188 protein-coding genes, 1 tRNA gene and 2 pseudogenes (1 of these 191 cut by a window edge) are annotated in these 213,284 nt (G+C 56.5%); 114 read left to right on the top strand and 77 right to left on the bottom strand.

Annotated features, from left to right (window positions below; translation table 11 throughout):
- The 13 genes from FOM92_RS14910 to FOM92_RS14970 all read left to right on the top strand — a co-directional run.
- Nucleotides 1-1,892, top strand: the 3' end of a protein-coding gene (locus FOM92_RS14910; RefSeq protein WP_143777600.1) for a beta strand repeat-containing protein. The gene continues 2,998 nt to the left of window position 1, outside the view; only the last 1,892 of its 4,890 coding nucleotides appear in the window; its start codon lies beyond the left edge, outside the window; the stop codon is at nucleotides 1,890-1,892.
- Nucleotides 1,893-1,971: 79 nt separating this feature from the next.
- Nucleotides 1,972-3,075 carry a DUF1176 domain-containing protein gene (locus FOM92_RS14915; protein ID WP_143777601.1) on the top strand — a complete coding sequence of 368 codons (1,104 nt, stop codon included), beginning with the start codon at nucleotides 1,972-1,974 and terminating at the stop codon, nucleotides 3,073-3,075.
- Nucleotides 3,076-3,139: 64 nt separating this feature from the next.
- A complete protein-coding gene (locus tag FOM92_RS14920) occupies nucleotides 3,140-4,039 on the top strand; it encodes a DUF1176 domain-containing protein (RefSeq protein ID WP_143777602.1) in 900 nt (299 codons plus the stop codon).
- Nucleotides 4,036-5,007, top strand: coding sequence for a hypothetical protein (locus tag FOM92_RS14925; RefSeq protein ID WP_143777603.1), 972 nt, complete (start codon nucleotides 4,036-4,038; stop codon nucleotides 5,005-5,007). The genes FOM92_RS14920 and FOM92_RS14925 overlap by 4 nt, the downstream gene beginning before the upstream one ends.
- Nucleotides 5,007-5,894 carry a DUF1176 domain-containing protein gene (locus FOM92_RS14930; protein ID WP_143777604.1) on the top strand — a complete coding sequence of 296 codons (888 nt, stop codon included), beginning with the start codon at nucleotides 5,007-5,009 and terminating at the stop codon, nucleotides 5,892-5,894. The genes FOM92_RS14925 and FOM92_RS14930 overlap by 1 nt, the downstream gene beginning before the upstream one ends.
- Before the next feature lie 68 nt (nucleotides 5,895-5,962).
- Nucleotides 5,963-6,982, top strand: a complete 1,020-nt coding sequence (locus FOM92_RS14935; RefSeq protein ID WP_211347418.1) for a hypothetical protein — start codon at nucleotides 5,963-5,965, stop codon at nucleotides 6,980-6,982.
- A gap of 25 nt (nucleotides 6,983-7,007) precedes the next feature.
- Complete coding sequence (locus tag FOM92_RS14940; RefSeq protein ID WP_143777606.1) at nucleotides 7,008-7,640, top strand: hypothetical protein; 633 nt, start codon at nucleotides 7,008-7,010, stop codon at nucleotides 7,638-7,640.
- Nucleotides 7,637-8,218, top strand: coding sequence for a hypothetical protein (locus FOM92_RS14945; RefSeq protein WP_143777607.1), 582 nt, complete (start codon nucleotides 7,637-7,639; stop codon nucleotides 8,216-8,218). Before FOM92_RS14940 ends, FOM92_RS14945 begins: the two co-directional genes overlap by 4 nt.
- 22 nt (nucleotides 8,219-8,240) lie before the next feature.
- Nucleotides 8,241-9,317 carry a DUF1176 domain-containing protein gene (locus tag FOM92_RS14950; protein WP_211347419.1) on the top strand — a complete coding sequence of 359 codons (1,077 nt, stop codon included), beginning with the start codon at nucleotides 8,241-8,243 and terminating at the stop codon, nucleotides 9,315-9,317.
- Nucleotides 9,317-11,239, top strand: coding sequence for a sensor histidine kinase (locus tag FOM92_RS14955; protein WP_170226917.1), 1,923 nt, complete (start codon nucleotides 9,317-9,319; stop codon nucleotides 11,237-11,239). The genes FOM92_RS14950 and FOM92_RS14955 overlap by 1 nt, the downstream gene beginning before the upstream one ends.
- 104 nt (nucleotides 11,240-11,343) lie before the next feature.
- A complete protein-coding gene (locus FOM92_RS14960; protein ID WP_170226918.1) occupies nucleotides 11,344-13,134 on the top strand; it encodes a sensor histidine kinase in 1,791 nt (596 codons plus the stop codon).
- An 85-nt stretch (nucleotides 13,135-13,219) separates the two neighbouring features.
- Nucleotides 13,220-14,164, top strand: coding sequence for a hypothetical protein (locus FOM92_RS14965; protein ID WP_143777611.1), 945 nt, complete (start codon nucleotides 13,220-13,222; stop codon nucleotides 14,162-14,164).
- 54 nt (nucleotides 14,165-14,218) lie between these two features.
- Nucleotides 14,219-14,632: an SH3 domain-containing protein gene (locus tag FOM92_RS14970; protein ID WP_143777612.1), complete on the top strand. Its 414-nt coding sequence runs from the start codon at nucleotides 14,219-14,221 to the stop codon at nucleotides 14,630-14,632.
- A 68-nt stretch (nucleotides 14,633-14,700) separates the two neighbouring features.
- On the opposite strand, the gene FOM92_RS14975 is transcribed toward FOM92_RS14970, so the two are convergent.
- Both FOM92_RS14975 and FOM92_RS14980 read right to left on the bottom strand, forming a co-directional pair.
- A complete protein-coding gene (locus FOM92_RS14975; protein ID WP_143777613.1) occupies nucleotides 14,701-15,360 on the bottom strand; it encodes a hypothetical protein in 660 nt (219 codons plus the stop codon).
- A gap of 8 nt (nucleotides 15,361-15,368) precedes the next feature.
- Complete coding sequence (locus tag FOM92_RS14980; RefSeq protein ID WP_143777614.1) at nucleotides 15,369-15,785, bottom strand: integron; 417 nt, start codon at nucleotides 15,783-15,785, stop codon at nucleotides 15,369-15,371.
- A 307-nt stretch (nucleotides 15,786-16,092) separates the two neighbouring features.
- Between FOM92_RS14980 and FOM92_RS14985 the strand changes: the two genes are divergently transcribed.
- Nucleotides 16,093-16,593 carry an ECF-type sigma factor gene (locus FOM92_RS14985; RefSeq protein WP_143777615.1) on the top strand — a complete coding sequence of 167 codons (501 nt, stop codon included), beginning with the start codon at nucleotides 16,093-16,095 and terminating at the stop codon, nucleotides 16,591-16,593.
- A 2-nt stretch (nucleotides 16,594-16,595) separates the two neighbouring features.
- On the opposite strand, the gene FOM92_RS14990 is transcribed toward FOM92_RS14985, so the two are convergent.
- The 3 genes from FOM92_RS14990 to FOM92_RS15000 form a co-directional block, all read right to left on the bottom strand.
- A complete protein-coding gene (locus tag FOM92_RS14990) occupies nucleotides 16,596-18,968 on the bottom strand; it encodes a serine/threonine protein kinase (RefSeq protein WP_143777616.1) in 2,373 nt (790 codons plus the stop codon).
- A gap of 75 nt (nucleotides 18,969-19,043) precedes the next feature.
- On the bottom strand, nucleotides 19,044-21,557 hold the full coding sequence (locus FOM92_RS16040; RefSeq protein WP_211347420.1) for a hypothetical protein: 2,514 nt from the start codon (nucleotides 21,555-21,557) through the stop codon (nucleotides 19,044-19,046).
- Nucleotides 21,558-22,506: 949 nt separating this feature from the next.
- On the bottom strand, nucleotides 22,507-22,851 hold the full coding sequence (locus FOM92_RS15000; RefSeq protein ID WP_246087323.1) for a thiol-disulfide oxidoreductase DCC family protein: 345 nt from the start codon (nucleotides 22,849-22,851) through the stop codon (nucleotides 22,507-22,509).
- A gap of 176 nt (nucleotides 22,852-23,027) precedes the next feature.
- On the opposite strand from FOM92_RS15000, the gene FOM92_RS15005 reads away from it, so the two are divergent.
- Genes FOM92_RS15005 through FOM92_RS15020 form a run of 4 tightly spaced genes read left to right on the top strand, consistent with a single transcriptional unit; the run spans nucleotide 23,028 to nucleotide 29,267 of the window.
- Nucleotides 23,028-26,618, top strand: coding sequence for a hydantoinase B/oxoprolinase family protein (locus FOM92_RS15005; protein ID WP_143777617.1), 3,591 nt, complete (start codon nucleotides 23,028-23,030; stop codon nucleotides 26,616-26,618).
- 32 nt (nucleotides 26,619-26,650) lie between these two features.
- Nucleotides 26,651-27,343: a DUF969 domain-containing protein gene (locus tag FOM92_RS15010; RefSeq protein WP_143777618.1), complete on the top strand. Its 693-nt coding sequence runs from the start codon at nucleotides 26,651-26,653 to the stop codon at nucleotides 27,341-27,343.
- Nucleotides 27,340-28,281 (top strand): DUF979 domain-containing protein, encoded by a 942-nt coding sequence (locus FOM92_RS15015; RefSeq protein WP_143777619.1) that lies wholly within the window; start codon nucleotides 27,340-27,342, stop codon nucleotides 28,279-28,281. The genes FOM92_RS15010 and FOM92_RS15015 overlap by 4 nt, the downstream gene beginning before the upstream one ends.
- Nucleotides 28,278-29,267, top strand: coding sequence for a DUF2891 domain-containing protein (locus FOM92_RS15020; RefSeq protein ID WP_143777620.1), 990 nt, complete (start codon nucleotides 28,278-28,280; stop codon nucleotides 29,265-29,267). The genes FOM92_RS15015 and FOM92_RS15020 overlap by 4 nt, the downstream gene beginning before the upstream one ends.
- 18 nt (nucleotides 29,268-29,285) lie before the next feature.
- Here the strand turns inward: FOM92_RS15020 and FOM92_RS15025 are convergent, their stop codons facing one another.
- From FOM92_RS15025 to FOM92_RS15045, 5 genes are read right to left on the bottom strand one after another with little or no spacing between them, the layout of a single operon-like run.
- Nucleotides 29,286-29,900, bottom strand: coding sequence for a hypothetical protein (locus FOM92_RS15025; RefSeq protein WP_143777621.1), 615 nt, complete (start codon nucleotides 29,898-29,900; stop codon nucleotides 29,286-29,288).
- Nucleotides 29,901-29,924: 24 nt separating this feature from the next.
- The gene (locus FOM92_RS15030; RefSeq protein ID WP_143777622.1) at nucleotides 29,925-30,149 is read right to left on the bottom strand and encodes a hypothetical protein; all 225 of its coding nucleotides are present in this window, start codon (nucleotides 30,147-30,149) and stop codon (nucleotides 29,925-29,927) included.
- A 40-nt stretch (nucleotides 30,150-30,189) separates the two neighbouring features.
- Entirely contained in the window at nucleotides 30,190-30,786 is a 597-nt protein-coding gene (locus FOM92_RS15035) for a hypothetical protein (protein ID WP_143777623.1), read from the bottom strand.
- 4 nt (nucleotides 30,787-30,790) lie between these two features.
- The gene (locus FOM92_RS15040; protein WP_143777624.1) at nucleotides 30,791-31,021 is read right to left on the bottom strand and encodes a hypothetical protein; all 231 of its coding nucleotides are present in this window, start codon (nucleotides 31,019-31,021) and stop codon (nucleotides 30,791-30,793) included.
- Nucleotides 31,022-31,075: 54 nt separating this feature from the next.
- The gene (locus tag FOM92_RS15045) at nucleotides 31,076-33,118 is read right to left on the bottom strand and encodes an amidohydrolase family protein (protein ID WP_143777625.1); all 2,043 of its coding nucleotides are present in this window, start codon (nucleotides 33,116-33,118) and stop codon (nucleotides 31,076-31,078) included.
- Nucleotides 33,119-33,360: 242 nt separating this feature from the next.
- Here FOM92_RS15045 and FOM92_RS15050 point away from each other — a divergent pair, with 242 nt between their 5' ends.
- Together FOM92_RS15050 and FOM92_RS15055 are read left to right on the top strand one after the other, a co-directional pair.
- Nucleotides 33,361-34,479, top strand: coding sequence for an Rv3169 family protein (locus tag FOM92_RS15050; protein ID WP_143777626.1), 1,119 nt, complete (start codon nucleotides 33,361-33,363; stop codon nucleotides 34,477-34,479).
- The gene (locus FOM92_RS15055) at nucleotides 34,476-35,537 is read left to right on the top strand and encodes a phosphotransferase family protein (protein ID WP_246087324.1); all 1,062 of its coding nucleotides are present in this window, start codon (nucleotides 34,476-34,478) and stop codon (nucleotides 35,535-35,537) included. Before FOM92_RS15050 ends, FOM92_RS15055 begins: the two co-directional genes overlap by 4 nt.
- Nucleotides 35,538-35,775: 238 nt before the next feature.
- Here FOM92_RS15055 and FOM92_RS15060 read toward each other — a convergent pair whose 3' ends face one another.
- The 3 genes from FOM92_RS15060 to FOM92_RS15070 all read right to left on the bottom strand — a co-directional run bounded on the left by FOM92_RS15060 (nucleotide 35,776) and on the right by FOM92_RS15070 (nucleotide 40,245).
- Nucleotides 35,776-37,059 carry a glycoside hydrolase family 130 protein gene (locus FOM92_RS15060; protein ID WP_170226919.1) on the bottom strand — a complete coding sequence of 428 codons (1,284 nt, stop codon included), beginning with the start codon at nucleotides 37,057-37,059 and terminating at the stop codon, nucleotides 35,776-35,778.
- 12 nt (nucleotides 37,060-37,071) lie between these two features.
- Nucleotides 37,072-39,459 carry a glycosyltransferase family 4 protein gene (locus FOM92_RS15065; RefSeq protein ID WP_246087325.1) on the bottom strand — a complete coding sequence of 796 codons (2,388 nt, stop codon included), beginning with the start codon at nucleotides 39,457-39,459 and terminating at the stop codon, nucleotides 37,072-37,074.
- Nucleotides 39,460-39,633: 174 nt separating this feature from the next.
- Nucleotides 39,634-40,245: a superoxide dismutase gene (locus FOM92_RS15070; protein WP_143777627.1), complete on the bottom strand. Its 612-nt coding sequence runs from the start codon at nucleotides 40,243-40,245 to the stop codon at nucleotides 39,634-39,636.
- Between the two features lie 206 nt (nucleotides 40,246-40,451).
- On the opposite strand from FOM92_RS15070, the pseudogene FOM92_RS16265 reads away from it, so the two are divergent.
- Nucleotides 40,452-40,550, top strand: a pseudogene (locus tag FOM92_RS16265) (hypothetical protein); the annotation flags it as partial.
- A gap of 44 nt (nucleotides 40,551-40,594) precedes the next feature.
- Here FOM92_RS16265 and FOM92_RS15075 read toward each other — a convergent pair.
- The 3 genes and pseudogenes from FOM92_RS15075 to FOM92_RS15085 form a co-directional block, all read right to left on the bottom strand.
- Nucleotides 40,595-40,936: pseudogene (locus tag FOM92_RS15075) on the bottom strand (magnesium chelatase ATPase subunit I); the annotation flags it as partial.
- 405 nt (nucleotides 40,937-41,341) lie between these two features.
- The gene (locus FOM92_RS15080; RefSeq protein WP_143777629.1) at nucleotides 41,342-42,880 is read right to left on the bottom strand and encodes a GMC family oxidoreductase; all 1,539 of its coding nucleotides are present in this window, start codon (nucleotides 42,878-42,880) and stop codon (nucleotides 41,342-41,344) included.
- 132 nt (nucleotides 42,881-43,012) lie between these two features.
- Nucleotides 43,013-43,615 (bottom strand): TetR/AcrR family transcriptional regulator, encoded by a 603-nt coding sequence (locus FOM92_RS15085; protein ID WP_170226920.1) that lies wholly within the window; start codon nucleotides 43,613-43,615, stop codon nucleotides 43,013-43,015.
- A 255-nt stretch (nucleotides 43,616-43,870) separates the two neighbouring features.
- On the opposite strand from FOM92_RS15085, the gene FOM92_RS15090 reads away from it, so the two are divergent.
- Nucleotides 43,871-44,539 carry a TetR/AcrR family transcriptional regulator gene (locus FOM92_RS15090; protein ID WP_143777631.1) on the top strand — a complete coding sequence of 223 codons (669 nt, stop codon included), beginning with the start codon at nucleotides 43,871-43,873 and terminating at the stop codon, nucleotides 44,537-44,539.
- 28 nt (nucleotides 44,540-44,567) lie between these two features.
- Here the strand turns inward: FOM92_RS15090 and FOM92_RS15095 are convergent, their stop codons facing one another.
- The 3 genes from FOM92_RS15095 to FOM92_RS16045 all read right to left on the bottom strand — a co-directional run bounded on the left by FOM92_RS15095 (nucleotide 44,568) and on the right by FOM92_RS16045 (nucleotide 49,203).
- Nucleotides 44,568-45,242, bottom strand: coding sequence for an META domain-containing protein (locus tag FOM92_RS15095; protein ID WP_143777632.1), 675 nt, complete (start codon nucleotides 45,240-45,242; stop codon nucleotides 44,568-44,570).
- Nucleotides 45,243-45,357: 115 nt separating this feature from the next.
- Nucleotides 45,358-47,763 (bottom strand): EAL domain-containing protein, encoded by a 2,406-nt coding sequence (locus tag FOM92_RS15100; protein ID WP_143777633.1) that lies wholly within the window; start codon nucleotides 47,761-47,763, stop codon nucleotides 45,358-45,360.
- A 105-nt stretch (nucleotides 47,764-47,868) separates the two neighbouring features.
- Entirely contained in the window at nucleotides 47,869-49,203 is a 1,335-nt protein-coding gene (locus FOM92_RS16045) for a FecR domain-containing protein (protein WP_211347421.1), read from the bottom strand.
- Between the two features lie 328 nt (nucleotides 49,204-49,531).
- On the opposite strand from FOM92_RS16045, the gene FOM92_RS15110 reads away from it, so the two are divergent.
- The 3 genes from FOM92_RS15110 (at nucleotide 49,532) to FOM92_RS15120 (ending at nucleotide 52,732) form a co-directional block, all read left to right on the top strand.
- A complete protein-coding gene (locus FOM92_RS15110) occupies nucleotides 49,532-51,103 on the top strand; it encodes a ShlB/FhaC/HecB family hemolysin secretion/activation protein (RefSeq protein ID WP_170226921.1) in 1,572 nt (523 codons plus the stop codon).
- Nucleotides 51,104-51,358: 255 nt separating this feature from the next.
- Nucleotides 51,359-52,222: an OmpA family protein gene (locus FOM92_RS15115; protein ID WP_143777636.1), complete on the top strand. Its 864-nt coding sequence runs from the start codon at nucleotides 51,359-51,361 to the stop codon at nucleotides 52,220-52,222.
- Between the two features lie 153 nt (nucleotides 52,223-52,375).
- On the top strand, nucleotides 52,376-52,732 hold the full coding sequence (locus tag FOM92_RS15120; protein WP_211347422.1) for a hypothetical protein: 357 nt from the start codon (nucleotides 52,376-52,378) through the stop codon (nucleotides 52,730-52,732).
- A 75-nt stretch (nucleotides 52,733-52,807) separates the two neighbouring features.
- On the opposite strand, the gene FOM92_RS15125 is transcribed toward FOM92_RS15120, so the two are convergent.
- The 3 genes from FOM92_RS15125 to FOM92_RS15135 form a co-directional block, all read right to left on the bottom strand.
- Nucleotides 52,808-54,739, bottom strand: coding sequence for a S9 family peptidase (locus FOM92_RS15125; protein WP_143777637.1), 1,932 nt, complete (start codon nucleotides 54,737-54,739; stop codon nucleotides 52,808-52,810).
- A gap of 235 nt (nucleotides 54,740-54,974) precedes the next feature.
- Complete coding sequence (locus FOM92_RS15130) at nucleotides 54,975-57,569, bottom strand: TonB-dependent receptor (protein ID WP_143777638.1); 2,595 nt, start codon at nucleotides 57,567-57,569, stop codon at nucleotides 54,975-54,977.
- A gap of 111 nt (nucleotides 57,570-57,680) precedes the next feature.
- A complete protein-coding gene (locus FOM92_RS15135) occupies nucleotides 57,681-58,727 on the bottom strand; it encodes an AraC family transcriptional regulator (protein ID WP_143777639.1) in 1,047 nt (348 codons plus the stop codon).
- A gap of 137 nt (nucleotides 58,728-58,864) precedes the next feature.
- Between FOM92_RS15135 and FOM92_RS15140 the strand changes: the two genes are divergently transcribed.
- Entirely contained in the window at nucleotides 58,865-60,016 is a 1,152-nt protein-coding gene (locus FOM92_RS15140) for a glutathione S-transferase family protein (protein ID WP_246087369.1), read from the top strand.
- A 42-nt stretch (nucleotides 60,017-60,058) separates the two neighbouring features.
- Here FOM92_RS15140 and FOM92_RS15145 read toward each other — a convergent pair whose 3' ends face one another.
- The 3 genes from FOM92_RS15145 to FOM92_RS15155 are packed head-to-tail and all read right to left on the bottom strand — an operon-like array spanning nucleotide 60,059 to nucleotide 63,683.
- On the bottom strand, nucleotides 60,059-61,558 hold the full coding sequence (locus tag FOM92_RS15145; protein WP_143777641.1) for a UxaA family hydrolase: 1,500 nt from the start codon (nucleotides 61,556-61,558) through the stop codon (nucleotides 60,059-60,061).
- A 3-nt stretch (nucleotides 61,559-61,561) separates the two neighbouring features.
- The gene (locus FOM92_RS15150; RefSeq protein ID WP_143777642.1) at nucleotides 61,562-62,848 is read right to left on the bottom strand and encodes an MFS transporter; all 1,287 of its coding nucleotides are present in this window, start codon (nucleotides 62,846-62,848) and stop codon (nucleotides 61,562-61,564) included.
- 22 nt (nucleotides 62,849-62,870) lie between these two features.
- Entirely contained in the window at nucleotides 62,871-63,683 is an 813-nt protein-coding gene (locus FOM92_RS15155; protein WP_246087326.1) for a 2-keto-4-pentenoate hydratase, read from the bottom strand.
- Nucleotides 63,684-63,812: 129 nt separating this feature from the next.
- Between FOM92_RS15155 and FOM92_RS15160 the strand changes: the two genes are divergently transcribed.
- From FOM92_RS15160 to FOM92_RS15180, 5 genes are all read left to right on the top strand, one after another.
- Nucleotides 63,813-64,829 carry a LacI family DNA-binding transcriptional regulator gene (locus FOM92_RS15160; protein WP_246087327.1) on the top strand — a complete coding sequence of 339 codons (1,017 nt, stop codon included), beginning with the start codon at nucleotides 63,813-63,815 and terminating at the stop codon, nucleotides 64,827-64,829.
- Between the two features lie 87 nt (nucleotides 64,830-64,916).
- The gene (locus FOM92_RS15165) at nucleotides 64,917-65,555 is read left to right on the top strand and encodes an RpiB/LacA/LacB family sugar-phosphate isomerase (protein WP_143777644.1); all 639 of its coding nucleotides are present in this window, start codon (nucleotides 64,917-64,919) and stop codon (nucleotides 65,553-65,555) included.
- Nucleotide 65,556: 1 nt separating this feature from the next.
- Nucleotides 65,557-66,312: a 2-dehydro-3-deoxy-D-gluconate 5-dehydrogenase KduD gene (gene kduD, locus FOM92_RS15170; protein WP_143777645.1), complete on the top strand. Its 756-nt coding sequence runs from the start codon at nucleotides 65,557-65,559 to the stop codon at nucleotides 66,310-66,312.
- Between the two features lie 9 nt (nucleotides 66,313-66,321).
- Nucleotides 66,322-67,332, top strand: coding sequence for a sugar kinase (locus FOM92_RS15175; protein WP_143777646.1), 1,011 nt, complete (start codon nucleotides 66,322-66,324; stop codon nucleotides 67,330-67,332).
- Nucleotides 67,319-68,773, top strand: coding sequence for a carboxylesterase/lipase family protein (locus FOM92_RS15180; protein ID WP_143777647.1), 1,455 nt, complete (start codon nucleotides 67,319-67,321; stop codon nucleotides 68,771-68,773). The genes FOM92_RS15175 and FOM92_RS15180 overlap by 14 nt, the downstream gene beginning before the upstream one ends.
- 6 nt (nucleotides 68,774-68,779) lie before the next feature.
- Here the strand turns inward: FOM92_RS15180 and FOM92_RS15185 are convergent, their stop codons facing one another.
- The 3 genes from FOM92_RS15185 to FOM92_RS16025 form a co-directional block, all read right to left on the bottom strand.
- Nucleotides 68,780-69,166, bottom strand: a complete 387-nt coding sequence (locus tag FOM92_RS15185; RefSeq protein ID WP_143777648.1) for a cupin domain-containing protein — start codon at nucleotides 69,164-69,166, stop codon at nucleotides 68,780-68,782.
- Nucleotides 69,163-70,500, bottom strand: coding sequence for a pectate lyase family protein (locus FOM92_RS15190; protein ID WP_246087370.1), 1,338 nt, complete (start codon nucleotides 70,498-70,500; stop codon nucleotides 69,163-69,165). The genes FOM92_RS15185 and FOM92_RS15190 overlap by 4 nt, the downstream gene beginning before the upstream one ends.
- A gap of 116 nt (nucleotides 70,501-70,616) precedes the next feature.
- Entirely contained in the window at nucleotides 70,617-70,799 is a 183-nt protein-coding gene (locus FOM92_RS16025; protein WP_211347437.1) for a hypothetical protein, read from the bottom strand.
- A 1-nt stretch (nucleotide 70,800) separates the two neighbouring features.
- Here FOM92_RS16025 and FOM92_RS15195 point away from each other — a divergent pair, with 1 nt between their 5' ends.
- The 5 genes from FOM92_RS15195 to FOM92_RS15215 all read left to right on the top strand — a co-directional run bounded on the left by FOM92_RS15195 (nucleotide 70,801) and on the right by FOM92_RS15215 (nucleotide 79,120).
- On the top strand, nucleotides 70,801-73,620 hold the full coding sequence (locus tag FOM92_RS15195; protein WP_246087328.1) for a TonB-dependent receptor: 2,820 nt from the start codon (nucleotides 70,801-70,803) through the stop codon (nucleotides 73,618-73,620).
- An 80-nt stretch (nucleotides 73,621-73,700) separates the two neighbouring features.
- The gene (locus FOM92_RS15200; RefSeq protein ID WP_170226923.1) at nucleotides 73,701-75,332 is read left to right on the top strand and encodes a family 43 glycosylhydrolase; all 1,632 of its coding nucleotides are present in this window, start codon (nucleotides 73,701-73,703) and stop codon (nucleotides 75,330-75,332) included.
- Nucleotides 75,329-76,318, top strand: coding sequence for an alpha/beta hydrolase (locus tag FOM92_RS15205; RefSeq protein WP_143777649.1), 990 nt, complete (start codon nucleotides 75,329-75,331; stop codon nucleotides 76,316-76,318). The genes FOM92_RS15200 and FOM92_RS15205 overlap by 4 nt, the downstream gene beginning before the upstream one ends.
- 1 nt (nucleotide 76,319) lies before the next feature.
- Complete coding sequence (gene uxaC, locus FOM92_RS15210; RefSeq protein ID WP_143777650.1) at nucleotides 76,320-77,720, top strand: glucuronate isomerase; 1,401 nt, start codon at nucleotides 76,320-76,322, stop codon at nucleotides 77,718-77,720.
- A complete protein-coding gene (locus FOM92_RS15215) occupies nucleotides 77,717-79,120 on the top strand; it encodes a mannitol dehydrogenase family protein (protein ID WP_143777651.1) in 1,404 nt (467 codons plus the stop codon). Before uxaC ends, FOM92_RS15215 begins: the two co-directional genes overlap by 4 nt.
- 73 nt (nucleotides 79,121-79,193) lie before the next feature.
- Here the strand turns inward: FOM92_RS15215 and FOM92_RS15220 are convergent, their stop codons facing one another.
- Nucleotides 79,194-80,267, bottom strand: a complete 1,074-nt coding sequence (locus FOM92_RS15220) for an alkene reductase (RefSeq protein WP_143777652.1) — start codon at nucleotides 80,265-80,267, stop codon at nucleotides 79,194-79,196.
- Between the two features lie 76 nt (nucleotides 80,268-80,343).
- Here FOM92_RS15220 and FOM92_RS15225 point away from each other — a divergent pair, with 76 nt between their 5' ends.
- The gene (locus tag FOM92_RS15225) at nucleotides 80,344-81,096 is read left to right on the top strand and encodes an SDR family NAD(P)-dependent oxidoreductase (protein ID WP_143777653.1); all 753 of its coding nucleotides are present in this window, start codon (nucleotides 80,344-80,346) and stop codon (nucleotides 81,094-81,096) included.
- Here FOM92_RS15225 and FOM92_RS15230 read toward each other — a convergent pair.
- From FOM92_RS15230 to FOM92_RS15310, 17 genes are read right to left on the bottom strand one after another with little or no spacing between them, the layout of a single operon-like run.
- Entirely contained in the window at nucleotides 81,093-82,631 is a 1,539-nt protein-coding gene (locus FOM92_RS15230) for a FadD3 family acyl-CoA ligase (RefSeq protein ID WP_143777654.1), read from the bottom strand. The genes FOM92_RS15225 and FOM92_RS15230 overlap by 4 nt on opposite strands.
- Nucleotides 82,631-83,005 carry a nuclear transport factor 2 family protein gene (locus FOM92_RS15235; protein WP_143777655.1) on the bottom strand — a complete coding sequence of 125 codons (375 nt, stop codon included), beginning with the start codon at nucleotides 83,003-83,005 and terminating at the stop codon, nucleotides 82,631-82,633. Before FOM92_RS15235 ends, FOM92_RS15230 begins: the two co-directional genes overlap by 1 nt.
- A gap of 1 nt (nucleotide 83,006) precedes the next feature.
- Nucleotides 83,007-83,468, bottom strand: coding sequence for a MaoC family dehydratase (locus FOM92_RS15240; RefSeq protein WP_143777656.1), 462 nt, complete (start codon nucleotides 83,466-83,468; stop codon nucleotides 83,007-83,009).
- Nucleotides 83,469-83,478: 10 nt separating this feature from the next.
- Nucleotides 83,479-84,258 (bottom strand): SDR family oxidoreductase, encoded by a 780-nt coding sequence (locus FOM92_RS15245; RefSeq protein WP_143777657.1) that lies wholly within the window; start codon nucleotides 84,256-84,258, stop codon nucleotides 83,479-83,481.
- Entirely contained in the window at nucleotides 84,255-85,433 is a 1,179-nt protein-coding gene (locus FOM92_RS15250) for an acyl-CoA dehydrogenase family protein (RefSeq protein WP_143777658.1), read from the bottom strand. The genes FOM92_RS15245 and FOM92_RS15250 overlap by 4 nt, the downstream gene beginning before the upstream one ends.
- Nucleotides 85,430-86,488, bottom strand: a complete 1,059-nt coding sequence (locus tag FOM92_RS15255) for an acyl-CoA dehydrogenase family protein (protein ID WP_143777659.1) — start codon at nucleotides 86,486-86,488, stop codon at nucleotides 85,430-85,432. Before FOM92_RS15255 ends, FOM92_RS15250 begins: the two co-directional genes overlap by 4 nt.
- Nucleotides 86,488-87,393 (bottom strand): SDR family oxidoreductase, encoded by a 906-nt coding sequence (locus FOM92_RS15260; RefSeq protein ID WP_143777660.1) that lies wholly within the window; start codon nucleotides 87,391-87,393, stop codon nucleotides 86,488-86,490. Before FOM92_RS15260 ends, FOM92_RS15255 begins: the two co-directional genes overlap by 1 nt.
- Nucleotides 87,393-88,544, bottom strand: coding sequence for an acetyl-CoA C-acetyltransferase (locus FOM92_RS15265; RefSeq protein ID WP_143777661.1), 1,152 nt, complete (start codon nucleotides 88,542-88,544; stop codon nucleotides 87,393-87,395). The genes FOM92_RS15260 and FOM92_RS15265 overlap by 1 nt, the downstream gene beginning before the upstream one ends.
- 9 nt (nucleotides 88,545-88,553) lie before the next feature.
- Entirely contained in the window at nucleotides 88,554-89,489 is a 936-nt protein-coding gene (locus tag FOM92_RS15270; RefSeq protein WP_246087330.1) for an acyl-CoA dehydrogenase family protein, read from the bottom strand.
- Nucleotides 89,486-90,649 carry an acyl-CoA dehydrogenase family protein gene (locus tag FOM92_RS15275; protein WP_143777662.1) on the bottom strand — a complete coding sequence of 388 codons (1,164 nt, stop codon included), beginning with the start codon at nucleotides 90,647-90,649 and terminating at the stop codon, nucleotides 89,486-89,488. Before FOM92_RS15275 ends, FOM92_RS15270 begins: the two co-directional genes overlap by 4 nt.
- Complete coding sequence (locus tag FOM92_RS15280) at nucleotides 90,649-91,398, bottom strand: enoyl-CoA hydratase family protein (protein WP_143777663.1); 750 nt, start codon at nucleotides 91,396-91,398, stop codon at nucleotides 90,649-90,651. Before FOM92_RS15280 ends, FOM92_RS15275 begins: the two co-directional genes overlap by 1 nt.
- Nucleotides 91,399-91,407: 9 nt before the next feature.
- Nucleotides 91,408-92,469, bottom strand: a complete 1,062-nt coding sequence (locus FOM92_RS15285) for an NAD(P)H-dependent flavin oxidoreductase (RefSeq protein ID WP_246087331.1) — start codon at nucleotides 92,467-92,469, stop codon at nucleotides 91,408-91,410.
- A gap of 2 nt (nucleotides 92,470-92,471) precedes the next feature.
- Nucleotides 92,472-93,365, bottom strand: coding sequence for an enoyl-CoA hydratase (locus FOM92_RS15290; protein ID WP_143777665.1), 894 nt, complete (start codon nucleotides 93,363-93,365; stop codon nucleotides 92,472-92,474).
- Nucleotides 93,362-94,150 carry a CoA-transferase subunit beta gene (locus FOM92_RS15295; protein ID WP_143777666.1) on the bottom strand — a complete coding sequence of 263 codons (789 nt, stop codon included), beginning with the start codon at nucleotides 94,148-94,150 and terminating at the stop codon, nucleotides 93,362-93,364. Before FOM92_RS15295 ends, FOM92_RS15290 begins: the two co-directional genes overlap by 4 nt.
- Entirely contained in the window at nucleotides 94,150-95,028 is an 879-nt protein-coding gene (locus tag FOM92_RS15300) for a CoA transferase subunit A (protein ID WP_342778193.1), read from the bottom strand. Before FOM92_RS15300 ends, FOM92_RS15295 begins: the two co-directional genes overlap by 1 nt.
- A 2-nt stretch (nucleotides 95,029-95,030) precedes the next feature.
- The gene (locus tag FOM92_RS15305) at nucleotides 95,031-95,957 is read right to left on the bottom strand and encodes a VOC family protein (RefSeq protein ID WP_143777668.1); all 927 of its coding nucleotides are present in this window, start codon (nucleotides 95,955-95,957) and stop codon (nucleotides 95,031-95,033) included.
- A gap of 3 nt (nucleotides 95,958-95,960) precedes the next feature.
- Complete coding sequence (locus FOM92_RS15310) at nucleotides 95,961-96,725, bottom strand: SDR family oxidoreductase (protein WP_143777669.1); 765 nt, start codon at nucleotides 96,723-96,725, stop codon at nucleotides 95,961-95,963.
- A 136-nt stretch (nucleotides 96,726-96,861) separates the two neighbouring features.
- Between FOM92_RS15310 and FOM92_RS15315 the strand changes: the two genes are divergently transcribed.
- The 12 genes from FOM92_RS15315 to FOM92_RS15370 are packed head-to-tail and all read left to right on the top strand — an operon-like array spanning nucleotide 96,862 to nucleotide 107,618.
- Complete coding sequence (locus FOM92_RS15315) at nucleotides 96,862-98,082, top strand: acyl-CoA dehydrogenase family protein (RefSeq protein WP_143777670.1); 1,221 nt, start codon at nucleotides 96,862-96,864, stop codon at nucleotides 98,080-98,082.
- Between the two features lie 11 nt (nucleotides 98,083-98,093).
- On the top strand, nucleotides 98,094-98,912 hold the full coding sequence (locus FOM92_RS15320) for an alpha/beta fold hydrolase (RefSeq protein WP_143777671.1): 819 nt from the start codon (nucleotides 98,094-98,096) through the stop codon (nucleotides 98,910-98,912).
- Nucleotides 98,905-99,399 carry a flavin reductase family protein gene (locus FOM92_RS15325; protein WP_211347424.1) on the top strand — a complete coding sequence of 165 codons (495 nt, stop codon included), beginning with the start codon at nucleotides 98,905-98,907 and terminating at the stop codon, nucleotides 99,397-99,399. Before FOM92_RS15320 ends, FOM92_RS15325 begins: the two co-directional genes overlap by 8 nt.
- Nucleotides 99,396-100,172 (top strand): fumarylacetoacetate hydrolase family protein, encoded by a 777-nt coding sequence (locus tag FOM92_RS15330; protein ID WP_143777673.1) that lies wholly within the window; start codon nucleotides 99,396-99,398, stop codon nucleotides 100,170-100,172. The genes FOM92_RS15325 and FOM92_RS15330 overlap by 4 nt, the downstream gene beginning before the upstream one ends.
- A 10-nt stretch (nucleotides 100,173-100,182) precedes the next feature.
- The gene (locus FOM92_RS15335; RefSeq protein WP_143777674.1) at nucleotides 100,183-101,130 is read left to right on the top strand and encodes an acetaldehyde dehydrogenase (acetylating); all 948 of its coding nucleotides are present in this window, start codon (nucleotides 100,183-100,185) and stop codon (nucleotides 101,128-101,130) included.
- Entirely contained in the window at nucleotides 101,127-102,167 is a 1,041-nt protein-coding gene (gene dmpG / locus FOM92_RS15340; protein ID WP_143777675.1) for a 4-hydroxy-2-oxovalerate aldolase, read from the top strand. The genes FOM92_RS15335 and dmpG overlap by 4 nt, the downstream gene beginning before the upstream one ends.
- Nucleotides 102,160-103,620 carry an FAD-dependent oxidoreductase gene (locus tag FOM92_RS15345; RefSeq protein WP_143777676.1) on the top strand — a complete coding sequence of 487 codons (1,461 nt, stop codon included), beginning with the start codon at nucleotides 102,160-102,162 and terminating at the stop codon, nucleotides 103,618-103,620. The genes dmpG and FOM92_RS15345 overlap by 8 nt, the downstream gene beginning before the upstream one ends.
- Nucleotides 103,617-104,777, top strand: a complete 1,161-nt coding sequence (locus tag FOM92_RS15350; RefSeq protein WP_143777677.1) for a sulfotransferase family protein — start codon at nucleotides 103,617-103,619, stop codon at nucleotides 104,775-104,777. Before FOM92_RS15345 ends, FOM92_RS15350 begins: the two co-directional genes overlap by 4 nt.
- Nucleotides 104,778-104,802: 25 nt before the next feature.
- Nucleotides 104,803-105,573, top strand: a complete 771-nt coding sequence (locus tag FOM92_RS15355; protein ID WP_143777678.1) for an SDR family oxidoreductase — start codon at nucleotides 104,803-104,805, stop codon at nucleotides 105,571-105,573.
- Complete coding sequence (locus FOM92_RS15360) at nucleotides 105,570-106,667, top strand: DUF1214 domain-containing protein (RefSeq protein ID WP_143777679.1); 1,098 nt, start codon at nucleotides 105,570-105,572, stop codon at nucleotides 106,665-106,667. Before FOM92_RS15355 ends, FOM92_RS15360 begins: the two co-directional genes overlap by 4 nt.
- Nucleotides 106,652-107,176, top strand: coding sequence for an SRPBCC domain-containing protein (locus tag FOM92_RS15365; protein WP_211347425.1), 525 nt, complete (start codon nucleotides 106,652-106,654; stop codon nucleotides 107,174-107,176). Before FOM92_RS15360 ends, FOM92_RS15365 begins: the two co-directional genes overlap by 16 nt.
- Nucleotides 107,160-107,618: a nuclear transport factor 2 family protein gene (locus FOM92_RS15370; RefSeq protein ID WP_143777680.1), complete on the top strand. Its 459-nt coding sequence runs from the start codon at nucleotides 107,160-107,162 to the stop codon at nucleotides 107,616-107,618. The genes FOM92_RS15365 and FOM92_RS15370 overlap by 17 nt, the downstream gene beginning before the upstream one ends.
- Here the strand turns inward: FOM92_RS15370 and FOM92_RS15375 are convergent.
- Nucleotides 107,611-108,444, bottom strand: coding sequence for a TauD/TfdA dioxygenase family protein (locus FOM92_RS15375; RefSeq protein WP_143777681.1), 834 nt, complete (start codon nucleotides 108,442-108,444; stop codon nucleotides 107,611-107,613). The genes FOM92_RS15370 and FOM92_RS15375 overlap by 8 nt on opposite strands.
- A 22-nt stretch (nucleotides 108,445-108,466) precedes the next feature.
- Nucleotides 108,467-109,207: an SDR family NAD(P)-dependent oxidoreductase gene (locus FOM92_RS15380; protein WP_143777682.1), complete on the bottom strand. Its 741-nt coding sequence runs from the start codon at nucleotides 109,205-109,207 to the stop codon at nucleotides 108,467-108,469.
- 62 nt (nucleotides 109,208-109,269) lie between these two features.
- Here FOM92_RS15380 and FOM92_RS15385 point away from each other — a divergent pair, with 62 nt between their 5' ends.
- Nucleotides 109,270-109,779 (top strand): nuclear transport factor 2 family protein, encoded by a 510-nt coding sequence (locus FOM92_RS15385; RefSeq protein WP_143777683.1) that lies wholly within the window; start codon nucleotides 109,270-109,272, stop codon nucleotides 109,777-109,779.
- A gap of 2 nt (nucleotides 109,780-109,781) precedes the next feature.
- A complete protein-coding gene (locus FOM92_RS15390) occupies nucleotides 109,782-110,309 on the top strand; it encodes a nuclear transport factor 2 family protein (protein ID WP_143777684.1) in 528 nt (175 codons plus the stop codon).
- A 9-nt stretch (nucleotides 110,310-110,318) separates the two neighbouring features.
- Here the strand turns inward: FOM92_RS15390 and FOM92_RS15395 are convergent, their stop codons facing one another.
- Nucleotides 110,319-111,776 (bottom strand): flavin-containing monooxygenase, encoded by a 1,458-nt coding sequence (locus FOM92_RS15395; protein WP_281285620.1) that lies wholly within the window; start codon nucleotides 111,774-111,776, stop codon nucleotides 110,319-110,321.
- A gap of 9 nt (nucleotides 111,777-111,785) precedes the next feature.
- Complete coding sequence (locus tag FOM92_RS15400; protein WP_143777686.1) at nucleotides 111,786-114,125, bottom strand: TonB-dependent receptor; 2,340 nt, start codon at nucleotides 114,123-114,125, stop codon at nucleotides 111,786-111,788.
- Between the two features lie 141 nt (nucleotides 114,126-114,266).
- Here FOM92_RS15400 and FOM92_RS15405 point away from each other — a divergent pair, with 141 nt between their 5' ends.
- Both FOM92_RS15405 and FOM92_RS15410 read left to right on the top strand, forming a co-directional pair.
- On the top strand, nucleotides 114,267-114,890 hold the full coding sequence (locus FOM92_RS15405; RefSeq protein ID WP_143777687.1) for a nuclear transport factor 2 family protein: 624 nt from the start codon (nucleotides 114,267-114,269) through the stop codon (nucleotides 114,888-114,890).
- Nucleotides 114,890-116,458: a hypothetical protein gene (locus FOM92_RS15410; RefSeq protein ID WP_143777688.1), complete on the top strand. Its 1,569-nt coding sequence runs from the start codon at nucleotides 114,890-114,892 to the stop codon at nucleotides 116,456-116,458. Before FOM92_RS15405 ends, FOM92_RS15410 begins: the two co-directional genes overlap by 1 nt.
- Before the next feature lie 3 nt (nucleotides 116,459-116,461).
- Here FOM92_RS15410 and FOM92_RS15415 read toward each other — a convergent pair whose 3' ends face one another.
- Genes FOM92_RS15415 through FOM92_RS15435 form a run of 5 tightly spaced genes read right to left on the bottom strand, consistent with a single transcriptional unit; the run spans nucleotide 116,462 to nucleotide 121,766 of the window.
- Nucleotides 116,462-117,274: an SDR family NAD(P)-dependent oxidoreductase gene (locus FOM92_RS15415; protein WP_143777689.1), complete on the bottom strand. Its 813-nt coding sequence runs from the start codon at nucleotides 117,272-117,274 to the stop codon at nucleotides 116,462-116,464.
- On the bottom strand, nucleotides 117,271-118,956 hold the full coding sequence (locus FOM92_RS15420) for an FAD-binding protein (RefSeq protein ID WP_143777690.1): 1,686 nt from the start codon (nucleotides 118,954-118,956) through the stop codon (nucleotides 117,271-117,273). Before FOM92_RS15420 ends, FOM92_RS15415 begins: the two co-directional genes overlap by 4 nt.
- Nucleotides 118,956-119,795: an SDR family oxidoreductase gene (locus FOM92_RS15425; RefSeq protein WP_246087332.1), complete on the bottom strand. Its 840-nt coding sequence runs from the start codon at nucleotides 119,793-119,795 to the stop codon at nucleotides 118,956-118,958. Before FOM92_RS15425 ends, FOM92_RS15420 begins: the two co-directional genes overlap by 1 nt.
- The gene (locus tag FOM92_RS15430; RefSeq protein WP_143777691.1) at nucleotides 119,758-120,528 is read right to left on the bottom strand and encodes an SDR family NAD(P)-dependent oxidoreductase; all 771 of its coding nucleotides are present in this window, start codon (nucleotides 120,526-120,528) and stop codon (nucleotides 119,758-119,760) included. Before FOM92_RS15430 ends, FOM92_RS15425 begins: the two co-directional genes overlap by 38 nt.
- Nucleotides 120,525-121,766, bottom strand: a complete 1,242-nt coding sequence (locus tag FOM92_RS15435; RefSeq protein ID WP_246087333.1) for an NADH:flavin oxidoreductase — start codon at nucleotides 121,764-121,766, stop codon at nucleotides 120,525-120,527. Before FOM92_RS15435 ends, FOM92_RS15430 begins: the two co-directional genes overlap by 4 nt.
- Before the next feature lie 107 nt (nucleotides 121,767-121,873).
- Here FOM92_RS15435 and FOM92_RS15440 point away from each other — a divergent pair, with 107 nt between their 5' ends.
- Genes FOM92_RS15440 through FOM92_RS15450 form a run of 3 tightly spaced genes read left to right on the top strand, consistent with a single transcriptional unit; the run spans nucleotide 121,874 to nucleotide 125,093 of the window.
- A complete protein-coding gene (locus FOM92_RS15440; RefSeq protein WP_143777693.1) occupies nucleotides 121,874-122,635 on the top strand; it encodes an SDR family NAD(P)-dependent oxidoreductase in 762 nt (253 codons plus the stop codon).
- A 9-nt stretch (nucleotides 122,636-122,644) separates the two neighbouring features.
- Entirely contained in the window at nucleotides 122,645-123,328 is a 684-nt protein-coding gene (locus tag FOM92_RS15445) for an EthD domain-containing protein (RefSeq protein WP_143777694.1), read from the top strand.
- Nucleotides 123,315-125,093, top strand: coding sequence for an acyclic terpene utilization AtuA family protein (locus FOM92_RS15450; RefSeq protein ID WP_143777695.1), 1,779 nt, complete (start codon nucleotides 123,315-123,317; stop codon nucleotides 125,091-125,093). Before FOM92_RS15445 ends, FOM92_RS15450 begins: the two co-directional genes overlap by 14 nt.
- On the opposite strand, the gene FOM92_RS15455 is transcribed toward FOM92_RS15450, so the two are convergent.
- Both FOM92_RS15455 and FOM92_RS15460 read right to left on the bottom strand, forming a co-directional pair.
- Complete coding sequence (locus tag FOM92_RS15455; RefSeq protein WP_143777696.1) at nucleotides 125,090-126,802, bottom strand: N-acyl-D-amino-acid deacylase family protein; 1,713 nt, start codon at nucleotides 126,800-126,802, stop codon at nucleotides 125,090-125,092. The two genes, FOM92_RS15450 and FOM92_RS15455, sit on opposite strands and share 4 nt — an antisense overlap.
- Nucleotides 126,799-127,620, bottom strand: a complete 822-nt coding sequence (locus FOM92_RS15460; protein WP_143777697.1) for a Coq4 family protein — start codon at nucleotides 127,618-127,620, stop codon at nucleotides 126,799-126,801. Before FOM92_RS15460 ends, FOM92_RS15455 begins: the two co-directional genes overlap by 4 nt.
- Nucleotides 127,621-127,728: 108 nt before the next feature.
- Here FOM92_RS15460 and FOM92_RS15465 point away from each other — a divergent pair, with 108 nt between their 5' ends.
- The 10 genes from FOM92_RS15465 (at nucleotide 127,729) to FOM92_RS15510 (ending at nucleotide 140,114) form a co-directional block, all read left to right on the top strand.
- On the top strand, nucleotides 127,729-128,604 hold the full coding sequence (locus FOM92_RS15465) for an SDR family NAD(P)-dependent oxidoreductase (RefSeq protein WP_143777698.1): 876 nt from the start codon (nucleotides 127,729-127,731) through the stop codon (nucleotides 128,602-128,604).
- Entirely contained in the window at nucleotides 128,604-130,184 is a 1,581-nt protein-coding gene (locus tag FOM92_RS15470) for an AMP-binding protein (protein ID WP_170226924.1), read from the top strand. The genes FOM92_RS15465 and FOM92_RS15470 overlap by 1 nt, the downstream gene beginning before the upstream one ends.
- The gene (locus tag FOM92_RS15475; RefSeq protein WP_143777700.1) at nucleotides 130,181-131,794 is read left to right on the top strand and encodes a class I adenylate-forming enzyme family protein; all 1,614 of its coding nucleotides are present in this window, start codon (nucleotides 130,181-130,183) and stop codon (nucleotides 131,792-131,794) included. The genes FOM92_RS15470 and FOM92_RS15475 overlap by 4 nt, the downstream gene beginning before the upstream one ends.
- A gap of 5 nt (nucleotides 131,795-131,799) precedes the next feature.
- A complete protein-coding gene (locus FOM92_RS15480; protein ID WP_143777701.1) occupies nucleotides 131,800-132,666 on the top strand; it encodes an amidohydrolase family protein in 867 nt (288 codons plus the stop codon).
- Nucleotides 132,667-132,790: 124 nt separating this feature from the next.
- Nucleotides 132,791-133,924, top strand: a complete 1,134-nt coding sequence (locus tag FOM92_RS15485; RefSeq protein ID WP_143777702.1) for a Rieske 2Fe-2S domain-containing protein — start codon at nucleotides 132,791-132,793, stop codon at nucleotides 133,922-133,924.
- Nucleotides 133,921-135,591, top strand: coding sequence for an amidohydrolase (locus tag FOM92_RS15490; protein ID WP_143777703.1), 1,671 nt, complete (start codon nucleotides 133,921-133,923; stop codon nucleotides 135,589-135,591). Before FOM92_RS15485 ends, FOM92_RS15490 begins: the two co-directional genes overlap by 4 nt.
- Before the next feature lie 8 nt (nucleotides 135,592-135,599).
- Complete coding sequence (locus tag FOM92_RS15495; protein ID WP_143777704.1) at nucleotides 135,600-136,934, top strand: amidase family protein; 1,335 nt, start codon at nucleotides 135,600-135,602, stop codon at nucleotides 136,932-136,934.
- Between the two features lie 23 nt (nucleotides 136,935-136,957).
- Nucleotides 136,958-138,355: a cytochrome P450 gene (locus FOM92_RS15500; RefSeq protein WP_143777705.1), complete on the top strand. Its 1,398-nt coding sequence runs from the start codon at nucleotides 136,958-136,960 to the stop codon at nucleotides 138,353-138,355.
- Nucleotides 138,355-138,687 carry a 2Fe-2S iron-sulfur cluster-binding protein gene (locus FOM92_RS15505; RefSeq protein ID WP_143777706.1) on the top strand — a complete coding sequence of 111 codons (333 nt, stop codon included), beginning with the start codon at nucleotides 138,355-138,357 and terminating at the stop codon, nucleotides 138,685-138,687. The genes FOM92_RS15500 and FOM92_RS15505 overlap by 1 nt, the downstream gene beginning before the upstream one ends.
- A gap of 2 nt (nucleotides 138,688-138,689) precedes the next feature.
- Nucleotides 138,690-140,114, top strand: a complete 1,425-nt coding sequence (locus FOM92_RS15510) for an MBL fold metallo-hydrolase (RefSeq protein ID WP_143777707.1) — start codon at nucleotides 138,690-138,692, stop codon at nucleotides 140,112-140,114.
- Here the strand turns inward: FOM92_RS15510 and FOM92_RS15515 are convergent.
- Complete coding sequence (locus FOM92_RS15515) at nucleotides 140,104-140,916, bottom strand: helix-turn-helix domain-containing protein (protein WP_246087334.1); 813 nt, start codon at nucleotides 140,914-140,916, stop codon at nucleotides 140,104-140,106. The genes FOM92_RS15510 and FOM92_RS15515 overlap by 11 nt on opposite strands.
- Before the next feature lie 61 nt (nucleotides 140,917-140,977).
- Here FOM92_RS15515 and FOM92_RS15520 point away from each other — a divergent pair, with 61 nt between their 5' ends.
- The 4 genes from FOM92_RS15520 to FOM92_RS15535 all read left to right on the top strand — a co-directional run bounded on the left by FOM92_RS15520 (nucleotide 140,978) and on the right by FOM92_RS15535 (nucleotide 145,730).
- Nucleotides 140,978-142,720 (top strand): N-acyl-D-amino-acid deacylase family protein, encoded by a 1,743-nt coding sequence (locus FOM92_RS15520; RefSeq protein WP_143777708.1) that lies wholly within the window; start codon nucleotides 140,978-140,980, stop codon nucleotides 142,718-142,720.
- Between the two features lie 5 nt (nucleotides 142,721-142,725).
- On the top strand, nucleotides 142,726-143,610 hold the full coding sequence (locus tag FOM92_RS15525; protein ID WP_143777709.1) for a Coq4 family protein: 885 nt from the start codon (nucleotides 142,726-142,728) through the stop codon (nucleotides 143,608-143,610).
- A gap of 94 nt (nucleotides 143,611-143,704) precedes the next feature.
- Nucleotides 143,705-144,463, top strand: a complete 759-nt coding sequence (locus FOM92_RS15530) for an SDR family NAD(P)-dependent oxidoreductase (protein ID WP_170226925.1) — start codon at nucleotides 143,705-143,707, stop codon at nucleotides 144,461-144,463.
- A complete protein-coding gene (locus FOM92_RS15535) occupies nucleotides 144,456-145,730 on the top strand; it encodes a spinster family MFS transporter (protein WP_143777710.1) in 1,275 nt (424 codons plus the stop codon). The genes FOM92_RS15530 and FOM92_RS15535 overlap by 8 nt, the downstream gene beginning before the upstream one ends.
- On the opposite strand, the gene FOM92_RS15540 is transcribed toward FOM92_RS15535, so the two are convergent.
- Nucleotides 145,727-146,509: an SDR family NAD(P)-dependent oxidoreductase gene (locus FOM92_RS15540; protein ID WP_143777711.1), complete on the bottom strand. Its 783-nt coding sequence runs from the start codon at nucleotides 146,507-146,509 to the stop codon at nucleotides 145,727-145,729. The genes FOM92_RS15535 and FOM92_RS15540 overlap by 4 nt on opposite strands.
- A 104-nt stretch (nucleotides 146,510-146,613) precedes the next feature.
- On the opposite strand from FOM92_RS15540, the gene FOM92_RS15545 reads away from it, so the two are divergent.
- The 14 genes from FOM92_RS15545 to FOM92_RS15610 all read left to right on the top strand — a co-directional run bounded on the left by FOM92_RS15545 (nucleotide 146,614) and on the right by FOM92_RS15610 (nucleotide 159,017).
- Nucleotides 146,614-147,381, top strand: a complete 768-nt coding sequence (locus tag FOM92_RS15545; protein WP_143777712.1) for an SDR family NAD(P)-dependent oxidoreductase — start codon at nucleotides 146,614-146,616, stop codon at nucleotides 147,379-147,381.
- Between the two features lie 9 nt (nucleotides 147,382-147,390).
- Nucleotides 147,391-148,323 (top strand): alpha/beta hydrolase, encoded by a 933-nt coding sequence (locus FOM92_RS15550; protein WP_143777713.1) that lies wholly within the window; start codon nucleotides 147,391-147,393, stop codon nucleotides 148,321-148,323.
- Complete coding sequence (locus FOM92_RS15555) at nucleotides 148,320-148,790, top strand: nuclear transport factor 2 family protein (protein ID WP_170226926.1); 471 nt, start codon at nucleotides 148,320-148,322, stop codon at nucleotides 148,788-148,790. The genes FOM92_RS15550 and FOM92_RS15555 overlap by 4 nt, the downstream gene beginning before the upstream one ends.
- Complete coding sequence (locus FOM92_RS15560; RefSeq protein ID WP_143777715.1) at nucleotides 148,790-149,530, top strand: SDR family NAD(P)-dependent oxidoreductase; 741 nt, start codon at nucleotides 148,790-148,792, stop codon at nucleotides 149,528-149,530. Before FOM92_RS15555 ends, FOM92_RS15560 begins: the two co-directional genes overlap by 1 nt.
- Nucleotides 149,531-149,540: 10 nt before the next feature.
- The gene (locus FOM92_RS15565) at nucleotides 149,541-150,020 is read left to right on the top strand and encodes an Lrp/AsnC family transcriptional regulator (RefSeq protein ID WP_143777716.1); all 480 of its coding nucleotides are present in this window, start codon (nucleotides 149,541-149,543) and stop codon (nucleotides 150,018-150,020) included.
- Complete coding sequence (locus FOM92_RS15570) at nucleotides 150,017-150,508, top strand: Lrp/AsnC family transcriptional regulator (RefSeq protein WP_143777717.1); 492 nt, start codon at nucleotides 150,017-150,019, stop codon at nucleotides 150,506-150,508. Before FOM92_RS15565 ends, FOM92_RS15570 begins: the two co-directional genes overlap by 4 nt.
- Before the next feature lie 122 nt (nucleotides 150,509-150,630).
- Nucleotides 150,631-151,710 (top strand): aromatic ring-hydroxylating dioxygenase subunit alpha, encoded by a 1,080-nt coding sequence (locus FOM92_RS15575; protein WP_143777718.1) that lies wholly within the window; start codon nucleotides 150,631-150,633, stop codon nucleotides 151,708-151,710.
- Between the two features lie 177 nt (nucleotides 151,711-151,887).
- Entirely contained in the window at nucleotides 151,888-154,500 is a 2,613-nt protein-coding gene (locus tag FOM92_RS15580; RefSeq protein ID WP_143777719.1) for a TonB-dependent receptor, read from the top strand.
- Between the two features lie 144 nt (nucleotides 154,501-154,644).
- Nucleotides 154,645-155,481, top strand: a complete 837-nt coding sequence (locus FOM92_RS15585) for an SGNH/GDSL hydrolase family protein (protein WP_143777720.1) — start codon at nucleotides 154,645-154,647, stop codon at nucleotides 155,479-155,481.
- A 565-nt stretch (nucleotides 155,482-156,046) separates the two neighbouring features.
- Nucleotides 156,047-156,547 (top strand): YHS domain-containing (seleno)protein, encoded by a 501-nt coding sequence (locus tag FOM92_RS15590; RefSeq protein ID WP_143777721.1) that lies wholly within the window; start codon nucleotides 156,047-156,049, stop codon nucleotides 156,545-156,547.
- A gap of 72 nt (nucleotides 156,548-156,619) precedes the next feature.
- On the top strand, nucleotides 156,620-156,916 hold the full coding sequence (locus FOM92_RS15595; RefSeq protein WP_143777722.1) for a BufA1 family periplasmic bufferin-type metallophore: 297 nt from the start codon (nucleotides 156,620-156,622) through the stop codon (nucleotides 156,914-156,916).
- Nucleotides 156,917-156,919: 3 nt separating this feature from the next.
- The gene (gene bufB, locus FOM92_RS15600) at nucleotides 156,920-157,816 is read left to right on the top strand and encodes an MNIO family bufferin maturase (RefSeq protein ID WP_143777723.1); all 897 of its coding nucleotides are present in this window, start codon (nucleotides 156,920-156,922) and stop codon (nucleotides 157,814-157,816) included.
- Complete coding sequence (locus tag FOM92_RS15605) at nucleotides 157,816-158,547, top strand: HvfC/BufC family peptide modification chaperone (RefSeq protein ID WP_143777724.1); 732 nt, start codon at nucleotides 157,816-157,818, stop codon at nucleotides 158,545-158,547. The genes bufB and FOM92_RS15605 overlap by 1 nt, the downstream gene beginning before the upstream one ends.
- Nucleotides 158,544-159,017, top strand: a complete 474-nt coding sequence (locus FOM92_RS15610) for a DoxX family protein (protein WP_246087335.1) — start codon at nucleotides 158,544-158,546, stop codon at nucleotides 159,015-159,017. Before FOM92_RS15605 ends, FOM92_RS15610 begins: the two co-directional genes overlap by 4 nt.
- Nucleotides 159,018-159,024: 7 nt before the next feature.
- On the opposite strand, the gene FOM92_RS15615 is transcribed toward FOM92_RS15610, so the two are convergent.
- Complete coding sequence (locus FOM92_RS15615; protein ID WP_143777725.1) at nucleotides 159,025-159,921, bottom strand: LysR family transcriptional regulator; 897 nt, start codon at nucleotides 159,919-159,921, stop codon at nucleotides 159,025-159,027.
- A 191-nt stretch (nucleotides 159,922-160,112) separates the two neighbouring features.
- Here FOM92_RS15615 and FOM92_RS15620 point away from each other — a divergent pair, with 191 nt between their 5' ends.
- From FOM92_RS15620 to FOM92_RS15680, 12 genes are all read left to right on the top strand, one after another.
- Nucleotides 160,113-160,733, top strand: a complete 621-nt coding sequence (locus FOM92_RS15620) for a glutathione S-transferase family protein (protein WP_143777726.1) — start codon at nucleotides 160,113-160,115, stop codon at nucleotides 160,731-160,733.
- Between the two features lie 101 nt (nucleotides 160,734-160,834).
- Nucleotides 160,835-161,458 carry a DJ-1/PfpI family protein gene (locus FOM92_RS15625; RefSeq protein ID WP_143777727.1) on the top strand — a complete coding sequence of 208 codons (624 nt, stop codon included), beginning with the start codon at nucleotides 160,835-160,837 and terminating at the stop codon, nucleotides 161,456-161,458.
- 34 nt (nucleotides 161,459-161,492) lie between these two features.
- Nucleotides 161,493-163,559, top strand: coding sequence for a 2Fe-2S iron-sulfur cluster-binding protein (locus FOM92_RS15630; RefSeq protein WP_143777728.1), 2,067 nt, complete (start codon nucleotides 161,493-161,495; stop codon nucleotides 163,557-163,559).
- A 27-nt stretch (nucleotides 163,560-163,586) separates the two neighbouring features.
- Entirely contained in the window at nucleotides 163,587-164,606 is a 1,020-nt protein-coding gene (locus tag FOM92_RS15635) for a zinc-dependent alcohol dehydrogenase family protein (RefSeq protein ID WP_143777729.1), read from the top strand.
- 267 nt (nucleotides 164,607-164,873) lie between these two features.
- A complete protein-coding gene (locus FOM92_RS15640) occupies nucleotides 164,874-165,338 on the top strand; it encodes a nuclear transport factor 2 family protein (protein WP_143777730.1) in 465 nt (154 codons plus the stop codon).
- A 17-nt stretch (nucleotides 165,339-165,355) separates the two neighbouring features.
- Nucleotides 165,356-165,601, top strand: coding sequence for a hypothetical protein (locus FOM92_RS15645; RefSeq protein WP_143777731.1), 246 nt, complete (start codon nucleotides 165,356-165,358; stop codon nucleotides 165,599-165,601).
- Complete coding sequence (locus FOM92_RS15650) at nucleotides 165,598-166,227, top strand: glutathione S-transferase family protein (RefSeq protein ID WP_170226927.1); 630 nt, start codon at nucleotides 165,598-165,600, stop codon at nucleotides 166,225-166,227. Before FOM92_RS15645 ends, FOM92_RS15650 begins: the two co-directional genes overlap by 4 nt.
- Nucleotides 166,228-166,233: 6 nt before the next feature.
- Nucleotides 166,234-166,623: a hypothetical protein gene (locus tag FOM92_RS15655; RefSeq protein WP_143777733.1), complete on the top strand. Its 390-nt coding sequence runs from the start codon at nucleotides 166,234-166,236 to the stop codon at nucleotides 166,621-166,623.
- A gap of 106 nt (nucleotides 166,624-166,729) precedes the next feature.
- On the top strand, nucleotides 166,730-167,353 hold the full coding sequence (locus FOM92_RS15660) for a DJ-1/PfpI family protein (protein WP_143777734.1): 624 nt from the start codon (nucleotides 166,730-166,732) through the stop codon (nucleotides 167,351-167,353).
- Nucleotides 167,354-167,626: 273 nt separating this feature from the next.
- Complete coding sequence (locus FOM92_RS15665; protein WP_143777735.1) at nucleotides 167,627-168,232, top strand: outer membrane protein; 606 nt, start codon at nucleotides 167,627-167,629, stop codon at nucleotides 168,230-168,232.
- Nucleotides 168,233-168,324: 92 nt separating this feature from the next.
- Entirely contained in the window at nucleotides 168,325-168,510 is a 186-nt protein-coding gene (locus FOM92_RS15670; RefSeq protein ID WP_143777736.1) for a hypothetical protein, read from the top strand.
- Between the two features lie 345 nt (nucleotides 168,511-168,855).
- Nucleotides 168,856-170,025, top strand: a complete 1,170-nt coding sequence (locus FOM92_RS15680) for a hypothetical protein (protein ID WP_143777737.1) — start codon at nucleotides 168,856-168,858, stop codon at nucleotides 170,023-170,025.
- Between the two features lie 109 nt (nucleotides 170,026-170,134).
- Here FOM92_RS15680 and FOM92_RS15685 read toward each other — a convergent pair.
- Nucleotides 170,135-170,209, bottom strand: a tRNA-Thr gene (locus tag FOM92_RS15685).
- 202 nt (nucleotides 170,210-170,411) lie between these two features.
- The gene (locus FOM92_RS15695) at nucleotides 170,412-171,257 is read right to left on the bottom strand and encodes a helix-turn-helix transcriptional regulator (RefSeq protein WP_246087336.1); all 846 of its coding nucleotides are present in this window, start codon (nucleotides 171,255-171,257) and stop codon (nucleotides 170,412-170,414) included.
- 306 nt (nucleotides 171,258-171,563) lie between these two features.
- Between FOM92_RS15695 and FOM92_RS15700 the strand changes: the two genes are divergently transcribed.
- The 3 genes from FOM92_RS15700 to FOM92_RS15710 all read left to right on the top strand — a co-directional run bounded on the left by FOM92_RS15700 (nucleotide 171,564) and on the right by FOM92_RS15710 (nucleotide 176,311).
- On the top strand, nucleotides 171,564-172,601 hold the full coding sequence (locus FOM92_RS15700) for a quinone-dependent dihydroorotate dehydrogenase (RefSeq protein ID WP_143777740.1): 1,038 nt from the start codon (nucleotides 171,564-171,566) through the stop codon (nucleotides 172,599-172,601).
- Between the two features lie 46 nt (nucleotides 172,602-172,647).
- Nucleotides 172,648-174,390 carry a gamma-glutamyltransferase gene (ggt, locus tag FOM92_RS15705; RefSeq protein WP_143777741.1) on the top strand — a complete coding sequence of 581 codons (1,743 nt, stop codon included), beginning with the start codon at nucleotides 172,648-172,650 and terminating at the stop codon, nucleotides 174,388-174,390.
- A 160-nt stretch (nucleotides 174,391-174,550) separates the two neighbouring features.
- A complete protein-coding gene (locus FOM92_RS15710) occupies nucleotides 174,551-176,311 on the top strand; it encodes an AMP-dependent synthetase/ligase (RefSeq protein WP_143777905.1) in 1,761 nt (586 codons plus the stop codon).
- A gap of 92 nt (nucleotides 176,312-176,403) precedes the next feature.
- Here FOM92_RS15710 and FOM92_RS15715 read toward each other — a convergent pair whose 3' ends face one another.
- From FOM92_RS15715 to FOM92_RS15725, 3 genes are all read right to left on the bottom strand, one after another.
- The gene (locus FOM92_RS15715) at nucleotides 176,404-176,919 is read right to left on the bottom strand and encodes a hypothetical protein (RefSeq protein ID WP_143777742.1); all 516 of its coding nucleotides are present in this window, start codon (nucleotides 176,917-176,919) and stop codon (nucleotides 176,404-176,406) included.
- 120 nt (nucleotides 176,920-177,039) lie between these two features.
- Nucleotides 177,040-179,703 carry a M1 family metallopeptidase gene (locus FOM92_RS15720; RefSeq protein ID WP_246087337.1) on the bottom strand — a complete coding sequence of 888 codons (2,664 nt, stop codon included), beginning with the start codon at nucleotides 179,701-179,703 and terminating at the stop codon, nucleotides 177,040-177,042.
- Between the two features lie 26 nt (nucleotides 179,704-179,729).
- Nucleotides 179,730-180,470 (bottom strand): TlyA family RNA methyltransferase, encoded by a 741-nt coding sequence (locus FOM92_RS15725; protein ID WP_143777743.1) that lies wholly within the window; start codon nucleotides 180,468-180,470, stop codon nucleotides 179,730-179,732.
- A 49-nt stretch (nucleotides 180,471-180,519) separates the two neighbouring features.
- Between FOM92_RS15725 and FOM92_RS15730 the strand changes: the two genes are divergently transcribed.
- Both FOM92_RS15730 and sppA read left to right on the top strand, forming a co-directional pair.
- The gene (locus FOM92_RS15730; RefSeq protein WP_143777744.1) at nucleotides 180,520-181,053 is read left to right on the top strand and encodes a hypothetical protein; all 534 of its coding nucleotides are present in this window, start codon (nucleotides 180,520-180,522) and stop codon (nucleotides 181,051-181,053) included.
- A 398-nt stretch (nucleotides 181,054-181,451) separates the two neighbouring features.
- Nucleotides 181,452-183,326, top strand: coding sequence for a signal peptide peptidase SppA (sppA, locus tag FOM92_RS15735; protein WP_143777745.1), 1,875 nt, complete (start codon nucleotides 181,452-181,454; stop codon nucleotides 183,324-183,326).
- Here sppA and FOM92_RS15740 read toward each other — a convergent pair.
- Genes FOM92_RS15740 through FOM92_RS15750 form a run of 3 tightly spaced genes read right to left on the bottom strand, consistent with a single transcriptional unit; the run spans nucleotide 183,323 to nucleotide 186,124 of the window.
- Entirely contained in the window at nucleotides 183,323-183,634 is a 312-nt protein-coding gene (locus tag FOM92_RS15740; RefSeq protein WP_143777746.1) for a hypothetical protein, read from the bottom strand. The genes sppA and FOM92_RS15740 overlap by 4 nt on opposite strands.
- On the bottom strand, nucleotides 183,631-184,167 hold the full coding sequence (ppa, locus tag FOM92_RS15745) for an inorganic diphosphatase (RefSeq protein WP_143777747.1): 537 nt from the start codon (nucleotides 184,165-184,167) through the stop codon (nucleotides 183,631-183,633). The genes FOM92_RS15740 and ppa overlap by 4 nt, the downstream gene beginning before the upstream one ends.
- A gap of 19 nt (nucleotides 184,168-184,186) precedes the next feature.
- Complete coding sequence (locus tag FOM92_RS15750) at nucleotides 184,187-186,124, bottom strand: M61 family metallopeptidase (protein ID WP_143777748.1); 1,938 nt, start codon at nucleotides 186,122-186,124, stop codon at nucleotides 184,187-184,189.
- Nucleotides 186,125-186,450: 326 nt separating this feature from the next.
- Here FOM92_RS15750 and hisS point away from each other — a divergent pair, with 326 nt between their 5' ends.
- A complete protein-coding gene (gene hisS, locus FOM92_RS15755) occupies nucleotides 186,451-187,740 on the top strand; it encodes a histidine--tRNA ligase (protein ID WP_143777749.1) in 1,290 nt (429 codons plus the stop codon).
- Between the two features lie 148 nt (nucleotides 187,741-187,888).
- Complete coding sequence (prfA, locus tag FOM92_RS15760; RefSeq protein ID WP_143777750.1) at nucleotides 187,889-188,965, top strand: peptide chain release factor 1; 1,077 nt, start codon at nucleotides 187,889-187,891, stop codon at nucleotides 188,963-188,965.
- Here prfA and FOM92_RS15765 read toward each other — a convergent pair.
- The 4 genes from FOM92_RS15765 to FOM92_RS15780 are packed head-to-tail and all read right to left on the bottom strand — an operon-like array spanning nucleotide 188,962 to nucleotide 193,944.
- Entirely contained in the window at nucleotides 188,962-190,026 is a 1,065-nt protein-coding gene (locus FOM92_RS15765) for an LLM class flavin-dependent oxidoreductase (RefSeq protein ID WP_143777751.1), read from the bottom strand. The two genes, prfA and FOM92_RS15765, sit on opposite strands and share 4 nt — an antisense overlap.
- The gene (locus FOM92_RS15770; RefSeq protein WP_246087338.1) at nucleotides 190,023-190,925 is read right to left on the bottom strand and encodes an aldo/keto reductase; all 903 of its coding nucleotides are present in this window, start codon (nucleotides 190,923-190,925) and stop codon (nucleotides 190,023-190,025) included. The genes FOM92_RS15765 and FOM92_RS15770 overlap by 4 nt, the downstream gene beginning before the upstream one ends.
- Nucleotides 190,922-191,953 carry a LacI family DNA-binding transcriptional regulator gene (locus tag FOM92_RS15775; protein WP_246087339.1) on the bottom strand — a complete coding sequence of 344 codons (1,032 nt, stop codon included), beginning with the start codon at nucleotides 191,951-191,953 and terminating at the stop codon, nucleotides 190,922-190,924. Before FOM92_RS15775 ends, FOM92_RS15770 begins: the two co-directional genes overlap by 4 nt.
- On the bottom strand, nucleotides 191,950-193,944 hold the full coding sequence (locus FOM92_RS15780) for an alpha-glucosidase (protein ID WP_143777909.1): 1,995 nt from the start codon (nucleotides 193,942-193,944) through the stop codon (nucleotides 191,950-191,952). Before FOM92_RS15780 ends, FOM92_RS15775 begins: the two co-directional genes overlap by 4 nt.
- A 231-nt stretch (nucleotides 193,945-194,175) precedes the next feature.
- Here FOM92_RS15780 and FOM92_RS15785 point away from each other — a divergent pair, with 231 nt between their 5' ends.
- The 9 genes from FOM92_RS15785 (at nucleotide 194,176) to FOM92_RS15825 (ending at nucleotide 204,173) form a co-directional block, all read left to right on the top strand.
- On the top strand, nucleotides 194,176-196,512 hold the full coding sequence (locus tag FOM92_RS15785) for a TonB-dependent receptor (protein ID WP_143777752.1): 2,337 nt from the start codon (nucleotides 194,176-194,178) through the stop codon (nucleotides 196,510-196,512).
- Nucleotides 196,513-196,845: 333 nt separating this feature from the next.
- Complete coding sequence (locus FOM92_RS15790) at nucleotides 196,846-197,217, top strand: BlaI/MecI/CopY family transcriptional regulator (protein WP_143777753.1); 372 nt, start codon at nucleotides 196,846-196,848, stop codon at nucleotides 197,215-197,217.
- A complete protein-coding gene (locus FOM92_RS15795) occupies nucleotides 197,214-198,848 on the top strand; it encodes a M56 family metallopeptidase (protein ID WP_143777754.1) in 1,635 nt (544 codons plus the stop codon). Before FOM92_RS15790 ends, FOM92_RS15795 begins: the two co-directional genes overlap by 4 nt.
- A gap of 108 nt (nucleotides 198,849-198,956) precedes the next feature.
- Entirely contained in the window at nucleotides 198,957-199,880 is a 924-nt protein-coding gene (locus FOM92_RS15800; RefSeq protein WP_143777755.1) for an MBL fold metallo-hydrolase, read from the top strand.
- A 61-nt stretch (nucleotides 199,881-199,941) separates the two neighbouring features.
- Complete coding sequence (locus FOM92_RS15805) at nucleotides 199,942-200,718, top strand: hypothetical protein (RefSeq protein WP_246087341.1); 777 nt, start codon at nucleotides 199,942-199,944, stop codon at nucleotides 200,716-200,718.
- 46 nt (nucleotides 200,719-200,764) lie between these two features.
- Entirely contained in the window at nucleotides 200,765-201,454 is a 690-nt protein-coding gene (locus FOM92_RS15810) for a DUF4230 domain-containing protein (protein WP_143777756.1), read from the top strand.
- Nucleotides 201,455-201,532: 78 nt separating this feature from the next.
- Nucleotides 201,533-202,522, top strand: coding sequence for a quinolinate synthase NadA (gene nadA / locus FOM92_RS15815; RefSeq protein ID WP_143777757.1), 990 nt, complete (start codon nucleotides 201,533-201,535; stop codon nucleotides 202,520-202,522).
- 58 nt (nucleotides 202,523-202,580) lie between these two features.
- Nucleotides 202,581-203,429, top strand: coding sequence for a carboxylating nicotinate-nucleotide diphosphorylase (nadC, locus tag FOM92_RS15820; RefSeq protein ID WP_143777758.1), 849 nt, complete (start codon nucleotides 202,581-202,583; stop codon nucleotides 203,427-203,429).
- Between the two features lie 3 nt (nucleotides 203,430-203,432).
- Nucleotides 203,433-204,173 carry a ribonuclease T2 family protein gene (locus FOM92_RS15825; protein ID WP_143777759.1) on the top strand — a complete coding sequence of 247 codons (741 nt, stop codon included), beginning with the start codon at nucleotides 203,433-203,435 and terminating at the stop codon, nucleotides 204,171-204,173.
- Nucleotides 204,174-204,216: 43 nt separating this feature from the next.
- Here the strand turns inward: FOM92_RS15825 and FOM92_RS15830 are convergent, their stop codons facing one another.
- From FOM92_RS15830 to FOM92_RS15850, 5 genes are read right to left on the bottom strand one after another with little or no spacing between them, the layout of a single operon-like run.
- Nucleotides 204,217-204,639, bottom strand: coding sequence for a DUF4112 domain-containing protein (locus FOM92_RS15830; RefSeq protein WP_143777760.1), 423 nt, complete (start codon nucleotides 204,637-204,639; stop codon nucleotides 204,217-204,219).
- A 17-nt stretch (nucleotides 204,640-204,656) separates the two neighbouring features.
- Entirely contained in the window at nucleotides 204,657-206,105 is a 1,449-nt protein-coding gene (locus FOM92_RS15835) for an ABC transporter substrate-binding protein (RefSeq protein WP_170226928.1), read from the bottom strand.
- Between the two features lie 42 nt (nucleotides 206,106-206,147).
- The gene (locus tag FOM92_RS15840; protein ID WP_143777762.1) at nucleotides 206,148-207,716 is read right to left on the bottom strand and encodes a S1C family serine protease; all 1,569 of its coding nucleotides are present in this window, start codon (nucleotides 207,714-207,716) and stop codon (nucleotides 206,148-206,150) included.
- An 11-nt stretch (nucleotides 207,717-207,727) separates the two neighbouring features.
- Nucleotides 207,728-209,830, bottom strand: coding sequence for a transglycosylase domain-containing protein (locus FOM92_RS15845; protein WP_143777763.1), 2,103 nt, complete (start codon nucleotides 209,828-209,830; stop codon nucleotides 207,728-207,730).
- A 53-nt stretch (nucleotides 209,831-209,883) separates the two neighbouring features.
- On the bottom strand, nucleotides 209,884-212,061 hold the full coding sequence (locus FOM92_RS15850; RefSeq protein ID WP_143777911.1) for a primosomal protein N': 2,178 nt from the start codon (nucleotides 212,059-212,061) through the stop codon (nucleotides 209,884-209,886).
- Between the two features lie 186 nt (nucleotides 212,062-212,247).
- On the opposite strand from FOM92_RS15850, the gene FOM92_RS15855 reads away from it, so the two are divergent.
- Complete coding sequence (locus FOM92_RS15855; RefSeq protein WP_246087372.1) at nucleotides 212,248-212,847, top strand: DUF4197 domain-containing protein; 600 nt, start codon at nucleotides 212,248-212,250, stop codon at nucleotides 212,845-212,847.
- A gap of 85 nt (nucleotides 212,848-212,932) precedes the next feature.
- Nucleotides 212,933-213,284, top strand: a 352-nt coding sequence (locus FOM92_RS15860) for a transaldolase family protein (protein ID WP_281285621.1), incomplete at its 3' end; no start/stop codon positions are given.

Raw genomic sequence — 213,284 nt, forward strand, 5'->3', positions numbered from 1 at the left:
GCACGACAAATGTGGCATTGAACAACCAGATCAATGGTGTCGGAACGTTGATAAAAGACGGTTCGGGTACTGTGGTAATGAATGCTTCAGGTAACAGCTATTCGGGCGGCACTCTGATCAGTGCAGGTCGTCTGGGACTGAATTTCGGTGACAGCCTTGGAACGGGTATAGTTCAGATCAACAGCGGCGCAGAACTTGCTTTGGGTGACATTACCTTCAGCAATAATGTTCAGGGCGCAGGGCAAATCATCAAAACATCTGCCGGTGCGACGACTCTATCGGGGACAAATACCCATAGCGGCGGAATTAGCATTCTTGGCGGAAGTTTGAATGTCACCGGAAGTGGTGCTCTCGGTTCGGGTACTGTCAACATCGCTGCCGGCGCTGCGCTGAATTACACCAACACCAATGCGGTTACCTTTGCAAATGGCTTGTCGGGTTCCGGTAGCTTCAACAAGCTGGGGACGGGGCAACTGAGCTTTGCCAACAATTTCGCACTCGGCAGTCTCAACCTTCAGGCAGGCCGCACCCGGATGAATGTCGTTGGTACTACTAATGTCACAGTTGGTGCAAATGCGACACTGGATGGAACCGGCCGTATTATCGGTAACCTGACGAATAACGGAACCATTGCGCCCGGCAACAGCATTGGCACGCTAACGGTTCAAGGAAACTATACGCATAGCGCCAATTCGGTGCTGGAAATCGAATTTGATGGCGCGGGCAATATCGATCTGCTCGACGTTACCGGTAACGCGACGTTGAATGGCGGCACGCTGCGCTTCGTTTCGATTGGAGGTGCCGAGGGGCAGGGCGGAACCTTCTTGCGCACAGGTGGCACTCTATCAGGGACTTTTGCAACGGTCGAAACGATCGGTGCCCAGTTGCCGCTGGCGGTCATCTACCAGACGAACAGCGCATTCATGGCGCCATCTGTCCTGACCGCCCGTCCTTCGACGTTCAATGCGCAATCGATGGCAGCCGCCGATTCGGCCCTCGGCTTCGTGGACAGCATCGGTATCGGTGCGGTGCGGCACGGGGAAGGAAACCGCATTTGGCTGAGTGGCTTTGGCGCATGGGGTAAACGAAGCGCGTCTGGCACAACCCTCGCTTACGACCATGACACGCGCGGCACGAGTGGCGGTATCAACTTTGATGCAGGCTCGAATGTAACGCTCGGCGCTGCTTTTGGCTGGGCAAAAGGCGACATCACTTTGGGTGCCAATGGTGGCGGTGGAGAGCAGTCGAGCCTTTTGGGTAGTCTGCATGCCCGTTACTCCGGCACCGGGTTTGTGTTTGGCGGCGGAATGCTGTTTGGCAAGGTCGATCAGGACACTACGCGCAATGTCAGTTTCAACGGCTTTGCGGCGAGCGTAGATGGCAGCACCGATTCCAAAATATTCGGTGGCTTTGCAGAGTTGGGCGTGCCGCTTGGTTCCACCGGCGGCTGGGCGTTTAGCGCACAAGCACGCGGAAGCTATGTCCGTCAGACGCAGGACGCATATAGCGAATCTGGAACGAGCCCGCTGCGTCTCTCGATTGGCGAGCTGAAGACCAATAGCCTTGAAGGCCAGGCCAAGCTGACCGCCAAAACCAGCCTGTGGGATCGGTCAAATGGTGGAGAGGAAACACCGGAGGGCCTTGATCTGCGCATCGATCTGGGCGCGCGCTACCTTGGTGCGTTGGGCGATCGCGAAATCCCGGTAACATTTGCTGCAAGCAATGCGGGCATTGTACTTCAGGGTGATACCCGTGACAGTTTGCAAGGACTGTTCGGTGTCGCTTTGGATTACACCATCCGCAATGGGGCAACTTTCAGCATCGGTTACCGTGGCGAAGTTGGCCAGACCGACCGTCATGCGGTTCACGCCGGTGTCAGCTTCGCCTTTTAACTCCCTCCGGGGCGCACCCCGGCTGTCGAACGGTGGCCCACAGCCAGAACGGCAGTCGCGTGGGCGGGTGGCAGCGTCGATGTTGTCATCCGCCTTGGTGGTTTCGGCGGTCAGCTTTCTTTCGCCAACCGCATACGCAAAGTCGTTGCATCCGGACTTCCAATTGATGCGCGGTGGCGTGCAGCAATATGGAGATTGGCTGGTTGGCTGTGACAACAACGCCGAATGCACAATGATCGGCTTTCCGAAACGAGCAATCATGCGCGAGCTTGATGTCGCATCCAAGGAAATGGCTGTCCAGATCAGTCTTAGCGGGTCAGACGATGCAGCGCCGGTGGTTGAATTGGTCCCGTTCGGTGTCGATATAGCGGGTAAAGCAACAGCTTATTCGAGTGGTCGTTTCGTACTCAATGTCGAATATGAAGTTGCCGCCATTTCAATCCCACACGGCTTTTCCCGCCAGGCACTTTTGCCGATGGAGGCGGCTGCTGTTGTCAAACATTTGCAGGGCAACAAGCGGCTGACAGGAAAGGCTTTGTCCAACAACACAGTTATTGTTCGTTTCCCCGAAGCCGAATTCAATCGTGCCTTTACCACCATGCAGAGTCGGCGTGCGCAGTTACTCAAAATACGGGCCGACCAGGCGATTGACGATCTACCCGGCGAGCTTCCTGACGGCAGCACTATGCCGGTTGCCGGGAAACTGAAGCGGATTGTTGCGCGCGAAACCATAGTTTCCGGCTTTGTCCCGATCTTGGCAGAAGGCCGATGCAAAAATGATTTCATGGCTAATCCTCGCCAATTTCACTTCGCTAATGGCGCGATACTCTGGAGTTTCGAATGCACAATGGCGGGTGGATTGACGCGTACGCATTGGGATATGGCACCAAGCGCCGTTGCGCTTTCAGCGCCGGTCGATCTGCCAGAACCGCGCGATGGCAAGGTTCGAGCTGGTATTGACGGGTTGGATGGTGTGGCCTTTGACTGGGATTTCGGCATATTGCGATCCTACCAATATCTGGACGGCCGCGAAGATTGCGGCACCTTCCGCGCCTGGGGATTTACCGCTTCTGGATGGCAACTGCTTGAACGGCGCGAAATGCCGCTGTGCAAGGGGATCGCGTCCGACCAGTGGATCCGCACCTATTATTTACCGACCGAAGGGGGAGGCCCGGATGAGTAGCGCTCGATGGCCTCGAAAGCTTTGGCCTCTGGCAGTCTTTTTCCGTCTATTGGCGGGATGTGCTGTGCTTGATGGGCCAGCCGTCGACGCTTTGAACGTTGAAAAAGACGTATTGCTTTACGGGCAATGGGCGGTGGGCTGCAATAATTTGAAGACATGCACCGCAATCGCACCATTGGATGCATCGGATGAAGGAGATGACACGCCCTATGTCCAGATGACTTGGGCCGGGGGAAAGACCGATAGCTATGTCTTTTCCATCCGCCGCCGGGACGAGCAAATTGCAGTCCTGTTGCCGGAAGCGGGAAATAAGCTTCAGCAAGATTTGGAGCAAAGTGAAGGGCCGGACTTTCTGCACATGGTGGAGAGTGGGAGACATTTTGATATCCCGCGATCGGGATTTGCCAATGTGATGGCCACTCTTCAGGCGTGGCGCACAAGGTCACCTTCGACAACGGCGAGGATCGACGTTGTGACACCTCTCCCTGCAGTTCGGCTTGAAAAGCTTACTCCGCCGCCTAAAATTTTGCTTGCGGCCAAGCGCTGCCCGGATGGGCATATGGGGCAGTCCACGCAGGCGTGGCGCGCAATTGGCGGCCAGACGTTATGGCGTGCCGGGTGCGGAAATGAGGGGCTTAACGCGATCAGTTTCTGGTTTGTAGCCGGACCGCAAGGCGCGCCTGCCACGGAAGTTGTTTTTCCGGACCGCGATGGCCAACCCGTAACGCTTTACAATAGCTGGTTCGATGAAAAGAGCGGCTACCTGCGTTCTGAGCATTATTTTGGCCATTGGCAAAGCTTCACCGAGGATTGCGGTATTTACCGCAACTATGCATGGGGAGTGGATGGCATGAAGCTGGTCGAGGAGCGCTCAATGCCGCAATGCGGGACAGGCATTGGGCCCGAAGGCTGGATAGTCACTTATCGCGCGACTGTGCTCAACGGCCCGGATAGCGGACCATGAATTTCTGCACATACACCTTGATTATCGCCATGCTGCTGGCGGGCTGTTTGCCGCCCAAGGGTGATCGGGATATTTCGCCACGCTACATTAATGAAGCCGTCATGCAAGTCGACGGCTGGGATATGGGCTGTGACAATTTCGGGAATTGTATCGCAATCGGTGCCGTGCCGCCCCGCAAGGTGAAGATGGAAGGCATAAGAGGCGCCCTTCGGATAGTGTTCAATAATGCCGAGGGTCAGGACCCGGAACTGACCATCATCCCGCTCGATTACGAACAGCGGCTTCCCGATGTGAAGCCGTCGCCCCAGCAGACCGCTGTGCTTCTCGCCGAATTGCGCGATGGCCGTACCTATATGCTCACCTATAAAGACGGCGACGAAACGGTTTACTATGTGCGGGGACGTGACTTCCCCCGGCTGGAAGCTCTGCACCGGCGATGGCTTCGGGCCTATCCCGTCAGGCTTGCGCAGCAAGAGCCGATTATGCCGGTGAAAGGTGTCAGGTTGCGCAACTTTCGTGCACCGACTTTGACAGAAACAATATTGGCCGAATGCACTTCGCCCAACAAGGGCATCGTCGACGCCGCTTGGGATGTGGGCGATGGCTTTCGCCTGTTGCGCTACGTCTGTTCGCCCAAGGGCAGATTTAGCGCCGAAATGCTCTGGTTTACTATGGATAAGCAGAGCGGCAGACTCACGCCAATAGGAATTGATGAAGCCGTTGGCCCGAAAGCCGATGGTAAGGCAGCAGGTCTCTACCATGCCTATTTTGAACCGACCCAGGGCTTACTTGTAACCCGGAAATCGGCGGGGTCGGATGACTGCGGGTTACTGGCTGTTTATGCTGCAACATCCTCAGGCTTCGTCCTTGCCGAGCGGCGCGAGGCCCGTCATTGTATCGGTCTTTATTCGGGCGACTGGGTTCAGACCTATCGCAACCCAGCCCTCATCATGCCGGAACATTGGTGATGCTCGATTGGCTCTTTCCCATAATTTTTATAGCAGCAGTTGGTGGGACCACCGAGGCCAAAGTGGCAAGCTTTGGCGGCTGGCTCGCGGGCTGCAATAATGAGAATATCTGCACCGCGATCCGCGCGGTTGATGCAAAGAACGGCATGCATCGGGAGGGCGGTGATCCGTTTTTGCAAATCCGGCATCATCCACAACGCGATGCTATTCCGGAAATTCGGCTGATCGATCCTGAAAATCTGACGACGACTGATGTGCCCAGACCGCCATTGGTAACGATGGTATTTCGCTTCAACGAAAATCCGGGTGTGGGCAATATCCTCATCTACTACGCCTCGATCGACGGTGAAGGAGGGTATCGTTTCGACGATGAGGAGGCTCGATCCGTTCTGTACGGCCTTCGCCGGGCATCACGGGTCATTGTTTCGATTGCGGACAAGCGCGGGTTATCCTTGAATGCCGAACAATTTGACGAGGCTCTGGCATATTTTGACCGGCAACAAGGGCTTGATGATACTCCCGGCGCGCTGGTCTTGCGGCCGGATAATATAATGTACGACTATGCCCATCCCGTTCCGCCGGAAGCGGATACTGTGCAACTTTCCAAATTCAATGGCGAACAACTGCACAACTGGATGGTGGAATATCCAGGACGGGCACTTGACGAAATTATCGAGGTTGACCCGAAGCCTGATCGGGGGCTGGTCAATGTGACCCGCGCAAAAACACTCGAAGGAGACTGCGGTGTGTTTGAGCGTTGGGGCCATGTTGGCACTGGTAATGACTTTGTGCTCGTTGAACGCCGCGAAATGCCAGTTTGCAACGGGTCTGGTCCTGCGCACTGGATACAAACCTACCGTGCCGACACGATCAGTCCAGAGGAATGACAATGCGGTTCCTATTGGCAGTTTTCATCCTGTTGGTCGCCTCAGCTCCTGCAAAATCAGCGGAGCAAGTGCCTGATTATCTCAAGGACCTCGATCGCCCTTATAATGCCGGCGACTGGACGCTGCAGTGCAATAGCTCGCAGCTTTGCCAGATAATCGGTGTGGTCAAGATCCCCCATGGTCATGCAGCTATTCGCGCAGTCGTCATGATCAAGCGCGGTATAGCAAAGGATGCGAAACCCAGCCTGCGGATTGCTTTTGTCGATTCAGTCGGACGCATCGACGCCTCTCTTCCCGTGACAAATTGGCGGCTCTATTCGCGGGGCTTGCCGAAGATGCCGCCGCCCATAAGGCTGGAGCTAGGCGAAATTGAAGCCGATGGCGCATATACTGTCACTCCAGATATTGCGGCCAAGATTATCAGTGCGCTTAAACGTTGGCCAGGCGCAGTGGTCCAAGATCGGGGCCGGAACGTAGCAAAAATGCCCAGAGGAGATCTGGCCCGGCTGTTTCGCAAGATGGACAGGCTGCAACATCCCAAAAAGCCCCGGATGACGGCGCAGGAAACGGCCGAATGGCTGAAGGAATATCATTATGTGATTTTGCGGGCTTTGCCCTTCGAAGGCAGCGTGCCGGACTCTGTGCTGTTATCGTGTGATACGCGGACATATGTCGATATGCCCTTCGGTGTCCGTGTCGCCCCCGATCAGGTGCTCTTTACTGCGGATTGTCCAGAGGGATCAAAGATTTTCCTGCAAAAAGCAGGACAAGAGCCGGTAAAGTTTGACGTTAGCTATAGTGACGGGAAGATATATCCCCACGGCTATGCAGGATTTAACGCGGAGACATCGCTCCTTGAAATCCAAATTCCCAAAAATGGGAATCTGGAGTGCGGGCGTTGGTTGAAGATAGGATTTACGGGCAGTAAATTCGCAATGATCGAAGACCGGCGCTATGATCGCTGTAGGGCAGTGCCCTACGATTTATGGCCCAAAGTCTGGTATCCGACGAGCTGGAAATATGCCGACACACCCCCCACAAATGAAGGGAATGCGCCCCCCATAGTTGAGGGGGTAAAGCGACCCTGATCATTGGAATCAGGGGAATTTTATCATGAATGCTGTTGCCCGGCCTTGGATTGGCCTTTGTTTCAAACTTCTGGCCGTGCTGGCACTAATTTTCGCCTTCATCTTTTTTATGCGGATGATGGACGATCAATCCGAAAACGACAAATTGCGAAATCAGGGTGTTGTCTCGCGCGCGCTGGTTACTGCCAAGGAAAAGGACCAGACAACCACCCAGACATCCGGCCTTCGCAGGCGCAGTTCGGGCTCGACGACAACGAATGACATCTGGGTCTTGAGCATCAGGCACGTCCCCAAATCCACCGTCAAATATGCCGATTTTCCATCGAAGGTAAAGGAGGCCGACTTGCCGGTCGCGCCCGCATTAACTGGCGATCCGATGAAGGACGCAGGCAATGTCGGCGTGATGTGGGTGACAGAAGAATTTTACAACAAGACAAAGGTTGGCGACATGCTGACTGTTGTGAACACACCCTGGGATAGCGAAAGCCCAGTGCTGGTATCCGAGGTAGAAGCCTTCGACCCGTCACCCTACTACCCCAAAATGGCCATTGCCCTTGCCCTCATGCTAATCTTCTGGTTCATCGGACGCCGCATTAGCAAGGCTTCAATGCTGCGTGGTATTGCAGCAGCATCAACCGTGCCGGGCACAAATCCATGAACGACTATCAACCCGCTCTGGACCAGCTCCGCGAACGCAGGAAGGGTAAGCCCGGCGAACTTCTGTTGATGACCGGCCTCGTCGCGATGATTGTTGCACCGTTCGGACTGTTCCTTACAAATCAGGAAAGTGAAAATCTGTCTGATTTGAAGCGTAGCGGAATGGTTGCCGAAGCGACCGTAAAAGACAGATCTCTTGAGAGCGAAAGCTATACTGACAGGAAGGGCCGGACCAAGAGCCGCGAAATCTTTAAACTCAAACTCAGCCATGATTTCAGTGCGCAACAGAAATATGCGGCCTGGAAAGCGGGAAAGCCTTTCCCCGTATCGCAATATCCGGCCGTAACGACACGGGAAATCGCCGTGGGTAGATCCTATTTTGACGCGCTGAATGCTGGACAGAAAACGACGATCATTCACAATCCATCAGATTATGGCAGCATGATGTTGACCGAAGAGTTCGAGCATCAGACCTCGTTCGCCTATATGATGTGGTGGTATCTGGGGGCTGGAGCAGTATTTATTGCTGGCTTGGCGATGACGATAAGCGGTTGGCGTAAAAGGTTTTCGGGTGTTTAAATCGGGTTTTGCGATCGGCTTGATGTTGCTCTTTGCAATTCCGGCCGCCGCAGAAGATTCAAAGCCCGGAGAGTGGATCGCACCTGAAGTTACGGAGTTCGGGGATTGGTCGGTTGCGTGTGATAATGCACGTGAATGCACTGCGGTCAGTGTTTCGCGCGAATATGTCGACCGGGTCAATCGTACGGATCCCGGAGACTATGCCAGCCCTAAATTATGGGTGAAGCGATCGGCTGGGCCAAAGGCGAGGGCAAGGGTTTATGTCGATACCTCAACCTGGGGTGAAGTGAAGCCGCTCGGTGCGTTGACTCTGCATGTCTACAAAGATTGTGACGGTGATTGCACGGGCAAAGCTTACACGCTGATCGAGATTGAACCTGGACGGTATGAAATTGCGCCTTCGTTGGTTGGCCAGTTCTTTATCGAAAGCAGCAAAACGGATCGAGCAGCCACCCGGCGGAAATCGGGTGCCATGCATGGCATCATTACAACCAAGGGGTTGGTCGCGGCCATGCGGTTCATCGATGAATTTCAAGAGCGTCGAGGGTCAGAAACAGCCATCTATGCAAAGGGCAAAAAGTCAGCCGGTTCGGTTCCAAGTGCGCCACCGCGCCCGGTTGTGCATGTCATCCGCGGGATTAATGAGCCATCTTCGGAAATGCCTGATCATCAGGAAATGCAACGGATAAGAGGAGCGCAATGCAGCGGCCCTTCGGATCCCAACGAAACCAATATCCAGCGCTTCCGTTTGCAAAATGGGCAAGCACTATGGTCGATCATTTGTTCGAGCACGCCGCATAATCCGACACATTTGTGGATGGTTGAGACGAGCGCCAACCGGTTTGAAATGTTCAAGCTGCCACGGCCCGAGCAAGGCCGCGATGCCGAACTGCCTATAGTTCCGCACAGTTGGTACGATCCTGCATCGGGTCAACTCACAGGCTATTATACGGGCGAAGATGTGCGAAGTTGTGGATGGAAGCGCAGATGGGCGTGGACAGGCGAAGCCTTTGAAATGATTGATGCCATTGAAATGCCTGCCTGCCTCGATATACCGATCAATCAATGGTTTCAGACCTATCGCGCGATCCCAGAGTAATGGACGCTTCCTCCCCCAAGGCAAAAGCCCGGATGTGGGTGGCCGGGTTGCTGTTACTGCTTTTATCGCAAGCCCTATTTTGGTCAGTCGTCGGCATAACCGAACGCGCCGCGCGGCCAGCAAATATGGCGATGAGGGAGGGTGTTCACTATGTACTTTATGATAAGAACGGACAGCCGCTCAGTGGCGGTTGGGAGTTAAAGGCGGAACGGGACCGCTTTCGCGGTTATCTCGCAAACGGAAGTGACAAAGCCGACCATGCCGTCTTCAGCATGTTGTTTACCGTCGCCGATAAGAACCAGCCATTGTCATTCTTTCTGGAAAACCGGGAGGATATTGATGGAATAAGTCTCAATGGCGTCCCGATCCAGCCCGACAAGCCACTTCGGCGTTTGCAGGGCGATATCAGCGTCGAAACGGCATTATACCCCTTGCCAGCCAACTACCTGCAAAATGGCACCAATGTCCTTTATATTAGAACAGACACGCTCCTTCCGCAGATATCCCTGTCTCCCTTCGCAATTGGTCCTGCGCGCGACCTTGAATCTGCCTACCGCCTAAGAGGCCTGTTGCAGGTTGATATTCCTGTCGCGGGCGTTGCAATTCTGCTGTTTACCGTCGCCTTATGTTTGGTCGTAAATTGGCCACATGAAGATCGATCGCGCATGCGCTGGTTGATCGCTTTCTTGACCATCAATGCCGCTTCAACGCTATTTTTCACTTTGGCACCGCAGGCAGGTAGTCTGCTCTGGTTTCAGCTGCCAATTCTTGTCCTTTGCAATCTTGCCTTGGGCTTAAGTGCGGGCCGTTATACGGTCCTCGACACCGGCAGTCGTCAGCGTTGGCCAATTTTTGCAGTGGGCGGATTCGCTGTCGCCATTATCGCGGCCATCATCATATTGTTGATCTTTTGGCCGGAATATAGCTTCGCACCCTTTCGAATTGCCTTGCTATTGTCGAATGGGGCTGTGCTCGTCATAGCGATACTCGCGATCCTTGCGATAGTCCGTCATTCGGTAAAGTCAGCTATGGAAAGGTGGGGCGAACGTCTTATCTTCATACTGTGTTTGACAACTCTTGCGGTCGATCGATTCTCGCTTTTCTTCGAACCGTTCGCACCATTTAATCCGGACTGGCCGATCAGTCTTTATTGGTCGCCGCTCGTCGGACCTTTGCTGGGCATCGGGATGGTCCTGTCATTGGCCCGGCAAGCAGGCGAAGCGCGGCGTGAAGTAACCCGCTCAAATGAAATATTGGCGGCGCGTTTGGCCGAGCAAGATGCTGAGCTCAGCCGCAGCTATGACGCGCAAAAACAGATGTTGCAGCGTCAGGTAATGCTGGAAGAACGCCAGCGCATCGTCCGGGACATGCACGATGGCATCGGTGGCCAGTTGCTGGGCTTGATGATGCAGGTACGGCAAGGTGGCGCCAACAAGGTCGAGATCGAGCAAGGGCTTCAATCAAGTATTGCAGATCTCCGGCTCATTGTGGACTCGATGGATAGCGCCGAAGAAGGCCTCGCGGAAACATTCCGCTCGTTCGAACATCGCGTCAGGACGCAAGTGGAGGCGAGCGGAATCGAGCTGGAGTTTTATCACGATATCGAAGAGTCAATCGATCTGGGCCCGCGACCGACTTTGCAAGTTTTGCGCATATTGCAGGAAGCCGTGACCAACGCGATGCGGCATTCGGCGGCGACGAAGATCACTGTCCAGGGATCGGCGCACGACGCCGGTACTATACAAATCAGTGTCAGCGATAATGGTACAGGCCTGCCTTCCGCCCTGCGTCGGGGACGAGGGCTCACCAGTATGGAAACACGTGCGCGTAATCTCGGCGGAGAGCTTTCGATAGAAAGCAGTGGCACAGGAACGAAGCTTTGCCTAGCATTTGGCCAGTCTGTGGGGGAGATAACGCAATGAGAATATGGCGTGATGGCGCGACGGCAGCTCTCGTTGTTTTTTTGGTTCTGCTTTCCTTTTGGGGTGCGGTCTTGACGGGAGAGAAAGCCGTAAGACCTGACGGCATGACCTCTCGTCCTTCGGTCCAGTTCCAACCGATTGATGATGACGGCAAGGTTATTGACCCGCAGAAAATTCTGACGGCGCCCTATTTCAAGGATCCTATCTATCGGTCAACGGTCGAAGAAGGCGGTCGACGCGTTGCGTTCCTGATACCGTTCAAGACAGACAAGATCGAGGATGATCTGGCCTTCTTTATCGGGCCGACCCCTGGATTGCAGGAGATCCAGCTAAACGGTCAGGTAATCCAGCCTAACATTCCGCTTGATACATTGCGGGGCGCTGCGGATGGGAAAGCTCTCTACTATATGTTGCCTCTTTCGGCGGTTCGCGTTGGCGATAATGAAATCAAGGTTCTCGTCGAAACACAGAGTCCTATTTTGGCGCTGGCGCCATTTCATATTGGCCCTGCGGTGGAAGCTGCACGGGCGACGAGCAGAATTGATCTCATCACAAATTTTATACCGACCATTGCAGTTTCCTTTCTGATTTTTGCCTTTCTACTTTGTGCGGTGGTGAATTGGCCAAGTGTCGATAGGCCACGTGTCAGAACGCTGATGGTGTTGATGGTCGTCTGGGCTGCACGGACCTATTTCATAACTTTTCAGACACCCATCGAGCTCCCGTTCCTGGTTACAAGTTTCATCTATTACTTATTGGAAGGATCGGTAGTTGTCGCCTTCGCGCGGCACTTGCTGGCGGGCGAGCCGCTATCGCAGAAATGGTCGCGTTGGTTTTTCTGGCTGTGGATCGCCTTGATCGTTTACTTGGCGGGCATCACTATCGCCGGATTCGTCGTCGGCCCTGCGATCCGGGAATGGTTTAAAAATCTCGCCCTGTTGATTTCGGTTGCTCTGCTCATTTTGGCCCTGATTGGACTTCCGCTGCTTGCATGGGGGATTGCAACGCGGAGCGATGGCCGTCGGTTGGAACGCTTTGCGCTGATGTTCTGCTTGTTGGCCTTGGTGGTGGATGCCGGAGACTCTGCGTTTGACTGGACAGTGCCCTTCTTTCCGGAGCTATCGCTGACATTTTATGCGGCTGCTTCGGCCGGTTTGCTGCTCGGTCTCGGCGTCGTCGCGTCGATTGCACGGGAGGCCAGCGAGGCGCGCCGGACGGTTATTCAATCCAACGAAATTCTTGCAGCCAAGCTGGATGAACAAAATGCCGAGCTCGCGCGTAGCTATGATGCCCAGAAGCAGATGCTGCAGCGTCAAGTGATGCTCGAAGAGCGCCAGCGCATCGTTCGGGACATGCACGACGGTATTGGCGGCCAGTTGTTGGGCCTGATGATGCAGGTACGGCAGGGTGGTGCGGACAAGATCCAGGTGGAACAAGGACTGCAATCCAGCATTTCGGATTTGCGCTTGATTGTGGACTCCATGGACTCGGCCGATGACGGACTTGCTGAAACACTCCGGTCGTTTGAACACCGCGTGCGCGCCCAAGTGGAGGCAGCAGGTCTGACCTTCACTGTCGAGCACGGCTTGAAAGATGGCGAACCCGGTCCCGGACCGCGTCCGACACTTCAAATTCTGCGCATTTTGCAGGAGGCTGTTACCAACGCGATGCGGCACTCAGGCGGTACGGAAATTTCATTGATCAGCCGGATCGATGATAATGGATTTATCCACATTTCAGTCCGCGACAATGGCCGAGGATTGCCTGCTGAAATCAAGGGCGGACGAGGTTTGACCAGCATGCGCAGTCGTGCAGAAGCAGTCGGTGGAAACTTGAAGATCGACGGAAATGAAAGCGGAACGACCCTCTCGCTTATCATTCCGGGGCCAGCGTAGTGCGTATTACTCCCTTTGATTGTGGGGATTGAGCCAGACAGTCAACCGAGGCAGGCCAATTCCATAGTTTAAGAGGATTATGCGCATGTCCAGGTTCATTCGACTATTCATTGGGATGGCTTCCGCGCTGGCGTTGACGCCGGACGTGCTCGCTCAAAATGAGCGGAACGACAGGCGATCGGGTGGAAGTGTGCCATCATCTTCGACCGCGAAGGCATCTTCGGGCAATCCGGTTAAGCGAACTTGGGATTTTACGAAACGCTACGGTATTATCAATCTGGGTGGTCGTGGGGGATGCGGGGCGGAAGCTGAACAGGCACAGACCGACATCAATGCGTCGAACCGCTTGCTTTCGGACTTTCTAGCCGGACCAGCCGATGCCAAGAAGCTAGGCTTGGAACGCAAAAAATATCTAGGACAGGTGTTGGGGGCTGAACGCAGCATCGACAGTTACCTCGAAGCATTCAATAATGCAGGCCAGCGTGGACCAGCTGGTTATGTCCCGCCAATAGAACAGGATATATGCCTCGCCAAGGGGCAGAGAATGAGTATAGTTGCGCTCCGTGATAGCTTGGCCGGAATTGCCAAAATCTATCCCGACATGACCGAAGTGGCGCCGATATTGGGCCGCGCTGAAGCGGCTTTGAAAACAATGGGAGACGACCGGAAGATTGCGGCGTTAGTTGCAAGTAATCGGGGCGCGTCTCTTGCGGCGGTTCGATTGAAACCGGCCTTGTCGACCAATGCGGAGTGGATATCCGGCTTCCGCGCCGCGTTTCCGACTTTGGTGCCCGGGCAAACTATCCTCAAAATTCATCCCTATAGTGCAGCCTGGTATGTCCATAAGAACGAAATGACCTCTTACCCGGAATATCGCCAGATTGGCGCATGGATAGCTGCGCGCAAGACCGACAATAGCTGCTGGATATATTCTGTGGATCTCTGGCAAAATTATGATGGCAGAGGTTATGAACGCGGACAGTATAAATTGGGAGGACCGCCACAGCAAATTTTATGCGAGAATTTGTGAATGCCTTGCCGCGGGCGTTTTTTTGTTGTGTCCGCCATGATCTTTGGATTCGGAGTGCTTCATCCAAACACCATTTTGGCGTGTAGCGAAGATCTCCAGCCACCATCTGTGCCTGTCATGGTCGGGGGGCCCTTTACCGGCAATAATTGCACGCAACTTGCTCTGACGCGGGCGACGGTCAGGCCGATGAAAGCCGGTTCGTATCTTGCTGTCCGGAATGCACCCCGTATAAAATCCGCCGAATTGGACCGCATTGCGCCTGGCTATCCGGTCATAATCTGCACCGGGCTGACGAACAAGCAATGGGTCGGTGTGCTCTATTATGAACCGGGCACCGAAGATACGTCGCCTTATGGCCCCCATGATTGCGGTCTTGCCGACATGAGAAATAAGCGACCCTTGGCCTATCGCGGGCCGTGCCGGTCCGGTTGGGTTGCGCGTCGTTATCTTATACTTTCGGCGGGATGAAATCATGTGGTGATTGATGCAACATTTGCTCGATGACCACCGCGCATGGCGGCAAATAGAGGTGAAGGTCAGGCGGTTTTCACCAGTTCGATGAGCTTGCGGGCAAAAAGCGCATATTTTGCCTCTGGATCTGGAGCGAGGTCAGCGATCCAATCTACCGCACTTCCGGCGCTACTGCCGCCGAGCACCAAATGGAGGGCGTCGAGTACGAATTTTTCATCGGACGTCGGGATCGGCAAATCGTGCCGCTTCGCCTGTCTGGTCAACTTTTTGATTATCGCTGCACTGGAGACGTCACATTGCATCTGGGCAAGTTTCGCCAAAACAAGTCCTTTGTCTTTTGCTGAAAATTGCAGACCCGATCTTCCATGCGTGGATAGTGAATCTTCAATCATCCATTCCAGAAAATGAAAGGCGACATCCGAAATATCCGCATCGATTTGTGCCGTCTGGACCAGTTCAATAGCAAAAGCCGCCGCTTGCTTGGTAGGCAGGCCCTTAAAAATGCTCTCGCAAATCTGTAATAGCGGATAGGGGAACCCGGTTTTCTGAAATGCAACTGCGGGATCGGAGCTGCCATCCGCCAACGCTTCCAGAAAGCCGTTAGTATGATCACTGCCTTTGGTTGTGTTGCTACGAAAACCTTGGCTCGCGAGATGGCTAATATGGTCAATGACAATCTGGCGCAGCTCAGGTTGACCATGATAGGCGAAGAGGGAAATGCTCACCTGGCGCTCTAGCCGGCAAGATTGACTAGGTAGCTTCCGTGTACCCACCCTGACTGGCAGTCGCCCCGGTAAGGACGGCGCGCTGTATTGCTGGGACCAAGATCGCACGCAATGCCTTCTTCCTGCGTTCGCTGCTTGGGGTTGAAAACAACCCCGACCCATGCGCCCGCATCATCGCAGTTCCAAACCGCATCTCCTGAACGCAGGCGGGCTATCTCCTTTGCCTTGACGCTCGGCCCCGCACGGACGGAAAGAAAGCTGCCCGGCTTTAGCGGCTTTACCGAAGACGTGCTCATACAGGCGTCCAAGTCTCCATTGCCTGCAACCATAACCGGACGAATGGTCTGCTTCGCAGGCTTAGAAACGGCAGGAAAGCTAATGAGTGCGAGTGCCAAGATCGCCAGTGTCGATTGCGTGCGTTTCAAGCTTTCCTCCTGCCTCTGGTCAATTGATGTGGGAAGCGAGGGATTTTGTCGACCCCCTCTTTGACGGGGATACGAGCCGCAGATTTCGGTTCAGTTGTCCAATCAGGCTTCCCGCAATTTTGAAACATCCAATTCTCTAGTTTTCATTGCTTAAAGTTTCACCAGCTGGAACTTTCTTCAGCGCGATCCCCTTAAATCCGTAACTCCCGACAGGTTTTTGGCTATTTTGGTTCGTGGATTCTGCGTTTCAGACACTGGCGGCGTTTGTTCGGTTTGTGATAGGAACGGTCCATCTGGGGGGCATCTGTTGATCAACCGCGATTCCATGTTGAGCGAGCTGTATGACGAGTTGCGCGCAGCAGCAGCGCGAATGTTGCGGCTCGATGCTCCGGCGCTGACTTTACAACCTACCGAGCTCGTGAACGAAGCTGTGCTCAAAATTGTTCAGCTGGAGCGCATGAGCTGGAATGACCGGCAACATTTCTTTGCCACCGGTGCGCGCATCATGCGACAGGCTATGCTGGATGCGGTGCGGAGCCGGGGGCGACTTAAGCGGCAAAGCCCGACGGTTTTCATCGAGGCTGGGGAGCATAGTCCCTCTATTGATGTAGAACTGCTTGATGCTGCACTCGTCAAGCTGGAGGATATTTCGCCCGAGTTGGCACATATCGTGGAGTTACGTTTTTTCGTCGGCTTACCGGTCGAACAGATCGCGGTCGTGCTCGAACAATCGGAATCCACAGTCAAGCGGCGATGGCAGACGGCCCGGTTGTGGCTCGCGAGCGAACTCGGTATGGGTGAAGACTGATGTTAGCGGCAATGCCGCCTTACAGCGTCAGCAAGTTTCGGAACGTCGATATGTGCATCGCGGTTTGAAAGATTGCCACTCTGGCGCATCCGCTCAAGTAATAGGGTGCCTTGCTGTGCTTCGCTACAGGCCGCGGAAAGATTGCCGGATTTGGCCAGCAAGTCGGAATGTGCCGCCAGCGCTACCGCAACATCGCGCTGACGGTTAGGATCTCCAGGAGCTTCGGCCAGCCATTTGCGGCGAAAGCTTATGCCTTGTGTGGATGCAGATACGGCATCTGCCGTGCGTCCCATATCGTCCAGCAGTAATGCTTGCTGACCCAGCAATATAACCAAACGCTTTTCCAGTGCGGCATCCGGACCAAAGGCCAATGTCCGGTTTAAAGCAGCAATCCCCTTATTGGCTTCTGCCAGCGCTTCGCCCTCATACCCGCTGATTTCGCCCAATGTGCCCGAAATATTCCATGCCGCCTCGCCAAGTTTCTCCTCCCACATCAAAGACGGTGCGCGCGCCAACTCAGCGCGGATCAAGGCAGCACTTTCGCGGTAAGGTACGAGGGCGCCGGATGTGTCGCCGCGGTAATAGATGGCATCGCCAATGCGAGCGAGCAGATTGACCTCAAGCAATTTGGCGTCACGTGCCAGTTCTTTGGGCCAGTGGACCGAACGTAAATCAGCAAGCGTCTTCTGCAATACCGGTAAGGCCTGTGCCGGATTATCGGCCGTGATCAGATCGAACCCCTTATTCTTGCGGACTGTCATAGACCCCAGCAGGGCGGCTTTGTCACCATGATCAGCTTTCAAAGCACGCGCAAAATAGTCGTCCGCTTTGGCGGTCCAGCCTATGCCTCTAGTGTCAGAAGCCAGCGACCAACGTGCCAGTGCAACCTCGCCCAACGCTGTTGAAACTGCGGCCTTTGCGGGATCAAGTTCGTCCAGAATAGCTTGAGCATGATCGAGAGACTGCGCGGCCTTCACAGGTTGCCCAAGATTTGCGGTCCCTGATAGCCCCTGCAACCGCGCCAGTCGGATATAGCCCCGCGCGGTATCAAGCCGAAGATCGAGCGGCGCACTGGGCACCGCGCGTAACCGGTCCAGATACCGTCCCGCAACCTCAGCGAGCCGGGCCCGTGCAGGCAGGGTACCGGGCGCATCGCTCATCCTATCGCTGAGTTCTGTGAGCATGAACTGCGCAAGACTGCGCAGCTCGATAAAGCGCTTGTCTGCCTCTGCCAAAGCCCTTTCTGCGCGATAGTAGCTGACGGTGCTCACCACGCTGGTCGCGAGCAGCACCGCTCCAGCAGTCGCCGTCAGAGCCAACCCGCTTCGGTGCCGCCGGACAAAGCGCGCCGCGCGATACTGCCAACCTGCATCGCCGCGCGCCTCGACGGGTTCGGATGCGCGAAATCGCCGCATATCTGCCAGTAAAGCCGAGACGTCGGGGTAGCGCGCCTCGGGCGCTTCAGAAAGCGCCTTTGCCGCAATTGCCGCGAGGTCGCCTTCGAGTTCGCCGACAGGCAGTCGCGTACCCGGCACACATTCAACCCTGTCACCTGGTACACAGCGCCCAAATATCCCGAGCAATAACACACCCAACGAAAACACATCGCTTGCTATGGTCGGTGCAACCCCGACCCCGCGTTCCGGCGCGGCATAACCTTTGGTCAGGGGATAGGGATCACCGCTTTCATATTCATCAAGATCGGAAATCAGCCGCGCAATCCCGAAATCGAGAAGGTGCACCGCGCCATCGCTGTCCATTAGCACGTTTGACGGTTTGATATCGGCGTGCACAATCAGGTTGCGATGCGCATGGGCGACAGCCTCGCAAATGGCCTCGAATGCGTCGAGCCGGATATCGTGCGATGTTTGCTCCAGCGCCTGCGTCACCGGCAGGCCATCGATAAAATCCATTGCGAGCCAGGGGCGATTGTCTACCTCGCCACCGTCGAGGATCCGGACGATACCGGGATGGCTCAATCGCGCCAATATCCGCCGCTCGTCAGCAAAGCGTGCCTTGGACCTTTCACTCGCCAAGTCGCCCCGGATCAGCTTGATTGCCACCTGCCTTTCGAACACTCCATCGTCGCGTTCGGCCTTGACCACAGCGCCCATCCCGCCGCGTGCTATTTCGCCGGTGACGCGATATGGCCCGATCCGGTCAGGGATCACATCGACCACGCTCATTGGCCGCATGAAGCTTTCGGTAGCCGTCAGGCGGAACCTGTCATTGTCGTGGCTTAAAAGTTCCTCGACGCGAGCCAGCAGCGCTGCATCTCCGCCGCAGGCACGCACTACCAGTCTGGAACGCTCGTCACGATCCTCCACACTGAGAGCGTCTTCGACAATGGCCAGCGCTTTGGAATCAAGAGACATGGTCCGCTTTTCGATCCTTATGCACAAAATGGCCAGTATGTTCCTGTTCGAACAAACCGGCCAGAATTTGCGGCGTTATAGGCTCAGGCTTAAGGAAAGCCCATATTGGCGGCTGCTACCGACATGCTTTCCGCCGGTACCCTCAATAAAGAGCTGCGCCCGCCATCGACCATCGATGCGATAATCAATCCGGCCTCCATATTGTGTCCACGAACCCATCTTCTCATTCAAGGGAGATAAAACTCCGATTCCCGGTACGGCAACCGACAAGGACGAAGATCGCGAAAACGCCTTTGTCCACGCGGCATGCGTTTCCAGTGAAAGGTCGGCAGTAAAGTCATGTCGCCAGCCAAGAGACGCCTTCGCAAGCGTGACGCTGTCGCGGCCTTTGCTGCTGTTTGCTTCGAACGGATTCGCTGGCGAAAGTTCTTCGCTATAGGCATCGCTGCGAATCCAGCTTCGGCCGATTTCGATGCTTGGCTGAAGTTGGTCGCTGGGACCAACTTCGATCTCGGCCCCTGCCAGCGCGTAAATGAAGCTGAGTGAACCATCGGTGTCACCACTGACGTCGATAAGTTTGGTGCCGTTGAGATAGCTTCGATTCAGTTGAAGCTGCGCATCAGGTACGATCCAGCCGCCGATCCGTGCAAAGGGGCGTACCGTGCCCTCGGGTTTTTGCCAGCCAAGTGCCAGCGATAGCATCGTCCCTTGGCGAATTGCGGCACGCGAAGAACTGCTCTCGACACGCGCGATGCCGCCACAGATACGAAGCCCGTCCGCGTTGCGAACATCTCCGCTTGCGCCGCCAGCCAGATTTCCAACTCCTACAAACGCGCCCAGCCGGGCACCCTGTTTGTTTTCGTTTGTCCCTATCTGGTCGCAGCGCAAGGCCGCCGCCAGCCCTTGACCTTGTGCGACCAGATCTCCGCGCGCGCGCAGAAGATGCTGGACCGACCCGGCAACCGACGCGGGTGTTGTAACGCCGGCTATCGGGGGAGGTGGAGGCGCCGATGTAGGAGGCGGTGGCGCAGGTGGCGGCGGTGGAGGAGGAGGTGGTGGTGGAGGCGGCGCAGGCGGCGGCGGAGGAGACGGTGGCGCAGGAGGGGGTGGCGGTGGAGGTGGAGGAGGAGGCGACGGGGGAGGAGGTGGAGTTACCACCGCTGCGTCCCGAAAGCGGACGATATAATGTGTACCGGTTGTTTTGCCCACATCATTGAAAAAGGCAGCAAAGAACTCGCCGGAAGCAGAAATGCCACCGCGAAACATTACATTCTTGTCCGCAGCGATCGATACGCCAGCATTACGCAGCAGGTCGATGACTGGCTGAAATCCGGTAGCTTCGGTCCAGCGGAACATGGTTGCATTGCTGCGATCAATAATTCCACTTTGAGCGCCTTGACCACCGTCACCGTTCAGCAGAAGGATCGAACCGGCTGCATTCATGGAGCTTGGAAAGTCAGCAGAGACAATTGGATAATTGGGCAACGCTCCCAAATCGGTGTTACCGCTAGCCGGCGTCCATCGGTAGATGTGATAAGGTCCTGCCCGGAGCGGTGCCTGAACAGAAAAAACAACATTTAAATCAGCAGACGAGCCCAGTATATCCACACTTGAGTCGATTTGGCGGATGATCTCCTGCGCGCCACCCGCAGCCGTCCAATAGAAAAAATTTCTCGCAGTAGAGCTGTCGGTCTCTAAATAGCCCAAGATGGCCCCACCATCGGGGCTGACCCTCAAAGCACCGGATTTTACGAGATTTCCCGTTATTCCGGCAATCGGTCCCAAACCCTGCATTCCCCCGCTTGCCGTCCAGCGAAAGGCCCTCTCGCCAACAGTGATAACCTGGCCGCTAAATGATCGCCCGACAATAGTTGTGCCATCGGCACTGATGGCCGTTGCTTGGCTTTGGTTATTCCCGGCTAAGAAACCGAGACCGGTCATGCCGTCTGCGGCTGTCCACCGAAATGCCTGGAACAGTGCCAACCCACTGCTGCTGGGAGTCCCCGGTTCCAGACCGTAGCTGGAATAGCCTGCTACCACCGAACCGTCCGCGGAAACACCAACGGCTCCACTTGAGCGGAGCTTGATTGGCAAGCTGCTCGCACCGGGCAAGAAGCCCAAGCCGCGCGTAGTACGATTTGCGAGAGTAAAGACGAATGCCTGTGCGCCTAAGGTGACATCACCATTATAACTTACCCCGACAGCAACCTGGCCGTCACGGGATACGCCGTTGATATCAACAAACTCGCCCTGAACGGCCGTGCTGAGTGCACCCACTGGCCTTATGGTGAAAAGCCCGGTCGATTTTGTCCATACAGTTGCCGGTTCTGGTCCCAGATTGCCAGGGATCGTCAGATCGAGCTCCAGATAAGGTATCTGGCTGTAGACGATCGTTCCATCGTCGCTGACAAAATCGACATTGGCTTCTTCTGGATCAGGATCAGAAGCACCTGGATGGGGGCCCGCAAAATCTTCGGTCGCATACGGCTCTACTGTGGCGCTGTTCTGTGCGAATGCAGGTGCCGAACCCAGAGCGCATACAGCGATAGTTGCGGAACATAGTAGTCTAATCCGAAGTGCCTTGCCCATCCTGTGCTTCCTTTCCGTGTGGAGAAATTTCAGACCATCACAAAGCAAAGGCGACATCGGCGGGAAAAACGGTTCACGGCTTCGAAAATTTTTTTGAAAAACTGGAACGCTGGTCAGATCAAGGCCGAACGATTGCGGCCATCTTTAGGTGCATATTCAACGTGCAATTATCTGACGTATGTCCAAATGACAGCCGGAGAAGTTAGCCGGCTAGCTTCCCTGTAATCTAAGAGCATTTCGCTGCTCCCCGAAATTTATTCCTTGCTCTGATGTTTAGGGAATTTGACCAGCTAACCCGCAGAAGAGCTGGGCCGGGAGGGCAGGAAATGCTGGTAAGCCTCTCTAAATTTGCACAATTCCCTGTAAATTCCCTGCATTACAGGGAAATGCAGTCGGAGATAGGTTCGGGTCCGACTGCCTCCACCGCCATTCACCTAAGAAACTAGTGTCTAGTTCCTTGGCATTGCGTAGATGCTACTTTGTGCATGGCACGGTGGGCCCTGAACTGCACTGGGCTTATCAAGTCGAACACCTCTGACTGCTCACAAGGGGCCTTCAGTCATGCTGGTACTGTAATCAAACCGCCCTGGGTCGCAAATGACATCTGTCTGCAGCGAATGCGCTGGTATCCGGCTTCGCGTTGACCATGATAGGCGAAGAAGGAGATGCTCACCTGGCGCTCTAGCCGGCAAGATTAACCAAATAGCTTCCGTGCACCCACCCTGACTGGCAGTCGCCCCGGTAAGGACGGCGCGCGGTATTGCTGGGACCAAGATCGCACGCAATGCCTTCTTCGTGCGTTCGCTGCTTGGGGTTGAAAACAACGCCCGCCCATGCGCCCGCATCATCGCAGTTCCAAACCGCATCTCTAAGACGCAAGCGAGCGATTTCTTTTGCTTTGACGCTTGGCCCAGCCCGGACGGAAAGAAAGCTGCCCGGCTATCGCCGCTTACCGAAAGAAACGTTGCAGGCGCGGGCGGGCTTTCAGGAAATGCCCATAGGCCCAGTTCAGCACCTGCTCCCCACCCGGCAATTTCGCCATCATACCCAGGGGCCAGAGAAGCGGGACGGCGCGCCACATTGCGGCAAAAGCGCCGCCGCCCGAAAGCATTTTGCCATTTTCCAGGGCGTGAAACCGGGCCAGCAACTGCGCCCGGTCCAGCGGGCAAACCGTGGCGGGGTCGGCGGCATCAATGAAATCGATACGCCTGCGCCAGTCCAGACGGCGCATCAGCGCAATTTCCCTGCGGCATAAGGGGCAGCTTTGATCATACCAGACGGTGAGACGGCGCACGATTGGAAACTCGTTTTGATGAAAGAGGGGGCAATGCTTGCGTGAATGGATTGCTGGTGCAGATAGGTGATCCGGACCCATTCTGCAAATGTCGACGGCCTTTTTCCCCGATTTGAATGCCGCAGCAAAAGAAGTTTTCATTGGCGCCGGCATGGAGCAAGGGTTAGTCGCCGGACATGGACGGAGATAGCTGGCGATTCTGGGTCGATCGGGGTGGCACCTTTACGGACGTGATCGCGCGTTCGCCCGGCGGCCAAATAAGGACGGTCAAATTGCTGTCCGAAAATCCCGAACAATATCGCGACGCGGCCATTGCCGCGATCCGTCAGGTGACGGGTGTTTCGTCAGGCCCCTTGCCGCCGCTGGAATTGCGTATCGGCACGACCGTTGCGACCAATGCGCTGCTTGAACATAAGGGTGAACCGACTTGCCTTGCCATCACGGGCGGCTTTGGCGACGCCTTGCGGATCGGCTATCAGGAACGGCCGAAGCTGTTCGTGCGCCAGATCGATCTGCCTGCGCCATTGCACGCCAAAGTGGTCGAAATTGACGAACGGATCAGCGCCCGTGGCGATGTCCTGAAACCCCTAGATGTGGAAAGCGCGCGGGCCGGGTTGCAGGCCGCCTTCGATGAGGGGCTTCGGTCGCTGGCGATCATATTGATGCACGGCTTCCGCTATCCCGCACACGAAAAAATATTGGCGGATATCGCTGCGGATATCGGCTTTCCGCATATCTCGGTCAGCCATGTCGTCGCCCCGCTGATCAAGCTGGTCGGGCGCGGCGATACGACGCTGGTTGATGCCTATCTGTCGCCGGTGCTGCGCCATTATGTCCGGCAACTGGAAAGCGATGCGGGCGGCGACATTGCGGCGCTGTTCATGCAATCCAATGGCGGGCTTGCCAGCAGCGACCGGTTCCAGGGCAAGGATGCTGTCCTGTCGGGGCCGGCAGGTGGCATTGTAGGCATGGCCAAGACCGCGGCGCAGGCGGGCATTGCGCATATCATCGGCTTTGACATGGGCGGCACGTCGACCGACGTGTCGCATTATGCCGGCCAATATGAACGCGAAAGCGAAACGATGGTGGCAGGCGTGCGCATTCGCGCGCCGATGATGCGCATCCATACGGTTGCCGCAGGGGGCGGATCCATCTGCACTTTTGACGGCGCGCGTTTTCAGGTTGGCCCGCATTCGGCTGGCGCAATCCCCGGGCCTGCCTGCTACCGGCGCGGCGGGCCGCTGACCGTGACGGATTGCAACGTCATGCTGGGCAAGCTTGTGCCCGACCATTTCCCCAACATCTTCGGACCGGACGCCAACCAGCCGCTCGACACCGCAATTGTCCGCAGCAAGCTGGAGACCATGAGCGCCGAGATTGCTATGGCCACCGGACAGCAACTGGGGCCGGAGGAAATTGCCGAAGGCTTTGTCACCATTGCGGTGGCCAATATGGCCAATGCGATCAAGAAAATCTCGGTCGAGCGGGGTCATGATGTGACCCGCTACACGCTGGCCTGTTTCGGTGGTGCAGGCGGGCAGCATGCCTGTCTTGTCGCCGATGCGCTGGGCATGGACCAGGTGATGATCCACCCGCTGGCCGGCGTATTGTCGGCCTATGGTATGGGCCTTGCCGACCGGCGGGCCATCCGGGAACAGACCTATGGCGGCCCGATGGATGAAGAGGGGCTCGCGCCGCTCATCCGGAAACTGACTGCCGATGCGGAAGCCGATTTGCGGGCACAGGGCGTTGACGGCCCCGTCTTTGGGGAGGCTGCCGTCCATATCCGCTATGAAGGTACCGATAGCAGTATCGAAATTGCCTATGGCGACGTGCCCGCCATGCGCGCGGCATTTGAGGAACGGCATTTGCGCCAGTTCGGCTTTATCAGCGCCGCGCCGCTGGTCGTCGAAATGGTCCGTGTGGAGGCGGTTTTCCGCAGCCCTGATGAAAGCGGCCGCCTATTCGACCTGCCGGCAAAATCCGGTCCGCCGCTCGCGCATCTGTCCTGTTTCATGGCGGGCGCCGCGCACAATACGCCGCTTTATGACCGGGGCGATCTTGCCGCCGGATTTACGGTGCAGGGTCCTGCGATCATTATCGATCCGGTTTCGACAACCGTGGTGGAACCCGGCTGGTCGGTCGAGGTCGATAGCATCGGCAATCTGATGATGACACGCAGCACGCCCCGCGCCACCCCTGTTGCCATCGGAACCGAGGTCGATCCCGTCCGCCTTGAAATCATGGGCGGTCTGTTCATGGCAATTGCGGAGGAAATGGGCGCGGCGTTGCAGCACAGTGCGTCGTCGGTGAATATCCGCGAACGTCTGGATTTTTCCTGCGCGCTGTTTGATGCCGACGGCAATCTGGTGGCCAATGCGCCGCATATGCCGGTGCATCTGGGATCAATGGGGGAAAGCGTCCGCACGATCCTGAAACGGCGGGCAGGCGGCCGTGACGGGCGGGGAATTTGTGCAGGCGATGTCTACGCGCTGAATGCCCCCTATGACGGGGGAACCCATTTGCCCGATATCACGGTCATCATGCCGGTATTTGTCGATTCCTGTGACACCTTGCCTTCCTATTTTGTGGCGGCGCGTGGACATCATGCGGATATTGGCGGGATCACGCCGGGGTCAATGCCCCCCAATAGCCGGTCGGTCGAAGAGGAAGGCGTCCTCATTGACAATATGCTGATTGTCGAAAACGGACAGTTTCTGGAGGAGGATGTCCGCCGGTTGCTGGGGTCCGGCGCATGGCCGTCACGGAACATTACGCAGAATCTGGCCGATCTGAAGGCACAGGTTGCCGCCTGTGCCAAGGGCGCATCCGAACTGGTGCGGATCAGCGGCGATTATGGCCGGGCTGTGGTCACGGCCTATATGCAGCATGTGCAGGACAATGCCGAGGATGCCGTGCGCCGTTTGATCCTGCGCCTGTCGGACGGCCATTTCCGCTACGCCATGGACAATGAGGCAGTGGTCGAGGTGGATATCCGGATCGACCGGGAAGCCCGCACCGCCATTGTCGATTTCACCGGAACGACCGCGCAACTGGATGGAAATTTCAATGCGCCGGTATCGGTCGTCCGCGCCGCAGTGCTGTATGTTGTCCGCACCTTGATCGATGACAGCATTCCGATGAATGAAGGTTGTCTGAAACCGGTCACCATCATCGCACCCCAAGGAACGCTGGTAAATCCGCGCTACCCTGCTGCGGTGGTCGCGGGAAATGTCGAAACCAGCCAGGTGATTACAGACGCGCTCTTTGGCGCCCTCGGGGTGATGGCGGGGGCGCAGGGGACAATGAACAACTTCACCTTTGGCAATGAACGGCACCAATATTATGAAACCATCGCGGGCGGTTCGGGCGCAGGACCGGATTTTGACGGTGCATCGGTGGTGCAGACTCACATGACCAACAGCCGCCTGACCGATCCCGAAATATTGGAAACGCGCTTCCCGATATTGCTGGAGGAATTTTCGGTCCGCACAGGCTCTGGCGGCGCAGGGCATCATCGCGGTGGTGATGGCGCGGTACGCCGCCTGCGCTTTCTGGAAACGATGACGGCGGGCATCCTGTCCAACCGCCGCAAGATTCCGCCCTTCGGGCTTGCCGGCGGTGAACCGGCAATGCCCGGAATCAACCGCATAGAGCGTGCCGATGGCCGCGTCGAAATCCTGGGCGCGACGGCAACGGCCGAGATGGCGGCGGGCGACATATTTGTCATCGAAACTCCGGGCGGTGGCGGCTATGGCACGATTTGAGGGCAGGGCGTAAGGGCAGGGGAGTTTAGCTGATGTGGGTATTGCTCGGGATCGTCGTGATCGTCGCCGGCTTCATGCTGCGGTTCAACCCGTTGCTGGTGATCATGGCATCGGCTGCGGTGACCGGCATTGCCGCAGGGTTCGACCTGCACGCCATCATCTCGGCCTTTGGTAAAGCCTTTAACGACGCACGCTATGTGTCCATCGTGTGGATCGTTCTGCCGGTGATCGGGATGCTCGAAGCCTTTGGCCTGCAGGAACGGGCCCGCGGTCTGATCTCAAGCCTCAAGGGCGCAACCATTGGACGCCTGCTGGCCGGCTATCTTCTTTTGCGGCAGGCGACCGCGGCCCTGGGTCTGACCTCCATTGCCGGTCATCCGCAAACCGTCCGTCCCCTTGTTGCGCCCATGGCAGAGGCCGCAGCCGAAAAACAGGCCGACACCCTGACCGACAAGGAAAGGGAGGAGGTTAAAGCCTATTCCGCCGCGACCGACAATGTCGGCCTTTTCTTTGGCGAGGATATATTTCTGGCCATCGGCTCGATCCTGCTGATGAAAGGATTGCTCGAACAATATGGCATCATATTGGAACCGTTCGAGCTTTCCATCTGGGCCATTCCGACCGCGATTGCGGCCTTCATCATCCACGGATTCCGGCTCTGGCGGCTTGACCGCCGTCTGGCACGAAAGACCGCCGCTGCGGCCCAAAGCGGAGAGGGCGCATGATCACGCTGACCTGGGTCTATGTGCTGGCGGGCGCCGCCTTTGCCGCCTTCGCGCTGTTCAACCTTGCCGACACAAGCAACAGCCGCCGCTATGGGAATGCCGCATTTTGGGGGCTGATGGCCGTCAGCATGTGGGCCGGGGACTGGCTCGGCGATTTTGGCAATGGCCTGCTCGTCCTTGCCCTTGTCGCTATTGCGGGCTTCGGCGGGCTTGGCAAAGCGAAGGACGACGCCATCCCTGACGCAACCAAGCAGGAACGGGCCGCGCGTTACGGCAATGGCCTGTTCGGCATCGCCCTCATCATCCCCGCCACGGCCTTGGCCGGGACCTTGCTTTTCAAGGAATTTCCCGCCCTGTTCGATGTGAAGCAAGTGACCCTCATTTCGCTCGCCATGGGTGTCCTGCTCGCGCTGGCGGTCGGTTATATCTGGTTGCGGGCGGCGCCTTCGCTGCCGCTGTCGCAGGGGCGGCGGCTGATGGATTCGGTCGGCTGGGCGGCGATCCTTCCCCAAATGCTGGCGAGCCTGGGCGCGGTTTTCGCGCTGGCGGGCGTGGGGGATGTTGTGGGCGGCGTCATCCAGCAGGCTATTCCGGCAGGGAGCCTTGCGGGCGCGGTCATTGCCTTTGGCCTTGGAATGGCGCTGTTCACGATGGTCATGGGCAATGCCTTTGCGGCATTTCCGGTCATGATCGCGGCGATCGGCATGCCCTTGCTGATCAAGCAATATGACGGCGACCCGGCCATCATTTGCGCCATCGGCATGCTCGCGGGTTTTTGCGGGACGCTGATGACGCCGATGGCCGCCAATTTCAATCTGGTCCCGGCGGCGCTGCTGGAGCTGAACGATGAAAATGCGGTCGTCAAAGCGCAGGTTGCAACGGCGATTCCCTTGCTGGCCGTCAACATCGCGCTGATCTATTTTCTGGCGTTCCGATGACCGAACTGACCGCCGCCATTGCCTCGCAATTTGCCCGCAGCACGCTCGGCCATATCGGCAAGCCCTTTCCGTATAAAATGGATCTGGTGCTGAACGGGCCTGAGGATGCGCGCCTTCCGTCCGCGTTCCACCCGATTTTTTACGGCAGTTTCGACTGGCATAGCTGTGTCCATGGCTGGTGGCAGATCATGCGGCTGGCGCGGCTTTTTCCGGACATGGCGGAGGCGGCGGACATCTTCGCGCGCGCCGATACCATGCTGGTCCCGGAGAAGGTCGCCGTCGAACGCGCCTTTCTCGACCGGCCGCTATCGGCGGGTTTTGAGCGGCCTTATGGATGGGCATGGCTGCTGGCGCTGCATGCAGAGCTGGAGCGGCATGACGGGCCGTGGGCGGCGGCGCTTGAGCCACTGGCGCTTGCCTTCGCCGCGCGCTTCCACGATTTCCTGCCCAAGCTGACCTATCCCTTGCGCGTCGGCACGCATTTCAACATTTCCTTTGCGCTCGTGCTGGCGGGTGAATGGGCCGAAAAGCGGGATCCCGCACTCACCGCGCTGATCGCGCAAAAAGCCCGGGGATGGTTCGCGCAGGATCGCGATTGCCAGGCATGGGAACCGGGGGGCGATGAATTCCTCTCCTCCGCGCTCACCGAAGCGTTGCTGATGAGCAGGGTCCTGCCCGGACACGAATTTGCCGATTGGTTTGACGGCTTTCTGCCCGCCGCCGCCCAAGGCCGTCCGGCGAGCCTGTTCACCCCCGCCATCGTCTCCGACCGCAGCGACGGCAAGATCGCGCATCTCGACGGCCTCAACCTCAGCCGCGCCTGGTGCTGGCGGGCCATTGCGGCGGCGCTTGGTCCTGAACATCCGGTTGCGCAGCCAGCCGAACAGACCGCCCGGCAGCATCTGGAGGCCAGCCTTCCGCATGTCACCGGCGACTATATGGGCGAACACTGGCTTGCTACCTTCGCGCTGCTGGCGCTCGAATAGGCGTGCCGGTCGCCCTGTTCAGCGGTGGTCCGGCGTCTCGCGCAACCTGATTTCGGCAGCCAGACTGTCGCCGCTGGGTGCCTCGGGCAGGCTGCCGTCGGGCAAGGGTCGACCAAGCAGGATGTAACTGCGTGCGCCCGAACCCGCAGGTGCAGGGCCGCCGCCGGTGCCGTTATGCGGCGCGCCATCGCTCCACATTATTTCAAGATCGCCCCGGCCTGCGGCATCGCCCAATGCCTTCACCCTCAGCACACCGGCCGGTGGCACGGCGATGCGGCCGCGGCGCTGGGCGAAGGGAAAATCCGCCCCGCGCCAGACAATTTCCGCAGGCGCGCGCGGATCTTCCAGCAATATGGTCCAAGACTGCGCATAGCCCGGCGGGACGCTGATCTCCAGCTTCGAGGGCGGGGACCAGCTCGATTCAAAAAAGGTGGCGGCAACCGCGCTTAGGCCCAGCGCCACGCCGATCAGGGATGCGAACAGACCGGCTTTTTTGACCGCCGCAGGGGACGCGCCCCTCTGCCGTGCCACCCATCTGCCCAGCAGCAGGGCGATTGCCCAAGCGCCGACGATCATCAGCACCATCGCAAGGATGATCGCCACCGCCAGACCGCCCATGCCGTCGCCGCCCATTCAGCGCCTCCTGTTCAACCGGCGCTACTTTCCATTGCGGCGCATCAGGAATACCGAAACCAGACCGATCCCTGCAACCACACCCATTACCGTGCCCATGGTCGAGGACATGGTGGCGATTGCCTCGGCCGGGGTACCCGAAGGCTTCAGGCTGCCCGATTTGATTCCGGACAGCAGCCACATCCATATCCCGGCGAGCAATGCTTCGCTGACAAGGAGGACGATAAGAAGGCGGGTGGAGGGTTTCATGTCGGCACGTCCTTTCTGCAAAATGGAGCCAAAAGCTGTCCTAGCGCGCGGCGGGGGCGATGGGGTTCAGGGTAACTTCACCGAAAATGTCCCGCAAAATGGCCTCGCCGCCCTCGACCGACAGGGGCGGGGCCTTGCCGACAAAGGCGGGGCCGCGCACGGCGTAGTTGAGGGTGTAGATCGAGTCGGCGTCGCGGAACATCATGATATAATTCTGTTCCCCCGCACCCTTCAGGGCCTTGGGATAGGCCCCCGCCGGCAGCGATGCGCAGCCATTGGCGATGATGGACCGTTTCAGCCCGCTCGCCAATATCCGTTCGCCGCCATCCCGGTAAATAGGTCCCGATGTGCAGGATGCCGGGTAAAAGGCCTGACGGGCGATGTCGCCGCTCTTCATCGGGGATCGCCCAAGCCCGCGATAGGCCTGTATCGTCACCAGTCTGGTCCAATTGGCGAGCGTCTGCCCCTTAGGGACATATTCGATAAGGATGTTGGTGCCATTATTGCGGTCATTTGCCCGGACCATATCCGCAGGCAGATTGAAGGCGAGCATCCGTTCGAACACGGGTACCCGTGCCGGTTCTGCCGGTGCTGCAAAGGCTGGTGCCGCTAACGCAAGAAGGAGAAAAGGTCGCATGCTTTCACTCTTTCGGTTTTTTGCCGGTTGATCCAAAATACCATGCCCCTGCGATGCCGCCAAGAAGGGCGAGCGCCGGGGCGATGACAAAGGCAACGCCCATGATGCCGCCCCCGTCGCGGTCGACCACATCGAGCAGGTCCCACGCGAAGACCGTGCCGAACAGAACCACGGCATAGGTGGCGACCGCGCCGCCTGCAAAACCCACCCCGGCGCGCAAGCATCCGCCGGACATCAGGTGCAGGCCTTTTGCATGGACATATTCAGCTCCCCCCTAGCAGTGTTCTGCCTATTTCGGCTTTCCGCTAAAGCCGCTTGCCGCGCGCAGTTCATCGGCGTTGAGGCGGTAGCCGTCCAGAAACACGGTCGTGATCCGGCGGAGCGCGGCCATATCCTTGGAGGCGTCGCCTTCCACAAGGATCAGGCTTGCGCTTTTGCCGGGTTCGATCGATCCGAAACGGTCATCCATTCCGGTCATCCGCGCCGGAATGATCGTTGCCGTCTGCAACGCCTCTTCATTGCTAAGCCCTGCCTGCTGATAGAGTTCAAGCTCGCGCACCAGTTCGAGGCCATAGCCGTCTGTTCCGGCAACAATACGGACCCCCGCCTTGTGCAGGCGGCCGACAACGCCGACCATTTTATTAAAGCTCGCCTTGAAATCCGCGCGGGTCAGGCCGTCAAACAAGGGGTAGCCGCCAATCTTCCAACTGCGCGACACGGCAGGCGGGGATATATCGGCAAAGGGGACATAAGCCGGCGAGGTCGTGCTTCCGTCAGAGGTCAGGCTGCCTTCCCAGACCGAAATTGTCGGATCGATGATCGTCTTGCGTTCGGCAAGTTCGGCATAAAATGCCCGCATTTCGGGGGAGTCCAGATCGACATCCTTGCCATATTTGGCCGGACCTTCCAATCGTGCGGCGGTGTTGGCCTTGTCGACGACATCCTGCGGCATCGCCTGCATCATGATAAAATTGATATGCGTGATTTCATCATAGCCTGCACGTACCGCCTCGATCGGCCGCATCCCGGCAGGGATATGTCCGCTGACATGCAGCCCCAGACGATGGGCCTCCGCCGCGGCCGGGGCGATCCATGCCGGCGTCATCGACGTATAGAATTTTGCGCCGGACAGTCCGGCATCCTTGATCTTGCGCACTGCCGCAATGGCCTCTTCGGCCGAACTGACGGTCAGGGAACCTTGCGCGGCAAGGGGGTCCTTGCGGTCAATGATAACCGCGACCTTGCCGTCGGGCGCAAGAAGATCGCCCGCCGCCCGCCGTTTGAAGATGCTGAGCGATTCATCGATCATCGAACCCGGGCTGCGGAAGTTGGTGATGCCGGTCGCGACATTTTGCAGCAGGTTCCAGTCGCTGCCGCCGACATGCAGATGGGAATCCCACAATCCGGGAAGCAGGGTCTTGCCGCGTCCGTCGATCCGTGTGGTCCCCTTTAGTGCCTTGATCGAACCTGCGGCGCCAATCGTCTTGATCTTGCCATCCTCGATCAGGACGGCGCGTCCGGCAACATAGCGTCCGGCAACCGAGTCAAACATCAGCACATTGTCGACCAATGTAGCCGTCCGGTTTGCAGGGCTCAGAAACTTGCGCGCCACATCGCGCACCATCACGGCTTCGGTCGCGTCCTGCACTTCCTTCAGCCGGGGACCTGCCTTTTCATAGCCGGCAGGCAGCAGCGAAATGACACCGGCATTGCCGAAATAACGGTTATTCTTGTCGAGCCATACAGGTGACGGGGCAAAGCCTGCACCCGTTATATAAGCAAGCTTCACCATCTCCTTGCCCGCCGGTCCGTCAATCTCGGTCGCGGCGCCGATGGAAATGGTTGCCTTGCCACCCGGCAGCAGGTCAATTCCCTTGCTGCCTGCCGCGACGAGCGCATCCACATCAAGGGCACTGGACAGCCAGGGGCCGCCATAGCTGCTGTAGCGCTTGTTCCCCAGGGGTGCGCTGCCTTCGTCCACGGCTGTCTTCCAGCGTGCAATGCCATTTCCATCGACGCTGAAATCTTCGGTCGCATCGCCGCTGTCGGTATAGCCACGAATGCTGATGGTCGTGGGGCGTCCGTCAGGACCAAGAACCGTGGTCTGGTCCGTCTCGGTAATCCAGCCACGCAGGGACATGGACATGCGATAGGCCAGTTTGCCGTCTTCGGTCTTCCACGACCAGACATCGCCATGCTTTCCGGCGGCCGAGCTGATCGTATAATGCTGCGCTGTGGCCGGCGGCTGCAACAGCTGTTCTTTGGGCGTGGGCTCTGCATGTGCGAGTGACGAAGTGGTGAAAAGCAGAAGAGCGAACAGCTTGAGGCGCATGGATTGGTCCCTTTCTCATTGGCAGGCGCAAGTATAGATGCGCCCATCCCCCGGAATCGGAGTGAGCCACAGCCGGAAAGTCTATGCAAGTGCAATGTTGCGTTCATGCTGCGCAGCATGAATGGTACCGCGCGCTCCCGGCGTCCGAAGCCCAAATGCCGCTTGCCTCGCATCCGACTTATGTTAGCTACTCGCCTGCGGACCCGACGAAAATAGGGACGGGCAAAAGGGGAGGAACAGATATGCTGACGGCTGGGGATGATTTCCCGATCCACCAATCGCCGGAGCCTGTCGCGCTCGTTTCGGATCGCAATTTTTATGACCGCTATTTCTTCAATGGCAGCTCGCCCGATGGCCGCATCTTCTTCGCCGCCGCCATAGGCATCTATCCCGCCCTCGATATCATTGACGGCGCATTTTGCGTCATGGTCGACGGGGTGCAGCATAATCTGCGGGCGTCGGCACGGATGCAGGGGGAGCGGATGGCGATGCGGGTGGGGCCGATCTCGGTCGAGATTGTGCAACCCTTGCATATCCTGCGGCTGTTGGTCGGGGCCAATGACGGTCCCCTGTCCTGCGACCTGACTTTTGTGGGCCGCCATTTCCCGATTGAAGAGCCCCGCTTTACGCGGCGGAACGGCACCCGGCTGTTCATGGACTATACCCGCCTCACGCAAAACGGCCACTGGTCGGGACATATACTGGTGGACGGACAGCGTATCGATCTGGACGAAAGCTATCGGGGAACGCGTGACCGCAGTTGGGGCGTCCGCCCCGTCGGCGCATCGGACCCGCAACCGCCGCCCGCTTCCCTGTCCGGTGCTTTGCCGCAGTTTTTCTGGCTCTGGACGCCATGCAATTTTGACGGCCACTCGCTGTTTCTCCACACCAATGACGATGGCGAAGGCGAACCCTGGAACCGTCGCGGGGTTCTGTTCCCCGACGGGGGCAGGGAACGGCATTTCGACAAGGTCGCCATCGCCATAGACTGGAATCCCGGAACACGCCGTGCACGCGAGGTCAGGGTCGATTTGGGCCCGGATACCAGCCTGCTGCTCAAACCCGGTGCGGGCGGCGGCAGCAGCGCGGGGCATTTTTACATGAACGGCCTTGGCTACACCCATCCCCAATGGGGGCATGGTATGGACCATGGACCATTGGAAGTTGCGCATGACCGCATCGACCTTGCCAATGTGAATGACAATGACCCGTCCTATATGCATATCCAGGCCCTGTCCGAAGCGGTGCTGACGCATGAAGGACGCGTGCTGCACGGGCGCGGGGTCGTCGAACAATTGTTCCTCGGACCGCATGGGCCCAGTGGCCTTACGGGTCTTTTCGATCCGGCTGTTCCGGCATGACCAACGCGATGGCGGATTATCCCACCCATCCCGATCAGATGCAGGCCGGATGGCTGGCCGAAACGCTTGGGTTTCCGGCAGATTCGCTGCGCGGCTTTTCGGTCCGGCCCGTGGGCACGGGGCAAATGTGCGACAGCTACCGTCTGGCGCTGGATTGGGCGCAAGGGGTAGTAGATGCGCCCGCGACGATAATCGCCAAATGCCCCAGCCACGACGCGGCCAGCCGGGAGGTCGCCCGAACCCTTGGCGGCTACATCCTCGAAGTAAAATGGTACCAGACGCTTGCCCATGAAGTCGGGGTGCCGCGCCCCCATTGCCATTTCGCCCGGATCGAAGAGGACGGGGTCAGCTTTTTGCTGCTGCTCGGCGACCTTGCGCCTGCGGCACAAGGGGACCAGTTGCGCGGGGCGGGACCGCTGGAAATCAATCTTGCAATTGATGCAGCGGCAGAACTGCACGCGCCGTTATGGAACAGCCCGCGTCTGGCTGGCATCGACTGGCTGCAACGCGATACGCGCCCGATCGTGCGTGCGCTTTTCCCCTCCTATTTTGCGCAATTCCGCGAACGCTATGCGCAGCGGCTGGACCCTGAATGCCTTGCGCTTGGCGATGGTCTGGTCCGGAAACTTGATGCCTATCTGGCGTATGAACCGTCCGCAACGACGCTGCAGCACGGGGATTTACGTGTCGACAATATCCTTTTCGCGCCCGACCAGAGCGCCTGTTGGGTCGTGGATTGGCAGACATTATCGATCGGGGCAGGCGCGCGCGATCTGGCCTATCTGATCGGCACGAGCATCTCCGATCCCGCAGAACGGGCGGCGCTGGATCGTCCGGCATTTGACCGCTGGACGAACCGCCTTGCGGCCCTTGGCGTGGCGACGGATATCGATGCGCTGTGGCAGGATTACCGCCTGGGTGCCTTGTCGGGCTATTTCATGGCCGTCTTTGCCTCCATGAGCGTGGAGCGGACCGAGCGGGGTGACGAGATGTTCGCGGTCATGGCCGAACGTCCGGCGCGGCAGGCCATCGCCCTGCGCAGCCTCGACCTGCTGTAGCCCGCCCGGCGCGCCGGGAACGCGCTTGCAATGTAGGACATCATTCGCAACTCTGCGACCGATGTCGATCTGTGCGATGTTCGCCTGCGCTCTTTGAACTGTGTACATCCCTGTCCGGCTTTTTCGGACGTCAGGAACGAGGGCTCATCTCTTAACTAAAAGCTACAAAGGATACAGTTTTGCACCCTTTTTGCGTGTCTTTTGTATCCTTAAGTCATTCCGGTCCCGGCTCAGGCACCTATTGCATCTGCGCCAGAATATCCCGGATTGCGACAAAGGCGAAGCAGACGGAGCTGTCGGCAACGCCATAGGGCAGGAACAGATCGTCGCCGACGCGGATCGCGCCGCAGGTGTAGACAACATTGGGGACATAGCCTTCCCGGTCTTCATCTGCCGCCGACAGGATCGGGCTTGCTGTTCGTCCGAGAACGCGGGACGGGTCGCTCTTGTCCAGCAACGCCGCGCCGATGGCATATTTGCGCATGGCACCAACGCCATGTGTCAGGACGAGCCAGCCTTCGTCCAGTTCAATCGGTGCGCCACAATTGCCGATCTGGACAAATTCCCAGGGGAATTTCGGCTCCAGCAGCAACGCGCCATCGTCCCATTCTTCGACATTATCGGACCGGAGCAGATAGAGATTTTTGCCATCCTGTCGCCCGATCATAAGATATTGGCCGTCAATCTTGCGGGGGAAAAGCGCCATGCCCTTGTTGCGCCCTGCGCTACCGCGGATGGGTGTCAGGGTGAAATCGTGAAAATCGCGGGTGCACAGCAATTCGGACCGGATGTCCCGGCCGCTATAGGCGGTGTAGGTGCCGACCCATTCGCTGTCGCCATTGTCATGTTCGAATTCGACCAGTCGCAAATCTTCAAGACCGTTCCGCTGGGCTTCGGTCATCGGGAAGATCACGGTGCCGGATATGCTGGCCTCCGGATGGCGGTACACGGAAACCTCGCCATCGGCCGCGTCGCGCTTGGGTTTGCCCAGCATGGCGGCGGTGGCAAAGGCGGGCTGGTGCGACAGGGTGAGATGGCGGCCTGCCGAGATGATGCCTTCGCGAAAGGCGATCGTCGAAATATGCCCTTCGCCGACGGCGCGCAGCGATATCAGTACCCGAACGCTGCCGCGCTGCAGGCCGCTCTGGTCGGGATGACGGACCACGCTGGGGTTCATCAGCGCCGCCGCGGCAAAGCTGTATTCGTGGCAGAAATAGGCACCGATCAGCCGTTTCGTGTTCCGCTTTATGGTGCTGCCGTCAAGTTTGAGGGCAAATTCGATCTGCTTGTACCGGTCGTCAAACACGCGTTCGAGCTGCCAGTGGCGGTCGGCAAAATCGTTGAGGACAATGCCCATCTCGCTCCGCACCGTACGGGGGTCGAGGGCAATGATGTCGCCGACAAGCTTGCGCACCCGTTCGATGTCCGGACCGGATGCCTGCCAGGCGAGGTGGAAGGGGCGCACGACGACACGGCCGGGATCGGCGTGCAGGCGCAACTCATGCTGGAACAAATCAACCACGCGCGATCCCGTTCAGTTGGCGTCCGCTTTGGACATCAAATCCCGGATGGAACAATGCGCCAGTTGGTAAGCCAGCACGGATTCAGCACCCTCGTTCATGTTGAGTCCCCGCGGATTAATGCCGTCATGGCACGATCCGGAAACGGGATCAGCCACCGCAACGCCCCGGTCGTTGGACCCGAAAAACCAGGCATAGGCACGGCTCGCATGGCTCAGCCACTGGCGGTCCCGGGTGGCGTCATATGCCGCATGAGCCGCGTCAATGGCGGCCCATGCCTCCACCGGTTGCTGGTCAAACGGACGGGGCAGGGCATGCGCACGCCCGAAGCTTTCGGAGCCTACGGGGCGGAAAAGGCCCGCCGGGCTGATCTGGATATCCAGAACCCAGCGCAATGTTTCAAGTCCGGCACGGGTGAAATCGGGCCGGTCGAGCCGCAGTCCGGCGCGGATGAGGGCCTCCGGCAACCGGCAATTATCATAGGCAAGGACGCTTTCGAACCAGATCCAGTTGTCCCGCCGTGCCGATGCAAACAGGGTCATCAAACGTTCCCCGCCCTTTTCCAGAACGGACCGTGCCGCCTCGTTCATTCGGTCGGCATCAAGCCGGTAATCCGCGCCCAGCATTGCAAAGGCGGTGGCGCGCGGCGATCCGAAATCGGCGGCGCTGCCGATGGTCCGGTCGAAAAGACATTGTGCCCAGCGGCGCAACGATGGCGTGATACCCTGATGCGATGTGGCACCCAGCGCCCAAAGGGCACGCCCGCAACTGTCCTGCGAACCCGATGCTTCCAGCCAGTTTCGGGCATAGCCCATGAAATTGCGGAACTCCTCAATGTCATCATTCCACGCGCTCTGGACAAAGCCTGCAAAGACCGCCGCAAGCCGGGAGCGATGGGGTTCCGCATCCGGGCCGAGACGGTTCACCAGCATCAGCGCCCGTGCATTGTCGTCAACACAATAGCCATGCGCGCGGTCGGGAACCGAAAAGATAGAATGCTGGATGATACCGGTGCTGTCGCAAATGCGCAGTAGTCCTTCCAGCCCCGGGCTTTGGGCCAAGTCGGCAAAGGGCGAAAAATGGGGCTGAAGCACCTGCGATACCAGATCGTGACAGCGCGCGGCAAAGGCGGGCCAGATCATGTCGCGACCATGATCATAAGCGCGCTTCTGCATGGCATGGAGGCGATCCGGAGTGTCCAGCAACCCGCCGATTTCGCGGGCCAGCGCGGCGCTGTCACCAAAAGGAACAAACACGCCACGATCATCCGCCAGCAGTTCGACAGCATGGGCATAAGGGGTGGAAACCACAGCTTTGCCGAGCGCCACGGCATAGGACAATGTGCCCGATGTCGCCTGGTTGGCGCCAAGATAGGGGGTCACATAAATGTCGGCGGCCTCGATGAGATCCAGCAAATCTTCGGTTTCGAGGAAGGAGTCGATCCAGCGTATATTGTCCTCAACCCCAAGGTCGCTGGCGAGTTTGCGAAGGCTGTCGCGATATGCTTCGCCCTCCCGCGCGACCAGATTGGGGTGGGTGGCTCCGACAATGCAGTAAAGCGTTTCGGGATGCGCGGAGGCTATGGCCGGAAGCGCGCCGATCATGGCCTCAATTCCCTTGCCGGGCGACAAAAGACCGAAGGTCATTATCACCTTCCGGCCGCTCAAATCATGCTCCGCCTTGAACTGGTCCGATCGCCCGAAAGGACGGTCGGGGACACCATGGGGAATGATTTCGATCTGGTCGGGATCCGCGCCGTATATGTCCCGCAGCAAAATGGCGGCACGGTCCGACATCACAATCAGCTTGGACGCGCGGGCGATTATCCGTTCGATCACCCGGCGCTGGTCGGCATCGGGGTCGGGCATCACGGTGTGCAAAGTGACGATCAGCGGTGCCGCAACGCGGTCGAGCAGTTCGAGAATCTGGTCTCCGGCATAGCCGCCAAAAAGGCCAAATTCATGCTGCAGCCAGACAAGATCTGCATGGCTGGATTCGATCTGCCGTGCCGCCGCAATGAAGCTGTCTTTGTCATTTTCGACAATCACACCGCGCACAGGTGATGCAAATGCAATATCGTTGGTGACAGGCGCCATCGCATATACATCAATTTTGGTATCCGGGAACGCCGCCCGAATGGAATCGTGAATATCCGCGGTGAATGTCGCAATCCCGCAGCGCCGCGGTGTGTAACCACCGACAAGGGCGATCCTAGGTGCAATGGCAGCGGCCTGATTTGCCGCCGAATTTCCGTTGGCAGAGGCGTCTTCATCCAGCATGAAGCCACGGCGTAAGATACGCTCAATCCGCAAATCGGTAATGGAGGAAGGCTTGAACCCCCGGGCTAAACCGCTGGGAAGTTGTTTGGCATTGGCGGTAGTTGGATTGGCCAAAAAGCTCATTGCTGCATCTCCAAAACAAATATGTGATTCAACCCGGCGGCTGCAAAAGCCGGAGGGATGAAGGCGCCACAGCTTGCCGCGAACCCGTCGCCACCCGCGTGTTTCCTTCGATGAAAGTCGTAAGCAAAACCGAAGGTGGCGATGTTTGTTCCAGCCGCCGAAATTTCGGAGGACCTAGCTTACGGCCTCTTTTACCGTTTCAAGATTTGCATTGGCGAAATCCCAATTCACCAGATGTTCGAGGAAGGCCTTCACAAAATCGGGTCGGCGATTCTGGTAATCGAGATAATAGGCATGCTCCCAGACATCGCAGCAGAGCAGAGGCGTTTCACCCTTTTCGAAGGGAACTTCGGCATCATGGGTCGTGACGATCCGCACCGCATTGTCGACGTAGACAAGCCATGCCCAGCCCGAACCGAAATGCTTTGTCGCGGCTTCGGCAAAGGCAGTCTGAAAGTCCTCAGGGCTTCCAATATGATCTGCGATCAGCTTCTTGATTTCGCCCGAAGCCTCGCCCCCACCGTCGGGGCTCATTGAGCGCCAGAAGAAATCATGGTTCCAGATCTGCGCAGCGTTGTTGTAAACCGTCTCTTTGCCGTCCACATCATGGGTCCGGTGTATGACTTCCTCCAGCGGCAGATCTCTCAGCGGGTCATCCTTCAGCAAGTCGTTCAATTTGTCGACATAGGCTTTATGATGCTTGCCATAATGATATGACATTGTTTCCGCAGAAATATGCGGTTCCAGCGCATCTTGCGCGTAGGGCAATGGTTTGAGCGTAAACATAGAGGGGCCGTCTCCTTCGAAAAATTGGGGGCGGGAACGGTCCGGTAATGCGGGACCATCCATTCACGGCAGATTGAACGCGCCAACCGTAGAATTGGTCCCGCTTTGCGCAAAATTGAACGCAGCGCCTAATTTCCGCGCTTATAGACAAGCCACAGGATGCGTCTTAAATCCGGAACCGTACGGAATGCAGCGGGGGTCGGTAAGTGTCAGAAATCTATCCCGACACCTCTGAAGCGCCGAAACGAATTTTGGTTTTTGGGGCGACCGGAACCATCGGTCGCGCGACCGTAAGGGCTTTGGCGGAACGTGGATATGACGTTACCTGCTTCGCGCGAACCGGTGCCCAACGATGCGCCTTGGCGAGCAAACCTGGTTCGAACCGCTTTTCCCCATGGGCGAGGGCGCGCTCTAGATCAAGCGTGCCGAGCACGCGATCTTCTGTCGAACCTAATGGCAAGTCGACAAATGGAACTGGCATCTTGTGGGCCTTGAGCGACGTGCAAAGATCAGGGCACTCTTCACGGGCTTCGGGGGCACAGTTAAATCGGCAACCTTCTACAACCGACATGCGAGGTAGTGTAGCTGCGAGAGCGCGGGCTGCAGTCGATTTTCCGGTGCCGCGATCACCGAAAATCATAACTCCGCTAATACGCGCATCAACTGCGGCAATCAGCAACGCAAGCTTCATCTCATCCTGACCGACAATCGCGCTGAATGGAAAGCTGCCGATTACTGTACGCTAACAGAAGAATAGAAGACGGCAAGACGCTTACCGCATTTCGCGCGTCAACGTATTACTTTGGTTGAATGATAAGGCCTGGTCACGAATAAAGAAGCCTGTGCCATCAACTTCGCGGTGTCAGAAAAGCTGCAGGAGTGAACAGCCCGCCAATCGTAGATGATGATTTGACCAAAGACTGGAGATTAACAATTGACCCGCCCGCCAAAAAACAACTGGGGAGCTGTGTGACGGGCGGGTCCGGTTGGCAAAAGCTCTCTCGCAAGCGAGATGAAACTTTACCAAACCGATCTCTTAACTCTGGTGTCCTGAAACTTTAACGAAAACTGGCAAAAGTTCAGGGTAAAAGGTCAGCTAGCGGGCCTCCCTTGCAATGAATTCAGCCGCACGAGTAGCGATCATCGCGACAGCGGCATTAGGGTGTCCGCGGACAAGCGAAGGCATAACGGAGGCATCAGCAACCCACAGCTGGTCGCAACCGTGAACCCGCAAATTGGAAGATACGACGCCTTGTTCTTTGTCACCCATACGACAGGTCCCGGCTGGATGGTAAACGGTCTGCACATTGTGACAGATTTCCGCGAAAAGCGTATCATAGTCGTTGATATGTGCGCCCGGAAAATGTTCGGTAGAAATTTGTGTACTGAACGGCGGCTGTGCCGCAACCTTACGTGCGAGTTCCACTCCAGCCAAAATGGCTTTCCGATCTAGTCCTTCTCTGTCCGAAAACAAACCGAAGTCGATTTTTGGCGCTATTTCGACATGCCTAGTCGACACCGTCACGCTGCCTCGGGAATGAGGAGCAACAACTGCTACACCGATCGCAAAACCATCAACGAGCGGTGGCTTCAGCGCTTCTTCCCGCCACTCGAGTGGCGCGAAGATAAGCTCGATATCTGGTGCTAACAACTTCGGGGTTGATCGCGCAAAGGCAATCGCCTCGGCAACGTTCGATGCAAGCGGTCCTCGTTTGCGAAACAGATAATTCAGCAGGTTTTTTGGCGATTCTGCGGATTTGTAAGTTTCGTTGTGATTGGTTTTGAAAACTGGAACCACCATGGGGTGATCCTGAAGATGTTGTCCGACATGCGGGGAATTGACTGCAACTTCGATACCCAATTTTTGAAGTGTTGTGCCATCGCCGATACCGGACCGGATTAGCAATGCGGGTGTTTCAATGGCACCGGCCGTCACTATCACACCAGCTTTGGCGAGCGCAGAAACGCGGCCTTGCGCGCTATTCATCATTACGCCAACGGCTTTGCCTTGCTCAATAATCAAACTTTCCACCATCATATTGGTCAAAGTGACCAGATTGGGCCTGTTTAAGGCAGGCACAAGATGGCTATGGTAAATGCTATGGCGCTTTCCGTTGCGGATGTTGGACTCTACAATCCAAGCACCTTCAAAAGCACCGCCGTTATAGGAATCTGCGGAGTTTCCGATTATCCTGCGAGCGGAATCCACAAATTCCGTTGCCGCGGGATGGGCATTCTCATTAACGCCATGCTCCACTTCATTGTCCAATTGCTGAAAAACTGGAGTGACGTCGCTCCATCCCCAGCCCGTGGCTCCGAACTGCCCCCATTCATCAAAGTCAGCTGGGTGACCCCATTGATGGATTAGTGCATTCATGTTGGAGCTGCCGCCCAGCATTCTTCCGCGCGGAATATAGATGGAGCGCATGGATTCACACTGCGAGACGCTTTGGTAATTCCAATCGTTGCGGCCTTTGAATAGCTTCGTGAATCCAGCCGGCACTTTAACGAACGGATTGCGCGGCTTGCCACCGGCTTCAATCAGTAGCACACGATTCCTGCCATTGGCAGATAGCCGATTGGCGAGCACAGAACCCGCCGTTCCAGCACCGACAATGATATAATCGCTTATCACAATCCACTCCAACAAAATGACTATTTCTCTCACGAAAATAGTCTGCGACCCATCGGAGTCGCTTATACATAGTACAACTATGTTTGTAAAGACATTCGTCTTAGTTGGGTTTTTCGTGCTGAGTGTTATTTTTCAGGCTTTTGCGCCCTGATTGGTCGCGATCCATTGGTTCAATATCGCCTCTATCGTTTCGATTACGTCGTCTTCGGCAACATTTGAATCGTTGCCCGCCAAAGCAAAGCACGACTCATTGAGTAGGCCCAAAATCGCGAGCGCGGTTACCCGCAAACGCGACTTCTGCACCGATTTGCTTCCCGCCAATAGGCGCAAGGCCGGTTCAATAGCTTCCAAAGCAATGCCTGTATCAATTTCTTTCCATTGCATTTGCCCCAAAATGCCGGGCGCATCGATCAAGACAATTCGAAGATATTCGGGCCGTTGCGACAGCTGGAGTGAAGCTCTCGCTCCTGTAAGAAATCTGAATATCCCCGACGGTACTTTGCTGGCTGCTTCCGACACAGCGCCGTCGAATTCCCTTTGCAACTGCCGAACGACTTCGGCAAAAAGATCCCGCTTCCCCTTAAAATGATGAAAAAATGCCCCCTCGGTTACACCCGCACCGCGCGCAATTTCACTGGTTGTTGATTGCGCAAAGCCTTTTTCAGAAAACAGCTTTCGAGCTGTCCTGATTATGTCCCCCCGAGTAATGGCTGCATCAGCGGCGCTCCGCTTCATAGCCAATCTCCTCTTGCTCCAAAGAAGAACAATATTCATAGTAATACTATGTAGTCAATAAGAGTTTTTTCCAAAATGGAGTAAAGTTTTAAATAGTTAAGTCGAAGTCTAGATTTGTAGGTGCCGACTATCAAAAGTTAGGACTATCCAGTCGGTCCGTTTAGATTGAATGTGGTTAACCAAGCACGATTCTTAGTGGTCTGTCGGTTCAAGTTACGCTTGACCACAATGCAACACTATCTAATATAGGCCGCTATGGGGAAAAAGAGCGCCGCTGAAGCCGAAAAAACACGCAAACTAATTGTTGCGACGGCACGTGATTTATTTGCAGAACTGGGGTTTGCAGGAGCGACGACTAGTCGCATAGCTAAATCTGCTGGATTGACAGAAGGTGCGTTTTTTCATCACTTCAAAGATAAGAAGGCTTTGTTCGCCGAGGTTGTCAGAAACCTCCAGCTTGAATTTGCGCATGCGGTTGTGATCCGTGGCCGCGGTGGTGATAATTTCCTCGATCGGTTTCTAATCGGTGCGAGGGCTTCGATTGAGTTATCCCAAAGTCCTGAATATCTGAAGTTGGTGCTGATAGAGGCTCCTACCATTTTGGATACTGAGAATTGGCGGGAAATCGACGCGGCTACTTCGTTGGCCGTCATAGAACCTGCACTTGTGGCAATTTCCGGACGAGACCAAGTTGAACCCCGTTTGTTGCGACCAATGGCCCTACTAGTATTGGGCTTGCTCAATGAAACGGCGTTTGCACTCGCTCGCAAAGACCAAGAAATTACCATCGATGACGTTATCGACATTTTGGAAGTTTCTATCAAAGACTGGCTGCGTCGGTTGGATCAACCGAGAAAAGTAAGCGGGAAAATAGCGACTGAACCGGCGGTGATCAGAAACAAATCCAAGGCAGCTAAATCATAGCTCCGTTTCCAATTTTTAATTTAAAGTGCTACTTACGGACGAAATGGCTCGTTGTCCCGTCGGCAGACTGGAGTATTAATGCACCTTCGGCCGAAATCGTGAACGAGACTATAGTTTCGACCATTTTATGAAAGTTTTGCTCCTGGGTCATTATAGCCGGGGCACACAGCATTCGGGTGCTGATTAGCGGAGAGGTAACTTTTAACTTGCCTTCGGTGATCTGATAACTGGCGGAATAGCCATTGCAGCCAGATTTGCCGCCGATCTTACCGTCACTGCCAAGCATGAAAGTCAATTCGCTCCGATCAATGATCCCTTTGCCGTCTATGTCTTCAGCCTGCCACCAAACATCTTTTAGCGTCGGTGCCGGCTTTGGCTGTGTTGGCCACTCTTGAACTTCCACCTGCTTGGTCTTCCGGTTGTAGAGGCATAGCATGCGGGCTTGCGCACCATTCATATGAGCTTGCGGCCAGACGCCCTCGATCACCCGGGCTTCCACCAACAGCTTATCTGAAAAACGGATAGGAGAACTAGCTGTAGCACTAATGAGGCCTGACGACTTGATACATGCGGTTTGTGACAGATTATCGAGCTTAACGTTGTTATCGGGTGTCGTCGCATATGTCGGTGACATTTGGGCAATTGAAAATGCGCAAATCATCATCGTGCTGTTAAATGTAGCCGTGAGAATTTTGTTGAGCATGGTTCACCATGGAAAACAACCGGAGAAAAGTCTCTTCTCACATTAATGCTATTTTGATGAACTTGCTACAGCTACAGGCACTGTAGTCGCAACCGAGGTCATTTGGATGGAAAATTTATCCAGTGCGCATATGACCCGTAGGGTATGGGATTTCTGCAGTTATGCCGTCGGTTGGATGGAAGATCTGCATGCACCAGCGTTGCATGAACATCTCACGCGTAACCGGCTTACCGATGTACCATCCTTGTACCGTATCGCAGCCAAATTCCCGTAGCACATCCAGAGCGGCAATATCTTCGACGCCCTCGGCGACGACTTTAATCCCCAAGGCATGCGCCATTTCTATAGAGGACCGCACCATGATTTTGTTGGCGTTGTCTGTGGCGATAAGTTTGACAAAACTCTGATCGATCTTGATTTCGTCTGCCGAGAAGCTTTTCAGATATGTCAACGTGGATTGACCGGTGCCATAATCGTCAATCGACAGATGAGCTCCCAGACGCTTGAACTGGTCCAAGCTGGATACGGCCATTTCCTGCGACGATAATGCTGCTGTCTCGGTCAGTTCAATGGTGAGTAATGATGGATCGATGCCACTCTCGCGGATGATGGATACAGCCCGTTTGGCAAATGCAGGATTGGACAGAAGGGACGCGGAGATATTGACGGCGCAACCCATTGGATTGCGGACGGAATTCCAGCGTTCGACATCTTCGACGACTTGCCGCAAAACGAAAAGTGTCAGTGTTTCCATCAGATTTTCATGTTCCAGAACAGGCACGAAAAGAGAAGGATTTACCGTGCCCTTTTCGGGATGCTCCCACCGAACAAGCGCCTCCGCTCCATTCACGCGATTATCAATTAAACTGTATTTGGGTTGATAGCAGACTGATATCTGTCCGGTCATCAGCGCTTCTTCGAATTCCGACAAGATGAACAGTGATTGGTCAGTAACCTGTGCTAACCGGTCACTATGCCAAACAAGCCTTTTGCCAAGCTCGCCTGCACGCTTGGCCGCCAAGGTGGCCTGATTTGCCAAACCTTCGGCATCTTCGATGTCGCCGGTTGCAATGCCGTAGCATAAGGTCGCACGAACCGACCGACCACTTACAGGTATGGCTGTGTTGAACAACGAAGCACTTGCTTCGACTGTTGCTTCTACCGCCTCGCTATCTTGGATTTCGGTCTGCCAGCAGAAGCGTTCACGTCCTATGCGGTAAAGTTCACCAGGACCACTCGACAATTCAAGCCGATCGGCTACGGCCCGTACCAATTTCGTCGATTCGGCGCGATCAAGGGTTGCCACGATTTCGCCGAAGTTTGCGATTTCTGCGACAATTACCACGCGGCCGCCCCCTAAACCGACCTGTTCTTGCCACGCCGTCAGATTGGGAAGCCCCGTCGCCCTATCAACACGGCGCTCAACCGAAATTTGTTTGGTAATACCAATTACATATTGGGCCGCCATAGAACCCGCAAGCAATACCAAAGACGGGGTCACATCCAGATGCGCTAATTTGTATCGCTCAGCAAATAGTGGAAGAACCAATATTGCGAGTGCGATCAGGAAGGACGGCACAATTCCTGTAGTGTTTCGCCTATCTGTCCATTTGATCGCCAGCAACACGCCGAGCAAGGTCATCACAAGCATTGGCCATGGACCAAGCTCGGGAAGGTCCGTCCCTGCAATCAAGGTTTCAGCAGCCATTGCCTGGACCACAACACCCGGAATGACACCAAAACGGGATGTCGCATATCGGTCACCAAACTCAATGGCCGTTGCCCCGACAATCACTTTTTTACCATTCAAGTCTTGCCTATTAATCCGACCATCCAGCACGTCGATGAAACTGTGACGAGGGATCGACGAAATCTCGATAGATTGGTCGATCTTGAATTCCTTAGTCACAGGCCCACTGACATCGCCCAATAGCGCACCGATTGACGGTCTCGGCGTTGAATCGGTGACGGTGCCAAATGGATAGTTATTGACCTGACCATCGGCGTCCGGTCGGACGTTGACAGAACCGAGAAACGCGTTTTCACGCAACATCGGAATAGGAAGATTTTCCAGATCGGCCTGAACCTTCCCGGTGCTTTGCGGCTGACGGAAAGTGGGAAGCACGACTTTTCCACCGGTTCGCCTGATCGCTGCTGCGAATTCTTCGTCGCCGTCGCGGGTCGAATAGGAGGAAAAGTCCACGTCAAAAACAATTTGAGCGACACCGGCCTTGTCCAATTCGTCGACCAACTGTGCATGATAGCCCCGGGGCCAGGGCCAGTTATCCAGCGCGGAAAGCGATTTTGCATCGATCTCGACAATATGTATGCGGCCACTGGCGGGTTTTGAATTAATCGTGTCACGACCGTTATGGAACAGCTGCTCGACCGGCCCTTCCGGACTGTAAAGTCCCAGCAGAACGGCAAGTATAAGTGAAATGCCGATTGCTATTGGGCGAGCTTTGCGCGTCGAAATGCCCGTCCTTGCCAGACCATTTTTCAATGTTGACCGGAATGACATTGCGGCAGCAAATCCTGTGCTTTTCTAAAGACTGCCAATTATGTGGCAGCATATCGCCACATCTAAATTAAATGCGTTGATGGTTCGCTAACACCGGACCAAAAGTTATGCGCGGGGCGGTTTACCTCCATCTTTTCCGCCCTTGGGTGCGCCTTCGGGTTTGCCACCTACCGCATCCGGCTTTCCACCAGCGTTTCCGCCCGCATTACCGTTGCCGGGAGCCGCATCGGCTTTCCCACCGGCGTTTCCACCCGCATTGCCGTTGCCCGGAGCCGCATCAGCTTTCCAACCGGCGTTTCCGCCCGCATTGCCGTTGCCGGGAGCCGCGTCGGCATTTCCACCGGCGTTTCCACCCGCATTGCCGTTGCCGGGAGCCGCGTCGGCATTTCCACCGGCGTTTCCACCCGCATTGCCGTTGCCGGGAGCCGCATCGGCTTTCCCACCGGCGTTTCCACCCGCATTACCGTTGCCGGGAGCCGCATCGGAATTTCCACCGGCGTCTCCGCCCGCATTACCGTTGCCCCAGCTTCCGGATACCGCCCCAACAGCGGCATCTCCTGCATTTCCGCCCACATTATTTTTGCCGTCTGCGGTCGCACTGCTTATCCTTGCGGTCACATTTGTGTCGCGGATAATGCCCTGATAGCCCGAAATCAGACCGCCTGTAACCAAAGCGAGACTTACAGGATCGCTCGCAATGGGTGCAGCAATCTTACCAGAGAATTCGGATTTTGAATTTGAATCCGCAGCTGCAGACCGGCCATTGTTGTTATCGCCTTTTGAAAGGGCTTCGGATGCCGATTTGCTCTCCTCAGCCTTCGTACTGGCCGCTTTGGATTCGGTTGCCGAATTTTCGTTCGCGGGTGCTATAATGGCTGGAGAATCTGAACGAATGGCTGTTGCATCGTTGCCCATCACTTTCAGGAGCTTCAGATCATTTGCGTCGATCCTGCCGATACGTCCAGGTACAATTATATCCGACGCGCCGCCGTCCAGAGTCGACACTTCGACCCGGCCTTCTGTAACCTGAACGGTCGCACCATTTTCAGCAACCGTTACGTTAAAGGTCGTGCCTTTCACGACAGCGGCCAGGTAAGGGGTTTTAACACCGAAATGCGGCGTTTCCTTTTTCTCGATTTTGAAAAGCGCGCTTCCGATCGACTGAAATATCTGCGTGATAGCACCGGATTCTTCCGGTTTGGTAATACGGACGCGGCTGTTGGGGCTGACGATGACATATTCTCCGCCGCGTACGATAACAGCCCGCCCGGTTGAACCTGTAGAGACGGCATCGCCTGCTTTCAAAGCCATTCCACGTGCGCCTGTGCGCACTTGACCGTTTGATTCAACTGAAACGGATCCGGTGCTTTCCGAGATCTGCCACGCCTTCGTGCTCGCCGCCGCCGGGGTCGACAGCACGAAGAGTGCAGCTATAGCCATAATCATCGCTTGGATGACGGAAAGATATTTACGCACTGGCTTTGCCCCATTGATAGGATTTCAGAGGGCCAGTGTAACAAGCAAATCTGACGAAACCCCGTCGAGAAGTGCCTAAGAACTGGTAAATATTATAAGCGTTTGGGTTAACGGCTGGGCAACTTGTTGGCTTTAAGAATTGTTTCCACACAATATCAATTCACGGCTGATTCCTCGCTTAATGACGCGAATTCACGGTTCTTTTTGCTTATGTTTTTTTGGTGCAATAATTGCGCCCTCGCCATTGTGTGCGCAGTTAAATGTAGCGGGTGACGGGGAGTGGCGGGCTTTTTTGCCCGCTGCGACGAAAGACGACACCCCCAATCGGAACGAGGTTAATGTTGAGGCGCCGCAATTGGTTCGCAGCGAAGCCGCTGTAGTCCCGCCAGAATCTTTGCCGGATAATTCCGGCGAGGGTATTCGTATAGGCTCCGTACTGATCGAGACGGACGACAGCGTTAATCACAACATTTTTGAAAAAGTTATCGAACCCTACCTCGGAAGTAATGCAAGCGGCGAAGACCTTGCCAAGCTGGCGCAAAAAATTGCAGAGATAGCTCGGTCGGAAGGTATGGTGCTGGCCAATGCCTATGTTCCCGAGCAGCAAATTGAGCTCGGCATCGTGCGTATAAAGCTGGATGCAGGTTCAATCGACAAAGTCAGGATCGAGGGATCGGCGAACAAGGCGTTGCACCGGCTGCTCGAGCCGTTGGTTGGTAAATTGGTATTGAAGCACGAGCTTGAGCGCCGCTTAATGCTCGCGAACAATATCCCTGAAATTGTCGTAAAACAGACTGAGTTGATTAACGAGAACGGGGCACGAGTCCTGATTGTAAGGGTCCAGCAGAGGAAAAAGACGAGCGGGCAGATCGTTGTCGACAATTTCGGGTCTAACAAGATCGGCCCGTTGCGCGCACGCCTTAGCGTCGAAGCGGTGGCGCTGTTCGAGGATTCGGACTCACTTAACGTGACCTTCCGGACCAATCCCGCCGAACCGCAGGAACTTTTGGCTGCGAGTGTGGTCTATGGTGTTGGTCTCGGTACAAACGGCACTCGGGCAGAGGTGGCAACCGCATGGAGCGATAGTAATATCGATCCGAGTTCCGGATTTGGTAAGCGCAATGCTGGCAGCCGTTACGCCTCGCTTGCCGTCAATCATCCTGTTTACCGTTCGCGTAACGCCAATCTTTGGGCTGACGGACAAATTGAGTACCTGAAGGTCGATCAGGACAGTTTCGGTGCGGTGTTGCAAAGTGACACGGTTGTGACCTTATCGGTGGGACTTTCATCCTCTTATCGGTTGGGCGAAGGCTGGTTGCGGACGGGCACCCAGTTGCGGAAGGGCTTGGGTATATTCGGAGCTAACGGACCCTTGGATCCTTTTTCGTCGCGTGCGGATGCCGACGGCACTTTTACATTAGCACGCGCTTGGGTCAACTGGTCAGGTTATGCTGTAGGTAACATGACGCTAAGAATGGCCGTGTCGGGTCAGTATTCGGCTGATCCGCTCTTGTCTTCAGAAGAAATGGGATTGGGTGGGGCCTACACCGGGCGTGCCTTCGATTTCTATGAACGGTCCGGGGACAATGGCATACTGGCTCTGGCTGAGCTGGGATATGAACACTCGAACTCCAAAAGCTGGATTCGTCGCTTGCAACCTTATGTTTTCGTGGACGGAGGGTATGTGGGAAATTTCCGTGATGGTTATGGCTCCGGTACATTAGTGTCCGCAGGAACAGGCATACGCGCAGGGTTGGGTATATTCGATCTGCAGGTCGAAGCAGCGGCACCTGTCTACACTTCAGGTGCTATTTATAGCAGCGATGATCCCCGAGTAAATGTGCAGCTGGGCCTAGATTTTTAGATAGCTAACTCGGCGACCACGGAATGCGGCGCGCCTATCCTGACATCAAAGCATATACTGAGGTAAAGGGCTCTTCTTTTCGTGCGTAAAGTTCTTTCGCGCTTCAGCTAACTTCAACGGTTCGTCGCACAATGGAGCCGTGCTAACCCCATATAAACGGCAAAATGCAATCGTGTTCATCTGCTAGAAAGGATGGAATCAACAGGCTGAATGCAAGGGTATGATAAGGCAATAGCCGTTTGAAGGAGTAATTAAATGAATGTGATTTCCAATAGGACGGGATTTCCCGTCCTGCTTGCCGTGGCAACTGTTGCCTTTTCGGGTATGTCGTCCGCGCAATCAAATGACCCGACGATTGTAGTGGATGGCGTCGTCGCGCAAGAGACGGCGGTGATGGCCAAAGGCCCGGACATAAAGGGTATCATCACGGCGCGCAGTGGTGACAAGCTGAAGATCACGACAGCCGATGGCAATGCAACTATCGTTTCCATCAATGAAGCCACGAAAATCAAATCAGGTGGCGGACTGCTGAGCAGCAAAAACAAACTCACATCAAGTGCATTGCTGAACGGTTTGCCGGTGACTATCAAAACCTGGCAGTCAAGCGCCGGTCTGATCGCAAACCAGATCACTTTCCGTAACAATGACCTGAAAACAGCGACCATGATCCGCAACGGAACCGCCCAGCAATTTGAAGAACAGACCGCCGCAACCGAAGCATTGCGCGGACGTATGGGCGATATTGATAAATATAATATCAAGGGTACGACCAACGTCTATTTTGACACCGGCAAGTATAATTTATCGCCTCGTGCAAAGGAAGAATTATGCGCGACCGCAGCATCAGCAGAGGCAACGGATAATGCTCTGATGCTTGTCGTTGGCTATACGGACTCAGTGGGAGACGAAGAGTATAACCAGATACTCAGTGAGAAGCGCGCAAGCAGCGTTATCAACTATCTGCAGCAAGCGTGCCGTTGGAAACCTTATCGGATGCTCACGCCGACCGGTATGGCTGAGTCCGATCCCTTGGCCAGCAATGATACCGAAGAAGGCAAGGCACAAAATCGCCGTGTATCGGTAAATATCCTGGTCAGCAAAGGGCTCGACGGCCTTTAAATGTGAGGGGGGTGGGCGCGTCTCACCCCTTTTTTTGGTCCACTTCAATAGGCTGGACGCATCCAAACTGGTTTAGCGACCGTTTCTGCATTTACCCATATTCAATTGCGTGCTTGAAATAGTGAAGGCACGCAGCCGTAGAGGAGAATGTTGATGCGCGTATTCAGCTCTGTTGTTGCCGCTTTCCTATTTGCCACAGCCGCTGCTGCAGATGTGCCACAACTGAGCGGCACTTGGACAGTGGACCTGTCCTCAGAGCCAGGCAAGCCGTATACAAAGCCAATGGTTCTTGAACTGAAAGCAGACGGAAGCGTGCAAGGCAGCTTCTATGAAAGCACCATAGAAGGTGGCCGCTGGAAAACAGACCGCGGTCGGACGTGTGTCAGTTTCCGCACTACCGACGGTGTCGGCCCCTATCACAGCGCGGCCTGTCTGGTCCGGGATAAAGTCGAGGGTCAGACATGGGCTGAGCATCGCAACTTCCTGTTTAACTGGATTGCGACACGCTGAGAAAGAATAAACCGATCAGGGTTCTCCCGTTGCCCTAAGGCTAGCGCAGTATGAGCAGATTCCGCGCCTCGCTCTTCACTTTGCTTTCAGATATTTGTCGAACCATTCGACCGTACGACGAAGGGAATCGAGCTGGTTTTCCTTTTTCCGGAAACCATGGCCTTCGGCCGGATAATAAACAGTTTCCACAATATTGCCCTTTGCTTTCAATATATCATTGACCTCCTGCGCCTGGCCGCGCGGGACACGAATGTCGTTTTCGCCCTGTATGGTCAGCAACGGGGCTTTGGCGTTCTGGATGTAAGTCAATGGTGATGCGCGATCATAGCCAGCAGGGTTTTCCTCTGGCGTGCCCATCAGACTACGCAGATAGGCCTTTAGCACCTCATCCATGTCGCGGTACATTGTACGCCAGTTGATGATACCGAACCATTGTACACCCGCGGCAAACTCGTCGGGAGTCTTCCCGACGGCCATCAGCGTCATAAAACCGCCATAGGACCCACCGAAAATGCCGACACGCTTCGGATCGACATATCCGCTCTCCACCAGAAATGTCTTGGCCGCGACCGTGTCCCTGAGATCGCCACCGCCGAGATCGTCATAATTGGCGGTCTGGAATGCTTTGCCATATCCTGTCGATCCACGGAAATTCGGTGCAATTATGATATAGCCCCGGCTAGCAAGAGCCGCGGCGATGTCGTCGAAATAGTCTTCGGTCTTGCCCGTCGGACCACCGTGGGGAAGTACGATGGCCGGATTGCTCCCGTCGCGTTTCAGATTGGCGGGCATGGTGACCAGCGCGCTAATCAGCGTACCATCAAAGCTTTTATATGTAACCATTTCCGATTTCGCCAAGACCTCAGGCCGCAAGCTGGCGACCGAAAGTTGCGTGAGGGGACGCACGCTGTTGTCCGCCAGATCATAGCGGTTCAGTTCGCCCGCAACATTTGCCCCCATATGGACGACCAATAACGAGCGCCCGTCGGGAGATCGCGTGTCATTCCCTGTCGTGAAATTCAGACCAGCCGGAAGGTTCATCGGGGTTTCGGTGCCCGTTGCCAAATCATAACGGAGCAGTGTGGTACGCAGATCATTGCTGCTTTCGACGATCAGCGATTTGCCATCCAGAGTGAATCTTACGGCTTGCTGGTCCCAAGGGATAGCCTTTAGCCATTTCCATTTCTTGGTGGCGAGGTTGTAAAGACCTGCCCGTGGGCGTCCGATTTCTGCATCGGTTGTTACAGCTAACCACTGCCCGTCGGCACTGAGATCCTGAACACGGTAAATTGTGTTCGCTTTTGCCAAGACCGGAGTAGACTTTCCACTCCCCACGTCAATCCGCCAGATTTCGGTGCTGGTGGAATCGATTTTGTCGCGATTTGCGTACAAAGTTTTCCCGTCGTCCGCCCAAAGGCGTGGAGACCATTCAAATTGGGGATCTGTTTCGCCGGTCAGTGTTTTTACATTTCCCTGGGTATCCATAACCGCAATGTTGGATTGCGCTTCGCTCTTCTTTTTAACCGACAGCGCCATCATTCCATTGGATGGTCCGGGTACTAGCCAGCGTTCGCTGATATCTGGAGTATTGGTCACTCGTTCGACAGCGCCGCCACCGGTCGGGACACGGTAGATATCGTAATATTCATCACCGCCATTGTCCTGAGTGTAATATAGCCATTTGCCATCCCGTGAAGCTGCAAGCCCGCCTTGTGCATCGTCCGACTGCGTCATTTGCAGCGGCCAACTGCCGTCGGCCTCGGTACGCCATATGTTGTACCGGCCGGTCAAATTGGTGGAAAGATAGACGTGCTTTCCGTCCGCACTCCATGTCGTACTACCTACCGAGCGCGAATTTCCAATGTCTTCCAACGGAACTGTGCGCGCCTCTGGATTGACAGGGGACGTCAGGCTTTTCGGATCGGTAACCGGCCTATCGGGCGTGACGATCTGGGCGGCAAGTGGAGATGTCGTGCAAAGCAGGACGGCAGCAAAGAGTAAACGCATAAAATTCCTCCCGTTGTTCCTATTTTGATATCGCGATTTGATTCGAGGCAATAGGATAAAATAGACAGATTTTTGGGAGGAGATGGTGGCTGCGCCAATAAAAAGGGACGCCATCCGCGAACGGAAATGGCGTCCAGTTTTGGCGGATTGAAAGGACGAGGAGAGAAGAAATTCCTTCCCTTCCAATGCCGCACCGAGTCATTTAAGCTTCGGTAAGTTCTAACCTATCCGCGCATCAGAATTTTGCGCGTACGGTGAGGCCATACATCCTCGGTTCCTCAACGAAGCCTATACGTGAGCGAGTGCCTGCACCGCCACGCAACGGAGTGTTGGCGGTAACGCCGCGGGTGATTTCGTTGTTCAAATTGGTGCCCCACAATTCAAACGTAACCCGTTCATCCGGCGTGGTGAGGCCAATGCGCGCATTCATTTTGAAATAAGCGTCCTGATAATCTAGTGGGATCGGCAGGTTATTGGTATCCAAGGGAATGGTGCTTGTCCGACGGCGATCCGAATAGTTGATATTGCCGTTGATTAGCAGACCCCAGCCAGAGCTGCTCAGCGGGCCTTCATAAGTAAGCCCCATCACACCGGCAAATTTCGGGGCGTTCGTCAAGGTCGAACCGCACAGGCGGTTGACCGAAGCAAGCGCAGCAGCGGCGACACCAACATTGCAGTCCTTAGGATAGCGTGAATTGGCATAGGTCGCTGACAAATTCGCCGATATATGATCACTCAGTTTACCAAACATTTCCAGTTCGACACCGGTTGAGCGTGCTGAATTGACATTGAATGTAAGGAACTGGACTCCGGTGAATTCCAGAACCTGAAAATCACTCATCTTCATATCAAACAAAGCCAGATTGGCCTTGATCGATCCGAGCAGAGTCGCCTTTACACCGATTTCGATCTGGTTGACCTTTTCCGATTTAAAGCTTGGATCGGCGTAGACTGGAGCGACAATGACCGGTGTTGGGGTCGTCGCCAGACCTGCCAAGATGGCAGCCGAGTTCTGCAGTGTTGCCGATTGCGGGTCAAGGTTGAACCCACCAGATTTGAAGCCATGGCTATATCCGGCATAGAAGAGCAGATCTTCGTTCGGCTTGTACCCGACCTGTGCGGTATAGGTGATTTCATCATCCTTGAACGTATCGGACCATACGCGTGGTAAAGGCAGCAGGCGGCTGGCCAATCCGCCGCCTACAGCTGCAGGTGCCGTCAGGTTCACCGAGGTGGCAAAGGGAAAGCAATTGATTCCGATAAGACCCGCGCGCAGTGGTGCCGGAACCGTTCCTGCCAGGACCCCGTTTACACTTGCCTGGCAGGCGCTAGCCCCGGCACCGGTTGTAGCACCAAGCTGGTTGAAGGACGCTTCCTTGTTCTCTTTCACGTAACGTGCGCCTAACGTCAGGCTTAGCTGGTCCGTAATGTTGAACACATTGTGCGTGAAAATCGACCAGCTTTGCGCATCCTGCAAAAAGCGGTTTTCGGCATAATTGCCACTCGCGTTAACAGGGACACCAAGGTTACCTAAGGCCGTAAGCGCGAACAGCGGGTTTACCCCCGCGGCACTGCCAAAGTTAAAGGCGCCACCTGTACGCTGAAAATCCGCATTTAGCGTCATCGTCTGGTCGGCGCGAATGTTTTCGTCGCTGTAGAAGCCCCCGATTAACCAATCGAGTTTATCGTTGAAGGCCGTACCCTGAAGACGCAGTTCCTGCGTCATGGTCTTGATATGATCACCCGATGGCAAAATGCCTGGGCGTGATGTAGCGGCGCCATTACCGACCGTATAGGTGTCGTTGCTCGTAAAGCCGCCTGTGGTGGTCGAACTGGAGTCAAATTTGCGGTACGAACCGATATAAGTAAGCTTGGCTCCGCCCAGATCCCACTTCAACTCGCCTGAAAAGCCCCATTGCTTTGAGCCGTTCAAATAGGTTTTTGCATTGACGGAAAGGTTATTGAGCGCAGTCATGCCCGACTGATTCACACCGTCGCTGGCGAGGCCGTGAAACGCCGAAAAAGGTGCAAGTTCGGTTTCACGAACGATGACAGCCTGGCAGCATTTTTCATCGGTTTTTGCATAATCTGCAAGAAGACGGATACTGATATCGGCATTCGGCTCGATGTAAAGCTGACCACGTAGCATATAGCGGTCGCGGTCGTTGCTTTCGTCACCTGTGGGCGACTTTAGATAGCCATCACGTTTGCGCCATGTGCCGGAGACCCGCAAACCCGCAACATCTTGGGCGATCGGAACGCTGACACCGGCTTGTAGATTCATAAAATCATAGTTGCCGTAACTAGCATTCACAAAGCCTTCAAAATCGGAGAGGCTTGGGCGTTTGGTGGTTACGTTCAGAGCGCCCGCCGATGTATTGCGGCCGAACAATGTGCCTTGCGGACCACGCAAGATTTCGAGGCGTTCCAGATCGACCAAATCGCCCAGCGCAACGCCCGGACGAGACTGGTAGACGCCGTCTATGAACACGCCGACCGAACTTTCCAGACCGGTATTGTTACCGGTCGTACCAACGCCGCGGATCTTGATTGAGGTACCTTGGGTCTCGGTCTGAGAGGACTGAATGTTGAAACTCGGTGAAATGGAAGCGAGGTTCTTGATGTCATTAATGCCTTGCCTCTCGAGTGCTTCCGGTGCGACGGCCGTAACGGCTAAGGGAATGTCCTGCACATCCATGGCACGCAATGTTGCAGTCACAATGATGGGTTCTTCACCTGCATCACTTTCGGCATTTTCCGTCTGCGCATATGTTGGCGTCGCTGCCATAATGGCAAGCGTCGAGACGGCCAAAAATCCTAACTTCTTCATGATCTCTCTCCCTCGATTTGCGGCTCGTTGACCGCCATTTGCCGGGGGCGTTGAATTTATTCAGAATCCCGACAGGCGGGATGTTAGCGATGTCCTGATCATAAACTTGACTTAGTGCGCCAAACTTCGACGTTCCGCTTTCGACTGTGTTGCAATAATGGAAATGGGAGCGCCCCCCTTTATCGCGCGAGGTGATTGGCCGAACCAACGCATAACAGCCCGTGATAGAGCGCTAGTCTCTGAAAATTGAAGAATCTCGGCTATTTCTGTCACTTTTAATCGCGATTCTTGGAGATAGGAAAGCGCAAGATCTGCGCGGACGGCATCAACAATTTCCGCAAGACTCGTTCCGTCTTCGGCAAGTTTGCGCTGGAGTGTTCGACGCGACATACCCAACAGTGTGGCGGTTTTGGAAAGATGAATAGTCTCTTGTGCCATGAATGCCCGAACTATAGTTTCCACAGCCGCCGTGACCGTGCCGGGCGTCGCTTCGCGCAGGGCACTATATTCGGCTGCCAATTCGCCATGTTTTGAAGGGCTGCGAACTTGGGTTGGCCTATCCAAGTCTGCACGCTTGATGAAAATAGAATTTCGATCTGCATTATAATGAATAACTTCGCCCAGAAACTGCCGGTGGTAAATGCTGCTTTCCGGTGGAGCGTGGCGGAAAGTGATATAGTCCGGTTCCCATCCTGAGATGTGCCGGCGCATTTCCTTAACCAATATTCCAAATCCCAACTCGGTAATTTGCCGGTGTGGCAAACCCGTACCGGCGGCAAGCTCGTAATTGACCTCCATTCCTCTCTCTGTTTCAACAAGGGCGATTAGGGCTCCCATGGTGAAGACGGGAAAATAGGCCGCAAGATCTTTCAAGGAATCACCGATCGTGTCGGCACACTCCAAAAGCACGGCGAGCGACCCCAATATCGAGAAACTCTGATTTTGGGAGAGCAGCAAGCCAAAGGACTCGCAATCCAAGCGTTCCGACGCCAGCGCCAGGAATCGCGTGAATGCCGCAACTTCGATTAGATTCGATGGGTCAGGATTTTCGGAAATCGACAGTCCGGCATCTGCAGAAAGCGCAGTCCAGTCGCCACCTAAGGTTGTGACCAGATCGGGCGCGCCAAAAAGTGCTGAGCTTGACACCCATTTGGCCATTAATTCTCCCCCATTTTGACGGGAGGAAACAGCTATTGGCGCGGTATGTCAAGTTTCCTCAGCAACACGCGGTATGACCGGAATAAGATGTAATCTATCGACATGTCATCGAATATAATAACGAGTCGGAGTTGGTTGTGACCGGGACATATATCATTTGGGGAACGCCGCATTCGCTCTACACCGGCAAAGTCCGATCTTATCTCATCAAAAAGGGCGTATCCTATCGCGAGATCATGGCCTCCGATGACCGTTTCTTGAAGGAAGTAACCGACAAGATCGGGCACAGGGTGATCCCGGTGCTGGAGACGCCAGAAGGGCATTTGGTGCAAGACACCACTGCCATTATTGATCTGATCGAATCTCGCGAGGCAGAGCCTGACTTCACACCGCCTGGTCCCGTACAGCAATTTGCTGCGCTTGCCCTGGATGCATTCGGTTCAAACTATATGATGCCCTTGGCGATGCATTACCGATGGACCTATCGAGAAAGGCAGGAGCTGTTTTTGCGTACCGAATTTGCACGTGCGGTACCACCGATGGAGCATGAGCAACGGCTGGAAACAGCAGGCAAGTTGATGACGCGCTTTGCGGGTTTCCTGCCGGGACTTGGTGTAACCCCTGCCGTCATTCCCGCGATGGAAGCCAGCTATGCCGAGCTTCTTGAAGCATTGGAGCAGCATTTTCGGCAACACCCATATCTATTAGGCGGCCGTCCAAGTTTGGCCGACTTTGGCATGATGGCGCCGCTCTACGCGCATCTGGCTCGCGACCCGGTGCCTGCGTTTTTGATGAAAACAACAGCTCCATCTGTTTTTCGCTGGACCGAGCGTATGAACCGCACCGAGACTATCGACGGTGAATTTGCGAATTATGAGTACGACTTTCCGATTGATGACCATATCCCACCAACGCTTGAAGCCATCCTAGCTATCTTGTTTGCGCATTGGACTCCGGGGTTTGTAGAAGATACGACTTGCTTCAATGCATGGGTGAATTCGCTGCCCGACCCCGCACCCGGTACGTTGATTTCACATGATGGCAGCCGAAAAGTGCACCCGACTTTAGGATGGATACGCTACCCGTGGCGTGACGTGGTTATGGAGCGGGCAAGCAATCCGCATGCCTTATGGCATTTCAGCCGTGCTCAAGACCTTGCCTACGCGCTTAAAGGTACCGATGCTGATCGATTTGACCAACTGTTGGACCGCATCGGTGGAAAGGGAATGCTGGCATCCAGGACAGTTCGTGCCTTGACGCGGAGAGATAATGTTCTGGTCCTTGCTTAAGGAATTGAGGAAGTAGGACTGCAAGGCGATGTTTCGTTTAGCTTAATATACAGCTCCCGGAACCCAGGGAACCCATTCGCTTTCGCCCAAGTCAAGGCGTTCAGATGCAGTAGGCATGCCGCTGGCTGTTTTCAAAATGCGATCGAAAATTTCACTGCCGATTTCAATAAGAGAGGTGCCGTTTAGAACCCTGCTGCAATCGACATCAATGTCTGCCTCCATTCGCCGAACAAGAGCGGCATTGGATGCAAGCTTCAGGGTAGGCGCTGGAAGCGAACCAAAAACAGAACCGCGTCCGGTCGTGAACAGTATCATATGCGCGCCGCCAGCAATTTGCCCCGTTGCAGAGCAAGGATCATATCCCGGCGAATCCATGAAGCTTAAGCCAGCCGCGGTTATAGTTTCAGCATAGTCGATGACGGCGTTCAACGGAGATGATCCGGCTTTTGCAACCGCGCCCAAAGATTTTTCCAAAATCGTGGTAATGCCGCCGGCTTTGTTACCGGGCGAAGGGTTGTTGTTCAGGCTTGCTCCGTCTCGAGCGGCGTGATGTTCCCACCAGTTTAGGCGATCGATCAAATCCTGCGCCACTTTCGGGTTAGCCGCCCGGCGCAAAAGCAAGTCTTCGGCACCATATATTTCGGGAGTTTCGGACAGGACAACTTTACCACCCGCAGCGACTAAGATGTCGGCTGCAACTCCCAAAGCAGGATTGGCGGTGAGTGCTGAGTAGCCGTCGGATGCGCCGCATTGCAGGCCAATCGTCAGATTTTCCGCTGATACATTTTGGCGCGTTGCCGCGTTGGCCGCCGGAAGCATGTTCGCGACCGCTTTAATTCCTGCTTCGATTGCTGCGCTTGTGCCGCCCGCTTCTTGAATAATAAGCGTTTGCAGATTTGCGCTGCGTTGCATTTCTGCGCTATCAAGCAACGGATCGATCTGGTTCACTTCGCAGCCAAGCCCGATAAGCAGTACCGCCGCAAAATTGGGGTGCAGGGCGTAGCCTGTTATCGTTCGGCGCAGATTGTCGATTCCGCGACCTTCCTTTGCCATGCCACAGCCGGACATATGGCTGAAGGCGATGACACCATCGACGTTGGGATAGTGTGTAAGGCGTTCGTAAGTGAAATAGGCCGCAATTTTCTTGGCTACGCTTGCAGAGCAGTTGACGGATGTGAGAATGCCAATGAAATTACGAGTCCCCACCTTGCCATTCGGTCGGACATAGCCCCTGTATTGCTCCATTCGCGGGGCTGGCTGGCGAATGTCTATCCCGACCACATTGCGGTTCGCATGCCCTGTGCAAGAAAGATTATGTTCATGGACATGCGCTCCAGCCGGGATGTCCTGGTTGGCCAAGCCGATGGATTGGCCCAGCTTTATGACAGATGTGCCTGCCTTTATAGATTGCAGAGCAAATTTGTGCCCGGCGGCTATGGGTTCCAAAATCGTAACGCCATGCTCTTCACAACCTGCTTCAAGAGCGGATAAGGCAATCCCGACGCTATCGTCAGAATGCGCATGAAGCGAGCGGGGCATCATGAATCAAATCGATTCGACCCGGGCGAGCTTGGGCGACAACAGGTGAATTGCGAGGACGGCGACAAAGTAAGTCACGGTGCAGGCGGCAAAGATCAAGGTGTAATTGCCGCCCGTTGCGTCCAGCACCAGTCCGGTCGATTTAGCCATAATCATGCCACCGACACCTCCACAGAAACCGCCAAGGCCGATGACCGACGCCACCGCCCGCTTTGGGAACATGTCCGGCGGGATGGAAAGCAGATTGGAGGAAAAAGCCTGATGCCCGGCAAGCGCAATGCCAATCAGAAGAACCGCCAGCCACATGTTTTCAAGCCCTGATACGAATAGCAAGGGCAGGACGCATAATCCGGCGACGATTGCCGTTATCTTGCGCGCAAAATTCACGCTGTGGCCGCGCTGGATCAGCTTTGAAGACAGCCAGCCGCCGCCAATGCTGCCCACGTCGGACAAGAGATACATGATGACCATCGGCAACAGCACCACCTTGAGATCAACATTGTAGGTCGATGCAAAATATTTCGGGAGCCAGAACAGCATCAAAAACCAGACAGGATCGGTCAGGAATTTCGCAGTTGCAAAAGCCCAGGCTTCGCGCGTGGAAACGACACGTGACCAACCGATTTTCTCGACCGCTTCTGCAGGGTCATGCTCAATCCATGCAAGTTCGGCCTGGCTCACCTTTCCGCTTTCGCGCGGGTTGCTATACAGCCAAAGCCACAGGCCTAGAAGAATAACGCCAAATAATCCGGTGACAATGAATGTTTCTCGCCAGTCAAAACCAAAGGTTACCATGAACAAGGCGACCGTGGGGGCCGTCAAAATCACCCCAATAGTCGTCGCGCTATTGACCCAGCCTATGGCATAAGCGCGTTCCTTTTGCGGAAACCATTCGCTACTTGCGCGCACTACAGAAGGGAAATGACCGGCTTCGCCGACACCGAGCACGACACGTGCCGCCATGAAGGACGCAACAGAACCTGCAAAACCGTGGGCTACGTGGCCAATCGTCCAAATACAGATTGCTATCGAATATCCGATTTTGGGCCCAAAGCGGTCGATTAGCCAGCCCATAGCCAGAAAACCAAGTGCATAGGCAGCCTGGAATGCGGTTACAATGTTGCCATAATCATTCTCATTCCAGCCGAGCTCTTTCTCAAGGCTTGGTGCGAGCAGTCCCAGCATCGTCCGATCAATATAGTTGACCGTCGTAGCGATAAATAGGAGTGCCACGATAGACCAGCGGAACCTGCCGGCTTTGATGGGGGCTGTTACCGTCGTTTCTCCGTTCATGTCACTCTCCCCAATATTGTAATTATTTGCCGCTACTGTTCTGGATAGTACATTGCAGGCTGCACAAGTTCCCAAAACGCGCTTCTACGGATTGCCCGGCGACCACTTGATGTACACCGGTGACTGCTCCCGATGATATCAGAAGGCCGGGCACAACCGGGAAACCTCGCAGTGCCAAGTTTTCGATTAGGAAGCGAACCGATTCCAAAGTTCCACCGGGAAAGGACTCCGCTTTCCCACTTCCGACTTCGTGGCCATCCACCTGTGTGACTACATCCCACTGGTCGAATTGGGCTGACCGCCAATCGGGAATTTCGGGCCCCAAAAGCAGTCCATTATTATTACCAAAATCGGAGATCGTCACAAGTGGCCCAAGATCATTAATGCCCGGAAAGGGCGAACTCGCAATTTCGAAACCGCAAAAAACAGTATCAATAAGTGCCGATGTATCGTCGATCGAAAATTCACGCTGATTGGGCGAAGGTGCGGTGCCTATTCGAAAGATAAACTCCGCTTCTGCCGCGCCAAATCCTTCTTTGAAGATTAGCCCTTCGGCCTCTTTCCTGTGTGATTCCAACTTTTGTACACTCGTGCTGAATATAGGGCCCACCAACCGGCTGGTTCCAAGTTCTTCACGCCAGGGGGGATTGATGCGGCCAACTTTCCAACCAACAACCGTGTCGTTGAAGAGCGGAATTGCGGCATCCTGAACCGCATAAGCTTCGGATAGAGCCGTTGGTGGATTTCCGGGATATTGGACCAGCGCCCTTCCTGCGCGACGTGCGCCAACGAAGGCTTCCGCAATTGCTTGCGTCATGGTCTCAAGTTGCAACACAGGCGCTCCTCTTTGTTCCCCTATTTGGCCTTGCTATGGGAAACCGGTGTCATTTGCAAGAATGCTTGGAAGACGAGCGCTTTATTTATTGCTATGCACCGCAAATTCTTGATGTATTGCAAGTACAGAATGAAACCAACGATCAACGATATTGCACGTATTGCAGGTGTTTCGAAAAAGACGGTGAGTCGCGTCATAAATGATTCGCCGCTGTTGACCGGCGAAACACGCGACAAGGTCAAAGCCGTAATCGAGCAGCTTGGATATGTGCCAAATCCCCAGGCGAGGGCGCTCGCGCTTGGGCACAATTTCCTGATCGGTCTGGTGCATGACAACCCGAATGCGCAGATGATACTGAATATGCAGCAGGGAATTTTGGAAGGCCTGCGCGGCACCGAATTTGCAATGGTCGTGCAACCCGTCAACCGCAGTTCACCTTCACTGGTGGAGGATATGCGCGAGTTTATCGTACGCCAGCGACTATATGGCATCGTCATATTGCCGCCCATTTCCGAAAATGATGCCGTCGCAAAAATGTGCGTGGAAGCAGGGTGTCGGTATGTCAGGATGGGTTCTGCCGTTCTGGATGAAAGTAAGCATATGGTCGCGTCGAATGATCGCGACGCGGTTAAGGAAGCGGTCCGTTATCTGATTCAGCAAGGCCACAAACGCATCGCCATCGTAACAGGTCCGCAGGGCTTCCGCTCAGCAACCGAGCGTTTGGCTGGATTTGAAGATGCTATGACGGAGGCTGGAATGAAGTTGCCGCGCAGCCATCGCGCGGAAGGGGAGTATACGTTTGACTCAGGATTAGTAGCGACCGAACAGTTGCTCGACCTGTCACCACGACCGACAGCCATTTTTGCATCAAATGATGAAATGGCGGCGGCCGTTCTCTACGCGGCGCGTTTGAGGGGGATCGCGGTGCCCGATGAACTGTCTATTGTTGGTTTCGACGATACGCCGATCGCATCCCGGATATGGCCGCCGTTGACGACGGTACGCTGGCCGATTGTCGCCATGGGCCGGTCTGCAGCCCACAAGTTGATCGCGGGAGCCGTGGAGGAAATCGATCTGGAAGACGAACCGACGGAGTTTCTATCTAATTTGATCCGAAGGGGGTCGGTCGCACCACCTAAGCCTTGAATTGCGGATCGAGTATTGCATCTGCGAATGACACCGGTTACCATCGCGGTAAAATTTAAACAGCACGCTCTAAGCGAGAGGGAATTTATGAAGATCGCATTGATCACCGAAAACAGTCAGGCCGCTAAAAATGGGATTATCCATGAAGCACTGACGGCGGTTGCCGAGCCATTGGGGCATCAGGTTTTCAACTATGGAATGTACACGGCGGAAGATGAAGCTTCGCTCACCTACATCATGAACGGACTGCTGGCCGGTATTCTAATCAATTCCAAAGCTGCCGATTTTGTAGTTACCGGCTGCGGCACCGGCATGGGTTCGATGTTGGCCTGCAACGCAATGCCCGGTGTTTTTTGCGGTTTGATCATCGATCCAACCGATGCCTTTCTGTTCGGCCAGATCAATGACGGCAATGCGATCTCTATGCCTTATGCCAAAGGGTTCGGCTGGGCTGCAGAGCTCAACCTGCAGGATGTGTATCGCAAGCTGTTCGATGGCGAGCGCGGGCTCGGTTACCCTAAGGAACGCGCTGAAATCATGCGCAAGAATCGCGGAATCCTCAAGGATTTGAAGGCGGCTACCTGCAAGGACATGTTGACGGTATTGCAATCCGTCGATCAGGATCTGCTCAAGGCGGCAATCGCTGGAAAACACTTCAAGGAATATTTCTACGCAAATGCGCAAGATGAAGGCATCGTGAATTATCTGCGTGGTCTGACCGGCTGAGATGGCGATATCCTTTGACCTCGCTGGCAAGGCCGCTCTTGTAACGGGCGCCAATACCGGCATTGGACAGGCAATTGCAGTTGCGTTGGCTGAAGCGGGCGCCGATGTTGCTGTGGCCGGCCGTAGCGAACCGGTCGAAACCCTGGCGGCGATTGAGTCGGTCGGGCGAAAGGCCGTGAATATCAAGGCGGATCTGGGTTCCATTGCGCCCGTGCAACGCGTGATCGATGAGGCGATCGCCGGGCTCGGACGTCTTGACATTCTGGTTAACAATGCCGGGATCATTCGCCGGGACGATCTGCTTGATTTCAATGAGGCGGACTGGGACGCGGTAATTGACACAAACCTCAAAACCCTGTTTTTCCTTTCTCAGGCGGCGGCTCGGTCAATGGCTGCCCGAGGATCGGGAAAAATCATCAATATCGCTTCGCTCCTGAGCTTTCAGGGTGGAATTCGCGTTCCGAGCTATGCTGCCGCAAAATCCGGCGTAAGTGGGGTTACGAAGGCGATGGCAAATGAACTTGCGCCCAAGGGCGTGCAGGTAAACGCCATCGCCCCTGGATATATCAGTACAAACAATACGGCCGCATTGCAGGGCGATGAAACCCGTAATCGGCAGATTCTGGAACGCATTCCGACCGGTAGATGGGGCAAGCCAGAAGACATCGCTGGTGCAGCCGTCTTTTTGGCTTCATCGGCGTCGGACTATGTAACCGGACAGGTTTTGGCCGTGGACGGCGGCTGGTTGGCACGCTAGCGAAAGCAGATGCCCAAACCACTTGTCTTTTTCGGCGAACTGCTTGTCCGGTTGACGGCGCCGGGCAATGAATTGCTGATGCAGTCGCCAAGTCTGAATCTGCATGTAGGTGGCGCCGAAGCGAATGTGGCTATTGGGCTCGCTAATCTGGGGCATGATTGCCGGATGGTCAGCGTTGTACCCGACAATGCCTTAGGCCGCGGGGCGATGTCGGTGGTACGAGGGCAGGGCGTCGATTGTTCGGGTATCAGCCACGCCACAGGGCGCATGGGCCTTTATTTTCTTTCGGTCGGCGCTGGCCTTAGATCTTCGGAAATTGTTTATGACCGGACCGGCTCAAGCTTTGCACAAGCTGTTGCGGGTGATTTCGACTGGGACCGCTATCTGGCTGGCGCGGGAATGCTGCATCTTTCCGGTATTACGCCGGCGCTCGGAAGGGCTTCGTCAGAGGCAGCACTTGCTGCGGCGCGCGCGGCCAAACGTCATGGCGTGCCGCTTTCCTTTGATGGAAACTATCGTGCGATGCTCTGGGAAGCATGGGACAGCAATCCGCGGGCGGTTTTGTCCGAATTGATCGGAATGTCGGATATTCTATTCGGTAATCACCGCGATCTGTCTCTGGTATTGGGGAGGGATTTTCCGGGCGGTGGAGCGGACCGGAGACGCGAGGCTGCCGAAGCAGGCTTTGCTGCGTTTCCCGATTTAAAAATCATCGCGTCGACCGCGCGCCACACGGTCAGTGCAGATCATCACCGGATATCCGCTCGCGTTGATTTACGTGGCGCCGGGTACCAGACGGAAGAAACAGACGTTACCGGAATCGTGGATCGTATCGGGGCTGGTGACGCCTTCGCCGCTGGTGTGCTGCACGTCTATCTGCATGGCGGAGATGCAGGGGCTATGGTGCAAACAGGTCTTGCTTTAACTGTATTAAAGCATTCGCTTCCCGGTGATGCCAGTCTGTTTCGGCAAGCCGATGTTGACGCCTTTTTGGCAGGCGGACTGGATGTCCGCCGCTAGTCATATTTCAAGACGGGCGGTACTGGGCGGCGCTACTGCCTTTCTTGCGGCGCCCGCGTTTTCTGTACCGGTGCGTGACGATGTTTTGGCCTTGAAAGGCATAAGATATGGTTTTGCCGAACGCTTCATGGCACCCAAAGCCGCACCATGGGGCATGGTCGATTTGGCGACATTGCAGAATTTCGGTCCCGCCTGTCCACAGCAAGGCGACAAATATGCGCCTTTCAGCGAGGACTGCCTTTACCTCAATATCTGGGCGCCCAAGGGCAAACCAAGGCGACCGCGCCCGGTTCTGGTATATTTCCATGGCGGTGCATATTCGACGGGCAGTGTGACTGATCCGCTCAATGATGGTGCAACCCTCGCCGAACGAGGGGACGTTGTTGTCGTTACCGTAAATCACCGGCTGAATATATTTGGCTATCTCTATCTCGCTCTGCGCGATTCCCGCTTTCCTGACAGCGGAAATGCCGGTCAGCTTGACCTCATACTGGCGCTCAAATGGGTGCAACAATATATCTCGGGATTTGGCGGCGATCCTGATAATGTAACAGTCTTCGGCCAATCGGGCGGCGGTGCCAAGATTGCGACGCTGATGGCTATGCCTGCCGCCAAAGGGCTGTTTCATAAGGCGATTACGATGAGCGGGCAGCAGGTAACCGCCTCCGGCCCCCAGAATGCCACAAAACGGGCCCAAGCTTTTCTGGAAAAGCTTGGGCCGGATATGGACCCTGTCAGCGCGTCGACGTCCCAACTGGTGGCGGCCCTAGGCGCCCAAGACCCGATCTTGGGGGGTGGCCTGTATATGGGTCCGGTGCTGGATATGCGAAACCTGCATCGCCATCCTTTCTGGCCGGATGTTGCACCGCAATCACTCGGAATTCCGATGCTACTTGGCAATACGGTTGCCGAGACCCGGGCATTTTATGCTGCCGATAGCAAGCAGTTGACGGGACTCAATTTCGATAATCTTTCTGCACGTATTGCCACCGAAATGCGGATCGACGCCCATCCCGATTGGGTGGTCGGAGAATTTCGGGCGCGCTATCCCAAAGCTGAACCTGTCGATCTCTTTCACCGCATAGTTACAGCAGCGCGCAGTTGGCGGGGCCAGGTGGAAGAGGCGGATGCCCGGGCGAAGGCTGGACGGGGCAACAGCTATGTCTATCAACTGGATTTTGAACAGGCCAAGCATACCGACGACATCGGCTTTGCCTTTGGTACGACTCCCAATCCTTCCACGGCGCAAAAGGCAATGAGCGAACGGATCATGGATAGCTTTGTCCGTTTTGCGCGAACCGGCAACCCGGGCTGGCCATCCTATGAACTTAACACCCGAAAAACGATGGTATTTGACACCGAAAGCCGCGTGGTCAGTGACCCCAGAAAGTGGGAGCGGGAGTTGTTCGCACGCATACCCTATGTTCAGCCGGGCACCTGATTAAAGCTATTCCTGATTATTCGGATAACTGATGATGATCGTTAGCGGCTTGCGTCCGACTTGCCTGATACCGACCACGGCGTCTTTATAGAGATATGCCGCCATGCCCGGGCCGATCCGACGGGTTGTGCCATCGCTGGTTACATCGCCTTCTCCCGAAAGGACATAATAGACTTCATCATGGCGTATCGGATGCAGACCAATTGCAGCGCCCTTGTGCAAGACACGTTTCCGGAATTCCATGGCCCGCGGCATAGGGGCGGCATCACTGATCCGGTAGGCAGTGGACATACCTATAGCACCATGGGGTGGTGGTTCCTCTTGTTTCACATCTTCTTCGTGAACAATGACCATGGCTGGCGCGGCCATCGCCAGAAACAGGGCCGCAATCATTGCCGCATCACGCGATCGCGCGGGCTCAGCGATTCCTGCGGGCCTCGCTTTTGTCCCGGATAGACTCCGGACTTAGGCTCCATCGTATCAAGGTTCCAATCGCCTTCGACAAAGGGCGCTGACGTAGGTTGGACCGTTCCATATCCGCCGACCCTGCTTTCATCATCAATAATTTCACCGCGACCTTCGGCAACGAAGAACAGGACACGGATATCGTGCATGTCTCTGTCCCAGGGACGTGCACCGGCAAGTGCCAGTACATGTGTTTCGACATCACGCGCCGGCAGCACGGATAGTCCCGGCCACCAGCTGACCGGCTTTTTAGACGGGATAAGCTTGGCCCGAGTTTCACCATAACGTCCAAATGCGGGCAAGGCTTTGCCGTGCTTGTCGACGGCGATATTATCCTTTCCATAATAAAGCAGGTCGCCATCACCACCCAGCATCAGGAAAGGCAGGCCGTCGTCCGTAGACGGGCCGCCCCGCATCACATTGCCCACCGCCGAAAGCTCGCCGGTGACATAAGGTTGCCCCGCCCATTCCAGTGCCATCAGGTTATAATGGACGGCACGCTTGCCGGGATCATAGATCAGATTGTTGACCATTGCTGCCTGCACCCCGCCCTTCAGCAAGGGAGACCGCTCGACATTGTGCGCCCAGATATTGCGGTAGAACAATATGCCTGTCGCATTATCATGGACAAGAGATCCCTTGCTATGCTCACCCTTGGGATGGCTGCTGTCGGCGAGCCCTTCTGCGGCCAGATTATAGCTGAACGTAATGTTCCGGCTCGTTCCTTTTCGCCAGTCTTCGACTGTAGACCCGGTAAAGCGAGGGCCGCTGGCCGACATATTTTCATCTATGCCCCACATGAAGCTGCAGTGATCAATGATGACGTTATGGGCCGCAACGGTCGAAATCGAATCTGCCTCCCAACCGCTCATGCGCTTTTCGCCATCGGCACCGGTGCGGACGCGAATGTGCCGGATGATAACATCATGGGTTTTCAGATCGATGCCGCCTCTGATGATCGTAATTCCCGGTGAAGGCGCGGTTTGTCCTGCTATGGTCAGGAAAGGTTCCTTAATCTCCAAGCTTGATTTACGCAGATCGATCTGGCCGCCCACCTCAAAGACAACAATTCGAGGTCCTTTGGCTTCGATCGCCGCTCTCAGGCTGCCCGGTCCATCGGCGTTCAGATTGGTCACACGAATAATCTGTCCGCCCCGTCCCCCGGCCGTCTCGCTGGCCCATCCAACGGCGCCGGGAAACGCCACCGGGGCATTTTGAGCGTCCAAGGGGCGGGAAAGAAATATGAGGCAGGAAAGCAACATTAATCGAATAAGCATCATTATCTCCTTGCAGACATCTTGACACGAAGGGAAGTTCACAGCAATGTCTAAATGACACCGGTTACCTAGCAGGTTTAACGTGGTTGAAAGAGTGGCGTTCAGCCGCCGGAAATTTTAAGTTTTCGGGCTTTTGCCAGTATCTTGGCAAGTCCAACAGGAGAAGATGCGCTGGCGATCACCGCATCCCGAATCAAAAAGACACCGGTGTCAAAACCGATGATGCGAAGGGGAGTGACAATGAAACTGACGAAATCACGGAAAAATGGTTTAAGCATTGCCAAGATGCTGGCTGCCGTTTCCCTAACCGTTCTTGCCACTGGCACGGCCTATGCCCAAAGCCAGCCGGAAGAGGCTCCTGTACAGGAAGCTGCGGCGGATGAGGGCGAGGCGATTGTCGTTACCGGCTTCCGCCAGTCGCTTGAGGCGGCGCTGAACTTGAAACGCGAGAATGTTGGTGCGGTTGATGCAATTGTCGCAGAAGACATCGCCAAATTTCCTGACCAGAACCTTGCAGAATCGCTGCAGCGTATTCCGGGCATTTCGATTTCCCGTGATGGTGGCGAAGGACGGTCGATCACCGTTCGTGGTCTCTCGTCGCAATTCACGCGTGTTCGTGTCAACGGCATGGAAACAATCGCGACCTCGACGGATGGTGCCTCTGCAAACCGCGACCGTGCTTTCGACTTCAACGTGTTCGCATCCGAACTTTTCAGCAGCCTTGTCGTAAACAAGACGGCAGCCGCCTCGCTCGACGAAGGGTCGCTGGGCGCCGTGGTGGATCTGAACACAGGTAACCCGTTGGGGGGAAAAGCCGGACTCAAGGCGGCGCTTTCGGTTATCGGTTCCTATAATGATCTGTCGAAAGATCTCGGGCCTCGTGTCGCCGGTTTGTTAAGCTGGCGCAACGATGCCGGTACGCTCGGTGCCTCCGTTTCGGCCGCTTATTCCAGAACCAATACTCTGGAGCTCGGCAACAATACAGTCCGTTGGGCCCAGGCGCGTTTCGATGGAGTCGATGGAACCAATTGCTTTACGACCCAAAATAGCGGTGGCACCTATGTCCCGAGCGCCGCTTGTGATCGCGCCGCTCTTGCATTTCACCCGCGAATCCCCCGCTATGGCGAAGTCGCGCATGACCGCGAACGGCTTGGTCTGACCGGTTCGGTGCAGTTTTCGCCCAGCGACGCGACAAAAATCTCGATTGATGCGCTCTATTCCAAATATGACGCATCACGTGAGGAGCAGTGGGGCGAGGTTCTGTTGCGGTCGAACGAACGGTCTATCAACGTCGTAAGCCCCGTATATGACGCGAACAACAATATGATCTCTGCAACGTTGAATGATGCATGGGTGCGCACAGAACATTATCTGCGCAAAAGTTCGACCGAATTCTATCAGGTCGGCGGCACATGGGACCAGGATCTCAGCGATAATTTCCGTTTCACCGCATTGGGCGGCGTATCAAAATCCAATGCCGATATTCCTGTCGAAACGACCATCATTTTCGATGACCGTGACGCACAGGGCTATAGCTATGACTATAGCAACATGGCCTATCCTCGGCTCACCTTCGGCACGAGCGTGACCAATCCGGCAAATTTCCAACTGGCTGAAATCCGCGACCGCCCGTCCAATGTGACCAACCGTTTCAAAACCGCGCAATTACGGACCGAATGGGATGTAACCGACGGCTTTACGGTAAAGGCCGGTGCGGTGTGGCGGCGTTTCAACTTCGATACCGAAGCCTTTACCCGTGATACAGCGGTGTGCGGTAATGGCGGGACCAGCCTCGTTACCAGCACGTCTGGAACTATTGCCTGTTCACCCACAAGTCTTTTCGGCCCGACGGCTGTTTATGGTTTCCCTGTCACAACGGCGCTTTCCCAGATTTTCAATCTCGGCAAAGCAGGGCAACCGGCTGGTAATACCAATAGCTGGCTCGTTCCCAATCTGGAGGCAACAACCGCTTTCACAAATCTGTATTCGCGGCCACTGGTCAATGATGCCGGCAATATCCGCGGAGTGCAGGAAACCACAAAGGGTGCCTATCTGCAATTTGATGCCAAGGGCGAACTGCTCGGTGTCGAATATGCCCTTAATGCGGGCGTTCGCTATGCCAAGACCGACCAGTCATCCTACGGTCTCGTCAGTGGTGTAGCGGCAACGGTAAAGCGCAGTTACGACGACTGGCTGCCGTCCGCCAATTTGGCCGTGTATCCGACGGAAAGCACGATCATTCGTTTCGCTATCGCAGACGTCATGACGCGCCCGACGCTCGGGTCGCTAACGCCCGGTGGTTCAGCCGATGGTTTCAACTTCCGCGTTACCAGCGGCAACCCATTCCTCGAACCGTTCCGCGCGACCAATTATGATCTCGCGTTCGAATGGTATTTTGCACCGCAGGCGGTTCTTTCGCTGGCGCTGTTCAAGAAAGATGTGAAAACCTTTACGCAAAGTGCATCCATCACGGGTGCGACCTTTGCCCAGACCGGGTTGCCAGCATCTGTTTTGAACCCGTCATCGCCAGCCGCACTGAACCCGGCATTGCAAACGCAACCAATCTGGACGTTGGCAACAACAGTAAACGGTTCAGGGGCAACATTGAAAGGTATCGAACTTGCTGCACAGATACCCTTCAGCGCCTTTACATCCGGGTTCTTGGGGAATTTCGGCATTCTTGCCAACGCAACTTTCATTGACTCGAATGCGAATTTCAACTTGCAGGGACCGGCGATTGCCCCTGGCGGCGCCTTACAGAATGTCGCGTTGACCAACACATTGTCGAACGTTTCCAAAAGGGCCTACAACGGAACTTTCTACTATGACGATGGCGCGTTTAGCGCACGCGTGATGGTCAGCTATCGTGGGCGCTATCATGAAGGTGCAAGCGGAACCGGAAACTTGTTGGAAGGCTATGGCGCGACAACCAATGTCGACGCCTCGGTCCGATACAAACTAACCGAATGGATGGAACTGTCGGTTGAAGGCAACAACCTTCTCGATACCTACCGTTACCGCTTCACTGATTTTGACGCAGACCGGAATTATGAAAACAACCATTTCGGTCGCACCCTGCTCTTCGGTGCTCGGTTCAAGATATGATTTTTTAGGACCCAGCGGGTCGCAGGAGGGACTGGTCAACGCGACGGCGTTGCCAGTCCTTTTCGGTTAGGTGAATGGGCATGGAAATAGATCGTCGAACCAGTCTAGCTTTTCTGGGGTGCCTGCCATTTCTGCCCGATGCCGTATATGCGCAAGGTTCTGCGGCAACGTCGAGTCTCGATCCGCACGCGGCCATGCGCTGGGCACGCGGGGTTGAGGGGCAAAGGAAGGCTGATCTCGGAAACGGCATGTTTCTGAACCCGGTTTTTGCCGGAGATCATCCAGACCCCGCATTACTGCGCGATGGCGATGATTATTATCTGACCTTTTCAAGTTTTGATTCCTATCCCGGAATCATAATCTGGCACAGCCGTGATCTGGTGAACTGGTTGCCGGTTCATGCGGCATTACGCCAACCGATTGGATCTGTTTGGGCACCTTGCCTTGCCAAGCATCAAGGGCGTTTCTATTGCTATATTCCTGCGCGGACGCCTGCCAAACGATCAATTTATGTTATCCAGGCGGACAAGATGACCGGGCCCTGGAGCGACCCTGTTGACCTCAACCTGCCTGCACATATCGATCCTGAACATGTTACGGATGAACAAGGACGCCGGTGGCTGTTTTTGTCGGGCGGGGACCGGATCAGGCTTTCTGACGACGGTCTGTCTACGGTCGGTGAAGTGGAGCATGTATATGATCCCTGGCGCTATCCTGAAGATTGGGTTGTGGAAACATTCGCACCTGAAGGTCCGAAAATCGTCAAGCGGGGTGACTATTGGTACATGACGACAGCCGTGGGAGGAACCGCAGGTCCGCCCACCGGGCATATGGTCATCATGGCGCGAAGCCGATCGATCGACGGACCTTGGGAAAATTGTCCGCACAATCCGCTGATCCGTACACAGTCGCCGCGCGAAAAATGGTGGTCGCGGGGGCATGCCACATTGTTCGAAGGACCGAACGGTAAATGGTGGATGATTTACCATGGCTATGAAAACGGCTATTGGACATTGGGGCGTCAGGCGCTGCTCGAACCTGTTAAATGGGCGAAGGACGGCTGGCCGAGGCCTTTGGGTGGTGACTTGTCGAGGGCATTGAGAAAGCCGATCGACAGCGAGTCTCAAATGCACGGAATGGCTCTGTCCGATGATTTTTCGACGGACCGGTTGGGGACCTTATGGTCCTTTTACGACCCAGCGCCCGATGAGCAGTCGCGACTGAAGCGCGGCGATCGGACTCTTGTCATGAAAGGCAAGGGAAAGTCGCCTACCGACTGCTCTCCGCTTACCTGCATTGCTGGCGATCAGGCTTACCGAATTACTGCCGATGTTGAAACGTCCGGTGAGGCTGAGGGAGGAGTGCTGCTTTACTATAGCCGCAGACTCTATGCCGGGCTTGGCTTTGGCCCGCAGGGTCTTGTCATGCATCGTTACGGTCTTCAGCGTCCGCGCGGGGCCATACCAGGTCAACGCGATCCGGGTGGGGGTCCGGTACGCAAACTGGCGATCCGCCTGTCCAACCAGAACAATATTCTCACCATCCATACCAGTAAGGACGACCGCCAGACATGGCAGAAGTTCGATGTTCAAATGGAGGTTTCGGGATATCACCACAATGTGGCCTATGATTTCCTGTCCCTGCGCCCGGCAATTTATGCGGCAGGTGAAGGCGATGTCCGTTTTCGCAATTTCACCTATGAGGCGCTATGACAATCGATCGCCGGACTATGATCGGTTTGGCTGCGACGGGAATGGCCGGGGTAGCCTTCGGACAAACGCCGCCACCGCTGACGGGGGGTGCCTTGCCTGCCGGTCTACCCCAGCCCACCGAGACCATTGATCTCTGGCCGAAAGGTGCGCCGGGCGCTCCGGCGGCAGGTTTGACAGAAACAGTCAACGAACGTTCAACCGATCCGCAACTGACCGATAGGGCGGTCTTTGGCATCAGCCGTCCGCGTATGGCCGTTTTCCGACCGTCCAGACCGAATGGCGCTGCGGTTCTCATTACGCCCGGCGGAGGATATCGCTGGGTGGTCGTGGATAAGGAAGGCTATGAACTGGGCCGATGGCTTTCGGCCCGGGGATATACTGTCTTTGTCCTCTTTTACCGTCTGCCCGGTGAAGGATGGGCGGCAGGTCCGAATGTGGTGCTTCAGGATTGCCAGCGTGCCATGCGCCTTATTCGCCATCGTGCGGCAGCCTACGCGATCGATCCCGAACGTGTCGCGGCGATGGGCTTTTCCGCTGGCGGGCACGCCTGTGCTGATCTTGCTGCCCGGTTTGCAACACCTGTCTATGATGCCGTCGATCAAGCCGACAGCCTTTCCGCACGACCTTTCGTGGCTGCGCCGATATACCCTGTGATTTCAATGTCCGCGCCCATAGCCCATGCGGGCAGTCGCGAAAAACTGGTTGGAACAACCGCACCGGCCAGCAAAGAGGCGGCCCATAGCCCGCATCTCAACATCCCGGCAAATGCCCCACCGCATTTCATCCTGCACGCAGAAGATGATGATGTCGTGCCCGTCGAAAATGCGCTCATCCTGCGCGCAGCCCTGCGGGCCAAAAACATCCCCGTCGAAACCCATCTTTTTACCCATGGCGGGCACGGCTTTGGCTTGCGCAAGACAATTGGCAAACCTGTTGAAGCTTGGCCAGATCTGTTCACAGCATGGGCCCATTCACAAGGACTATAGAATGCCGCAACCGTTGAAACTGCATCCCGACCGGCTGTTTTCGAGCGACCTCGAAATTCGGGCGATTGCGCGGCGGCTCTATGCCCAAGTCGCCACCTTACCCATTGTCAGCCCTCATGGTCATACCGATCCGGAATGGTGGGCGACCGACGCGCCGTTCGGCAACGCAACGGAATTGCTCTTGCATCCCGACCACTATATTTTCCGCATGCTCTATTCCCAAGGCGTGTCACTGGAAGATTTGGGAATTGGCAATCCGGACGCTGATCCGCGGGAAAGCTGGCGTCTGTTTGCTTCGCGTTATCATCTGTTCCGCGGGACACCTTCGCGCATGTGGCTCGATTGGGTTTTTTCGCAAAGCTTTGAACTTGACGTGCTGCTGTCTGCTGAAACCAGCGATCATTATTATGACCGGATCACAGAAGCATTGACGACGGACGCATTCCGCCCGCGCGCACTGTTTGAGCGCTACAATATCGAAGTCATTGCGACTACCGAAAGTCCGCTGGATGACTTGCGTCATCATCAGGCCATCCGGGATAGCGGGTGGAAAGGCCGTGTCATAACAGCCTACCGCCCCGATCCCGTTGTCGATCCGGAATTTGAGGGGTTTCATCACAATCTCGAAATCTTGTCGGACATGACGGGCGAAGATTGTTTCAGCTGGCCCGGTTATCTCGCCGCGCATCGCAAACGCCGGGCGTTCTTTGCTGCAATGGGGGCAACATCCACCGACCATGGCCATCCGACTGCTCGGACCGCGAACCTTGCACCGGTCGAGGCAGAAGCCTTGTTCGGTCGCGTTGCGGGAGGACAGGCATCACCTGAAGATGCTGAACTCTTCCGTGCCCAAATGCTGACCGAGATGGCGGGAATGAGCCTTGAAGACGGTTTAGTCATGCAAATACATCCGGGAGCTTTTCGCAATCATAATAAGCAACTGTTTGACAAATTCGGGCGCGACAAGGGTGCCGACATCCCGACCCGGACCGACTATGTACAGGCACTGCGTCCGTTATTGGGCAAATATGGGAATGAAGCCCGGCTATCCATCATCCTGTTTACGCTGGATGAGAGTGTCTATGCACGTGAGCTAGCGCCGCTCGCCGGGCATTATCCCTGTTTGAAACTGGGCCCCGCCTGGTGGTTCCACGACAGTCCCGAAGGCATGCGGCGCTTTCGTGAAAATGTGACCGAGACAGCCGGCTTTTATAACACGGTTGGTTTCAATGATGACACCCGCGCGTTTCTGTCCATTCCTGCGCGGCACGATGTTGCACGCAGGGTCGATTGCAATTTCCTTGCGCGGCTTGTGGCTGAACATCGGATGGAAGAGTGGGAAGCGGCTGATCTCGCGGTGGATCTGGCATATAATCTGGTCAAGGCAGCCTATAGATTATGAGGCTTTCGACTATCAATGTTAAGCAATTGCCTAACCAGATCACCCGACCCCGATATAGCAGAGAAAAGCACAAAATTGGCATTGTGCATTTCGGGATCGGCGCATTCCACCGTGCGCATATGGCAGCATATACAGATGATGTGCTGGCTGTTGAGGGCGGTGACTGGCGTATATTGGGTGTGTCGCTCCGTTCCCGCATCGCCCATGATCAGCTGTCCCCCCAAGACGGGTTGTACAGCCTGGTCGAACGCAGCTCCGCGGGAAGCAAGGTTCGGATTATCGGCGCGGTCGCGGACGTGCTGGTCGCATCGGAAGATCGGGAGCGGGTGGTCAACGCACTGGCCTCTGCAGACACCCACATTGTGAGTTTTACGATCACGGAAAAAGGCTATTGCCGCGCTCCCGACGGCTCACTCGATTTTGCGCTCGCCGATAGCCGGTCGGCCTATAGCTATCTTGCCGAGGCTTTTGCGCGGCGTCGCGATTCCGGCCTTGCGGGCCTCACCTTGCTTAGCTGCGACAATCTGGCCGCCAATGGCGCGCAATTGCACAGGCTAATGGCGCAATATCTGGAAGCAACCGCGCCTGATGTGCGTGCATGGTTCGACGAAAACTGCGCCTGTCCATCGACGATGATTGACCGCATAGTCCCCGCAACGACGCAAACCGACCGTGCCGAAGTAGAGGCGTTACTTGGCCTACAGGATGCCGCTGCCGTCGTCACTGAACCATTTACGCAATGGGTGATCGAGGATAATTTTGCCGGATCCCGACCGGCCTGGGAAAAGCATGGCGTGCAAATAGTCGCGAACGTGACCGCCTTTGAAACCGCGAAGCTAAGGATGCTAAACGGTGCCCATTCCGCGCTCGCCTATCTTGGTCTGCAAGCAGGGCATGAATTTGTGCACCAGGCGGTGGCAGACACTAGGCTTTTGCAATTGATCAATCGCCTGATGCGGGAAGAGGCTGCGCCGAGCCTGATGCCGACGGTTGGGCTGGATCTTTCGGAATATGCAGATGCCCTGATCGAACGTTTTAAGAATCCTGCACTCAAACACCGGCTCAACCAGATTGCGATGGATGGTAGCCAGAAAATCCCTCAACGCTGGCTGGAAACACTTGCCTTTCACCAGCATGCGGGCCTGCAATGCCCTGCAATACTGACCGCGCTCGCTGCATGGATCTTGCATATCAGGGGCGACGGTCATGACGTGGAGGACCCGATGCGCGATTATTTTCGCGATCTTTGGGAAAGCGCAGGCCAAACCGGAATTACCAGTGCATTGTTCGGGACAAATGGAGTCTTTGCCTCTGCTTGGACAGGAAATCCAAGTGACATCGCGATGCTCGATTCATTTTTGCATCAGGAATGTGAGCGCCAAATGGCGAAGCTCAGCTAATTGTTGCGCTAAAGATTGTGACGTTAAGGGCGGCTTTCGGTCGTGTTTGGCCGCGGTGGTGAGAGAGTACCGATCAGTAGTCCGTATATCCCTCATCCTCCCCTTGGTACAAAAATTCATAGCGTGTTTTGGACGCGGCGCCGCCTGTGCGAAACAGGTCTGGTAGCTTCGGATTTGCAATAAATAATCTGCCAAAAGAGGCCGCTTCAGCTTTGCGATCTTCGATCAACTGGCTCGCAGTCGACGCGCTTAGATTGTTGTTCGCAATCACTGGACCAGACCAGTTTGATCGTACCATTGCCAGCGTATCGAGATCTGCGAGATTCATATCGATGACATGGACATAGGCAAGTCCGGCCCCTGTGCGTGCATTGCCGATCTTGTCCGCGGCTTGCAGCAGTGCGGAAAACACGGGAGCCGGGTCAACGGGATCCATCCCGTTATAGGGATTGCCGGGCGAAATGCGGAATCCGACGCGATCGGCGCCAATAGCATCGGCCATCCGTCCCAGGATCAGTTCGGCAAAAGCAACCCTTTGCGCTGGTGGCCCTCCGAAGGCGTCATCACGATGATTGCTGGCGCTATTCAGGAACTGGTTGACCAGATAGCCGCTGGCGCAATGCAGTTCAACGCCATCAATGCCTGCCGCCCGGGCATTGCGGGCCGCAGTGACAAATTCCTCAGCTACGCGGAAAATATCATCCTGCGTCATGGCTCGCGGAGAGCCGCATGCCAAGGGTACGCCATCAGGCCCGGGTACTTTATCTCCGCAGGGGATAGCGGAAGGAGCGATGATATCGGCTTCAAAACCCCGGTTCGCTGGTACAACCACGCGGCCGACATGCATCAGTTGCATCACGATCCTGCCACCTTCGGCATGCACCGCGTCAGCAACCCGCGCCCAGCCGTCGATCTGTTCCTGCGTATAGATACCGGGCGTGCGCCAATATCCTTTGCCTTCGGGCGAAGGCTGTGTCCCTTCGGTGATGATAAGTCCGGCGCTTGCCCTTTGGCGGTAATATTCTGCCATTAAGTCAGTCGGAACATCTCCAGGCCCGGCCCGGTCGCGAGTCATGGGGGCCATGATGATCCGATTTGCTAACTCTAGCGCCCCAATCCTAACCGGAGTGAATAAAATATCATGCATGCAGGATAACGTCCTTGACCGTGATTTGCGTAACACTCTATGCAAATAATTACGCAAATCAAGGAAGGAACGCAGGATGAATTATGGATTCGATGGAAAGGTGGCCCTCGTCACCGGCGCAGGTAGCGGCATTGGACGCGCCAGCGCGATCGGTTTCGCAGCATCCGGCGCGCGCGTTATCGTGTCTGATGTGAACGAGACGGGAGGGACCGAGACTGTCGAAATGATTCGTGCTGCGGGTGGGGCAGCGGTATTCCAGAACTGTGATGTGTCCGAAGCCGATCAGGTCAAGGCATTGGTGGCCCGGGCTGTATCGGAATATGGCGGCCTTGATTTTGCGCACAATAATGCCGGCATAAATTCAATGATGGCGAATGAATATGACGATGATGTCTGGGCCAAAAGTCTGGGCGTCAACCTTACGGGTGTGATGCTGTGTATGCGCGAAGAATCCGAGGTGATGCTGAAAGCAGGCAAAGGTGCAATCGTGAACACGAGCTCGATCAACGGCCTGGTCGGAAATGGAGCGCAGCCGGGTTATGTTGCGACAAAACATGGTGTGGTCGGGTTAACCCGGCACGGAGCGCTGCGTTGGGCACAGCAAGGCGTTCGTGTAAATGCGGTCTGCCCCGGCGTAGTCGAAACAGGCATGACCGCTCCGCTCGCAGCCAATCCCGAAATGCGCAAGGTGCTGGATAGCATGACACCCATGGGCCGCATGGGCCGTCCCGAAGAAATCGCCAGTGCAGTGCTTTGGCTTTGTTCGGATCAGGCAAGTTTTGTTACCGGCCACGCATTGGTGATCGATGGGGGCGCAACGGCGGTCTAGATCGAACGTAATTCGGTCTTGAGGACCTTGCCGCTCGCATTGCGGGGCAGGTCTTCGACAAAGACGAAGCTGCGCGGGACTTTGTAATTCGCCATATTTTCCCGGCTCCATGCGACCAGTGTCGCCTCGGTTGTACTGGTTCCGGGGCGCAGGACGACATAGGCTTTGCCGACTTCGCCCATCCGATCATCGGGGACGCCGACAACCGCGACCATCGCAACAGCGGGATGTGCGGACAGCAGCTTTTCCACCTCGGCAGGGTACACATTGAACCCGCCGGAGATGTACAGGTCTTTCTTGCGATCGGTGATCCGGACATAACCATTTGTGTCCATCGTGCCGACATCGCCGGTATGCAACCAGCCGTCCGCGTCGATGGCCTCGTCCGTAGCATCAGGGTCATCAAGATAACCCAACATAACGCCTTGGCCCCGAACCAAAATCTCGCCTGTTGCGCCTCGCGGAACTTCGATTCCGGCTTCATCGGCGATTATGACTTCGTTCCCCGGAATCGCAGCGCCGCATGTTTGCGCGATCAAATCGACAGGGTCTCCCGGCCGGCATCCGGTGATGTTCACACACTCGGTCATGCCGTAAGCCGTAATGATATCCCGGATACCGAGCTCATTCCGGATGCGTTCAACCAGAATGGGCGGGACAGTTGCTGCGCCCGTCGTTCCGCCACGTAACGAAGATGTATCAAAAGGCTTCTTGTCGCGCTCCGACAGCAGCATCTGGAAAATTGTGGGCGGCCCGGGGAGGAAGCTGATCTTCAACCGTTCGATAAGATTTATCGCTTCATGTACTTCGAATTGCGCCATCGGTACCGCGACTGCCCCCGACAACAGGCAGGCGACCCAACCTACCTTCATCCCGAAACTATGGAAAAAGGGATTGGCGATCAGGTAGCGCTCACCAAAGCCGAGGCCTGTATTGCCGATCCACACCGCGCATTGCGGCAGGACCCGGCCATGGGTCATCATCACACCTTTCGGACTGCCGGTGGTGCCGCTGGTGAAAAGAATATCTGAAATGGTATCGGCATTGATGATCGTCAAAGCCGCATCGACCGCTACATCGCCTGATCCTTTGCCATATGCCAGAAAGTCGGGGAAGCCGACATCCATAAGGATGGTTTCGGAAAGGTCTGGCAAGTTCTCTTCGGCAAGCAAGGCGCGATAATCGATGCCGAGAAAGTCACTGACCGTAAACAGGATGCGCGCCTTGGTACGGCGCAAGATATCACCCGCTTCGCGTCCCTTTAATCGGGTATTCAATGTGACAACGGCTGCGCCTATTGTCATCGTGGCGATAGCTGCAATGATCCACTCGTGCCGGTTAGGTGCCCAGATCGCAATCCGGTCTCCCGCCTTGGCGCCCCGTGCGATCAGTGAGGATGCGGCCGCCCTCGACAAATCCCAAAGCTCGGCAAAGCTGAGTGTCAGGTCGCCCTCGATGACGACGGGTGCATCTGGCCATTGGCGTGCGGCGGCCTCGGCAGCATGCGGTATAGTCTGGGGTAGGGGCGACAGCATTATCCGGCCTTCATATTCTCCGGCCCCCAATAGGCGCGCATTTCGACTATTTTGCCCGCATCATTCAGGCGGAAGGTGTCGATCACATCTATGACGGTTTTCTGACCTTGCCATTCGAGTTTGACAGCGAAATCGAACGCAACATAGTCCGCGGCGCAACGCGGCGTCCCATAAAGCTCGAGCTTTGCTCCTGTGGCCATCGAACCTGTATAAAATGCCCGTATTTCATCATGACCGCGTCTGATTGCCGTACCGACCGGATCCTCGACCGTGGCGTTTGCGTCGAACAGAGCCACAATGGCTTCGGCATCGCCCCTCGCGAATGCATCGACATATCCGTTTACGGCCGCGAGTTTTTGTTCGGTGGTTGGCATGTCAGGTCTCCGGAAAATAGCGGCTGATGGTGTCCACAACGCATGCGGGCTTTTCGCTGCCCTCAATCTCGACCGTCACACGGACGACCGACTGGATCGCACCCTTGATTTCCTCAATCGAAACAATTTCGCCGACGCCTCTAATGCGGGCGCCCACCTTGACCGGCGCAAGAAAACGCAGCCTGTCTGCGCCGACATTCACAGCATGTGCAAAACCCCGCACTTCAATCAATTGCGGCAGGAAATAGTTGACCAAACTCATCGTCAGATAACCATGGGCGATTGTGCCGCCAAAGGGGCCATCTGCCGCACGTTGCACATCGACATGTATCCATTGGTGATCGCCGGTGACATCGGCAAAACCATTTACCCGATCCTGCTCGATCGCTAGCCAGTCAGTGGGCCCCAACGGGGTTCCTTCGCTTCCGATTAGTGCGGCTGGGGTCTCGAAAATTCTGGTCATGTGCTTAACCTCATGCGCGCTGGCTTGAGACCGAGACTATTTCGCCGGTCATGTAAGATGACAGGTCCGAAGCAAGGAAGATCATCACATTTGCGACTTCCCATACTTCGGCAGGCCGGCCGAACGCTTCCTTTGCGGATAGTTCCGCTAGCAGGTCATCGGTCGTCACCTTGGCCAGAAACGCATGCATCGCAATGGATGGGGCGACTGCGTTTATACGCACGCCATGTTCGGCAGCCTCAATCGCGGAACAACGGGTAAAGGCCATGACACCTGCTTTTGCCGCGGCATAATGGGCCTGGCCTTTTTGCGCGCGCCATCCAAGGACGGAAGCATTGTTCACAATGATTCCCGATTTGCGTTCGTACATTGTAGGCAGAAAAGCGCGGGTCATGCGAAACACGCTGTTTAATGTCACGTCGAGCACGCGGTTCCATTGATCGTCGCTCATATCCACAACATCGACTTCGCCGCCCAGACCGGCATTGTTGATGAGCACGTCGATAGATCCTAGTTCCCGCAGTGCCGCGTCGCGCAGGCCATCGACCTGTTCTTGATTGGTAACGTCGCAAACAAAGGTAGCCGGTCGTGCGCAGCCTGTCTCTTCAGCTATCCGGTCCGCAGCCTCGCCGAGCCTGCGTTCATGAAAATCGCTGATCAGTACGGTTGCCCCTTCTTCGGCCGCACGCTTGGCAACAGCATAACCGATGCCGGTGCCGGCGGCAGCGGTGACAACAACGGTCTTGCCCTTCAGTAGGTCGCGGGGTTGGGGATAGGCAGGTGTCGTCATACGTCTCCCCTAGGTTCCCGCGGCATCCCAAGACCGCGTTCAGCAATCAGGTTGCGCTGGATCTGGTTGGTACCGCCATAAATTGTGTCGGCGCGGGAATAGAGGAATAGGTTAGGAAGCATTGTCCATTCATAGTCGGCATTATCGGTGACTTCACCCGCTTGCCCCAACACATCCATCGCCAACTCACCGAGATTACGGCGCCATGTCGCCCACTGAATTTTATAGGTCAGCGCTGCCCCGTCGACTTTTGAATGATCGGTGTTTGATAGCATCCGTAGCGCGCCATAGCGCATCAGCCTCAATCCGATTTCGGCCTTTGCCAAACGCTGCCGGACCAAAGAATCACTGGCTGCTCCATTCGCTTTTGCATCCAGAATGATGGCGTCCAGTTCGTTCCGGAATGCCATTTGCTGCCCCAGCGTGGAAACCCCGCGTTCAAAGGCGAGAAGGCCCATGGCAATCCGCCATCCGTCGCCTACGGCACCGATCAGGCTGTCTTCGGGACAGGTCGCGTCGGTAAAAAAGGTTTCGTTGAATTCGGCATCACCATTGATCTGCTTGATCGGTCGGATTTCAATACCCGGCTGGTCGATCGGCATCATCAGGAAGGTCAGTCCCTTTGGACCCTTTGAGCCTTCTTCAGTACGGGTAACGACAAAAATCCAGTCCGAAATATGTGCCAAGCTTGTCCAGATTTTCTGGCCGTTGACGACCCAGGAACCGTTTTCAAGCCGTCCTTTGGTACGAACACTGGCAAGGTCCGATCCTGCGCCGGGTTCCGAAAAGCCCTGACAGAAAATTGTATTGCCCGCTGCGATATCAGGCAGAAAACGCTTCTTCTGATCCTCCGTGCCGAAGGTCAGGATCGTGGGACCGGCAAGCTCAATGCCGATATGGTTGACCCGGCCAGGAACGCCTGCGCGGGCATATTCTTCGGCAAAGATAACCTGTTCGGCAAGGGTAGCGCCTCTTCCGCCCCATTCTTTGGGCCAGCCGATGCATCCCCATCCATGTGCGCCGAGATGTTGCTCCCACTCTTTGCGCCGCTCGGCTTTTTCCGTGAGTGTGCTTATACCCTTTATATCGCGGAATTCCCCTGCCATCTGCGCATTTAGCCAGTCGGCACATTCTGCACGGAACAACTCTTCTTCTGGCGAGAAGCCCAGTTTCATGCCGCTTCTCCCAAGATCATCTTTGCCACCTGTTCGCGATGGTAATTGCCGTTACCCAACATGGTCTGGATCGACCTTGCGCGCTTGAAATAGAGATGGGCATCATGTTCCCACGTGAAACCGATGCCGCCATGCAGCTGGATCATGTTCGATGCACACATGAAAAATGTGTCGGCGCAAAAGCTCTTGGCCGCATGCAAAGCAAGAGCCGCCTCGTCCGAGCCTTCATCGACGGCACAGGCTGCCCAGAAAACGGCGGAGCGTGCCTGCTCGATTTCGATTACCATATCTGCGAGGCGATGCTTATAGGCCTGAAACGAACCGATGGGGCGTCCGAACTGGATGCGTTCCCTGGCATAAGCGACCGTTTTGTCGAGCGCCGCCTGTGCGCCGCCTAACGCTTCTGCAGCGAGGCAGACCCAGCCACATTCGCGCGCAGTCTGTAATGCTTGCTGCCCTTTCGGCAACGGCTCCGCAGTCGCCCGGTCCAATGTAACTCGCGCGAATGGCCGTGTTTGGTCCATCGTCGTGAGCGCGGTCACTGTTACACCCGGCGCATCACGCCGGACGATCCATGCGCCTTCGGTATCACCAAGCACAAAAAGGTCGGCCGCTGCGCCATGTGCAACAAAATCCACTTGGCCTGATATTGTGTTGGCATCCACCGTCAGCATCTGGGTGCCGGCACATGCGCCGATCACATCGCCGCTTATAAGGCGAGGCAGTATTTCTGCTTTTTGGGATTCGCTACCGCCTGCGGCTATAGCATGCGCTGCCATAGCGATGCTTCCAGCCAGGGGAATAGCCGCAATTTGTGCGCCCGCCGCTTCGGCCACGAGAGCAAATTCCACCATTCCAAGGCCTGCTCCACCATAGGTTTCGGGCAGCGCGACTCCGCCAAGGCCCAATTCGCCACAAAAGGATCGCCACAATGCGCGATCAATGCCGTCACCCGCCATTGCCTTGCGCGTATGCTCGGACGTTGCGCTTTCGGCGAAAAAGGCGCGTGCGGTCTCGCCGATCATCGCCTGTTCTTCGGTAAACACAAATTCCATCAGGCGGTACCCCACACTTTGCGCGGTGGGGTGCGGGCGGTGAGCAGTTTTTGAACCGCTTCGCCAACATCACCCGGATTCCATCGGGCACCAGCATCAACCATAGGGCCTTCGCGCCATCCATCCTCAAGCATGATCTTGCCGCCTTCGAGTTCAAACACGCAGCCTGTTACATCGGCGCTTTGCGCGCTCCCCAGCCAAACTACTGTCGGTGCAATGTTGGCAGGGTCCATGACATCGAAGCTTTGGCCTTCGGTCGCCATTTTTTCCGCGAAGGCTTGTTCGGTCATTCGTGTGCGGGCAGAGGGGGCGAGGGCGTTGGCGGTGATACCGTACCGGCCAAGCTCTGCGGCCTGTACCAATGTTAGCGCGGCGATGCCGCCTTTCGCCGTGGAATAAGCGGCTTGTGCAATGCTTCCCTGAAGTCCGGCTCCCGATGAGGTGTTGATAATCCGCGCATCGGGATTTGAGCCCCCCTTCTGTTTTTCGCGCCAATAGTTCACGGCATGACGTGACAGACAAAAATGCCCCCGTAGATGGACATGCATCGTCGCGTCCCATTCCTCCAATGTCGCCGATACAAACATGCGATCGCGGACGATGCCGGCATTGTTGACCACCACATGCAAATCGCCAAACGCGTCCAGGGCGGCATCGACGATCCGCTTTGCGGCATCCCAGTCGGTGATGTCTTCATAATTGGCGATCGCCTTGCCGCCCGATGCTGTGATCTCCTCGACTACCGCGTCGGCAGCGCTTGTGTCCCGCCCCTCGCCCGAAAGCGATGTGCCAATGTCATTCACGACCACATTTGCCCCCTCAGCCCCGAAGGCGAGCGCATAAGCTCGCCCGAGCCCGCGTGCGGCGCCGGTGATGATTACTGTTCTTCCGTCACAAATACCCATTACAGCCTCTCGATAATCGTCACATTGGCCTGGCCACCGCCTTCGCACATCGTCTGCAGACCGTAGCGCCCGCCTGTGCGTTCAAGCGCACCCAGCAAGGTGGTCATCAGACGGGCGCCTGTGCCGCCAAGCGGGTGTCCCAACGCAATAGCGCCGCCCTGCACATTGACCTTCTCATGCGGAATACCGAGTTCCTTCATCCAGGCCATCGGCACCGAAGCAAAAGCCTCGTTGCATTCAAACAGATCAATATCACTCACCGACATACCCGCTTTTTTCAGCGCATATTGCGTTGCAGGAATTGGTGCCGTCAGCATCCAAACCGGGTCGTCGGCACGGACCGAAATGTGGTGGATACGTGCGCGCGGTTTCAGGCCATGCTCCTTCACGGCCTGCTCGCTGGCGATCAGCAGGGCTGCTGCACCATCGCAATTCTGGCTTGCGACGCCGGCGGTGATGACGCCGCCTTCCTGAACCGTCCGGAGGCTCGCAAGCCCTTCCAACGTCGTTTGCGGGCGAATAGTTTCATCGCGGTCGAGCCCGGCCAATGGCGACACCTCGGCATCGAACCAGCCATTGTCCCATGCGGCCTGCGCGCGCTGGTGCGAAGCGAACGCGAACTCTTCCATTGCTTCGCGGCTGATGCCCCATTTGGCTGCAATCATTTCTGCAGAATTGATCTGGTTCAATATGCCATCGCCATATCGCGCCACCCATCCGGGTGAGGTGTTGAACGGGTTTGCGAACCCGTAAGGCTCCGCAGCCAGCATCGCCGCCGAAATGGGAATAGCATTCATCGCCTGCGATCCGCCCGCGACGACAAGGTCCTGCGTTCCGCTCATCACCCCCTGGGCGGCGAAGTGTACGGCCTGCTGGCTCGATCCGCATTGCCTGTCAATTGTTGTTCCGGGGACATGCTGGGGTAGTCCGGCAACGAGCCATACCGTGCGACCTATATCACCGGCCTGTGGACCGATGGTGTCGCAGCAACCCCAGACGACATCGTCGACAGCGCCCGCATCTATTCCTGTGCGTTCGACCAGCGCCTTGATCGGGGCAGCGCCCAGATCGGCAGGGTGCAGTTCCGCTAGCGTCCCTTTCTTGCGTCCAATCGGAGTTCGTACCGCATCAATGATATAGGCTTCAGCCATCTTCATTCCTCAAGCAAAAGTGTGTTCCGGGCCGATCGGGATTGAACCGCCCAGCACGGCTGCGTCGAGCCGCTTGTAATGATAGGAGCGATCACCCCATCCTCCGACCAGCGCCCAGCTACGCTTCATCCAGAAATGCAGGTCCACTTCATAGGTGTAGCCCATGGCGCCATGCACTTGGATGGCGGTTTCGGCGGTCAACATGGCAGCATCGCTCGCCGCGATCTTTGCGTGGCTTACATGAACCGGTGCGGTTTCCAGACCGTCCTGCATTGCAGCAGCTGCCCTCCAAACCACGGGCTTTGCAAACTCGACCGCAACGGCGCAACTGGCGAGCTGGTGTTTGATTCCCTGAAAAGCTCCCACGGGCTGCCCGAATTGCGTACGTATCTTGGCATATTCAACGGCCTGTTCCAGCATTGCGTCGGCCAGACCCAACAGCTGCGCCGCATTCATCAGTGCACCTAGATTGAGCAAACGGTCGTCGTTACTCCCGCTTGCCGGGAACATTGCGAGGTTGCGTAAAGGGTCGACACTTGTTTGTGGTTTGCCTTCGCCATCTGCTACCCATGGATTTAGAACATGGGGCAGGGCGACCTTGTGATCGCCAGAGGCAATCGCCGATAATTTATCGGTTTCACCTTTTGCGATAAGCCATGGCACTGCCACGAAAGCCGTATCGACCAAGGGTTCGGCGAGACAAACCCGTCCGCATTCAGCAGCAATCAGTGCGGCTTCGACAAGGCCCATTCCCAAGCCACCATGGGCTTCGGGTACACATAGGCCGGTCAGTCCCATATCCACCAAAGCTTGCCAGATAGCAGGATCGCGATTGCCATCGACATCCAGTCGTCTCAGGACTTCAGGGCCGTGGGTTCCGCTGAAATAATCGCGGACGGATTCGACAAGCACCAATTGGTCTTCGGAAAAACGGAAGTCCATCATCCAGCTCCTACACGTGGCAGGCCAAGAAGCCGTTCAGCGACGATGTTGCGCTGTACTTCGTTTGACCCGGCATAGATCGGGCCGGATAGTGAAAAGATATAGCCTTCGAGCCACTGGTTTATCTGGCCATTTCCAAAACGCTTCAATTCGGCATGTGCGCCGAGTAAAAGCATGGCGGTACGATGCATGGACCGATCGAGTTCGGACCAGAAAATCTTGTTGAGGCTCGCCTCCGCGCCAATCTTGCCTCCCCCCATGATTTTTGAAGCTACCGCATAGGTATTATAGGCATAGGCCTGCGCTGCCCCCCAAGCCTGAACAACCGCCTCGCGCGCCGACGGCGAAGCTTCAGCTTCGTGCGCCCGGTAAAGCTCTACCAGCCTTTTTGCGGTTGCCTGAAACCTGCCGGGCGACCGCAGCATTAATCCGCGTTCGAACCCGGCGGTTGCCATAGCGACGTTCCAGCCTTCGCCTTCACCGGCAAGGCAGTTTTCTACGGGAACCCGCACTTCATCAAAGAAAAGTTCTGCAAATCCGGTTTCGCCGTGAAGTTGGCGGATCGGCCGACGGGTGATGCCGGGCGTATTGAGGTCGAACAGTATGAAGGTCAGGCCCTTGTGCCGCTTGCTGTCCGGGTCTGTGCGGAAAATGCCAAAGCCCCAATCGGCAAAGGCTGCGCGGCTGCTCCATGTCTTCTGTCCGGTTATGACATAATGATCACCATCCCGGACGGCTTTGGAGGAAATGGCTGCCATGTCGCTGCCCGCACCGGGTTCGGACCATGCTTGCGCCCAGATCACTTCTCCTTTGGCCATGGGTGTCAGGAAACGGCGCTTCTGGTCCTCGGTGCCGAATTCCATGATGGTCGGGCCAAGCAGAAAAATGCCGTTTTGGTTAGCGCGGTTGGGGCCACCAGCGCGAAAATATTCTTCCTCGAAAATCAGCCACTGAATTAAGTCGAGGCCGCGACCGCCATATTCTTCGGGCCACGTAACCATGCCCCAATTGCCGGATGCGAGGGTGCGCTCCCATTCGACATGCTGGTCAAATCCCTCTTTGCATTCCAGCGTGACCAGCGGTTCTTTGGGAACATGTGCCTCCATCCATGCCCTCACTTCGGCACGAAATTTTTCCTGTTCCGGTGTATAGTGGAGATGCATCAGAATTCCGCCGCCTTGCCGGTTTCCACAAAGGCGTCACGCGACTTCTGACTATCCTCGTGCATGTACATTTCCAAAGTGAAGCCCTGTTCCCAACGATAACCGCGATCAACATCACGCGGTTCAAGCCCGTTCAGCGCTTCCTTGGCGATGACGAGGGCCTTGCGCGACTTTGATGCGATTACGGCACAGAAAGCGCGAGCCTCCCTTTCAAGATCTGCGCGCGGGACGATCTTCTCAACCGCGCCCAAGCGGTAAGCCTCTTCGGCGGGAATATTGCCACCTGTAAAAAAGGCAGCCCGCACCTTGTGCAGCGGCAGCATGCGCGAAAGATGGCTCGCCCCGCCCATTGCCCCGCGATCGACCTCGGGCAGGCTGAAATAGGCATCGTCGGCTGCGATAATCGTATCGCTTGCCCCGCAAATTCCGATGCCGCCGCCAATGACAAATTTATGTACAGCCGAAACCACCGGTACTTCGGCGTCGCGGATAGCCTTGAAAGTCAGGTAATTGCCGCGGTTTAGGATGGTGATCCGTTCGGGATGGGCCTGCATTTCCTTTATATCGACGCCTCCGCAAAAGCCCCTTCCTTCCGCACGGATCAGGATGCAATTGACGTCCGGATTGCGACCGGCGTCTGCAATAATGTCCGGTATCGACATCCATGTATCGCTATCAAATGCGTTGACCGGTGGCACGTCGAAGACAATCTCCGCAATTCGTTCCTTCACATTGCAGCTTATCGGCATATCTCTCTCCTAAGCCTGAAGGGTTTGCATCGCGGCGATACGCGCCGCCGCGTCTGTTTCGATTTGAGCGAGCAATTCCGCGCAGCTCGGCAGATCCTGCAGCCGGCCGGCGACAACACCGGTGGCCATTAGGCCGTTATCCGCGTCCCCCGAAACAACTGCGCGCTGGATCATCATCGGCGCCGCTGCCGCCATCATGGCCTGTGCGAGTGGCATTTCGCCATGGCTGGTCATTGCCTTTGCGGTACGTATGACATCGCCCCAGGACATTCCGGTCTGGCGCTTCATTTCCATACCCGCCTCTACTGCACGGGCCCACATGGCGATTTTTCCGGAACCTTCGATACGCTTGAGCAATGGATTGAGGATCATGCGTTGCGGTATGCCATCAACCTTGGTGGAAACGGCGATGTCGCTGGTGCCCGCCTTGACATAGGCCGATTTGGGTGCAGCTGGCACCGGGCTTTCGGCCGTCATCAAGAATCGTGTGCCCATTGCGATACCAACCGCCCCATAACCGAGTGCCGCCGCCAGGCCCCGCCCGTCGGCGAAACCACCTGCTGCAACCACCGGTATCTTTACTGCATCCAGTACCTGAGGCAGCAGTACCGTCGTCGGAACCGAACCTGTATGGCCGCCGCCTTCTCCGCCCTGAACCGTGACCATGTCGCAGCCAAGTTCTTCCATTTTCTGCGCATGCTTGACCGCACCGATGGTCGGAATGCACAAGATTCCGGCATCCTTGAACCGGCCGATCATTTTTGCATCCGGGCCGCGCCCGAAACTGACGGCACGAATGCGATCCTTGTTGGCAAGAATGATGTCGACAATTTCGGCAGCGCCCGGCTGGAAGCTGTGGAAATTCACACCGAAGGCATGTTGTGTCATATCCCTGAGACGTGCGATTTCGTCCTTGGCTTCCTGGGGGGTCATGACTGCCGCTGCAAGAAATCCGAATGCGCCTGCATTACTTGTCGCTGCGACAAGCTCCGGCTTGGCAATCCAACCCATTGCGGTCTGGATAACCGGTATGCGGCAACCAAGTGCCTCGGTTAGCGGCGTTTTCAGCAAGGTCAGTCCGATGTCTTTTTATTTGCGGCCGCTGCCGATTTACCGCTGACACCGCCAATAGAGTCGCCGGTCACCAGGTCATTCTGCGCATGAGCAAAATGATGCATGTGGAATACCGCGTCCATGGCAGCACGTTTGCCACGTAATTCCTCGACATGGTTCACGGCCTGTTTGGTGAGCCAATTGCCAAGCCGCGATCCTGCCGCAAGCTTGTTCGCCCAGGCTGCGGTTGCTTCTTTCAGTTGCTCGCGCGGTACAACTTTGTTGACCATGCCAAATTGTTCGGCACGGGCAGCGGGCATACGTTCGCCGAGCAGCAGAAATTCTTTGGCTACACGTGGCGGTAATTCATAAGCGTGCGCAAAATACTCTACTCCCGGGATTCCCATCAGCGGAACGACGGGATCCTGGAAAAAAGCATCTTCGCTGGCAACAATCAGGTCGCATATCCACGCAAGCATCAGCCCGCCCGCGATGCATGCACCCTGCACCATCGCAATAGTAGGCTTTGGGATGTCCCGCCAGCGACGGCACATTCCCAAATACTGCTCCTGCTCGCGCGTGTAGAGCAATTCCGCGGCCGGCTTGTTGGTGTGCGGTGCAATCATCAGTCGTTTGTCGAATTCGAAATGCAGGTCGCGGCCCGGTGTGCCGATATCATGTCCGGCGCTGAAATGCTTGCCGTGTCCTCCCAGCACGATGCACTTGACAGTGTCGTCATTGACCGCGCGCTGGAAAGCGTCGTCAAGCGCATAGGTCATCTGGCCGTTTTGGGCATTGTTGAACGAGGGCCGGTTCATCATGATCCAGGCAATGCCGTCTGCTGCTTCGTACAGGACAGGCTCTTCGGTTTCGTATTCGATTGCGACGTTCTTGGGTTGAACCAGATCGGTCATGCCATACTCCCATGTGCTGGAGGATTATCCTTGATGACCCCTGCCCGGATATTATGCGGATCAAGCCTGCTAATTATTTCAAGTTGCTCTGCGGTGGGCAGTGGCGTTTCACCCTGAACGGCATCCGCAAGCGTGAAGCCTGTCGCTGATTGGACATCTGCAAAGGTCACTCCGGGATGCAAGGAAACGACACGAACGGCATTATCCATCCCGCCAAAATCCATCACACATAGGTTTGTAACAATCAGCCGCAGGTCGACACCGGTGTAATTTCCGCCGGCGATCCGCTTTGCAGGATTATAACCAACTCCAGACACCATATCGACTTCGCCTTCCACAAACACACGCGGTCCGTGCGCGGGGAAGAAGAAGCTGTTCGGGTGATAAATGGTGTTGCCTGGGAATCCACGTACACCCAGCATCTGGGTTTTTGGCTGCTTATGGGTACCGCCCAGTTGTGAAAGATTGATCTGGCCGAAGCGGTCAATTTGTGTTGGCGTTACCATCGCATGGCGACGGCCCGTCCACACCGCACTGTCGAAAAAGCGCGAGAAAGGCAGATAACCGGCTGCCTTGCGATCGTCATAATCGCGTGGTCCGAGAGGCACGGGATCTTCGACAAGATAGGCTTCGCCATCGGTCATCATCAGTTCGGGACTGTGCGTCAATTTGGCAAGGCTGGCAGCGAGGCGCGGAACCGGGCCTACGCCCGTTGCGATGATCTCGCCATTACCGCGAAACGCCTCTGAGCAGGCCACGATGCAGAGTTCAGCAAGCGTCGCCATCAGTAAATCGCCAGCGGGGTTTGCATCACCGCTTCCTTTCCACCTATTCCGGCCAAATACTCCGCTTCGCTTGCGCCAACAAACCGGTCGGACACTTCCGGCCAGTTACCCGGTTCACGCGCCGCATCGGCATAGGTCTTGAACGCCCTCATATCGGGTCCGTAATGCGGAGGCATTGAGCTTGGATGCGCCCCTCCTGCGATCTCGACCACGCCAGTGACGAAGCAACGTTCGAAAACATTTGCTTGAGCTTGTTCGGGATAATGGTCCTCCATCCGGTCGACCAACTCTTCGCAGCTGACGAATGTCTTGGAGGCGGCCTTTGCGAACCATTCGTCATAATAGACGTCTGCGCCGAATAAATGGACGTTGCCGCGCCAATCGCTGCGGTTCACATGCAAAATTGCGGCATCGAGGTTCAGTGCGGGCATCGCGATCAATGTTTCGCCGTCCGCATAAGGTGACTGAACAGTTTTCAAACCGCCCAACTCGGCTAGGTCGGTCCCGAGCCCGACCCTTGTCGGTAGAAAGGGCAGGCCAAAGGCCGCGGCCTTGAGGCCCCATTGGAACATGCCTTCATCGAGTTCAAGCACTTCTATCTGGCCTGCTTCGCGTGCTTTTCGGAACCAAGGCTCCAGCGGAATGGCGTCGAGGGACACAAAGGCAAATACCAGTTTCTTCACTTTGCCCGCGGCGCACAGCATTCCGACATCAGCGCCGCCATAAGCAACGATCGTCAGATCCTTCAGGCCAGAGCGCAGGATTTCCCGAACAAGCGCCATTGGCTTGCGGCGCGGGCCCCAACCTCCGATACCGATTGTCATCCCATCCGAAAGTTGCGCGACCATGTCGGCCGCACTCATACGTTTATCGAGCATTGTCATTCCGCGGCCTGCGCTTGCTGGTCTTTCATCGCCTTTTGCCAGGCCCATTCATGGCCCCAAATGCTGATGCCTTCATGCCGGGTCACTTGCCAATTCGCCGGATCGATCACGAGACTGTCACAGCCGAGCTCCAGATCGAAACCGGACGGTGTCTGAACATAGAAGCCCACGGTTTGATCGTTGAAATGCTGTCCAAAAGTCGCGGATTCGGCGTAGCCAAATTGCTTCATTCGATCATGTGCTTTGCCTACCTCAACCAGATTCGGATATTCCAGCATGATATGGACCGCGCCCGAGGGCGGGATCGGCCCTTCGCCAAACGCGATGCTATGATGCCGCCCGTTATCGGCGTGCAGGAAGGCGAAATGCATAGGCGGCGCTTCCGGACCCATCAGGTGGAAGGCGGGCATGTCGGTTTCATGAAAGCCCACGACATCGCGATGAAAGGCCAGGACTTCCTGAAAATTGGGTGCGGAAAATACCGCATGCCCCATTCCCATTTCCCCGGTGACGAAATCCGGCACGCCAATAGGGGAAATGAACGGCGTATCCGCACGGCTGTCGCCATGGAAAAACTCAAGGCCATTTCCTGCGGGGTCGCTGGTCCTGAAACCGGCTGCAACACCGCGCGAAACGCAATCCTGGGCCGAGAACTCGTCGACCGGACGCCCGGAGGTGCGGATGGCGGACGCCAGCGTTTCTAGCGCGTTCCCATCGCTTACCTCGTAACCGGCTAGCTTGAACCAATCGCGCGTTGATCGTTCAATCCTGAACCGGAACGGCCTTTGGTCGATCCTGTATAACGCAGCGCCGTCCGCGGCATCGGGTGCACGCATCACTCCAGCGATTTGCGTCAGGAAATGGTCCCACTTTTCCGGCTGCGCAGTTTCAATGACTACATAGCCAAGCGCCTTAACCCCCATCGCTCAGCCTCCTTTCACAAGATCTAGAAAATAAGGGCGTTCGCCACCGCCATCGACTTGCAGACGCGCGCCGCTGACCCATTGGGCGAGATCGGAACATAGCCAAAGAACGGCGCCGGCAATGTCGTCGCCCGTTCCCATTCTGCCCAACGGCATCGATGCGCCTACCTTCGCCTGCGCCTCGGCATTGCCATAGGTCGCATCGGCATTCTCGGTCGTCATCAGGCCTGCGATGATGGCGTTGACCCGAATTTTGTCTTTGCCCCATTCCTGAGCGAGGCTCTGTGTAAGATTGAGAAGACCTGCTTTCGAGGCCCCATAAATCGCTGTCCCGGGCGAGGGTCTTGCACCGGATACGCTGGCTATGTTCACAATGCTGCCGCTTCCGCCCTTAAGCATGTGTGGATAAGCCGCCTGCGCAACGTATAGCGGTGCGAGAAGGTTGAGTTTGACAAGAGCATCTACGAAACGGGGTGATGCAGTAGCGGCGTCATGCGGCGGTGACCCGCCGGCATTGTTGATCAGGATATCGATTCGGCCATGCTCGCCTGCCACCGAGTCGACAAAGATCTTTACCTGTTCGGGATCGCGAATATCGCATGCGGTAAACCGGACGTTATCCGGCAATGATTCGGGTGCGTTTCTCCCGCAAATCGCGACCTTGCAGCCCGCTTCTGCCAGCCGCGCTGCTATAACGCGGCCAAGCCCGCGGGTGCCACCTGTGACAATGGCCACCTGCCCGGATAGGTCGATCCTCGATTTCATCATATCTGACATGTCATTTTTACTCGTATCGAAAGCGAAAGCGGTTTTCAATTGACGATTTGCGTATTTAATGACAAAAAAATTTACGAATGTCGCGTCTCAATATGGTTTGAGTCGCCAAACCTCGGGAGAAACGCAAATGGCAACCGTTGTCGCCATGCAGGGCCGACCCGGTCCGATTCCTTCAGCCGACGAGTTGGTAGCTCGTGCAAAGGCCATGATTCCGACGCTGAAGTCACGTGCCAAACAATGCACGGCGCAGCGTAATGTGCCGAAAGAGACGATTGCCGAAATGCAGGAAGCAGGCTTTTTCCATATCCTGCAGCCCAAGCGTTGGGGCGGGTATGAAATGCACCCCAATGTGTTTTTCGATGTGCAAAAGGCGCTTGCGGAAGGATGCATGTCGACCGGCTGGATGTACGGTGTCCTTGGTTGCCACCCCTATGAACTTGCGCTGTTCCATGACCAGGCGCAGCAGGAGGTCTGGGGAACCGACCCGTCGATGCTCGTCGCCTCGACCTATCAGCCCGTCGGCAAGGTAACACAGGTCGAAGGCGGTTTCCGCCTTTCCGGCCATTGGGGCTTTTCAACAGGATCGGTGCATTGCGGCTGGGTATTGCTTGGCGCGCTCGTTTGGCCGGATGATGTGCCGGGTTCCGGACCTCCCGATATGCGGACATTTTTGCTGCCGCGCAGCGACTACACGATTGGTGAAGATGCCTGGCATGTATTCGGTCTTCAGGGAACGGGCAGTCACGATATCATTGTCGATGATGCCTTTGTTCCGGAATATCGCACCCATCGCGCGGTCGATGGCTTTCTGTGCCAAAATCCGGGGCAGGCCGCAAATGACGGACCGCTTTACAAATTGCCCTGGGCTCAGGTCTTTACCCGTTCGGTCTCGACTGCCGCATTTGGAGGGGCGCAGGCCGCAATAAATGCCGGAATGGCAATCATGCAGGATCGAGTGTCGACCAACACCGGTAAAGCATCAAAGGCAGACCCTATTCTTCATGCGGCTCTGGCGCGTGCGATATCGGAAAAGAGCGAAATGGAAACGACGCTGCGCCTGACATTTGAAGAGCTGATCGGTTATGCCGAGCGCGGGGAGCCCATACCGATGCAAAAGCGCGCCTTTTTCACCTACCAATCCAGCAATGTCGTACGCAGGCTTGCAGATCTCGTCGACGACATCGTGAAGCTTTTGGGAGGCCGCGCCATCTATATGACCAGCGATATTATCCAGCCATGGCTCGATCTGCATGCCGGTCGTGCGCACGTTGCTAATGACCCGGCCAATCGGACGGCGGACGTCATTGGTACGTTGCTCGGCGAAGAGCCGGCGTTTACATTTCTCTAAGGCTGACCGCTATGACAGAGCTTTCGACGGCGACCTATTCCGTAGCAGGGGGCTACGATATCCGGATCGCCGAAGCGGGGGCAGGGCCCGTTGTCGTGTTTATCCACGGCAGCGGGCCCGGGGCTTCGGGTGCTTCCAATTTTCGCGATAATTGGCCTGTATTTGTCGAGGCGGGTTATCGGGTCATCCTTCCTGACCTGATCGGCTATGGCGCCTCTTCGAAACCCGAAGGGATCGATTATACGCTGCAGCTGTTCACAGATACGCTGTACGAGGCGTTGCAGGCGCATGGCGTAAAGAAGGCGTCGCTTATCGGTAATTCGCTGGGTGGTGGTGTCGCTATTCAAATGACGCTTGATCACCCCGAGATGGCCGAAAAGCTGGTGTTGATGGCCCCGGGATGCATTGAAGAACAGGCCAGCTATTTTACCATGCCGGGCATAGCGAAAATGGTGTCCGGCTTTGGCAGTCCGGATTTCAATCTGGATGAGCAGCGTCGTCTTGTATCCAATCTTGTCCATCCGAGCTTTGCGCCGAAAATTCCAGACGCCCTTGTGCAGGAGCGATTTGCAGTGGCGCGGACCCAGCCCAAAGATGTGCTGGCACGTATGCGAACGCCAAATCTCGGTCCGCGTCTGGGCGAACTCGGTCAGCCTATTCTTGTTTTGTGGGGCCTTCAGGATGAATTCTGCCCTGAAAGCGGAGCCCGGCATTTCCTCACGGCGGGTTGCGATGTCCGAACCATGACGTTCAATCATGTTGGACATTGGGTCCAGGTCGAACGGGCCGATGAATTTAACCGCCACTCGATCGAGTTTCTGCGTGGCTGATGGTTATCCGTTGATACCCGAAGAGTTGCCCGCCCAGTTTCGCGCGGCGATGCGCAGGCTGGCAGCGTCGGTTTCGATTGTCGTTGCAAAGGGTGATGAAGGTCCTGTCGGCATTGCCGCAACATCAATTACATCATTGACCGCCGATCCACCGGCTGTGCTGGTGTGCATCAACCGTACAACCAGCCTGCATGCGCTGCTCGTTCCGACTGCGCCGCTATCGATAAACCTGCTTGCCCGGAACCAGAAAAATGTCTCGGCGGCCTTCGGGGGCGGGACCCCGCGAGAGGAGCGATTTTCTGTCGGCTCCTGGATCGAAGGTTCGGGCGGCCTGCCCCAGCTTGAAGACGCGCAGGCCAATCTGGATTGTGTAATCGACGCAATGCTCGCCTACGGAACCCACAGCATCGTCATCGCCCGCGTTCTTTCGGCAAAGGTCAGTGACGGGGTTGATCCATTGATTTATCAGGACGGAGGATATCTGTGAGTATCCCAAACCGATATGGTTCGGCACTCTATGCAGCGTTACGGGATCGCCGGACGCTGGCACCATTGATCGAGCAGGATCCGTCTCTTTCCATTGATGATGCCTATGCAATCAGCCTCGAATTCCTGGCCTTGCGCCGCAAGGACGGAGAACGTGTGGTTGGAAAGAAGATTGGCGTTACCTCAAAGGCCGTGCAGGATATGCTGGGTGTGCACCAGCCCGATTTCGGTTTTCTAACCGATTGGATGCATATCAAAGGCGACATCGATATTGACGCAAAAGCCTTGATCGCGCCGCGCGCCGAGGCCGAAATCGCGTTTGTTTTGAAAGAGGGTCTGGCTGGGCCGGGGATAACCGCAGAGCAGGTGATTGCCGCCACCGATTATATCGCTCCTTGTTTCGAAATCGTGGATAGCCGGATCCGTGACTGGAAAATCTCAATTGTCGATACCGTTGCCGACAATGCGAGTTGTGGGGTTTTCATATTGGGCGAGGCAAAAGCTGATCCGCGCGACCATGATCTGCCGTCATTGCATGTCACCGTTACCAAAAACGGTGCCCCGCTCTCAGAAGGATATGGCAGTGCGGTGCAGGGCGATCCTGCTCAGGCGGTCGCATGGCTTGCCAATACTCTGGGTGCTTATGGGGTTACTCTGGATGCGGGTGACATCATCCTGTCCGGCTCGCTCGTACCCTTGGAGCCAGCGGCCAAAGGTGATCTATTTGAAATGACATTGCACGGCGTTGGGACGTGCAGTGCACGATTTGTGTAAGGAAAACAGAGTGAAACGCGTCAAAGCGGCAATCATCGGCTCGGGTAATATCGGGACCGATCTGATGATGAAGATGATCAAATATCCGCAAAATATGGAACTGGCAGCGGTAGTTGGAATAGATCCGGCGTCGGAGGGGCTGGCAATGGCCCGCGACCATGGAATCGCTACGACGCACGAAGGAATAGAAGGTTTGAAAAAGCTGCCTTGCTATTCCGAAATCGGGATCGCCTTTGACGCAACCAGCGCCTACGCGCACAAAGACCATGACGCCGCGCTTCGCGCCGACGGTATACAGGTCGTAGATCTGACACCGGCCGCAATCGGCCCATTCACTGTGCCTCCGGTCAATATGGAGGCACATCTTGATCAGCCCAATGTCAACATGGTGACGTGCGGTGGGCAGGCAACTATCCCCATGGTCGCGGCGGTCGCGCGGGTATCGGACAAGGTGCATTATGCCGAGATCGTCGCCTCGGTTTCCTCACGCTCGGCAGGACCTGGAACGCGTGCCAACATCGACGAATTTACCCGCACCACTGCGCGGGCGATTGAAGTGGTTGGCGGTGCGTCCAAGGGTAAAGCCATCATCATCCTTAATCCGGCCGAACCGCCGATGATCATGCGCGATACGGTTTTCACCCTTTCCGAAGGCGCCGACGAAGAGGCCATCCGCGCCTCGGTAAACCAAATGGTTGCCGAGGTGCAGAAATATGTTCCCGGATACCGGCTGAAACAGGATGTCCAGTTCGAACGGTTCGGCGACAACAATCCGCTGAAAATTCCCGGGCTTGGCGAATTTTGCGGGATCAAGTCGATGATCATGCTCGAGGTCGAGGGCGCTGGCGATTATCTGCCGCCCTATTCGGGCAATCTCGATATCATGACGGCGGCTGCAAAAGCCACCGGGGAGCTGCTCGCGGCGCGTCGTATGGATGCGGAGGGGCAGGCAGCATGAACACGCAATTCAACGTCGAAGCCGGGCACAAACTTTACATTCAGGACGTTACGCTGCGTGACGGGATGCATGCCATCCGGCACATGTATGGCATTGACCACGTCCGCGCCATTGCCAAGGCGCTTGATGAAGCGGGTGTTGACGCAATCGAGGTCGCGCATGGCGATGGCTTGAACGGGCTCAGTTTCAACTATGGTTTCGGTGCACATACCGACTGGGAATGGCTGGAGGCGGTTGCCGATGTGCTGACTCACAGCATTCTCACTACCCTGATCCTTCCAGGTGTCGGCACCGTAGACGAGTTGCGGCGTGCGTATGATCTTGGCGTGCGATCGGTGCGTGTGGCCACGCATTGCACAGAGGCTGATGTTTCGAAGCAGCATATCGGCATTGCGCGTGATCTCGGCATGGATGTGTCGGGCTTCCTGATGATGAGCCACATGATCGAGCCTGAACAACTGGCCGCACAGGCCCTGCTGATGGAAAGCTATGGCGTGCAGTGCGTCTATGTCACCGACAGTGGCGGCGCGCTCGACATGGATGGCGTGCGTGCGCGTTTTGAAGCCTATGATCGTGTGCTCAAGCCGGAGACGCAGCGCGGTATGCATGCGCATCACAATCTCTCGCTCGGCGCTGCGAACAGCATTGTAGCCGCGCAATGCGGGGCAGTACGCATTGATGCCAGTCTGGCTGGTATGGGAGCAGGTGCTGGCAATGCTCCGCTTGAGGTCTTTATCGCTGCAGTCGACCGCAAGGGCTGGAATCATGGATGTGATGTGATGAAGCTCATGGATGCAGCAGAAGATCTGGTGCGTCCATTGCAAGACCGGCCTGTGCGCGTCGATCGCGAAACATTAAGTCTGGGATATGCGGGCGTCTATTCAAGCTTTCTGCGTCATGCCGAAAAGGCGGCCAATGACTATGGCCTCGACACCCGTGAAATCCTTGTCGAACTTGGCCGGCGCAAGATGGTCGGCGGTCAGGAGGATATGATCGTCGATGTTGCTCTCGACCTTTTGAAGGCACGCAATGGCTGAAATCTCTTTGCACGACCCCTATCCTGCCAGTGAAGTGACGGCGTGGGACCATGAAACCGATGTCGCCATCATCGGGTTTGGCGCGACAGGAGCCTGCGCCGCGATCGAAGCCGCAGATGCGGGTGCGAAGGTAATGCTGTTCGAAAGAAATTCCGGAAGTGGTGGTGCCTCCGGTCTTTCAGGCGGGGAAATATATATTGGCGGCAATGGCGGCACCGATGCCCAGCGCGCCGCCGGATTTGAGGACAGCACTGAAGATTTCATCGCCTATCTGAAAGCGGCGGGCGGGCCGTGCGTTGATGAAGCCAAATGTGAGCATTACGGGCGAGAGGCGTTGAACCACTATACCTGGCTCAAGGCTCAAGGTGTACCCTACCGGGGAAATTACCTTCCGGGAAAGCATATCGAGCCGACAGACGATTCGACGCTGATCTGGTCCGGTAGCGAAGCGGCCGCGCCCTTTTGCAATATCGCCAAACCGGCACCGCGGGGTCATGTCATACAGCATATGGGATGGGGAGGTGGCCGCCCGCTGGTCGACGTGCTGGAGGCATCCGCTCGATCAAAGGGCGTGGAGATCATCCCCGATGCACGCGCCTTGGCGCTGATCCGCGACAGCGATAGGATTGTAGGCGTGGTGGTTCGCATTGACGGACAGAACCGGTTCGTAAAGGCAAGACGGGGCGTCGTGCTTGCAACCGGCGGCTTCGTCATGAATGAAGCCATGCGTCGTAAATATTGCCCCGAAACGTTCCGGATAAATGACCCCATCGGTGACAAGGATGACGGGTCGGGGATCGAACTTGGCGTCGGTGCGGGTGGCGATGCAATCCATATGGAGCAGTTCTTCACGACCTGTCCATGGACGATGCCGGAAAGCCACGCTTATGGCGTCTTTGTGAATGCGCAGGGTCAACGTTTCATCAACGAGGACTGCTATCACGGGCGGGTTAGCCGTTGTGCCGTGGATCAGCCAGGGGGCAAGGTTTACCTGCTGCTCGACGTGGCCCATTTTGTCCAGCCCATGGATTTTGCCCGGATCGACATCGCCGGAACAGGGGATAGTTGGGAAGAAGTCGAGGCTGAATTGGGCCTGCCGGCGTATACGCTTTCGACTACCATGGCTGTATATAATGCCCATGCGAAGGAAGGCCGCGATCCTCTTTTCGACAAGAAGCCACCTATCCTGACACCACTGGATCAAGGGCCGTTTGTTGCGCTGGAGCTCAATTTTCAGACGAGCTACTTCAGCTTCTTCACACTTGGTGGATTGCGCACATCTGCCCATGCAGAGGTCCTCGACAGAAGTGGAAAACCGATCCCCGGTCTTTTCGCTGCCGGGCGCTGTACCAGTGGACTGCCGGCATGGGGGCATGGATATAGTTCGGGCCTGAGCCTTGCCGATTGCACCTTTTTCGGACGGCAGGCCGGCTTGGGAGCAGCGCGGGGATGACAAAGGACCTGTCTGTCGATGCCCTTTTGCAAAATGCGCGCGAACAGACAGGATTGGATGATTTCGGCGACGAATGGTTCGTCTCCCACCTTCGAAAGCTGGTGGAGTATGTGAACCTCGATGCCGGCCTGTTGTCGCCCGAGAGCAGCGCGGGCGCACGTATTCAGGGTGCGCTTTGCGACCGGCTTATGCTGGAACAATATTTCAAGGATTATCCGGATGCAGCGGGCGAGGAAATCGAGCTCGCCTGCGCGATAATCGGGCTGCCGCGAACAGGGTCGACCATGGTTCACCGGCTTTTGGCATCTTCCACCAAATTCAACGCCTTGTGGTGGTGGGAAACCGCATTTCCTTTTCCGATGGCAGGTGAAACATTGAATGATCCCGCCCCCCGGCAAAAGGCGGCGAAAGACATGGTCGACTGGCTGCTAAACGAATGGCCCGATTTTGAGAGTATCGATCCAATGGATGCGATGGCGATCAACGAGGAAGTGGTTTTGCTCGATCGCACATTCCTGTCGACCACCTATGATTCCATGATGCCGATTCACGCCTATGGTCATTGGCAAGCCGAACAGGATCATGAACCGGCTATCCGAGACCTGTATCGTTTCATGCAAGCGATCCAGCATCAGCGGGTGGCGCGGGGCGAGGTCCGGCGGCCGTGGGTGTTCAAGACCCCGCATTATGTGCTGGGCGCTCTCGATGGACTTCTGAAGGTCTGGCCTGACGTCAAACTGGTGATGACACACCGTAATGTTGCGCAAGTGTTGCCAAGCTATTGCAGCATGTGTGCGTCTTTATCGATCAATAGTTCAACAAACTACCGCAAGGAAGAACAAGGCGCCCACTGGACGAAACGGTTCCGTGACGGCCTTGCCCGGCTGGAGAGCGTCCGTCGACGATTGCCGAACGGCCAGATCATCGATGTGCGGTATGAAGATACGGTGAGTGACCCGCACGGTACCGGGATGCGTCTATTCAGAGCGCTCGGAGTCGATGTTGACGATGAAGACCAGAAGGCGATGCAACGCACTATTCATGAAAACTCCCGCGAAACGCGCCCGGTGCACAAATATTCCGCGGCCGACTTCGGGCTGACCGGCGAGGGGATCAGTTCCGATTTTGCGGACTATCACGATAAATATCTCACATAAAAGAAACTGGGAAGAAGAGGCTGCAATGATCCTGAAAGACAAGGTTGTGATCGTCACCGGGGCAGGGCCTGGCATGGGCCAAGCGCTGTGCAAGGGGGCGGCGGCGGAAGGCGCAAAGGTAGTGGTTTCGGCACGCTCGGTCGACGCAATCGAAGCGATCGTCGCCGAAATCGGTGCAAAGGGCGGCGAAGCCATTGCCGTGCGCTGCGATGTGACCAGCGTCGACGATTGCAATGCCCTTGCCAAGGCGGCACTCGATAAATGGGGTCATATCGACGGTATGGTCCATTCGGCCTATTACCATCCCGATTGGGCCAATCTGGAGGCGCATTCGATCGACCAGTTGACCCAAGTTCTCGACGTTGTAGCCGTCGGCGGATTGCGTATGGCGCAGGCTGTTATCCCAACGATGAAGGCGCAAGGCTCGGGAAGCATCGTCAATATTTCAACCCTTGCCACACGAAAACCTATGCCCGGCGAAGGGGGCTATGCGATGGCCAAGTCGGCGTTGAACCAGCTGTCGCGCCAATTGGCGGTCGAGCTCGGCGGAACCGGTATTCGTGTTAACACAGCGCTGATGGGCTGGATGGACGGTGTTCCGCTGCAGCAGTTTTTCGCCAGCATGGGCGAAGGCGGGAATGCGTTCCGCAAGCAGCGCGCCTCTGAAATTCCCGTCGGTCATATTCCTGTCGACGCCGACTGCGCCAAGGCCGTCTATTTCCTTCTGTCGGACTATGCCAGCGAGGTAACGGGAGCGATGCTGGATGTGAATGGTGGCGACTGGGTTGCGGCGTGACTGACGACCCGGCCCCGGATCCCGCACAAGCATGGCGTGATTTCTGCGGCAAACTCGCCGTTGCGGGGGACATCATACTTGCACCCGATATACCGGACGACCCGATCATTCGCGCCGAAGGATTTCGTTATCTCTCGCGCCTTACGAAACTGGCCCTTGAGCAATATGTCGAGGCTTCTGATCCGGACTTCCCCTTTTTCTACAAGCTCAGCCACGAAACGGCAAAGATCGGCGCGGACAATCCGGATAATATTTATTGGAATGCATCGATAAGGGGGGATTGCGATTATCGCATTACCGGCAGGCGTGGATCGATGTTCTATTTCTCGATAGTCGCCAATGCGATGCGCTACCACATCGATGGCAGCGCGCATGCCACCGGGCAATTGCTGGACGGTGATATCGAATGGGGACCGGATGGAGAGGTGGAAATCATTGCCTCGTGCAACCCTCAGCCCAAAAACTGGCTGCGCCTTGAGCCCGATGCCAGCGTCATCGTTCTGCGGCAATCGGCACTGGATCGCGCGCAGGAGCGGGGCGGCGAGTTTCGGATCGAACGGCTGAACGGACCAGTCGTACCATCCCCGCTGACTGCAGAAAAGATTTCTGCGGGGCTTGCGACCTCCGCGCAATTTGTGCGTGGTATCGCCTCCACCTTTTCGGACTGGACGCGTTTGTTTCGTGAGCATCCGAACCATTTCGCCGCTATCGACCAGTCAATGTTCCAAAAAGGGGGCGGAGCAAAGGACATCTATTATGCCCACAGCTATTGGCGGATCGGACCGGACGAGGCCTGGGTAATCGAAGTCACGCCGCCGGAATGCTACTACTGGAATTTCCAGCTCGACAATTGGTGGATGGAAAGCTTCGACTATCGTTTCCGCCAAGTCACCGTAAACAAGCACAGCGTAAAGCTGGAGAATGACGGCAGCGCCAGGATTATCTGTGCGGCTCGCGACCCCGGCGTCGGAAACTGGATCGACACCTGCGGCCATAGCGAAGGCACGGCGTTACTGCGCTGGGCGGGTGCCAGCGAGCATCCATTGCCGCGCGCGCGCATTGTAAAATGGGAGGACATATGCTCGACTGGATGAAAGCTGCAAAAAGCCATGAAGAAGACCCGGTGTTCGGTTTTAACCCGGATGCGGTTACCCGTTCGGAAACGGTCGAAATCCATGCCCCGGCCAAAATTGTATGGGATATTTTGACCGATCTGCCCCGCTATAATGAGTGGAATCCTTTCTGTATCCGCGCCGTTTCAACGCTGAAAATGGGCGATCCGATCGAAATGACACTGATCAACTATGCAACAGCTGGCGGGCCTACCGTCCCCAATCTGGAGTATATCTGCGGATTTGAACCGGAAAAACTCCTAAGCTGGGAATTTCCCAATCTTGATTTCTGGCCTTACCCGGCCAGGCGCGACCAGGTCATTGAGGCTACGGGTCCGGCTGGCTGCCGATACTATTCGACCGACGCTTTTCTGGGGGCCAACGGCATTCATGTATTCCGTTTCGCCGGTCCGTGGATCAAGCGCGCCTTTGACGACAGCGCAATCGCATTAAAGGCGCGCGCGGAAGGCATTTATGCCGGCCAGTCTTGAAGCGCGGCTGCGCATCCTTGAGGACAAGGAAGCAATCCGCGATCTGATCGCGCACTACGGCCCCCTGGTCGATAGCGGAGACAGCGACCGCGTTGCTGCGCTTTGGACAGAAGACGGCAGCTACAGCGTTGGCGGCATGACCGATGCGAAAGGCCGGGCCGCCATAGCCGGCCTTGTCGAAAGCGATCTGCATCGGCAGTTGATGCGTGCCGGGTGCGCGCACCTTCTTGGTCCGGTGGCGATTGAACTGCAGAATGACTTTGCGATTGCGCGCGGCCACAGCGTTGTCTTTCGCCACACCGATGCAGGCTTTGAAGTCTGGCGTGTTTCTGCCAACCGGTGGGAATTGGAGCGCGGCGAACAAGGGTGGCAAGTCCGTCGGCGGGTCAATGCTCCCCTTGATGGCAGTGAAGCGGCCTGCGCCTTGCTAGGCCTTAGCTGATCGGTACACCATCTATGGTAATCCGGTGCATAAGGCGCCGGTGGCCATGATAGTCATTCAATGCATAATGCCAGGTCGAACGGTTGTCCCACATAGCAACCGTCCCCGGCTGCCACTGCAGCCGACACTGGAATTCTTCCTGCATGCCAATTGCATAGAGATAGTTGAGAAGGACAAGGCTTTCGTCACGGGTCCAGCCTTCGAAATGCGTCGTGAAAGCTGAATTGACATAGAGAAGCTTCTGCCCTGTGACGGGATGCCGGATGACCGCCGGATGGATTGCCAGCGTCTTCAGGTCCCGGCCTTTGAGGTCAGCCCCCTGATCGGAATTGCTGAGGAAACCTTGTGGTCCGTAAATATGATCGGCGGTATGAACCGCACGAAGGCTTTCGAGCGTTTTTTTGAGCCCATCCGAAAGCGATTCATAGGCTGCGGCCATGCTGGCGAACAGTGTGTCGCCGCCAACCGGTGGCAGTTCGCGTGCAACGAGGATCGATCCCATTGCCGGGATCTGGTCATAACTATGGTCGGTATGCCAACCGCCGCCAATGTTCGCCAATTGCGTTTCCGCTTTGCGCACTTCGGCAATTTCGGGGAATTTCCCATTTTCCGGGAAATAATTGTTAACAACGATCGGGCCGATACGCTTCGCAAAATCGATATGCGCTTGCTCGTCCAGATTCTGGTCACGGAACACGACCAGCCCGCGATTGGCCAGTTCGGCCTTGATGGTTTCGATGTCGGCGTCACTCGCCCTATTCAGGTCGATACCCAAGATTTCGGTGCCGACATGTTCCGACATTTTTTCCAGTTCTATGGTGCTCATTTCCCTCTCCGATACCCTCTCTTTATCCTGCCAGTTGACCGCCATCTATCGTGAACAGCGATCCGGTAATTTTGCGTGCTTCATCACTTGCCAGATAGGCGAAAAGTGCGGCTATATCTTCTGGCTCACAACTGCCATTTTCCAGCTTGGGCGCGTTGCGCATCACCAGGTCCCAATTAACATCTCCTGCCGGTGGAGCCGAATTGCCCATAGGCGTGTTAACGTGTCCGGGGCAAATCGCGTTGACCCGCACGCCTTTTGACGCGAACTCAATCGCCAGCCCTTTTGTGATCGCTGCAACGCCGTGCTTGGAAGCCGAATAAGCGATAGTATAGGCGATGCCCTGCAGCGCCGCTGTTGACGCGGTGTTGACGATATTGCCCTTGCTTTTGATCAGATGCGGCAGCGCTGCCTGGCACAGCACGAAAACACTCGTGGTGTTGATCTTCAAAATTCGTTCAAAATCTTCGACGGCAAAATCAATGCTCGGTCCCCATTTAAGCATGCCTGAGATGTTGCACAGGACATCGAGACCATCGGTCGCAGCGGCGGCGACCAGCGCGCGGCAACTATCGGTATCGGCAGCATCGAAAGGCTGGATGCGGGCGGGACCCTCCATCATTTCCGCCGTTTCCCGAAGACCTGCCTCATTGATATCGCCGATTGTGACCTCTGCGCCTTCGGAAGCGAAACGGATCGCGGTCGCGCGCCCAATTCCAGACGCGGCACCCGTCACCAATATTTTCTTTCCCAAAAAGCGCATTGTAGACTCCAATAAACCTTGATTTGCGTAATAACGCACTTCATTCTCTACGCAAAGGAGAAATGAAAATGGGAATTGAGGAAAGATTGCAGAGATTGGAGGATGATCGGGCCATCCGCGATCTGAAGGCACGCTATCTCCGCGCATGCGATACCAAGGATCCCGAAGCCGTTCGCGATTGCCTGATCCCCGAGGGCGCGGTCATATCCTATGATGGTTTTCCACCTTTCGATAACCGCGATGAATTCGTCGGCGTTTATGCGCAGATGGGCTGTGCACCGGGCATCTTCGATATCCACCATGGAGCAAATGGTATCATTCAATTCGACAATGCCGATCGCGCGACGGGTCAATGGTCTCTCTTCTTCCACAACATCAATCTTGGCACAAAAACACTGACCCAGATGGGTGTCGAATATGACGATATCTATGTGCGGCAAGGCGGCCGGTGGTGGATCGCCGAAACGCGATCAAAGCGGCTTTCGTGCCTGATCCATTCGGTCGACGATGCAGGTGTTGCTGCAGTAGCGGTGATGGGCGAAGCACCTGCCAGCTTTGGTGGGGATGCGTGAATATGGCCTTCACAATGCAGCAACTTTCCGATCTCGAAGAGATAAAGCAGCTCAAACATCGCTATTTCCGGTCGATTGATACAGGCAACGAAGCTGATCTTGCCAGCGTATTCACCGAAGACGTCACCATCGACTATCGCGGCGGCGGATATCGCGCGAAATTGAGCGGCAGACAGAATATGGTGGATTTCATCGGCAGCGCATTTAACAGCGATATTGTTGCGCAGCATCATGGACACTGTCCGGAAATCAGCTTTACCGGTTCCGATAGTGCCGAAGGAACATGGTATCTGGAGGATCGCTTCATCGATCCCATACGGCAGGAGGACACCATTGGCACCGCGCTCTACCGTGACCGATATCTGCGGACACCAGAAGGGTGGAAGATCGCACATAGTGAATATGATCGCGTCTATGAAATCGCCCGCCCGATCCCGGCGGACGAGAAACTGACCTTTCACTTGCTCGCCAAAACAGGTCGCAAGGCAGAGGCGCGTGTGGATGTTTCAAAATGGCTGGAATGGTACTGAGCGGACGCCCTATACCATGTCGAACGCATCGAAATCTGGCTGGGCCATTGCATCGGCAAAGGCGTCATAATCCCACGGCCAGGTGATTGGCACCCCCGTCTTGTCGAGATACCAGCTGGTGCAGCCGGATCCAAAGATTGATGCCTTGGCTTTTGTGATCCGACGCTCCTCATAATCGTCGAATGCGGCTTTGCTTGCCACAATGCCGCTGGCGTTGCTGCTGGCGACGCGATTGAGCAATTGTTCGATATAGCCCCATTGCTTTTCCGCGACATCGATCAACGAGAAATTGCCAACCGGGGAACTGGGGCCGTTGAACAGGAAGAAATTCGGAAAATCGGGGATAGAGATCGCCATATATGCGGCACAGCGTTCGGCCCATGCATCCTCGATGTCACGCCCGCCTACGCCTTTTACGGAAATCGGACGGACGAAGCGGTCACTCTGGAAGCCGGTCGCAAGTGCGAGAACGTCAACCTTGTGCAGGGTGCCGTCATTATCGATGACGCCGTCCGCAACAATTTCGCGGATACCGCAAACAATGGTCTCGACATTGGGTTGCTGGGCAACGCCATAATAGTCGTAGCTGTAGATCAATCGCTTGCACGCCGCGCGATAGGTCGGGGTCAGTTTCCGGCGCAACGTTTCGTCGACGACAGCTGTTTCAAGGAAATTGCGGCAGATATCCTCGATCTCGCGCATCTCCGGCCCATCGATGTCGGTGATGCCGGTCGTAAATCGACGGATCGCCGACCAGTAATTTTCGTCATAACGGATGGCATCTATAGCTTCGAGACTGGCACGGAATTTGGCTTTGTCTTCTTCGCTATATTCGAAATTGGGATAGGGCATCATCCATTGCGGACTGCGTTGGAAATGGACGATGTCCTGACCCTTTTTCCCGAGGTGGGTGACCATCTGAATACCGGTAGAGCCGTTTCCGATTATCCCGATCCGCTTGCCTTCCAGCGGGAAATCAACATCCCATTGCGCTGTGTGCATCGCTTTTCCGGCGAAATTTTCCAGCCCCTTAATGTCGGGGAACTTAGGATGATGCAGCACACCGGTTGCCATGATCGCCACATGCGCCTGATCCTTAAACCCATCCTTGGTTTCAATATCCCAATGGTCGCCATTCCAGGCCATCTTCTCAATCTCGCTGTTGAAGCGGATCAGCGGACGGATGCCATGATCGTCGACCACTTTTTCGAAATAGGCCTGAATTTCTGCTCCGCCGACCAGATAGGCGGACCATTCCGGGTTGGGTGCAAATTCATAGGTATAGGCATGCGCCGGCACGTCGCACGTCAAACCCGGATACCGGTTGTCACGCCATGTCCCCCCGATACGATCGGCCTTTTCAAAGACGGTGATATGCTTGTGGCCGGCTTCCTTCAATTTGATCGCACAGAGTATGCCGGACATCCCGGCTCCAATGATGGCGAAACGCTTTTCTCCGTTAAGCAAGTCTCTCTCCTAAAAACGTATGCCGACCGAAACGCCCCATGTGCGCGGGTCGGGGAAATAGCCGAGCGTCAGGCCACCAAAGCCCGGGCCGAAATCGATGAAGTTGCTGGGGTCGTCTTCGTTGGTCAGGTTTCGGACGAACGCTGCGACTTCTGTCTTTACGCCGCCCAGTTCGAATTCCGATAGTGCGGCGCGGAGGTTCACGATTGTCCGTCCCTTTGAACGCGTGTTGAACGCATTCTGGTCTGACGGGGTCGGTGTGCGCAGCGGATAGGGGAAAGTGAAATAGGCCGACACATGGTTGACATCGCCGTAAAGATTGAACTTGCCCCAATCACCTTCGGCCACCGCCCAGTCCACGCCAACCGATGCGCTCAGCTTCGGGGTGTGCGGGAAGGCCCGGTTGTCCGACACGTCGACGCCGGCATCGATGTAGCGCTTGTAATCTGCATCAAGCAGCGCGAGCGAGCCGTTAACTGTCAGGCCGTCGACCGGCTTGGCAATCGCCTCGAATTCCAGCCCCTGGATCCGCGCCGCTGCAGCGTTGCGCACAATGGACGATGCCGCACCGGTTGCACGGAAGATTGAAAGCTGGATGTCCTTATGGTCGTCACGGAAGGCGGCGACGTTGAATATCAAGCGACCGTCGGCAAGACGTGTCTTGACGCCGAGCTCGTAGCTGTCGACCTTTTCGGGGTCATAGGGATCACACAGCTCGAAAGCACCTGACGGGCATGCCGCGGTGGGTGCGCCAAAGTCATTGGTTTCCCCATTGAAGCCGCCTGATTTAAATCCGCGGGCAAAGCGGGCATAGAGGTTGATATCCTCGCTGGCTGCATAGCTGAGCGTCACAGCCGGGGAGAAGTTATTATACTTCGCATCCGGTACCCCGCCATAAGGGATATTTGCAACAACCAGTGGCGCGAAGATGCCGTTGGCCGCGTCAAAATTGACGCGGAGGAAGCGGCGTATATCCTTCTTTTCATAGGTATAGCGTCCGCCAAGCGACAGCTTGAGAGCATCGGTCAAATCGTAATCCAGCTGTGCGTACAAGGCCAACGCCTTTGTGTGCGAACCATAATCCGACTGGAAATCGGCACCACCCCCGAAGAACACTTGCGGCCCTAATGTCTCGGCCTTTTCCTTAAAATAGAAAGCCCCCAGAACATAATTGAGGCGATCGGAAAAGGTTGTGCCCGTCAGCTGCAGTTCCTGGCTGAACGCATGATAGTCAGTAATACGCTGCGTATAGGCGACCGGGGTAGGTGAACCATCCAGATCGAGTCCGTCAGCCCAGGCAAGATCACGATAGGCAGTGATTGATTTGAGCGTCGCACTGCCAAGGTCAGCGGTCAGGGTCAGCGCATGGCCATAAGCGCGGGAGCGTTCGTAAACCGCGCCATTGATACTTGCCACCTTTTGCCGGTCAGGATCGGCATATAGATGTAACGGGAAGAAAGCGCCGCCAAAGGCAAAGCTGGGTGAGCCGGGGTCAAAAATGTCGCGCGGATCGCCGTTGCGATTGACACGCAGCAACTGTGCAAATGGAGGCCGCTGTTTCTGCTTGTTATAGTCGTAGGTATAATCCGCCGTAATCGCATCGCTGAGCTCTGCCCGCAATTGAACCATGAAGCTTGCGCTGTCGATCGTATCGGTCTGGTTCACGAGATTAGGCAACGCCGTGACGACACCTGCGACCGGATTAGGTATGACATCAACAAGGCCGTCCCGCTTGACGTACTGGCCGGAAACTTTGGCAGAGAAAATTCCCATTTGCGGAAGGTCAATCGCACCCTTGATCTTGCGATAGTCATAGCTGCCATAGGTGAGTTCCACCGAACCACCCGCTTCGCCCGTGGGTTTTTTGCTGATCAGATTGATCGCACCGGCAAGCGCGTTACGCCCATATAGAGTACCTTGCGGGCCACGCAGGATTTCGACACGCTCCAGATCGGCGACGTCGAAAATCGATCCCTGCGCCTTGGCGATATAGACGCCGTCGAGATACAGGCCGACTGCGGGTTCCCATGTAATGGCGGGATTGATCGTCACCGAACCGCGGATGGCGATCTGTGTAATGGTCTTGCTTGAAGGTGCTCTTTCAATTTTCACATTTGGCGAGACCGTGCCCAACCCGTCAATCGAGGTGACGCCGCGCGATTCCAGATATTCGGAACTGACGGCGGAAATCGCAATGGGGACATCCTGTATATTTTCTGCACGCTTCTGTGCTGTGACAACGATTTCGCCTATTCCGTCATCATTGCTGTTTTCGCTCTGGGCATGGGCCGTCGTGGCACCGGCAAGCGCCGTGGATGCTAACAGACATTTAAGAACCGCATTTCGCATGGCAATCTCTCCCGTGTTATGCGTCGATCGCAAATTGCGTAATTATTTTATGGTATGGCTACGATATATTGAATATATCAGCAATGCAAATTCGAAAAACGTAGATAATACGTATTTGATTTACGCAATAAGGGGAGAGTCATGAACGCATTGGAAGCCCGGATAGACAGGCTGGAGTCGTTGGATGCGATACGCCAGTTGGCCGCCAAATACTCACTTGCGCTCGACATGCGTGATATGGACGCAATGGTGAACCTGTTCGAAGAGAATGTTCGGGTGGGCAAGGATGCACGCGGGCGGCAGGCCCTGCGGGCTTATATGGACGGAACGCTCCGTTCCCCATTTACGGGTACTTCGCACCATATCGGTGGACATATCATCGAATTTGACGATCCCGATCATGCCCACGGAATTTGCTATTCGAAAAATGAGCATGAGACTGGTGACGAATGGGTAATCATGCAGATGATGTATGCGGACAATTATGTTCGCATGGATGGACGCTGGTACTTCGCCCGACGTCTGCCGCTCTACTGGTATGCGACCGACCTCAACAAACCACCTGTTGGCGATAACAAGATGCGCTGGCCGGGAACCGAATGGGTTGAGGGTAATTTTCACAAATTATTCCCAAGCTTCGCCGAATTCTGGGAACGTGAAGGGGATCATGGCGGGCCGGTCGCCGAGCCAGCGCCGCTTGAAAAATTCATCGAGACAATGCGCCGTGGTCAGGCCGCACCCAAGGTCAAGGTGCGGGCGGACTGATGCGCAAAATCTGGATATTTGCAGGGCTAAGTGTTGCGTTTCTGGTGGGTGGCTTCGCTTTCTGGAAAAATGCCAATCTGGAAAACGCGCAGGCCCGGCCGATTGAAGGCGCATCGACGCAGGTCATTAGCTGGGATATGGATTTTGTTCCGGCCCCTGTTGACGGAAAGCTGAGCAGCAATCCCTTTTTGGCTGCCGATGCGAACGGAACCATGCATGGAGATGGCGGCCAATCGGACACGCATCCGGCGGCAGGACCGTTTGGCGGCGATCTGGAAAGACGCAGCCGTCAGGCCGGAAACGGACTTCCGAGACAATGTTCGACCTTTGTCTATCGAAGCGATGGAAAGCCCGTCGTCATGTGCGGAGGGCTGGCCGGATTCCGGATGGTATTGCTTGATCCCGAAACGCTGGAGGCGCTGGCCCATTTCGATCTGCCTATCCGGCCAAGCTCGTTCGAAGCCTTTGTCAAACGTGACATGGGTATCATGATGAACGACAGCTCGGGCGGGGCGTATATGTTTCTCGATAACCGGGACCGGCTGGTATTTGCGAACAGCCAATGGGTGGTTCAGCGTCTCACGGCAAAAGAAAAGGCGGGCAAGTGGAGCTTTGCTGTCGAACGGCAATGGGATTTGAAACCCTATGTTCCCCACGACTGTCTGAATTGGAATAACTGGTTCCCAAAAGGGGAGTGCGACAAGATAACCACCGTCATGCCCGATCATCAGGGGCTTTATTGGTGGACAACCCGAAAGGGACGGCTTGGCACCCTTGATCCCGAAAGCGGTAAGGTTTCGGTTTTCCGGTTGAACGGTGAGGAAATCCAGAACGCCCTCGCGATGGACAACCGTGCGGTTTACGTCCTGTCCGATCATGCGCAATATGCATTTGCAGCAGACAAGGCAGGCAAGCCCGTGCAGCTTTGGCGAACTGCCTATGACCGGGGCACAAGTCGCAAGGTCGGTTCGATCAATCAGGGGAGCGGGACAACGCCGACATTGCTCGGCGACAATTGGATCACCTTTGCCGACAATGCCGATGGCCGGATTAACATTGTCGTCCTGCGTCGCAGCGACGGCAGCCGCATCTGCGCCGAGCCGGTGTTTCAGGATGGCGCGAGTGCGACCGACAACAGTATGATCGGCTGGGGTCGCTCCGTCATACTTGAAAACAATGCCGGTTTTACCAGCGCCTATGAACAAAAGGACTGGAATGCTGTCGCAGGCGGAGTGGTTCGGGTCGATGTAAATGCAGACGAAAGCGGATGTGAAACGGTCTGGACCTCACCTTTGAAAGTGCCGTCAGTCGTACCCAAATTGTCAGCGGCAAATGGCATCGCCTATTTCTACAGCTTTGATCTTGCCCGAAATGTTGACGGCAAATTGACGCAAGATTGGTCAATAGTCGGTCTGGATTTTCGAAATGGCAAACAGGTGATCAAGATCCCGACCGGGCGTGGCCGTAAATTCGACAATAACTGGGCATCTATGTCGATCGCACCGAACGGCGATTTCTATGCCGGTATGACCGGCGGGTTGTTGCAAGTGCGCCAGAAACGCAATTAACGATCAGAAATAATAGCTGGCACCGTTGGCGACGAGTACCGAGCCATTGACGAAGCTGGCATCGTCCGATGCCAGATAAGCCACTGCAGCCGCAATTTCGGCAGGCTCTGCCATTCGGCCCAGCGGGATGCTGGCCTCCATCGATTTGATCCACTCGTCCGGGATGCCCTGCATAACAGGTGTGTTTGTGGGTCCGGGCGCGACTGCATTGACGCGGATTTTGCGTGGTGCCAGTTCGCGCGCCAGTTGCCGCGTAAGGCCGATTATGGCAGCCTTCGATGCGCAGTAGTGCGGTGAACCTTCGCCGGATTGGGCGCTGGTGGAACTGATGTTTACGATTGTACCTGCATTGCCGTCGCGGGCGAGCACGCGGACAAATTCGCGCGCAAGACGGAAGGCTCCACCGACGTTCACGTCCATCACGCCGGCCCAGCCGCGGTCCTCCATATGGATCAACTGGTCGACAAAAACGGTACTGCTTCCCTTTTCGGCAAGTTCCGCATTGCGCTCTGCCATTGCACCGTAAAACTGCGGTGATCCATCGCCCTCCGCCTGTCCGATACCGGCATTGGCAACAGCGATGTCGAGCCTGCCAAAGGCTTCGCGCGCCTTGGCGACGGCCTCGGCTACCGCGTCGGCATTGGTGACGTCGCATTGCAGGGCGAGTGTGCCGCCACTTTGCGCAGCATCGTCCAGATTGAGATCAAGTGCCGCTACCTGCGCACCTTCCTGCATCAGGCGTTCAACGATGGCCCGGCCGATGCCGCGACCCGCGCCGGTGACGATCGCGCCACGACCTTGCAACTTGCCGCTCATTCATTTGCTCCTGTCATATGCCGCGCGGCAATATAGCCGAAGGTCAGGGCGGGCCCGATGGTAACGCCTGCGCCCGGATAGCTCTCCCCCATTGCAGATGCCGCGTTGTTCCCGACGGCATATAGGCCGGCAATGGGCTTGCCATTGGTTCCCATGACCTGCGCCTTGTCATTGGTCTTCAAACCGCCGTTGGTACCGATATCGCCGGGATAAATCGGCATTGCATAAAATGGGCCTTTGCTCAGCGGTCGCAAGCACGGATTTGGCGTGACGGACGGATCGCCATACATTTTGTCATAGGTGGCTTCACCGCGCCGAAAATCCGGATCCTCTCCTTTCTCTGCATATTCGTTATAGCGCGATATGGTTGCGGACAGCCGTTCGGGCTCGGCACCTATTTCGGTAGCCAATTCTTCTATGGTGTTTCCCTTTTTCAGGATTGAACGCACCTCGCCCCGTTGCAGCCAGTCGGGCATGAGTGGCAATAGCGGGCCTACCGGATATTTGTGGCGATAGACGTGGTCGAAAACAAACCAGCTGGGTGATGCGTCGCCATATTCGGCTTCGCGGCGTGCCATTTGCTGACCGACGATATGATAGGACGCCGCTTCGTTGAGGTAACGTTCGCCCTTCTGGTTGACCATCATACATCCCGGAAGTGCGCGTTCGATGGTGCAGAGACGTCCCCGATCTTCGCCCGGAACATAGAATACAGGCGCTGCCCAGGCCGACTGCATATTCATTGTTTCGGCGCCGATACTTTGTCCTGCCCGAATGCTGTCCCCGGTGTTGCCGCTGGTCCCGCCGGAATAAAGTGCGTTTTTGTAAAGCGGCGCATTTTCGTCCCGCATCGACTGGTTCTTGTCGAAACCCCCGGCGGCGAGGACAACGCCCTTGCGTGCGGCGATGCGCAAAAGCTTCCCCTCGTGGCGCACGACAGCGCCTGTCACCTTGCCTTTTTCCTCAATCAGTTCGACCAGCGGGGAGTCGAGCCAGACAGGAACCTTACGGTCATTCATCGCCAATCGCAGCCCGCCCAGCAACGCGTTGCCCAATGTCAGCCGGCGGTCCTTGCGGCTTTTGAAGCGGAATGGCCAGTCGAACCAATAGCGGGCGAGGCTTTTGGTCAGATGCCACCACCAGCCCTTTGCACGAAACAACATGATGTAGGTTTCGTCGAAATGCCAGTTGAGATAGCCGAACAGGCTTGCCGCCGGAGATGCAAAGCGAAGCGTTTCGACATCCTTGCCTAGCTTTCGCCCATCAATGGGCAAGGGCATGTGCGTGCGGTAGCCTTGGGGCGATCCACCCGGCTCCTCGGCATGGTAATCGGGATAGGGGAAGGCCTGATAATCCAGTTCGGTATTGGCCGTTACCCAGCGCAGCATGTGCGCTGCATTTTCAACATAGGCTTTGATATTCGCATCGGGGACATTTTTCGCCGATAATTTGCGGACATATTTGAACGCGTTTTTGGTGTCGTCTTTGAATCCCGCTGCTGCTGCCTGATCGCTGTTGGGGATCCAGATGCCTGCGCCCGAGGTCGCCGATGTACCACCCCATAAAGACTCTTTCTCGACCACCAGCACGTCCGCATGGTTATGTGCGCCCACCAACGCAGACAGAAGCCCGCCCGCTCCTGATCCAACGACCAGCATGTCGACCTCTTTGTCCCAACCCATCACTCATTCCCCTCCACCCCGTAAAATATTGGGGCCTGCCTTTTTGCTATCGTTTCTGTGCGTGCAGTAAAGCCTTGGTCAAAAGCTTCGGGCTGCGGAATAATCCAGTATTCGCCCCGTTCGATGGCGTCGAACACCCGGTTGGCAAACGCATCCGGTTCGAGCCCGTTTTGCGCAAGCATCGACGTCATGACGCCGTGGAATTGCTCGGCGGCTTGGGGCGGGGGATCGCGGAAGATGTCGGATTTGACCGGGCCCGGGGCCAGTAAAGAAACCTCAATCTTGCTACGCAGCATTTTCAGTTCCCCGGCCAAAGCCTCGGTCAGGGCAACAACCGCAAATTTGGTCGCGGAATAGGGCGCCATCAAAGGGGAGGGCAAAAACCCACCGACAGACGCGGTATTGATAATCCGTGCGGGGCAGTTGGCGGCGATCAGTCGAGGAACAAAAGCGCGCAGGCCATTCAATATGCCGTCGACATTAACCTTCCAACTCGCTGCCCACTTATCCGCAGGAATCTCCCAGCTCAGGCCGGTCGCCATCACACCGGCATTGTTGAACAAAAGATCGACGGCCCCGAAACGATCAAAAGCCAGCGTCGCCAGCGCATCAACCGCTGCATAATCGGTGACGTCGGTCACCACCGGATGGGCGCATGTGCCGATGCCGGCGGCAACGCTTTCCAGAGCGATGGCATCGCGATCTGCCAGAACAACCTGCATGCCCCGCCGCGCGGCTTCGCGTGCCAAACCAGCACCAATGCCAGAAGCGGCTCCGGTGATGACAGCAACGGTCATCTGGTCAGGAGGGCAGATAAAGCTGCGCTGCCTTGCCGCCATCGACCGGCAATGCAACGCCGGTGATGTAGCTTGCGGCGTCGGACAGAAGGAAAACAATGGCTTCGGCCAATTCCTCGGGTTGCCCGCCCCGCATCATCGGTATCGCGCCCGCAGTCTTGGCAGCGGTTTCAGGGGCCTTGGATGCCCAGTCCTCGGTTGCTGCGGTCATTACCTGGCCGGGCACGATTGCGTTGACACGTACATTGGCAGGGCCGCCCTCCATCGCGGCGCAAGCTGTGAAATGGGTAAGCGCGGCCTTCGATGCCGAATAGCTTGCCATATAGGGTGCGGCGCGGATGCCTGTGGTCGATGAAATGTTGACAATGCTGCCTTTGCCAGCGGCCATCATGATTTTCATTGCCGTGCGTGTGCCGACAAAGGCTGCTTCGGCGTTAACCGCGAAATCCTTGCGCCAATGTTCTGTCGTCAATTTGGTGAGCGGTGCATAATGGACCGACATGGCGTTGTTGACCATCATGTGAAGCCCGCCATGGCGGGCGGCCACATCCTCGATCCAGCCGGAAAAGCCGGCTTCGTCTGTCACGTCCATGACCTTCGCCTCGACAGTACCTAATTGCGCAATTTCGGCTCGCGCCTCCTCCAGCTTGTCCGGACGCCGGGCGCAGATGGCGACTGTCGCACCGCGCGACGCCAGTAATTTCGCTGTCGCAAGGCCTATGCCATCGCTGCCTCCTGTGACGATGGCGACCTTACCCGCCAAATCCTTGCTCATGCTGCTGCTCCCGCTTTGATTATATTGAGTTTCGCGTCACCCGGCTTCCCTTCGACGCAGAATGTCCCGTTGGGTGAATACATCATCGTGACGCACCGATTGCAGGCTGTACAGGCCGATTTCGCGAGTGCGCCCGATTGAAGCTTGTTCACAAATGCCGGATCGTTGACGAGCGCGCGCCCCAGCGCAATGCATTCGAAGCCGTCCGCCATTGCCTGTTGTGCGCCATCAAGCGATTGCACCCCTCCCAGATAGGCAAGCGGCATATCGACCGAGGCGCGGACACGTAGCGCCAATTCCCGCAGATAATTTTCCCGGAACACGACATTTTTGGGTTCGGATAGCGACTGGATCCACATACCGAGCGCAATAATTGGATTGCCAACTGTCCCGCGATTGGCCTGCGGGAATGCGGAACCGAACATGGCGGTTATCGATTCGACGTTCAGCCCGTTTGAAAGGACGGCCAGATGCGCGCCGTCGGCCGCGATTGCCTTGGCAATGGCAACCCCGTCTTCGATAGTGTTTCCTTTGTGGCCGTCGGTCATGGAATATTTGACAATGACCGCCATGTCCTTTCCAACCGTGTCTAGCACGCGGCCGAGAACTTCGCGCGGGAATTTGAGACGCTTTTCGATATTGCCGCCATAACTGTCCCACCGCTTGTTATATATTTTCGACAGAAACTGGCTGAGCAGATAGCCATGTCCCATATGCAGCTCGACCGCGTCAAAGCCTGCTTCGCGCGCTTTGATTGCGGCACCGACAAATTCTGCGGTCATCGCATCCATTTCGTCGCGGTTCATTTTCTTCTTGAGCCAACGGTGCGACATCACCCCAACCTTGTTGAACCCGCCACTCGACGACAATGGCCGTGCCGTTTTTAACGTTGCGTGGTCTAGAAAGGTGAAGCTTCCTGCATGGGTGATCTGCGCAGAGGCGGCACCGCCATGCTTGTGTACGGCGTCGGTCAGAACGCGAAAGTCCGGCAGTGATTCATCATCCAGCACCGCCTGGTCAACAAAGGTACGCCCGTCGAGCGAGGTAGCACAATAGGCTACGGTCGAAAGCGCCGCACCGCCTTCCGCGACCTGTTCGTGGAACCGGGCGAGACCTTTGGACACAATGCCACCTTTCGCCATCCCCTCATTAGTGGCGGATTTGATGAAGCGGTTACGAAGGGTGATCGGACCTATCTTCACGTCGCTAAATGGTGAAGGTGTGGCGGTCGATGGCAATATCATTCTCCCCAAAATTAACGCATTTGACGTTTTCTATGGCATTTTGTCAACGTCTTGCGTAAAAATCATTATATAAAATTACGAAAATGGAGGATTTGGCACCTATGGCCCAGCTTTTGGATAAGGTAGCATTGATAACCGGAGCCGGACAAGGTGTGGGACAGGGCATTGCCTTTGCGATGGCAGAGGCGGGTGTATCGGTCGTGGTAACCGGGCGCACGCTCGAAAAACTGGAAAAAACGGTGGCTGAAATTGAGCGCCGCGGTGGAAGGGCGCTGGCGTTAACCTGCGACGTCAAATCCGCCGATGATCTGGCGGCTGCTGTCGAAACGACGGTCGGCAGCTTCGGAAGCCTCGATATCCTTGTAAACAATGCGCAAGAGGTGCCGCTGGGCAAGTTGGAAGACGTCGATGACGACGCGTTCCTGGCCGGGTTCATTTCGGGGCCCCTCGCATCGCACCGACTGATGAAACTGGCCCGGCCGCATATGCTTGCACGCGGTGGCGGGGTGATTTTCAACTTTGTTTCGTCGGCCATGATCCGCTGGGACATGGCAACTTTCGGAGCTTATGGTGCGGTCAAGGCAGCGACGCAGGTGCTAACCCGCGCGGCGGCTGCGGAATGGGGACGTGACGGCATCCGGGTGCTCAACATCGCGCCACATGCCGAATCCCCAGGATTGAAATGGTGGATAGAAAACAACCCGGACGAGGCGCAGGCCTTTTTTAAAACAATACCCCTGGGGCGGATTGGTCGGTTGCAGGAAGATATCGGGCAAGCCGTTGTCGCGCTCTGTGCGCCTGAAATGGGCTACCTCACCGGCGCCACCATTCCTCTAGACGGCGGGCAGGCCTATTTTGCGTAAGGAACAGTCATGGAGAAAATAGTCTGCGCGCTTTGGGGTGTCGATAATGTGGCGCTGCTGGCCGGCCTGCCTGACGCCTTACATGCGGCGGGGGCGCGCGGCATCCGCATCAACATCCGCGACGAGGCTGTCGCGGCAGGCGCGGCGCTGATCCAGAAGTGGCAGGAACCGCAACAAGAGGCGGTGGTGCAATATTGGCTGCCGAGCGCAAATGCGATTTTCCGCGCAGGTGCAGACAAGACAATTGCAGGGCATTGCAACCGTTTCGCGGCATGGCTGGTTGCCGAATCGACTATCATTGCAAATCGCGAACACACGCCGGTTTCGGGGCAGCGAACATGGGGGTGGAGCCAGGCGAGCTTCATCAATTTCCGCAGCGATCTGGACCGGATGGAGGCAATGAACGTCTGGCACAGCCACCATACACGCGTCGCGATCGATACCCAGTCCAACTTTGAATATGTGCAAAATCTGGTCGTCCGACCGCTGACGGATGATGCACCGGAATATGATGCCTTTGTCGAGGAATGCTTTCCGGTCGAAGCGCTGACCGATCCGCATGCCTTTTTTGACGCCGTGGGCGATCCGGCAAAGTTTAAGGCCAATCTTGATGATATGATGGACAGTTGCGGGCGCTTTATCCAGTTCGGGCGGATCGATATCATTCCCACGAGCCAGTATGACTTCGGATAAAGTCATCCGCATCGGCGGAGGCTCGGCCTTCTTCATCGACAGTGCGCTGGCGGTACCGCAGCTGCTGGGCGCAGGCGTGGATTATATCATCCTCGATTATTTGGCCGAAGGCGCAATGGGTATGATGGGGCGGATGCGGCTCGCCGATCCGGACAGCGGCTTTCCAAGCGATTTCATGGATGTGCATATCGGCCCGTTTCTGACGCAGATAGCACAAACAGGCACGAAGATTGTCAGCAATGCAGGTGCCGTGAACCCCGGTCGGTTGGCGCATTTACTGCGTGGCAAAATTGCCGAACTGGGCCTGTCACTGAAGGTAGCTGCTATCGAAGGTGATTGCCTGATGCACCGGCTGGCGGATTTTGCCGCTACGCGTGACATGTTTACGGGCAAAGCGTTTCCGCAAAAGGGCGTGACTAGCGCCAATGCCTATCTGGGGGCATTCCCGATTGCCCGCGCACTGGCACAGGGGGCAGATATCGTCATTACCGGCCGGGTGGTGGACAGCGCGTTGGCATTAGGCCCGTTGATCCATGAATTTGGCTGGGGGCCGGATGATCTCGACCAACTGGCTGGCGGTACATTGGCCGGCCATATGATCGAATGTGGCGCGCAGGTGACCGGCGGCACCTTTACCGACTGGCACGAGGTCGAAGGCTGGGCAAATATCGGAAGTCCTATTGCAGAATGCCATTCGGATGGCCGGTGCATCATAACCAAACCCGAAGGCACTGGCGGCCTTGTCAGTTTCGGCACCTGCGCCGAGCAGATGCTTTATGAGGTAAGCGATCCTGCCGCCTATCTGGTACCGGATGTGGCATGTGATTTCTCCCATGTCACGATGGAGGAGGTCGGCAAAGACCGGGTTCTGGTGAAGGGTGCGATTGGCAATTCAAAACCCGAAAAGCTGAAAGCTTGCGCGACATGGGACGATGGCTGGCGAGCGGTTGCTTACCAACCGGTAATCGGGCGACCCGCACTGCAGAAGGCCGCGAAACAGGCCGAAGCGCTGTTTGAACGGGGACGCAATCTCCTGCGTGCGCGCAATTTGGCTGACTGGCGGCGGACAGAGGCCGTGATGATCGGGGCCACCGGAAATCCTGCCTCCGAGGAGGTTGTTGTCAAGCTGGTGGTTGAACATGACGAAATGCTGGCCGTCCAGATGTTCGCCCGCGAGCAATTCTCTGCCATCAGCGCCATGGCACCGGGAACAAGTGTGGCCTTCGGCGTGCAGGTGCAGCCGTGCATGGGGCTGGTCAGCTTTCTCGTGCCGCGGGATGACTTAGAAGTGACAATAGATGTAGGGGATGGAGCAGAACCGTTCTCTGAACCCATAACTCTTCATGCTGAACTTACGCCCTCACCAATGGTGCAATCGAAACCGCAGGTTGGAGAGGCAGAAGCGGTTTTGAACCAGGTCGTGGGTGACGGGGTCGGTGAAGCGGAACTGACAATCTTCGACCTCGCCTACACCCGCAGCGGCGAAAAAGGCGAAACCATCAACATTGGCGTCATCGCCCGAAAGCCCGAGAACCTGCCCGCCTTGCGCGCCGCTCTCACGCCCGAATTGCTTCGCGCACATCTCACCGATCTCGGCGATTTCAAGGTGACCATTTACGAAGTCCCCGGCATCCACGCGCTTAACATCGTCCTCGACGGTGCGTTGCCGGGTGGGCTGAATGCGAGCCAGCGGCTGGACCCGGCGGCGAAGTCTGTCGGGCAGCGTCTGGCCACTATGGCGATCCCCTGCCGCCGGCAAAGCTAGGCTGCCTGTGCTCCCCGCACCAATCGCCCGGGCCGGGCACCCGTGCTTGCATCCATCCGGCGGATGATCTGGCCCGAGACTATTGTCGCATCATAGCCTGTCGCGCGCTGGTGCAAACGGCGCCCACCTGCAGGCAAGTCATGGACAATTTCCGGCACATGTAATGTCAGCCGTTTCATATCAATGACATTCAGATCCGCCTTCGCGCCAACTTTCAATGTACCCCGGTCATTGAGTCCCACGGCTTTCGCTGCCTTTTGCGTCAGCATATGGACCGCTTGCGCTAATTCTATTCCGCCGTCGCGACGATCACGAACGAAGTGCCGTAGCAGGAATGTCGAATAGCTCGCGTCGCAAATGGCACCATAATGGGCGCCGCCATCGCCGAGCGCCGGGATACAATGGGGATGGTTCAGCATCTCATGTGCGCTCGCAAGCGAGGCATCCTCGAAATTGCCAAGGGCGGCGAGGAACAGGCCTTTGCCCTCTGTCGCCAATAGCCGTTCATAGGCAATTTCCTGGGGAGTGCAGCCGCGTGCGCGTGCCTGGTCGGCCATGCTTAGCGATTTGGGTGGCGAGTAATCGGGTGGATTGTCGAGCGGGAACATCCATTCCCAGTTACGCGCAAGTGCGTTGAACGGATGTCCTTCGCTAAACTCTTCGCTGAGCAATGCGGCGCGTAGCGACGGGTCGCGCATCGCGGCAACTTTCTCGGCGAGAGGAAGGTCGGCTATCTTCGCCCAACTCGGGCAAAGGACAAAGGGATGGACGGTCAGTTCGAGCCCGGCAATCAACCCGATCGGGCGCGGCATGACCTGCGCGGTTACCTGACCCCCGCCTGCATTGGTGGCTGACATCATGTCGAGCACCGCACGCCAGCGTGGCGGGCCTTCATTACCGCTGGCCAGGGTGAAGGTGGCCGGACGGCCGCAGGCCTTTACCACCTCGTCGATCACCCCATATTCCTTGTCCCAGCCGACAAAGGCGTCGAGCACGATCTGGAATGTGCCGGAACCGGCATCGGTCATGCCGCGACAGATTGCCTTCAGTTCCTCGACATCGGCCTCAAAAGTCGGGATCGAACCGCCATCGGCGGTCTTGTGGATGCTGAGCCGCGAGGTCGCAAAACCGAGCGCGCCGGCCTGTATCGCTTCCTTCGTCAAAGCGCGCATTTTCTCAAGGTCGTCGTCGTTCGCCGTTTCGCGACGTGCACCGCGCTCGCCCATGGCGTAAACACGTAGCGGTGAATGCGGCAGATAGGCGGCCACATCGATGTCGCGTTTACCGGCATCAAGGCGGTCCAGATATTCGGGGAAAGTTTCCCAGTCCCACGGCAATCCCTCGGCCATAACGACACCGGGAATATCTTCGACGCCTTCCATGACATTGATCAGCATAGCGTGATCGGACTGGCGGCAGGGCGCAAAGCCCACGCCGCAATTGCCCATGACAACGGTCGTCACGCCATGGGCAGAGGATGGTGCAAGTTCCTCGCCCCAGATTGCCTGCCCGTCATAATGTGTGTGCACATCGACAAAGCCCGGCGTTACGATCCGGTCATGGGCATCGATTTCTTCGCGTCCGACGCCCAGGTCCTTGCCAATCGCCACCACGCGTCCGCCGGAAATTGCGATATCGCCTGTGATCAGGGCACCGCCTGTCCCGTCGGCTATCGTACCACCCCTGATAACCAGATCATAATCGCTCATTTTCGAACCTCACCCCAAATGTCACCGGCTTCCTGCGTATCAAAATCATATGCCCCGCGGACGCCCAGCTGGCGGCGGGCCTCTTCCAATGGGGTGTGCCAATAATCCTCCATCTTGGCCATCCAGAATGCATCCGACTGACGGCCGATGCTGATACCCTGCTGGATGCACTCCAGCGCGGTTTCCCATATTTGCGGATAATGCAGCATCGTGCGGATGACATAGCGCGTGGTACCGAGGATCGAGAGCACGCTCATTTCGCCTGCCAGTTCCTTGTTCTGGATATGCGTGTGGATTGTTGCCAGCCGGAACCAATAGGGGATCAGCTCGCCCATATAGTTGAAGCCGCCACCGGTCAGGATATGCTCATAATCATGTGTTTGTCCGGATCGGAGCGAATAATATTCCCACTGCGTTTTCGGCTCGAAATTGGGGACGATCTGGATTTCGTAATTACCTTCCGTCGCCGTCTTATAATAAATCCCGCCGAGCGTGCCCGGCGCGCAATCTTTCAGATCTGCAATGCTGTAATCGGAACAAAACCATTCGTTGAACCATGCGTCGAGTTTGGGATTTACCTTTCTCTCTTCGGTAAACATCGCTTCGATATGGTCGAAATCCCGCAATTCATTGAGAATCGGGATCAACTGGTGCATCTCGGCCGCGGGAGGAAAATCGGGGCCGTTCTTTTTGAGGGCGATCAGCGCGATCCACTCGCGCAGTTTCGGGCTGTTGAGATATTTGGAGGAAGAAACAAGCACGCTTGAGTCCGTGCCCAGCAAATTGACCCCGCGTGCGAGATAAGGAATGTCGTCCAATGGCCTGCCTTTTCGTGATTTGCGTAAAACATACCCCTTTTAAATTCGCAAATCTAGGTTATTTATGCTTCATACACGCAAAACGCGTCGAATCGGGAGAGACTTGAGATGGCAAATGGCAAAGTCGCGCTGGTTACCGGCGCCAGCCGCGGTGCAGGAGCAGGCATTGCGCGGGGATTTGGCGAGCTTGGATATACGGTTTACGTCACCGGGCGTACTGTGGCGCCGGGTGATGCCAAGGGATGGGATGGTACGGTTCTTCCCGGAACGGTCGCGCAAACGGCAGCTGATGTAACAGAGCGCGGTGGCAAGGGAATTGCGGTGATGTGCGACCACAGCGACGACGCGCAGGTCGCACGCGTTTTTGAACAGATAGCGGCTGAACAGAATGGCCAGCTCGACGTGCTGGTCAACAATGCCGCATATATGCATCCGCAGCTGATCGAGCAGAAGAAGTTCTGGGAGAAGGAACTGGCTGCGATGGGCATCCTCGATGTCGGGTTGCGTTCGGCCTATGTCGCAAGCTGGCATGCGGCCAAGATGATGGTTGCCCGCGGTAGCGGCTTGATCGCAATGGGCTCATCCTTTGGGGGCACATGCTATATGCACGGGCCCGCTTACGGGGCGCAGAAAGCAGGCCTCGACAAATTTGCGCATGATATGGGGCATGACTTCCAGGGCACTGGCGTGCGCTGTTTTTCGATCTGGATGGGGCCCCTGATCACGGAGCGGTCGATGATCGCACGCACGCAGCATCCGGAACAATATGAAGGCTTTTTGGAAAGTGCCGAAAATCCTGAATTCACAGCGCACATCATCGATGCGCTGGCACGTGATCCACGCGGCGCTGAGCTTTCGGGATCGACCCTGATCGGCGCGGAAATTGCCAAGGAACTGGGTGTAACCGACCGCGGCAAAGAACGTCCGTCCTACCGCGAGATGCTCGGCAATCCGCCTGCGAAGAATCCTGCCGCAGTTTACTAGTGGCAAGCCAGTTTCATCTTGCGGACCTGTTCGAAACTGCCGCCGCGCAGATACCTGACCGTATCGCGATCAAATCGGATGCAGGGCATCTGACATATGGCGAGCTGAATGCGCGGACCGACCGGCTCGCCGCCGGGCTGTGGGCGCAGGGCGTGCGGCGTGGGGACAATGTCGGGCTGTATATGATGAACGGGCCCGAATATCTGGAATCGCTGCTGGCGGCGATCAAGATCGGGGCTGTCCCCTTCAACGTCAATTACCGTTACCGGGCCGATGAGCTGCGCTACCTGTTCGACAATGCCGAGGCAGTGGCGGTGATCCATGGCGCAGAATTTACGCCCGTTATCGACGAACTGAAGCCCGACCTTCCCAAATTGCGGCTGGCCATTTCGGTCGACGACGGCATCGGTCAGACGCGTTCGCCAACCTATGATGAACTGCTTCAAACTGCGCCCGCTGGTCCATTCGAACGGCATGAAGATGACATCCTGCTGCTCTATACCGGTGGCACAACAGGTGCGCCCAAGGGGGTCATGTGGCCACATAAAGCCTTCTTTTTTGCCTGCCTGAACGGGGCGGGATATTATCATGCCGACGGCCCATGCACCGCACCTGGCGATATCGCGGCACGGGCATCGGGGGGGTATCATCTCTCGATGTTTCCGACTGCGCCATTGATGCATGGTGCAGCAATCTGGTCGGCCCTCGGGGCGATGCTATCGGGTCTGACGCTGGTACTCGATCCCGTGCGCAGCTTCGATCCGGTCGCCATCTGGGACCGTGTCGAGCGTGAAGGCGCACAAATGGTGCAAATCGTCGGCGATGCCATGGCGATCCCGTTGCGTGATGCATTGCGGGATAATCCGGGCCGCTGGAAACTTGACCATGTCATCAATTTCGGGTCCGGCGGCGCGGTCTTCTCCGAAAGCGTAAAGGCGGATCTGAGGCAGTTTCTGCCCAACGCGATGATTACCGACGGCATGGGTTCATCCGAAACCGGGGTCAGCGGTATGGCCATTCCCAGTGCGGAAGGAATGATGCGCCTGCCGGTGAACGAGCTGCAAAGCATCGTCGTCGATGGCAGGCTGGGCACGGTTGGGGAAACCGGCTTTGTCGCCCGCAGCGGCAATATCCCGGTCGGCTATTTTGGCGACCCTGTAAAAAGCGCGGAAACATTCCAGACGATTGATGGCACATTATGGTCTGTCTCGGGCGATACGGCCCGGATCGACGATGATGGCTTCATGACCGTTTTCGGCCGCGGCTCGACCTGTATTACGACGGGCGGGGAAAAGGTGTTTCCCGAAGAAGTGGAAGAGGCGCTGCGGACGCACCCTGCGATATTGGACTCGGTGGTTGCCGGGCAAAAGGATGACCGCTGGGGCGAACGTGTGGTCGGGGTGGTGTCGCTGCGCGAGGGCTGCACACGGCCCGCTTTCGACGAGGTGAAATCACACTTGTCGTCGCAGTTGGCAGGTTACAAACTGCCAAAGGCGCTCGTCTGGGTGGATGCGGTCAAGCGTTCACCGGCGGGCAAACAGGATTACCGCTGGGCCAGGGAGGTGGCAGCATCGGCATGACGAGTTCAGATCTGATTTTTGACAAGGTTACCGGTCCCGGCTCGCCATTCGAAATAGGCGAGCGCGATGGTATGCGGCAGTTTGTCAACGCGCCCAGCGATCTGAACCAGATGATCGAACGGACACGCGCATTCGGCGATCGGCCAATGATCGTCGAGGGTGATTTGCGGCTGAGTTATGCTGACGTGTTCGTACGCCGCGATGCACTGGCCGCTGCGCTGGGGATAGAAAAAGGCGACCGGGTCGGGTTGTGCATGAAAAACAGTGCGGCCTGGATGATCGGCTTTCTTGCCATACTCGCGCGCGGCGGTGTGGCCGTGGCCGTCAACAGCAGGGGTGCGCCGAACGAACTTGCGGCCATGCTCGACGATGTCGGCGCGGCGATTGTACTTGCCGATTCCGATCGCGCCCGACGTCTGCGCGAGGGCGGTTATGCGGGACGGATTATCGAGGCGCAGGAATTTCCTTCCGATGGGACCATGGCGCTCGATCCCGTCTCGCCAGCACAGGCGGACGATGCCGCCGCCATCTTGTTTACTTCGGGGACGACCGGCCGGGTCAAAGGGGCGGTTTTGAGCCACAAGAATCTAATCCACGGCATCATGCTGATGCAATTGTCGGGCGTAATGATCCTGCACGGCATGGCCGAAAAATTCGGAACCGATGTCGAGACATTACGCGCCAATCTGCCGCAGGCAGCCGTGCTTCAGGTCTATCCGCTGTTTCATATTTCGGGGCTTGGCAGTGCATTCCTCTCGCCCATGCTTGCCGGCTCGAAAATTGTCGTCATGCACCATTGGGATCCCGAGGAGGCGTTGCGGCTTATCGCGGCAGAACGGGTGACGATGTTTACAGGGGTCCCGACAATGTTGTGGGACATCCTGAACAAGGCACATCTGGAAAGCGCCGATTTGTCCTCTCTGACCAACATTGGCACGGGTGGGCAGGCTTTGCCGGTCAATCTGCTCGACGCGATCCGCAGCGCATGTCCGCAGGCGTTTATGGGAACCGGCTACGGCCTGACCGAAACATCGGGCAGCGTCGCGCAAGCGGTGGGTGAGGATTTCATCCGGAACCGAACCGCCGCCGGCCGCGTGCTCAGCCTGGTCGACATGAAAATCGATGCCCCTGAAGGTCAGGCCGGTGAAATCATGGTGCGCGGCCCGATGGTGATGAAAGGTTATTGGAACCGGCCCGAAGAAACCGCGGCGGTGCTTTCGGCAGATGGGTGGTTCCGGACCGGTGATATCGGGATGGTCGATGATGAAGGCTATATCTTCATAGTTGACCGCAAAAAGGACATGGTGATCTCGGGCGGCGAAAACATCTATTGCGCCGAAGTAGAACGGATCATGGGCGCCATGGACGGTGTCGCCGAATGCGCAGCGTTCGGTATCCCGGACGAAAGGCTCGGGGAGTTGCTCGTGGCCTTTGTCGTCGGATCCGGGGTAACCGAACAGGAAATCATCCAAGAGGTGGGCGAAAAGCTGGCCCGGTACAAGGCACCCGGACATGTCCGGTTCGTCAGCGAACCTTTGCCACGCAATGCCGTGGGCAAGGTCGATAAAATCAAATTGCGGGCGATGTGGCCCGATCTCGCAGGAGTGTAAAATATATGGGCATGCCCACCGACATCAAAGTTATCGACTGTATGCTGGGCATACCCAATGCCGAGGACCGGTCTGACTGGTTTGCGGCATTCCGTCCACTGATCAAGGATGCCCAGACGCTTGAGCAATTTTCAATGCCTGCGCAATATATGTTCAAGGATGTGCCCACGACCGGCAATCCGGGCGATTTCGTCAAGTGGACGGTCGAGCAGATGGATCGTTTCAATATCGAAAAGGCACTGGTTGGATGGAATGACGACGATACATCCCGCCGTGCCAAAGAGCTTTATCCGGACCGCTTCTTTTTCGATGTTCCGTGCGACCCCAACAAAGGGGTCGATGAAGTCCGGCGGATCAAGCGGCTGCACAGCGAAGTCGGCATTTCGGCGATCAGCGTATTTCCGAGCGGCACGCTGCCGCAGGTTGCGATCAATCATAAATATATGTTCCCGCTTTATACAGCAGCGGCGGAACTTGGTATTCCGATTTGCCTGAATGTGGGTATTCCGGGGCCGCGCATTCCGATGGAAACCCAGAAGGTAGAGCATCTGGACGAGGTGTGCTGGTTTTTCCCTGACCTGAAAATCGTCATGCGCCACGGTGCGGAACCCTGGGAGGCTTTGGCCGTGAAGCTGATGCTCAAATGGCCCAACCTCTATTATTCGACGAGTGCATTTGCGCCGAAACATTATCCCAAAGCGATCATCGACTATGCGAACACGCGTGGAAGCGACAAGATCATCTATGCCGGTTATTTCCCGATGGGCTTGAGCCTGGACCGGATTTTTGGTGACATGCCGTCTGTGCCGTTCAAGGATGAGGTATGGCCCAAATTTCTACGAGAAAACGCCGTCAAGGTGTTCGGCCTGTAACGGCAGGCCATTGAGGAGACGGGAGCCGGGAAGTCTGCTCCCTTTAATCTGTTTCCGGCCCGGTGAGACAACCCCCCGGCCCGGTCCTTCCCCACAAGGGAAGGTTTCGAAAAGGAGACTGATCATGTCTGATTCAGAAAACCGTCCAGCCGGCGATGCTCGCACTGCGCCGGTCGCCGTTTGGCAAATCCTCGAAAAGCTGAAGGGGCAGGACCTGCTCGACTGGCGCCTCGCCCCGGTCGAAGGACGCGCATCGATTGAGGAACGCAACCTCGATATTGGCTTCCCGTTCGGCTGGTATCCGATTGTGATGACGAAAGATCTGGCTGTCGGCGAGGTGAAGCCGCTGCGCTATTTCTCGAAAGACCTCGCCATATGGCGAGGTGAAGATGGCAAGGTGCGCATGGTCGATGCCTATTGTCGCCATTTGGGTGCCCATATGGGACATGGCGGGAAAGTGCATGGCAATCTGCTGGAATGTCCGTTTCACGCCTGGCGCTACGATGGCGAAGAAGGTGTTGTGAAGGAAATACCTTATTCCCGGTCCATCCCGCCGCAGGTGAAGCGCAAGTGCACCCGCACATGGCATGTGACAGAGGCGAACCGCTGGGTTTGGGCATGGTATCATCCGCATGATGTCGCACCGCTGTTCGACGTTGTACATATTCCGGAAACATCCGATCCTGACTGGACCGACTATGACGTCCACGAATGGAATGTGTACGGATCAATCCAGAATATGGCCGAAAATGGCGTGGATGTAGCCCATTTCAAATATATCCACGGCACCGCCAACGTTCCGCTCGGCGAGTTACGCTGGGGAGACTGGGGACGCGGTGCCGATGTCCGTGGCAAAATGGGTACGCCATGGGGCGAAGTCGATGGCTGCATCAGCTATGATACGATGGGACCAGGGCAAAGCTGGACCCGCTTTACCGGCATTTCGGAGACTTTGCTCGTCGCCTGTATCACGCCGGTCGAGCTGGACCATGTCCATGCGCGCTTCTGCTTTACCCAGCCCCGGGCCCAGGCAGAAGGCGAACGGGCCGGCGTTGCCAGGGCGATTATCCGCGACATCTGCAAGCAGTTCGATCAGGACAAGGTCATCTGGGACCGCCAGAAATATGAACCTAATGCACTGATATGCGAAGGTGATGGCCCGATAGCCCAGTTCCGCAAATTCTACGCGCGCTATTATGCGAAAGATGCGGACCGGCCCGAAGGTGAAAATGTAACCCCGATCCGGAAAGCGGGATGAAAAAGCTGCTGCTCGTTGCCGCGGCTTTGTTGCTCATGGGGGCGGGGGAAACCCCGTCCCCTGTCACTGTCTATAGCGGCGGCCCGATATTGACCATGGACGGGGATAATCCTGCAACGGTCGAAGCGGTTGCTGTCAAAGGCGATCATATTCTGGCCGTCGGCGACCTGGCTCTGGTGACTCGTGCCGCAGGCAAACGCGCCGTGCAGGTTGACTTGAAAGGGCGGACAATGCTGCCCGGCTTTATCGATGCGCACGGGCATATGGGCTTTGTCGGCCAGAATGCGTTCATGGCGCAGTTACAGCCACCCCCGGTTGGCGGCGTCGCCAGCATCGCGCAAATGCAGGATGCACTGCGCGATTTTGCCCGGGGGCAAGCGGCTCCGGTGCTGATCGGCAACGGCTATGATGATTCCCAACTGGCCGAACGAAGGCATCCTACGCGGGCTGATCTGGATGCTGTTTCCCCAAATGTGCCAATCCTGGTGCTGCATGTCAGCGGGCATTTCGCTTCGATGAACTCGGCCATGTTGAAACTGGTCGGCTATAGTCCCGATACCCCTGATCCCAAAGGTGGTGTGATCCGGCGCGAAGCCGACGGCAAAACGCCCAATGGCGTTATCGAAGAAACCGCCATGTACCCGTTGCTCAAGTTGCTCGCGCCACCCAATTTGGAGGCAAGCATCGCGCCGCTGGTAAAGGCTGCGAAAATATATGCGAGCTATGGAATTACGACCGGACAGGATGGGCGGGTGATGCCCGAAAACTGGCCCGCTCTTGAAGAAGCGGCCAAGCGCGGCCTTTTTCCCATCGATGTTGTCTCGCTGGTCTCGTTCGAGCGCGACTGGCCCGAAACTGTGCGGTCCAGAATTGGCAGATCCTATTCCGGTCGGTTGCGCATTGCCGGTATCAAGCTGACGCTGGATGGCTCACCGCAGGGGCGCACGGCGTGGTTGAAGGATCCGGTGCCGATCCCACCGGACGGCCAGAAAGAAGGATATGCAGGCTATCCGGCGATCGACCTCAAACTGTTCAATGCCAAGCTGGCAGATGCGGCAAAAAATGGTTGGCAGGTCTTCGTGCATGTCAACGGGGACGCCGCGGCACAAGCGCTGATCGATGGCGTGCGCGCAAATGCGCTGGCCGGGCACAGGACGATCGCAATTCATAACCAGGTGGTCCAACTGGACCAGCTTAAGGAAATGAAGACGCTTGATATCCAGCCCAGCTTTTTTGCGAACCATACCTTTTATTGGGGTGACTGGCATCGTGATGTGTCACTGGGGGCAAAACGGGCCGATTTCATTTCCCCGCAAGCCACGGCATGGAGTCTGGGATTAAGGCCAACGGCGCATAATGACTCGCCTGTCGTTCCGCCCGATATGCTGCGTCTGGTGTGGTCATCGGTTACCAGACGGACGCAGTCCGGTGACATTCTGGGCCCGTTAGAACGGATTTCGCCCTATCGCGCGTTGCAGCAGGTGACAATCAATGCGGCATGGCAGATCGGGGAAGATGCCAGCAAGGGAAGCATCACGGCCGGAAAGCGTGCGGATATGGTCGTGCTCGATTCCAACCCGCTTTCGGTTGATCCGAACAATCTGCATGCGATCAAGGTCGTTGCAACCATCAAGGATGGGGCAACCATCTTCGGGTCGTTGGAATAGGAATGCCGATGCCCGCGCCGCACTTGCACAGGGAACCGACCGCGCTGGAGCTGGCCGGCCAGATTGCGCGCGGGGAGCTAAGCGCTGTTGAAGCGACCGAGGCAGCGATCGACCGGATCGAGAGGCTGGATGGGGCGATCAATGCCGTCGTGGTTCGCGATTTCGATCATGCGCGTGACCAGGCCAAGGCGGCAGATGCACGCCGGGCACAGGGGGCGGCAGGGCCGCTAAATGGCGTTCCTGTTACCGTCAAGGAAAGCTTCAACATTGCAGGGCTGAAAACGACATGGGGCTTTGACCATGCGCGTGACTTCGTGGCGCAGGAAGATGCCCATGCCGTCAAACGGTTGAAATCTGCTGGGGCAATAGTTCTCGGTAAAACCAATGTGCCTGTGGCGCTTGCCGATTTGCAGTCGGTCAATCCGATCTACGGACGCACAAACAATCCCCATGATGTCTCGCGCGTGCCGGGCGGTTCGTCCGGCGGCAGCGCGGCTGCTCTTGCGGCCGGAATGGTTCCGCTCGAATTCGGTTCGGACATAGGCGGGTCCATCCGCACACCATGCCATTTTTGTGGCGTTACCGGATTGAAACCGACCTATGGTGCAATACCGAGTGACGGGCATTTTGCACCCGGTACGTCGGGTGCGCCTTCGGTGCTTTCAATGACAGGTCCAATGGCGCGCTCGGCAGAAGATCTTGCGCTTGCCCTGGATTTGACCTGCACATTACCTCTGCCCCGTCCACGGCACAGGAATTTCAAGGATGTGCGCATTCTGGTGCTCGACACGCATCCGTTGTCGCGGGTGGATACGCCAGTGGCCGATGCATTGCGGTCGGCTGCGGATGCTGCTGCGAATGCGGGTGCACATTTGTCCCACAACAGTCCCCTATTGCCCGACCGTGAAGCGCTGCATCCCGCCTATGTGAAGTTGATGAGCACCACCATGGCTGCTCGCGCACCGCCGACCGAGGAACACCCCGATATTGGTATGCGGGGCTGGATGCGGTTGCTGGATGAACAAGCCGATATGACGAGGCAATGGCAGAGGCTTTTCGAAGATTTCGACGCGATCTTTACGCCGGTTTTCGGAACGTCCGCATTTCCGCACACCGACGAACCCGACTGGCATAACCGCCGTCTGTCCATCAACGGCGTGGAAGCGCCCTTTGTCGACCAGATCGCGTGGATTGGTCCTGCCACCTATGCCGGTTTGCCTGCAGTGTCGGTGCCGGTTGGTAGCGATGGCCATTTGCCCGTCGGCATACAGGTTATCACGCCCCATTGGCACGACCACAGCGCCATCGCACTTTCAGGGATGCTTCACAAAATGCTTGGCTAGACATGTATGAGGAGGAGAGAAAAATGACTGCGGCTACTTTACCACCTATTGATGGCGGTGCGCCATTTCTGGGACATTTGCTTCCTTTTTTCCGCGACCCCGTTGCCGTGCTCCGTCAAGGCTACCACAGCAAGGGCAAGCTGTTTTCATTCGGTATCATGGGCCGCCGGATGAATGTCATGCTCGGACCTGAGCATAACCGTTTTTTCTTTGAAGAAACCGACAAGCTGCTGTCGATCCGGGAATCGATGCCCTTTTTCCTCAAAATGTTTTCACCCGATTTCTACAGCTTTGCCGAAATGGATGAATATCTGCGCCAGCGCGCAGTAATCATGCCGCGTTTCAAAGCAGCGGCGATGAAGCAATATGTGGGTGTCATGGTCGAGGAGAGCCTGAACCTCGTCAACCGGCTGGGGGATGAAGGTGAATTTGACCTGATCCCGACGCTGGGCCCAGTCGTCATGGATATCGCGGCACATAGTTTCATGGGCAAGGAGTTCCACGAAAAGCTGGGCCATGAATTTTTCGATCTGTTTCGTGATTTTTCGGGCGGAATGGAATTTGTGCTGCCGCTGTGGCTGCCGACGCCGAAAATGATCAAGAGCCAGCGTGCCAAGAAGAAATTGCACGCCATTCTGCAAAGCTGGATCGACAAACGAAGGGCGGCGCCGCTTGATCCGCCCGACTTCTTCCAGGGGATGATCGAAAGCAAATATCCCGATGGCCGTCCCATTCCGGACGAACTGATCCGGCACCTGATCCTGTTGCTGGTGTGGGCGGGTCATGAAACGACTGCAGGGCAAGTTAGCTGGGCGCTTGCCGACATATTGCAGAACCGGGACTATGAGAAAGTGCTGCGGGACGAACTGGAACTGGTACTCGGCGGCAGCGACGGCGGCAATCTCGGCTGGGAACAGGCCATAGCGATGCAGAAAATGGACCTTGCCCTGCGCGAAACCGAACGACTGCACCCGGTGGCCTTTATCCTGTCGCGGAAAGCGAACACCGATATTGAACGTGATGGCTATACAATCAAGAAGGGTGATTTCGTCCTTCTTGCCCCTTCGGTCACGCACCGCATGACCGAAACATGGATAGAGCCTGACCGCTACAATCCGGAACGTTTCAACGCGGAACGCGATGATGCACAGATTGAATCCAATTCGCTTGTCGGCTTTGGCGGCGGGGTGCACCGTTGTGCCGGTGTGAACTTCGCGCGGATGGAAATGAAGGTCGTGCTCGCGGTTTTGCTCCAAAACTACGACATGGAACTGCTTGACGAGGTGAAGCCCATCGCCGGTGCGGGCACCTACTGGCCAGCGCAGCCGTGCCGCGTGCGCTATAAAAAGCGGGCGCGCAGCGATGCGAAGGGTGCCGATATGGCCGAAATGGCAAAAGCCGCTGGCTGCCCGGTACACTGATGGCAAAGATCACCTATATCCAGCCTGACGGCAGCGAGCGGACCTGCGTCAATTTCGAGGGCATGACGGTGATGCATCTGGCCATCGGCAATCTCGTCGATGGCATCGACGCCAATTGCGGCGGGATGATGCAATGCGGGACCTGCCACGTCTATATCGCGCCGGAATGGGCAGACCGGGTGGGGCCACCTTCCGCCGATGAAGCGGCCATGCTGGAGGCACTGGACGGTGTCGAAATCCGGCCGACAAGCCGCTTGTCCTGTCAGATCCAGCTCGGGGAGGAACTGGATGGTCTGGTCGTGGAAATTCCGCCGGACCAGCCGGGCATCTGACCATGCGATACCTGCTGTTGCTGCTCGCCCTGATGGCCGCGGGACCGGCCAGGGCGGACGGGTTCACCCCGTCTGCCGAAGACAAGCTGGTGCAGCAGGGCAGGGCGCTGCTCGCCCGCGAATATCCCGAAACCATGCGTCACATGGCGCGTCAGGATGGTTTTGGCGGCCCTTCCTCACCACCTATTGCCCGCGCCATGCTTTCCGACGCGCCGGAACTGGTCGCTGCAGCCAAGGCGAAGATGTCGGTTGAAAAACTAGGCGATCGCATGTGGCTGGTGCGTTTTCCCTATGTGAATGTTGCACTGGTTGAAACGCGGACGGGTCTGCTGCTGTTTGATACCGGCTATGCGGCCATAGGTCCGGCTTTGGTGGAACTGATCCCGACGCTGAGTAAAAAGCCGCTGACGCATATTGTCGTCAGCCATGTTCATGTGGACCATGCCTATGGTTGGCCGGCACTCAAGGCGAAATGGCCCAAGGTGAAAACGATCACCAGCGATCTTTTTCCGGCAATGGCTGCCAAGGAAGTGCGCCTGGGCGGATCGATCGGACGACTGAACAACCAGCCGCTACCTCTTCAACCTTCGACAGTCGACCGCTTGCCCAAGGCCGACATATTCGTCCGCGACCGCCTGTCACTGATGATTGGTGGCGAGCGGTTCGAACTGTTCCATGCGCCCGGGGAAACAGAGGAGCAGATGTGGATGGCGCTGCCCGGTCGCGGTGCAATCTTTACCGCCGATTATTATCAGGGCTTTCTCCCCAATGCCGGAAACGGCAAGCGGATCATGCGCCATGTCGACGAATGGGCGGCGGCGCTGCGGGCGATGGCCGCTTTCAAACCTGCTCTGCTGATGCCGATGCACGGTGCACCTGTCTCGGATGCGGTCGAGGTGAAAAGACGCCTGACTATACTTGCCAAGGCACTCGAGCATGTATCGGCGGAAACGGTTCGGCGCCTGAACGACGGTGAACGGAAGGATGTTATTGCCGCGACCATAGCTTGGCCAAAACGCTTTGCCGAAGAACCCACACTCGATGCCCAGTATAACCGGCCCGAAGATATATCGCGCATGGTGTCGATGCGCTGGACAGGGTGGTGGGATGGTGTCCCCGGACATTTCGCCGCGCTTCCGTTCGAAGCAGAAGCGAAGGAGGCCATTCGCCTGGCTGGCGGGATTGATGCCCTCGACCGACGTGCGCGCGAACTGCTGCCTTCAGATCCGAAGCTGGCCGCCCGGCTCGCCGACTGGGCTTTCTTTGGCGAACCCGAAAACCCTGTCGCGTTGCGCCTGACCGTCGATGTCTACATGGCGCGTCTGGCAGAGCCCGATATGCCGGTGCAGGAAGGGCTGGTCTATTTCGACCAGGCTGCGAAAGCGCGGGCAATGCTGCAGCAGCTTGGCCGCCAACCTAACCCCTGAGACGTTCGAGACCACTCAGGTCCAGCGGACGCATGACCGCCAGCATCGTATACCAGCTTGCCGGCAAGTGGCTTGTTTCACGATCATGTTCGGCCAGTAATTGCACCCGTCGCCGATATTCCTCGATCAATTCGGCCAAGGCAGCTGCACCTTGCGGGGACAGCTTCACAACCTCGGATGCATAGGGCGTTTCGGGGGCGGCAAAATCGATGGCCATGAATTGCGCCTTCATCCGCGTTTCGAACAATTGCCGCATCGGTGCCTTGCGCCAGACGACAGTACGGTCAACCAGCGCCCGCACGCGTCCACCCGACAACCGGTCGATGAGCGCCAGACGCTCCAGCCTTACCAACGCGCCTTCGACCATCGAAATCGGAAGTTCGAAGTCGGCTGCTGTTTCCTCAGGCGGATATCCGGACAATATGGTGAAGAACATCAGCGCCATAAACTCATCGGCCATCAGGGCGCGTTCCTGCGCCAATGTCAGTTCGCGGGCCAGACGGGCGGCGGGGCGTTCGGTCTCACGCACCAGCTCGGAAAGGCTGAGATCGCATAAATCTGCCAGCGCCGTCAGTCGGTCGATTGTCAGAGCTTTCCCGGCCAGCCAGCGTTTCGCCGTAGCCTCCCCGATCTGGAGTTTCTGGGCGATGGTCGCGGCTGTCCATCCTGCCGTTTTCAGATGGCGTTTCAACGCCGCCAGCATCCGCTGGCTTTCGCTTTCGGTTCGCATAATGATACCAAATAGATCGTATAACGATACGAAATCAAGTGAACTGATGGCGTCGACCCATGATTCGGACATATCCTTCTCTCCACAAGGACTCGTGGGCGACCAGCCCCCGTGCAAAAATGAGGAGAGAGATATGCCCGACATGCTGATCAAGAACGGAACCGTTGTCGACGGTACCGGCGCCCCCGCTTTCGCCGCTGACGTTCGCATCAAGGATGGCCTGATCGCCGAAGTAGGCCGCGATCTGCCTTCGCACGGTGAACGCATTGTCGATGCCGATGGTTGCTATGTCGCGCCCGGCTTCATCGAAAGCCACACCCATTATGACGCCAGCATGTGGTGGCAGCCTGATCTCGATCCGCTGCCCGGCTATGGTGCGACGACGATGATTTTGGGCAATTGCGGCTTTTCAATGGCTCCGCTTCACCCGTCCAAACAAGCCCGCGATGAGGTCATGGGAATCTTCTCCTTTTTCGAAGATATCCCCATCGGTCCGTTCCAGCAGAATGTTCCATGGGACTGGACGACCTGGTCCGAATATCGCAAATCCTTTGAAAACAGCGTCAAGGTGCCGCTGAACTATGCCAGCTATGTCGGGCATATCCCGTTGCGTCTGGCGGCGATGGGCATGGACGCCTGGGACCGTGCAGCGACGCCGGAAGAGATTGCCAAAATGGCCGAACTGCTCGACGATGCCCTTGCGGCAGGCGCACTTGGCCTGTCGGACAATATGCACGACCATGACGGCGACAACCGCCCGGTTCCCTCTTTGCTCGCCTGCGATGCGGAATTTTCCGCGCTGTTCGACGTGATGGATCGCTATCCTGCAACCTGTTACCAGATCATCGTCGATACCTTCATGCGGATGAATGGCCCTGCCAACCTGAAACGGCTTGAGAATCTGCTGGCCGGACGCAAAATCCGGGTGCAGATTGCAGGTGGCATTCCGACCCTGTTTTTCCAGGCCGGCATCCTGCCGGAAATGCAGAAAACGATCGACGAGATGCGTGCGGCGGGCATCGATGTCTGGCCGGGCTTCGCCCATGTCTCGCCAACCAGTGTGCTCAGCATCACCAAGTCCCTGATCTTCGCACAATCGAACGATTATGTCTGGCACGAGGTGGTGCTGGCCGAAAGCTACGAGGAAAAGGAGCGTTTGCTGCGCGATCCGGATTGGCGGGCACGCGCCCGCGAAAGCTGGGACACGCAGGCATGGGATCACAGCCCGCTCAAAAATCCGCAGGAACTGCTGTTGCTCGATAGCGAAAATGGCACGGGCCCGATTGGCGGCACGCTCAAGGAATTTGCCGACAGCCGCGGCGTGCATCGCAGTGATGCCATGGCGGACTGGATCTTGGAAAATGGATTGCTTTCCACCGTCCACATGGCGCCGTTCCCCAAAAATGAGGAACTGACCGTTGCGTTGATGCGCGATCCGAAAACAGTCGGAAATATTTCCGATGCTGGTGCCCATCTGCAGATGCTGTGCGGTGGCGGCGAAAACTCCCTCCTGCTCACCAAATATGTGCGTGAGGAAAAGGCGATTACCATCGAGGAAGCCGTCCACATCATGACCGGAAAGCTGGCCGAGCATTTCTTCCTGCACGATCGCGGTGTAATCGCACCGGGCAAGCGGGCAGATATCACCGTGTTCAACCTCGACGAGGTGACGTACCACCCCTTTGAGAAAGCCTGGGATGTGCCTGACGGTAAGGGCGGAAAGACATGGCGGTTCACCCGTAAAGCGGCGCCAATGCGGCTGACATTGGTGAATGGCGAACCTACCTTTGAAAATGGCGCCTATACCGGAGCCAAGCCCGGCCAGTTTCTTTCCCCTGCCAATGATGATGCCCCCGTGGCCATAGCAGCGGAGTAGCGAACATGACCGATGTGAAGGTAGGGGCTGGCGAGCGCGAATATTTCAACGGCAAGATCCGCAAGGTCGAAACCGAAAGTTCGGTGCTAATCAGCTCATCCAAATATCTGAACCATCAGGAACTTCGGCATCTGGTGTCCCAGGAAATGCTTCGGCGCAATGGAGCGGATATGCCCAACACCGCCTTCATCCCCGAAGTGGCGCAGATCTTGATGATGCTGGAGGATTTCCCCCGCATCATCGCGCTGTTCGAACAGGAAAAAGCGCGGCTGCCACAGTTCAGGAAATGGTGCGACGACCGCTCGCTTTCCGATTTCAAAAAGGATGAAGTCAAGGACTGCGCGCCCGGGACATTGGGCGCGGCGCTTTTCGACTTCATGGTCAATTCGGGCTATGAACTGGATATCTTCTACCGTGAAATCCAGGTCGTGAACGATCTGACATTCTATCTTCGCCAGACTGCGCTGACCCATGATATCGAGCATATCGTGACCGGCTTTGGTCCCAATCATGGCGGTGAAATCGCGCTTCTGGTCGGAAATCTGCACGCCAAGGCGCGGTATTTCCATCCGGAACTGGCGGCCTTTTTCAACCGCGTGCCCAGCTATTTACGGGCCAAGACGATCATGAAGGATATGCTGCACTACGCCGAGGGCTATGCGCTCAATCTGGAAGCGGAATATGTCGGTGCTACACAGGCGCGGAACTGGAAATATCCGATCATGCTTGCCGACTGGCGGGCCATGGTCGACTGGCAGATTTCCGACATCCGGGAGGAACTGGGCATCACCCCGGTGCCACCGGCAGGACTGTGGGCAGATACAAATAATCTTGTCGAAGACGCGCTGCATGCTAATGACGATATCGCTTCGGCGGTGGCCGCCGAATAAAGAGCATAATCGCAATTGTCGATTTACAGTGCAAGATAACCTCTATATGCGTAAAATACATATAAACTAATTACGCATATCGAGGGAGAGGGACGTGCGCGGGCTTTCGGGCAAAGTTGGAATTGTCGCCGGCGGCGGTAGGGGTATCGGTGCCGCAACGGCACGGCGTTTGGCCCAGGAAGGCGCGCATGTGGTCATTGGCGACCTGATGGGTGACTGGGCGCGCGAAGTAGCCGAAGATATTGTCGCCCAGGGCGGCAAGGCTGTCGGCGTTGATCTTGATGGCACCAGCGCAGAATCGCAGGCTGCGATTGTCGCCAAGGCAGTGGAGGCCTTTGGCGGACTTGATTTCTACCACAGCAATCTGGCGGGCGGGACGGAAGGCGATATCGATGCGCTCAATTGCCCGGTCGAGGTGCTCGAGAAAAGTTTTGCGATCAATACCAAAAGCCATTTCCTTGCAACGCAGGCAGCCCTGCCGAAAATCATCGAACGGGGTGGTGGTGCAATGATCTATACATCGAGCGGAGCTGCCTCAGGCGGCGCCCCCTGGCAAGTGGCCTATCCCATGACCAAAAATGCCATCCACGCCCTCGCGCGGCATGTTGCCAGCAAATATGGGAAGCAGGGCGTCCGCGCGAATGTGATCTGTCCGGGACTTGTTCTGACCGAAGCCGTTAAACAACATCTGACAGATGAATATGTCGAACGCGGGCTGAAGGCAGTGCCCCATGTGCGTTTGGGGCAACCGGAAGATATTGCCGCGGCAGTCACATTTCTTGCGTCGGAAGATGGCGCCTGGGTCAACGGGCAGGTCTGGCATGTGAACGGCGGAGCACAAATGCGTGACTGAAGTCGCCGCGCCCCGCCTTTCAAACCGCTGGCTTGTCCTGTTCCTGCTGCTGCTGATCTTTATCTTCAACTATGCCGACCGATTTCTGATTTCCGGTCTTGTGGGACCGATCAAGAAAGAGTTCGGGCTGGGCGACGGGTTCATGGGGCTTTTAATGGGGCCCGCTTTCGTTGTGCTCTACGTGCTGGCCGGTATTCCGATCGCGCGGCTGGCCGACCGGTCGTCGCGGGTGATGATCATCTGTATCGGTTGCATAGTCTGGAGCTTGTTTACAGGCCTGACGGGATTGGCCACAGGGCCGGTAACGCTTGCCCTGTGCCGGGTAGGCGTTGGCATTGGTGAGGCGGCATTTGTGGCGCCGGCCTATTCCTTGCTGGCGGATTATTTCAAGCCCGAACGGCGGGGAGTGGCTTTCGCAATATTGGGTCTTGCAACCTATTTCGGCCAGATTGCCGGCTATGCCGGAGGTCCCGCAATTGCGGAAATATACACATGGCACGCCGCCTTTTTTGCCATGGCAGTTCCGGGCTTCGTGCTCGCCGGCTTTGCCTGGCTCTTGATAAAGGAACCCCAAAGGTCTGCGGCAGCGCAGGTGCAGGAGGCACTGGCGCCCATCATCGGGCGGTTGGTAAAGGCGCGAAGTTACATCGCCCTGATGCTTGGCATGGGGCTGGGAACACTTTCGGGCGTGTCCTTCGGCTTTTGGGGGCCAACGCTGTTTGCGCGTAATCATGGTTTGACAGAGTCCGTCGCCAGCAATGCGTTTGCCGCCTATTTTGGGCTAGCGGGTCTGACCGGCATGCTGATCTTTGGCGCGGTATCCGACCGGCTTGCGCGAAAAGGCCCGCATGGACCGCCAAGACTTGCGGCATTTTCTCTTTTCTTCGCGACCTTATGCATCTTGCTGGTCACGTGGAGCAGCAGCTTTGCACAGTCCAAAATGCTCGCCATTCCGTCGGGATTGTTGGGGGGCGGCTGGTCGGTCGGCGTTATGGCGAGTCTGCAATATCTGCTACCCGACCGCTACCGCGCAACCGCCACTGCATCCTTTATCGCGGTCAGCACATTAATGGGCTTTCTTGTGGGGCCGTGGCTGGCCGGGGAAATCAGTGGTGCTTTCGGCAACGATGCCCAATCGTTGCGCATCGGCCTGTCGGTCACGATTCCAGCAGGCTTTATCGCCGCGTTGAGTATGTGGTATGCATCGTCACGGCTCGACGGTGACAATGAAATCCTGCGCCGGTTTGAAAGCGAACGTCCCGATTAGCGCTGCATAGATGGCGGCGCGCCCGGCATCATCGCATAATAGTGACCGGCAACCAGCCCGCCGTCGACAAGCAATTCGGTTCCCATGCAATAGCCGGCATCGTCCGAAGCGAGATAGGCGGCAGCCGCACCAATGTCGTGTGGATCGCCGGCGCGTTGTGCGGGATAAATCTTATATCCCTGGTCGACCACGTCGCGCGGCAGATTGGTGGGATTCGATATCGCCGTGACGATCCCGCCAGGGTGGATCGAATTGACTCTGATGCCGCGATGGCCAAGCTCAAGCGCCAGTGACTTGGTGAAACCGCGAACGCCAAATTTGGAAGCACAATAGGCCGTCAGCGAGTTGGCGCCCACAATGCCATCGGCCGAGCTCATGTTGATGATCGATCCTCCCCCTGCACGTTCGAGAGCCGGAATGGCCGCCTGGGCACCGAACATCGTACCGATCAGGTTGATGTCGATGATGCGCCGGATATCTTCTTCGCTCAAGTCGTCGAGCCGTTTGAAGACCAGTACTCCGGCATTGTTGACAAGGCAGTCGAGCCTGCCGAACCGGGCTTCGGTCGCGGTGATGGCTTCGTCCCACTGGCTGCGGGAAACGACGTCGAGACGGGTGTAGGCTTGCCCCAATTCGTCCGCCAGTGCCTGGCCCTCCTTGTCGAGCACATCGGTGATCATCACCTGAGCGCCTTCCTCCACAAACCGGCGAACAATGCCTTCGCCAATGCCGCGCGCGCCACCGGTAACCAGCGCCACTTTACCCTTTAATCGTTGCATGTGATGTTCCTCTCGATTCTGCGATTTAGCACTGGATTTGCGTTCAACAATACGCAATTATTAGTTTTTGGGCGATGTTAATCGTCAATTGCGAAAGAAAATCCATGTCAAATGACGCACTTTTTCCAAAAGGCGCTGCCCTGGTTGTGGGGGCAAGTGGCGGAATTGGTGGCAAGGTCGCCGAAATTCTCGGGCAAGATGGCAGTGATCTGGCGCTTGTCTACAACCGCAAGGCGGATGCCGCACAGGCCCTTGCCAAAAGCGTTTCGACTGAGAGTAGCGTGCACCGCTGTGACGTAACCGACCCTGCTGCTGTTGCCGCCCTCGTTGACGAAGTTGTTGCGCGGCATGGCCGAATCCATACACTGGTCTGGGCAGCGGGGCCGCTTGTGGACCAGCTCTACCTCTCCGAAACGCCGCTCGAGAAATGGCGCAAGGCATTCGAGGTCGAGGTGCATGGATTTTTCGGGCTTGTCTCCGCCCTGATACCCCACATGCGCGAACAGGGAGGGGGATCCATCGTGCATCTGGGTTCCGCCGGACATTTACGCTGGCCGGATCGCGATGGTCTGTCGGTTGCGCCCAAGGCATCCAACGAAAGCTGGCTGAAGGGTATCGCGCGCGAAGAAGGGCGCCACGGCATCCGCGCCAATTCCGTTCTGGTCGGCGTGATCGATGCCGGCATGTTTCACGACCTGATGGCACAAGGCGCATTTCCTGACGAATGGATTGAAGAGACCCGCAAAATGCTGGCAATCAAACGCTGGGGTCAGCCTGAAGAAATCGGCTATGCGGTGAGCTGGCTTGCATCATCACGGGCCGCCTATGTAACCGGACAGCAGTTGAATGTGTCGGGCGGATTTGGAATTTAGGAGAGAATAATGCCGTTAAACCCCTCTGTCGACGCCCTGTTGCAAATGATGGCGCAGATGCCTGCGCCCGATTTCACCGTGGCCAATCCTGCCGACATTCGCGCGGTCTTTGACAATCCGATGCCACTTGCCGCACCGCCCCAGGTTGCCCGGGTGGAGAATCTGGAGATTTCCCTCGACGGGCGCAATCTGGATGCGCGGCTCTATGTGCCCGAAGGTGCGGGTGAGCGGCCGGCGCTGATCCTATATTATCATGGCGGCGGCTGGGTGATCGGAACATTGGAAACGCACGACGGCACTTGCCGTGCCCTTGCACAAAAAAGTGGCTGCGCCGTTTTGTCGATTGCTTACCGGCTGGCGCCGGAGCATCGCTATCCCACGGCTGCCGAAGACTGCTATGATTCATTGGTCTGGGCGAAGCAAAATGCCGCAAGCCTTGGCGTGGACGGCGAGCGCCTTGCTGTTGCGGGGGATAGTGCAGGCGGCAATCTGGCGGCTGCGGTCGCCATTATGGCACGCGACCGGAACGGCCCACCGCTTCGTCATCAATTGCTGATTTATCCCGTGACCCACAATGATCTGACGCGGGCGTCCTATGCCGAGAATGGCGGTGGTGAATATTATCTGAGCACCGATGGCATGCGCTGGTTCTGGGGCCATTATCTGGGCGATACGACAGCAGAAAATGCGCCGTTTGCCGCCGTTCTGAATGTGGCGGATCTGTCCGGCCTCGCGCCGGCTACGGTTATTACGGCCGAATATGACCCCTTACGCGACGAAGGTATTGCCTATGCCAAGAAGCTTGATGCCGCGGGCGTTCCTGTGGATGCGGCCACGGCACCGGGCATGATCCATGGCTTTTTCAGCATGTTCGAGGCGGTCCCGGATACATGGGAATGGATTGAGCGGGGTGCATCCAATCTAAAAAGAGACCTCGCTTGACGGCCTTTGCCGCCCCGCAGGAATTGCATGATCTGGCGTTTCGCTATGCCCTTGCCGTCGATACACGCGATCCGGCGATGCTGGTATCGATCTTTACTCATGACGGTGTTGTGCGCGGCTATGGCGAAAACCCGATCGAATTTGCAGGGGCCGAGGGTTTGACGCGCATGATCGCGCAGGTGGACGCATCCTTTGACCAGACGATGCATAATGTCTTCAACCAGACTTTTGAACGGGCGGACGACGGCACCGTCAGCGGGCTGACGACCTGCATCGCAAGCCATATGCTCAAGGGCGAAGGTTGCAATCTGCTCGACTTTGCGATGCGCTATCATAACCGTTACGCGCAGGAAGAAGGGCGCTGGAAATTTGCCGAACGGCGGCTTGAGGTGGTCTGGGTCGAAACCCGCCCTGTCCAGAAATTTACCGCCGCGATGATGGCATCGGATTTGAGGGAGTTTCGTTAATGGCCGGACTTGATGGAAAGGTGATCCTGGTCACGGGCGCGGGATCAGGTATCGGGCGGGCAACGGTTGAATTGGTTCGGCAGCAGGGTGCGATCGTTGCGGCGGCGGACCTTGTGGAAATTCCAGGGCTCGGAAACAGCGACAGTGCCCACCAGCTCGACGTCAGCAGCGAATCCCAGACGGCCGAGGTGGTTGCGCAAATCATCGAACGTCACGGCAGGATCGATGGCCTTGCGACCTGTGCCGGTATTTCGGTCGAAGGGTCGGTGACGCAGTTCGTTCTGGACAAATGGCACAAGGCCCTTGCCGTCAACCTGACCGGCACGATGCTGAGCTGCCGCGCCGTCCTGCCGCATATGCTGGCCGCGGGAAGCGGTGCTATCGTGACCGTTGCCAGCATTTACGGGATGACGGGCGGCCCCGGAAACACCCCCTATAACGTGACCAAGGGCGGCGTCCTGCAACTCACCCGCAGTCTTGCGGCAGACTATGGGGCTTCGGGGATCCGGGTAAACGCCGTAAGCCCGGGCTATATTGAAACACCGATGACCAATATGCTCGCCCATGCCGGGCCGATGCGCGATGCCTTTGTGGGGATGCACCTTCTGCAAAGGGCCGGCCAACCTGAAGAGGTGGGCAAAGTCATCCGTTTTCTGCTGTCCGATGAGGCTTCGTTCGTGACCGGAGCCAATATTCCGGTTGACGGCGGCTTTTCAGCCGCGCAGGTGATCCGGGTCTGAAAGGGAAATTATGGCCGACGAATTCATCGCCGACGATATCGACAGGGCTATCGTCGAACAGCTCAGATATAATGGGCGTGCAACCAACCAGCAGATTGCTGACCGGCTCGATCTCACCGCCGCGACCGTGTCCGCGCGCATCCGGCGTATGGAAGATGAAAACAAGCTGCGTGTTGTCGCTGTGTCGGACTTTTCGGCGCACGGCTATAATGTGCTGATGGAAGTCGCGATCGAGGTTGATGGTCGCGCGGCTTCGGAAGTGGCGAAGGAACTTGCCGAGTTTCCGGAAGTGTTCGCCGCCCATCTGGTGACTGGCCGCTACGACATCGACATGCTGGTTGCCCTGCATGACTTTGACGAACTCACCGACCTCATGCTGAACAAATTTTCGAAAGTCCGCGGCATCCGGTCGATGAGCCCGGCCATCGCGGTTGATGTGGTGAAGTATAAATTTGATGTTGCCCCGATCGAGGCGAGGGGGGCAGCATGAGCGCGCCGCTGATCGACGATCTCGACCGCCAGTTGATCGGCATTCTGTCGAACGATGCCCGGGTTTCGAACCGGAAAATTGCCGCAGACCTCGGCGTTACCGAGGGGACTGTGCGTGGCCGCATCAAACGCCTGCAGCAGGATCGCCTGATCGCCTTTACCGCGATCACCAGCTTCGGCCTCGAAAACTCGACCAAGATGGCCTTCATCGGCGTACTGGCCGAAGTGGAAAAGGTGCGCGAAATTGCACAGCAAATCGCCAGCCTGACCTCGGTGAACGGGGTGATGATCACCATGGGCCGTTTCAACATCCTCGCCATTTGCCTGTTCAATGAACTGGATGCCCTCCACACGGTCGCATCCGAACAGATATTGGCAATACCGGGCGTGCACCATGTCGAGACCTCGATTGCGGTAAAGACGGTGAAATATAATGCCCGCGTCGTCCGGATCACGGAGGCAGATCATATCATCGAAACTGATGATTGATCGAAAAATGCGTAATTAATACGGCCTTGAATTACGCATAGTAGTGATATTGGCATATCTATTGCCAAGCATACGCATTTTGCGTTATGCATCCTTGCGCGATTCAAGGAGAGGCATGCGAAATGGCGACGACTGCAGATTATGGGCTCGGCGAATTCACGTTCCCGCGGGGCTGGTTCATGGTGGCCACGTCCGAAGAGGTAACGAACACGCCGATCGGCGTCCGCTATTTCGGTGAGGAACTGGTCCTTTACCGCGGGCATTCCGGGCGGGTCTTTCTGATCGAGGCCTTTTGCCCGCATATGGGGACCCATCTCGCTAAGAACAGCACCTCTTATGTTGTGCGCGACAAGGAACATGTCGAGGGCGACAATATCCGCTGCCCCTATCATGGCTGGCGCTTTGGCCCGGACGGCCGTTGCAACGAAATTCCCTATTCACCGTCACCACCACCCAAGGCGGCGTGTCTGAAAAGCTGGAAAGTGGTCGAAAGAGCGGGCGTCGTCTGGACATGGTATGATGCGGAGAACGGAGAGCCGGATTACGACCTGCCCGCCTTTGAGGCGTTCGACGCGCCCTATTGGGTGAACTGGAAAATCGATTGTCTGGGCACGCTCAATTCCCATCCGCAGGAAGTCGTCGATAACATGACCGACAAGGGCCATCTGGAACCGGTTCATGGTTCGGTCGATATGGTCAGTTTCGAAAATGAATTTGATGGTGTTGTCTGCCGGCAGATACTCGCCGCGGGACATAAGACGCTCGCAGGATCAGGTGCGGAGCCGATGACCAACGATACCTGGTATACCGGCCCCGGTATCCTGCAGTCGGTCATGATCGGGGAGTATCCCTCGCATATGCTGATCGCGCATACTCCGGTCGATGATGGCTCGGTCAAAGTCTGGTACGGCCTGATGGTGAAGGTGAAGAACGAAAAGCCGACAGGCGCCGACATCGCGCTGGCCAAGCAATATGAAGTGGCAGGCGTTGACGCCTTTGCCCAGGATTTCGAAATCTGGGGTAACAAGCGCCCCTGCATCAATCCCATGATGGTCAAGGGCGATGGCCCGTTCGACAAATTGCGGATCTGGTACAAGCAATTCTACAATCCCAGGGCAAGAGCCGGAGAATTCCAGACTCGGGTGAATGGCAAATACACAACCCGGGGGACCGCAACCGCGCCATGGGATGCCGTTGCCTGACAAATGTGCTGATTCTGCCGCTTTGTGTTTCGCAAAGTGGCATGAATATCGTCATATTGTTGCCAAACGCGTAATTTGAATTGACTTTCATTACGCTTTTTGGAAATTAGCGCACAGAGGAAGAGAATGACTGCGAAGATGGATGTCTTTGCAGTCGCGACTTTAGGGGAGGGTTCAATGAAAACATTTAATCGCGTCGCGGTATCCACTTTGTTGGTCGGCGTAAGCATCGCCGGGCTTTCTGTTCCGGCTTTCGCGCAGGACGCCGAAGATAATAATAGCGGTCTTCAGGAAATCGTCGTTACGGCGAACAAACGCTCGGAAAACTTGCAGGAAACACCCATTGCCATTTCGGCGGTCAGTTCCGAGCAATTGGAGCTTCGCGGACTTTCCGAAGTGAAGGACCTGAGCGCAATCGCACCCAACGTGTCCATTCTCGGGGGCACGACCAATGCTACTGCTGCGGTTGTTTCCATCCGCGGGATTCCGACGCCCGCTGACGAAACCCAAGGCTTCGATTCGCCTATCGGATTGTACCAGGACGGTGTCTATCTCGCCCGTTCTTCGGCAGCCTCTTTCGAAGTTGCGGACATTGAACGTGTCGAAGTGTTGCGCGGACCACAAGGGACCCTTTTTGGCCGCAACACGACGGGCGGCGCTATCAACTTCATCACGAAAAAGCCGGATGACGAGGCGAGCCTGCGTCTCAAACTCGGTGTCGGCAATTATGGCCAGCGTCTTGGCCGGTTCGTGCTTAACTCGGGCGACATTGGCGGTGCGCGTATGTCCCTCGGTTACCTGCGTCGTCAGCGCAATGGCGTTGTCGACAACCTTCTGGAACCGAAAGACAGCCGTGATCCCGGCAGCAGCAAGGTCGACTCCGCGCGCTGGGCGATCGAGATCGACGTGACCGATAACATCTCGGTCTATAATGTTCTCGACTGGACCCAGATCAAGGGGCAGCCGCATGTACAGCAACTGGCCGAAGTTGGTCTGGGCGTATTCCGCCCCAATATCGTTTATCAGGGAAATACATTTGCGCAGGTCAATCCCGCGAATGTCGGCGGCTATCTGGCCCAATCGACAATATTGGAACCCGGTTGTTCCAAAACCGTAACGCGTGCGCGTCTTTCCCAAATCTGCAATGAATCCGACGGCCTTTCCACCGACCGCATCTGGGGCAATATGTTCCGCATCGAGGCAGAGACCGATTTTGTAACGCTACGCACAACGACTGCCTATCGCAGCTGGAAAAACCGGATCAACGGCAGCGACCTGGACGGACTTGGTTCCTTGCGTGGTGCATTGTTCAACATTGGCCCGACGAACACGTTGAACGGTTTCCCGGCATCTGTTCTGTCCGGCAACCCGTTGACGGGTTCAGGGCTTGGTCTGCCCGCTGGCACCGCGGCCTTCTTATCCAGTCAGGCCATTCCGCAAATCACGCAGTCGCTCTTTACCGCGACAAATGACCGTCAGCAGGAACAATGGAGTCAGGAAATCGAGCTTGTCTCGAACAATGACGGTCCGTTCCAATGGGTCGTAGGCGGGTTCTTCTTCCGTGAATCAGGTACCGAACGGAACGTCCAGAATTTCGGCTTCGTTCTTGATACCAACCAGGTTGTCTATACGGCTGCCAACTTCGGCGGACTGGCTCCGCTGATCCAGGCCAACAACCCGGCACGCTTCCGCATCATCCCGCAGTCGTCGATCTTGGCTTACAAGGCTGATGGCACGTCCAAGGCTGTTTATGCGCAGGCAAGCTATCGCCCGGGTGGTGAAGATGGCGCCTTTGGCGTCACACTGGGCCTGCGCTATTCCTGGGATGAAAAGGAAGTGCTCCGGACACAGAATGGAGCGGTTCCTTATACCTCGGGAGCGGACAAGGCGTTCAACTATGGCAAGAAGAAGTTCAATGCACCAACAGGGCATCTGACAATTGATTACCGTGCCGGGGACGATATCAACCTTTATGCCCGCGCGGCACGAGGCTATCGCTCAGGTGGTTTCAACCTCCGTCAGGCGACCCATAATGGCAGTGCCGCCGCACCGCCTTTTGGTCTGCGGACCATTCCGCTCACGCCATTTGATGAAGAATTGATCGATTCGTTCGAACTTGGCGCGAAAACGCAATTTGCAGACCGGGTCCGGTTGAATGTTGCGGTGTTCCACAACATCTACAAAGACCAGCTGGCAACCATTCCGGTGCCGATCGTTGGCGGAGGCGGCTTCGGAACGATTACCGTCAATGCGGGTAAAACAACCTACACGGGTATCGAACTTGAGGGTCAGTTCAATCTGACCGACAATTTCTCGATCGATGGAAATCTGGGTTATCTCAAGGTCGACATCAAGAATTTCCCGGGCGCGGATATCACCAATACCACGCGCAACATTGCCGGCCTTCTGAACGGTGCGGGCTCTTATGCACCCAAATGGACCGGTTCCATTGCCGCCAATGTCACTGTTCCGCTGTCCGGCGACACAAAGCTGACCGGCCGGTTGGGGTATAACTACACCTCTGGCTACCAGATGTTCGCCAACCCGCTGACGGCGCCATTCTCCAAGACGACCGAGGGTGATGCCCGCGGCCTTGTCGATGGCCAGATCCGCATCGACGGCATCAAGTTCGGTGGAGCAGGCAATGGTTTCGGGGTAACCTTCTGGGGCAAGAACCTGACGAACAAGGATTATGTCACGCGTTCGGTGGACTTCGGCCAGCTTGGTTTTGCCGGCGTCATCTATGGCGACCCGCGGACATATGGAATGACGCTCGACTTCGAATTCTGATCAGTCGATCCATCGATAAAGAGGCCGGGGTTCGCTCCGGCCTTTTTTTGTCCTGACAACGGACAGAGATGGATCATCCCCATTTAAAATCCTGTTTTCCATTTATCTTTGCCGGGTGCATAAAGCTGTTCGGGCGGTGGAAATATGAATAGAATTTTGGTCTCGTTACTCGGCTTGTTTTGGATTCTGAGTGGCTGTGCGACCACTAACGGCGGCCAAAGCCCGCGCATTTTGGCGCATTCGAAATATGTGGCGATGGGGAGTTCATTTGCCGCCGGCGCAGGTATCGGTCCGATCCAGACGGGGTCGCCAGAACGTTGCAGCAGGACCGTCAACAATTATGCCAGCCTCGTTGCCAGCGCGTTAAAGCTTGATCTGGTGGACGTCAGTTGCAGCGGCGCGTCGACCGACCACATCCTCGGCAACTGGAACGAGCTTCCCCCGCAAATTGAATCGGTGGGGCCGGATACCCGTCTGGTTACAGTGACTATTGGCGGCAACGATCTGCGTTATGTCGGGTGGCTGTTCGCAAGCAGTTGCAGGCTGGGCGTATCGGCTTACCCGGGACCCTGCCGGGACGTCCTTGCACCTTCCGACGCGGATTATCTGAGGCTCGAAGAGCAACTGCAAAAAATGGCCACGGAAATCCGCCGTAGAGCACCGCAGGCGCGGGTATTTTTTGTCCAATATGTGACGTTGCTTTCCGATCCCACATGCCCGCTGGAGATTATAGCGTCCGAAGATGCGATTGTAGGTCGGCAGATTGCCAGCCGACTGGCCAGCATTACAGCACAGGTTGCGCGGGCAAACGGTATATATACGATTCAAGCCGATATCGCGTCGCGGTCCCATACGCCATGCGCGGCTGAGCCATGGAGCAATGGTTTATCAAAAGGGTACGACACCAAAAACGGTGCGCCCTGGCACCCGAATGCAGCCGGTCATGAGGCAATTTCACAAATGCTGATCAAGTCTATGTGAGGAGGTTTCGGGAGCTGACAGAACCGAAAAAGGCGTTTTCCAGGTCGCACCCCAAAGCCCCTCCCAACGGGAAGGCACATTCGTATAAAATTTTGGGATTCCCGAACGAAAGGGATGGTGCTGCTGGGGAGGATTGAACTCCCGACCTCGTCATTACCAAAGCAAGGGAAGACCGGCCGGAAGGTAAGGGTTACCAACGATTTTGCAGCTTCTTTGTTGGCATTAGTGGATTAACCCACAGACTTCCCAAGCTGTCCCAAAGTCTTATCTCAGAGTTTTCCTACTGAAAGTTCTTTGGTTCAATAAAAGTCCAAAAAGCGACCTACGCAGGACCTACAGTCGAGGGATGGTATGAAGGGTTGTATTCCTATTCATCCTCAAGGCGGATTTACGTCTGCTGGTGTAAATTGATTGAGCCAATATTATTCCAGTTAACGCATCAATCCATTACCTATTCCGCATATTAATGCGCACGACGTTTAGCCCTAGATAGTGGTTCACCCGGAAAGACCGGGAAACATCATGACCGTCCCCCCCGGCGACGGCCTAAGTTGGAGACACTATCGTGACTAACCGTACTACTCGCGCTGTGCTTGTCGCTCTTGGCTTGCTCGTAGCATCAACTTCTATTCCATCCAGCCCTGCATTTGCAGTGGTTCCTACTTCCACGTCGGCAGTTAATACAGATGAACAGGGCATTGCTCTGCATGGCTACGATCCGGTCGCCTATTTCACAGTCGGCGCACCAACCAAAGGCAACCCTACGCTGACTTTCAAGTACAAAGGCGCAAGCTACTTTTTTGCCAGCGCTGAAAACTTGAAGAAGTTCAAGGCCAATCCCGCTGCGTTCGCGCCCCAATTTGGTGGCTTCTGCGCCATGGGTGTCGCGCTTGAAAAGAAGCTCGACGGTGACCCTGCTGTCTGGAAAATCGTAGATGGCAAACTCTACCTGAACGTCAATGCAGACGTCGCGGTTGCCTGGCAGCGTGACATTCCCGGCAATCTCGAAAAGGCCAAAGAGTATTGGCCCGCAATCAAGGGCAAGACCCCTGAATCGTTGAATTGATCCCTCCAACGGTGGCGGACGCCTGTTCGCTGCCGTTCGGGATCGTCCGCTCCAGAAGAAGGAAGAATTACCATGAACCTCTCCCGTTCGGCCTTTATCGCAGGCGCTGTGGCAACAGCCCTCGTCAGCCTTTCGCCCAGCGCGGCAGCTGCCAAACGCCCGCCGCAGGAAAAATGTTTTGGCATTTCGCTTGCCGGACACAATGATTGTGCTGCTGGCCCAGGCACTTCCTGCGCCGGCACATCAAAGCGTGATTATCAGGGCAATGCATGGACTTTGGTCCCCAAGGGCACATGTCTCACTATGCCTTCCAAAACCTCGCCCACTGGCCATGGCCAATTGAGTGAGTTCAAGGAAGTGCGGCGTTAAACCATGTCCGGGGCGCATTCTACCATGTCAGTGTTCGCTCCTAATGCGGGACCGAACGGATTGCCCCCGGGTGTGGGGATCGGCCTTAAGCGCGCGCATTGCGAAGCGCTTTTGGCCGATCCATCGCTTGTGGATTTCGTCGAGATCCATGCCGAAAATTTTATGAGCGCCGGCGGCCCCAACCTGATCCTGTTGGACAGGATTGCCGAGGCATGGCCGCTATCTATCCATGGCGTGGGGCTCTCGATCGGCGGCAAAGAGCGACTTGATCGCGAGCACCTGCATCGACTTCGCAAGTTAATCGACCGCACGAGTCCCGCCAGCTTTTCGGAGCATTTGGCATGGTCGTCCCATGACGGCGTTTATTTCAACGACCTTTTGCCCGTCGTTTACGATACGCCCACGCTCAACCGCGTTATTGTGAACATCAACGAAGCCCAGGATTTTCTGGGTGTCCGAATGCTCCTCGAAAATCCGTCAACTTATGTCGCGTTTTCGGCAAGCAGTTGGCACGAGGCCGAATTCCTGCAGCAAATTGCCCAAAGCACAGGTTGCGGACTGCTGCTGGATGTGAACAATCTTTATGTTTCTTGCTATAATCATGACTGGTCTGCACAGGACTGGCTCTCGCACATTACGCTGGACCTGGTCGGCGAAATTCATGTGGCAGGGCATGAAGCCATTCAGGACGCCGAAGGCCAGACATTGCTGATCGACAGCCATGGTGATCCCGTCGGCGAACCGGTTTTCGAACTCCTCGAACATGTAATAACCCGCGGCGGCATTCGTCCCGTCCTCGTTGAGCGGGATAATGACATACCTCCGTTGTCGGTTCTTTTGCAGGAAACTGACCAGGTCCGGCAGATTATAGAGCGTACGGCGTACGCGGCGGTGTTGTGATGCAGGCATCATTTGCTCACGCGTTGCTCGAAACGGATTTGCCCGAGGTGGACGAGCATGGGCGCTTCAACGTCTATCGAAACAATCTTCGGATTACGCTACGCAATGCATTGCGCACAACCTTTCCCGCCGTAGAGAAACTGGTTGGGGAAGACTATTTTTCCGCGCTCACTCTCCTTTACGTCGAGCGCCATCCTCCCCGCTCGCCGATTATGACTGAATATGGGCATGATTTTGCCGCCTTCTTGAGCGGTTTCAGTCCGCTAAGCGATTATCCCTATCTGGCTGACGTAGCGCGGCTCGAGTTTGCCCGTGTTCAGGCCTATCATGCCGCTGATACGCATAACTTCCGGATGGACAGCGAAGCTTCGGCCATTGCGGCACTGGATATTCGAGCGATGCTTCATCCATCGGTGACCGTCGTTGTTTCCGAAAATCCCGCGCTGTCGATCTGGCGCGCCCAGCTGGAACCCGATGCAACGCCGCTGATACCCGACGCGACCGAAACAGCGATTATCTGGCGACAGGACGATCTGGTGACAGAGATGTTGGCGCATGCCGATGACGCACTGTTGTTACGGCACTTCGCCCAATCGCAAACTTTTGCCGCCCTAATTTCGGAATTTCCGGACGATCCGTCCGTCGCAACCTTGATTGCCCGTTTTATCAACCTGGCCATTGCCGGAATAATTGTCCCAACACACACGCCTATTGAAGGAGAAATGAAGTGACGAACTCGCCCCTATCCGGTGCACTTTCTGCGCCTGCAAAAATCATGTCCCAAATCCCCCAGGCCGTTGTGCAACTTGCCATGCGTGGGGGGCTTGCCGGCATCTTCTGGAGCTCTGCACGGACCAAAGTCGAAGGGGTGCTGACCGTGTCCGAAAACACATTCTACCTTTTTGAAGAAGAATATCGCTTGCCGCTCGTCGACCCCGAAATTGCGGCCTATCTCGCTACCTACGCTGAACATCTGCTGCCCGTTATGCTGGTCTTGGGTTTGGCTACACGGCTATCGGCTTTGGGACTATTTGTTATGACACTCACCATCCAGATATTTGTCTATCCCGACGCCTTCCTCTCAACCCATTTCGGCTGGTTCGCCATTGCCTTGGGCATCATGGCCTATGGTCCGGGCAAGCTGTCTCTGGATGCGCTCCTCGACCGGCAAACAAAATTGGCGTCTTCAAATCAATCTTGATGCGTCCCTAGTTTATCAACCGGTTGGCGCGCAGGCGGTCGACGGCAAGATCGATGAATGCGCGCACCTTGGCGGATGCACGCCTGCCCTCAGGGTGCACAATATGGATTGGCAGCGGGTCCTGTTCAAAGTCCGAGAGTACGGTCTGCAAGCGGCCTTCCACAAGATGCTCGCCTATCTGGTAGGATAGCACCCGCGATAGACCCCAGCCTTCCAGCGTCGCGCGGATCACACCGTCATAGGTGTTGCAGAACAGTCTTGGCGTAATGTGCACCTTGTGTTTCTGATCCTGCCCGAAAAACCAGTCGAGCGATGAGAAGGAACTCGTCCCTGCGATCATGCGATGCCGGGCGAGATCTGCTGGTTGCTGGGGAATACCATGATCCGCAAAATAGGACGGCGCACCGCAGACGACTTGCCGCACCTTACCGACCCGTACCGCGCTCTGGCTGGAATCAGGCAAATGGCCGATGCGGATGGCTACGTCTATGCCTTCATCAACCAGGTTTACCACCCGATCAACGAATAGGGAGCGGACCGTGACATCCGGATTCTCTCCAAGAAATTCGGTCAATATGGGTAGGAGAAATTGCTGCCCGAACAGGACCGATGCCGTCACATGCAGCACGCCGGTCGGACGCGCATAGGACCCTGACGCAGCAGCTTCGGCTTCTTCCACATCGGCCAAAATCTTGCGGCAATCTTCGAAATAGCGGTTCCCGGCTTCGGTCAAGCGCACCACCCGTGTGGTTCGGGTAAACAATCTGGTGCCGATTTGCTCTTCAAGCGCGGATACCGCGCGTGTCACCGCGGGCGGGCTCATATGCAATTGCCGCGCGGCTTCGGCAAAGCTGCTGGTCTCGGCCACCTTGACGAATGTGTGCATCGCCTCAAGCTTTGCCATGTTTTGATTCCTTTGACTGTCGCGCTGGAATTATGGGGATGCTTCGTTACGGGAGCAAGAATATTCCGAAAAATGGAATAGTCCTTTGACTTTTATCTCCGTTCTGTTCGCAAAAGTGCAGGCCCATAAAGGCATTGCAAGAGGCCCAGTCCCCTAATCCACTGTGGCAGATGCATTATGGAGCTCATCACATGAAACTTTACTATCATCCTTTGTCTGGCCACGCCCACCGTGCACGGCTGTTTCTTTCGCTAACGCAAACCCCGTTCGAACTGGTCGAAGTCGACCTGGCCAAAGGCGCGCACAAGGCACCTGAATTTCTGGCGCTCAATCGCTTTGGACAGGTGCCTGTGCTCGACGACGACGGCAAAATCATCGCAGATTCCGCATCAATCCTGATCTACATCGCCAAAAAGCGTGGTTTGACAGAATGGTTGCCAAGTGATCCTGATGGTGCAGCTGCTGTACAGCGCTGGCTTTCGGTCGCTGCCGGCCAGATCGCCTTCGGCCCCGCCGCCGCCCGTTTGATCACCGTATTCGGTGCAGGCTTTAATGCAGAAGAAGTCATCGGACGCGCACATGCCGTTCTGAAGAATATCGATGAGGAACTAGCGACAAAGAAATGGATCATCGGCGGCGACCACCCCACCATCGCGGATTTGGCTCTCTACAGCTACATAGCCCGCGCACCCGAAGGTAATGTCGACCTAACGGCTTATGCAAATATCGACGCCTGGCTGAAGAGCATCGAGGCTTTGCCTAATTTTGTCCCATTCGTACAGACCCCTGTGGGGCTGGCTGCAGCAGCCTGACACCCATCGTCCGGATGTCTTTCCCAAAGGGGGATAAGCATCCGGACGGTCCCCAAGCACGCACAGATCCCCAAGCCTGTTTCTTCCGGAGCGACGACATAATGACCAAGAAAGTTCTGCTACTGCTAGCTGACGGCTTTGAACCGCTCGAAGCTGCGGGTTTCACCGATGTATTTGGATGGGCTGGGCTTGAAGGAAACGAGCCAGTCGAACTAGTCTCTGCTGGTTTCAAACCCGTATTACGTTCTACTTTCGGTCTTTGGGTTATGCCGCAAGCGCAAGTTGCAGAGCTTGACCTGAATGACTTTGACGCACTTGCCATACCGGGCGGATTTGCGCGGTCGGGATTTTATGACGAAGCCCTTTCCGAGCCGTTTCTGCGTGTTATTCGGCATTTTGAAGCTCGTGATCGTGATGTCGCATCGGTATGTGTGGCATCGCTGGCATTGGGGGCAGCGGGTGTTATCGCAGGCCGCAGAGCGACTATCTATCATCAGATTGGCGGCAAGCGAAAAGATCAACTTGAACAATATGGTGCCCTATTTGTGGATCAGGCTGTTGTCGAAGACGGTCGCTTCATAAGTTCTACAGGACCGGGAACGGCAATCGAAGTAGCCTTACGATTACTCGCCAACCTCACCTCGCCACAAAATGCGGCCCATATTCGCGCCAAAATGCGTGTTCCCGAACTCGATCAAGAATGGCTGAAACGGCCACAAGTCTGACGGAAACTTCCCCTCATTTGAAAAGAGAGATGCCATGGACAGCAATGACGAAATCCCGACCGGTTCGCCCTTTCACAGCGGAGAAGTCGAATTGCAGCGCAAGCTGGGCGTTGCCGATCGGATGGAGCAGTTTGGCCGCCGTGTCATTCGCGATCATATGCCCGAACAGCATCGCGACTTTTTCGAACAATTGCCCTTCGTCGTCGCTGGCACCGTTGATAACGAAGGCGATGTCTGGGCAACAGTGTTGGCCGGCGCGCCCGGCTTCATGCAATCCCCCGACCCCCGGCAACTCACCATAAATGCCCCATATGATCCAAGCGATCCCGCGATCAAGGGTCAGAAAAATGGCGATGCCATTGGCCTGCTAGGGATTGAACTGCACTCCCGCCGACGCAACCGCATGAACGGGGCCATTGGCGCAGTTTCAGAAAGTGGACTTACCGTCGAAGTCGAACATAGCTTCGGCAATTGCCCGCAATATATCCAGACACGCAACTGGCACGCGCTTCCACCCGAAGACCAAGCAGCGCCAGCGACCGAAAAGCTAACCGCTTTGGATGATGATGCCCGTGCCGCGATTTCAGCTGCCGACACATTTTTCGTCGCATCCTATATCGATCTGGAAGATGGCCGCCGTCAAGTTGATGCCTCTCATCGTGGAGGCAAGCCAGGCTTTGTGCGCATCGGCGACGATGATATGCTCACTATTCCCGACTTTGCCGGAAATCTGCATTTCAACACATTGGGAAATTTTCTCCGCAACCCGCGTGCCGGGTTGGTCTTTGTTGATTTCAGCAATGGCGACATGTTGCACATGACGGGCAGCGCAGAAGTCATTTTGGACTCTCCCGACATCGCGGCCTTTCAGGGCGCGGAGCGGCTATGGACTTTTACGCCGCACAAGATCGTCCGACGGAAGGCCGCATTTCCCTTACGCTTCGACTTTCTGGATTGGTCACCAAATTCGCTGATGACCGGCGACTGGGATCAAGCTGCGCAACGCCGCAAGGCGGCCGAGCGGGTATCGGCATGGCGGCCGTTAAAGGTGAGCAAGATTGTCGATGAAAGCAGCGTGATCCGTTCCTTCTATCTGGAACCCATCGACGATGCCGGGTTGATAGCCAATCTGGCCGGTCAACATTTGCCTATCCGCGTGCAACCCGATCCCGATGCACCGGCAGTTATACGCACCTACACGCTTTCCTCCGCGCCTTCTGATGGAACCTATCGCATCAGCGTGAAGAAGGAAGGCCTGGTTTCCAGCTTTCTGCACGAGCAGGTGGCCGTCGGAAGCATCATCGATGCGCGTCCCCCCGCTGGCAATTTCACTATCGATGCTGCCGAGCGCCGTCCTGCAGTTCTCATGGCCGCAGGCGTCGGCATCACACCGATGTTGGCGATGTTACGGCATATCGTGTATGAAGGCCTACGCACGCGGCGCTTCCGGCCCACCATCTTTTTCTATGCCGCACGAAACAAAGCGGAGCGCGCTTTTGACGATGAACTCGGCTTGCTCCTTGCACGCGCTGGCGGTGCGGTGCGCATCATCCGCTTGCTGGAAGATGCAGAAGGCGCAGAGCAGGGAGTGGATTTTGAGGTTCTGGGCCGGATCGACATGGACTTGCTGCGCGCTGCGCTTGGTTTCGACGATTATGACTTTCTGATGTGCGGTCCGCCGCCCTTCATGCAAGCGATCTATAATGGGTTGCGCGGACTGAACGTCGCCGACCATCGGATACATGCCGAGGCGTTCGGGCCTGCGTCTCTGAAACGCCAGGTCGAATCCACACCCGGCGTCCAATTGGCTCCCGCGGCGACAAAGCCCGTCGCCGTGGCCTTTTCGGCTTCTGGCAAGGAAGCACGTTGGGCACCGGAGAGCGGGAGCTTGCTGGACCTCGCGGAATCGCGCGGACTGACACCCGAATTCAGTTGTCGCGGCGGCACTTGCGGCACCTGCCGGACCAAGATCCTCGCAGGCGCGGTGACCTATGCCGAACAACCTGCATTCCGGACGGAAAGCGACGAGGCGTTAATCTGTTGCGCCGTTCCTGCCGCCGAAAATGGCGATGGACCAGTAAGGCTAATACTCGAAATCTGAAACACCCGAATTCAAGGGATATTTAACATGGCACTACATCAGCAATACGCGCTTGTGCGCAGCGAAGCGGGTTTTAATCTTGAACAGCAAAGTCATGAATTGGGTGCGCTGCACCCTCGCCAACTACGAATAAAGGTTAAGGCTGCTAGCCTGAACTATCGGGATTTGCTCACCTTCAATGACCCAGCCGGGAGCAAAGACGGACTTGTCCCTCTTTCAGATGCGGCAGGGGAGGTTGTTGAAATTGGCTCAGAGGTCCGCAAATGGAAAATCGGTGACCGCGTAAGTCCGGGCTTTTTTCCGGCTTGGACCGACGGGGCATTTTCACAAAGCAACCTATCCAACGCGCTTGGCGGAGGGCAGACGGACGGCGTGCTGAGTGAATTTATAACGGCTGACGAAGCGGCAGTCGTTGCTATTCCAGACCATTTGGGATTCCACGAAGCAGCCGCGCTCCCTTGTGCAGGTGTAACAGCATGGCATGCCTTGTTCGAGCGAGGCAAAATCCAGCCAGAACAGACCCTTTTGGTTCAAGGCACCGGCGGCGTTGCCCTGCTGGGTTTACAACTGGCCACGGCAATCGGTGCACGGGTTATTGTCATATCCTCTTCCGACGAAAAACTGGCGAGAGCAAAGGCCCTCGGTGCGTGGCAGACAATCAACTACAAGAGCCAACCCGATTGGGATCAGGTCGCCCTTGAGCTAACCGATGATCACGGAGTTGACCATATTCTCGAACTTGGCGGGCCATCGACCTATGACCGGTCTATCGCCGCAATCGCACCTGGAGGGCAAATAGCGCAAATCGGTGTTCTATCCGGTTTTGGTTCGCGTCCGGACATGACGCCGCTCCAGTTTAAGAACGCCGCGGTGAATGGAATCTGTGTTGGCTCAGTCGCACATTATGCGGATTTGAATCGGTTTCTCAGGAAGCACAAGATCCATCCGGTTATCGATGCCGAAATTCCTTTCGACGACGCAGGCACTGCTTACGAATTGCTGCGTTCTGCTGAACATTTTGGGAAAATCACCATCTCTGTCGGGTGAAAATCAGGAATTACAATTATTGCATTCATCGTAATAGTGCGTTCAATATTTCAATGGTTCTTTCATTGGATGATTTGAACCATAAAGGCTTCAGACAGTGAATATACTGCCGCTTCCAATGGAGAAACCCAATGATTTTGCTCATCACCGATTTTGATTACATCCGGACCATCGCCTGCGTGGCTTGATCCGATGAGCGGACGGCGCGCGCCTCCCCACCCCCTCCTGTGCGCCGTCCGCTACCCTTTCCAACCAAAGGAATTATCTATGTCACGTCCCCCGCTTCCCCCATTCACGCAACAATCTGCGGCCGAAAAAGTGCGTCTTGCAGAAGACGGCTGGAACAGTCGGGATCCCGGCCGCGTTGCATTGGCGTACACCGCAGACAGTGCGTGGAGAAACCGCGCGGACTTTCTGAATGGTCGCGAAGCGATTGAAGCTTTCCTGACCCGCAAATGGTCGCGCGAACTGGATTACCGGCTGGTCAAAGAATTATGGGCCCATGACGGCAACCGTATCGCGGTCCGCTTTGCCTATGAGTATCGCGACGACAGCGGCAGCTGGTTTCGAGCTTATGGTAACGAGAATTGGGAATTTGATGCCGATGGTCTGATGCGCCGCCGCATTGCCAGCATCAACGAGCATCCAATCGCCGAAAGCGATCGCAAATTCCATTGGCCCTTGGGTCGCCGGCCGGATGATCATCCCGGCCTGAGCGATCTCGGTTTCTGACACAGAAGGATGTCACCATGCGCATGAATGCCCATTGCCTGAGTAAGGATCTGCGTTGGCAGCGACGCTATTTCTTCTCCTGGATTGCCCTTGTCTTTTTTGGCTGTGCGGCCTTTGCAATGGGCGAGGAAGGCACGCTCGCCATTACTGCCCAAGCTCTCTTTTTCCTTGCCGCCTTTGCGGTCATCATATGGCCGCTATGCGCTGCATTTCAGGTAGAGTGCGACCGTTATGGGAACCCGAAGCAGGGTCGCAACCCATGATGGACGTATTCACCAGCCCCACCCCCAATGGCATTAAAGTGCCAATCGCTCTGGAAGAACTCGGGATCGCTTACCGCCTTCACCAGGTCGACCTGAGCCGGGGTGGGGCGTCGGTTCCGGAACTACGGGCGGTCAATCCGAATGCCAAAATTCCCGCAATTGTCGACAAGCTTGCCGATGGACAATCGGTACCTGTTTTTGAATCCGGCGCGATTTTGTTGTATATTGCAGGGCTGAAACCGGGACTTATTCCGACCAGCGCAGTGGCGCATGCATCGACTTTAAGCTGGTTGTTTTTGCAGGTCGCAGGGCTTGGGCCAAATTTTGGCAATGCCAGCTACTTTCTGCGGAATGATCCGGCAAACCTCGTCGCAGTTGAGCGTTTCCATAGCGAGGCCCGGCGCCATCTGGCATTGCTGGACCATCGGCTTGCCGAGTCAGAATGGCTGAATGGCGAAGACTATTCGATTGCAGACATCGCCCATTTTTCATGGGTCAGGTCGGCAAGCTACGCAGGCCTTTCTCTTTTGGACTATCGCCACGCACAGGAATGGACCAGCCGGATCGAGCAGCGGGACGCTGTGCGCCGGGGGATAGAAAGATGCCAGACCGGAAATTCCATCTGAACTGCTATGCCCAAAAGATTTTTGACTGAACGCCTGAAGCTGCACATTGAACTTGCGCTGGATCGGGACTGCACGTGCAAGAAAACACTCGCACGACTGGACAGGCGCGCCGACCGGCTTGGCCTGACCGGCGCCGAAGTGGATGCCGCACGGGGCCTGCACAGTTTCGACATACGCATTGCCGCCGCAATAGATTTTGCCTGCGCTCTAGGTTCAGATGAACCAGTGCGCATTCACGCAGCCGTCGTTCGCGCATTGATGGTTGGCTACAATATGCTTGAACTTAAGGAAGTCGCCAAACTCGCCTATGCTCGCGATTTAGGTGTGGCGAAGCCAAAGGATCTGGAAATAAATCCGGCAATGCTTAGAAATTTAGCCCCGCACCAGCAACAATAGATTGCCGCGATTCGTCCAATAATGATCGCCCGTCATCGCAATGACTTCCTAATCGTGCTACCGCGCTCGCAGACCTGAACGGGTCTGACCGAACAGGGGTAGGTCAATGCGAAAACGGGTGCTGATTTTATTGGCCAATGGCTTTGAGGTCATGGAGGCTGGTTGTTTTACGGAAGTCTTCGGTTGGGCGAATATTTATGGTGCTGCCCCATTTGAACAACTGTCGGTTGGCTTGCGAAGTCCCATTAAAACGACCTTTGGATTTGATGTCCTTCCCGAAAAGCTGTTGGCTGAAATCAATCCCGAGGATTTTGATGCCTTGGTGATACCGGGGGGCTTCGAGGATGCAGGCTTTTATCAAGAAGCGCTGTCCGAACCATTTCTCGAAGTCATTCGCAACTTCCACAACCGGCAGGCACCAATAGCCGCAGTTTGCGTAGCTTCGATCGCACTGGCGGCCGCCGGCATTCTCACAGGGAAAGAAGCAACCGTTTACCACCAACCGGGCGGCAAACGCAAAACAGAGTTGGAGAGCTATGGCGCTCTTTTTGTCGACAGACCTCTTGTAATTGATGGTCATATAATGAGCTCAACCGGGCCAGGTACTGGAATTGAGCTGGCTTTGAAGTTGCTGGAGATTCTTTCGACGCGTGAGTTTGCGGACGAAATACGGCAAAGGATGCGGATTCCTAGTCCAACTCTTGCGTGGCATCAGACTGCTCAGGTTTGATCGTTTAGGTAACTCAATTAGAGACGGGCGCTGCGCCGCAATTCGTTGCCGAATTTGAAGAAGATCCATCGCGCATCTCGAGATGGCTGTAAGAAGACCGACGTCCGTGTTTTTATCTATGTGGCTGTAGAACGGCCGCATGCATTCCAGACAATCAACTCATCTATTCCATCAATCGGAATAATATCTTTCACTTTCGTCATATTATAACTACTCTACGATGCGCCTACCTCCAGTCCACCCCGACATGGGGCCACCAACTGGAGAAACATAATGAAATCCTCTCTCATATCCTTTGCTGTCGTCGCTGCGTTTGGTGCAGCGGCGGCTCCCGCCCAAGCCGAAACCTTTAACGGCCCCTATGTTGGCGTTACTGCCGGCTGGGAACGGGGCGAAATTGCCGATCGCATCGAAACGCGGCCAATCACCGGCGAAGTCTCGCGCGATGCGCTCGTACTGGGCGGCTATGCCGGGTACAACGTAAAGGCGACGGACCAAATCGTAATTGGCGCCGAAGCTGGCATCAGCGCAACGGTCGACGACCGGATCAGCGCCACATCTGCCGGACGGGCGCTCACAATCGACCCGCGCTACAGCTTCGACCTGTCTGCGCGTGCAGGCTATCTCGTGACCGACAAAGCGCTGATCTATGTCCGCGGCGGTTATGCCAATACTCGCATTCGCACAACGCTCGCGGCGGCCAGCGGCCTCTTGAGCACGTCAGACAATCTCGACGGCATGCAGATTGGCGGCGGCCTCGAATATGCGATCAGCGATCGCGTTTCTGCCCGTGCGGAGTATCGCTACAGCGATTTCGGCACCAATGGCGGACAATATGACCGCCACCAGACGCTTGTCGGCGTGAGCTACAATTTCTGACATTTGAACTGACCCCCATCTATTGATGAAACCGCACCGCAATGGTGCCCGATTGACTGGGGCACCATTGCGGGAACGGGCGAGAAAAAACCATGACCCAGATTAGCTTTGCGATCCGACCCGTTCCCCAATCCGACTGGCTGTTCCGCTGGCAGATGGCCATCAGCACAGCGTTTGCCAGTGGGTCGCTGACAACCGCATTGTTCAATCTCGGCGTATTAATTTCCCTTTCGCTCGTCCGCTCTACGTTGTCGCGTTTCACCAAGGCGCGACTTTGACCAATGGAGGGTCCGGAATGTCAGCGACACCGAAACGAGCAGCTATGTCTGCTATGTTGTCTTGTCCTGAAAGTCCGCTTTTAGGGCGTATCGCTGGAAAGTTGCCTTTCATTTGGGAGACGATCCAACGGCAGCTAACGAAGGCTTAAAATCGCGGACCGAATGGCAGTTTTGTTGTGGATAGCTGCCACTAGTGTCGTTGGACAATTTGGATTAGGTTGCCGCAACCATCTTCAAAAACCGCAGTCGTAACCGGCCCCATCACTGCCGGCGCCTGCGTAAAGGCTACGCCAAGTCCTGCCAACCGACCTTGACCAGCACGCTTACGAATGACACGTAGGGGTTATGAGCGACTTATTCTCCGACCTCTATCGCTATCGTCAGAGGGAAGGGAAGAACAATTACGAAGACTGGTTGACTGAATGCTTGGCTGCAATTTTACGTGCATTGCCAAAAGAGCCGTTTTCAAAATTTATGTCGGCGCTGACCGGGCAATCAGAAAATGCAATTGCGCAAATCCATGGCGACATTTCAATTTCTACCCAGGTAACGATTGGACGCGGGGCCACCAGAACGCAGCGACCAGACCTCATCATCTCGATAGCGCCCATGAAACAGCAAGGCGGATGCGAACCCAGCCAACCTTGGCTTCTGTTTGAAAACAAGGTGGCTAGTCACGTCGACGAACAGAAAACAGAAGTGGGAGATGTTGAAAACCAACTTCACCGATATGGGTACTGGCTGCAACACCAGAAGTTCGACAGGACTGGGCTAATTCAAGGACTTGTGTTTGTAACTCATCAGACACCAGTACCCGAGGATTTTATTACCAACGGTTCAAAGCACCCTGCTTATGAAACTCTCGGCAGAAACTGCACGAGCTGGAGCCAAATTGCCTGTTTACTTAAAGACGTTTGTGCAGACGCCAGCGAGCAAGAACATTACCGGACCCTTGTAGCTGCTTACTGGTGTTTTTTGGAGAGACATGGAATGCAAGATGCCTACCCCGAATATCGAGACTTCTCCGCCCTAGCAAATTTCATTGAAGTCGTGGATCCATTCACAAAACTCGTCAATGAGATGATCGGAAAACTCAACGGATTGGCTCCCTCCAATGGCAGGGTAGTCTGGGCTTCTGCTGACGCAGAGGGTGGATCCTTTAATGCTTACAGGTTTCTCGCTAAAACGGAGCGATACGATAGCAATACCTATGTCGCGACAGGCATCTGGTTCCCCGATCGAGGGGAGGGGTTATATTTAGAAGAAATAGAGGAACAAACAGGTCGGCCAGTTTCATTCGCTCCAAAGGTTTACATCCAGTTGGCTAACGAAAAAGATGATGCTTTACTAGCTCTGGAAGGAAAACCGGACAAAGATTGGTATCGAATATATTCTGACTTTTTCACTTTTCGAGATGTAGCTAGCTTTCCACCGGAGCCATCAGCATGCTCGAATGCAATACTGAACTGGGTCGAAATAGAAGGAGCAAAGTTAAAAGTTCTGTTAGCTCGTTAGCCTTGGCTACGACTAGAGGTAACGCAAAGCGCCCCCAAGCAGGACCCAAAGCCTCTCCCAACGGGAAGGCACTTTCGCATATGATTTTGGGATTACCTATCCAAAGGGATGGTGCTGCTGGGGAGGATTGAACTCCCGACCTCGTCATTACCAATGACGCGCTCTACCACTGAGCTACAGCAGCTTACACCGAAGGTGCGGCCCTATGCGAAGGGAATGGCCCCTTGTCAAGTCGCTTGCGCGGATTGGCTGCATTTGGCAACGGTGGATCATGGAAAAGAAGTCGGACAAGAAGCAAAACGACCGGGAAGCGCGTTTGCGTGAGGCGTTGCGGACCAATTTGCGGCGCCGCAAGGCGCCGGGGGGAAGTGTGTCCGAATCGGCCCCTAACTCTCCGAAACCAGCGGACTGACTTTACCGCCCAAGGCACGCCTTCCCTTCATTGTGGCACGCGTCAATGTGGATTGGCCGCTCCGTAACTGGCCGGGGGTAAGGCCGGTAAACTGTTTCACCTCGCGGATCAGGTGCGACTGGTCATAAAAGGCAAGCGCCAGACCTGTTTCATCCAGACTGTCGCCATGGGCGAGGGATTGGGCCGCCCGCAATGCCCGATATTTGCGGGCCAGTTTTTTGGGCGGCAATCCATAATAGCGTTTGGTCATGCGTTCGAGCTGCCGCTGGGATAGGCCCGACTGGTTGGCTAGGCTTTCGACACTGGGGTCGCCATCGCTAATCAGCCAGGCGTCCACCAAGGATGTAAATTCAAAAGGCGCCGTCGATTTGTGGCGGAATATGTTCTCGGCCGCGAGGCAGCCGATTTCCACCTGCTCGGCAAAATCCGACGCGGCGATCAGTTCATCCCGGATTTCCATGATCCAGTCGCCGAATATGTGCCGCGCGTCCAGCGCCTTGTCGACATAGGCGCCGGCATTGTTGCCCATCAGTGCAACCCAGCCGGCGGTCGGCATGCCCCATCCAAATATGGACAAGGGGCAATTGGATTTGGCCAATACCGGCGCGGTGGTTGGCCCGATGATGGTGACAGGGAAAGAGGGTGACATTGTGCCATCGGCAAAATGATATTCGCCATGGCCTTTCAACTGAAACCGAAACTGTGCCCGGTCCGCGCGTTCAAGTTCCGAAAAATGGTCGCCTGCAAAATCGAGGCGATAGAATGACGACACGAGTTCGGCCAGCCGTTCTCCCGGCGCTTCATAACTTACGTCAAGCATAGTGCGACCCATCTCCAGCTTCGGTCATACACCGCGACGGTTCACAAAAAAAGACCCGCTGTTTCCAGCGGGCCTGACAGGAAAAAGAACTTGGCGTCTTTCGACGTCGAGCCCTTCGGGTCGCACCCCCTCTATTCACGTAAAATGTAAAAGCCTCTTGCACGGAATCGTCATCGCCAACGATTACATTTGACATTTTCGGCCAACCTATTTTTCGTTATCGTTAACATACTGGAAATTGTGGTTTCTTGCATTTCTATGACAGCGGGATTGCGTCGGATTTTATTGTGTAGGATAGGCGAACCCATGCTCTATGCCTTTCTCCGTCCATTCCTGTTTCTCTCCGGTGCCGAACGGGCCCATAATCTGTCGCTTGCCATGCTCAAGGCGGCTCCGATCGTTTCTCTGGGCGCGCCCGATCCCATATTGGCGCAGAATGTGGCCTCGCTGGATTTCCCTAGTCCCGTGGGTCTGGCGGCGGGATATGACAAAAATGCGGAGGTGCCGCTGGAGATATTGCGCCTGGGTTTCGGCTTTACCGAGGTCGGCACCCTGACACCGTTGCCGCAGGCGGGGAATCCGCAACCGCGGCTGTTCCGTCTTGTCGAAGATCGGGCCGTTATCAACCGTATGGGGTTCAACAATGGCGGGCAGGCCGATGCAATGGCGCGGCTGGCGCATCTGGTCCGGGACAAGGGCGCAGGACCTGTTGGCATCAACATCGGCGCCAATAAGGACAGTGCGGACCGCATCGCGGACTATGTGACCGGTGTCCGCAATATGGAGCGTTTTGCCGATTATCTGACCATCAACATCAGTTCGCCCAATACGCCCGGCCTGCGTGCGCTGCAGGACAAGGCGGCTCTGGATGACCTTTTGGCGCAGTCCATGGACGCGCGGACTTTTGGGCGGCCTGTTTTCCTGAAAGTCGCGCCCGATTTGCAACCGGCGGATATCGACGACATTGTGCAGGTCGCCATTGCACGCGGGATAGCGGCCTTGATCGTGTCCAACACGACCATCAGCCGTCCGGCCCTGCAATCTTCCCACCGGGATGAAAGCGGCGGCCTGTCGGGTGCGCCCTTGCGCGATCTGGCGCAGCAGCGGCTGGCCGATTTCCGCAAGGCGAGCGGCGGGCAGATGCCCCTGATCGGCGTGGGTGGTATTGCCAGTGCCGAAGATGCTTATGCCCGCATACGGGCCGGGGCGTCGCTGGTGCAGATTTACAGCGCGCTGGTATATGAAGGGCCGGGGCTCGCCCGGCGTATTAACACAGGGCTCGCCCGGCTGTTGAAAGCGGACGGTTTTGCTTCTCTTGCCGACGCTGTCGGGGTGGACGCCTGAAAAAGGGACTTTGCAATTGGAAGGTCCTGACCGTAGAGCACGGTTTATGAAAAGATTTTTGATCGCGCTCTTTGCACTTGCGCTGGTGCCCCAAAATGCTTCGGCCAACTCGGTAGGTGTCGCGTCCTCTGCTGACCCGCGGGTGACAGAGGCCGGGATGGAAATGCTGAAGCAAGGCGGCACGGCGGCGGATGCGGCCATGGCGATGATGCTGGCGCTGACCGTGGTGGAGCCGCAATCGAGCGGGATCGGCGGCGGCGGGTTCCTGATGTACCAGGACGCGGGCAAGGGGATATTGAGCACGATCAACGGCCGCGAAACGGCCCCTGCCGCGGCGACGCCGGACCGGTTTGTCGGGCCGGACGGAAAGCCCATGCCCTTTTTACAGGCGTTCCAGGGCGGCCGGTCGGTGGGCGTTCCGGGCAATATCGCCCTTATGGCCGAAGCGCACAAGAAATGGGGCAAGCTGCCCTGGGCGACGCTGTTCAAGCCGGCCATCCGCCTTGCGCAGAAGGGGTATGTGGTCAACGCCACGCTCGAATCCCGGCTGAAGATGGTTGAGCGGCTGTGGCCCAATTTTGACGAGGCGCGGTCGATTTACTGGGTGGACGGCAAACCGGCGGTTGCCGGAACCACCATCCGCAACCCCAAGCTGGCGGCGACGTTAAAGCTGATCGCCAAGAAGGGACCGGATGCCTTTTACAAGGGCGCCATTGCCAAGCAGATTGTCGATGCCGTCACCACCAGCAAGGTCGGCGCCGGTGACATGACGCTGACCGATCTGGAAAAATACCGGGTCAAGGAACAGGCCGCCGTGTGCGCGCCCTACCGCGTCTATGTCGTCTGCGGCATGGGACCGCCTTCTTCAGGCGCGACCACCGTGCTGCAGATTCTGGGCAGCCTGCAGCGGTTCGACATGGCGGCGCTGGGGAAGGATAACCCCAAAAGCTGGTTCCTGCTGGGTCAGGCGATGCAGCTTGCCTATGCCGACCGGGAAAAATATCTGGGCGACAGCGACTTTGTCGAGGTGCCGGTGAAGGGCCTACTCGACCCTGAATATCTGAAGCAACGCTCGGCCCTGATCGATCCGGACAAGGCGCGTGCGGACTATCCTGCAGGGACACCCCCCGGCGCACTGCCGCGCACGGCGGCTCTGTCGAGCGAAGTGGCGGGCACCACACATTTCGCCGCCGTCGATGCCAAGGGCAATGTCGCCAATATGACGTCGACTATCGAAAGCGTCTTCGGAAGCCAGTTGGTGGCAGGCGGATTTTTCCTGAATAACGAGCTTACCGATTTCACCTTCGCCCCTGAAAAAGATGGCGCGCCGGTGGCAAACCGCGTGACGGGCGGCAAGCGGCCTTTGTCGTCCATGTCGCCGACGGTCGTGTTCGACCGGGATGGCCGGGCGGTCCTGACCCTTGGTTCGGCAGGCGGCAAGCGGATCATCATGCATGTCGCCAAGACGCTTGTCGGCGTGCTGGATTTCGGCCTGCCGCTGGATCAGGCCATCGCGTTGCCCAATATCTATTTCGGGTCCGGCGAACTGCAGGTCGAAGCGGACAGCGCGCTGGTCCCGATGGTCGAAACGCTTTCCGCCTATGGGCAAAAGGTGCGTGCGGCCGATCTGGGATCGAAGGTCAATGGCGCGCAATGGGGGGCAGGCGGGTGGACCGGCGCGTCCGACCCGCGCAGCGAAGGCACGTCGGCGACTTTGGACGACAAGGGCAGGGTCACGGTGACGGCACCGAAAAAGGCCCCCGCCGCACCAACCGCAAGCGTGCATTGATAGGGTTTAGAACGAAAGCCTGATTGCGCTGCACCGCAGGCCGCGCTAGCAACGGCGACGGGGTTAAGGTTCGAAAAAGGGCCGACCGGAATAGTCCGAGGAGAGAATTGTGGCTGCCGAACAATTTGACGATTTTGACAGCTTTTCCAATCTGGTGTCGATGTTCCTTGCGCGGGCCCGCTACCGGGGCGATGCGCCCTTCCTTTGGGCCAAGAAGGAAAATGGCTGGAGCTCGCTGAGCTGGGCCGAAACCGCGCGCCAGGTCGCCGGTTTCGCAAAGTCGCTGCGCCAGCTTGGGTTGCAAAAGGGCGACCGGGTCATGCTGGTGTCCGAAAACCGGCCCGAATGGTGCATTGCCGACCTCGGTATCATGGCCGCAGGCTGTGTCACGGTGCCGACCTACATCACCAACACCGAACGCGATCACCAGCATATTCTGGACAATAGCGCGGCGCGTGCCGTCGTCGTGTCGACGGCAAAGCTTGCCAAGACGCTTATGCCTGCCGCGATCCGCTCGTCCGAGGCCGAATTCATCATCGCCATGGAGCCGCTGCAGGCAACGCAGCAGGGGCAGTTGTCGATCCACAACTGGCACGAGATGGTCAACGGTACCGATGCCGATGTGCGCGCCACCGAAGCGGCGATGGCTACCGTCACCCGTGACGACCTTGCCTGCATCATCTACACCAGCGGCACCGGCGGTGCGCCGCGCGGCGTGATGCAGCAGCATGGCGCAATCCTGCATAACGCCGATGGCGCGGCCGCCGTGCTGCGCGAAGATTTCGGGCTGGATGAGGAAGAAGTCTTCCTCTCCTTCCTGCCGCTCAGCCATGCCTATGAACATTCGGGCGGCCAGTTCCTGCCCATCGGCGTCGGCGCGCAAATCTATTATGCGGAAGGCCTCGAAAAGCTTGCCTCCAATATCGAGGAAACGCGCCCGACCATCATGGTCGTCGTCCCCCGCCTGTTCGAGGTGTTGCGCCAGCGGATGATCAAGGCGGTCGAGAAACAGGGCAAATTCCCCAACTATCTGCTCGACAAGGCGCTGACCATTGGCGAGCGCGATTATAAGGGCAATAAGCGCCTGCGCGACGCGCCCATGCGCGTATTGCTGTCGCGGACGATCAAGCCCAAAATACAGGCCCGCTTTGGCGGACGGATGAAGGCCATGGTGTCAGGAGGCGCGCCGCTCAACCCCGATATCGGTGTTTTCTTCCAGTCGCTGGGGATCACCCTGTTGCAGGGCTATGGCCAGACCGAAGCGGGTCCGGTGATCAGTTGCAACCGGCCCAGCGTCGGTCTGAAGATGGATACGGTGGGGCCGCCGCTAAAAAACACCGAGGTCAAAATTGCCGATGATGGCGAAATTCTGGTGCGCGGGCCGCTGGTCATGCGCGGCTATTGGCGCAACAAGGCCGAGACGGATCGCGTCATTATCGACGGCTGGCTGCATACCGGCGATATCGGTTATATTGATGACAAGGGCCGGATTGCGATTACGGACCGCAAGAAAGACCTGATCGTCAATGACAAGGGCGACAATATCGCACCCCAGAAGGTGGAGGGGATGCTGACGTTGCAACCCGAAATCCTGCAGGCGATGGTGTCGGGCGACAAGCGGCCCTATATTGTCGGGCTGATCGTTCCCGATCCCGAATGGACGCTGGAATGGTGCCGGGCGCAGGATATCAAATGCGATTTTGCCGACCTGAATGACAATCCCCAATATCGCTCGGCGCTGCGTGCCGCTGTTGACAGGGTGAATGCGGATTTGTCGGTGACGGAAAAGGTCCGCCAGTTTGAACTGACCGACGAACCCTTCACCATCGAAAATGGCGAAATGACCCCGAGCATGAAGATTCGCCGCCACGTCATCCGCGAACGCTATGCGGCGCGGCTGAACGGCATGTATAAGGATTGAGGACAGGGCATGCTAAAACTTCCCTCTTCCCCTAAAGGGGAGAGGAATGGTTTCACACAAAAACGCAAAGTGCTGGAATAGTCTTTTAAAAGCTACTCACAGACATATTGTCCGTTCTCGTTGCAATCGACCGCATCCTCCAGCGCCAGATAAGCCACGCCAAGTCCCAGAACAATCACGCCGCCGGCTATGGCGAGGGCACTCGGTCCGCCGCCTCCCTTTTTCGCTTCGGATTCCGCAGCGGACAGATTGAAATAATGCGTCGCCAGAGGTTGCCCGTTCAGGCTCAACTTGGTGGAATGGTTGGGAATGAAGGAAAGTCTGAAGCCGTCGCCATTGATCGTTGCGCTGCGCTGCAGGGGCTGCCCATCGGACAGCCGGAAACTCGGTCCGGCGACCAGATCGAAGCGTACCGGCCCCTGTGTCGGTGGCCTGTTGCGCGGGCCATCCAGAGAAATTTTGACGCTGGCCATCACCGCCGCCCCGCGCTGGGTTACCGAGGACGGTCCGTGCCCGTCCGAAAGATCCGCTCTGTTCTGGGCAGCCGCAGCTTGTGTGAGGGCCATTGCCCCTGCACAAAGCGCCAATTTGATAGCGATGGTATTCATGTCGGCCGATCCCCCTTTCGACAGATATTTTCGGACGCCTCGCGCATCCTTCTTATCCGATATTAGGCGGCAAGCCTTTGCTCCTTCAAGCATCGAAATGCTTGCCGCCCACAGATCGGGTTATTGCGCCACCTTTTCATCCAGCCATGCCGATGTTTCGGTCCGGATCCGCGGTTGCGACTTGATGCGGGTCTGGATCGCGGCAATGGCCTGATCCACCGGTTTGCGCGATTCCGGCGACAGATAGGCTTTGGCATAGGCCTCAAGCTTGCCAATCATGGCGGGGTCGCTTGAACCGTAGCCAAGGCCCGGAATAAATTCTGACTTGGATGATACATCGACCAGTGCCTCTACCGCCTCGCGATTGGCCAGTGCAAAATCGACGGCCAGATCGGGATGGTCACCCGATACGCCGTTGATGATCGCCGCACTCAGCGTCGGGCCGGGTTCCTTGGTAAGCGCGAGGTCGAGTGCCTGCTTTGCAAGGGCCGTGTCCCGGGCCGCGCCCAGCAAGCGGTACATGCTGGATTTTACAAGAAAGCTTTCGGCTGTCTGACCGAGTTTGCGCATCTTGTCCCAATCGGCCTGATTGGCATTTTGCGCGATAACGCCCAGCCATGTTGTGCGCAGGGGGCCATCCAATGCCGCCGGATTGGTTTCCAGTTCGGCGAACAACCGCTTGGCCTCGGCAACTACCGCAGGATCGCCCATATAGCCAAGAGTGCTGATCAGCGAACTGCGCAAATTGGCGTCGAGCGTCGAATCCGAAGGCGATTGGCGGAAGCCGAGCTTTGCCAGTGCCGGACCAAAGCGGGCGCTGGCGAGCTTTGCCAATTTGGCCTGGCGCGGTGCATCCTTTTCGAACAATCCGTACAAAAAGCCGAACGTGGCCACATTGTCTTCGGTCACGCGCTGGCTGGTGTCGGATGGAACCGCATCGACCAGATCAAGCGCGGTCCGGACAGGCTGATATTCGTTGAAGGCAAGGCTCTGGCTGTCGTTCAGCAATCCCAACTGGTCAATTGCCGGTAGCTTTGCAAAATCCCTTTGCAGGGCGGCCATCATATCGGGCTGGTAGAGCACGCGGTAATAGCCGCTTTGCCCTGCATTGACGATAAAGGAACCGCATCCTGCGAGTTGCAATGTTCCGCTGCCGTTCGAAATAACGGTTTTGCCGGGCGCTTGTCCGATGACTTGCGCAATAACCGGCACATTCCAGCGTTGTGGTTTTGCCGCGGTCTCGGCCTTGCGGTCGCGCGAAAATTCGCTCTGCGACAGGGTCAGCAGGGTCGAACCATTCACGCATTTTGCCGACTTGACCTCCAGCAAGGGGACGCCTGGCTGCTTGGTGAAATCATGCGCGATCTTGACCAGACCTTTGGCACCAGCGGCTTCCACGGCGTTCCACAGATCGTCGGTGCGGGTGTTGGCATAGGCGTGCTTTTTCATATAGGCGCGCAGGCCATCCCGCCATACATTCTCGCCAGCATATGCCTCCAGCATGGTGATGACGGCCTCGCCCTTTTGATAGGTAATTGTATCAAATGCCTGGCTGGCCTGTTCGACGGTAGTGATTTTCTGAATGACCGGATGGGTGGTGACATAGGCGTCGAGGCCCATTGCCCCTTCGCGGCCGTTCACACGGTCGAGTTCGCTTTGCCAGTCGGGGTTGAAATGGGCCGTTGCTTTGCTTTCCATCCAGCTTGCAAACCCTTCGTTCAGCCACAGGTCGTCCCACCAGGCCATGGTGACCAGATTGCCGAACCATTGGTGCGCAATTTCGTGGGCATCGGTGGAAAAAATCCCCTGACGGGTGCGGGCGCTGGTAATTTTGGGGTCGTTCAGCAGGACGCGCTCAAAGGTGAAGATCGCGCCCCAATTTTCCATCGCGCTGAAAAACTGGCTTTGTCCGGGGCCGGCGACATTGTCCAATTTGGGAAGCGGGTAGGGGGTGTCGAAATAGTCATTATAATAGGCAACCAGCTTGGCCGAGGCGTCCAGCGCATATTGGCCCTTGGGGCCATTGCCCTTACCAACCACGACGCCGACTTCCGTCGGTCCAACCTGCTTGGTGATCCGGTCAAATTCGCCCAGGCCAAAGAACAGCAAATAGGTCGACATTTTGGGCGAGGTACCGAAGCGGACTTCTGCCAAACCATTGCCGATGTCGCGGCGGGCGGCCACAGGCATGTTGCTGACCGCCATCTGGTGGGATGGAACCGTCGCGCTCAGATCAAAGGTCGCCTTATAATTGGGCTCATCCCAGCTCGGTACGAAACGGCGGGCGTCGGGGGCCTCGAACTGCGTAAACAAAGCGCGCTTTTCGGCGCCCTGCGGGTCTTTGTAATCAAGGGCGAACAGGCCGTTCGCCTGTTGCAGGATCTTGCCGGAATAATCGATATTCAGCGTATAGCGTCCGGCAGGCAGTTTTTTGCCGAAGCCGATTGTGGCGGTCTGGGCCGCTGCGTTGACCGTGGCGGTGGCGGGCATTGCTGCGGCGCGACCCTTGGCAACGGTTACCCGGCGAAAATCAATGTCCGCAGCATTCAGCGTGATGCTGTCGCTGGGGGTCTTCAGCAGAAATTCGATTCTGACATTGCCTTCAAAGCTGAGCTTTTCGGCGTTGGGTGTGACCGTGATGCTGTAATGGATCGGGGCGGCGTTACGCGGCAATTGCGACGGCACCTCGGTTGCGGCGCTTTTGGCAGGCGCGGCAAGCGTCGTGCTGACCGGCGACAGGGCCAGCATGGCAGCCGACGCGGCGAGTAAGATACGTGTTTTCATTTTCAGCTCCCCGAAACGGACGGGCGTCAGTCTTTCTGCGCCCAGATTAGGAATTCGACATTGCCTTGCGGCCCCGTGATGGGGCTGGTTGTCAGGCCATGAACAGTCCAGTTTTTTTCGACCAACCACATTTTGACTTCGGCACACACGCGGCTGTGCACTGCCTCGTCCCGCACCACGCCGCCTTTGCCCACTTCATCGCGCCCGGCCTCGAATTGCGGTTTGATAAGGGCGACAAGCTCCGCGCCTGTGCGGGCGAAGGTCAGCGGCGTTTCCAACACTTTGGCAAGGCTGATAAAACTGGCGTCGCATACGATGATATCGACGGGCTCGGGAATATGGTCCCGGGTCAAAATCCGGGCGCTGGTCTGCTCATGGACAATGACGCGTTCGTCTTGACGCAATTTCCAGGCGAGCTGGTTCGTGCCGCTGTCCACCGCATAGACACGCACTGCACCGTTGGTCAGCAGAACGTCGGTAAATCCGCCCGTCGATGACCCGACGTCCATTGCAACCTTGCCTGTTACATTGATCGCAAATTCGTCCAGCGCATGGGCAAGCTTGATGCCGCCCCGCGACACCCAGGGATGGTCGCTGCCCTTGACCTGCACGGGGGCATCCTCGGCGACCTGCTGCCCCGGCTTTTGCGCCTTTACATCGCCGATGAAGACATGGCCTGCCATGACCAGCGCCTGGGCACGCGTTTTGCTTTCCGCCAGATTGCGGTCGACGATCAGTTGATCCAGACGTATTTTTTTCGTCGCCATGTCGCACGGCGCTAGCGGAATGGAGTGCTTTTGGCCATAAGCTGTGGTGATGAAGCTTCATTATCCCCTGTGCGCCAGTCTGCTTGCTCTTTCGGCCTGTTCGCCGCCACCGCCCGCCCCGCCCCCTGCGCCTGTGGTCAAGCCTGCGCCGGTGGTGACGCCCGCTCCGCCGCCTGCGCCACGGCCTTCGGCAAACTGGCTCGACTGGCCGCTGGAAACGGGGGACTGGGTGTATCGCCGGGATGAGCGCGGATCGCTCGCCCTGTTCGGGGCCACGGGGCAGAATGCGACCGTGACGCTGCGCTGCGACACGACGCGGCGGCGCATTTATCTCGCGCGTGCCGGCGCTGGCCAGGCTGGGCGGATGACGGTGCGGACCAGTTCAACGCTGAAGGAATTTGCGGCAAGCCCGACGGGCGCGACACCTGCCTATCTTGCGACCGAAATCCTGCCGACCGACCCGATCCTTGACGCCATGGCATTCAGCCGCGGGCGCATCGCGCTGGAGGTCGACGGACAGCAATCCATAGCGATCCCGTCGTGGACCGAAATTACGCGGATTGTGGAGGATTGCAGAGCCTGAGAGCTTCGACGCAGAACCCCGATGTTTGACGGAAAAAAAATTTAATACAAGACTTGTTTGCAAACTTTGTTTGATTCAGTTTCAGAGTCGCGGAGGGCAGATATATGTTTGAAGCAAGCAATTTCCATTCAACGAAAGGAGGTGATCCGATGTCTCATGGTTCAGTTAAGAGGTCGGGCAAATCCGTTCGGGAGATCGGCCGCTGATCCAATCAGCGATGCCGGTCACGGCATGAAAGCAACTTCCGGCAGCGGCACATCCGACCGCTGACCCATGTTTAAGGGCCGTTGGATCAACTCCAGCGGCCCTTTTCTGTGCCCGATATGCTTTTGGTCGAAAGAATGCTGGAATTTGCGCGGGCAACTCCTACATCAGCGGCATTGATCAAGGGGTAGTTTATGACGTTTTTGCGGATTAGCTGGAAAATCATCGTCGGTTTGAAGGACCTGCTGGTGCTTCTGCTGCTCCTGTTTTTCTTCGCGCTGCTGTTCGCTGTCCTCAACGCCAGCCCGAACCCCGGCATGGTGCGCGAAGGGGCGTTGTGGCTGAAACTGGATGGCGTCGTTTCCGAACAGCCCGCCGAGGTCGATCCCCTGACCGCGCTGACGTCCACCGCCGTTCCGGTCAGCGAGATCCGGCAGCGCGACATCATCCGTTCCCTGAAGATTGCGGAAAGCGACAAGCGGATCAAGGCCGTGGTGTTGGATATGGACCGCTTCATGGGCGGCGGGCAGGCCAGCCTTTCCGCCATTGGCGACAGCCTGGATGCCGTCAAAAAGGCGGGCAAGCCGGTCTACGCCTTTGCCACCGCCTATACCGATGACAGCTACCAACTGGCTGCCCACGCCACGCAGATTTGGATGGATCCTTTGGGCGGCGCGGTGCTGACCGGTCCCGGCGGGTCGCAGCCTTATTATAAGGGCCTGCTGGACCAGCTGGGTATCAAGGCCAATATCTACCGCGTTGGCACCTATAAGAGCGCGGTCGAACCCTATATGCGGTCCGACCAGTCGCCGGAATCGAAGGCAGCGATCAAGGCCGTTTATGACGAAATCTGGGGCCAGTGGAAGGCAGACGTCGCCAAGGCACGGCCGCAGGCGAAGATTGAAGGCATCCTGACCGATCCCGCAGGCGCGGTTGAGGGCGCGCGCGGAAATCTGGCGCAGCTCGCCATTTCGAACAAGCTGGTCGACAAATTGGGCGACCGGATCGCATTCGGCACATTCGTCGCGACCAAAGTCGGCACCGACGAGAAGAAAACCACCGGCGGCTTTGCCGCAACCCCCATGGACGCGCTGCTGGCAAGCTATGGCCCGCCGAGAGCCGGCAAACAGATTGGCGTTGTCACCATCGCCGGGACCATTGTCGATGGTCAAGCCGGCCCGGGCACAGCGGCGGGCGATACAATCAGCGGCCTGATTTACGACGCAATCGACAATAAGGATCTGCAGGCACTGGTCGTCCGTGTGGATTCCCCCGGCGGTTCTGTCACAGCGTCGGAGAAAATCCGCCTCGCTATCGAAGCGGCAAAGGCCAAGGAAATACCTGTCATCGTCTCCATGGCCAATGTCGCTGCCAGCGGCGGCTATTGGGTATCCTTGCCCGCCGATGTCATCTTTGCCGAACCGTCGACCATCACCGGCTCCATCGGCATTTTTGGCGTAATCCCCAGCGCCAAGGCCGGTCTGGCTAAGATTGGCGTCAATGCCGATGGTGTCAAAACGACCCCGCTGTCGGGCGAACCCGATGTGCTGGGCGGTTTCAGCCCCGAATTCGACCGCGTCGCGCAGAGCGCCATCGAAAATGGCTATCGCGAATTTCTCACCCGCGTCGCCACTGCCCGCAAAAAGACGCCCGAGCAGGTTGACGCCGTTGGGCAGGGCCGCGTCTGGGCCGGCGGCACGGCGCGGCAGATCGGACTGGTGGACCGCTATGGCGGCATGGCCGAAGCTCTGGACGAGGCGGCCAAACGCGCCGGGTTGAAGGCCGATGACTGGCATGCCGTCTATATCGAACCGCAACCTAGTTTTGCAGGATCGCTCTTGGGCGGACTGGTGCCCAAGCGGGCCAGCGTCGCGGCGCCAATGGACATTTTCGCCCAGGCCGCATGGCAGCAGCAATTGTTCGTGCAGCAAATGGCGGCCGATCTGGACATGCTGACCGGTGTGAAGGGCGTGCAGGCCCGTTGCCTCGAATGCGCGGACTTCACGCCGCCGGCCGTGCCCAGGGCGGACAGCGGCTGGCTGGCGATACTGGCGAAGCTGTTTGCTTAGGCCTTAACGGCGCAGATCAGACCGGACGAGGTCACGACCCCGAGGATTTCGGGGTCTTGCAGCGACTTGGTGCGCTTCAGAAATTCGTCCACAGAAAGCTTGCGCACATCCTTGTTGCGCAGCTTTTTAAGGCCGGAAAGCTTGTTAAGCTGGATCAGCGACAACCTGTCGACCATACGGTCCGCCATGCAGGAGGCGATGGGCTTGGAAAGTCCGGCGTCCATCAACGCCGTCCGCACCCGTGTTTCCGGTGTGGCGCAGGCGGACAATGCCAGTGCCGATGCCGCGACGAGTGCGATATATTTCATATGCCATGCTCCTTGGCGCGTGCGACGCAATCCATGATGATACGCTTCGCGTCCTTTTCATCGCCCCAGCCGTTGAGCTTCGCCCATTTGCCGGGTTCAAGATCCTTATAGTGGGTGAAGAAATGTTCGATCTGCTGCAGCACGATGGGCGGCATATCCTTATAGGTCACGACATCGGCATAATAAGGGAAGGTCGCGTTGACCGGCACGCAGAGCAGTTTTTCATCGCCGCCCTTGTCATCTTCCATCAACAGGACGCCGATCGGGCGGCATTTGACAACAGCGCCGGCGACAATCGGCGAACGGGCGACAACCAGCGCGTCCAGCGGGTCACCATCTTCGCCCAGCGTATGGGGTACAAAACCATAATTGGCCGGATACCGCATCGGCGTGTGCAGGAAACGGTCCACGAACAGCGCCCCCGATGCCTTGTCGAATTCATATTTCACAGGTTCGCCACCGATCGGCACTTCGATCAGGACGTTCAGGCTTTCCGGCGGATTATCGCCAGCAGGGATCAGGTCAATACGCATGGGAGAATGCTTTCTTGAGTTATTTGTTCGGTCGCCGTGGCGCAAGCAGCCGGTCTATCGCCGTTTCGCCCTTGCCCACAGATTCGAGGTGCGGATAGCGCAAACCGCCTGAATAGGCGATGTCTATTTGTTCAAAACGCTTGTTGCGTTCGACGATCAGCCGGATCGGGGTCTTGCCATCCTTCGCTGCGGTGACCGCTTCGGTCAGCCGGTCTTTGGTAAAGCCCATGCCGCCTACGGCCAGAATCTTGGCGCCATTGACGATATCCGCCTTGAACGCCGGACCATTCCACATGACCGATGTTACCTTGCCTTCTTTATCGACGATCAGGCCAAGCGAATGGGTGAGATCGGTGCTGCCGCCATCCTTCATCCGTTCCTTGTCGAAAATATTCGGCTCTTCTTTCCAGACCAGCCGGTATCCGCCCTTTTCAAAACCGGTCAACGGCGCAGGCTGTCCGGGTTTGCGCAACTTTGTGTCCAGAAAGCTCGCCCAGTCATAGGGCTGGACCGCATTCAGCGTGCGGACAACCTCGTCAAAATCATAAGTCAGAACACCCCAGTCGGCATCGCGGACGCCGAAAAAGGCCTTGGCAAAATCGTCGAGCGATTTGGTGCCCTTGGACAATTCGCGGATGGTCATGTCGGCGGCAAGCCAGATGAGCGAGCCTTCATTATAATAATCCTCGCCCCGCGCCTGGCTGGAAAAGGGCTTGGGTTTGCGCGCGCCGAAAATAGGATCATGTGTCGTATCTTCGACCGAACGCCAGTCTCGGCCCGGCTGTTCGGCGTAGAAACCGGCATAGCGGGCCCATTCGGCCAGGACCATTTCCTTGGTCTGCAAGCCGGAACGGGCGGCAAGGACAAGGTCCCAATAGCTGGTCTGTCCTTCATAAACCCACAGAAGATTGTCGCGCATCGGTGTGGAATAATTGGGCGTCCACATTTCGGCCGGACGGCGGAATTTGCCGTTCCAGCTATGCGTCAGTTCGTGCGGCAACAGACCGCGTTCGGAACCATTTTCGGCCCAGTTGGTGAAATAGTCGGTGTCGCGGCTGTTTTCCGAACTGCGATGATGCTCGAGCCCGATGCCACCCAGTTCGTCGGTCAGCGCCAGCAGAAATTCGTAGCGGTCAAAATGTTTCGACCCGAACAGGATCAGGGCTTCATCGACCAGTGCCTTGTGCGCGGCAATATGTTCGGGCTTGGCCGCCAGAAACTTCGGCTCGTCCGCCCAGACATTCAGCGTTACCTTGTTGCCCAGATCCCATTTGCGGTAATGCGGTCCGGCAAACATCGGGCTGTCCACCAAAGTTTCATAGCTGGTCGTCGCATAATCGATACGGTCGCCCGTGATCTTCGCCCCGTCCAGTGCCGCAACACCAGTCCAGCCGGACGGGAGCGTGATGGACGGCTTGACCTCGATAGCGCGTGTGAAATGGCCTGCGGGGTAAAGCGAGACCTGTTCCCACTGCACATTCATCATTGCGGGCGTCACGACGATGCGCCCCTCGCTATCGCGCACGGGGGACGTGAACTGGAATTCCACATCGACCGATTTCGTGCCCTCGGGCGTATCGACATGGAATGCATAAACCTCGACCGGATCGCGGGTCCAGTTCAGCAGCTTGCCGCCTGTACGGATTTTGAGGCCTGTCAGCTCGGCCAGGGCACCGCGGGGGCCATGCTTGCCCGGCAACCATTGGGGATAGAGCAGCGTCAATGGCTTTCCGGCCTCGATCGGGATAGTCTGCTTCACCCGGAATATGGCCCGCGCCACATCGGTTGCGTCAACCTCCAGCACCATGGGGGCGGGCAGGGGACGATCCTCCGGCTCCGGTACCCGGTCGACAATCGGCACCGGCTGCGGCGCGCTTTTCTGAGCATAGGCTGCGGTTGCAAGGCTGGAGGACAGGGCGAGTGCGGCAAGAGCGCGCGTCAAAGTGCGTGAATTCATGGGCGCAGGTTTTGGCGGATGAGATTGCAGGCGTCCAGCGGAATGTTGGGGGGACTCGTAAGAAGACAAGGCTTCCTCCTCTCCCCTTTAGGGGAGAGGTACGCAGTCTTATGGCTTTAGCCATTAGACGGAGTGGAGAGGGGGAGTTGGCGCATTGCCTTCACCGTCGGAGCCCCTCTCCAACTGCGCCTAGGCCTTTCGGCCAAGGCTTCGTATCCTCTCCCCTGAAGGAGAGAGGGGAGGACGCGTTTCGGGACTGTCCTCAACACCAGCATGAGCCAAAGCACTATTCCCCTCTCCGTCAATTGGCGCTAGGGCGCTTGCCGATGGCAAAGATACAGACCCCGCAGCCCGTTCGTGGCACCCAGGATATGTTCGGTGAGACCGAGGAACGCTTCGCGCATGTCGTGGCGACTTTTGAGCGTGTGCGCCGCCTGTACGGGTTCAAGGGCCTGCAATTGCCGGTCATCGAGCCGACCGCCGTCTTTTCCCGCAGCCTGGGCGAAGCGACCGATGTGGTTTCCAAGGAAATGTACACATTCGAAGATCGCGGCGGGGATTCCATCACCTTGCGGCCCGAGTTTACCGCCGGCATCGCGCGTGCCTATCTGACCAATGGCTGGCAGCAATATGCACCGATGAAATTGTCGGTGCACGGACCGCTGTTCCGTTATGAGCGTCCGCAGAAGGGGCGCTATCGCCAGTTCCATCAGATTGACGCCGAAATCATCGGTGCGGCGGAACCGGCTGCCGATGTCGAATTGCTCGTCATGGCGGACCAGTTGCTGAAGGAACTGGGCATCAGCGACGGCGTGACCTTGCAACTGAATACGCTGGGCGACACGCCCAGCCGCGATGCGTGGCGCACGGCGCTGGTCAGCTATTTCAACGACCATCGCGATGTTCTTTCCGAAGACAGTCTCGCCCGGCTGGAGAAAAACCCCTTGCGCATATTGGACAGCAAGGACCCCGATGATCGCGGCGTCGCCCATGCGGCCCCGAAGATCGACGATTTTCTGTCCGCCGAAGCCAGCGATTTCTTCGCTGCCGTTACCGCCGGACTGGACGCCGCAGGCGTCGCATGGACCCGCAACGCCGCACTGGTGCGCGGCCTCGACTATTACCGCCACACGGCCTTTGAGTTTGTCACCGACCGGTTGGGTGCACAGGGCACCGTGCTGGGCGGCGGGCGTTATGACGGGTTGATCGAAAATCTGGGCGGCCCCGCGACCCCTGCGGTCGGTTGGGCGGCCGGGATTGAGCGGTTGGCTATGTTGGTGGACGCGCCTACTCTGCTGACGAAAGACATTATTGCGGTTGTTCCCAACGAACAGGCGATGGAATCTGAAGCCCATGCAATAGCCAGCGCGCTGCGTCGTAGACAATTGCCGGTGTTTACGTCGTTTAAAGGAAACCCGAAGAAGCAAAGCGAAAAAGCCAAGCAAGCGGGAGCAGTCGCCATATTGTATGTTCGAAATGAAGCGGATCCGAAACGTCGCTTGCATCTAACAAATGTGACGCTCGATACCGACCAAGCAACGCCTTTCCTGCTAAAAATATTGGGTATGCTTCCGGATCAATATTCCGAGCTTTCTGGTGATGACTACCGCGCATGACAAACACTCAACTTTGTCATGCCCGCGCAGTCGGGAATTCATGGCCTGACTTGTCGGAAATAGGGTTCGCACGAAGGCACAAAGGCACAAAGAAGTTGCTTCGCGTCTTCGTGTCTTCGTGCGAACCAAAATCGTCGGGGTTGCCTCTATGAAAATCTCCCCGCAACGGATTGCGCAGATTGAATCGCGTTTTGCCGAGCTTGAGGCGCGGATGGCGTCCGGGCAGATGGAGGGCGAGGCGTTTGTTGCTGCGTCCAAGGAATATGCCGAGCTTGAGCCTGTCGCTGTCGCTGCCAAAACCGTGCGGCGTCTGCGCAAGGAGATCGAGACGCTGCAGCATATGGTCCGGGATTCGTCGGACAGCGAATTGCACGACATGGCGGTCGAAGAGCTGGAGGATGTGACCCAGCAATTGTTTGATGCCGAAACGGCGCTTGCCATTGCGCTGTTGCCACGGGATGCGGCGGATGACCGGCCGGCGATGCTCGAAATCCGGGCGGGCACCGGCGGGGACGAGGCGGCGCTGTTCGCCGGTGACCTTTACCGCATGTATGAACGCTACGCCGCGGGGCAGGGGTGGAAGGTCGAGCCGATCTCGCTCAGCGTTTCGGACGTGGGCGGGTTCAAGGAAATTGTCGCGTCGATCAAGGGCAATGGCGTCTTTGCCAAGCTGAAATTCGAAAGCGGCGTCCACCGGGTGCAGCGCGTGCCGGTGACCGAAAGCGGTGGGCGCATACACACCAGTGCGGCAACCGTTGCGGTCCTGCCCGAGCCGACCGAGGTGGATGTGCATATCGAGGACCGCGATCTGAAGATCGACGTCTACCGCGCGTCAGGTGCGGGCGGGCAGCATGTGAACACGACTGATTCTGCCGTGCGGATTACGCACTTGCCGACAGGGATTGTGGTCACCTGTCAAGACGGGCGCAGCCAGCACAAGAACAAGGAAAAGGCGATGCAGGTGCTGCGCGCCCGCATGTATGAAAAAGAGCGCGAAGAGGCGCAAGGGGCCGAGGCCGAGGCGCGCAAGGCGATGGTCGGCTCCGGCGACCGTTCCGAACGCATCCGCACCTATAATTTCCCGCAAGGCCGCGTGACCGACCACCGCATCAACCTGACCCTGCACAAGCTGCCCGAAATATTGGAGGGCGGCGGGCTGGGCGAGCTGGTCGATGCGCTGATCGCCGAAGATCAGGCCGAGCGGATGGCGGGTCTGGGAGACTAAATCTCCAACCGTCCGTGCTCCAGCCGTGGCAGCACATAACGGGCGAACATGTCGCATTCGTTGATGTGCGGATAGCCCGACAGGATGAAAGCCTCGATGCCGACGGCCTTATAGGCTTCCAGCTTGGCCAGCACCTGGTCGGGGTCGCCGACGATGGCGGCGCCGCAGCCGGAGCGGGCACGGCCGATGCCGGTCCACAGATTATCCTCGATATAGCCGTCATTGGCGGCCGCGGCTTCGCGCAGTTCCGCCTGCCGCGCCACGCCGAAGGTTTGCGCGTCCAGTGACTTGTTGCGGATCGCCTCGCCGGTTCCCGCATCCAGCTTGGACAGCAGGCGGTCGGCATAGGCGCGGGCTTCGGCTTCGGTTTCGCGGACGATGACATGGCTGCGGAAGCCATATTTCAAAGTCCGCCCGAATTTCGCGGCGCGCGCGGTCATGTCGTCGATCAGGTCCTTCGCGCCCTGCACCGTTTCGGGCCACATCAGATAGACATCGCACCCTTCGGCCGCCGCTTCCTTGGCCGCGGGAGAAAGCCCGCCGAAATAGAGGGGCGGGCATTTGCCGCTGACGGTCTTCATACGCGGCGGGTCGAGGTCGATCTTGTAATGCTCGCCATCGATGGACAGATGCTCGCCATTCAGCAGCGTCTTGAGGATATGCATCGCCTCCACCGTCCGGCGGTAGCGGGGTTCGCTGTCCATCTGGTCACCGGGCAGGTCGGACGAGATGATGTTGACGTTCAGCCGCCCGCCCGAAATCTGGTCCAGCGTCGCGATCTGCCGCGCCAGTTGCGGGGGCCAGCTTTCGCCGATGCGCACCGCCATCAGCAGCTTGATCCGTTTCGTCAGCACCGCAATCGCGCTCGCAAAGGCGGTGGTGTCGAGGCCGAGGGCATAGCCCGAGGGCAGCAGGATATTGTCAAACCCGCCCTTTTCGGCGTTCAGGACGATATTGCGGCAATGCTCCCAACTGGACGCCAGCATGGGATCGGGTTGGCCCAGAAATTCATAGTCATCGTCGCACAGGGCGGAAAACCAGCTGACTTCGACAGGCTTCATGGTAACGGAACTCCTCGTGCGGCGACCAGCACGCTGTACCAGTCGGCGCGGGTCCATGTGATTTTGAAGGCGTCGGCAGCCTCGGCAATGCGCGCCGGATTTTGCGAGCCGACAATGGGGATCGGGCGCGCAGGGTGCGCCATGATCCAGCTATAGGCCGCCGCCGTGCGCGACACGCCATGCGATGCGGCCACACCCGAAAGCGCGCCGGCAACATTCTGTTCGCGCGCATTGGACGGATCGCCGATCCGCCCGCCACCCAGAGGCGACCAGGCCAGCACGGCCAGATCCATGGCGATGGCCTGATCCAGCTCGCCATTTTCAATTGTGTCGATCCGCAACGGCGACAGCTCGGGCTGCGTCGATACAATCGGCACCGGACAAAATTGCGCCAGGGTGCTGATCTGCGAAGGTGTGAAGTTCGATACGCCGAAAGCGCGGATCTTGCCTGCGCTGTGCGCCGCCTCGACCGCCCGCGCAATTTCCTGCGGATGGGTGAGGATGTCCGGCCGGTGGATCTGCCACAGGTCGATGCGGTCGGTGCCCAGCCGTTGCAGGCTGTCGTCGATGGCCTTGGTCAGATAGTCGGCGCTGCTGTTATAGGGCGTAGGCGGGGTGATACCGCCCTTGGTCGCCAGCACCATCCGGTCGCGATATTCCGGCGCATCGGCAAAGACCCGGCCCAGCAATTCCTCTGCCTTGCCAAAGCCCTGTTCCCCGAAACCGTAGATGTCGGCGGTGTCGAACAAGGTGATGCCGGCTTCGAACGCGGCATCGATCGCGGCGCGCGCGGCGGACAGTTCCAGTCCGGCAAAGCGCCACATGCCCCAGGCGATGGAGGAAATTTCAATGCCACTTTTGCCCATGGAACGGGTGCGTGGCGGTGCGGGTAATGTCATGTTTTCTTGCTCTTCTGTGAAGGTGAGGATGTGGATTCGCGAATGACGAGTTCATGGGGCAGGCGACGATGCTCGATGCCCCCTTCGCCAAAAAGCAGGTCGGCGGCGGTCGACGCAAGGTCGCGCACCGGTTGCCGGATGGTGGTCAGCGGCGGCCAGACAACGCGCGCCAGTGTCGTATCGTCAAAGCCCGCGACCGAAAGCTGTTCGGGCACCTGCAGACCGCGGCGGTGCGCGACGGCAAGAACACCCGATGCCATGTCGTCGTTCGACGCGAATATCGCGGTGGGCGGGCTTTTCAGCGATAGGAATTTCTCGGTTGCGGCAACGCCGCTTTCAAAATCAAACTGGCCTTCGGCAATCAGATCGGGATCGACCGAAATGCCGACCCGCCCGAGCGCCCGTTCATAGCCGGCCTGCCGTTCGGCACTCGCCATATGATTGGGGTGGCCGATGATGAAGCCGATCCGCCGGTGGCCGATATTGATCAGATGCGTCGTCATATCATCGGCGGCCTGCATATCGTCCATGAACACAGAGGATGTCAGGGCATGGTTGGTGCCGGGCGAAATGCGGACAAAGGGAATGTTGAGCGCCTCCAGCGCGGAAAGCACGGGCGCGCAGTCGGTCACAGGTGACGACAGGATCGCCCCATCGACATGCGTCTGGCGCACCATGCCGCGCACCTGTTCGCCGACATCAGGGTCGGCCACATCGACCGGCTGCGCAATCAGGCGCATGCCTTCGCTATGGCACCGGTCCCAGCAGCCCTGCATGATCTGGTGCATATAATAGGGCGAGTGGTTGTCGTAGATGAGGGCAATCTGCCCGGATTTCGTTCCGGCCAATATGCGCGCTGCAATGCTGGGTGAAAAACCGAGTTCGGCCATCGCGGCGTCGACCTTTGCCTTGGTGGCCGCGCTGACATAGGGATGGTTGTTGAGCACGCGGCTGACGGTCTTGACCGCGACGCCCGCAAGCTTTGCCACATCGCGAATATTCGCCCGCATATTGCTGTTCGGACTCATGCGCCAAGCTCCTCCTTCACAGAGGCGAACAATGGCGCAAACGGACTGTCTTTGCGAGTGAATACAGGCGGCTCGCCATAGGGCGCGGCAATCGCATGCGTGCCTTGCGCATAATGTGTGCCCGACCAGAGATGCACCCATTCGCCCTCGGGCAGGATGACATTGCGTTCCGTCCGGTCGGCTTCGACCACCGGCGCGACCAGCATGTCCGCGCCATAAAGATACTGGTCCTGCACATCATAATAGGCAGGGTCGTCATAATGCAGGAAAAGCGGACGCTGGAGCGGCAGGCCGGTTGCCACCGCCTCGTCCGACAAAGCACGGACATAGGGGGCAAGACGCGCGTGCACCTGGCTCATCCGTGCAAAATGGGCGAGGAATTCGGCATTGCTGTCGAGTTGCAGATTGTCGGCAGGCCGGTTGCCTTCATGGCTGCGCATGACGGGGGCAAAGGCGGCCATATCAATCCAGCGGTGCATCAGGTCGGCGCTGCGCACCACGCCATGCAGGCTGGTATAGCCGCCCAGATCGCTATGGTGATAGGCATTGCCGAGAAGGCCGGAGGACAGCGCGCCGGTCAGGACCGTGTTGATCCCGTCATGGCGCGAAAAATCGACACATTGGTCACCGGCCCACAGCAGCGGGCAATAGGCCTGCACGCCCGAAAAGCCCGCGCGCATGAAAAAGGTGGCGTCGCCCGTCTTGCCGCGCGATGCGATGGCATCGGCATTGACCTTCGCCCAGAGAACCGGCCAGCGGTTGTGTGCCTCCATAGGGTCGGAACCGTCGAACAGCCGCACATCGGTGGGCAGATATTCCCCAAAATCCGCCATCCAGCCCGACAGGCCGAAATCGAGCATTTCCTGGCCGATGATGCGTTCGGAAAACCATGCAGCCGCCTCGGGGTTGGTGAAATCGACAACGCCTGCGTCAAATTCGCCAAAATCGACGGCATAGGGTTCGTCGCTGTCCTGCCGCAGGGCAAGATAACCAAGCGATGCGGCCTCTGTAAAAAGCGGGCCGTCGACGGCGAGATAGGGGTTCACATAGCCCAAAAAGCGCACGCCCCGTTTTGCCAGTGCCGCGATACGGTCGGGCAGGTCGGGGTAGCGTTTGGCATTCCATTGCCAGTCCCAGAACAGGCGCTTGCCAAAGCCTGTTTGGCGGATGCCGATCCAGTCTTCGCACCACAGGCCGGTCAGCGCAGCGCCCGAGGCGGCAATTTTTTCGAAACGTTCAAATGTGTCCTGCCCGTCTTTCAGGCCAACAATCGCACCCGAAATGGCCCAATCGGGCAGGGGCGGCTGACGTCCGAAACGGTCGGACATCTGGCCCACCAGTCCGGTCCGGTCGTTGGCCGTAAATAGTTCCAGATCCACATCGGCTTTCCAGCATTCGATTCCGGCGCGCGTCCCGTCGGTCAGGTCGAGGACCGAATAGGCGGCCGTTTCCAGGTGGACGGCATAATTGCGGGAACTGAGCCATGTGGGTTGCGGATAATTGGTCGTCCAGTAATCCCCGCCTGCCAGACCTTCGGCATCCATGATTTGCGTGAGTTTGGTCGACTTGTCGCGTCCGACACCCGGCTCCGACGTCCAGAAGGGAAAGCGCCGGCCGTTGAGCCGCAGGTAGGACATTTGCTCCCCGCCGCCCCAAAAGGCTTCATCTTCTGCGCAGAGCATGTCCACCCAGAGGCGGTTGATCGATTCGTCGGTGCACCGGATCCGCAGGGCCAGTTTGCGCGCGTCCCTATCGACCCTGATACCCAGAATCGCGTCAGGCCGCTCGCTGCTCCACAGCCGGATGGCGCCCTTGTCATTGGCAAAACAGTCAAGCGGCAGGCGCAGGTCCAGATTGTCGTCGATGCGGAAATTGCCGCGCACCATTTCCATGTCCGGCGTGCCGGTTCCGATCGCAAAGGCGGGGCTGTGGGTGCGGTGTGTCAGGACGCAGATATCGCCTGCAAAAAGGTCAAAGCCATCGGCATGCATGATGAACTGCGATGGCACTGCGCTCCCTTTCACCGGTTTAGAAGGACTATGGCATCCTTGCCACAGTCGTTGCGATAATTTGTCCACCTATATGACACCGCTAGACATATGAAGTCAATCTGGTTAGAGCGCCCAGTCATGAACGGTATAACCCGCTAAAGCTTTTCTTGCTTGCCTTAACTCAAGCAAAATAGTTGAGAATTGGGTAGCCGAATTTAAGGGAGGTGCCTTATGCAAAGTTCCAAGTTCCATAACCGCAATCTGATCCGTGCCGCGTTGCTCGGTGGTTGCGCCGCCGCGCTGGGTTTCAGCGCGCCTGCCATGGCGCAGGTCGAAGAAATCGTTGTGACCGCACAGAAGGTCGAAGAAAATGTGCAGGATGTGCCGATAGCGATCACCGCAGTGTCCGGCGACACGCTGACCGCAGCGGGCACAAACAGCCTCGAAAATCTTGGCCAGCTCGTCCCCTCGGTTACCTTCCGCAAGGGCACGACCAATGCAAACTCCGCCGTCGTCCTGCGCGGCGTTGGCACCATTTCCTTCTCGATTGCGGCTGAACCCAGCGTCTCGACCGTGGTTGACGGCGTCGTTCTCAGCCGTTCCGGTCAGGCCTTTGCCGATCTCGTTGAAATCGAACGTCTCGAAGTATTGCGTGGCCCGCAGGGCACCCTGTTCGGCAAAAACGCATCGGCCGGTTTGATCAACGTAGTGTCAAAGGGCGGCACCGAAACGCTGGAAGGCGAATTCACCGCTGAATATTATGAAGGCGACGAAGTCCGCACACGCGGTACCATTTCCGGCCCACTGGCCGAAAATCTGACATTCCGTGCGAATGCCTTTTTCGGAAAATATAAGGGCAACATCACCAATGTTGCACCGTTCCAGACCCGTGACAGCAAGATCAACGGTTACGAGCATTTGGGTTTCCGCGGCCTGCTCGATTTTGATAACGGCCCGGCCCGGATCAAGATCATCGCCGACTATTATGAAGCTGATGATGACTGCTGCGGTGAAGTCACCGGCGTATCGCGCGGTGCGGTGCTCAACGCCGAACTCAATCTGCCTCTGGGCGTGGCGCAGGGTGAAAACCAGCGTTTCGTCAGCCACAACCTCGTCACCCAGTCGCTTGACCGCCAATGGGGTCTGACCGTCAATGCCGATTTCGACGTTTTCAATGACCATGTGCTGAGCGCGATCTACGGTTACCGCAACTGGAACAACACCGAACTGCGTGAAGGCGACTTCCTGCCGCGTGCGATTGTTGGTACCCCCGAACTGCACGACCGTGGTTTTGTCGAAACCGATCAGCAGAGCCTCGAGCTGCGTCTGGCTTCGGACCAGAGCAAGGCATTCAAATATCAGGTTGGCGGTTTCTACTGGAAGTCCGAAAATACGCAGGACTTCACCCGTCAGGTGGTATCCTGCACGACCTCGACCCTGCCGATCGACCCTGTCACCGGCGGCCGTCCGTGCAACCTGACCGATACGGTCAACACCTTGTTCCCGACCGCAACGTCGAACAGCCTTGTGAACATCGAAAACTATGCTGTGTTCGGTCAGGCAACCTATGACTTTACCGACTGGATCGGCCTGACGGTTGGTCTGCGCTGGACGCATGACTCCATCGATTATGCCCACCGTCGCTTCCCGGGTGTGAACCGGACCACCGGCCTTCCGGCTACCGGCCCCGGTATTTCGGGCGCCCCTGCTGGCGGCACAATTGCCGGTGGCGGCAATGGCACGGTGCTGTCGACCGGATCGTCGTCCAACAGCAACTTCTCCGGCAAGGCGGTCCTGACCGTGAAGCCTACCGAAGATGTCATGCTCTACGGCAGCTATACCCGCGGGTATAAGGGTCCGGCATTCAACGTCTTCTTCAACCACACGGCACCAACAAACTCCGTGCCGATTGACGAAGAAACATCGGACTCGTTCGAACTGGGTATCAAGAGCCAGTTTGCCGACAACCGTATCCAGTTGAACGCAACGGCATTCCAGGTGACCTATGACGGGTTCCAGGCGAACAACTTCGTCCTGCTGAATGGCGCGGTTGTGACCAACCTGACCAATGCCGGTACGGTTCGCAGCACCGGTTTCGAACTGGATGCCCTCGCTAACCCGGTCGACGGTCTCGACCTGTTTGCCAGCGTTGCCTACGCCGATGCAAAGGTACGCCGTTTCAACCCCAACCCGCTGACCAACGCACCTGACGCCCGCAACGGCACGAAATTGCCGCTGGCGCCTGAGTGGAGCTGGAACATCGGTGCGGCTTATGAAACGCCGTTCAACATCTTCGGCGCCGACGCAAAGGTCTATGTCCGCACCAGCTACAACCATGTTGGCAGCCAGTTCTCCGATCTGGGCGAAAGCGGCCCGATCGACAGCTATGGTCTGTGGAATGCCAGCGTTGGCTATTCGGATGCCGACGACAATTGGCGCCTGACTTTCATCATGAAGAATATCACGGATGAAAGCTATGTCCTGCTGAACACCAGCGCCGGACAGCGTCTGCACATTCCACGCGATGCCGACCGCTATATGGGTGCAAGCCTGCGCATCCGCATCTAATCCCGACCCGGGACAGGGTCGCACCAAGGGGGCTGGAATCCATACGGGTTCCGGCTCTTTTTTTATGATTTTTTTGGGGGGTAAACCAGGACGGGTGGTGCGAGACCAGTAGCAAACCACCCGTCCTTGTTTGTGGGGTGTTGAACGCAAATAGTAATGCACTCCCCGTGCCAATTTTGCGCTGCCCAATAAAAACAGGGGTTTAGCTGGTTACCACCGCATTAACCATGATGGCGGCTGTAAAGAAGTTCGACAAAAAGCAAACGGGGGCGGATGAATGACGTTTACATCTGTAATCGAATCGATTACGTCTGTAGTCGGAGAATGCGAAAAATGACCCTTGAACGTATTAGCGATGCAGAACTGACGGTAATGGAAATCCTGTGGGAACAGGCGCCGTTGACCGCGACCGAAGTCGCGGAACGGATTCCGGCGGATCGGGACTGGTCCCTGCCGACCGTCAAGACGCTGCTGTCCCGCTTGCTGGCCAAGGCCGCGGTCGAACACCGCGCCGATGGCCGCCGTTTCCTCTATTCGCCGCTCGTGGAGCGGGAGGATTATGTGACCCATGAATCCAAGCGGCTGGTCGACCGGTTGTTCGGCGGCAAGTTCATGCCGCTGGTCGCGCATCTCGCCGAGCAGGAAAAGCTGAGCGATGCGGACATTTCCGAGATTGAGAGATTGCTGAGGGAGATGAAGTCATGAGCGTTGAATTCAGTCAGGCATGGCTGGTCGACAGCTTGTTGGTTACAACATTGCTGATGGCCGCAATTTTATGTGTCCGCAAACCGGTCGCCAAGCTGTTTGGCCCCGGCGTTGCCTACGCCCTCTGGCTCGTCCCCGCCGCCCGCCTCCTGATGCCCAGCCTCGAAGGCGATTCGGTGCCTTTGGCGGAAAACAGCCAAAATATCAGCGAAGCCGTCCGGCAGTCGGTCCTGGCCTCAGTACCGTCGGAAGCTTCAGCCGGGTTAACAAACTCGGCAAGCAGTGTCGTTGCAACGGTTGATTTCATGGCGCTGGGCATTACATTCTGGTTGGGCGGAGCGGTGCTGTTTTTCATCATCCAGATGATCCGCTACGCCTCCATGCGCGACGACCTCCTCGCCGAGGCCGAAGAAATCGCGCAGATTGACGGCGTCAAGGTGGTGGCGTCCGATGTCGTCGCCGGACCGCTCGCCTTCGGTCTGTTCAAACGCTACATCGCGGTTCCGCTGGACTTCACCAAAACCTATTCCCCCGCCGAACGCGAACTCGCCCTGGCCCACGAAATGGCGCACCACAAATCCGGCGATCTCTTCGCCAATCTGGTCGCCTTCATCATCCTGTGCCTGCAATGGTTCAACCCCGTCGCCTGGATGAGCTGGGACGCATTCCGCTTCGATCAGGAAGCCGCCTGCGACGCCCGCGTCCTCGCCGGAAAAGGCGCAGAAGAACGGGCCATTTACGGACAGGCACTGGCACGCACCGCCTTTGACGGCGTGCCCACATTCGCAACGGCGCTGAATTCGCCGAAAACCATAATTGAAAGACTGAGGAGGCTTACCATGAAAGACGCCAGCACCCAGCGCCGGCTGCTCGGCAAACTGGGAATTTTGACCGCTGTGGCCGTCATACTTCCCTTGACCGCAACAATTGTTCCGGCCGTCGTTGCCCAGGATCAGGCTGCTGCCGAAGATGGAAAGGCCGAAGTGGTCAAACGGAATGTCAAGATCATCAAGATCAAAAAGGATGGCGAAACTGTCGACGTTGTCGGCCATGACGGCGACGGTGAAGTCACCAAGGTCGAGCGCGATGGCAAAACTTTCATTTTCCGCACCGACAAAAAGCTGACCGAACAGGAAGTCGAGCAGTGGATCGAAAAGGCAGAGAAGTCACGGATGGAAGCCGACAAGGCGCTTGCTGAAGCCGATGGTGCACGCGCCGAGGCGGATATTGCCCAAGGTGCCGCCGAGAGCGCTGCTGCCGCCGCCGAGGGGGCTCGCGCTGCCGCTGAAGTTGGCCGTCGCGAGGCAATCCGTGTCATGACCAACATGAATATCGCATCCTATATTCCCGAGATCGACATCAAGGAAATCACCAAGAATTGCCAGGAAGGACAGCCTGTAACAACCGATGTCAGCGGATTTGACGGGCAGCACCGCTCGCGCATCCGCCTGGTAATGTGCGGTAAGGGACAAGCCAAGATTGCCCGACTCGAAGCTATCAAGGGTTTGCGCGAAGCCCGTGGAGATATCGACAAGGATAAGGATATCCCTGAAACTGTCCGCAAAGAAGTGGTCGAAAAGCTCGAGCAGCAGATCCGCAAACTGGAAAGCCAAGCGGACAAGGCCGATTAACAGGGTGAACTGAACCGAACATAAGCTCCCCTTTTCAATTTGTTCGGCCGGGGCGGTTTTCTTGAACCGCCCCCTTTTCTTTTTACCCCAATGCGCCATATCGGTTTCATGAGTTGGCCCGACAGCATTCGCGCAGGCGAAACCGAACAGCATGAACCGCTGGTCCGCCGCGTTCTTGCTCCCAATCCTTCACCTTACACATATACGGGCACGCAAACATGGCTGGTCGGCGCGGGCGAAGATGTTGCGATAATTGACCCCGGACCAACCGGAAGCGGCCAAAGCGTTGGTGATCCGGCGGATATTAACGGCGAGGGGCATGTTGATGCAATTTTGCGCGCTATCGACGGAAAGCGGGTCGCCGCAATCCTGTGTACTCACACGCATCGCGACCATTCTCCGGCTGCCGCACCCTTGAAGCTGGCAACCGGTGCGCCGATTATCGGTTGTGCGCCTCTGGTCCTGAAGGACGATGGTCCGCGGGCGGACAGCGCTTTTGATCCCGACTATGCCCCTGACCGGATATTGTCAGATGGTGAAAACATTTACGGTGATGGCTGGACGCTGGAAGCCGTAGCTACGCCCGGGCATACATCCAACCACATCTGTTACGCGCTTGTCGAAAGCGGGGCCCTGTTCACTGGGGATCACGTAATGAAATGGTCAACAAGTGTAGTTAGTCCACCGGATGGCGATATGAGCGCCTATATGGCGAGCTTGCAAAAGCTGTATGATCGTGAGGATCGCATCTACTATCCGGCCCATGGCCCGGCGGTCGATAATCCCCGTCAATTGGTCCGTGGGATGATCGGGCATCGGCGGCAGAGAGAGAGGCAGATATTGAACCTCTTGGAAAGCGGCGAGGGGCACATCCCCGCCATGGTAGCTGCGATGTACAAGGGACTGGATCCCCGTTTGACAGGCGCCGCAGGACGTTCTGTACTGGCACATCTCGTTGATCTTCAAAATCGCGGTGAGGCAACGCTTTCCGGGGATCGTTGGCTAAAAGCCGAGAGCGCAGCAACTGCTTGAGCTTTCAGCGAACGACTGTTACTCCTTCATGCGGGTCAGCTTACCATATAGGGAGGGATATATGGCGACATTAGCGCCCGCAGCCCCGGCTGCATCTTCGGATGACCGTTTTTTCATGCGCATGGCAATCGTCATCGCTCTTACAATCATAGCCGGTTTTACCATCCAGTTTGCCATGGGACGCTCCACGCTAGCAGCGCGACCTCTCGTCCATCTGCACGGCCTTGCCTTCATGGGCTGGGTCGTATTGTTTGTGACACAAGTTAGGCTCGCGACAAGCGGACCCTTATCGCTGCACAGGCGATTGGGATGGGTTGCGGCGGGCTGGGCGGTTTTGCTCGTTGTTATGGGTTTCGCCATTACGATAGACGTGGCGCGGTTAGGAAAAACACCCTTCTTCTTTCTCCCGCAGTATTTCCTGATCGCTAATCCTCTTACGGTATTGTGCTTTGCCCTCTTGACTGCCTCGGCAATCCGTCGCCGCCGGGACCCCGATTGGCATAAGCGGCTCCATATTTGTGCGACTATTGCGATTATTGGTCCAGGTCTTGGTCGGATATTACCCATGCCATTGATGGGACCTTATGCCTTCGATATTGTTGTGGCTGTGTCTCTACTTTTCCCGTTCCTCGGTATGATCCGTGACCTGAGGAATGGTGGACGAATTCATCCTGCCTGGTGGCGTGGTGTAATCGCCATCGCACTGATTGTCCCGCTCGCTCATGTTATCGCCAACTCTCCGGTCGGTGACTTTCTCTATGCCGCCATAACGACCGGTCATCCCGGTGCAGCCATGCCACCATGGGAATTCGGTCCACCGCCGCCAATGCCAAGCTGACGGAGATGGCATTGGCGAAAGCGCCATCAGTCCTTATGTCAAGGCGATGAACGAATTCTCCTTGCCTAAATGGCCGATGCGTTTGGGCGTATGGCTTATACCCGCTTTGCTTTTGCTGGGTATTTGGTGGGCGCTAGATGGTTTTCGGACTTGGCGTGACGGACCTTCGCCCGAAACAATTGCAAGCGCCAGCCTCACGGGCATTCGTGAGCAGAACCGGTTGTCAGCATTTGCTGCAAATTACGCGGCTGTCGTTACCAGCGAACAGCAGCGTTTCGGTTTGTCGGCGAAGAAGACGCTGATCATGCAGGGTCTGGTCAGATACGAAGTAGATTTAAGCAAATTGAAAGATGAAGATGTCCGCTGGGACGCATCGACTGGCATCTTGCGGGTAAAGATTCCTCCTATCGAGACCGCGCCGCCGCAAATCGATCTTAAATCGATCCAGGAATATGGAGAGAATGGGATTTTACGCACATTCACTGATGTTGATGATGTTCTGGACGAAGCAAATCGCGATAAGGGCGTGGCTGAACTCATACGGCAGGCGAACGGCCCGGTTCCCATGCGACTTGCACGCGACGCCTTCAAAAGGGCTGTTACGAACAACTTTCAGTTTCCGTTGCGGGCAGCAGGTCTCGATGCCAAAGTTCAAGTCTATTTTGCCGATGAACTAGGAGGAAATGTCACGACCAGATGGGATGAATCCACTCCTTTGAGCGAGATTGTGAAATAAAATCCGGTTGCAGGCGAAGACAAGCCATCTTCAATGCGCTAATGCGTGGCGAATTGCCGAAATTAATGGAAATTGAAAATGAACGCTCCATCCCGTGAAAGCCTGAAGGGCGTTGATCTCCTCAGCGAAATCAACCGGCTGAAAAAAGAACGTAATGCGGTCATACTAGCGCACTATTATCAAAAGCCGGAAATTCAGGATCTTGCAGATTTTGTCGGGGATAGCCTTGAGCTCAGCAAACGCGCCGCTGAAACCGATGCGGATGTCATTGCCTTTTGCGGCGTAAAATTCATGGCCGAAACTGCAAAGATATTGAGCCCGCAAAAAACGGTCATTTTACCGGACTTAGCGGCTGGATGTTCGTTGGAAGATGCCTGTCCGCCAGGTAAGTTTAAGGCGTTCCGCGATGCGCATCCCGATCATATTGCTCTGACTTACATTAACTGTTCTGCCGAAGTGAAAGCATTGTCCGATATCATCGTGACGAGCAGCAGCGCCGAGACAATCCTCGCCCAGATACCCTTGGATCAGAAAATCATCTTTGGGCCTGACCGCCATTTGGGGGGATATTTGTCCCGCAAGTTCAACCGGGATATGCTATTGTGGCCAGGTGTCTGCATCGTCCATGAAGCATTTAGCGAGACTGAGTTGCTGAAACTGAAGGCGCAATATCCCGGCGTACCCGTGGCGGCGCATCCGGAATGCCCGCCCCATATAATCGATCATGCCGATTATGTGGGATCCACCAGTGGTATATTGCAATTCGCTAGAACCCTGACCGGCGATACGCTGATTGTCGCGACAGAACCGCATATCATACACCAGATGGAAAAGTCGGAGCCGTCGAAGAAGTTCATCGGCGCGCCGGGCGCAGACGGGAACTGCGCGTGTAACATATGTCCCTATATGGCGTTGAATACGATGGAAAAGCTTTATCTGGCGTTGCGCGATTTGCAGCCCCAGATCACGCTAGATGAAGAAATAAGGCTTGCAGCAAAACGCAGTTTAGACCGGATGCTGGAGATGGCCAGCGGCACTATCGGAAAGGGCGATTTGGGAAGAGCTTAGCGACTTCCCGCTCCATCCCTAGTTTTCTATCCCATTGAGCTCTTGGATTGGCTTAGACATGAAATTCGCGTTGAAAGACTTTCATTTGCGGTCCTTTGTTGCGGCGACGCTTTCCGAAGATTTGGGACCGACCGGTCGCGACATCACATCTGAAAGTGTTATCCCATCGGACGTCCATTTTGCGGGCGTAATGGATAGCCGAGATCCCATAGTGGTTGCAGGACTGCCGATCGCAGCGGCATTTTTCAAATATCTCGATTCCAATATGAAAATCGACATTTTGGCGGCAGAGGGTCAGTATGTAGCCGCCGGCACCGACCTGATGTGGCTAAAAGGACGTGCGCGCGCCATGCTAACTGCAGAACGTTCGGCATTGAACACTGTCCAGCATCTTTCAGGAATTGCCACTATGACGCGCAAATATGTGGAAGCGATTGCGGGCACAGGTTGCACCTTACTCGACACCCGCAAAACGATCCCGGGGCTTCGCATATTGGAGAAATATGCGACGAGAATGGGAGGTGCCACCAACCACAGGATGGGCCTGTGGGATGCCGCGATGATCAAGGATAACCATGTCGCCGTAGCCGGTAGTGTTGAAGAAGCCGTGCGGCGAGCCAAAGACGCGGGCGTAGCTCGTATAATTCTCGAAGTTGATCGGATTGCACAGATCGAACCAGGCTTGGCAGCAGGTGCCAACCATTTGCTACTCGACAATATGGATGTTGAGGAATTGAGGGCTGCAGTTGCTCTCGTCGCTGGTCGTGTGCCGACCGAAGCGTCGGGAGGTGTCACTCTGGAAACGATCCGGGCCAAGGCTGAGACTGGTGTTACCTACATTTCCGTAGGACGACTGACCCAAAGTGCCCCGGCTGCGGATATCGGACTGGATTTCGCGCAAGCTTGAGGAATGGCGCCGCGGCTTTTCTTGGTGTTGTTATGGGCTTGGTTCTCGTTTGCGCCTGTGCATGCCCAAGCTTGGCAATGCCGCACACCCGCCTATGTTCCACGTCCGGCATTGGAATTGCCGACATCGGGGGAAATACGCCGTTCACCAGTGAAAGGCTATACATTGGCGTTGAGTTGGAGCCCTGAACAATGTCGGGGGCGCAAGCACGATCCTTTCATGCGCTACCAATGCTCCGGTGAAATTGGTGAATTCGGCTTTGTTTTGCACGGTCTGTGGCCCGAAACAAACGGTCCACGCTATCCACAATATTGCAGAACGGTCGGTGTGCTAACGCGCGAAGTAGTAAGGAGCAACATGTGTGTCACGCCTACGCCGCAACTGCAGCAACATGAATGGGCTAAGCATGGGACATGTATGGCAAAAACACCCGAAGCTTATTTCGGTGCCGCTCGGCTATTGTTTCATGCTATCCAGTTTCCCGACATGGTTCGGCTTTCACGCCAATCGGAGCGCGGCACGCCGTTGGCGGCCGCAACAATTGCAGAAGCGTTTGCGGAGCTGAATGAAGGGCTGCCTGTCGACGCAATGCGCGTCAAGGCCAACAAAAATGGTTGGCTGGAAGAGGTGAGAATATGTCTGGGTTTAGACTTTAAGCCCCGAAAATGCCCGAGACGGGCGAAAGACACAGCAAATAGTGCGACGGTAAAGGTTTGGCGCGGTACAGTTAAAGCAGCAAGATAGGGGTCGACCGAAGGTTTCTGTCGGCACATTGTTGTCGGAGTAACTAACCCTCTATTGTTCGTGTTCCGGGGTGATGCTTGTCGAGATGCTTTTTGATGATCCGAAGGTTCTTGCTGTTAGATCGCCAAACAAAGTCGAATACATCGCCAACCAGAGGTACCGCTCCAATCGCAGTATCCAGACCAACATTAGCTGCCATACGCATAAGCTGCCATTTGGACATTCCCAAATTGCGCGCTTCCCAGACAATATAGGCACCCATTGCGGCGGTTACGACATCACCAAGCACTGGCACCAAGCCGACCACCGTATCCAGCCCAAAAGGAATTCTGGTTCCGGGGATGTGAAATGACCGTTCAAGCACTTTTTCCATTGCTTCTACGCGTGCACGCACCGAATGGGGATCACTCCCCATGCCTGGCAAATCTTTGGCCAATTGACTAAACTGTTCTTGCGAAAGTGGCATTTGATGCTCCTTTCTTGTTATGTTGTGTCACGCCCCAGATATTGCAACAGGTGCCAGCCGCGTCCGTTCGAGACATGCCCCAACAATCCAGGCCGCGCGACCGACCAGCGCAACGGGTTGGCAATTGGGATGAAGTTACGCATTTCCTGTAATTCGGCTTCAGCTTGCGAGAGTAATTGAGCCCGAGCCTCAATTGTGCTCGCCATACGGGCTTCGTAAACCAGCCTGTCCGCATCTTGGCTGCAGATCACACTCACGGTGCAAGACAATTGGTCCATATACCATGCTGGACTCGATTGATCAGCCGTGCGGTCGATCAATCGTATATCATGCGGACGGTCGATAGTCACACGTTCGACCTCAAGTCCGATTGAAGCCATATCTGCCTTGAGACGGGCAAAAAATATACGCCCACCAAAACCGCGCGGTAATGCAATCCTCAGGGCGCGCACTTGACCGTTGCTGTTTTCCCAAGATTCAATCGTTCTCTTTGCAGTTGCTCTACGCGCATCTATCTGTCCCATCGTCCAACTAGGCCGGGGAATAGACAACCGATTTGGCAGGTTTTCCGGGACCAAAGTCAGAGCTTCACGCCACGCCATGATATCGAATGCGGTCAAAAGTTTCGGGCGATCAATAGCCATTGCTATGGCGTCACGATTCTCACGCGAAGACAAAAACGGACCGCCTTCGACGAATAGCAAGCCAAAAAGCCCGGGCACCGGATCGAAATGAATTTCACCGGCATTTATTTGCGCCGCCTCGAGCAATGGGAAGTCTTCAAAACGCCCGCCTTCGACCAGGTCGCTCTGCCCTTCGATGTAGCGTGCCAGTGCCAAAGACGCCGGACTGCTTCGGATGGTGACCGTTTCCGGTTCAAGCACGGTCTTTCCTTCGTCATCAAAACTCCGAAGGCGTAATTGCATCGCGTCGCCTAGTTTTTCAGCTTGCATGGGTCCCGAACCAAAACCACGCCTTGCAAGACCGAAGTCCGGCTGCGCAAGCATCTCCAAAAGATAAGGCATTGGTGCCTTCAACCGAATTTCGACAACTTTGCCCGTCATGGGTACAACGCGATCAATAATCGCCAATTCCGAATTGAACCGACCTTTGCGTAGTTCCTTAATTCGGCTGGTCAAAAGGCCAGCAACATCATTCGACGTCACCTCGCGACCATCGTTCCAACGAGTTTTGTTTAATCGAAAGATGTAACTCAAACCGTCATCCGTAACGATCCAACGGTTGGCGAGGCCGGGGGCTACCCGGCCCTTACTGTCAAATGTCACCAGACCCTGCGCCGTCGCCCCACGTAGATATGCGGATGCTAGCGGAAGAGGTATCGCAGAAATGCTGAACGGGCGCGGACGATTTTCTATGATATCAACCCGAACGCGGCTGTTATCCACCCCTTCGGCACATCCTGCCAGAAGCATTAATACTGTGATGAAACACAACAGGCGGGTCATTGTGTCACAATAGACACAATGGCTTTTGGCACAATGCATCTGTTACTTTTCCGTGCATGCAAAAACCAGAATCTCGTTCGGAGATGATGGAAGCACTTCACGTACCGCTTTGTTCATATTGTCGATCTTGCCTGCCGTTTCGGGGTCAGGACTGCATGTAGTAACTTCATATCTCTGGCGCGCTACTCGCGCTTTCTCCATCGCGTCCAATCCCAAAAGATACCGCTCAATACGATACAACTTGTTCTGAGGATCGTAGCTCACGACGGATACCTGCGCTTCACTATTTGGAACGAAACTACGGGACCAAGTCCCCCCATTTTCGACATATTGGGTTCTACCGTTCACGCATCCATTCTTGGACCAGGTAAACATGACATCGCTGGTATCCGATACCGTAACGCGGCTTCGCTCCGGCTGCAAAACACATCGACGTTTCCCATTATCGGGCGATCTGGCAATGCCTTTGCCCGCGATGTCATTTTTGAGATTCTCGGTCATAGCTGCACGGACACGTTCGTCGACTTCGTCAAACGAAGGTCGCGCGAAAAACACAATTATGGACAAGGCTAATGCTGTGCCTCCGACGCTGGCGGCAATCTTAAACCGGTCGGGTTGCTCACGCTCTGCGAATTGCCATGCAGCACCGCCTGCAACTGCACTGAGAACGAGCAGAAGGGTGGCAAGGGCGATATGGTTTTCGCGCTCGCCTATCACGGCGTGTTCGGCATCGCTGCGAACCTTTCCTTCGCGGCTCCGCTTTAGCTCGGCTGCAATACGCGCTTCGGTTTCTACTTTCGCCCTTCGCGCAGCTTCACGCTCGGCCTCGGCTCGTGTCAATTCGGCGACGGATCGGCATTCACTCGAAACTGCAGCAAGATTAACGTCATTGCTTTGCAGAAAGGTGATGACCTCGCGCACAGAAATAGCGAAGTAAAATTCGGCGCCACCACCATCGGCGACCGACCCGAAAGAGTTTATGCCGATGACGCGGCCACAGGAATCGGCGAGCGGCCCGCCGCTGCTCCCGGGTGCGATTGGCGCGGTATGAAGGAGGGATTCGACAGATTTGGAACTGCGTCCCGATGATATTGTGCCGCGCGTCTTCACCGGCGGTGATGGACGCAGGACATCCGCTTCGCTTTGCTCCAGAGCTATGTCGACATTTGCGGGATATCCGATTGCGAATACATCTGCACCGTCGCCGACTATTCCGGAAAAGAAACTGGCCGGTATGAGACGACCATTGCCTGCTATTTGCAGTAAAGCGAGATCTTTATTTGGCGACGAAGCTAATAAACGCGCGCTGTAGGTCGCGCTTCCTTCCGATGGAATAACTGTAAATGTGACACTTTCGTCTGAACGGGCCGGTTCCGCTACGTGCGCGTTGGTTACGATCCTGTCTGCAGTGACCGCCACACCGGATCCATATCCGATCAACGTCCGCTGACCATCAGAAGAACTGAATACGGCAATCCGAACGACGCTGCGTGTTGCAGCGGCTATATCCGAAGCGTCGCCGCGCGATTGCGACATGGCAAAGGGGGACAGGAGGAGTAAAAGCGCAAGAAAATATCGCATGCGCCAGTCGACCATAAAAGTGCGGGTCAATCAACCTGCCATCACCGGCGCGTTTCATTTTCCTTTGGTGTAGGCTGCACCTCCACACCTTCCCGACCAAGGCGAATATCCAAGGGGACACCCCCCACCTCGGTATTGACCGTTACACCATCCTGTTCGTTGATACGCACGTCAGTGTTTCGAATACCTTCTGGCAACTCGGGAAGTTCGGGCAAGTCCAATGGTTCAACTGGTCCTTCAGGGTCCGGCTTCCGTATAGGTTTCGGTGTAGCCTTGGGCGCAGCCCCCTTTACGGCCTGGCTCATGAAATTGCGCCAGATCCTGGCAGGCAACCCACCCCCGTTTATACCGCGCAACGGACTATTATCGTCATTTCCAATCCAGACACCCACCACGAGATCTCCGGCAAAGCCGACGAACAAAGCGTCCCTGTTGTCTTGGCTGGTTCCTGTTTTTCCATATGCAGGAATTGAAAGACGCGCGGCTCGTCCCGTTCCGTCAGTCACGGTCGCTCCCAACAGATCGAGCAACATTTGGTGCGTTCGCCCACTGAAACTGCGCGGACCGGAAAATAGCCATTCGATCCAGCTTTGCTCTTCCTGCTTGAAAGCGTGTGGTTCGACAGGCCACGCATTACCGGCAACCCCCGCGTAAGCCGAAGTTAACTCGAGTAAGGTGATGCCCGAACTGCCCAAGGCGAGGCTTGGGTCTAAATTTAGTTTGCTCGTAACGCCAAGGTCTTCTGCTGCCTTGGCCACCGCTTCCCCTCCAACCTGTTGGTATAGGCGAACGGAGGCAACGTTGCTGGATCGCGCAAAGGCCTCTTTGAGGCTGATGTCCCCCCGGTAATTGTCACCTGAATTTTTCGGACGGTATAGACCTTCATTGATAGGTGTATCCGCAATTAGGGAATTGGGGGTCATTCCGGAACGTAGTGCAGCAAGATACACAAATAGTTTGAACGTCGAACCCGGCTGCCGTTTTGCCTGAGTAACGCGATTGAACGGAGAATCCTTGTAACTTCGGCCGCCTACCATTGCGACAACTTCACCATTGGGCCGCATAGCCACCAACGCAACCTGCGCCTTACCCAGGCCTGCATTGGCCGTTACCCGGCGTGCAATATTTTGCAGGCGGGCGTCGAGAGTAGTCGTAATCCTGACGTCGGAATAACCACTTTCGGTTAGCAGACGTGCCTGTGGAATTGCCCAGTCTGCAAAATAGGTGCCCGTAGGAAGACTGTCGCGCACACGGACATCCAGTCGGGCCACCGGTGTAGCATCGGCCTGTGCCTGTGTGATTGCGCCATTGGCTACCATCGCACGCAGCACCAGCTTGGCCCTCTTCGCAGCGCGTTCGGGGTTTTTGGTGGGAGCCAACCGCGAAGGGGCCTGAACCAGGCCAGCCAACATAGATGCTTGTGAAAGCGTCAGCCGCTCCGGCTGACGGTAAAAATAGTGCAGCGAAGCTGCGCGCAAACCATAAACATTGTCACCGAAATAGACGTTAGACAGATATCGTTCCAATATCTCATCCTTTGTCAAACGCCCTTCAAGCCAGAAGGCAATCAGCATTTCGCGCGCCTTTCTGGTAAGGCTGCGTTCGGGCGTCAAAAAGGTAAATTTGGCCAGTTGCTGCGTAATTGTGCTGCCGCCTTGCGTAATGCCGCTGCCAAACGCATTTGACCATGCAGCACGCGCCAATCCGCGCGGGTCGATCCCCCAATGCGAATAAAAACGGCGGTCCTCAATCGACAGAAAGGCCTGCACGACATGCGGTGGCAAAGTGCTGACATCGACGGGTTTATCGACAATAGCTCCGTTTCGGGCGATGGGCGTACCGTCCGACGCCAGCAATGTAATGCGGGGTGGCGCAATAGGTTGTAACGATTTTGAAAGAGGTGCGGTTATCGCCAACCACAGGATCAACAACATGAAAAGGGCTAGAAATCCCGCAAAAAGACGCGAAAACCACCACCACCTTGTTTTTCCGAGAAACGGTTTTTTGGGTGGTGCCGGAGGAGCTTCACCTTCCCATGGCTTGGGGTTGTCGGGGAACAGGCCGGCATAGGCCTGATCGAACGCCGCCAGACGACTGTCGATGTCAGGTACCGCAGGGGGTCGATTGTCGCGTTTGAAGAACATCGATTGGCTGTATTATCTATATAAGACGCTAAAGGCGAGTGAAAAAATCGGCTTCACAAAAAGCTGTAGGGGTCTACATCGACGCCGACCCTGACGCTACGGGGAAATTGTATTCCGCCTAACCACTCACGGATGATTGCCTGCATCTCCACCGACCGCTGGGCGTGTACCAAAAGACGTTGCCGGTAGCGGCCGCGTAGCATGGCAAGCGGTGCAGGGGCGGGGCCATATATATACATGCCATCTGTCCGAGGTGCCGCCGCGCCGATCGCACGCGCGGCTTCTATAGCTTCGCGTTCGTCTTCGGACGAAATGATAATGGCGGCAAATCTTCCAAAAGGCGGCGCCCCTGCAGATTTGCGCTGTTCAGTTTCAGCATCATAAAAAGCATCACGGTCGCCTGCAACCAATGCGGCTATCACCGGATGGTTTGGATTGCGTGTCTGGATGAAGACTTCACCAGGCTTTTCGCCGCGACCTGCGCGCCCTGCCGCTTGTGCAATTTGCTGAAAGGTACGTTCAGCAGCGCGCAGATCGCCACCTTCCAGGCCAAGATCCGCGTCAATAACCCCGACAAGTGTTAATTCGGGAAAGTGATAGCCTTTCGTGACCAATTGCGTGCCGATAATGATATCGACGGCTTTGCTTTCTACGCGGGCGACAAATTCTGCCGCTTTTTCCGGAGACCAGAGCGTATCTGATGTCGCGACGATGGTCCGGGCTTCAGGCAGGAGCCGGTTTACTTCATCGGATATCCGTTCGACGCCTGGTCCGCAGGCTACCAATGTGTCTGCCTCGCCACATTCCGGGCATTCCTCGGGCGGCGGCATCACATGACCGCAATGGTGACAGGCCAAGCGGCGAACCAGCCGATGTTCGACCATCCAACTTGTGCAATTCGGGCATTGGAATCGATGTCCGCACGTGCGACATAATGTAAGCGGCGCATAACCTCGGCGATTAAGAAAGAGCAGGCTTTGTTCGCCCCGGTCCAACCTTTCTTCAAGCGCCTTAAGCAAAGTAGGTGCTATCCAGTGCTGGCGCTCGGGGGCATCGACGGTAAGGTCGATGGCTTTGATCTCAGGCATTTTCGCCGCCCCGAACCTCGAAGGAATTTCCAACCCCTTGTAACGTCCGATGGCAACCATATGCCGTGATTCCAGTGCGGGCGTTGCCGACGCAAGCACGACCGGAAATCTTTCAAAACGCCCGCGCATGACTGCGACATCCCGGGCATGGTAGCGGACCCCGTCTTCCTGTTTGAAACTGGTTTCATGGGCTTCATCAACAATGATGAGGCCAGGATTTGCAAAGGGCAAAAAAAGAGCCGACCGTGCACCGACAAGCACTTTCGCACTTCCATCGGCGATGGCCCGCCATACGCGCCGACGTTGGGTTGAGCGCATATTGGAATGCCACGTCGCAGGTTCTACGCCAAAGCGTTCTTCGAAACGTTTCAAAAATGGTTGGGTAAGCGCGATTTCCGGTAACAGCACGAGGATCTGCTTTTTCTGACGCAATGCTTCGGCGACGGCCTCGAAATAGGTCTCGGTCTTTCCCGATCCCGTTACGCCATCAAGGACAAAGGTCGTGAATGATCCTTCACGTACAGCGGACGTCATCGCATCTGCTGCTGTTTGTTGAGCTGCATTCAATTGCGGGGCGGCAAAATCGGGGAGTGCTTCGGGAAATGGGGTGTCGACACTGATTGTAACGGGCTCAAATGCGCCTGCTTTGATTAATCCGCGAATGATGTTGTCGCTCACTCCGGCCTCGGCGGCCAGTTCACGTACCAAGCCCTGCGCCCCTTCCAGTGCATCCAATGCTGCGGCCCGTTGCGGCGTAAGGCGTGCAGGTTCCAACCCAGTGCGGCGATATTCGGTGATCGTGCCCGATGTTGTGAAGGCCGCAGATGAAGCCAAAACCATGCGCAATACCGCAGAATGTTGCGTCAGGTAATAATCGGCAACCCAATCAACCAAGCGGCGCAATCCCTTCCCGATTGGAGGGCATTCGACAAGTTCGAGCACGTTCCGCAGTTTTTTAGCATCCACGGGGTCGTCGCCAAATATGTCTTCATCCCAGATAACCCCGGGCAGCTTACGCGGTCCCAGCGGCACCATCACCACGCAGCCCGGCTTCGCATTCATCCCGTCAGGAAGACGATAGTCGAGCGGGCCAATTGCCTGCGTCAGCAAGACAACTCGTACGCGTTTGAGGGGAGGATTCATAAACGCGATATAGGCATGCAATTGCTGCGCGTCACCATCTTGCACGACGCGTTCATGGAATTGGCAGGTGATTGCTGCTATCGCAGTAAAGGAGGAGACCACCGAATGACCGTTCAAACCAGCCGTCGCTATATCCTGCTTTCGGGGGCAGCGCTTGCCACATTGATGCTGCCCGGATGCCAGAGCATGCCTGGGTTAAGTTTGACCGAAGCCATCCGGCGGCTTCTGACGATTGCCTCGCAAAATGCATTTGCCCTTTTGTTGCAGCCCGGCGGATTTTACGACAGTTCGGTAGCGCGCATTTCACTGCCGGACAAACTGGGCGGAGAGCGTGGAACGGGCATCTTATCGGTCGTTTTGCAGAGCCGTCAGTTTCGTGACCGCTTGCAGCGCCAATTGAATCGTGCCGCTGAAAAAGGTGCGGAAAGGGCAGCACCTTTGGTGGCAGATGCTGTCCGTAATTTGAGTATCGAAGATGCTGCGTCGGTTGTGCGAGGTGGACCGCAAGCGGCAACATCTTTTTTGCGCGGCAAAATGGGTCCAGCGCTTCTTGAAGCAATGCTTCCCGGTATTTCCGATGGATTGCGGTTGTTTGACGATCAAATCATTAGCCAGGCCGTTCGTTCGGTGGCTGGATTTGATGTCGCTGCATTGGCTCAAGATATTACTCGGAAGGCAGATGACAGTATCTGGGCCGCGATCGGATTGGAAGAATCGGCAATCCGCACTAATCCGCAAAAAACAAATGATCCGCTGTTGATTGGAGTGTTTGGCTTGACAAGGTGATGCGGCATCGAACGGACTTGGATTCCCAAGGGTTTGTTACTAGGCAAGGAAAACGAATCCAATCCGATTGAAAGCAACCCTCACTATGAAATTTTTTGCCGACACAGCCGAAATTGACGACATCAAGGAACTGGCGGCGACAGGATTGCTGGATGGTGTGACGACCAATCCGTCTTTGATCGCAAAGTCAGGCCGGGACTTTATCGAGGTGACGCGGGAGATTTGCGCGCTGACCGATGGGCCTGTGTCTGCCGAGGTTGTGGCGCTTGATCATGCGACGATGATGAAAGAGGCCGAGATATTGCGCAAAATTGCGGACAATGTCTGCATCAAGGTGCCGCTGACGATTGACGGGCTGAAGACGTGCAAGGCGCTGACGGGCGAGGGGACGATGGTCAATGTGACCTTGTGCTTTTCGGCAAACCAGGCGTTGCTTG

This window comes from Sphingorhabdus contaminans (assembly GCF_007280415.1).
Lineage (GTDB): Bacteria > Pseudomonadota > Alphaproteobacteria > Sphingomonadales > Sphingomonadaceae > Sphingorhabdus_B > Sphingorhabdus_B contaminans.

Coding starts and splice junctions, on each gene's coding strand:
- FOM92_RS14915 (WP_143777601.1), top strand. CDS start 1,972: ATGTTGTCATCCGCCTTGGTGGTTTCGGCGGTCAGCTTTCTTTCGCCA.
- FOM92_RS14925 (WP_143777603.1), top strand. CDS start 4,036: ATGAATTTCTGCACATACACCTTGATTATCGCCATGCTGCTGGCGGGC.
- FOM92_RS14930 (WP_143777604.1), top strand. CDS start 5,007: ATGCTCGATTGGCTCTTTCCCATAATTTTTATAGCAGCAGTTGGTGGG.
- FOM92_RS14940 (WP_143777606.1), top strand. CDS start 7,008: ATGAATGCTGTTGCCCGGCCTTGGATTGGCCTTTGTTTCAAACTTCTG.
- FOM92_RS14945 (WP_143777607.1), top strand. CDS start 7,637: ATGAACGACTATCAACCCGCTCTGGACCAGCTCCGCGAACGCAGGAAG.
- FOM92_RS14950 (WP_211347419.1), top strand. CDS start 8,241: ATGTTGCTCTTTGCAATTCCGGCCGCCGCAGAAGATTCAAAGCCCGGA.
- FOM92_RS14955 (WP_170226917.1), top strand. CDS start 9,317: ATGGACGCTTCCTCCCCCAAGGCAAAAGCCCGGATGTGGGTGGCCGGG.
- FOM92_RS14960 (WP_170226918.1), top strand. CDS start 11,344: ATGACCTCTCGTCCTTCGGTCCAGTTCCAACCGATTGATGATGACGGC.
- FOM92_RS14965 (WP_143777611.1), top strand. CDS start 13,220: ATGTCCAGGTTCATTCGACTATTCATTGGGATGGCTTCCGCGCTGGCG.
- FOM92_RS14990 (WP_143777616.1), bottom strand. CDS start 18,968: ATGTCTCTTGATTCCAAAGCGCTGGCCATTGTCGAAGACGCTCTCAGT.
- FOM92_RS16040 (WP_211347420.1), bottom strand. CDS start 21,557: ATGGGCAAGGCACTTCGGATTAGACTACTATGTTCCGCAACTATCGCT.
- FOM92_RS15005 (WP_143777617.1), top strand. CDS start 23,028: ATGGACGGAGATAGCTGGCGATTCTGGGTCGATCGGGGTGGCACCTTT.
- FOM92_RS15010 (WP_143777618.1), top strand. CDS start 26,651: ATGTGGGTATTGCTCGGGATCGTCGTGATCGTCGCCGGCTTCATGCTG.
- FOM92_RS15015 (WP_143777619.1), top strand. CDS start 27,340: ATGATCACGCTGACCTGGGTCTATGTGCTGGCGGGCGCCGCCTTTGCC.
- FOM92_RS15020 (WP_143777620.1), top strand. CDS start 28,278: ATGACCGAACTGACCGCCGCCATTGCCTCGCAATTTGCCCGCAGCACG.
- FOM92_RS15025 (WP_143777621.1), bottom strand. CDS start 29,900: ATGGGCGGCGACGGCATGGGCGGTCTGGCGGTGGCGATCATCCTTGCG.
- FOM92_RS15030 (WP_143777622.1), bottom strand. CDS start 30,149: ATGAAACCCTCCACCCGCCTTCTTATCGTCCTCCTTGTCAGCGAAGCA.
- FOM92_RS15035 (WP_143777623.1), bottom strand. CDS start 30,786: ATGCGACCTTTTCTCCTTCTTGCGTTAGCGGCACCAGCCTTTGCAGCA.
- FOM92_RS15040 (WP_143777624.1), bottom strand. CDS start 31,021: ATGTCCGGCGGATGCTTGCGCGCCGGGGTGGGTTTTGCAGGCGGCGCG.
- FOM92_RS15045 (WP_143777625.1), bottom strand. CDS start 33,118: ATGCGCCTCAAGCTGTTCGCTCTTCTGCTTTTCACCACTTCGTCACTC.
- FOM92_RS15050 (WP_143777626.1), top strand. CDS start 33,361: ATGCTGACGGCTGGGGATGATTTCCCGATCCACCAATCGCCGGAGCCT.
- FOM92_RS15055 (WP_246087324.1), top strand. CDS start 34,476: ATGACCAACGCGATGGCGGATTATCCCACCCATCCCGATCAGATGCAG.
- FOM92_RS15065 (WP_246087325.1), bottom strand. CDS start 39,459: ATGAGCTTTTTGGCCAATCCAACTACCGCCAATGCCAAACAACTTCCC.
- FOM92_RS15070 (WP_143777627.1), bottom strand. CDS start 40,245: ATGTTTACGCTCAAACCATTGCCCTACGCGCAAGATGCGCTGGAACCG.
- FOM92_RS15085 (WP_170226920.1), bottom strand. CDS start 43,615: ATGAAGCGGAGCGCCGCTGATGCAGCCATTACTCGGGGGGACATAATC.
- FOM92_RS15090 (WP_143777631.1), top strand. CDS start 43,871: ATGGGGAAAAAGAGCGCCGCTGAAGCCGAAAAAACACGCAAACTAATT.
- FOM92_RS15095 (WP_143777632.1), bottom strand. CDS start 45,242: ATGCTCAACAAAATTCTCACGGCTACATTTAACAGCACGATGATGATT.
- FOM92_RS15100 (WP_143777633.1), bottom strand. CDS start 47,763: ATGTCATTCCGGTCAACATTGAAAAATGGTCTGGCAAGGACGGGCATT.
- FOM92_RS16045 (WP_211347421.1), bottom strand. CDS start 49,203: ATGGCTATAGCTGCACTCTTCGTGCTGTCGACCCCGGCGGCGGCGAGC.
- FOM92_RS15115 (WP_143777636.1), top strand. CDS start 51,359: ATGAATGTGATTTCCAATAGGACGGGATTTCCCGTCCTGCTTGCCGTG.
- FOM92_RS15120 (WP_211347422.1), top strand. CDS start 52,376: ATGCGCGTATTCAGCTCTGTTGTTGCCGCTTTCCTATTTGCCACAGCC.
- FOM92_RS15125 (WP_143777637.1), bottom strand. CDS start 54,739: ATGCGTTTACTCTTTGCTGCCGTCCTGCTTTGCACGACATCTCCACTT.
- FOM92_RS15130 (WP_143777638.1), bottom strand. CDS start 57,569: ATGAAGAAGTTAGGATTTTTGGCCGTCTCGACGCTTGCCATTATGGCA.
- FOM92_RS15135 (WP_143777639.1), bottom strand. CDS start 58,727: ATGGCCAAATGGGTGTCAAGCTCAGCACTTTTTGGCGCGCCCGATCTG.
- FOM92_RS15145 (WP_143777641.1), bottom strand. CDS start 61,558: ATGATGCCCCGCTCGCTTCATGCGCATTCTGACGATAGCGTCGGGATT.
- FOM92_RS15150 (WP_143777642.1), bottom strand. CDS start 62,848: ATGAACGGAGAAACGACGGTAACAGCCCCCATCAAAGCCGGCAGGTTC.
- FOM92_RS15160 (WP_246087327.1), top strand. CDS start 63,813: ATGAAACCAACGATCAACGATATTGCACGTATTGCAGGTGTTTCGAAA.
- FOM92_RS15165 (WP_143777644.1), top strand. CDS start 64,917: ATGAAGATCGCATTGATCACCGAAAACAGTCAGGCCGCTAAAAATGGG.
- kduD (WP_143777645.1), top strand. CDS start 65,557: ATGGCGATATCCTTTGACCTCGCTGGCAAGGCCGCTCTTGTAACGGGC.
- FOM92_RS15175 (WP_143777646.1), top strand. CDS start 66,322: ATGCCCAAACCACTTGTCTTTTTCGGCGAACTGCTTGTCCGGTTGACG.
- FOM92_RS15180 (WP_143777647.1), top strand. CDS start 67,319: ATGTCCGCCGCTAGTCATATTTCAAGACGGGCGGTACTGGGCGGCGCT.
- FOM92_RS15185 (WP_143777648.1), bottom strand. CDS start 69,166: ATGATTGCGGCCCTGTTTCTGGCGATGGCCGCGCCAGCCATGGTCATT.
- FOM92_RS15190 (WP_246087370.1), bottom strand. CDS start 70,500: ATGTTGCTTTCCTGCCTCATATTTCTTTCCCGCCCCTTGGACGCTCAA.
- FOM92_RS15195 (WP_246087328.1), top strand. CDS start 70,801: ATGCTGGCTGCCGTTTCCCTAACCGTTCTTGCCACTGGCACGGCCTAT.
- FOM92_RS15200 (WP_170226923.1), top strand. CDS start 73,701: ATGGAAATAGATCGTCGAACCAGTCTAGCTTTTCTGGGGTGCCTGCCA.
- FOM92_RS15205 (WP_143777649.1), top strand. CDS start 75,329: ATGACAATCGATCGCCGGACTATGATCGGTTTGGCTGCGACGGGAATG.
- uxaC (WP_143777650.1), top strand. CDS start 76,320: ATGCCGCAACCGTTGAAACTGCATCCCGACCGGCTGTTTTCGAGCGAC.
- FOM92_RS15215 (WP_143777651.1), top strand. CDS start 77,717: ATGAGGCTTTCGACTATCAATGTTAAGCAATTGCCTAACCAGATCACC.
- FOM92_RS15220 (WP_143777652.1), bottom strand. CDS start 80,267: ATGCATGATATTTTATTCACTCCGGTTAGGATTGGGGCGCTAGAGTTA.
- FOM92_RS15225 (WP_143777653.1), top strand. CDS start 80,344: ATGAATTATGGATTCGATGGAAAGGTGGCCCTCGTCACCGGCGCAGGT.
- FOM92_RS15230 (WP_143777654.1), bottom strand. CDS start 82,631: ATGCTGTCGCCCCTACCCCAGACTATACCGCATGCTGCCGAGGCCGCC.
- FOM92_RS15235 (WP_143777655.1), bottom strand. CDS start 83,005: ATGCCAACCACCGAACAAAAACTCGCGGCCGTAAACGGATATGTCGAT.
- FOM92_RS15240 (WP_143777656.1), bottom strand. CDS start 83,468: ATGACCAGAATTTTCGAGACCCCAGCCGCACTAATCGGAAGCGAAGGA.
- FOM92_RS15245 (WP_143777657.1), bottom strand. CDS start 84,258: ATGACGACACCTGCCTATCCCCAACCCCGCGACCTACTGAAGGGCAAG.
- FOM92_RS15250 (WP_143777658.1), bottom strand. CDS start 85,433: ATGAAACTGGGCTTCTCGCCAGAAGAAGAGTTGTTCCGTGCAGAATGT.
- FOM92_RS15255 (WP_143777659.1), bottom strand. CDS start 86,488: ATGGAATTTGTGTTTACCGAAGAACAGGCGATGATCGGCGAGACCGCA.
- FOM92_RS15260 (WP_143777660.1), bottom strand. CDS start 87,393: ATGGGTATTTGTGACGGAAGAACAGTAATCATCACCGGCGCCGCACGC.
- FOM92_RS15265 (WP_143777661.1), bottom strand. CDS start 88,544: ATGGCTGAAGCCTATATCATTGATGCGGTACGAACTCCGATTGGACGC.
- FOM92_RS15270 (WP_246087330.1), bottom strand. CDS start 89,489: ATGATGGACTTCCGTTTTTCCGAAGACCAATTGGTGCTTGTCGAATCC.
- FOM92_RS15275 (WP_143777662.1), bottom strand. CDS start 90,649: ATGCATCTCCACTATACACCGGAACAGGAAAAATTTCGTGCCGAAGTG.
- FOM92_RS15280 (WP_143777663.1), bottom strand. CDS start 91,398: ATGCCGATAAGCTGCAATGTGAAGGAACGAATTGCGGAGATTGTCTTC.
- FOM92_RS15290 (WP_143777665.1), bottom strand. CDS start 93,365: ATGACCGATCTGGTTCAACCCAAGAACGTCGCAATCGAATACGAAACC.
- FOM92_RS15295 (WP_143777666.1), bottom strand. CDS start 94,150: ATGGCGACGCTTGCTGAACTCTGCATCGTGGCCTGCTCAGAGGCGTTT.
- FOM92_RS15300 (WP_342778193.1), bottom strand. CDS start 95,028: ATGCTCGATAAACGTATGAGTGCGGCCGACATGGTCGCGCAACTTTCG.
- FOM92_RS15305 (WP_143777668.1), bottom strand. CDS start 95,957: ATGGGGGTTAAGGCGCTTGGCTATGTAGTCATTGAAACTGCGCAGCCG.
- FOM92_RS15310 (WP_143777669.1), bottom strand. CDS start 96,725: ATGATGAAATCGAGGATCGACCTATCCGGGCAGGTGGCCATTGTCACA.
- FOM92_RS15315 (WP_143777670.1), top strand. CDS start 96,862: ATGGCAACCGTTGTCGCCATGCAGGGCCGACCCGGTCCGATTCCTTCA.
- FOM92_RS15320 (WP_143777671.1), top strand. CDS start 98,094: ATGACAGAGCTTTCGACGGCGACCTATTCCGTAGCAGGGGGCTACGAT.
- dmpG (WP_143777675.1), top strand. CDS start 101,127: ATGAACACGCAATTCAACGTCGAAGCCGGGCACAAACTTTACATTCAG.
- FOM92_RS15345 (WP_143777676.1), top strand. CDS start 102,160: ATGGCTGAAATCTCTTTGCACGACCCCTATCCTGCCAGTGAAGTGACG.
- FOM92_RS15350 (WP_143777677.1), top strand. CDS start 103,617: ATGACAAAGGACCTGTCTGTCGATGCCCTTTTGCAAAATGCGCGCGAA.
- FOM92_RS15355 (WP_143777678.1), top strand. CDS start 104,803: ATGATCCTGAAAGACAAGGTTGTGATCGTCACCGGGGCAGGGCCTGGC.
- FOM92_RS15365 (WP_211347425.1), top strand. CDS start 106,652: ATGCTCGACTGGATGAAAGCTGCAAAAAGCCATGAAGAAGACCCGGTG.
- FOM92_RS15370 (WP_143777680.1), top strand. CDS start 107,160: ATGCCGGCCAGTCTTGAAGCGCGGCTGCGCATCCTTGAGGACAAGGAA.
- FOM92_RS15375 (WP_143777681.1), bottom strand. CDS start 108,444: ATGAGCACCATAGAACTGGAAAAAATGTCGGAACATGTCGGCACCGAA.
- FOM92_RS15380 (WP_143777682.1), bottom strand. CDS start 109,207: ATGCGCTTTTTGGGAAAGAAAATATTGGTGACGGGTGCCGCGTCTGGA.
- FOM92_RS15385 (WP_143777683.1), top strand. CDS start 109,270: ATGAAAATGGGAATTGAGGAAAGATTGCAGAGATTGGAGGATGATCGG.
- FOM92_RS15390 (WP_143777684.1), top strand. CDS start 109,782: ATGGCCTTCACAATGCAGCAACTTTCCGATCTCGAAGAGATAAAGCAG.
- FOM92_RS15400 (WP_143777686.1), bottom strand. CDS start 114,125: ATGCGAAATGCGGTTCTTAAATGTCTGTTAGCATCCACGGCGCTTGCC.
- FOM92_RS15405 (WP_143777687.1), top strand. CDS start 114,267: ATGAACGCATTGGAAGCCCGGATAGACAGGCTGGAGTCGTTGGATGCG.
- FOM92_RS15410 (WP_143777688.1), top strand. CDS start 114,890: ATGCGCAAAATCTGGATATTTGCAGGGCTAAGTGTTGCGTTTCTGGTG.
- FOM92_RS15415 (WP_143777689.1), bottom strand. CDS start 117,274: ATGAGCGGCAAGTTGCAAGGTCGTGGCGCGATCGTCACCGGCGCGGGT.
- FOM92_RS15420 (WP_143777690.1), bottom strand. CDS start 118,956: ATGGGTTGGGACAAAGAGGTCGACATGCTGGTCGTTGGATCAGGAGCG.
- FOM92_RS15425 (WP_246087332.1), bottom strand. CDS start 119,795: ATGGCGGCAAGGCAGCGCAGCTTTATCTGCCCTCCTGACCAGATGACC.
- FOM92_RS15430 (WP_143777691.1), bottom strand. CDS start 120,528: ATGAGCAAGGATTTGGCGGGTAAGGTCGCCATCGTCACAGGAGGCAGC.
- FOM92_RS15440 (WP_143777693.1), top strand. CDS start 121,874: ATGGCCCAGCTTTTGGATAAGGTAGCATTGATAACCGGAGCCGGACAA.
- FOM92_RS15445 (WP_143777694.1), top strand. CDS start 122,645: ATGGAGAAAATAGTCTGCGCGCTTTGGGGTGTCGATAATGTGGCGCTG.
- FOM92_RS15450 (WP_143777695.1), top strand. CDS start 123,315: ATGACTTCGGATAAAGTCATCCGCATCGGCGGAGGCTCGGCCTTCTTC.
- FOM92_RS15455 (WP_143777696.1), bottom strand. CDS start 126,802: ATGAGCGATTATGATCTGGTTATCAGGGGTGGTACGATAGCCGACGGG.
- FOM92_RS15465 (WP_143777698.1), top strand. CDS start 127,729: ATGGCAAATGGCAAAGTCGCGCTGGTTACCGGCGCCAGCCGCGGTGCA.
- FOM92_RS15475 (WP_143777700.1), top strand. CDS start 130,181: ATGACGAGTTCAGATCTGATTTTTGACAAGGTTACCGGTCCCGGCTCG.
- FOM92_RS15480 (WP_143777701.1), top strand. CDS start 131,800: ATGGGCATGCCCACCGACATCAAAGTTATCGACTGTATGCTGGGCATA.
- FOM92_RS15485 (WP_143777702.1), top strand. CDS start 132,791: ATGTCTGATTCAGAAAACCGTCCAGCCGGCGATGCTCGCACTGCGCCG.
- FOM92_RS15490 (WP_143777703.1), top strand. CDS start 133,921: ATGAAAAAGCTGCTGCTCGTTGCCGCGGCTTTGTTGCTCATGGGGGCG.
- FOM92_RS15495 (WP_143777704.1), top strand. CDS start 135,600: ATGCCCGCGCCGCACTTGCACAGGGAACCGACCGCGCTGGAGCTGGCC.
- FOM92_RS15500 (WP_143777705.1), top strand. CDS start 136,958: ATGACTGCGGCTACTTTACCACCTATTGATGGCGGTGCGCCATTTCTG.
- FOM92_RS15505 (WP_143777706.1), top strand. CDS start 138,355: ATGGCAAAGATCACCTATATCCAGCCTGACGGCAGCGAGCGGACCTGC.
- FOM92_RS15510 (WP_143777707.1), top strand. CDS start 138,690: ATGCGATACCTGCTGTTGCTGCTCGCCCTGATGGCCGCGGGACCGGCC.
- FOM92_RS15515 (WP_246087334.1), bottom strand. CDS start 140,916: ATGTCCGAATCATGGGTCGACGCCATCAGTTCACTTGATTTCGTATCG.
- FOM92_RS15520 (WP_143777708.1), top strand. CDS start 140,978: ATGCCCGACATGCTGATCAAGAACGGAACCGTTGTCGACGGTACCGGC.
- FOM92_RS15525 (WP_143777709.1), top strand. CDS start 142,726: ATGACCGATGTGAAGGTAGGGGCTGGCGAGCGCGAATATTTCAACGGC.
- FOM92_RS15540 (WP_143777711.1), bottom strand. CDS start 146,509: ATGCAACGATTAAAGGGTAAAGTGGCGCTGGTTACCGGTGGCGCGCGC.
- FOM92_RS15545 (WP_143777712.1), top strand. CDS start 146,614: ATGTCAAATGACGCACTTTTTCCAAAAGGCGCTGCCCTGGTTGTGGGG.
- FOM92_RS15550 (WP_143777713.1), top strand. CDS start 147,391: ATGCCGTTAAACCCCTCTGTCGACGCCCTGTTGCAAATGATGGCGCAG.
- FOM92_RS15560 (WP_143777715.1), top strand. CDS start 148,790: ATGGCCGGACTTGATGGAAAGGTGATCCTGGTCACGGGCGCGGGATCA.
- FOM92_RS15565 (WP_143777716.1), top strand. CDS start 149,541: ATGGCCGACGAATTCATCGCCGACGATATCGACAGGGCTATCGTCGAA.
- FOM92_RS15570 (WP_143777717.1), top strand. CDS start 150,017: ATGAGCGCGCCGCTGATCGACGATCTCGACCGCCAGTTGATCGGCATT.
- FOM92_RS15575 (WP_143777718.1), top strand. CDS start 150,631: ATGGCGACGACTGCAGATTATGGGCTCGGCGAATTCACGTTCCCGCGG.
- FOM92_RS15580 (WP_143777719.1), top strand. CDS start 151,888: ATGAAAACATTTAATCGCGTCGCGGTATCCACTTTGTTGGTCGGCGTA.
- FOM92_RS15585 (WP_143777720.1), top strand. CDS start 154,645: ATGAATAGAATTTTGGTCTCGTTACTCGGCTTGTTTTGGATTCTGAGT.
- FOM92_RS15595 (WP_143777722.1), top strand. CDS start 156,620: ATGAACCTCTCCCGTTCGGCCTTTATCGCAGGCGCTGTGGCAACAGCC.
- bufB (WP_143777723.1), top strand. CDS start 156,920: ATGTCCGGGGCGCATTCTACCATGTCAGTGTTCGCTCCTAATGCGGGA.
- FOM92_RS15605 (WP_143777724.1), top strand. CDS start 157,816: ATGCAGGCATCATTTGCTCACGCGTTGCTCGAAACGGATTTGCCCGAG.
- FOM92_RS15615 (WP_143777725.1), bottom strand. CDS start 159,921: ATGGCAAAGCTTGAGGCGATGCACACATTCGTCAAGGTGGCCGAGACC.
- FOM92_RS15620 (WP_143777726.1), top strand. CDS start 160,113: ATGAAACTTTACTATCATCCTTTGTCTGGCCACGCCCACCGTGCACGG.
- FOM92_RS15625 (WP_143777727.1), top strand. CDS start 160,835: ATGACCAAGAAAGTTCTGCTACTGCTAGCTGACGGCTTTGAACCGCTC.
- FOM92_RS15630 (WP_143777728.1), top strand. CDS start 161,493: ATGGACAGCAATGACGAAATCCCGACCGGTTCGCCCTTTCACAGCGGA.
- FOM92_RS15635 (WP_143777729.1), top strand. CDS start 163,587: ATGGCACTACATCAGCAATACGCGCTTGTGCGCAGCGAAGCGGGTTTT.
- FOM92_RS15640 (WP_143777730.1), top strand. CDS start 164,874: ATGTCACGTCCCCCGCTTCCCCCATTCACGCAACAATCTGCGGCCGAA.
- FOM92_RS15645 (WP_143777731.1), top strand. CDS start 165,356: ATGCGCATGAATGCCCATTGCCTGAGTAAGGATCTGCGTTGGCAGCGA.
- FOM92_RS15650 (WP_170226927.1), top strand. CDS start 165,598: ATGATGGACGTATTCACCAGCCCCACCCCCAATGGCATTAAAGTGCCA.
- FOM92_RS15655 (WP_143777733.1), top strand. CDS start 166,234: ATGCCCAAAAGATTTTTGACTGAACGCCTGAAGCTGCACATTGAACTT.
- FOM92_RS15660 (WP_143777734.1), top strand. CDS start 166,730: ATGCGAAAACGGGTGCTGATTTTATTGGCCAATGGCTTTGAGGTCATG.
- FOM92_RS15665 (WP_143777735.1), top strand. CDS start 167,627: ATGAAATCCTCTCTCATATCCTTTGCTGTCGTCGCTGCGTTTGGTGCA.
- FOM92_RS15670 (WP_143777736.1), top strand. CDS start 168,325: ATGACCCAGATTAGCTTTGCGATCCGACCCGTTCCCCAATCCGACTGG.
- FOM92_RS15680 (WP_143777737.1), top strand. CDS start 168,856: ATGAGCGACTTATTCTCCGACCTCTATCGCTATCGTCAGAGGGAAGGG.
- FOM92_RS15695 (WP_246087336.1), bottom strand. CDS start 171,257: ATGCTTGACGTAAGTTATGAAGCGCCGGGAGAACGGCTGGCCGAACTC.
- FOM92_RS15700 (WP_143777740.1), top strand. CDS start 171,564: ATGCTCTATGCCTTTCTCCGTCCATTCCTGTTTCTCTCCGGTGCCGAA.
- ggt (WP_143777741.1), top strand. CDS start 172,648: ATGAAAAGATTTTTGATCGCGCTCTTTGCACTTGCGCTGGTGCCCCAA.
- FOM92_RS15710 (WP_143777905.1), top strand. CDS start 174,551: ATGTTCCTTGCGCGGGCCCGCTACCGGGGCGATGCGCCCTTCCTTTGG.
- FOM92_RS15715 (WP_143777742.1), bottom strand. CDS start 176,919: ATGAATACCATCGCTATCAAATTGGCGCTTTGTGCAGGGGCAATGGCC.
- FOM92_RS15720 (WP_246087337.1), bottom strand. CDS start 179,703: ATGAAAACACGTATCTTACTCGCCGCGTCGGCTGCCATGCTGGCCCTG.
- FOM92_RS15725 (WP_143777743.1), bottom strand. CDS start 180,470: ATGGCGACGAAAAAAATACGTCTGGATCAACTGATCGTCGACCGCAAT.
- FOM92_RS15730 (WP_143777744.1), top strand. CDS start 180,520: ATGAAGCTTCATTATCCCCTGTGCGCCAGTCTGCTTGCTCTTTCGGCC.
- sppA (WP_143777745.1), top strand. CDS start 181,452: ATGACGTTTTTGCGGATTAGCTGGAAAATCATCGTCGGTTTGAAGGAC.
- FOM92_RS15740 (WP_143777746.1), bottom strand. CDS start 183,634: ATGAAATATATCGCACTCGTCGCGGCATCGGCACTGGCATTGTCCGCC.
- ppa (WP_143777747.1), bottom strand. CDS start 184,167: ATGCGTATTGACCTGATCCCTGCTGGCGATAATCCGCCGGAAAGCCTG.
- FOM92_RS15750 (WP_143777748.1), bottom strand. CDS start 186,124: ATGAATTCACGCACTTTGACGCGCGCTCTTGCCGCACTCGCCCTGTCC.
- hisS (WP_143777749.1), top strand. CDS start 186,451: ATGGCAAAGATACAGACCCCGCAGCCCGTTCGTGGCACCCAGGATATG.
- prfA (WP_143777750.1), top strand. CDS start 187,889: ATGAAAATCTCCCCGCAACGGATTGCGCAGATTGAATCGCGTTTTGCC.
- FOM92_RS15765 (WP_143777751.1), bottom strand. CDS start 190,026: ATGAAGCCTGTCGAAGTCAGCTGGTTTTCCGCCCTGTGCGACGATGAC.
- FOM92_RS15770 (WP_246087338.1), bottom strand. CDS start 190,925: ATGACATTACCCGCACCGCCACGCACCCGTTCCATGGGCAAAAGTGGC.
- FOM92_RS15775 (WP_246087339.1), bottom strand. CDS start 191,953: ATGAGTCCGAACAGCAATATGCGGGCGAATATTCGCGATGTGGCAAAG.
- FOM92_RS15780 (WP_143777909.1), bottom strand. CDS start 193,944: ATGCATGCCGATGGCTTTGACCTTTTTGCAGGCGATATCTGCGTCCTG.
- FOM92_RS15785 (WP_143777752.1), top strand. CDS start 194,176: ATGCAAAGTTCCAAGTTCCATAACCGCAATCTGATCCGTGCCGCGTTG.
- FOM92_RS15790 (WP_143777753.1), top strand. CDS start 196,846: ATGACCCTTGAACGTATTAGCGATGCAGAACTGACGGTAATGGAAATC.
- FOM92_RS15795 (WP_143777754.1), top strand. CDS start 197,214: ATGAGCGTTGAATTCAGTCAGGCATGGCTGGTCGACAGCTTGTTGGTT.
- FOM92_RS15800 (WP_143777755.1), top strand. CDS start 198,957: ATGAGTTGGCCCGACAGCATTCGCGCAGGCGAAACCGAACAGCATGAA.
- FOM92_RS15805 (WP_246087341.1), top strand. CDS start 199,942: ATGGCGACATTAGCGCCCGCAGCCCCGGCTGCATCTTCGGATGACCGT.
- FOM92_RS15810 (WP_143777756.1), top strand. CDS start 200,765: ATGAACGAATTCTCCTTGCCTAAATGGCCGATGCGTTTGGGCGTATGG.
- nadA (WP_143777757.1), top strand. CDS start 201,533: ATGAACGCTCCATCCCGTGAAAGCCTGAAGGGCGTTGATCTCCTCAGC.
- nadC (WP_143777758.1), top strand. CDS start 202,581: ATGAAATTCGCGTTGAAAGACTTTCATTTGCGGTCCTTTGTTGCGGCG.
- FOM92_RS15825 (WP_143777759.1), top strand. CDS start 203,433: ATGGCGCCGCGGCTTTTCTTGGTGTTGTTATGGGCTTGGTTCTCGTTT.
- FOM92_RS15830 (WP_143777760.1), bottom strand. CDS start 204,639: ATGCCACTTTCGCAAGAACAGTTTAGTCAATTGGCCAAAGATTTGCCA.
- FOM92_RS15835 (WP_170226928.1), bottom strand. CDS start 206,105: ATGACCCGCCTGTTGTGTTTCATCACAGTATTAATGCTTCTGGCAGGA.
- FOM92_RS15845 (WP_143777763.1), bottom strand. CDS start 209,830: ATGTTCTTCAAACGCGACAATCGACCCCCTGCGGTACCTGACATCGAC.
- FOM92_RS15850 (WP_143777911.1), bottom strand. CDS start 212,061: ATGAATCCTCCCCTCAAACGCGTACGAGTTGTCTTGCTGACGCAGGCA.
- FOM92_RS15855 (WP_246087372.1), top strand. CDS start 212,248: ATGCCTGGGTTAAGTTTGACCGAAGCCATCCGGCGGCTTCTGACGATT.